This is a genomic window from Streptomyces sp. NPDC031445, from assembly GCF_055581365.1.
The window spans coordinates 1-227,816 of sequence record NZ_JBVIJO010000014.1; the positions used below are offsets into that span (position 1 = coordinate 1).

188 protein-coding genes and 31 pseudogenes (1 of these 219 running past the window's edge) are annotated in these 227,816 nt (G+C 69.9%); 102 read left to right on the forward strand and 117 right to left on the reverse strand.

Annotated elements, in window-relative coordinates; translation table 11 throughout:
• Positions 1–155 precede the first annotated feature (155 nt).
• Positions 156–285: pseudogene (locus tag ACZ5DC_RS30990) on the forward strand (succinyl-CoA--3-ketoacid-CoA transferase); the annotation flags it as partial.
• 337 nt (positions 286–622) lie between these two features.
• Here ACZ5DC_RS30990 and ACZ5DC_RS30995 read toward each other — a convergent pair.
• From ACZ5DC_RS30995 to ACZ5DC_RS31005, 3 genes are all read right to left on the reverse strand, one after another.
• A complete protein-coding gene (locus tag ACZ5DC_RS30995) occupies positions 623–1,069 on the reverse strand; it encodes a zinc-binding dehydrogenase (RefSeq protein WP_468658156.1) in 447 nt (148 codons plus the stop codon).
• A 269-nt stretch (positions 1,070–1,338) separates the two neighbouring features.
• Positions 1,339–2,418, reverse strand: coding sequence for a protein kinase family protein (locus ACZ5DC_RS31000; RefSeq protein WP_468658158.1), 1,080 nt, complete (start codon positions 2,416–2,418; stop codon positions 1,339–1,341).
• A 37-nt stretch (positions 2,419–2,455) separates the two neighbouring features.
• Positions 2,456–3,838 carry a glycoside hydrolase family 6 protein gene (locus ACZ5DC_RS31005; RefSeq protein ID WP_468658160.1) on the reverse strand — a complete coding sequence of 461 codons (1,383 nt, stop codon included), beginning with the start codon at positions 3,836–3,838 and terminating at the stop codon, positions 2,456–2,458.
• A gap of 185 nt (positions 3,839–4,023) precedes the next feature.
• On the opposite strand from ACZ5DC_RS31005, the pseudogene ACZ5DC_RS31010 reads away from it, so the two are divergent.
• Positions 4,024–4,445, forward strand: a pseudogene (locus ACZ5DC_RS31010) (winged helix-turn-helix domain-containing protein); the annotation flags it as partial.
• A 128-nt stretch (positions 4,446–4,573) separates the two neighbouring features.
• Here ACZ5DC_RS31010 and ACZ5DC_RS31015 read toward each other — a convergent pair.
• The 5 genes and pseudogenes from ACZ5DC_RS31015 to ACZ5DC_RS31035 form a co-directional block, all read right to left on the reverse strand.
• Positions 4,574–5,230 (reverse strand): hypothetical protein, encoded by a 657-nt coding sequence (locus tag ACZ5DC_RS31015; protein ID WP_468658162.1) that lies wholly within the window; start codon positions 5,228–5,230, stop codon positions 4,574–4,576.
• Positions 5,231–5,710: 480 nt separating this feature from the next.
• Positions 5,711–6,367 (reverse strand): annotated as a pseudogene (locus ACZ5DC_RS31020) (IS701 family transposase); the annotation flags it as partial.
• Between the two features lie 139 nt (positions 6,368–6,506).
• The gene (locus ACZ5DC_RS31025; RefSeq protein ID WP_468658164.1) at positions 6,507–7,394 is read right to left on the reverse strand and encodes an SDR family oxidoreductase; all 888 of its coding nucleotides are present in this window, start codon (positions 7,392–7,394) and stop codon (positions 6,507–6,509) included.
• Positions 7,395–7,423: 29 nt separating this feature from the next.
• On the reverse strand, positions 7,424–7,807 hold the full coding sequence (locus ACZ5DC_RS31030) for an MmcQ/YjbR family DNA-binding protein (RefSeq protein ID WP_468658659.1): 384 nt from the start codon (positions 7,805–7,807) through the stop codon (positions 7,424–7,426).
• Between the two features lie 128 nt (positions 7,808–7,935).
• Positions 7,936–8,846: pseudogene (locus tag ACZ5DC_RS31035) on the reverse strand (NADP-dependent oxidoreductase).
• A 280-nt stretch (positions 8,847–9,126) separates the two neighbouring features.
• Here ACZ5DC_RS31035 and ACZ5DC_RS31040 point away from each other — a divergent pair.
• Entirely contained in the window at positions 9,127–9,969 is an 843-nt protein-coding gene (locus tag ACZ5DC_RS31040; RefSeq protein WP_468658166.1) for an RNA polymerase sigma factor SigF, read from the forward strand.
• Positions 9,970–10,050: 81 nt separating this feature from the next.
• On the opposite strand, the gene ACZ5DC_RS31045 is transcribed toward ACZ5DC_RS31040, so the two are convergent.
• Positions 10,051–10,410 (reverse strand): STAS domain-containing protein, encoded by a 360-nt coding sequence (locus ACZ5DC_RS31045; protein WP_468658168.1) that lies wholly within the window; start codon positions 10,408–10,410, stop codon positions 10,051–10,053.
• 177 nt (positions 10,411–10,587) lie between these two features.
• Between ACZ5DC_RS31045 and ACZ5DC_RS31050 the strand changes: the two genes are divergently transcribed.
• Positions 10,588–11,046 carry an ATP-binding protein gene (locus ACZ5DC_RS31050; RefSeq protein ID WP_468658170.1) on the forward strand — a complete coding sequence of 153 codons (459 nt, stop codon included), beginning with the start codon at positions 10,588–10,590 and terminating at the stop codon, positions 11,044–11,046.
• A gap of 65 nt (positions 11,047–11,111) precedes the next feature.
• Here ACZ5DC_RS31050 and ACZ5DC_RS31055 read toward each other — a convergent pair whose 3' ends face one another.
• The 3 genes and pseudogenes from ACZ5DC_RS31055 to ACZ5DC_RS31065 all read right to left on the reverse strand — a co-directional run bounded on the left by ACZ5DC_RS31055 (position 11,112) and on the right by ACZ5DC_RS31065 (position 12,858).
• On the reverse strand, positions 11,112–11,561 hold the full coding sequence (locus tag ACZ5DC_RS31055; protein WP_468658172.1) for an ATP-binding protein: 450 nt from the start codon (positions 11,559–11,561) through the stop codon (positions 11,112–11,114).
• Between the two features lie 116 nt (positions 11,562–11,677).
• A pseudogene (locus ACZ5DC_RS31060) lies at positions 11,678–12,421 on the reverse strand (transposase); the annotation flags it as partial.
• A 263-nt stretch (positions 12,422–12,684) separates the two neighbouring features.
• Entirely contained in the window at positions 12,685–12,858 is a 174-nt protein-coding gene (locus ACZ5DC_RS31065; RefSeq protein ID WP_468658174.1) for a CsbD family protein, read from the reverse strand.
• A gap of 139 nt (positions 12,859–12,997) precedes the next feature.
• Between ACZ5DC_RS31065 and ACZ5DC_RS31070 the strand changes: the two genes are divergently transcribed.
• Entirely contained in the window at positions 12,998–13,168 is a 171-nt protein-coding gene (locus ACZ5DC_RS31070) for a hypothetical protein (RefSeq protein ID WP_055495969.1), read from the forward strand.
• 590 nt (positions 13,169–13,758) lie between these two features.
• On the opposite strand, the gene ACZ5DC_RS31075 is transcribed toward ACZ5DC_RS31070, so the two are convergent.
• Positions 13,759–14,103 carry a type II toxin-antitoxin system PemK/MazF family toxin gene (locus ACZ5DC_RS31075; RefSeq protein WP_468658176.1) on the reverse strand — a complete coding sequence of 115 codons (345 nt, stop codon included), beginning with the start codon at positions 14,101–14,103 and terminating at the stop codon, positions 13,759–13,761.
• A 168-nt stretch (positions 14,104–14,271) separates the two neighbouring features.
• Between ACZ5DC_RS31075 and ACZ5DC_RS31080 the strand changes: the two genes are divergently transcribed.
• The 3 genes and pseudogenes from ACZ5DC_RS31080 to ACZ5DC_RS31090 all read left to right on the forward strand — a co-directional run bounded on the left by ACZ5DC_RS31080 (position 14,272) and on the right by ACZ5DC_RS31090 (position 17,679).
• Positions 14,272–14,805, forward strand: a complete 534-nt coding sequence (locus tag ACZ5DC_RS31080) for a GNAT family N-acetyltransferase (protein WP_468658178.1) — start codon at positions 14,272–14,274, stop codon at positions 14,803–14,805.
• Positions 14,806–15,205: 400 nt separating this feature from the next.
• Positions 15,206–15,421, forward strand: a pseudogene (locus tag ACZ5DC_RS31085) (transposase); the annotation flags it as partial.
• A gap of 245 nt (positions 15,422–15,666) precedes the next feature.
• Positions 15,667–17,679, forward strand: coding sequence for a S9 family peptidase (locus ACZ5DC_RS31090; protein WP_468658180.1), 2,013 nt, complete (start codon positions 15,667–15,669; stop codon positions 17,677–17,679).
• 1,078 nt (positions 17,680–18,757) lie between these two features.
• On the opposite strand, the gene ACZ5DC_RS31095 is transcribed toward ACZ5DC_RS31090, so the two are convergent.
• Together ACZ5DC_RS31095 and ACZ5DC_RS31100 are read right to left on the reverse strand one after the other, a co-directional pair.
• Positions 18,758–19,036, reverse strand: coding sequence for a winged helix domain-containing protein (locus ACZ5DC_RS31095; RefSeq protein WP_468658182.1), 279 nt, complete (start codon positions 19,034–19,036; stop codon positions 18,758–18,760).
• Between the two features lie 378 nt (positions 19,037–19,414).
• Positions 19,415–20,572: a PQQ-dependent sugar dehydrogenase gene (locus ACZ5DC_RS31100; RefSeq protein WP_468658184.1), complete on the reverse strand. Its 1,158-nt coding sequence runs from the start codon at positions 20,570–20,572 to the stop codon at positions 19,415–19,417.
• Between the two features lie 540 nt (positions 20,573–21,112).
• Between ACZ5DC_RS31100 and ACZ5DC_RS31105 the strand changes: the two genes are divergently transcribed.
• Entirely contained in the window at positions 21,113–21,784 is a 672-nt protein-coding gene (locus ACZ5DC_RS31105) for an SGNH/GDSL hydrolase family protein (protein ID WP_468658186.1), read from the forward strand.
• 371 nt (positions 21,785–22,155) lie between these two features.
• On the opposite strand, the gene ACZ5DC_RS31110 is transcribed toward ACZ5DC_RS31105, so the two are convergent.
• The 5 genes from ACZ5DC_RS31110 to ACZ5DC_RS31130 all read right to left on the reverse strand — a co-directional run bounded on the left by ACZ5DC_RS31110 (position 22,156) and on the right by ACZ5DC_RS31130 (position 28,153).
• A complete protein-coding gene (locus tag ACZ5DC_RS31110; RefSeq protein WP_468658188.1) occupies positions 22,156–22,338 on the reverse strand; it encodes a hypothetical protein in 183 nt (60 codons plus the stop codon).
• A 1,763-nt stretch (positions 22,339–24,101) separates the two neighbouring features.
• Complete coding sequence (locus tag ACZ5DC_RS31115; protein ID WP_468658190.1) at positions 24,102–24,665, reverse strand: carboxymuconolactone decarboxylase family protein; 564 nt, start codon at positions 24,663–24,665, stop codon at positions 24,102–24,104.
• A gap of 154 nt (positions 24,666–24,819) precedes the next feature.
• Positions 24,820–26,049: a low temperature requirement protein A gene (locus tag ACZ5DC_RS31120; protein ID WP_468658192.1), complete on the reverse strand. Its 1,230-nt coding sequence runs from the start codon at positions 26,047–26,049 to the stop codon at positions 24,820–24,822.
• Positions 26,050–26,117: 68 nt separating this feature from the next.
• Positions 26,118–27,047: an NADP-dependent oxidoreductase gene (locus ACZ5DC_RS31125; protein WP_468658194.1), complete on the reverse strand. Its 930-nt coding sequence runs from the start codon at positions 27,045–27,047 to the stop codon at positions 26,118–26,120.
• A gap of 98 nt (positions 27,048–27,145) precedes the next feature.
• The gene (locus tag ACZ5DC_RS31130) at positions 27,146–28,153 is read right to left on the reverse strand and encodes a zinc-dependent alcohol dehydrogenase family protein (protein WP_468658196.1); all 1,008 of its coding nucleotides are present in this window, start codon (positions 28,151–28,153) and stop codon (positions 27,146–27,148) included.
• A gap of 241 nt (positions 28,154–28,394) precedes the next feature.
• Between ACZ5DC_RS31130 and ACZ5DC_RS31135 the strand changes: the two genes are divergently transcribed.
• On the forward strand, positions 28,395–29,375 hold the full coding sequence (locus ACZ5DC_RS31135) for a GlxA family transcriptional regulator (RefSeq protein WP_468658198.1): 981 nt from the start codon (positions 28,395–28,397) through the stop codon (positions 29,373–29,375).
• Here the strand turns inward: ACZ5DC_RS31135 and ACZ5DC_RS31140 are convergent.
• Positions 29,310–29,786, reverse strand: a complete 477-nt coding sequence (locus ACZ5DC_RS31140) for a PP2C family protein-serine/threonine phosphatase (protein WP_468658661.1) — start codon at positions 29,784–29,786, stop codon at positions 29,310–29,312. The genes ACZ5DC_RS31135 and ACZ5DC_RS31140 overlap by 66 nt on opposite strands.
• A gap of 758 nt (positions 29,787–30,544) precedes the next feature.
• Between ACZ5DC_RS31140 and ACZ5DC_RS31145 the strand changes: the two genes are divergently transcribed.
• Positions 30,545–30,994 carry a hypothetical protein gene (locus ACZ5DC_RS31145; protein ID WP_468658200.1) on the forward strand — a complete coding sequence of 150 codons (450 nt, stop codon included), beginning with the start codon at positions 30,545–30,547 and terminating at the stop codon, positions 30,992–30,994.
• Positions 30,995–31,314: 320 nt separating this feature from the next.
• Here ACZ5DC_RS31145 and ACZ5DC_RS31150 read toward each other — a convergent pair.
• Positions 31,315–31,624, reverse strand: a pseudogene (locus tag ACZ5DC_RS31150) (MobF family relaxase); the annotation flags it as partial.
• 187 nt (positions 31,625–31,811) lie between these two features.
• Between ACZ5DC_RS31150 and ACZ5DC_RS31155 the strand changes: the two are divergent.
• The 4 genes from ACZ5DC_RS31155 to ACZ5DC_RS31170 all read left to right on the forward strand — a co-directional run bounded on the left by ACZ5DC_RS31155 (position 31,812) and on the right by ACZ5DC_RS31170 (position 35,027).
• Positions 31,812–33,176 (forward strand): MBL fold metallo-hydrolase, encoded by a 1,365-nt coding sequence (locus ACZ5DC_RS31155; RefSeq protein ID WP_468658202.1) that lies wholly within the window; start codon positions 31,812–31,814, stop codon positions 33,174–33,176.
• 35 nt (positions 33,177–33,211) lie between these two features.
• The gene (locus ACZ5DC_RS31160; protein ID WP_468658204.1) at positions 33,212–33,577 is read left to right on the forward strand and encodes a rhodanese-like domain-containing protein; all 366 of its coding nucleotides are present in this window, start codon (positions 33,212–33,214) and stop codon (positions 33,575–33,577) included.
• Positions 33,574–34,317, forward strand: coding sequence for a sulfite exporter TauE/SafE family protein (locus ACZ5DC_RS31165; RefSeq protein ID WP_468658206.1), 744 nt, complete (start codon positions 33,574–33,576; stop codon positions 34,315–34,317). The genes ACZ5DC_RS31160 and ACZ5DC_RS31165 overlap by 4 nt, the downstream gene beginning before the upstream one ends.
• A gap of 134 nt (positions 34,318–34,451) precedes the next feature.
• On the forward strand, positions 34,452–35,027 hold the full coding sequence (locus ACZ5DC_RS31170) for a rhodanese-like domain-containing protein (RefSeq protein WP_468658208.1): 576 nt from the start codon (positions 34,452–34,454) through the stop codon (positions 35,025–35,027).
• A 110-nt stretch (positions 35,028–35,137) separates the two neighbouring features.
• Here the strand turns inward: ACZ5DC_RS31170 and ACZ5DC_RS31175 are convergent, their stop codons facing one another.
• Positions 35,138–35,419: a metal-sensitive transcriptional regulator gene (locus ACZ5DC_RS31175; RefSeq protein WP_468658210.1), complete on the reverse strand. Its 282-nt coding sequence runs from the start codon at positions 35,417–35,419 to the stop codon at positions 35,138–35,140.
• A gap of 478 nt (positions 35,420–35,897) precedes the next feature.
• On the opposite strand from ACZ5DC_RS31175, the gene ACZ5DC_RS31180 reads away from it, so the two are divergent.
• The 3 genes and pseudogenes from ACZ5DC_RS31180 (at position 35,898) to ACZ5DC_RS31190 (ending at position 37,973) form a co-directional block, all read left to right on the forward strand.
• Positions 35,898–36,299 (forward strand): hypothetical protein, encoded by a 402-nt coding sequence (locus ACZ5DC_RS31180; RefSeq protein WP_468658212.1) that lies wholly within the window; start codon positions 35,898–35,900, stop codon positions 36,297–36,299.
• 80 nt (positions 36,300–36,379) lie between these two features.
• Positions 36,380–37,056 (forward strand): annotated as a pseudogene (locus ACZ5DC_RS31185) (AraC family transcriptional regulator); the annotation flags it as partial.
• Between the two features lie 158 nt (positions 37,057–37,214).
• The gene (locus ACZ5DC_RS31190) at positions 37,215–37,973 is read left to right on the forward strand and encodes an SDR family oxidoreductase (protein ID WP_468658214.1); all 759 of its coding nucleotides are present in this window, start codon (positions 37,215–37,217) and stop codon (positions 37,971–37,973) included.
• Here ACZ5DC_RS31190 and ACZ5DC_RS31195 read toward each other — a convergent pair.
• Positions 37,974–39,087 (reverse strand): annotated as a pseudogene (locus tag ACZ5DC_RS31195) (IS701 family transposase); the annotation flags it as partial.
• A 453-nt stretch (positions 39,088–39,540) separates the two neighbouring features.
• Here ACZ5DC_RS31195 and ACZ5DC_RS31200 point away from each other — a divergent pair.
• Positions 39,541–40,407: an AraC family transcriptional regulator gene (locus ACZ5DC_RS31200; RefSeq protein ID WP_468658663.1), complete on the forward strand. Its 867-nt coding sequence runs from the start codon at positions 39,541–39,543 to the stop codon at positions 40,405–40,407.
• Here the strand turns inward: ACZ5DC_RS31200 and ACZ5DC_RS31205 are convergent.
• Together ACZ5DC_RS31205 and ACZ5DC_RS31210 are read right to left on the reverse strand one after the other, a co-directional pair.
• The gene (locus tag ACZ5DC_RS31205) at positions 40,359–41,000 is read right to left on the reverse strand and encodes a class I SAM-dependent methyltransferase (RefSeq protein WP_468658216.1); all 642 of its coding nucleotides are present in this window, start codon (positions 40,998–41,000) and stop codon (positions 40,359–40,361) included. The genes ACZ5DC_RS31200 and ACZ5DC_RS31205 overlap by 49 nt on opposite strands.
• 156 nt (positions 41,001–41,156) lie before the next feature.
• On the reverse strand, positions 41,157–42,062 hold the full coding sequence (locus ACZ5DC_RS31210; RefSeq protein ID WP_468658218.1) for an AraC family transcriptional regulator: 906 nt from the start codon (positions 42,060–42,062) through the stop codon (positions 41,157–41,159).
• 149 nt (positions 42,063–42,211) lie between these two features.
• Between ACZ5DC_RS31210 and ACZ5DC_RS31215 the strand changes: the two genes are divergently transcribed.
• Positions 42,212–42,529 (forward strand): putative quinol monooxygenase, encoded by a 318-nt coding sequence (locus ACZ5DC_RS31215; RefSeq protein WP_468658220.1) that lies wholly within the window; start codon positions 42,212–42,214, stop codon positions 42,527–42,529.
• Positions 42,530–42,629: 100 nt separating this feature from the next.
• Positions 42,630–43,598, forward strand: a complete 969-nt coding sequence (locus ACZ5DC_RS31220) for an alpha/beta hydrolase (protein ID WP_468658222.1) — start codon at positions 42,630–42,632, stop codon at positions 43,596–43,598.
• A 50-nt stretch (positions 43,599–43,648) separates the two neighbouring features.
• Here the strand turns inward: ACZ5DC_RS31220 and ACZ5DC_RS31225 are convergent.
• The 6 genes and pseudogenes from ACZ5DC_RS31225 to ACZ5DC_RS31250 all read right to left on the reverse strand — a co-directional run.
• A pseudogene (locus ACZ5DC_RS31225) lies at positions 43,649–44,304 on the reverse strand (site-specific integrase); the annotation flags it as partial.
• A 205-nt stretch (positions 44,305–44,509) separates the two neighbouring features.
• Positions 44,510–44,962, reverse strand: a pseudogene (locus ACZ5DC_RS31230) (transposase family protein); the annotation flags it as partial.
• Between the two features lie 91 nt (positions 44,963–45,053).
• Complete coding sequence (locus ACZ5DC_RS31235; protein ID WP_468658224.1) at positions 45,054–45,776, reverse strand: SDR family NAD(P)-dependent oxidoreductase; 723 nt, start codon at positions 45,774–45,776, stop codon at positions 45,054–45,056.
• Between the two features lie 65 nt (positions 45,777–45,841).
• On the reverse strand, positions 45,842–46,504 hold the full coding sequence (locus ACZ5DC_RS31240; RefSeq protein ID WP_468658226.1) for an NAD(P)-dependent oxidoreductase: 663 nt from the start codon (positions 46,502–46,504) through the stop codon (positions 45,842–45,844).
• A gap of 134 nt (positions 46,505–46,638) precedes the next feature.
• Positions 46,639–46,935, reverse strand: a complete 297-nt coding sequence (locus ACZ5DC_RS31245) for a DoxX family protein (protein ID WP_468658228.1) — start codon at positions 46,933–46,935, stop codon at positions 46,639–46,641.
• 7 nt (positions 46,936–46,942) lie between these two features.
• Entirely contained in the window at positions 46,943–47,653 is a 711-nt protein-coding gene (locus tag ACZ5DC_RS31250) for a DsbA family oxidoreductase (protein WP_468658230.1), read from the reverse strand.
• 111 nt (positions 47,654–47,764) lie between these two features.
• Between ACZ5DC_RS31250 and ACZ5DC_RS31255 the strand changes: the two genes are divergently transcribed.
• Positions 47,765–48,211, forward strand: a complete 447-nt coding sequence (locus tag ACZ5DC_RS31255) for a winged helix-turn-helix transcriptional regulator (RefSeq protein ID WP_468658232.1) — start codon at positions 47,765–47,767, stop codon at positions 48,209–48,211.
• Between the two features lie 252 nt (positions 48,212–48,463).
• Here ACZ5DC_RS31255 and ACZ5DC_RS31260 read toward each other — a convergent pair whose 3' ends face one another.
• On the reverse strand, positions 48,464–49,096 hold the full coding sequence (locus ACZ5DC_RS31260) for a LexA family protein (protein ID WP_468658234.1): 633 nt from the start codon (positions 49,094–49,096) through the stop codon (positions 48,464–48,466).
• 44 nt (positions 49,097–49,140) lie between these two features.
• Here ACZ5DC_RS31260 and ACZ5DC_RS31265 point away from each other — a divergent pair, with 44 nt between their 5' ends.
• Positions 49,141–49,497, forward strand: a complete 357-nt coding sequence (locus ACZ5DC_RS31265; RefSeq protein WP_468658236.1) for a DUF6233 domain-containing protein — start codon at positions 49,141–49,143, stop codon at positions 49,495–49,497.
• A gap of 292 nt (positions 49,498–49,789) precedes the next feature.
• Complete coding sequence (locus ACZ5DC_RS31270; protein ID WP_468658238.1) at positions 49,790–50,974, forward strand: PP2C family protein-serine/threonine phosphatase; 1,185 nt, start codon at positions 49,790–49,792, stop codon at positions 50,972–50,974.
• A 188-nt stretch (positions 50,975–51,162) separates the two neighbouring features.
• On the opposite strand, the pseudogene ACZ5DC_RS31275 reads toward ACZ5DC_RS31270, so the two are convergent.
• The 3 genes and pseudogenes from ACZ5DC_RS31275 to ACZ5DC_RS31285 all read right to left on the reverse strand — a co-directional run.
• Positions 51,163–51,462, reverse strand: a pseudogene (locus ACZ5DC_RS31275) (integrase core domain-containing protein); the annotation flags it as partial.
• 797 nt (positions 51,463–52,259) lie between these two features.
• Positions 52,260–53,324, reverse strand: a complete 1,065-nt coding sequence (locus tag ACZ5DC_RS31280) for a CU044_5270 family protein (RefSeq protein WP_468658240.1) — start codon at positions 53,322–53,324, stop codon at positions 52,260–52,262.
• Positions 53,321–53,959, reverse strand: coding sequence for an RNA polymerase sigma factor (locus ACZ5DC_RS31285; protein ID WP_468658665.1), 639 nt, complete (start codon positions 53,957–53,959; stop codon positions 53,321–53,323). Before ACZ5DC_RS31285 ends, ACZ5DC_RS31280 begins: the two co-directional genes overlap by 4 nt.
• Positions 53,960–54,883: 924 nt before the next feature.
• Here ACZ5DC_RS31285 and ACZ5DC_RS31290 point away from each other — a divergent pair.
• The 8 genes and pseudogenes from ACZ5DC_RS31290 to ACZ5DC_RS31325 all read left to right on the forward strand — a co-directional run bounded on the left by ACZ5DC_RS31290 (position 54,884) and on the right by ACZ5DC_RS31325 (position 61,759).
• The gene (locus ACZ5DC_RS31290) at positions 54,884–56,053 is read left to right on the forward strand and encodes a sensor histidine kinase (RefSeq protein ID WP_468658242.1); all 1,170 of its coding nucleotides are present in this window, start codon (positions 54,884–54,886) and stop codon (positions 56,051–56,053) included.
• 19 nt (positions 56,054–56,072) lie between these two features.
• Positions 56,073–56,732, forward strand: coding sequence for a response regulator (locus tag ACZ5DC_RS31295; protein ID WP_468658244.1), 660 nt, complete (start codon positions 56,073–56,075; stop codon positions 56,730–56,732).
• A gap of 113 nt (positions 56,733–56,845) precedes the next feature.
• Positions 56,846–57,484 (forward strand): GPP34 family phosphoprotein, encoded by a 639-nt coding sequence (locus ACZ5DC_RS31300; protein ID WP_468658246.1) that lies wholly within the window; start codon positions 56,846–56,848, stop codon positions 57,482–57,484.
• 18 nt (positions 57,485–57,502) lie between these two features.
• Entirely contained in the window at positions 57,503–59,056 is a 1,554-nt protein-coding gene (locus tag ACZ5DC_RS31305; RefSeq protein ID WP_468658248.1) for a carboxylesterase/lipase family protein, read from the forward strand.
• 94 nt (positions 59,057–59,150) lie between these two features.
• Positions 59,151–59,572, forward strand: a pseudogene (locus ACZ5DC_RS31310) (hypothetical protein); the annotation flags it as partial.
• Position 59,573: 1 nt separating this feature from the next.
• Positions 59,574–59,744, forward strand: a pseudogene (locus ACZ5DC_RS31315) (IS701 family transposase); the annotation flags it as partial.
• 244 nt (positions 59,745–59,988) lie between these two features.
• On the forward strand, positions 59,989–60,420 hold the full coding sequence (locus ACZ5DC_RS31320) for an RrF2 family transcriptional regulator (RefSeq protein WP_468658250.1): 432 nt from the start codon (positions 59,989–59,991) through the stop codon (positions 60,418–60,420).
• Between the two features lie 133 nt (positions 60,421–60,553).
• A complete protein-coding gene (locus tag ACZ5DC_RS31325) occupies positions 60,554–61,759 on the forward strand; it encodes a globin domain-containing protein (RefSeq protein WP_468658252.1) in 1,206 nt (401 codons plus the stop codon).
• Positions 61,760–62,240: 481 nt separating this feature from the next.
• Here ACZ5DC_RS31325 and ACZ5DC_RS31330 read toward each other — a convergent pair whose 3' ends face one another.
• Complete coding sequence (locus tag ACZ5DC_RS31330; RefSeq protein WP_468658667.1) at positions 62,241–62,669, reverse strand: VOC family protein; 429 nt, start codon at positions 62,667–62,669, stop codon at positions 62,241–62,243.
• Positions 62,670–63,302: 633 nt separating this feature from the next.
• On the opposite strand from ACZ5DC_RS31330, the pseudogene ACZ5DC_RS31335 reads away from it, so the two are divergent.
• Positions 63,303–63,520 (forward strand): annotated as a pseudogene (locus tag ACZ5DC_RS31335) (toxin Doc); the annotation flags it as partial.
• A 117-nt stretch (positions 63,521–63,637) separates the two neighbouring features.
• On the opposite strand, the gene ACZ5DC_RS31340 reads toward ACZ5DC_RS31335, so the two are convergent.
• Genes ACZ5DC_RS31340 through ACZ5DC_RS31360 form a run of 5 tightly spaced genes read right to left on the reverse strand, consistent with a single transcriptional unit; the run spans position 63,638 to position 68,280 of the window.
• Entirely contained in the window at positions 63,638–64,810 is a 1,173-nt protein-coding gene (locus ACZ5DC_RS31340) for an ABC transporter substrate-binding protein (protein ID WP_468658254.1), read from the reverse strand.
• A 17-nt stretch (positions 64,811–64,827) separates the two neighbouring features.
• Complete coding sequence (locus tag ACZ5DC_RS31345; RefSeq protein WP_468658256.1) at positions 64,828–65,883, reverse strand: branched-chain amino acid ABC transporter permease; 1,056 nt, start codon at positions 65,881–65,883, stop codon at positions 64,828–64,830.
• The gene (locus ACZ5DC_RS31350) at positions 65,880–66,752 is read right to left on the reverse strand and encodes a branched-chain amino acid ABC transporter permease (protein ID WP_468658258.1); all 873 of its coding nucleotides are present in this window, start codon (positions 66,750–66,752) and stop codon (positions 65,880–65,882) included. Before ACZ5DC_RS31350 ends, ACZ5DC_RS31345 begins: the two co-directional genes overlap by 4 nt.
• A 47-nt stretch (positions 66,753–66,799) precedes the next feature.
• Complete coding sequence (locus tag ACZ5DC_RS31355) at positions 66,800–67,519, reverse strand: ABC transporter ATP-binding protein (protein ID WP_468658260.1); 720 nt, start codon at positions 67,517–67,519, stop codon at positions 66,800–66,802.
• Positions 67,516–68,280, reverse strand: a complete 765-nt coding sequence (locus ACZ5DC_RS31360; protein WP_468658262.1) for an ABC transporter ATP-binding protein — start codon at positions 68,278–68,280, stop codon at positions 67,516–67,518. The genes ACZ5DC_RS31355 and ACZ5DC_RS31360 overlap by 4 nt, the downstream gene beginning before the upstream one ends.
• Positions 68,281–68,476: 196 nt before the next feature.
• Here ACZ5DC_RS31360 and ACZ5DC_RS31365 point away from each other — a divergent pair, with 196 nt between their 5' ends.
• On the forward strand, positions 68,477–68,683 hold the full coding sequence (locus tag ACZ5DC_RS31365; protein WP_468658264.1) for a hypothetical protein: 207 nt from the start codon (positions 68,477–68,479) through the stop codon (positions 68,681–68,683).
• A 262-nt stretch (positions 68,684–68,945) separates the two neighbouring features.
• On the opposite strand, the gene ACZ5DC_RS31370 is transcribed toward ACZ5DC_RS31365, so the two are convergent.
• Both ACZ5DC_RS31370 and ACZ5DC_RS31375 read right to left on the reverse strand, forming a co-directional pair.
• Positions 68,946–69,206, reverse strand: coding sequence for a WhiB family transcriptional regulator (locus ACZ5DC_RS31370; RefSeq protein ID WP_468658266.1), 261 nt, complete (start codon positions 69,204–69,206; stop codon positions 68,946–68,948).
• A 564-nt stretch (positions 69,207–69,770) separates the two neighbouring features.
• Entirely contained in the window at positions 69,771–70,124 is a 354-nt protein-coding gene (locus ACZ5DC_RS31375; RefSeq protein WP_468658268.1) for an antibiotic biosynthesis monooxygenase family protein, read from the reverse strand.
• A 703-nt stretch (positions 70,125–70,827) separates the two neighbouring features.
• Between ACZ5DC_RS31375 and ACZ5DC_RS31380 the strand changes: the two genes are divergently transcribed.
• Together ACZ5DC_RS31380 and ACZ5DC_RS31385 are read left to right on the forward strand one after the other, a co-directional pair.
• A complete protein-coding gene (locus ACZ5DC_RS31380) occupies positions 70,828–71,574 on the forward strand; it encodes an SDR family oxidoreductase (RefSeq protein WP_468658270.1) in 747 nt (248 codons plus the stop codon).
• Positions 71,575–71,815: 241 nt separating this feature from the next.
• Positions 71,816–72,227, forward strand: a pseudogene (locus tag ACZ5DC_RS31385) (leucine zipper domain-containing protein); the annotation flags it as partial.
• Here the strand turns inward: ACZ5DC_RS31385 and ACZ5DC_RS31390 are convergent.
• Positions 72,198–72,575, reverse strand: a pseudogene (locus ACZ5DC_RS31390) (transposase family protein); the annotation flags it as partial. The pseudogenes ACZ5DC_RS31385 and ACZ5DC_RS31390 sit on opposite strands and share 30 nt — an antisense overlap.
• Positions 72,576–72,618: 43 nt before the next feature.
• Positions 72,619–73,134 carry a MarR family winged helix-turn-helix transcriptional regulator gene (locus ACZ5DC_RS31395; protein WP_468658272.1) on the reverse strand — a complete coding sequence of 172 codons (516 nt, stop codon included), beginning with the start codon at positions 73,132–73,134 and terminating at the stop codon, positions 72,619–72,621.
• 193 nt (positions 73,135–73,327) lie between these two features.
• On the opposite strand from ACZ5DC_RS31395, the gene ACZ5DC_RS31400 reads away from it, so the two are divergent.
• Positions 73,328–73,540 (forward strand): WhiB family transcriptional regulator, encoded by a 213-nt coding sequence (locus ACZ5DC_RS31400; RefSeq protein ID WP_468658274.1) that lies wholly within the window; start codon positions 73,328–73,330, stop codon positions 73,538–73,540.
• A gap of 172 nt (positions 73,541–73,712) precedes the next feature.
• Here ACZ5DC_RS31400 and ACZ5DC_RS31405 read toward each other — a convergent pair whose 3' ends face one another.
• From ACZ5DC_RS31405 to ACZ5DC_RS31415, 3 genes and pseudogenes are all read right to left on the reverse strand, one after another.
• Positions 73,713–76,487: an AAA family ATPase gene (locus ACZ5DC_RS31405; RefSeq protein ID WP_468658276.1), complete on the reverse strand. Its 2,775-nt coding sequence runs from the start codon at positions 76,485–76,487 to the stop codon at positions 73,713–73,715.
• 36 nt (positions 76,488–76,523) lie between these two features.
• Positions 76,524–76,900: pseudogene (locus ACZ5DC_RS31410) on the reverse strand (hypothetical protein); the annotation flags it as partial.
• A 328-nt stretch (positions 76,901–77,228) separates the two neighbouring features.
• The gene (locus ACZ5DC_RS31415) at positions 77,229–78,296 is read right to left on the reverse strand and encodes a ferritin-like domain-containing protein (protein ID WP_468658278.1); all 1,068 of its coding nucleotides are present in this window, start codon (positions 78,294–78,296) and stop codon (positions 77,229–77,231) included.
• A 421-nt stretch (positions 78,297–78,717) separates the two neighbouring features.
• On the opposite strand from ACZ5DC_RS31415, the gene ilvC reads away from it, so the two are divergent.
• Entirely contained in the window at positions 78,718–79,716 is a 999-nt protein-coding gene (gene ilvC / locus ACZ5DC_RS31420; protein WP_468658280.1) for a ketol-acid reductoisomerase, read from the forward strand.
• 196 nt (positions 79,717–79,912) lie between these two features.
• On the opposite strand, the gene ACZ5DC_RS31425 is transcribed toward ilvC, so the two are convergent.
• The 3 genes from ACZ5DC_RS31425 to ACZ5DC_RS31435 form a co-directional block, all read right to left on the reverse strand.
• Positions 79,913–80,905: a Dyp-type peroxidase gene (locus ACZ5DC_RS31425; RefSeq protein ID WP_468658282.1), complete on the reverse strand. Its 993-nt coding sequence runs from the start codon at positions 80,903–80,905 to the stop codon at positions 79,913–79,915.
• A gap of 111 nt (positions 80,906–81,016) precedes the next feature.
• The gene (locus ACZ5DC_RS31430) at positions 81,017–81,901 is read right to left on the reverse strand and encodes an SDR family oxidoreductase (protein ID WP_468658284.1); all 885 of its coding nucleotides are present in this window, start codon (positions 81,899–81,901) and stop codon (positions 81,017–81,019) included.
• 37 nt (positions 81,902–81,938) lie between these two features.
• Positions 81,939–82,394, reverse strand: coding sequence for a VOC family protein (locus ACZ5DC_RS31435; protein WP_468658286.1), 456 nt, complete (start codon positions 82,392–82,394; stop codon positions 81,939–81,941).
• A gap of 268 nt (positions 82,395–82,662) precedes the next feature.
• On the opposite strand from ACZ5DC_RS31435, the gene ACZ5DC_RS31440 reads away from it, so the two are divergent.
• Together ACZ5DC_RS31440 and ACZ5DC_RS31445 are read left to right on the forward strand one after the other, a co-directional pair.
• Positions 82,663–83,502: a GNAT family N-acetyltransferase gene (locus tag ACZ5DC_RS31440; RefSeq protein ID WP_468658288.1), complete on the forward strand. Its 840-nt coding sequence runs from the start codon at positions 82,663–82,665 to the stop codon at positions 83,500–83,502.
• Between the two features lie 232 nt (positions 83,503–83,734).
• Entirely contained in the window at positions 83,735–84,172 is a 438-nt protein-coding gene (locus tag ACZ5DC_RS31445; RefSeq protein WP_468658290.1) for a hypothetical protein, read from the forward strand.
• Positions 84,173–84,257: 85 nt separating this feature from the next.
• On the opposite strand, the gene ACZ5DC_RS31450 is transcribed toward ACZ5DC_RS31445, so the two are convergent.
• The 4 genes from ACZ5DC_RS31450 to ACZ5DC_RS31465 form a co-directional block, all read right to left on the reverse strand.
• A complete protein-coding gene (locus ACZ5DC_RS31450; protein ID WP_468658292.1) occupies positions 84,258–85,025 on the reverse strand; it encodes an SDR family NAD(P)-dependent oxidoreductase in 768 nt (255 codons plus the stop codon).
• A gap of 303 nt (positions 85,026–85,328) precedes the next feature.
• Positions 85,329–85,676, reverse strand: a complete 348-nt coding sequence (locus ACZ5DC_RS31455) for an ArsR/SmtB family transcription factor (protein WP_468658294.1) — start codon at positions 85,674–85,676, stop codon at positions 85,329–85,331.
• A 172-nt stretch (positions 85,677–85,848) separates the two neighbouring features.
• Positions 85,849–86,583: a sigma factor gene (locus ACZ5DC_RS31460; RefSeq protein WP_468658296.1), complete on the reverse strand. Its 735-nt coding sequence runs from the start codon at positions 86,581–86,583 to the stop codon at positions 85,849–85,851.
• 144 nt (positions 86,584–86,727) lie between these two features.
• Positions 86,728–89,535: a helix-turn-helix transcriptional regulator gene (locus tag ACZ5DC_RS31465; protein ID WP_468658298.1), complete on the reverse strand. Its 2,808-nt coding sequence runs from the start codon at positions 89,533–89,535 to the stop codon at positions 86,728–86,730.
• A gap of 215 nt (positions 89,536–89,750) precedes the next feature.
• Between ACZ5DC_RS31465 and ACZ5DC_RS31470 the strand changes: the two genes are divergently transcribed.
• Positions 89,751–91,481 (forward strand): FAD-binding protein, encoded by a 1,731-nt coding sequence (locus ACZ5DC_RS31470; protein ID WP_468658300.1) that lies wholly within the window; start codon positions 89,751–89,753, stop codon positions 91,479–91,481.
• Between the two features lie 123 nt (positions 91,482–91,604).
• On the opposite strand, the gene ACZ5DC_RS31475 is transcribed toward ACZ5DC_RS31470, so the two are convergent.
• The 3 genes from ACZ5DC_RS31475 to ACZ5DC_RS31485 all read right to left on the reverse strand — a co-directional run bounded on the left by ACZ5DC_RS31475 (position 91,605) and on the right by ACZ5DC_RS31485 (position 94,966).
• Positions 91,605–92,462, reverse strand: a complete 858-nt coding sequence (locus ACZ5DC_RS31475) for a helix-turn-helix transcriptional regulator (protein ID WP_468658302.1) — start codon at positions 92,460–92,462, stop codon at positions 91,605–91,607.
• A 309-nt stretch (positions 92,463–92,771) separates the two neighbouring features.
• Positions 92,772–94,238 (reverse strand): aldehyde dehydrogenase family protein, encoded by a 1,467-nt coding sequence (locus ACZ5DC_RS31480; protein ID WP_468658669.1) that lies wholly within the window; start codon positions 94,236–94,238, stop codon positions 92,772–92,774.
• 335 nt (positions 94,239–94,573) lie between these two features.
• The gene (locus tag ACZ5DC_RS31485) at positions 94,574–94,966 is read right to left on the reverse strand and encodes a hypothetical protein (RefSeq protein WP_468658304.1); all 393 of its coding nucleotides are present in this window, start codon (positions 94,964–94,966) and stop codon (positions 94,574–94,576) included.
• Between the two features lie 331 nt (positions 94,967–95,297).
• Here ACZ5DC_RS31485 and ACZ5DC_RS31490 point away from each other — a divergent pair, with 331 nt between their 5' ends.
• Both ACZ5DC_RS31490 and ACZ5DC_RS31495 read left to right on the forward strand, forming a co-directional pair.
• Positions 95,298–96,008 (forward strand): sigma-70 family RNA polymerase sigma factor, encoded by a 711-nt coding sequence (locus ACZ5DC_RS31490; protein ID WP_468658306.1) that lies wholly within the window; start codon positions 95,298–95,300, stop codon positions 96,006–96,008.
• A 58-nt stretch (positions 96,009–96,066) separates the two neighbouring features.
• Positions 96,067–98,808 carry a helix-turn-helix transcriptional regulator gene (locus ACZ5DC_RS31495; RefSeq protein WP_468658308.1) on the forward strand — a complete coding sequence of 914 codons (2,742 nt, stop codon included), beginning with the start codon at positions 96,067–96,069 and terminating at the stop codon, positions 98,806–98,808.
• A gap of 146 nt (positions 98,809–98,954) precedes the next feature.
• Here ACZ5DC_RS31495 and ACZ5DC_RS31500 read toward each other — a convergent pair whose 3' ends face one another.
• The gene (locus ACZ5DC_RS31500) at positions 98,955–99,716 is read right to left on the reverse strand and encodes an SDR family oxidoreductase (RefSeq protein ID WP_468658310.1); all 762 of its coding nucleotides are present in this window, start codon (positions 99,714–99,716) and stop codon (positions 98,955–98,957) included.
• Between the two features lie 238 nt (positions 99,717–99,954).
• Positions 99,955–100,659, reverse strand: a complete 705-nt coding sequence (locus ACZ5DC_RS31505; protein ID WP_468658312.1) for a sigma-70 family RNA polymerase sigma factor — start codon at positions 100,657–100,659, stop codon at positions 99,955–99,957.
• 291 nt (positions 100,660–100,950) lie between these two features.
• Here ACZ5DC_RS31505 and ACZ5DC_RS31510 point away from each other — a divergent pair, with 291 nt between their 5' ends.
• Positions 100,951–101,358 carry an OsmC family protein gene (locus tag ACZ5DC_RS31510; protein WP_468658314.1) on the forward strand — a complete coding sequence of 136 codons (408 nt, stop codon included), beginning with the start codon at positions 100,951–100,953 and terminating at the stop codon, positions 101,356–101,358.
• A 40-nt stretch (positions 101,359–101,398) separates the two neighbouring features.
• Here ACZ5DC_RS31510 and ACZ5DC_RS31515 read toward each other — a convergent pair whose 3' ends face one another.
• The 5 genes from ACZ5DC_RS31515 to ACZ5DC_RS31535 form a co-directional block, all read right to left on the reverse strand.
• Complete coding sequence (locus tag ACZ5DC_RS31515; RefSeq protein ID WP_468658316.1) at positions 101,399–104,170, reverse strand: ATP-binding protein; 2,772 nt, start codon at positions 104,168–104,170, stop codon at positions 101,399–101,401.
• Positions 104,171–104,258: 88 nt separating this feature from the next.
• Positions 104,259–104,600, reverse strand: coding sequence for a hypothetical protein (locus ACZ5DC_RS31520; protein WP_468658318.1), 342 nt, complete (start codon positions 104,598–104,600; stop codon positions 104,259–104,261).
• A 162-nt stretch (positions 104,601–104,762) separates the two neighbouring features.
• Positions 104,763–105,482 (reverse strand): alpha/beta fold hydrolase, encoded by a 720-nt coding sequence (locus tag ACZ5DC_RS31525; RefSeq protein ID WP_468658320.1) that lies wholly within the window; start codon positions 105,480–105,482, stop codon positions 104,763–104,765.
• Between the two features lie 141 nt (positions 105,483–105,623).
• On the reverse strand, positions 105,624–106,574 hold the full coding sequence (locus ACZ5DC_RS31530) for an alpha/beta hydrolase (RefSeq protein ID WP_468658322.1): 951 nt from the start codon (positions 106,572–106,574) through the stop codon (positions 105,624–105,626).
• A gap of 162 nt (positions 106,575–106,736) precedes the next feature.
• Positions 106,737–107,525, reverse strand: coding sequence for a DUF427 domain-containing protein (locus ACZ5DC_RS31535; RefSeq protein WP_468658324.1), 789 nt, complete (start codon positions 107,523–107,525; stop codon positions 106,737–106,739).
• 242 nt (positions 107,526–107,767) lie between these two features.
• Between ACZ5DC_RS31535 and ACZ5DC_RS31540 the strand changes: the two genes are divergently transcribed.
• The 4 genes from ACZ5DC_RS31540 to ACZ5DC_RS31555 all read left to right on the forward strand — a co-directional run bounded on the left by ACZ5DC_RS31540 (position 107,768) and on the right by ACZ5DC_RS31555 (position 111,512).
• Positions 107,768–108,238, forward strand: a complete 471-nt coding sequence (locus ACZ5DC_RS31540) for a carboxymuconolactone decarboxylase family protein (protein WP_468658326.1) — start codon at positions 107,768–107,770, stop codon at positions 108,236–108,238.
• A gap of 160 nt (positions 108,239–108,398) precedes the next feature.
• A complete protein-coding gene (locus ACZ5DC_RS31545) occupies positions 108,399–109,361 on the forward strand; it encodes an alpha/beta fold hydrolase (RefSeq protein WP_468658328.1) in 963 nt (320 codons plus the stop codon).
• Complete coding sequence (locus ACZ5DC_RS31550; protein ID WP_468658330.1) at positions 109,358–110,893, forward strand: MFS transporter; 1,536 nt, start codon at positions 109,358–109,360, stop codon at positions 110,891–110,893. The genes ACZ5DC_RS31545 and ACZ5DC_RS31550 overlap by 4 nt, the downstream gene beginning before the upstream one ends.
• Positions 110,894–111,017: 124 nt before the next feature.
• The gene (locus tag ACZ5DC_RS31555; protein WP_468658332.1) at positions 111,018–111,512 is read left to right on the forward strand and encodes a cupin domain-containing protein; all 495 of its coding nucleotides are present in this window, start codon (positions 111,018–111,020) and stop codon (positions 111,510–111,512) included.
• A gap of 200 nt (positions 111,513–111,712) precedes the next feature.
• Here the strand turns inward: ACZ5DC_RS31555 and ACZ5DC_RS31560 are convergent, their stop codons facing one another.
• Complete coding sequence (locus ACZ5DC_RS31560; RefSeq protein ID WP_468658334.1) at positions 111,713–112,171, reverse strand: cupin domain-containing protein; 459 nt, start codon at positions 112,169–112,171, stop codon at positions 111,713–111,715.
• 280 nt (positions 112,172–112,451) lie between these two features.
• Here ACZ5DC_RS31560 and ACZ5DC_RS31565 point away from each other — a divergent pair, with 280 nt between their 5' ends.
• The 3 genes and pseudogenes from ACZ5DC_RS31565 to ACZ5DC_RS31575 all read left to right on the forward strand — a co-directional run.
• Positions 112,452–113,192 (forward strand): SDR family oxidoreductase, encoded by a 741-nt coding sequence (locus ACZ5DC_RS31565; protein WP_468658336.1) that lies wholly within the window; start codon positions 112,452–112,454, stop codon positions 113,190–113,192.
• A 112-nt stretch (positions 113,193–113,304) separates the two neighbouring features.
• Positions 113,305–115,992, forward strand: a complete 2,688-nt coding sequence (gene aceE / locus ACZ5DC_RS31570) for a pyruvate dehydrogenase (acetyl-transferring), homodimeric type (protein WP_468658338.1) — start codon at positions 113,305–113,307, stop codon at positions 115,990–115,992.
• 112 nt (positions 115,993–116,104) lie between these two features.
• Positions 116,105–117,313: pseudogene (locus ACZ5DC_RS31575) on the forward strand (2-oxo acid dehydrogenase subunit E2); the annotation flags it as partial.
• A gap of 119 nt (positions 117,314–117,432) precedes the next feature.
• Here the strand turns inward: ACZ5DC_RS31575 and ACZ5DC_RS31580 are convergent.
• From ACZ5DC_RS31580 to qcrB, 3 genes are all read right to left on the reverse strand, one after another.
• On the reverse strand, positions 117,433–117,840 hold the full coding sequence (locus ACZ5DC_RS31580) for a GNAT family N-acetyltransferase (RefSeq protein WP_468658340.1): 408 nt from the start codon (positions 117,838–117,840) through the stop codon (positions 117,433–117,435).
• Between the two features lie 269 nt (positions 117,841–118,109).
• Positions 118,110–118,952, reverse strand: coding sequence for an alpha/beta fold hydrolase (locus ACZ5DC_RS31585; RefSeq protein WP_468658342.1), 843 nt, complete (start codon positions 118,950–118,952; stop codon positions 118,110–118,112).
• A 320-nt stretch (positions 118,953–119,272) separates the two neighbouring features.
• Positions 119,273–120,895, reverse strand: coding sequence for a cytochrome bc1 complex cytochrome b subunit (qcrB, locus tag ACZ5DC_RS31590; RefSeq protein ID WP_468658344.1), 1,623 nt, complete (start codon positions 120,893–120,895; stop codon positions 119,273–119,275).
• A 440-nt stretch (positions 120,896–121,335) separates the two neighbouring features.
• Between qcrB and ACZ5DC_RS31595 the strand changes: the two genes are divergently transcribed.
• From ACZ5DC_RS31595 to ACZ5DC_RS31615, 5 genes are all read left to right on the forward strand, one after another.
• Positions 121,336–122,100, forward strand: coding sequence for a class I SAM-dependent methyltransferase (locus tag ACZ5DC_RS31595; protein WP_468658346.1), 765 nt, complete (start codon positions 121,336–121,338; stop codon positions 122,098–122,100).
• A gap of 170 nt (positions 122,101–122,270) precedes the next feature.
• A complete protein-coding gene (locus tag ACZ5DC_RS31600; protein WP_468658348.1) occupies positions 122,271–123,509 on the forward strand; it encodes an NAD(P)/FAD-dependent oxidoreductase in 1,239 nt (412 codons plus the stop codon).
• Positions 123,510–123,620: 111 nt separating this feature from the next.
• Positions 123,621–124,364, forward strand: a complete 744-nt coding sequence (locus tag ACZ5DC_RS31605; RefSeq protein ID WP_468658350.1) for a PIG-L deacetylase family protein — start codon at positions 123,621–123,623, stop codon at positions 124,362–124,364.
• Between the two features lie 76 nt (positions 124,365–124,440).
• Complete coding sequence (locus tag ACZ5DC_RS31610) at positions 124,441–125,541, forward strand: phenazine antibiotic biosynthesis protein (protein ID WP_468658352.1); 1,101 nt, start codon at positions 124,441–124,443, stop codon at positions 125,539–125,541.
• The gene (locus tag ACZ5DC_RS31615; protein ID WP_468658354.1) at positions 125,541–126,932 is read left to right on the forward strand and encodes an aldehyde dehydrogenase family protein; all 1,392 of its coding nucleotides are present in this window, start codon (positions 125,541–125,543) and stop codon (positions 126,930–126,932) included. The genes ACZ5DC_RS31610 and ACZ5DC_RS31615 overlap by 1 nt, the downstream gene beginning before the upstream one ends.
• Before the next feature lie 7 nt (positions 126,933–126,939).
• On the opposite strand, the gene ACZ5DC_RS31620 is transcribed toward ACZ5DC_RS31615, so the two are convergent.
• Positions 126,940–127,572: a DUF5134 domain-containing protein gene (locus ACZ5DC_RS31620; protein ID WP_468658356.1), complete on the reverse strand. Its 633-nt coding sequence runs from the start codon at positions 127,570–127,572 to the stop codon at positions 126,940–126,942.
• 276 nt (positions 127,573–127,848) lie between these two features.
• On the opposite strand from ACZ5DC_RS31620, the gene ACZ5DC_RS31625 reads away from it, so the two are divergent.
• Together ACZ5DC_RS31625 and ACZ5DC_RS31630 are read left to right on the forward strand one after the other, a co-directional pair.
• A complete protein-coding gene (locus ACZ5DC_RS31625; protein WP_468658358.1) occupies positions 127,849–128,745 on the forward strand; it encodes an RNA polymerase sigma-70 factor in 897 nt (298 codons plus the stop codon).
• 282 nt (positions 128,746–129,027) lie between these two features.
• The gene (locus tag ACZ5DC_RS31630; protein WP_468658360.1) at positions 129,028–129,525 is read left to right on the forward strand and encodes an Ohr family peroxiredoxin; all 498 of its coding nucleotides are present in this window, start codon (positions 129,028–129,030) and stop codon (positions 129,523–129,525) included.
• 169 nt (positions 129,526–129,694) lie between these two features.
• On the opposite strand, the pseudogene fdxA reads toward ACZ5DC_RS31630, so the two are convergent.
• Positions 129,695–130,000: pseudogene (gene fdxA / locus ACZ5DC_RS31635) on the reverse strand (ferredoxin); the annotation flags it as partial.
• 233 nt (positions 130,001–130,233) lie between these two features.
• On the opposite strand from fdxA, the gene ACZ5DC_RS31640 reads away from it, so the two are divergent.
• From ACZ5DC_RS31640 to ACZ5DC_RS31650, 3 genes are all read left to right on the forward strand, one after another.
• Positions 130,234–131,934 (forward strand): L-aspartate oxidase, encoded by a 1,701-nt coding sequence (locus ACZ5DC_RS31640; protein ID WP_468658671.1) that lies wholly within the window; start codon positions 130,234–130,236, stop codon positions 131,932–131,934.
• Between the two features lie 118 nt (positions 131,935–132,052).
• Complete coding sequence (locus tag ACZ5DC_RS31645; protein ID WP_468658362.1) at positions 132,053–132,799, forward strand: SDR family oxidoreductase; 747 nt, start codon at positions 132,053–132,055, stop codon at positions 132,797–132,799.
• A gap of 165 nt (positions 132,800–132,964) precedes the next feature.
• Positions 132,965–133,561 (forward strand): YceI family protein, encoded by a 597-nt coding sequence (locus ACZ5DC_RS31650; RefSeq protein ID WP_468658673.1) that lies wholly within the window; start codon positions 132,965–132,967, stop codon positions 133,559–133,561.
• A gap of 126 nt (positions 133,562–133,687) precedes the next feature.
• On the opposite strand, the gene ACZ5DC_RS31655 is transcribed toward ACZ5DC_RS31650, so the two are convergent.
• Positions 133,688–133,954: a WhiB family transcriptional regulator gene (locus tag ACZ5DC_RS31655; RefSeq protein ID WP_468658364.1), complete on the reverse strand. Its 267-nt coding sequence runs from the start codon at positions 133,952–133,954 to the stop codon at positions 133,688–133,690.
• A 320-nt stretch (positions 133,955–134,274) separates the two neighbouring features.
• Positions 134,275–135,141, reverse strand: coding sequence for a sigma-70 family RNA polymerase sigma factor family protein (locus ACZ5DC_RS31660; RefSeq protein ID WP_468658366.1), 867 nt, complete (start codon positions 135,139–135,141; stop codon positions 134,275–134,277).
• 219 nt (positions 135,142–135,360) lie between these two features.
• Between ACZ5DC_RS31660 and ACZ5DC_RS31665 the strand changes: the two genes are divergently transcribed.
• The 3 genes from ACZ5DC_RS31665 (at position 135,361) to ACZ5DC_RS31675 (ending at position 136,973) form a co-directional block, all read left to right on the forward strand.
• Entirely contained in the window at positions 135,361–135,795 is a 435-nt protein-coding gene (locus ACZ5DC_RS31665) for a cupin domain-containing protein (RefSeq protein ID WP_468658368.1), read from the forward strand.
• A gap of 206 nt (positions 135,796–136,001) precedes the next feature.
• Positions 136,002–136,253, forward strand: a complete 252-nt coding sequence (locus ACZ5DC_RS31670) for a hypothetical protein (RefSeq protein WP_468658370.1) — start codon at positions 136,002–136,004, stop codon at positions 136,251–136,253.
• Between the two features lie 192 nt (positions 136,254–136,445).
• Positions 136,446–136,973 (forward strand): hypothetical protein, encoded by a 528-nt coding sequence (locus ACZ5DC_RS31675; RefSeq protein ID WP_468658372.1) that lies wholly within the window; start codon positions 136,446–136,448, stop codon positions 136,971–136,973.
• Positions 136,974–137,073: 100 nt separating this feature from the next.
• Here ACZ5DC_RS31675 and ACZ5DC_RS31680 read toward each other — a convergent pair whose 3' ends face one another.
• Together ACZ5DC_RS31680 and ACZ5DC_RS31685 are read right to left on the reverse strand one after the other, a co-directional pair.
• Entirely contained in the window at positions 137,074–138,423 is a 1,350-nt protein-coding gene (locus ACZ5DC_RS31680; RefSeq protein ID WP_468658374.1) for an NAD(P)/FAD-dependent oxidoreductase, read from the reverse strand.
• A 489-nt stretch (positions 138,424–138,912) separates the two neighbouring features.
• Entirely contained in the window at positions 138,913–139,647 is a 735-nt protein-coding gene (locus ACZ5DC_RS31685) for an alpha/beta fold hydrolase (RefSeq protein ID WP_468658376.1), read from the reverse strand.
• Between the two features lie 320 nt (positions 139,648–139,967).
• Between ACZ5DC_RS31685 and ACZ5DC_RS31690 the strand changes: the two genes are divergently transcribed.
• The 4 genes and pseudogenes from ACZ5DC_RS31690 (at position 139,968) to ACZ5DC_RS31705 (ending at position 144,013) form a co-directional block, all read left to right on the forward strand.
• Positions 139,968–140,870, forward strand: a complete 903-nt coding sequence (locus tag ACZ5DC_RS31690) for a sigma factor (RefSeq protein ID WP_468658378.1) — start codon at positions 139,968–139,970, stop codon at positions 140,868–140,870.
• A 246-nt stretch (positions 140,871–141,116) separates the two neighbouring features.
• Positions 141,117–141,741: pseudogene (locus ACZ5DC_RS31695) on the forward strand (sigma-70 family RNA polymerase sigma factor); the annotation flags it as partial.
• A 497-nt stretch (positions 141,742–142,238) separates the two neighbouring features.
• Positions 142,239–142,763 (forward strand): hypothetical protein, encoded by a 525-nt coding sequence (locus ACZ5DC_RS31700; RefSeq protein WP_468658380.1) that lies wholly within the window; start codon positions 142,239–142,241, stop codon positions 142,761–142,763.
• A 332-nt stretch (positions 142,764–143,095) separates the two neighbouring features.
• Entirely contained in the window at positions 143,096–144,013 is a 918-nt protein-coding gene (locus tag ACZ5DC_RS31705) for an alpha/beta fold hydrolase (protein WP_468658382.1), read from the forward strand.
• Positions 144,014–144,171: 158 nt separating this feature from the next.
• On the opposite strand, the gene ACZ5DC_RS31710 is transcribed toward ACZ5DC_RS31705, so the two are convergent.
• The gene (locus ACZ5DC_RS31710; protein WP_468658384.1) at positions 144,172–146,406 is read right to left on the reverse strand and encodes an ABC transporter permease; all 2,235 of its coding nucleotides are present in this window, start codon (positions 146,404–146,406) and stop codon (positions 144,172–144,174) included.
• Positions 146,407–147,048: 642 nt separating this feature from the next.
• On the reverse strand, positions 147,049–148,026 hold the full coding sequence (locus tag ACZ5DC_RS31715) for an NAD(P)-dependent oxidoreductase (RefSeq protein ID WP_468658386.1): 978 nt from the start codon (positions 148,024–148,026) through the stop codon (positions 147,049–147,051).
• A 394-nt stretch (positions 148,027–148,420) separates the two neighbouring features.
• Here ACZ5DC_RS31715 and ACZ5DC_RS31720 point away from each other — a divergent pair, with 394 nt between their 5' ends.
• On the forward strand, positions 148,421–150,382 hold the full coding sequence (locus tag ACZ5DC_RS31720; RefSeq protein WP_468658388.1) for an N-acetylmuramoyl-L-alanine amidase: 1,962 nt from the start codon (positions 148,421–148,423) through the stop codon (positions 150,380–150,382).
• An 817-nt stretch (positions 150,383–151,199) separates the two neighbouring features.
• Positions 151,200–152,942: an endo-1,4-beta-xylanase gene (locus ACZ5DC_RS31725; protein WP_468658390.1), complete on the forward strand. Its 1,743-nt coding sequence runs from the start codon at positions 151,200–151,202 to the stop codon at positions 152,940–152,942.
• A 91-nt stretch (positions 152,943–153,033) separates the two neighbouring features.
• Here the strand turns inward: ACZ5DC_RS31725 and ACZ5DC_RS31730 are convergent, their stop codons facing one another.
• The 3 genes from ACZ5DC_RS31730 to ACZ5DC_RS31740 form a co-directional block, all read right to left on the reverse strand.
• The gene (locus tag ACZ5DC_RS31730; RefSeq protein ID WP_468658392.1) at positions 153,034–153,324 is read right to left on the reverse strand and encodes a hypothetical protein; all 291 of its coding nucleotides are present in this window, start codon (positions 153,322–153,324) and stop codon (positions 153,034–153,036) included.
• A gap of 46 nt (positions 153,325–153,370) precedes the next feature.
• Positions 153,371–154,645 carry a glycoside hydrolase family 6 protein gene (locus tag ACZ5DC_RS31735; RefSeq protein ID WP_468658394.1) on the reverse strand — a complete coding sequence of 425 codons (1,275 nt, stop codon included), beginning with the start codon at positions 154,643–154,645 and terminating at the stop codon, positions 153,371–153,373.
• 92 nt (positions 154,646–154,737) lie between these two features.
• Entirely contained in the window at positions 154,738–155,703 is a 966-nt protein-coding gene (locus ACZ5DC_RS31740) for a glycoside hydrolase family 6 protein (RefSeq protein ID WP_468658396.1), read from the reverse strand.
• Positions 155,704–155,913: 210 nt separating this feature from the next.
• Between ACZ5DC_RS31740 and ACZ5DC_RS31745 the strand changes: the two genes are divergently transcribed.
• Positions 155,914–156,927, forward strand: coding sequence for a LacI family DNA-binding transcriptional regulator (locus tag ACZ5DC_RS31745; RefSeq protein ID WP_468658398.1), 1,014 nt, complete (start codon positions 155,914–155,916; stop codon positions 156,925–156,927).
• 60 nt (positions 156,928–156,987) lie between these two features.
• Here the strand turns inward: ACZ5DC_RS31745 and ACZ5DC_RS31750 are convergent, their stop codons facing one another.
• Positions 156,988–158,592 carry a glycoside hydrolase family 43 protein gene (locus tag ACZ5DC_RS31750; protein WP_468658675.1) on the reverse strand — a complete coding sequence of 535 codons (1,605 nt, stop codon included), beginning with the start codon at positions 158,590–158,592 and terminating at the stop codon, positions 156,988–156,990.
• 371 nt (positions 158,593–158,963) lie between these two features.
• Here ACZ5DC_RS31750 and ACZ5DC_RS31755 point away from each other — a divergent pair, with 371 nt between their 5' ends.
• The gene (locus ACZ5DC_RS31755) at positions 158,964–160,610 is read left to right on the forward strand and encodes a glycoside hydrolase family 27 protein (RefSeq protein ID WP_468658400.1); all 1,647 of its coding nucleotides are present in this window, start codon (positions 158,964–158,966) and stop codon (positions 160,608–160,610) included.
• 133 nt (positions 160,611–160,743) lie between these two features.
• On the opposite strand, the gene ACZ5DC_RS31760 is transcribed toward ACZ5DC_RS31755, so the two are convergent.
• Complete coding sequence (locus tag ACZ5DC_RS31760; protein ID WP_468658402.1) at positions 160,744–161,733, reverse strand: helix-turn-helix transcriptional regulator; 990 nt, start codon at positions 161,731–161,733, stop codon at positions 160,744–160,746.
• Positions 161,734–161,826: 93 nt separating this feature from the next.
• On the opposite strand from ACZ5DC_RS31760, the gene ACZ5DC_RS31765 reads away from it, so the two are divergent.
• Positions 161,827–162,225, forward strand: coding sequence for a VOC family protein (locus ACZ5DC_RS31765; RefSeq protein WP_468658404.1), 399 nt, complete (start codon positions 161,827–161,829; stop codon positions 162,223–162,225).
• Between the two features lie 231 nt (positions 162,226–162,456).
• Positions 162,457–165,471, forward strand: coding sequence for a tetratricopeptide repeat protein (locus ACZ5DC_RS31770; RefSeq protein ID WP_468658406.1), 3,015 nt, complete (start codon positions 162,457–162,459; stop codon positions 165,469–165,471).
• A 197-nt stretch (positions 165,472–165,668) separates the two neighbouring features.
• On the opposite strand, the gene ACZ5DC_RS31775 is transcribed toward ACZ5DC_RS31770, so the two are convergent.
• Entirely contained in the window at positions 165,669–166,637 is a 969-nt protein-coding gene (locus tag ACZ5DC_RS31775; RefSeq protein ID WP_468658408.1) for a LysR family transcriptional regulator, read from the reverse strand.
• Between the two features lie 91 nt (positions 166,638–166,728).
• On the opposite strand from ACZ5DC_RS31775, the gene ACZ5DC_RS31780 reads away from it, so the two are divergent.
• The gene (locus tag ACZ5DC_RS31780; RefSeq protein ID WP_468658410.1) at positions 166,729–167,574 is read left to right on the forward strand and encodes an alpha/beta fold hydrolase; all 846 of its coding nucleotides are present in this window, start codon (positions 166,729–166,731) and stop codon (positions 167,572–167,574) included.
• Between the two features lie 411 nt (positions 167,575–167,985).
• Here ACZ5DC_RS31780 and ACZ5DC_RS31785 read toward each other — a convergent pair whose 3' ends face one another.
• The 4 genes from ACZ5DC_RS31785 to ACZ5DC_RS31800 form a co-directional block, all read right to left on the reverse strand.
• Positions 167,986–168,189, reverse strand: a complete 204-nt coding sequence (locus tag ACZ5DC_RS31785; RefSeq protein ID WP_014670069.1) for a cold-shock protein — start codon at positions 168,187–168,189, stop codon at positions 167,986–167,988.
• A 419-nt stretch (positions 168,190–168,608) separates the two neighbouring features.
• Entirely contained in the window at positions 168,609–168,806 is a 198-nt protein-coding gene (locus ACZ5DC_RS31790) for a hypothetical protein (RefSeq protein WP_468658412.1), read from the reverse strand.
• Positions 168,807–169,261: 455 nt separating this feature from the next.
• Positions 169,262–169,504: a DUF5302 domain-containing protein gene (locus ACZ5DC_RS31795; protein ID WP_468658414.1), complete on the reverse strand. Its 243-nt coding sequence runs from the start codon at positions 169,502–169,504 to the stop codon at positions 169,262–169,264.
• A 205-nt stretch (positions 169,505–169,709) separates the two neighbouring features.
• Entirely contained in the window at positions 169,710–171,125 is a 1,416-nt protein-coding gene (locus ACZ5DC_RS31800; protein ID WP_468658416.1) for a DEAD/DEAH box helicase, read from the reverse strand.
• Between the two features lie 821 nt (positions 171,126–171,946).
• Between ACZ5DC_RS31800 and ACZ5DC_RS31805 the strand changes: the two genes are divergently transcribed.
• A complete protein-coding gene (locus ACZ5DC_RS31805; protein ID WP_468658418.1) occupies positions 171,947–172,345 on the forward strand; it encodes an RICIN domain-containing protein in 399 nt (132 codons plus the stop codon).
• A gap of 412 nt (positions 172,346–172,757) precedes the next feature.
• Here the strand turns inward: ACZ5DC_RS31805 and ACZ5DC_RS31810 are convergent, their stop codons facing one another.
• Positions 172,758–173,489, reverse strand: coding sequence for a hypothetical protein (locus ACZ5DC_RS31810; protein WP_468658420.1), 732 nt, complete (start codon positions 173,487–173,489; stop codon positions 172,758–172,760).
• Between the two features lie 566 nt (positions 173,490–174,055).
• On the opposite strand from ACZ5DC_RS31810, the gene ACZ5DC_RS31815 reads away from it, so the two are divergent.
• Positions 174,056–176,533 carry an ATP-binding protein gene (locus ACZ5DC_RS31815; protein WP_468658422.1) on the forward strand — a complete coding sequence of 826 codons (2,478 nt, stop codon included), beginning with the start codon at positions 174,056–174,058 and terminating at the stop codon, positions 176,531–176,533.
• A gap of 10 nt (positions 176,534–176,543) precedes the next feature.
• Here ACZ5DC_RS31815 and ACZ5DC_RS31820 read toward each other — a convergent pair whose 3' ends face one another.
• Positions 176,544–176,978: a hypothetical protein gene (locus tag ACZ5DC_RS31820; protein ID WP_468658424.1), complete on the reverse strand. Its 435-nt coding sequence runs from the start codon at positions 176,976–176,978 to the stop codon at positions 176,544–176,546.
• Between the two features lie 58 nt (positions 176,979–177,036).
• The gene (locus ACZ5DC_RS31825; RefSeq protein WP_468658426.1) at positions 177,037–177,936 is read right to left on the reverse strand and encodes a PIG-L deacetylase family protein; all 900 of its coding nucleotides are present in this window, start codon (positions 177,934–177,936) and stop codon (positions 177,037–177,039) included.
• Positions 177,937–178,744: 808 nt separating this feature from the next.
• Between ACZ5DC_RS31825 and ACZ5DC_RS31830 the strand changes: the two genes are divergently transcribed.
• A complete protein-coding gene (locus tag ACZ5DC_RS31830) occupies positions 178,745–179,164 on the forward strand; it encodes a VOC family protein (RefSeq protein WP_468658428.1) in 420 nt (139 codons plus the stop codon).
• 143 nt (positions 179,165–179,307) lie between these two features.
• Positions 179,308–179,469: a hypothetical protein gene (locus ACZ5DC_RS31835; protein WP_468658430.1), complete on the forward strand. Its 162-nt coding sequence runs from the start codon at positions 179,308–179,310 to the stop codon at positions 179,467–179,469.
• A gap of 68 nt (positions 179,470–179,537) precedes the next feature.
• On the opposite strand, the gene ACZ5DC_RS31840 is transcribed toward ACZ5DC_RS31835, so the two are convergent.
• The 5 genes and pseudogenes from ACZ5DC_RS31840 to ACZ5DC_RS31860 all read right to left on the reverse strand — a co-directional run bounded on the left by ACZ5DC_RS31840 (position 179,538) and on the right by ACZ5DC_RS31860 (position 181,950).
• Positions 179,538–179,909, reverse strand: a complete 372-nt coding sequence (locus ACZ5DC_RS31840) for a hypothetical protein (RefSeq protein WP_468658432.1) — start codon at positions 179,907–179,909, stop codon at positions 179,538–179,540.
• Positions 179,910–180,247: 338 nt separating this feature from the next.
• Positions 180,248–180,325: pseudogene (locus ACZ5DC_RS31845) on the reverse strand (DUF779 domain-containing protein); the annotation flags it as partial.
• Positions 180,326–180,333: 8 nt separating this feature from the next.
• A pseudogene (locus ACZ5DC_RS31850) lies at positions 180,334–180,731 on the reverse strand (hypothetical protein); the annotation flags it as partial.
• 338 nt (positions 180,732–181,069) lie between these two features.
• Positions 181,070–181,579, reverse strand: coding sequence for a GNAT family N-acetyltransferase (locus tag ACZ5DC_RS31855; protein WP_468658434.1), 510 nt, complete (start codon positions 181,577–181,579; stop codon positions 181,070–181,072).
• A gap of 215 nt (positions 181,580–181,794) precedes the next feature.
• Positions 181,795–181,950, reverse strand: a complete 156-nt coding sequence (locus tag ACZ5DC_RS31860) for a hypothetical protein (protein ID WP_468658436.1) — start codon at positions 181,948–181,950, stop codon at positions 181,795–181,797.
• Positions 181,951–181,996: 46 nt separating this feature from the next.
• Here ACZ5DC_RS31860 and ACZ5DC_RS31865 point away from each other — a divergent pair.
• A pseudogene (locus ACZ5DC_RS31865) lies at positions 181,997–182,401 on the forward strand (helix-turn-helix domain-containing protein); the annotation flags it as partial.
• 58 nt (positions 182,402–182,459) lie between these two features.
• Here ACZ5DC_RS31865 and ACZ5DC_RS31870 read toward each other — a convergent pair.
• A pseudogene (locus tag ACZ5DC_RS31870) lies at positions 182,460–182,636 on the reverse strand (transposase); the annotation flags it as partial.
• Between the two features lie 585 nt (positions 182,637–183,221).
• On the opposite strand from ACZ5DC_RS31870, the gene ACZ5DC_RS31875 reads away from it, so the two are divergent.
• Genes ACZ5DC_RS31875 through fxlM form a run of 3 tightly spaced genes read left to right on the forward strand, consistent with a single transcriptional unit; the run spans position 183,222 to position 189,357 of the window.
• Complete coding sequence (locus ACZ5DC_RS31875) at positions 183,222–185,576, forward strand: NUDIX domain-containing protein (protein WP_468658438.1); 2,355 nt, start codon at positions 183,222–183,224, stop codon at positions 185,574–185,576.
• Positions 185,573–186,952 carry a phosphotransferase gene (locus tag ACZ5DC_RS31880; RefSeq protein WP_468658440.1) on the forward strand — a complete coding sequence of 460 codons (1,380 nt, stop codon included), beginning with the start codon at positions 185,573–185,575 and terminating at the stop codon, positions 186,950–186,952. The genes ACZ5DC_RS31875 and ACZ5DC_RS31880 overlap by 4 nt, the downstream gene beginning before the upstream one ends.
• Positions 186,953–186,984: 32 nt before the next feature.
• Positions 186,985–189,357 (forward strand): methyltransferase, FxLD system, encoded by a 2,373-nt coding sequence (fxlM, locus tag ACZ5DC_RS31885; RefSeq protein ID WP_468658442.1) that lies wholly within the window; start codon positions 186,985–186,987, stop codon positions 189,355–189,357.
• 764 nt (positions 189,358–190,121) lie between these two features.
• Here fxlM and ACZ5DC_RS31890 read toward each other — a convergent pair.
• Positions 190,122–190,877 (reverse strand): FadR/GntR family transcriptional regulator, encoded by a 756-nt coding sequence (locus ACZ5DC_RS31890; protein WP_468658444.1) that lies wholly within the window; start codon positions 190,875–190,877, stop codon positions 190,122–190,124.
• Positions 190,878–190,982: 105 nt separating this feature from the next.
• Here ACZ5DC_RS31890 and ACZ5DC_RS31895 point away from each other — a divergent pair, with 105 nt between their 5' ends.
• Positions 190,983–192,719 (forward strand): IlvD/Edd family dehydratase, encoded by a 1,737-nt coding sequence (locus ACZ5DC_RS31895; RefSeq protein ID WP_468658446.1) that lies wholly within the window; start codon positions 190,983–190,985, stop codon positions 192,717–192,719.
• Between the two features lie 46 nt (positions 192,720–192,765).
• Positions 192,766–193,953, forward strand: a complete 1,188-nt coding sequence (locus tag ACZ5DC_RS31900; protein WP_468658448.1) for a fumarylacetoacetate hydrolase family protein — start codon at positions 192,766–192,768, stop codon at positions 193,951–193,953.
• A gap of 107 nt (positions 193,954–194,060) precedes the next feature.
• On the opposite strand, the gene ACZ5DC_RS31905 is transcribed toward ACZ5DC_RS31900, so the two are convergent.
• From ACZ5DC_RS31905 to ACZ5DC_RS31920, 4 genes are all read right to left on the reverse strand, one after another.
• Positions 194,061–196,442 carry a beta-xylosidase/alpha-l-arabinosidase gene (locus ACZ5DC_RS31905; protein WP_468658450.1) on the reverse strand — a complete coding sequence of 794 codons (2,382 nt, stop codon included), beginning with the start codon at positions 196,440–196,442 and terminating at the stop codon, positions 194,061–194,063.
• A 322-nt stretch (positions 196,443–196,764) separates the two neighbouring features.
• Positions 196,765–197,661, reverse strand: a complete 897-nt coding sequence (locus tag ACZ5DC_RS31910; protein WP_468658452.1) for a carbohydrate ABC transporter permease — start codon at positions 197,659–197,661, stop codon at positions 196,765–196,767.
• Between the two features lies 1 nt (position 197,662).
• Positions 197,663–198,565, reverse strand: a complete 903-nt coding sequence (locus tag ACZ5DC_RS31915) for a carbohydrate ABC transporter permease (RefSeq protein WP_468658454.1) — start codon at positions 198,563–198,565, stop codon at positions 197,663–197,665.
• A complete protein-coding gene (locus tag ACZ5DC_RS31920) occupies positions 198,562–199,872 on the reverse strand; it encodes an extracellular solute-binding protein (RefSeq protein ID WP_468658456.1) in 1,311 nt (436 codons plus the stop codon). The genes ACZ5DC_RS31915 and ACZ5DC_RS31920 overlap by 4 nt, the downstream gene beginning before the upstream one ends.
• A 477-nt stretch (positions 199,873–200,349) precedes the next feature.
• Here ACZ5DC_RS31920 and ACZ5DC_RS31925 point away from each other — a divergent pair, with 477 nt between their 5' ends.
• Positions 200,350–201,378, forward strand: a complete 1,029-nt coding sequence (locus tag ACZ5DC_RS31925) for a LacI family DNA-binding transcriptional regulator (protein WP_468658458.1) — start codon at positions 200,350–200,352, stop codon at positions 201,376–201,378.
• Between the two features lie 80 nt (positions 201,379–201,458).
• Here the strand turns inward: ACZ5DC_RS31925 and ACZ5DC_RS31930 are convergent.
• Positions 201,459–201,694 (reverse strand): annotated as a pseudogene (locus tag ACZ5DC_RS31930) (IS630 family transposase); the annotation flags it as partial.
• Positions 201,695–201,876: 182 nt separating this feature from the next.
• The gene (locus ACZ5DC_RS31935) at positions 201,877–202,479 is read right to left on the reverse strand and encodes a hypothetical protein (protein WP_468658460.1); all 603 of its coding nucleotides are present in this window, start codon (positions 202,477–202,479) and stop codon (positions 201,877–201,879) included.
• A gap of 130 nt (positions 202,480–202,609) precedes the next feature.
• Here ACZ5DC_RS31935 and ACZ5DC_RS31940 point away from each other — a divergent pair, with 130 nt between their 5' ends.
• The 3 genes from ACZ5DC_RS31940 (at position 202,610) to ACZ5DC_RS31950 (ending at position 204,795) form a co-directional block, all read left to right on the forward strand.
• Complete coding sequence (locus ACZ5DC_RS31940) at positions 202,610–202,972, forward strand: hypothetical protein (protein ID WP_468658462.1); 363 nt, start codon at positions 202,610–202,612, stop codon at positions 202,970–202,972.
• 840 nt (positions 202,973–203,812) lie between these two features.
• Positions 203,813–204,205: a PadR family transcriptional regulator gene (locus ACZ5DC_RS31945; protein ID WP_468658464.1), complete on the forward strand. Its 393-nt coding sequence runs from the start codon at positions 203,813–203,815 to the stop codon at positions 204,203–204,205.
• Positions 204,202–204,795: a DUF1700 domain-containing protein gene (locus ACZ5DC_RS31950; protein ID WP_468658466.1), complete on the forward strand. Its 594-nt coding sequence runs from the start codon at positions 204,202–204,204 to the stop codon at positions 204,793–204,795. The genes ACZ5DC_RS31945 and ACZ5DC_RS31950 overlap by 4 nt, the downstream gene beginning before the upstream one ends.
• Positions 204,796–205,547: 752 nt before the next feature.
• Here ACZ5DC_RS31950 and ACZ5DC_RS31955 read toward each other — a convergent pair.
• From ACZ5DC_RS31955 to ACZ5DC_RS31985, 7 genes and pseudogenes are all read right to left on the reverse strand, one after another.
• Positions 205,548–205,784, reverse strand: a pseudogene (locus ACZ5DC_RS31955) (WhiB family transcriptional regulator); the annotation flags it as partial.
• Positions 205,785–205,971: 187 nt separating this feature from the next.
• Positions 205,972–206,448: a cupin domain-containing protein gene (locus ACZ5DC_RS31960; RefSeq protein ID WP_468658468.1), complete on the reverse strand. Its 477-nt coding sequence runs from the start codon at positions 206,446–206,448 to the stop codon at positions 205,972–205,974.
• Between the two features lie 356 nt (positions 206,449–206,804).
• Positions 206,805–207,488, reverse strand: a complete 684-nt coding sequence (locus tag ACZ5DC_RS31965; RefSeq protein ID WP_468658470.1) for a haloacid dehalogenase type II — start codon at positions 207,486–207,488, stop codon at positions 206,805–206,807.
• A gap of 38 nt (positions 207,489–207,526) precedes the next feature.
• Positions 207,527–207,805 carry an NAD-binding protein gene (locus ACZ5DC_RS31970; protein WP_468658677.1) on the reverse strand — a complete coding sequence of 93 codons (279 nt, stop codon included), beginning with the start codon at positions 207,803–207,805 and terminating at the stop codon, positions 207,527–207,529.
• Between the two features lie 26 nt (positions 207,806–207,831).
• The gene (locus ACZ5DC_RS31975; RefSeq protein WP_468658694.1) at positions 207,832–208,035 is read right to left on the reverse strand and encodes a hypothetical protein; all 204 of its coding nucleotides are present in this window, start codon (positions 208,033–208,035) and stop codon (positions 207,832–207,834) included.
• Positions 208,007–208,542, reverse strand: a pseudogene (locus ACZ5DC_RS31980) (IS5 family transposase); the annotation flags it as partial. The pseudogene ACZ5DC_RS31980 and the gene ACZ5DC_RS31975, both read right to left, overlap by 29 nt.
• A 46-nt stretch (positions 208,543–208,588) precedes the next feature.
• Positions 208,589–209,644 (reverse strand): aldo/keto reductase, encoded by a 1,056-nt coding sequence (locus tag ACZ5DC_RS31985; RefSeq protein ID WP_468658472.1) that lies wholly within the window; start codon positions 209,642–209,644, stop codon positions 208,589–208,591.
• 1,005 nt (positions 209,645–210,649) lie between these two features.
• Between ACZ5DC_RS31985 and ACZ5DC_RS31990 the strand changes: the two genes are divergently transcribed.
• Together ACZ5DC_RS31990 and ACZ5DC_RS31995 are read left to right on the forward strand one after the other, a co-directional pair.
• Positions 210,650–210,973, forward strand: coding sequence for a putative quinol monooxygenase (locus ACZ5DC_RS31990; RefSeq protein ID WP_468658679.1), 324 nt, complete (start codon positions 210,650–210,652; stop codon positions 210,971–210,973).
• 206 nt (positions 210,974–211,179) lie between these two features.
• Entirely contained in the window at positions 211,180–212,055 is an 876-nt protein-coding gene (locus ACZ5DC_RS31995; protein ID WP_468658474.1) for an alpha/beta fold hydrolase, read from the forward strand.
• A gap of 532 nt (positions 212,056–212,587) precedes the next feature.
• Here ACZ5DC_RS31995 and ACZ5DC_RS32000 read toward each other — a convergent pair.
• Entirely contained in the window at positions 212,588–212,932 is a 345-nt protein-coding gene (locus ACZ5DC_RS32000; RefSeq protein WP_468658477.1) for a hypothetical protein, read from the reverse strand.
• A gap of 371 nt (positions 212,933–213,303) precedes the next feature.
• On the opposite strand from ACZ5DC_RS32000, the gene ACZ5DC_RS32005 reads away from it, so the two are divergent.
• On the forward strand, positions 213,304–213,870 hold the full coding sequence (locus tag ACZ5DC_RS32005; RefSeq protein ID WP_468658479.1) for a LuxR C-terminal-related transcriptional regulator: 567 nt from the start codon (positions 213,304–213,306) through the stop codon (positions 213,868–213,870).
• Between the two features lie 417 nt (positions 213,871–214,287).
• Entirely contained in the window at positions 214,288–214,686 is a 399-nt protein-coding gene (locus tag ACZ5DC_RS32010) for a hypothetical protein (RefSeq protein ID WP_468658481.1), read from the forward strand.
• Positions 214,687–214,888: 202 nt separating this feature from the next.
• Here ACZ5DC_RS32010 and ACZ5DC_RS32015 read toward each other — a convergent pair whose 3' ends face one another.
• Together ACZ5DC_RS32015 and ACZ5DC_RS32020 are read right to left on the reverse strand one after the other, a co-directional pair.
• Entirely contained in the window at positions 214,889–215,080 is a 192-nt protein-coding gene (locus ACZ5DC_RS32015; protein WP_468658483.1) for a hypothetical protein, read from the reverse strand.
• A 262-nt stretch (positions 215,081–215,342) separates the two neighbouring features.
• Positions 215,343–216,248: a LysR family transcriptional regulator gene (locus ACZ5DC_RS32020; RefSeq protein WP_468658681.1), complete on the reverse strand. Its 906-nt coding sequence runs from the start codon at positions 216,246–216,248 to the stop codon at positions 215,343–215,345.
• Between the two features lie 146 nt (positions 216,249–216,394).
• On the opposite strand from ACZ5DC_RS32020, the gene ACZ5DC_RS32025 reads away from it, so the two are divergent.
• From ACZ5DC_RS32025 to ACZ5DC_RS32050, 6 genes and pseudogenes are all read left to right on the forward strand, one after another.
• Positions 216,395–217,513 (forward strand): PrpF domain-containing protein, encoded by a 1,119-nt coding sequence (locus ACZ5DC_RS32025; RefSeq protein ID WP_468658485.1) that lies wholly within the window; start codon positions 216,395–216,397, stop codon positions 217,511–217,513.
• Positions 217,510–218,907 (forward strand): C4-dicarboxylate transporter DctA, encoded by a 1,398-nt coding sequence (gene dctA / locus ACZ5DC_RS32030; protein ID WP_468658487.1) that lies wholly within the window; start codon positions 217,510–217,512, stop codon positions 218,905–218,907. The genes ACZ5DC_RS32025 and dctA overlap by 4 nt, the downstream gene beginning before the upstream one ends.
• Before the next feature lie 445 nt (positions 218,908–219,352).
• Positions 219,353–219,631, forward strand: a pseudogene (locus tag ACZ5DC_RS32035) (SDR family NAD(P)-dependent oxidoreductase); the annotation flags it as partial.
• 360 nt (positions 219,632–219,991) lie between these two features.
• A complete protein-coding gene (locus ACZ5DC_RS32040) occupies positions 219,992–222,208 on the forward strand; it encodes an MMPL family transporter (RefSeq protein ID WP_468658489.1) in 2,217 nt (738 codons plus the stop codon).
• Between the two features lie 92 nt (positions 222,209–222,300).
• Positions 222,301–223,509, forward strand: coding sequence for a sensor histidine kinase (locus ACZ5DC_RS32045; protein ID WP_468658491.1), 1,209 nt, complete (start codon positions 222,301–222,303; stop codon positions 223,507–223,509).
• Positions 223,506–224,183 (forward strand): response regulator, encoded by a 678-nt coding sequence (locus tag ACZ5DC_RS32050; protein ID WP_468658493.1) that lies wholly within the window; start codon positions 223,506–223,508, stop codon positions 224,181–224,183. The genes ACZ5DC_RS32045 and ACZ5DC_RS32050 overlap by 4 nt, the downstream gene beginning before the upstream one ends.
• A gap of 272 nt (positions 224,184–224,455) precedes the next feature.
• Here the strand turns inward: ACZ5DC_RS32050 and ACZ5DC_RS32055 are convergent, their stop codons facing one another.
• Positions 224,456–225,430, reverse strand: coding sequence for a DNA polymerase Y family protein (locus ACZ5DC_RS32055; protein WP_468658683.1), 975 nt, complete (start codon positions 225,428–225,430; stop codon positions 224,456–224,458).
• A 210-nt stretch (positions 225,431–225,640) separates the two neighbouring features.
• On the opposite strand from ACZ5DC_RS32055, the gene ACZ5DC_RS32060 reads away from it, so the two are divergent.
• Complete coding sequence (locus ACZ5DC_RS32060; RefSeq protein ID WP_468658684.1) at positions 225,641–225,901, forward strand: DUF6233 domain-containing protein; 261 nt, start codon at positions 225,641–225,643, stop codon at positions 225,899–225,901.
• Here ACZ5DC_RS32060 and ACZ5DC_RS32065 read toward each other — a convergent pair.
• Together ACZ5DC_RS32065 and ACZ5DC_RS32070 are read right to left on the reverse strand one after the other, a co-directional pair.
• Positions 225,850–225,987, reverse strand: a pseudogene (locus tag ACZ5DC_RS32065) (DUF6417 family protein); the annotation flags it as partial. The gene ACZ5DC_RS32060 and the pseudogene ACZ5DC_RS32065 sit on opposite strands and share 52 nt — an antisense overlap.
• A gap of 419 nt (positions 225,988–226,406) precedes the next feature.
• Positions 226,407–226,884: pseudogene (locus tag ACZ5DC_RS32070) on the reverse strand (ATP-binding protein).
• 160 nt (positions 226,885–227,044) lie between these two features.
• On the opposite strand from ACZ5DC_RS32070, the gene ACZ5DC_RS32075 reads away from it, so the two are divergent.
• Both ACZ5DC_RS32075 and ACZ5DC_RS32080 read left to right on the forward strand, forming a co-directional pair.
• The gene (locus tag ACZ5DC_RS32075) at positions 227,045–227,422 is read left to right on the forward strand and encodes an STAS domain-containing protein (protein ID WP_468658495.1); all 378 of its coding nucleotides are present in this window, start codon (positions 227,045–227,047) and stop codon (positions 227,420–227,422) included.
• Between the two features lie 42 nt (positions 227,423–227,464).
• Positions 227,465–227,816 carry the start of a nucleotidyltransferase domain-containing protein gene (locus ACZ5DC_RS32080; protein ID WP_468658497.1) on the forward strand. It continues 449 nt past the right edge of the window, so only the first 352 of its 801 coding nucleotides appear in the window; it begins with the start codon at positions 227,465–227,467; its stop codon lies beyond the right edge, outside the window.

Below are 227,816 nucleotides of genomic sequence, written 5' to 3' on the forward strand. Positions count from 1 at the left end.
CCGCCGGCCCGCCCGGCGCAACCCCAGCACTCCGACGGCACGCGGTGCGGGTCCCCGTCCGCATGAGACGGAAACAACCAGCACCGATCGATCAGGTCATTCACGCGAGACTGCCTGGTTCGACGGGCGTGGGCTGGTCTGAACGACCGAACCCGCGCGGGGGCGGCGTCGGCATCCCCGCCTTCTCCCCACCGGCCGGTGTGGGCACACATGATGCAGGGCGGGTTGCCCTGGAGGTACGCGTCGGACGGCTGGGTGGCGGTGGCCTCGCCGGCCGGGCAGACCACCGTCGACTCGCTGTCGCCCCGACCGGTCCGGGGCCCCGATGGACGGCGACTTCCGCATGGATTGCCGAGCTGACCGGGGTCAGACACGAGGCAGCGGAACGGGCATGCGCCTCCCGCGCGGCGCTGAACCGGCCCGTGGACGAGACCGAGGTCGCGCAGGTGCTGCTCCGTGATGCCGGCGAATGCCGGGCCTCCGCGGGGTGGACCCATCGACCTGACGGCAGGCATGGCCGCGCCAGCCTGACCTGAACCGACCGTGAGAGGTACAGCACGGGACGGAATCAGCACCGCTCCACCGGGCCGACATATCCGTCCGCGACGGGGGCCCACAGGCATCAGCAACAGGGTCCGCGTCGGACTTTTCCGGGAGCCTGACCGTCGTCGGCGCTGCCGCCCCGCAGCGGTGAGTCCGGTGGGGCGGCCTCCCGGCCGCGGCAGATCATGTCGGCCGGCAGAAGGTGGACGTCGGCGAGGAAGAAGTCCGCCGGGTCCAGCGTGAGCCCGCGCCCTGCCGTGTAGCCGAGGAGCGCGGTCCTGCCCCGCGGACGGACCAGGGTGAGGGCGTTGCGCAGGATCGTGCCGTCGACCGTGTCGATCAGTACGTCGGTCTTGCCACCGATCGCCTCCTCGGAGAGGTCGGAGGCGAGCAGTGCCTTGGCGACGCCGGGTACCTGCGGCAGCTTCGCGGGGCGCCCGACCGCGCCGACCACCACCGCGCCCGCGCGCGCCGCGAGTCGTACGGCCATGGCGCCGACGGCGCCGGACGCGCCGGTGACCGACACCCGCCCCCCGTGCAACGGCCGGGCCCGACCCTCGTGCGGTACGCGCACATGCACCAGGTCACCGACGCCACCCGGCAGTACGTTGCCGCACTTGCTGCACACGCCAGGAACAGCGCGACGATGTCCCGGCCGTCCAGCGACAGGAGACGCAACCGGCACAGCCCGGCCGCCGAAGACGTGCGCACGCAGCCTCGCCCGCCCCCTGGAGAACCCTGTTCGCCCGGTGTTCTGTCCGCGCACCCCCGTGTGGGACGGCTTCGGCCCGCACTTCACTCCGGCGCTGACGCGCCGGCCAGTGCCCGTCGAACCTCGGCTGCGGGGAATGGAGTGCGCTTGCTTTCCGTAACGAGTCGATGGGCGAAGTCGTCCATGACGACGGCATGCTGGGCATGGCGATCAATGATCGCGGTGATTCCGGGAGGCACGCCGTCGGGGCGGCGCCCTGCGATCCACCGGCGCAGGAAAGTCCCGAGTTCCGTGTCGCCACGCACGGCCTCGGGCAGGTGGTGGCGCAGCAGGTGCCACGGTGCGTAGCAACGGTCGTATACGAGGTGGTCGCAGAGGAAGGCGGCTTCCTGAGCCGAGAGGTCGAAGTGGCGGCTGAGAGCGAGCCCGAAGTCCGAGAAGTAGACCTGCCGGCCGTCGGTCAGCAGGTTGGCGAAGTGCGCGTCGAAGTGCACCAGCCCACGGGAACTCATGAACTCGGTCCCCTCCAGCAGCGCGTCTTCCACCCACAGATAGGAGGAGTCGCCTCCGGGCTTCGTGCCGGCCGCCTCACCGGTGACGCTGAGCCAGGCCGCGAGTGTGTGCGGCACGTGCTCGAGGAAGAGCACCAGGCTGACGGACGACTGGCCGATGGCTTCCAGCCGGCGACGTACGGCGGGTGATCCCTCCCACTGCGCGACGGCTTCCTCGACGCCTCCGAACTCATCGGCGAAGTCGGCAGGAGGCTGGTCCGGCAGAACTCGCCAGTGGTACATGAGCGGGAAACCGGCGAATTCACCCGTCAGTGCCCACGCGGTGGTCATGACGTGTGCGGCCAGTTCGCGCCAGGCCCCGAACCCTGCCGACCCCACCCCGTACTGGTAGTGGAGAGGGAGACCGAACAGGTTGGCGGTCGAGCGGACGTGCTCCGGCCGCAACTCGATGTCCGTCAGGGGGATTCGCTTGACGAAGACAGGTATCCCCGCGACTTCCATCTCCCCCCGCCTCCCACCGATGCCCGAGCCCAGTGCCGGCGCGGCAGCCACCGCATCGCCGAGCCGGCGGTCGCTGAGCAATGCGAGCCGTGCTCCTACGGCCGCGTAGGCGGATACACGTGCGGCGGGTAATGCGCGGGTCTCATCCATCGGCGGCTCCTGCCTGACATCGCACTGACCCGTTTGATCATGCCAGGCGTCCCCACGCGACTCCGGCGGTTGCCGGGAGTGACTCCCCGAGGAGCGGAGACAGCCGGCATCCCCCCCGCCACGGCTTCCCGGCTCGTCCGTCGTCTTCGGGTGTGTGCGACCGATGGGAGTGAACTGTCCGCTCTGCGAAGGAGTGCGGCACTGAGTCACATACCCGGCCGGTCATCGGGGTCCGGATGGCGCCGTGCCGCGTCGCGGTGTGCTGAAGCCACGCCGCCGCAACCGCCAATTGCCGTCTGTCGGGGAGCTGTTGTCGTGGCACTCGATCCACGCGCCCGGTCGGTCCGGACTGCACGAATTCCCCGGCAGGCGGCAACGTAGCGGTCACCCCTCCAGTCCAGCTGCTCGGGGCCAGGCCCGACGGTGCCTTCCTCTCGACGATGCCGTACTCGGGGTCGATGGCGCCGCCGGTGTTGCGCGTGCAGCTGCCGTCGGACTCGCCGGGGATCTTGATCCACAGGTAGGCGTCGACGAGGGGTACGCCGGTGTCGGCGGTGGGACGCGGGCCGAGACCGCGGCCGGGTGCGTTGCACCAGGCCTCCGGGTCCCCGGTGTACTTGCCCGGCTCCGGGGTCCAGGCACCCAGACCGTTGCGGCTGGTGTCGATCACGAAGTGCTGCGACCGGTCGGCCGGCGGGGTGCCCACGTTCTGGTCATACCAGGCGTCGGTCCACCGCCAGGTGGCGGGATCGGCGGAGGAGACCGCGTTGCCGGGGATGCCGTCGTTGGGGGCGGCCGCCGAGTAGTACTGGTCGGCGCACCGCCCGGCGTGGCCGCGCCCCTCCTCGGGTCCTTCGGTGGCGAACCACATGCACTTGGAGATCCAGGTGCCGTATCTGGTGTTGTGGTCGGTGGGGTGGGTGTTGGACACGTTCAGGGCGAAGCCGTCACTGCGGCGGACCCCGGCGTCCAGCAGCCGCTGGGCGATCTCACCGACGGGCCGCCATTGGACGTTCCCCGCGTCCAGGTAGACCGCGGTGCGCGGCCTGGCCTTCAGGGTCTTCACGGCGTAGGCGAGGTCGGCGGTGCGGGCGGCGGTGAGTTCGCCCGTCGGGTCGGTGGTGGGTCCGCAGTCCCTGGGGAGGAGGGCCGTGCCGTCGGGTTCGACGACGACCACCGCCTTGCTGGTGCCGATGCCCGCGGCGAAGGCATCGATCCATTGCCGGTAGGCGGCGGAGGATGCGGCTCCGTCACCGGAGTACTGCGTGCAGTCCCGGCCCGGGACGTTGTAGGCGACCAGGACCGGGGCCCGGCCCACGGCGCGCGCACGGCGGACGAGCTCACCGACCTTGCCGCGCACCTCCTCGGGCGTGCCCTCGGTGAACCATACGGCCTGCGGCCAGCCGGCGAGCTTGGCCATGTTCACGGCGTTCCCGGTGTCGCCGTCCGCGAGGTCCGCGAGGGCCTGCTGCGCAGCCTTGCTGTGGCGGCCGGACGGACGGGAACGGGACAGCGGACGCAGGCCCGAATCAGCAGCCGGCACAGTGCGGCGGGCCGTGCACGAGCGGGCGGGGAACACGATGCCCCGGCGCGGGCGAAAGCGCACGAGCACGGCGGGACGGGCGCGGGCTCGCCGGGCAGCGGTTCGCGGCGGGTGAGAAGACCGCTGTGACCGCGAAGGACCTGCGGGTGAGCGTGCGGTCGGTGGAACGCTGGCGCCGTGCCTGGCGCGAGGGCGGCATGGAGGAGGCCCTGCGCTCGGCGGGTCCGGCGAACGCCCCGACCGTCACCGACGCCCAGTTCGCCGTGTTGGAAGAGGAACTCGGCAAGGGACCGGCAGCTCACGGTTTCGATGAGCAACGCTGGACCTTGGTCCGGGTTCGGACGGTGATCCGCAGGCGGCTGCGGGCGAGTCTGTCGGTGGCGACGGTGTGGCGGCTGCTGAAACGGCACGGCTGGTCCTGGCAGGCCCCTGCCCGCAGAGCTCGAGCGTGACGAGCCTGCCGTGGAGCTGGTGTGGCATCGACACACCCGACGACCTCGACTGCAAACTCCGCCGCGAGTTACGCAGAACCCAGCTCCGGCCCCGGCTGATCGACGGCTGCCTCACCGCCACCGGCCTGACTATCAACCCACCGACCCCGTACTGAAAACCTCAGTAATGCTGAGGTTGGTCCGGGCCGCGCGGGTTGGTGGTCCCGCTCGCGCCCGCTTCCGGGTCTTCTTGCTCGCCCTCGAAGAGCTGCTCGCGCCCGGCTTTCCCCCAGGTCACATACTGAAACCACATAAGTGCCACCAGGGCGGCGACGCCTACCACCACGCCTGTGACGAACCCGGCGACCGCCGAGTGACCAGCGACGATGGTGCCCAGCAGGCCAGCCGCAGAACCGGTCAGGACCGCGGTGACCACGCCGATCATTCCGGCGACCGTCCGGAAGACCTGGGCGTATCCGCCGTGCAAGCCGTGCATGGCCAGCCGCCGCGAGGGCCGGACGCTGGCCAGGTAACGGGTCAACTCGGGCGCGAAATCGAAGTAGTAAGCACGGAGCCGCGCGATCCGTTGCGCGTACTGAAGATCCTCGATCCCGGATTGGAGAACCCGGTCGAAGGTGACGAAGCCGACAAAGGCAAGCGTCGAAAGCAAGATCAGGCCGAAGGCGTAAAACGCGGTGCTGATTTTGGTCGCTGAGACGACCAGCCCGAGGGCGACCATTCCGGCCGACACCGCACCGATGAAGATCGTTGCCCGGCCGGTTGATTCGGTGACTGCCTCGGCCCTTGCTCCCTGAAGGGTGAAATGCTCGGTGGTCACGAACGAGACGGCGGACGACCGCGGATCCGTCTCGCGTGCCTCCGTTCCCGCGTCCTCGTCGCTGCTCGTAGTCCCACCAGCTTCCGTATAGGGATCCGGATGTGACTTTACGACAGGAGCAGCCACAGGGCTGATGTAGACACTCCGTACACGGCCCACCCTGCCGGAGGAATGAGACCGGGCACGTCCGCCACCGCGCAGGTGCCGAGCGTCTCACCCAGGGCGTTCTCCTCCGCCTCAATGGTGCTGAGTCCGTAGATGTACTTGACGTCGCTCGAGACGCCGGAGTGGGTGCACCAATAGGCGGCCGATGACGGGCGGACTGATCGGAAGTCACATGATCGGCCGGAGAAGTCCGAGTAGTGCTTCGTTAGGTTCTGGGTCTGGTTCTGTTGGTGATGAGGGGTCGGCCGCAGGTGGTGCAGGTGCCGGTCCAGCACCTCGGCAGGTCCTGGAGGGCGTCCAGGATCTGGTAGAGGGTCAGGCCGGCATGGGGGCCTTTGGGTCGAGCCGCCGCAGGGTGAGGAAGGCCTGGGCGGCGGTGACGAGAGTGACGTGGTAGTGCCAGCCGCGCCAGGTGCGGCCTTCGAAGTGGTCCAGGCCCAGGTCGTGCTTGAGCTCGCGGTAGTCGTGCTCGATCCGCCAGCGCATCTTCGCCCACCGCACCAGGTCGGCGATCGGGGTGGCCGCCGGCAGGTTGGTCATCCAGTAACCAGTCGGCCCGTCGGCTTCTTCAGGCTGCTCGACCAGCAGGGTCCGCAGCGGCAGCACGCCGTCCCACCGGCCGCGTCCGCCTGCCCGTTCCTGGGCCGTGCGGCTGGCTTCCTTGCCCGACGGCCGCACCTGAAGCACGGCGAAACGCGAGGTCATCGTGCCCCTGCTGCCCTGCCGCCACGTGACCTCCTCGAACACCGCGGCCTCTTCAACCAGGCCTGGCAGCGGCCGGGGCGCCTCGCGGTAGCGAGGCAGGGTCGGCGGTCCCAGCCCGCCATATGAGGGTTGATACGGCTGGGCGTCGGCAGGCCGTGCGATCTCCTTCGGGTCGACAGCCACGACATAGGACCAGCCGCGTTCTTCCAACGCGAGCCGGAAGGAGACGCTGCGGCCGTAACCGACATCCGCCACGAGCCAGTGCGGGTCCTGCCAGGAGTGGAAACCTGGGGCGCGGCGGGTGACCTCGTGCGGGAGCGCGGACAGGGCGAGTGCGCCCGATCTGCCTACGCGGGAGGTCAGCAGTCACTCACCCTGCCCGGTCCCGGCGGCATCAGCGAGGATTTCAGCCGAGGGCGGGATAGTCGCCGGCAGCGAGGTCGTCGATCAGGCTCGGGTGGACGGGCTCCCAGCCGAACCGCTCCCGGGTCGGTGCACTCGACGACGGCATGTCGAGGGCGAACACGCGGCCGATGACACCGAAACGCTCGGGCGGCACCGACTCGACCGGCACGCCGAGAGCGCCGCCGATAGCTTCGGCCAGCGACCTCATGGTGTCGCCCTCATCGGCTACCGCGTGCAGGACCGTGCCCGGCGCAGCGTCCTCGAGTGCGATGCGGAACAGCCGGGCGGCGTCAAGCCGGTTGACCGCCGGCCATCGCTGCCCGCCGTCGCCGACGTACGCTGACACGCCCGCTTTCTGCGCGGCGGCGATGAGCACCGAGCAGAAGCCGTATGTCGTGCCGTACTGGTGCACGGAGCGGGGCAGCCGCACGACAGAGCACCGGACGCCCTGGTCGGCCAGGGCCAGCACCGCGCCGGAGGTGCGGCCGCGGCCACCGACCGGACCGTCGGTGGTGTCGGGGTCCTCCTCGGTGGAAGTGTGGCCCGGCATCATCGGGGTGAGGCCGGCATGCACGAACGGCTTGCCACTGCCTGCGAGTGCGGCGGCGAGGGTCTGCACGGCGCGTGCTTCCTCGTCGATGCCCTGTTCCAAGTTGTTCCAGTCGTTGCTGAAGGCCAGGTTGATGACACCGTCCGCCTGCGCGGCGCCGGCGCGGAGGCTGTCGAGGTCGGTGAGGTCGCCGCGGAGCGGCGTCCCGCCGGCGGCGGTGACGGCCGCAGCCGCGGCATCGGAGCGGACGAGGCCGAGGACCTCGTGACCGGCGGTGATGAGCTCGGGAACGACAACTGAGCCGATGCTGCCGCTGGCGCCGGTGACGAACACGCGCATGGGGGGCTCCAGACTGGTGCGACGCCGCGTCAGGCGCGGCGGTTGTAGGTGTGGGGATTTACGGGTTGCTTGGACTTGGGGAGGCCGTCGACCACGAGATGGTAGGAGCCGGTCACGAGTTCCTTGACCAGCTCGTCGTCGATGGCGTCTCCGCCCTCCACTGTGATCCAGTGTTTTTTGTTCATGTGGTAGCCGGGGGTGATGTCTGCGTACTGCTCACGCAGGGCCGTGGCGTCGTCCGGATCGGCTTTCAGGATCACGACGGGCCGTCCCGGCATGTCGGTCATGAGCATGAAGACCTTGCCGCCCACCTTGTGCAGCTCCCAGTCGGGGTCGAAACGACGCTCCTGGCTGGTGCCTGGCAGTTGCGCGGTGTGGTCACGCGCGATCTTCTGCAGTTCCTGTCCGTCCAAGGTGATCAACTCCTCCGTCGGCGAGCCGGGCGCGTGTGTCGGTCCGGGTTCTTGCGCCGGTCGGTGGCCGAAGGCCATGGCATAGATCGGGGCCATGGCCTGCCGGCCGGGCCGTGGCTGTCTGCTGCCTACGGGAGACTGCGGATGACTGTCTTCCCGCGGCGTCGCGTGGTCGGGTTGAGGGCGTCGACGGCATCGTCGAGGCTCGCGACATCACCGATGTTGGTCCGCAGCCGTCCGTCCCGCACCCGCTGAACGATCTTGCCCAGCTGCGCGCGGTCGGCTTCGACGACGAAGTCGACGGCCAGGCCGTCGATGGGCCGTGCCTCGACCGGGCCGACGACGGACACCAGTGTTCCTCCGGCCCTGATCAGAGCAGCGGACTGCTTCTGGACGTCGCCACCGATGACGTCGAGGACCAGGTCAACGCCGCCGACGTCCTTCAGCGTGTCGTTCTCGAGGTCGACGAATTCGTGCGCTCCGAAGTCGAGCGCCTTCTCGCGGTCGGCGGCCCGTCCGGTGCCGATGACGTAGGCGCCGGCCTCACGTGCGAGCTGGGTCACCATCGTCCCGACTGCCCCCGCCGCGCCATGAGCGAGGACGGTCTGGCCGGCCTGGAGGCGGTCGTGCTGGAACAGCCCCTGCCAGGCGGTCAGACCCGAGACGGGCAGGGACGCGCCTACCGTGAAGTCGACGTCGCCGGGCAGCGGTGCGAGGTTGCGTGCCTCGATCGCCACGTACTCCGCCAGGGTGCCGTCGCGGTGCCAGTCGGAGAGGCCGAACACCCGCTGCCCGACCGACAGCCCCGTCGTGCCGTAGCCGAGGGCGGTGACCACTCCGGCCAGCTCGTGGCCGGGGATCGACGGTGTCTTGTCCCGGCCGGCGCGATCGGCCCAGGTCGAGGACCACTCCATCTCGGTGGGAACGAAGCCCGGATCTCAACGATGACGTCGTTGATCGCTGCCACTGGCTCCGGTCGCTCTGTCAGCGTCATTCCGGCCGTTCCCGCAGTCTGGTCGGTGACCACAATGGCCTTCATGTAAATCATCCCTTGCCGTGTATATGTGGCGGGTTTTCGTTTCCCGGTTTAGATGAAGGTGAACAGCTGGTCGGCGTCGAATCGCGAGATCGGAGTGGTGTACACCTTCTCCGGGTCGGGGTAGCCGAGGGCCAGCAGCACCGTCGTGGTGTGTCCGCTCTCGTCCGATCCACCGTTCGCTCAGGGAGCAGGCATGGGTGCAGGATCGCGGGGTATGCGCGCTGTCGTCGGCCGTTTCGGCAGGCAGCAGCTGTGAGATCGATCGTGGGAGGGTATCAGCATGGCGCCCAGCACGCTGGCAACGCACACCCGGACGGCCGAGTTGCCGGAGGTCGCCGATCCTTCCCAGGTGGCGCCCAAGGACGCTCGCGAGCTCTCCAAACTCTTCTTCCAGCAGCTGGCGGTGCTGGAAGAGGGCACCGCGGAGTACAGCTACGCCCGTAACACACTGATCGAGATGAACATGTCCCTGGTCCGCTACGCGGCCGGACGGTTCCGCAGCCGTGGACCGGAGGAGATGGAGGACATCGTCCAGGTCGGCATGATCGGCCTGATCAAGGCGATCGACCGGTTCGAGCTGTCCCGCGAGGTGGAGTTCACCTCCTTCGCCATCCCCTACGTCGTCGGCGAGATCAAGCGGTTCTTCCGTGACACCACCTGGGCCGTGCACGTGCCCCGCCGCCTTCAGGAGGCCCGCGTCCAGCTCGCCCGGGCCACGGAGGAGCTGCGCAGCCGGCTGGGTCGCACCCCGACGGTCAAGGAGCTGGCGGAGCTGATGAGCCTGTCCGAGGACGAGGTCCGCGAGGCCCGCTTGGCCTCCAACGGTTACAACTCCTCCTCCCTGGACGCCACGCTCAACGGGAGCGAGGACGGCGAGGCTGCGCTTCAGGACTTCATCGGGACCGAGGACACCGCTCTGGAGCTGGTGGAGGACTTCCATGCCCTCGCACCCATGATCGCCGAGCTCGACGAGCGCGACCGGCAGCTCATTCACATGCGGTTCGTGGAGGAGCTCACCCAGGCCCAGATCGGCGAACGTCTGGGTGTCTCGCAGATGCACGTCTCGCGACTGCTGTCCCGGTGCCTGGCACGGTTGCGCGAAGGCATGCTCACGACCGGCTGAGCCTATCAGCGGTACCCCTCTTGATGCCCGCCATGGCTGTGGCGGGCATCAGCCATGCTCAGTTCGTCCGGCCGGCGGGGGTCAGGCGGCAAGTGCGTCGCGCAAGCTTGGGTGGCAGGGGATGACCTCGGTGAGGCCGACGATGTCGAGAGTCCGGGAGACGGCGGGGCTCGGTGCAGCGAGTCGCAGCCTGCCGCCGTGGCGCCGCGCGGTGTGATGGGCGGCGATGAGAGCGTTGATGCCGCTGGAGTCCATGAAGGTGACGCCGCTGAGATCCACCACCGTCACCTGGGCGGCAGCGTCATCAGCGATCAGGGCATTCAGCAGCTGCGGAGCACTGTCGAGATCGATCTCGCCGCACGCCGTGACCACCCGGACGCCACTGGTATAGGTCATGTTGATCGACAGACGCGCATTTCCTGCAGAACGGTTGTCCGCCACAGTCCCTCAGCAAGTGTCGGTGCCGCCGAACCCAGCACTTCCTCGATGTGGATCTGCTCGCGCATGGTACTGGTACTGCACCCGGATGGCCCTGCCACCCACAGGTATATGTTGCCCGTGCGCGGTACCCGCCCGGGAAGAACGGCGTACGCGAGCGCGGCGGGAGTGACAGGACTGATGGGCGCGGACCCGGAACGTGAGTGTTGCCACGGACCGAACTCAACGGCGGTCGAGGAGACCGTCGCGCTGTCGGGAGACGGCTCCTGCATCGCCGAGGCGCGTCACCGAACTGCCGCCTTCTTCACCGGGGGCGCAGCCGCCAGCCGTCCAACGAAGGTGACGGGGCACCTCGTTGGCTTGGCGCAGCTCGTGGTCAGCGAGCTGGTCACCAACGCCTGCAAGCACGCACCCGGCCCCATCCGGCTGCGACTGCGTCTGGCGGATGAGGCGGTGGAGGTGGAGGTGTGGGACAGTCACCCCGAGATTCCGTCGGCTCGGCAGGCGGACCCCTACCGGGTGGGCCAGCACGGTCTGGAAATCGTGAAGGCCGTTGCGGCCGACCTCACCGTTCTGCCCGAGGGGGCCGGGAAATGGGTTACCGCCCGCCTCCTCCTTGATCCCCACCCCTCGGCCTGACGCTGGCCCGGCAGGAGATGTCAGCCGCTCTCGGTGTGCGCTGTCGGTGTGCGCTTGCGCGAGGGTCAGCTGGCAGGTTGCTGCAAGGACAGGTGCGCGACGACTCGTTTGCCGGTGTCCAGGGCGACGGTGCACACCTGTTCGCAGAGCCGGGTGACCAGGTGCAGGCCGTGTCCGCCGATGCGGCCGGCGTCGGACACCTGGAGGCGGGGCGGAAGCGGGGAGCTGTCACGGACGCTGATCCGCAACTGGGCGGCATCCGGAGTGACTTCGAGTGTGAGTTCACCCGGGCCGGGTGCGTGACGGACGGCGTTGGTGACCAGTTCGCTGACGACAAGCTGGGCGTCCTGGCTGGGCCGCGCGCGCGGATGATGTCCAGCCCGTGCCAGCAGCTGACGCACTGCGTGGCGGGCGTCGGCGATGTGCGCACTCCTGGTGCCCCAAGCAGCGCCGTAGCGCCAGGGCACCCTCGGCTTCTGCTCCTCCGGGATCTGTTTACTGAGCGTGGTAGTCATGGAGAATCCCGTGCGGTTTCCCTTGGCTTTTGTTCACGTGCAGTAGCTCTTACCTGTATTCGCCTACCCGCTGTGACGCCATTACGCCTCTGGCGGCTTACTGAGCTTCTTCGTCCTTGACGCTCCAGGGTGAGGATGGCTTTGGCAATTGACGTCATGCGGTTCGGACTGCATCGGGACCTGCGGAAGATCCGCCAGGATTTCAAGCGGGCGACGCCGCGTTCGACCGGTGCCCGTGCCGCGTCCAGGGCCCGGTTGACGGTCTTCTCGGCGGGGGTGAGTTCCTGCAGGGGCCTGCGTTTGATGCCCGTGGTCAGCCAGGGGCCGCCACCCTGGTAGGCGAGATCGGCCAGGACGGGGACGCCCTGGCGCTCGCAGATGCGGATGATCCGGTGGGTGCGGGCGGCCGTCAGGTCATGGCAGCGGCCCGGCAGTGCGGGCGAGAGCCACAGCAGCCGGCCGTCCGGAACGGCGACCACCTGCACGATCACCCCGTGCCGGCGGTGCTTGTGGGAGTAGTCGGCCCGTGAGTCGCCGACCCGGTCACACTCGGCGAGCGTGCCGTCCACGAGGACGAAGTCCGGACCGTGCTCGCGCAGGACTTTCAGCAGGCCTGGGTCGCGTTCGGCGAGGAGACGGACGACCGCGCTGGTGTAGGCGTGGGCGGTGGACTCGCTGATGCCGAACCCGGCGGCGATCTTCGCCAGGGTGGTGTGCTCGCGCAGGTACACCAGTGCCACCATCGCGCGTTGGGACGGGCGGAGCTTGCAGCGCCGGTCACCCTCACGGGTGACGATGAGCCTGGTGACCCACTCCACGAGCGCATGGGACAGGTCAAGTGCGGCAGGATGGATGACCAACGAGGCCCCCGAGCAGCGTGGTTGAGACGTCAGACATCGCCACCAACTGCCCAGGGGTCTCGGTCGTTGCGCTTCGCGGACCGTCACCCAATCGGTGGCCTACTCGAAGAAGCTCACTGTTCGAGCCTTCGGCTGGCAGGGCACGTTGCCTGCCGCTGGATTCGCCAATGGAAGTCGCTGTCACCCGCGCGACGAACCGGCGTGCCCCGGCCAAGCCCGGAAGGGCCCCCTCGTAAGGGGGCCCTTCCGGGGGTGGTGGCGCGTCAGTGCTTGAAGGCGTCCTTTGCCTTTTCCTTGGCTTCACGGACGTCCCCGGTGCTCTTCTCCGCCTGGCCTTCGGCGGCCATACGGTCGTTGCCCACGGCGCTTCCCAGGGCCTCCTTGGCCTTGCCCTTGGCCTGCTCGGTCTTCGCCTTCGCCTTCTCGTCGGCAGTCACAGAACAACGCCTCCTCATAGCTTCAGGACCGCGGCTGCGGTAACCGGCTCGTGCCCCTGCTTTCCCTCTACAAACAAGGCCGCGACGCCGAATATTGAGGGAATGACAGGGAAGACGGGCCGGCAGGAGGTCGATAACTATGGTTCCCCTGCTTCTGGTCCTGCTTCTCGCGGTCATCCTTTTCGGCGCCGGGTTCGCCGTCAAGATCCTTTGGTGGGTGGCCCTCGCCGTGCTGGTCGTATGGCTGCTCGGCTTCGTCATGCGCTCCACCAGTGCCGGCGGTGGCCGTGGCCGCTGGTACCGATGGTGACCTGAGCGCGCATCCACCCAGCAGGGCCCGGCCGTCTCGGCTCGGGCCCTGTCGGCATGCCTCGCGCGGTGACAAGCGGGCATTCCTCATCCCGGGTGAGGATGAACCGGGCGGTGCGGCGGGCATGGAGATGGGCGTCGGTGGCCAGTTCGGACACCGCGAGCATCACCGAGTCCACGAGATCCGGTACGGACCGCTCCCAGCCCAGGGCGGCCAGGTGCGTCCGGGTGCAGTCCCGGGCGGCCTTCACACCGCTGTTGACGGGCAGCGACCGCGTCCATCCGATCGCTCGCAGGGAGCAGACGCGCCAGCTGGGATTGCAATCCGGTGTTGACGAGGCGGTGCGTCGCCGCAGCCGCGGGTTGTGGTTCAGCGTCCCCCTCCCGGCGGTGCCTCCCCTCAACGATCACCGCCACTATCCCCCAGCGCACCTGCACGGCCAGACGGCACCCGATCGGCCTACACGGCTCACGCGCCGATGTGCGGCGTACCCCGTTCGGTCGGCCCCGAACGAGCCAGTGGGCGAAGAAGCCACGTTGACCTGCGAGAATCGCGGGCATCCGTGCTACACGGTGAGGTCGGCGAGCAGCCTAGTGCACCGTCTGCTCGAGTCCACCGGCACGGAGGGCATCCTCGATCTCGCCGAGCTTCGCTGACGACAGGACTCCCACCTGCTCGGTCAGATCTTCCTTGGCCAGCGTGACGAGCCACGTGCACGGGACAAGACCGGGACGTGGCAGCGCCACTCGAAGGACGCCCTCGAGAGGCAGCCCCTCGGGCGCCCCCACTGCCACCTCGACGGCCACACCGCTGATCTCGGTCCCCGCAGGAGCGACAACCTGCATCGCTCGGAACCCAGACGCTTCGCTTCCTGACAGCAGTACCACCGGCCGCCGCTCGTCAAAGTCCGCCAACCAGACCTCGCCGCGCTGCATGTGCCCTCCCGACGCAGGATCGCGGGGGAACCTTGCACGCCCCGGACCGAACACCTCATTGTCGGCCGTAATCCAACCAGTTCAGCGGTCGCAGCGGCCAGCGAACCCGGTGAACCTTCGCGGTCACAGCACTGGGCCGGTGCTCGGCGGAGAGATCGTCATGTGGGAATGACTGAGAACCGATCCACTGTGGCACCAACTGTGGTGCGGCTCGCCCAGTACACGAAGGCGGACCAGGAGGAGATCCTTGGCAACAGCGATGATCCCTTCGGTGTCGCCCGGACCGGTCTGACCTGGCTGCCGAAAGAAGAGCACTTCGGCATCCGGCACGACGGCCGCCTCGTGGCACACGCCGGCCTGCTGCGACTGCCTGTTGCGATCGGCGGCGCCGAGACAGAGGTGGTGGGCGTCGGCGGGGTGGCCGTCTCCCCCGGCATGCAAGGTCAGGGCCTCGCTCGCCTCGTCGTCACAGCTGCCCTGGACCACGCCCGAGCGATGGGTCCTCAACACGCACTCCTCTTCTGTCGGCCTCCCCTCGTGTCGCTCAACCAGCGCCTCGGATGGCACCCGCTCGACAAGGACGTATTCGTCGAACAACCCGAAGGCCGCCTGGTGACCATGCCGCTGCGGACCATGGTGACGCCCCTGCGTGACGATGCCCGGTGGCCCTCAGAGCCAGTACGGCTCTCGCCCCCTATGTGACGGGCCCCTTTAGCAACAGCCGCGCAGCGCGGCGACGCAGGTTCACCCATCTCGCACCGGTGTCATTTCGCACCAACATTTTCCGGCTCTGCAATCGACAAGCGCTTCCCAACTCGGTGACAAACGGTGTCGACTCTCGGTTACGAAACCAACCGGGCACACTCCGGCATCCGGACCGCCCTGAACAGTTCGGCCTCGTCGGCTCGAAGAAGAAGAACACCTACTGAGCTTGCTCTTTGACCTGCGGTGTCGAAATGTGCTTCGAACTGTGTCGCTGAGATGGGCATTGGCCGGACAGTGAGGCGGCCTTCGTCTGATCATGTGCTCCGACCAAGGTGCACTGATCAAGACGAAGGCCGTGAGAGTGAATCTGCTGCCTCAGGACGTCCCGGGGTGAGCATTCCCCCCGATCCCGAAGCGCTGGGCGGTCGAGCGGACCTACGGCCGGCTGATGCTCCGCCGCCGTCTCGCCCGCGACTACGAGACCCTGTCCGCCCGGTCCGAAGCCATGATCCCCCTCGCCATGACAGACCTCAGGGTCCGCCGCCTCACTGGCGAGAACACCATCTCCTGGCGCGACCCGACACCACAGACCAAACAACAGATCCCGGGATAAAACACCGGGATAAAACGACCTCTCAGGGGCGCATTCGCGTGGGGCACTCGTCGTCCTCTCGAAGTCGGAGGGCGGCGGGCGCGACATCGTTCACGAGTCAGCTCGTAGACGGCTGACGGGATCCCGTCCGATCACTTCGATCGGGCGGGATCTCTGCGTTTCGCCGGACGGGCGGCAGGCACCCCTGGCGGGCGGCGCCCGTAATCCGCTGTTCACCGCCTCCTTCGCGAGCAAGAATCGTCCGCATGTCTGCGATCCCCGGTGGCACGACCGCCTTCCACGACCTGCCCGCGTTCCTCGCCCAGCCTCGCATCAACTCCCTTGCGCTGTCCGCCGACGGTGGCCGTCTCATCGCCACCGTGCAGACGCTGTCGGAGGACCGGACCAGGTTCGTGTCCGGGCTGTGGGAGATCGATCCGGCCGGGGAGCGCGAGGCGCTGCGCCTGACCCGGTCGCGGAAGGGCGAGTCCGGGCCCGCGTTCGGCCCGGACGGGGTGCTGTACTTCCTGTCGGAACGCGAGGACGACAGTGATCAGGACAAGCACGAGGGTGCCGCGCTGTGGGCGCTGCCCGGGCGTGGTGAGGCCGCCGTCGTGGCCCGGCACCCGGGCGGGATCACCGCGTTCACCGTCGCCCGGGACTCCGGCGCGCTGGCCTACACCGCCGGGCTGCTGCCCGGGGCCGCCGACGCCGACGCACACGGCAAGCTGCGCACGGCGCGCAAGGACGCCAAGGTCACCGCGATCCTGTACGAGGCCGGGCCGACCCGCGCTTGGGACCGCGATCTCGGCCCCGAGGAACAGCACACCTTCGTGCGCGCGGAGGCCGAGGGCGCCGTGGTCGACGCCGGCGGGCAGGGCGTCGGCCTCGAGCACCCCGGGGACGTGGCGCTGTCGCCCGACGGGACGCGAGTGGCCTACACCCGGTTCGTACCCGGCCGGGTGCCCGCCGAGAACCGCACCGCCGTGGTGGTGGCAGACGCGGCCACCGGCGAGGAGGTCTTCGTCCTGGGCGATGTGGAGCACCTCTACGAGGCGCCGGTGTTCACGCACGACGGCTCGGCGGTCGTGTGCTCGCGGATGACGTGGCCGACTTACGACGAGTCGATGGACATGACGCTCGTCCGGGTCGGCGTGGACGGCGGTAAGGCCGTCGATCTGCTGCCCGGGTTCGACAACTGGCCTGTCGGCGCCGTCTGTTCGCCGGTCGACGACGCCCTCTTCTTCGCGGCCGATGTGGAGGGGCACGCGCCCGTCTTCCGGCGGGACGCGGACGGCACCGTGACCAGGCTCACCGCCTCGGGCGCGTACGGCTCGCTCTGCGTGGCCCCCGACGGGCGGACGCTGTACGCGCTGCGCAACGCGATCGACTCCCCGCCGCGGCCGGTCAGGTTCGAGGCCGGCGTTGCCGACCAGACGCCGGTCGAGCTGCCCGCCCCCGGTGCGTTCGACGCGCTGCCGGGCACCCTCACCGAGGTGCACGCCGACGCGGCGGACGGGTACCGGCTGCGCGGCTGGCTCGTGCTGCCTGAGGGCGCGTCGGCCGAGAACCCCGCGCCGCTGCTCGTCGCCGTGCACGGCGGGCCGCAGGGCAGCTGGAACGGCTGGACCTGGCGGTGGAACCCATGGCCGTTCGCGGCCCGCGGCTACGCGGTGCTGCTGCCCGACCCGGCCCTGTCGACCGGCTACGGTCAGCAGGGCCACCGGCGCGGCTGGGGGCAGTGGGGCGGGGTCCCGTACACGGACGTGATGGCGCTGACCGACGCAACCGAGGCCCGTGACGACATCGATGCCGCGCGCACCGCGCTCGGGGGCGGCTCCTACGGCGGCTACATGGCCAACCGGGTCGCCACGAGCACAGATCGGTTCAAGGCGATCGTGAGCCACGCGGGCCTTTGGGACCTGCGGTCCTTCCAGGGCGACACCGACGCGCCCTGGTACTTTCAGTGCATCTTCGGGGACCCGGTGACCCGGCCCGAGCGGTACGAGGCGCACTCCCCGTACCTGGACGCCGCGAAGATCCGTACGCCGATGCTGGTCATCCACGGCGCGAAGGACTACCGCGTGCCGGTCGGCCAGGGCGCCGCGCTCTTCCAGGATCTGCAGCGGTTCGAGGTGCCTGCGAAGTACCTGTACTTCCCGGACGAGAACCACTGGATCCTCTCCCCGGGCCACATCCAGGTCTGGTACGAGGCGTTCCTGAACTTCCTCGACCACCACGTCCTTGGTCACGAGTGGCAGCGGCCCGGACTGCTGTGAGCGCAGGCGGGCGTCGGCCTTCGACGAGGTGGGATCCCCGCTGTTGGGCAGGAACGGACGCCGGTTCACCGCGGCCGACACGTCAGCGGACGCCAGGTGCAGCGGAGTGGTGGGACGGTTCCACGCCGACGAACGTGTGGCCGGCGGGGCGTGGGGCGGCTGCTGTCGTCAGCGGCCGGTCCGGCGGGGCCGCGAGCGGCGGGCTTCCAGAGTCCGGGAGTTGTACCCGTCCGATCATTTCGATCGGACGGGATCTCTGCTTTTCCGGGCTGTACGAAAGGTCTGGGTGCGGGCGGGAAAACGCTGCGGTGAGGAAGGCTCGCGCTTCTGCCTGCGGGGAGATAGGGAAGCATGCTGATGGGCGTTACGGTATCTGCCTGACGGCGATCAGCCAGTGGGTCGCGCACGCCCCCGCGGCTGCCGCGCCGGGGATCGCTCGCACCCTCGCGCACTTCGTCGGCCAGGTCCTCGCCGACGCCCCCACGGACGCCTCCAGGCTCTGCGGGCGCAGCGCGACGAACAGGTGGAGCGGGCCCGTGCAGTGGCGGAGACCGTGGTGGCTCTGCACCGTTGACCACCGCACCGGATAGGTGCGCACCGGTGCGGTGAGCCTCCCTGGTCTGGCCGCCCTTGTAGGCGTACGAACGGAAGACTTTGACTGCGATTTCGTCGCGGTCGTCGGCGAGTCTCTATGAGCCCGGCGACTAGTTCGAAGTCTTGCTTGCCGGTCGCCGCGTCGGCCACCGCGTTGAGGGGCAGGGTCTCGAACTCTGCCGCGGACAAGGAAGTTAGGTTGACCTCCATCAGTACGGCGACGTCGTCGGCGGTGAGCGCGGCGCCCGGGGCCTGGAGGAAGCCGAGGACGATGTTGACGCCGGTGCGGACCCGCCAGGGGCGGGATGTTCAGCAACGGGTGGGCGGCCAGGGCCGGGGCCAGGAGGGCCTGCGCCCGGCCGGTGGCATAGTCGGGGGCGGTGTCGAGCCGGCGCGCGTCGGAGGCGGCCGCGCGGCAGCCGCCTCCGGGATCGCCCGGCACCGGTAGGTACCGAGAGCGAGCTTCGCTGCCACAGCAGGCTCCTCACCGTTGCGGCCTGCCGGCAACGAGCTCCTGGATCAGTCCGGCGACGTCCTCCAGGGCGAGGTCGGCCGTTTCGGCGAGCGTGGCCAGGTCCACGGTCCGCCCGTCGATCAGCGGGCGCAGCACCGCTTCCGCCTCGCGCGCGAACTCGTACACGGTGCCGGCGGCGGACAGCGCCGTATCGTCATCGTCGCCGACGTCCAGCCCCGCGCGGGCGGTCTGACGGCGGTCCGCGCGGCGTGCGATCGGAGCGCGGAACCGCCGAGCCCCGGCTGTCATGTCAGACCGGGAACTGGCCGTGCCGATGCGCCAGCCGTCACGCCTGGCCCCGGGGGGCCCGGCGTGTTGAGGCTGGGCCCCACACCACTTCTTCAGGCCGGGGCTTGTCGCGGGCGTCGCCCTACAGCCTGCCGAAGCCTGCCGACGTAGCCGCCACCACCTGCGAACAAACACACGTACGAGCGGATCAGGCCCCGCAGCACCGCGACCTTCTTGGACTGAGTCTCTCCCTGGACCCGCCTGCTCGCGGCGGTGGCACGAGGGCGGTCAGCTCGCGCTGCGACAGCTCCTTGTGCTCCCTCGTGTTCCGCCGATCATGCTGGTCGCCGAGCTGTTCGGATTACGCGCCCCGCTCGCTCTGGGGACCGATTCCGATCTCTACCTGATGGTCACCTTGAGGATGCGGTCCTTGCCGGTGCCCTGGTCGGTCGTGCCCATCCAGAGCTGGTCGGCGCCGGGAACCTTGGCGATCGCCCGCAGCCTGCCGTACGTGCCGTCGTAGTACGAGGTGGCGTGTTCGACGTCCTGGCCGGTGGCGTCGATCGGCATCCGCCAAAGCCGGCGGCCGCTCAGCGTGGTGGCGTAGATGACATCGTTGACGACCGCGATCTGGGCAGGCACGCCTCCCTTGTCCGGATCCCAGACCATCTTGGGGTTCGTCATGCCGGAGGCCGAGCAGTTGCCCTGGCAGGTCGGCCAGCCGTAGTTCTTGCCCGGCTTGACGAGATTGAGCTCGTCCCACTCCTCAGCGCCGATCTCGGTTTCCCACAGCCGGCCGGCGCGGTCCCAGGCCAGTCCCTGGGGATTGCGGTGGCCATAGCTGTAGACGCGGTTCCCGAACGGGTTCCCGGGGGCCGCGGCACCGTTCTTGGTGATCCGCAGGATCTTTCCGTTGGGCGACTTCTTGTCCTGGGCGAGTTTGCGCTCCGAGGCGTCTCCCGTGGCGATGTACAGGTACCCGTCGGGTCCGAACGCGATCTGCCCGCCGTTGTGCCTGGTGTCCTTGGGGTCCCTGCGGATTCCCGTGAGAATGGGGGTGGAGCCGCTCAGTCTGGTGCCGTCGAAGCGCATCCTGACGATGCGGTTGTCCTTGGCCGTGGTCTCCATGAAGAACACGTCCTTGTCGGTGGTCCCGTTCCAGGTTGGGGACACGGCGACACCCAGCAGGCCGCCCTTGTCCCGCGAGTCGCTCCACACCGCGCCCGGCACGGTGCCGACCTTCTTCTTGGCGCCGTCCCGGGCGATCTTCCAGACCACGGCGGCGTCACGTTCGGTCACCAGCGCCGCCTTGTGGCCCGGGAGGAACGAGATCCCCCAGGGTGTCGTCAGCTTGTCCGCGAGCGTACTGATCTCCGCGGGTGCGCCACCCGCGCGCGACGCACGGGCTCCACTGGCCTGTGCATGGGGAACGGAGGGCGGCTCCGTAGCCGTAGCGGGAGGCCCGGACACGCCGACGGCCATGATGGCGGCGGCAGAGGTGAAGGCGCCCATACCCGGACGGACCCACTGCAGCATTGAAAGCGCCAAGCGTGACATCCTGTTGCCTTTCCTAATATGGAGCGGCCGCTTGATTCCCGACCTGAAGGGAACCGGCCAACTGCGATAACAGGGAGGAGTGCTTGTTACCGCGCTGCATCGCGAATACCGGGTTGCCAGGACCTGTCCTGACTCCTTTTGGAGTCTCAGCCTCCTGAAGCGCAGGCAGCGGTATCTACCCGCCCTGACGACGGACTGACTTCCGCGCTGCGGACAGCGCACATCAGTGAGCTTGCGGGCTGACGAGTCAGCCCGCGGACACCGGCGCCGGGAACTCCCTCCCACGAGTGACCCGCAGTCATGCAGGTGGACGCGGAACGGATTACACCGTTGCAAGTGGCCAGTTCTTGTGGAGTGCCCCACGGGACGGCGTCGGGTCGCCAGACGGCCCACGGCCGCGAATTGTCGACTGAACTTGAACTCGTATGCAGAGTTGCGCGCGCCCCGCATCCGGCCGGTGCATGCTGTGGTCGCTCCCACGGTGCCCTATTCGGGCCAGCCCATTGGTGAAACCTCCGTCAGACGCATTACCTTCAGAACATGGGCATGCGTGCATTCCGGCTGACAGGCCGCGCAACAGTGCTGGCGAGCCTGCTGTGCTCCCTCCTGGCCGCAGGCGTCAACGTTCACGCCGAGACCACCGCCCCACATCTGAGGCTGTATGTCCTGGGTGACAGCCTTGCCGGCGGCAGCGCCCAGGGCGGTAAAGGGTCGCACGGCTGGCCCTCACTGGTCGCTGGACAACTGGGACTGACGCTGAAGCTCGACGCCAAGGGCGGCACCGGCTACACCACCGGTGGCCGGCAAGAAGGCGGACGGCCGTACACACAGCGGATCAAGCAGGCTATCGCCGCGAAGCCGGATGTGGTCGTGGTCGAGGGCTCCCGCAACGACACCAGCCCGACGAAGACCCGAGCCGCCGCGGTAGACGCCCTGCGCCGTCTGCATGTGGGATTGCCCCACGCACGCATTCTGGTCATCGGGCCCATCTACGCGTTCCGGCGACCGATCCGCTCTCACCCGATCGACGAGGCGGTCTCGGCCGCGGCAAAGCAACTCAACCTGCCTCACGTGTCCGCAGTGCACCGTGGGTGGTTCACCGGATCCGCTCACCAATTCATCGGAAGCGACGAGGTGCATCCCACGAACGCCGGCCACGCATACCTCGCCAAGCGGATCCGCCCCGAATTGTCACGGCTATTGCATACATGAGACCGGGATGTTGTCGATCCACTGCGCGCCGGAGGCGGCCGCGCGGACAGCCGCCCCCGGAACCGCCGGCACCGGCTCGATCCGCCGTCGTCACAGTGCCGTACGCCCTGACACTTCTTCCCTCGCCCGGCACCGCCGACCGTCCCCATAGGCCGGCACCCGCCTCCGGGCGCGACGTGCCGACTTCGACCCCATGGTCCGCCTCGGACGGGTCCGCTCCCCGCAGTCGACCGAGGTCCGCTTCGGCACCAGCCGGGCCGGGGCCGTCGACGTCGCGCTCTACACCACGGCCTCCGTCCACGCGATCATCCCCGACCACTCCCTGCGCCCGGCACCCGCGCCTGCCCAAGCTTGCGGGCACCCGTCCAGCGCTACGCCGGTACTCCCCCACCCGCCACGTCCCAGCCACCCAAGAAGGCAGCCAAGGCGCGGCGCTGCTCTTCCTCACGGGCGATCTGCCGGGCGAGGACGTCGCGGCCGATGTACGGGGCGACGGCGGCGAGGACCAGGCGCCGGAGTGCGGCGGGCTCCAGCGCCTCCCCCTCCCTCTGCACCGGGCGGCGGGGGTCGAACCGTAGCGCCGGGCGAGGGCCGGCCAGCTGTACCCCGTCATCAGGACCGCCGGCGGAACCAGCCGCGGCCACGGCCCGGCTCTCGATCGTCCTCCGGCTCCGGGTGCGCGGAGGCCTGAAGGCGGGCAGCTTCAACGGCGGCTTCCTCGCGGGCGACGTCGTCGGGGTGGCAGGTTCCGCACACGGACAGGTCCCCGGCCTTCCAGGCCGTCCGGTGCGCAGTGGTCTCCTCCCACCGCCGGTCGGTGAACTTCCTTCCGCACCGCTTGCACACCGGGCGCTACACGTCCCGCTCAGCGGCACGGCCCCGCTCATCCTCCGTTTCGGCCTGCGCGTACGGGCGGTGGTGGAGAGCGTCACCGTCGGGGTTCTCGAGCGCGTCGGTCAAGGTCTGTTCGTCCTTGCGCCCCAGCCGCCGCCGCACCGCCGCGTCCGCGCCGGTGCGGGGCGCGGGGCGGGCATGGCGCCGGCGCGGCGTTGCCGGGTGGCCCCAGGACGGCAGGCACGGGAAGTACGGCGGCGGGCTCGGACGGCGGGACGGCCGGGCCGGGCGACGGGCGGCCTCCGGGCACAGCACCGCACGGCCACCGGGCGCAGCGTGGGCCGGGGGCGGGACCCGCGCGGGCCCTGTCGGTGGCCGGCGGTCCGGCGCGCAGCGAGACGGCCCGCCGCGCGGCCGCGAGGCCGATGTGGGCACGACACGGCCCGGCGGTCCGGCGGTCCGGTCCGCTGCGCGGAGGGGCCGTACGGCGCAGGCAGCGGCGGCCGGGCGGCCGAGGGTGGCCGGGAGGAAGCGGGACGGCGGCGTGGCGCGGGCGGGCGGCCGGGCGGGACGGCGGACGCAGGCCCAACCCTGCGGGACGGGCCGCCGCAGACCGGAACAGCGCGGCGGCCGGGGCACGGGCGGCACGGCACCAGCACGGCGGGACGGGCGCGGGCTCGCCAGGCGGCCGGACAGCGGCGCGGAGACGCGGAGGCACGGACGAGAAGCTGGGGCGGCACGCAGGACAGACGGGCGCGGCCGGGCCGCCAGGACGCCGCGCAGCTCGGCGCAAGCCTCCGGACGGCCAGGGACCGGCACGGCGCGGTAGGCGAGACGGCCGGGCGGCGGGAGGCCGCCTTCGAGCACGGCGCCGCGCGGCCGCAGCACGGCGGGGTCCGGCGCGGGCGGCGCGGAGACGCGGGGAGTACGGCGGCGGGCGGCGCAGGACGGTCGGGCCCAGACAGGCGGGCGCGGGGGCCGACGGCCCGGGAGCGGGGCCCGTCCGGCCGCCGGCCCGAGGGGGCCGGTGCGGCGGATGGCCGGCCGCCGGACGGCACACGGGCGCAGCGGGAGCGGGAGGATGGCGGCACGGGCACCGAGCACGAGCGGGTCGCCGGTGGGACAGCCGGGCGCGTGCGGGCCCGGGGGGCGGAAGGCGCAGCGGGACACGGCGCAGGCAGGTCACCAAATCGCCGGCGGCCTGAGGGCCTGCCCGGCCGGGACCCGCGCAGGCCCGGCCGGCGGCATACGGCCTGACACGGCACGGCGGACCCGGCCAGGGGTGGGGTGGTGCGGCCGGGCGCTTGATGGGCCCTGATGGTTTGGGTGGCGGGCCCCCTGGCCGCAGTGCACGGCTGGCCCTTCATGGACAGCCCCCGGATGTCGCGGTCCGGTGCTGTTCGCCTCGCCCGCACATGCGCCGTCTTGTGCCCGGCGGGTCTGGCACTCGCCTGACATCGCGTTGGGTGCGGTGGTTCTCGTCCTAGACGCCGTCGGCGGGCACGGGGACGTCGTAGGCGTTGAGCAGCATGGAGACGGCGACGTAGTGGGCGGTGAGGTTCACCAGCTCAACGAGTCCGTCCTCGCCGAACACGGCGAGGGCCTCGGCGTAGGTGGTCCCTGGCAGCGGGCCGCCCCGGTACAGCGCCGTCACCACGTCGTGAGCGACGAGTTCCTCGCGCGGCAGGTCGGCCGGTCGCTGCCCGGCCACCAGGTCGGCGACGGCGGTGTCGGGCAGTCCGGCGGCCTGGGCCACCCGGGCGTGGGAGTACAGCTCGTAGGCGGCGTTCAGCCGGGCACCGATGGTGAGGATCACGACTTCGCGCACGCGCGGGGTCATCGCCGAGTCGGTGAACAGGGCCTCGCTCCAGCCGAACAGCGGCCCGCCGAATTCAGTGTGCCGCAGAAGCGCCGGGAACGGGCCGATCAGGGCCCCGTCGTCGTCCACGCTGGTGAACGCTGTGAGGTCGCGTTCCACCACGGCGCGGATGCGTGCCTCCAGGGTGCGATTGTCGTCGGTCAGCTCATCCGGTCGGATCGGTTCCATACGCATGGCTTGGCGGGGGTGCGGCCCCGAGTGGCCAGGTCACCCCGTCCTCCTCTCGGTGCACGGGCGCGCTGTCTGCCGCGCACCCCCGTCGGTTGATCTTCAGATGGGTCTCGGTCGGGCCCGCGCTGCGCGTCGTGCGTTCGGCGCTTCGTCAGTGTTGTCTCCTCTCTGGCCGAGGCTGGTGTTGGGCCTCGGGGGTGCGGTCGTGGTTGGCCGTGTCGTGGGGTGGGTCCCCGTCCAGGTGCCGGTGTGGGTGGCGGCGCAGCAGCAGCCCGCCCGCGCCGACGGTGAGGACGGCGGCGGCACCGGCCAACGGGGCCGCGGACGGCCCGGAGAAGGTGCACAGCAAGATCGCCAGCGCGCCGGTGGGCATCGTGAGCTGCTGAGTGAGGGTGGTCTTGAAGTGGCGTGAGTGCAGCAGCCACACCACGAGAAGAAACAGTGCGGTGGGAACGGTCACGGCGGCTGCCGCGGTCTGCGCCGAGATCTTCGCCGTGCCGGCCGCCTGCTGGACGGCGACCTCGATGCCGGCACCGATGGCGGCGGCGGACGCGAAGACGAGGTAGTGGCCGTAGCCCCAGAGGAAGCCCTGGCGGTTGGAGACGAGGTAGTTGTGGATGGGGACCGCGAAGTAGAGCCACCATGCGGTGAACACGATGAGCAGGCAGCCTGCGGCCAGCGGCAGCAGCGCATTGAGTGCCGCGTGGCCGTCGAGGGCGTTCTGGACAGCGACGGCCGCGCCGGCGACGGTCTCACCGAGCACGATCAGGGTGAACAGGCCGTACCGTTCGGCGATGTGGTGCGGATGCCAGGGGATGGCGCGGTTGCGTTCGGCGACCAGGGGCACCGACAACTCGGCCAGCACGAGCGCGGCGAAGAAGTAACCGCGGCCGGCCGCCGGCAGGTACAGCATGATGATCCACCCCAACTGGCAGAGCACGACACCGCCCGCATAGCGGTGGGCGACCTGGCGTTCCTGAGGGTGGGTAGCGTCGTGAGCGGCGCGCAGCCACTGGAAGGTGAGGGCGAGCCGCATCACGACGTACCCGGCGACCGCGACCATGAAGTCGCCCTGGTCGAAGGCGCGTGGCACCCCGGCGGCCAGGATCAGCACACCGGTGATCTGCACCAGGGTGGCCACCCGGTACAGGGCGTCGTCGGTGTCGTATGCCGAGGCGAACCAGGTGAAGTTCATCCAGGCCCACCAAATGGCGTAGAACACGGCGAAGTAGCTGGTGATCCCCTTTTCGAAGTGGCCCTCGGCGAGAGAGTGCACCAGTCGGGTGTTGGCCTGCGCGACGGCGACGACGAAACAGAGGTCGAAGAGCAGTTCCAGTGGGGTGGAGGTGCGGTGCTCCTCATGGCGGCTGCGGGCGGTCATGCGGTGCATGGAGGGGGAGCCGATCAGTAGAGGTGACGCGGGGCGACTCGCCGGGTCGGGTGTCCCGCTCAGGGGACGAGGACCAGCTTGCCGTCGATCTGACCGGCCTCGCCGCGCCGGTGGGCCTGTGCCGCGTCGGCGAGCGGCAGGGCCGAATCGACCTTGGCGCGCAGTGCGCCTCGGGCGGCCAGCTGCGCGATGGCCTGCATCCCGGCGTGGTCGGACTGGACCATGAGGCTGCGGTAGGTGACACCGATCTGGTCGGCCAGTGTCAGGGCTTCCTCGTCGGCGCCCAGGAGGGAGACGAGGACCCCGCCGCGGCGGATCGTGCGCAGGGAGTCGAGACGGGACTGTCCGGCAAGTGGGACCAGGGCCGCGTCGGCTCCGGAGAGGACGTCACCGATGGCGGTGGTGCGGTAGTCGACCACCTGGTCGGCACCCAGCGACGTAACGAAGTCGGCGTCATCCGCCGCAGCGGTGGCCGTGACCTGGGCGCCCAGGTGATGGGCGATCTGCACGGCGAGATGGCCCACACCACCGGCCCCGCCCTGGATGAGCACACGCTGCCCGCCACGCACGTGGGCGGTGTCGTGCAGTGCCTGCCAGGCGGTCAGCGCGGCCAGCGGCAGGGCAGCCGCCTGGACGAAGTCGATGCCGGCGGGCTTGTGGACAAAGGCTCGGGCCGGGCCGGTGGCGAACTCGGCGTAGCCGCCGGAGGCGTAAGGGTAAGGCAGCATGCCGAAGACCTCGTCGCCTTGGTCGTACAGAGTGACGCCGCGGCCCACCTTGTCGACCACCCCGGCCACGTCCCAGCCCGTGATGGCGGGCAGCCCGTGGTCGTAGGGGAGGGAGCCGTCCCGGTGCTTCCAGTCGGTCGGGTTGACTCCCGCGGCCCTGACCCGGATACGGATCTCGCCCACGGCGGGCTCGGGGAGCGGGACTTCGGCCTCGGTGAGGACCTCAGGCCCTCCGTACGTGTCCTGCAATATCGCGCGCATGGCTCTGTCCTTTGCAACGGGTGGGAGTGCGCACCGGTAGCGCCTGCGTGATGCCGGTGGGCAAGTTGCGTCATGCCGTTGCCCGGGGGCGTTCGGGTTCAGGCGGCGGTGTCGTCGTGCGCGACCGTGATGACGATCTTGCCGACCTGGGCGCCCGATTCCATGTAGCGGTGGGCTTCGGCGATGTCGGCGAGATCGAAGGTGCGATCGATGACGGGTGCCAGGAAGCCGTCGGCGAGGCCCGTGTCGACGAACGCGACGGCGCGGCGCAGCCGTTCGGGATCGGCGGTGACCCGGAACATCGTGAACATGCCGGTGCTCAGGTCCGGGTAGAGCCCCGCGTTCGGCAACGGGGTGGGCCGGGGATCCATGGCGCCGTAGATCAGCAGTCGGCCGCCGGGGGTGATGGCCTCGGCGATGGTCTCGACACCGGGTCCTGCGATGGGGTCGAAAGCCAGCCGGACGCCTTCACCTCCGGTGATCTCCTTGACCCGGGTCGGCAGATCCTCCTCGTCGGTGACGATGACGTGATCGGCACCCGCGTGGAGCAGGGCCTGCTTTTTGTCCGCACGGCGGGTGGTGGCGATCGAGACCGCGCCGATGCGGCGGGCGGTCTGGATGGCGGCGAGGCCGACACCGCCGGCGGCCGCCGACAGCAGCACATAGTCCCCGGCGCGCAGTCCGCCCTCGTCGACGAGGGCGCCGTAGGCGGTGATGTACGCCATCCACACGGCGGCCGCACGGACCGGGTCGATGCCTTCCGGGCGCGGCACGACGGCGCCGGCCGGGACGATGACGTGGTCGCCGTAGGTGCCGTAGTCGTTCATGGAGAACGCGGGGACGACGCCGACCGGATCGCCCACGGCGAGGCCGGCCACGTTCTCACCGACCGCCTCCACGGTGCCCGCGGCCTCGTAGCCGAGGGTACTGGGGAAGGACGGCTGCAGAAAGTAGCTGCCCTCGCGGAACATGACCTCGGCCCGGTTCAGACCTATCGCCTCCACCCGGACGAGCACCTCGTCTACGCCGGGTGAACCCAACTCGACGTCGCGCACCGTCAGGACCTCGGGGCCGCCGAGCCGGTCGAACTGCACTTGCCTGGCCATGGAACACACCTTTCGCACGAGCCCGCGGGGATGGACCGGCTCCGAAGCCGGAGCCCCCAGCCCCCACGGGCCTGAAGGGTCGGGGCGCGGCAGTTCTCAGTCACCTGGACCATGGGCATAGGTGCTGGAACAGCAGCAGAAGTGGTGAAAGTGCCTGTCATCGGCATCTGGAGAACATCCTGCGCTTCACGCGGGGCCCGAGGCCAGCGGCAGATATGTCATTACCCGATAGAATTCTGCCATGGGTCGTTCCGAGTCGCCGCACAAGGTCGCCGTCCTCGCATTGGACGGCGTCTACCCCTTTGAGCTGGGCATACCGGCCCGCGTCCTGGGCGCCGCGGACGACAAGTACGAGGTCGTCGTCTGTTCCGTCGACGGCGGTCCCGTCGAGACCAACGCGGGGTTCGCCGTGATTCCCCAACACGGTCCGGAGGCGCTCGAATCAGCGCATACCGTGATCGTCACGCCGATCGAGACGACACGGCTCACACGAGAGCCGGCCCCGGAGGTCGCGGCCGCGCTCGCCAGGCTCCGCCCCGGTGCCCGGATCGCCTCCATCTGCAGCGGAGGCTTTGTACTGGCAGCAGCCGGCCTGCTCGACGAGCGTCCGGCGACCTGTCACTGGGAGAGCGCAGAGCGGTTCCGGAGCTGGTTCCCTCAGGTGCGCCTTGACGAGGAAGTGCTCTTCGTCGACGACGGCGATGTGCTCACCTCGGCGGGTGCCGCGTCCGGCGTCGACCTGTGCCTCCATCTCATCCGTGCGGACCACGGGGCGCAGCTCGCCAACCGCGCCGCACGACGCTGCGTAGTGGCGCCCTTCCGCGAGGGCGGACAGGCCCAGTTCATCGAGCGGCCCGTCGCCGACGATCCCGCCGCGTCCACGGCAGCCACCCGCCAATGGGCCCTGGAACGTCTGGCGGAAAAACTCACCGTGGACCAGTTGGCCCAGCACGCCCACATGAGCCTGCGGACCTTCGTACGCCGCTTCCACGCCGAGACCGGCCTGCCCCCCGGCCAGTGGCTGACCAGCCAGCGCCTCGCACACGCCAGGAACCTCCTGGAATCCACGGACCTGACCGTGGACCAGATCGCCTCCGAGATCGGCTTCGCAACTGCCGCCTCGCTGCGCCAGCACCTGCACGCCCACCTGGGAGTCTCACCGCTCGCCTACCGACGCACCTTCCGGACAGCAACCGCCTCCGCCGACGGAAGAGGTGGCTGATGGAGCCGCAGGTCTGGGTTGATCGCGTCTCGCTTCTTCACCAACCACTGTGAACAGCAGGCCGCCGGGCGCCTCGACGGGGGCCACTACGCGGTCGGCGCCCACCAGGAGGGGCGGCGTGTGGCCGGCTCTCACGAGGTCGACGGCGAGTCCGTCGGCGATCGGTGTGAGATGACCGTAGACGAGTGTCACGAAGCCGTTGTTCTGGTCGGCGTTGCGGTCGTTGAGAACTCTGTCGACGGCCTTGACGATGCGCACCGGGTCATCGACCAGTGGGGTGGCGGCGCGAGCGGTGTGCCGGACCAGAGCCGTCGTGGTAGCGGTCCTGACACCGCGCCCGCGGACGTCACCGAGGATGAAGGCTCTGCTGCCGTCGCCTCGGGAGAAGACGTCGTGGAAGTCGCCCTCAATGTCGGGCCCTTCGGCCGGGCGGAACCTCCGGGTACCAAGCGCGGGTGCGTTGCCGGTTCGCAGTCGGGAGGCCTCTGCGGCGAAGGTGGTCGTCGGCGCCGGTAGGCCCACCGGGTGGTGTCCGTCCCCTCCAGGCGCAGCAGGTCGAAGGCGACGAAGTGCGCCGGCCACTCACCGGCCTGCCCCGTGGGGCCTGGCGAGGAAGTCGGGCCCCACACACTTCGGACCACGAAGCCGTCCCCGTAGACCGGCGCTCCGCTACCTCAGCGCCGATGACCAGCGAAACAACCGCCCTGACCCGACGGCCGGCCGCGAGTCGGAACAGGCGGCGGGCACCAGCGTCTGTCCGCCATGTCATGCAGCGCCGAACTCGTGAGCCCGGCGACCGCGCCACTGCACCCACTGCGGGGTCGTCCAGGAGCGCATCGGGGTCCGCGACGCCGGCGCTTTCCAGGAACATCACCGGGTCATGGTCGCTGTAGGCGGTGCCGAGGAACTCGTCGTGGCCGTGGCGGTGCCCGGTGGCTCTCCGGCCGCCCGAGGAGGAAGGCCGGTGCACGACGATCGGCGCCCGCATCACGCCTCCCAGGCTGCGCCGAGCCGGACGGATGGGCGAGTCCGCCCGGGAACGGTCAGGGGGCCGCCGGTCCCGTCCCAGCGGTCAGAAGGCCCCGGTGCGTGAGTCGTACCCGGCCCCGGGGCCGCCGGTGCTGAACTGGCCCAGCTCGGTGGCCGGCGCAACGCCGGCCTCGTCACGCGTGAGGCCTCTCCCCCACCCGCACACCGATGAGGGAGCCGCCGTACTCGGCGTCCTGCTGCTCCTCGCACTGGAGATGACCGCGCCGGCCACCGCCCCACGCGCCGATCTGCCCACTGTCGCCGGCGCCCTGGTCGGAGCCCCTGCTATCGCCTTCGTAGCGGTCGCCGCAATGCTGCACAGCCACCACCGGGCCCAGCAAGAGGCCGGGCGACAACCGGTCGCGACGGTCGACGAGTCATGGTTCACCACCGGTGCCCTGGGCGGCTTCCCCATGGACGCCGTCCGCCCACTCCTGCTCAGGCCGGACGCGCCCAGCCTGAACCGCCTCTACACCGCCTGGATCCTCGCCACCCACGGTCACGACGCCGCCTGGCTCGAACACAACCTCGGCCTGCCCTCAGACCTGGCCCATCTGCTGGTCAATGCCGCCGTCCACCAGCGGAACTGATCACAATGTGCCGGTGAGTCCGGGCAGCAGATGCCAGCACGGTGCGACATCGTCGCGGTGGTAGTCGCTCCACGTAGCGCCCGGCCGATCACGGTCTCCGATGATTTCGACCTCGTCGGTGGAAAAGCCGCAGCGCGGCAGGCCGAGGAAGCCCAGCCACGTGGAGGGGACGGCTCGGGCTGGCCAATGGGGGCTGGCGGCCGGGTGTGGCGGCTGTGGGGCCAGCCGAAACCGCCGGCGATGCGCAGGGTCATCGGCGCTGGGAGGCGCCAGCTGGCGCGCTGTTCCTGCGCGCGGTGATGCCGCAGGGGTCACTGGAGGAGGGAAACGGAGAGGTGACGGCGGGCGTCGGCGAGCAGGGTGGTGGCGCTTGAACGCGCCGCGCATCACGTACACCACGGCGACGACGTCGACGGCCGCCAGGGCGATGTCGACCACCGGCCGCATCCGCGCCCACACCGCTCCGGCCGCCGCCCGCGCCCGCTCCGCCAACCGGTCGGCGGCCTCGGCGCCATAGGCCCGGATCGCTGTGGTGCGCCATCGCTCGCGCGGCCCGGTCGGCGACAGCAGCTCCGTGCGCCTGGGCGGGCGGCAGGCCGGCGCGTAGGCGGCCCCCTCCCCCGGCGCGTGTTTCGGCCGCCCGGGCCCGCTCGGCACGATCATCCAGCTCAGGGGCCCCGTGGACAGCACAAGGCGCACCTTCTTGCCCTCCGCAAGATGCCCCGTGACCTCCCAAAAATACCCCCCGGGGTATTGCTGTTAGGGTGGGCGGCAAATACCCCCCGGGGTACACCGTTCTTATGGAGGAGCCGCAGTCGTGTTCTTCGTCGACACTCTTGAGTTCGAGGGTCTGGGCAACCGCAGCTACCTGGCCGGCGGGGCCGCTGCCGCGGTGGCCATCGATCCGCCGCGCGACATCGACCAGGTGATCGCCGCTGCCGCCAGGCGCGGGGTGCGCATCGCGTACGTTGCGGAGACCCACGTGCACAACGACTACGTCACCGGTGGCTTGGAGCTGGCCCGCACCACCGGCGCCTCCTATCTGGTGCCGGCCGCGGCGCACGTGTCCTTCGCCCGCACCGCGGTCGCCGACGGCGACACCGTGGACGTGGACGCGGGTCTGGTCCTGCGTGCGATCGCCACGCCCGGGCACACTCCGCACCACACCTCCTACGTCCTGGAGCAGGGCGGGCGCGGTGTGGCGGCGTTCACCGGCGGATCGCTGCTGATCGGCACGGTGGGCCGCCCCGACCTGGTGGAGCCTCGGCTGACCGAGCAGCTGGCCCGGGCCCAGCACGCCTCTGCCCACCGGCTGGCCGCCGAGCTGGACGACGAGGTGCCGGTGCTGCCCACCCACGGGTTCGGCAGTTTCTGCTCCTCCGCCCAGGCCGAGGGGGACGCGACCACGATCGGCAAGGAACGCACCAGCAACGACGCGCTCACCCTGGACGTGGACACCTTCGTTCAGCGGATGCTCGCCGGACTGGAGGACGTGCCCGCCTACTACGCGCACATGAGCCCGGCCAACGCCACCGGTCCCGCCCCCGTCGACCTCACCCCGCCGAGGCGCGCGGATGCCGGCGAGATCTCCTCCCGGCTGGCCGCCGGTGAGTGGGTGGTGGACCTGCGCAGCCGCATGGCCTTCGCCGAGGGGCATGTGGCCGGGTCGTTCAACTTCGAGGGCGACGGCAAGCTCGCCACCTACCTGGCCTGGCTGATCCCGTGGGGCAAGCCCGTCACCCTGCTGGCCGATACCCCCGCACAGATCGCCGGCGCGCAGCGGGAGCTGGCCCGGGTGGGCGTCGACCGCCCGGCCGCCGCCGCCACCGGCGACCCGGCCGGCTGGATCCGTGAGGGCGAGCAGCTCGCCTCCTTCCCCCGCGCACGCTTCGCCGACCTCGCCGATGTCCGTCGGCGCGGCGACGACGTGGTCGTCCTGGACGTGCGCCGGGACTCGGAGCGCGCAGGCGGCTACATCGACGGCTCGGTCCACATCCCGATCCACGAGCTGCACGGCCGTATCGGCGAGGTGCCGGACGGGACGGTGTGGGTGCACTGCGCGGGCGGGATGCGCGCGGCGATCGCCGCTTCCCTGCTCGATGCCGCCGGCCGCGACGTGGTCGCCGTCGACGACGGCTTCGACGCCGCGACGGATGCCGGGCTGCCTCTGGTCTCCGCCTGAGTTCGGCCGTCCCCCCGCATGGAAGGAAGCGTGTGATGTTCCTCTTTCGCCGAAACGGGCCCCGTGTCACGGTCGACGCGGCGCGCAGCCGTACCAGCGGCGACCGGCCCGACGCGGTCCTGCTGGACGTCCGTGAGAAGCCCGAATGGAACTCGGGCCACGCCCCGGGCGCCGTCCACGTACCGCTGACGAAACTGGTCGCCGGCGCCACCCTGCCCGCCGAGGTCGTGGGCCGTCCGCTGGTGGTGATCTGCCGCAGTGGACACCGCTCCCAGCAGGCCGCGAAGCTCCTCACCGAACGCGGAGCGCACGCGGTGGACGTCGTGGGCGGCATGAACGCGTGGGCCGCCGCCGGACACCCGGTCGTCGACGAACGCGGGAACAGCGGCCAGATAGCGTGACCGTACTCGTCCTCGCCCTCATCGCCGGGGCCGTCATCGGTCTCGCCCTCGGAGCCCTCGGCGGCGGCGGCAGCGTCCTTGCCGTGCCGGCACTCATCTACCTGCTCGGCTTCAGTCCGGCCGCCGCCACTACCGCCAGCCTGATCATCGTCACCGCCACCTCCGCCACCGCCCTGTACGCGCACACCCGCGACGGGAACGTGGCGTGGAAGACAGGGTCGCTGTTCGCCGCGGCGGGCATCTTCCCCGCCTTCCTTGCCGGCGCCGTCGCCGGGCGCCTGCCCGAAGCGGTACTGACGGCGGCGTTCGCGGTCATCGCCGCGCTGGCGGCCCTGCGCATGCTGCGTCCGTCCGCGTCCGAGCCGCCGGACCGAATCCGTCCCGGCAAGGCAGCCGGTGCCGGTGCCGGACTCGGCGCAGTGACGGGCTTTCTCGGGGTCGGCGGGGGATTCCTCGCCGTGCCCGCCCTGGTGAGCGTCCTGGGACTGGCCATGCGCCGGGCGGTCGGCACCAGCCTGCTCGTCATCACCGTGAACTCACTTGCCGCGCTCACCGCTCGCACCGGCACCGGCACCGGGCTCCACTGGGAGATCATCGGCCCCTTCACCGGAGCCGCGATCCTCGGCGCCTGGGATGGCAAACGCCTCGCAACGAAGATCTCCGGCACCACCCTTCAGAAGATCTTCGCCGGCGTCCTGCTGGCGGTGGCGGTCTTCATGCTCGTTGATGGGGTCCGCTGAGGACGAGGGCAGCCACCGGCTCAGACCAGGGACCAGGAGAGCTTCTCCAGCCCCACCGCGCCTCAGGACCGCCTTCAGCCGGCTCCCGTCAGATCAAGCTCAGCACACTCCGACGCACCAGGATGACATCTGCCATGACCACACCCACGGCCCTCGCCACTGACGAGGCGCGCACGCGTCTGCACGAACTGACCATCATCGACGTGCGCACCCCGGGCGAATACGCCGGCGGCCATCTCCCCGGCGCGCTCAACATCCCCCTCGACCAGATCCGGCGTGCACTGCCCGACATCCGTCACGCCACCGCCCGCGGCGACGTCCTGGTCGTCTGCGCCTCGGGCGCCCGCTCCGAGAACGCCTGCAAGATCCTCGCGGAGAACGGCGTCACCGCCGCCACCCTGTCGGGAGGCACCGGCGCCTGGGCGGCCGACGGTCACGAGCTCCACCGCCCCCAGGGCACCTCCCGTGCCACCTGGGCAATGGAGCGGCAGGTAAGGCTCACCGCAGGAGTGATCGTGCTGCTCGGTCTGCTGCTCGGGCTCGTCGTCCACCCCGCCTTCCAGCTCATCTCGGCCGGCATCGCGGGCGGTCTGGTCTTCTCTGCCCTGACCAACGCCTGCGGCATGGCCGCCATGCTCGCCAGGCTCCCCCACAACCGCCCCCGCGCCGCCGACCTCGACAACACGCTGGCCGCGCTGCGCAACCGCTGAACCACACCACGAAGGGGAGGGGCCCGGCTCCGGATCCCTCCCCTTTCACCTGCCAGGCCATGTGGCCGACCGCCGAACCGGGCGGGTGATCCGGCGTCCCGGCACCACGGTCAGGCCAGAGAGAGGAACAGCTTCTCCAGTCGAATACGCATCTGCTCCCGGTCACCGGAAGCAGCCATGTCCGCGTCGGTCAGGCAGTGCTGCAGCCCCGTGGCGATGATCGCGAAACCGGCCTTGTCCAGGGCCCTGGCCGCAGCGGCGAGCTGGGTGACGACGTCCTCGCAGTCCCGCCCCTCCTCAATCATCTTGATCACACCAGCGATCTGACCCTGCGCCCGGCGCAGCCGGTTCACCACCGTCTTCAGTTCCTCAGCCGCCATCGCCAGTTCCACAACCCACACTCCTTAGAGATACCCCCTCGGGTATCCTACAGAAGGGGTGACCGGTCCCCGTGCATGGCGATCGTTCGGCCAAGCCGAAGGTGCCGCCACTGCGAGGGGTCGAGGGGTGCGAGTCGCACCGAGGTTCGCTCACCGGGGCCCGGGGAGGGTGTGGATCCGACCCGGATACTCGCGCGAAGACCTCCATGAGCCGTTCCCCCACTGCCACGACAGATCGGCGAGGCGGTTGACGGTACGCGTGGACACCTGCAGGCGGCACTGGTAGACAAGCGGGCAGGTCTCCTCGGCGTGCTTTTCAGTTTGCGTCACACAGTTCCAACGGCTGCCGAGGGCGCCGCGGTTACGCCCGTGCCGCGCGGTTCCAGGCGGCGGGGCAGGTCACAAGCGGGTGGTGAAGCGGCCGTCGGGCAACTTGCGCAGCCAGCCGCGGTCGACGAGCCTGACCAGCTTCCCGCGCAGCGGCTCCAGCTTGGACCGCACGCTGACATCGATTCCCAGGGCGTCGCCGACCCCGCCGGGCCATGACCGGTCCGGCCGCCTGCCGCACGGTGGCCAGGATGCGCTGATAGTCCGGCTGGAGCAAGGTCTCCTCCATGTCCGGCGTTCGGTGCGGGATCAGCAGTACCGCTCGTCCGCCCACCTGCCCGGCGGTCTGCGCAGCCGAGGCGCGTTCGTTGGCGAGCTGTTCGCTCACCTGCTGAAGAACCCCTTCCGCGACGGCGAGCTCGTCCCGCTCGGCCCGCACCTCCGCCAACTGCTTGGCGAGCAGTTCCTCACGTTCGTCCAGCTCCGCACGCCGCGCGGTGATCCGTTCCAGCAGCTCGGGGTCCGTGTCTCGGATGGTAGAAGGCCGCCTGACCCCAGGGAGTAGGAATCAGCGACCCGTCCAGCTCTGGCAAACGATCTACTGCGCGGACTGCCGCCGACGACCAGCACGAGACGAGCACCCCGCCCGTCAGCGGGCAGTTCACCCGGGCTGACCCCGAGCAGCCGGCGCTGGGGTTCGGACTCGTGCTGGAACCACCGGTTGTCGCCGAGTTGCTGTTGCAGCCGGGTCCGGAGACACCACCCGCACCAACGGAGGTGCGCCGTCAGGGATCATCGTCAGCGATGCTCCGCCCGCGCTGCTCGATGCGGTGGTCCGGCTGCTGCGTCTGCTCGACGGACCCCGCGACCAGGCCGTACTCACCCGTTGGTCACACGCGAGATCCTCTTGCGCCTGATCACCGGAGACCAGGGCGCCACAGTCCGCCAACTCGGCCTTGCCGAGAGCAGTCTCATCCACGAATCCCGGGCCGTAGGCTGGATTCGCGAGCACTACGCGCAGCCCTTCCGGGTCGAGGACGTGACGCGGATGTCCGCGACCAGCGTCTGCGACTTCTACCGCAACTTCCAGGCGATGACCGCGATGAGCCCCCTTCAGTTCCACAGACAGATCAGGCTGCAGGAGGCGCGGCTGCTGCTCGCCACCCATCCGGGAGACGTCACCGCAGCCGGCCACCGCGTCGATCATGACAACCTGTCACAGTTCAGCCGCGAATACCGCCGCCACTTCGGAGCGCTCCCCCAGCAAGGACGCCGTCCGATTGCGTCAGCCCGTGCGTGCGCCAGCGGGTCTCATGCCCTGAGCTGGGTGGGCTTACTGGAGGATCGTGCAAGGAGAAGGGAGGATAGTTCTACTATCTCCGCAGGTCAGAGCGATTCAATGGGATCACCGGTTCTCCCGTGGAGCAGGAAAATGCCTGCCCACCCGTACGGATCCCACCACATCGCAAAGGGGCACAACATGAAGACGGTTCTGATCACTGGTACCTCATCCGGGTACGGGCGGGAGACCGCCCTCTACTTCCACTCGCAGGGGTGGAACGTCATCGCCACGATGCGGACACCGCGTCCAGGCGTCCTTCCCGAGTCGGACCGGCTCCGCGTCATCGAGCTCGACGTGACCAGGCGCGACACCATCGCTACCGCGTTGGAGACTGCGGGGACCGTCGATGTCCTGGTCAATAACGCGGGAGTCCCGTCGATGGGCGTGTTCGAGGGCACCCCCATGGCCCGGGTACGTGAAGTCTTCGAGACCAACACGTTCGGCGTGATGGCGGTGACACAAGCAGTGCTGCCCCAGTTCCGCGAGCGCGGCTCCGGCGTGGTGGTCAACGTGACATCCAGCGTGGTGCTGGGCCACATGCCGCTCACAGCCGTCTACAAAGCGAGCAAGATGGCCGTCGAAGGGTTCACCGCATCCCTCGCGCTCGAACTCGCGCCCTTCGGCGTCCAGGCGAAGACGGTCCAGCCGGGCGCCTGCCTGACGACGAACTTCGCAGCCAATGCGGCCAAGGCGGCGGACGGGGCGCCGCTGGACGAGCTGGTCCCGGCGCCCTACGTGTCATGGGCGAAGAAGGCCATGGCGGACTTCACGGCGCAGGACCTGTTCACCAAGGAGAGCGATGTCGCCGAAACCGTCTGGCGAGCCGTGCACGACACGACCGGCCAGCTACGATTCCCCGCCGGCCCCGACGCGGTCTCGCTCTCCCAGGCGAAGTGATCAGCCGGCAGGCAAGGTCACGCCGCACTGATACCAGGAGCTGGCCCCGCGCCCACGCGCTGGTAGGACTCCGTTAGGTCTATTGGGTCTTGGAGTTGTGGGTGTGGGCACTTTTGGGCCCAGGCGCTGCTCGGTGAGAAACGCGTGGGCGGCGGTCACGAGGGTGACGTGGTGGTGCCAGCGGGGCCAGGAGCGGCCTTCGCAGTGGTCCAGGCCGAGGCCGTGTTCGAGCTCGCGGTAGTCGTGCTCGATGTGCCAGCGGTCCTTGGCCAGACGGACCAGGTCGGCGATCGGGGTGTCGGCGGGCAGGTTGGACAGCCAGTACTCAGTCGGTGCGTCGGCACCGGAGGGCCGTTCGACTGCGTACGCGCACGGCGGCGAAGCGGGAACGTAACTCTCCTCTTGAGCCGTTGCGCCAGGTGAGAGAGGTGATTGTCTCCTGTCCGAGGCTGGTGGCCAGCGCAGCCAATGATGGTGCGGCCTGCCGGTAACCCGGCTGGGGCCGGCATCCGATGGGCCCGTTGCGGGCCGGAGCCACGGGCTCTGTCTCGGAGGGGCGGGCGCTCACGTCCGAGCGGACGGCCAGGACGTAGGCCAGTCCACGCTCGGACAGGCCTGTCCGCAGGCGGGCGTTGGTGCCGTAGGCCGCGTCGGCCACGACTACCGGCGGCTTCATACCCCAGCCGGCCAGTGTGTCGAGCATGTCCAGAGCCGGCCGCCACTTCTCGCGGTGCGTGGCCTCGGGCGGAACGCGGGTGATGGCCCGCCGGCCGGTGTCCGACGCCCACTCCTCGGGCAGGAACAGCCGCCACTGCAGCGGGCAGGAAGCCGTGTCGGTCGCGGCGTGGACACTGACCGCGACGTGGCAGTTCGCCCGTTTGCCCAACGCTCCGCAGTACTGCGGAGCCACGGCGACCGACATCTGTCCGTCCTTGGGCGCTGACACATCGTCGAATACCCAGGCCGTCGGGTTGACGAGCGGCAGCACCCGCTCGACTATCCGCCGCTGCACCGGCACCGGATCTCAGGTCGACTGGTTCACGAACTGCTGCGGGTTCTGCTCGTTGCCGTCCGGCAGCCGTGCGGCCACCGCCTGGATCGATTTGCGGCGGCCGACACCCGGCTGCTCCGCCAGCCTCGGGCCAGGCACGGACGACGTCGGCGGTGCCGGGGAAGGCCCCGGAGCCGACATGACCGGGCCGCGGGTCCAGGACGACGACCGGGCGGTGCAAGGTCCCGGCCAGGATGGCCAGGACTGCGGCGAGATCTGTGGCACCGACCAGCAGCAGCCGCGGCCGACCCACCAGTTCCTCAGTGAACGCCGGTCCCACGTCAGCCAGTTGACTGACAGCGGATGCTGTCGACCAGCGGTGAGGCGGCCTCAGCCCGACCCGCACAGTGAGCGGACGGTCGTCGGCCAGGGCCGCGGTGATGGCGGAGTGCACAGGCTCGGCCGGCGCGGGCGTGATCAGGACGCGCAGTGCGCCGGTGCAGGCGGGAGCCTCCTCCCAGGGCAGCAGGTCGGCCCCGGGCGACACCACGGTCACCGCTCGACGAACTCCGCACCCTGCTGGCGCGTCACGTCAGCCCCGACGGATCGACCGCCATCGAGAACGTGAGGATCGGCCGCCAGGAGTCGGACGAACACCATGCCTCCATGAGTGGAACGGTCATGGCCCTGATCACCCAAGGCGCCAAGCGTCTCGCGCTGGGCGACCGCGTGTACGAGTACGGCCCCGGGCAGTACCTGGTCGCATCCGTCGACGTGCCGGTCACCGGCCGCTTCCTCGATGTCACCCCGGAGCAGCCAGCGTTGGGACTCGGCCTGCTCCTGCATCCGTCGGATGTCGCCGAGATGATGTTGCAGACGGTGCCCGGCACCTTTCCGCCGCTCGGCACGGCACCATCCGCCATCGCCGTCAGCGACGCCTCCGACGAGTTCCTGGACGCCGTTGTGCGACTGGTGCGCCTGCTCGACCGGCCACGGGACAGGGACATGCTCGCCCCCCTCGTCGAACGCGAGATCCTGTGGCGTCTGATCACCGGTGAGCAGGGCGCGACGGTCCGTCACATAGGTCTCGCTGACAGCAAGCTCTCTCATATCGCCAGAGCCGTGCACTGGATTCGCGAGAACTACCGGACACCGTTTCGGGGGGACGACGTGGCAGAACTTGTCGGAATGAGCGCGTCCTCCTTCTACCGGAACTTCCAGGCCGTCACCCGCATGAGCCCCATCCAGTTCCAGAAGAACATCAGACTCCATCAGGCCCGGCTCCTACTGACGGAACACCCGAAAGACATCGCGTACATCGGATACCGCGTGGGGTACGACAGCCCGTCCCAATTCAGTCGGGAATACCGACGCCTTTTCGGTGCGCCACCCAGTCAGGACGCGGTTCGAATCGCGATGGGCGCGGCCGGTGGCGCGGGCTGACTGGACGGAACGCGCGGCCTGCGCGCGGAGTACACCAGGGCGGGAGGCAGGTTGCGGTGCACCGTCCTGTTCGCGACCACTTCTTCGAACGCCCGGCGCAACTGGGCGAGCCTGTGGCGGCTGGGCGGGGCCCAGTGGGCGAAAGAGTAGGCGAACTGCGTGTACACCCCGGTCGCGGACAACACCGATGCGATGGCCGGTACGAGGGCCTGGCCGTGCGGACCAGTGAACGCTGACCAGGGGAGGCTGCTCACCACGACGTCCGCCGCGCCAAGGCCCCGGTCGGCGAGGATGCGGGGCAGTTCCCAGGCGGACTCGGCGACGGTCTCGGCGCCGGGAAACCGCTCAACCAGATGTGCGGCGAGCCGATCGTTCAGTTCGACCGCGATGTGGCGTTCGCGGCCTGCCAGTTTGTGTTGGATTGCCGCGGTGGCAGGTCCGGTGCCTGGGCCGAGCTCCACCACCACGGGCTCGCCCCGCTCCGGTATGGCGGCGACAAGCCGCTCGACCAGCCGGGACGAACTCGGCATCAGGGCGGCCGTACAGAGCGGGCTCCGCAGGAACTCGCGGGCGAAAAGCACTGTTTCACTCATGCTGTGATCCATGCGGTGCGGTGGGATCCGCGGTCGGCCGGACGGACATCCGCCCCGCGGGAGAATCTGTGATTCGATTCAACCCCGCGACCTGCAGCAACCATAGAATGATCCTCGCCACCCCTTGCACGATGCTCTATCGGATCCCAGTCCGGATCAGGAAAGGACACCCAAGCGAGTACGCACGGCCTGACGCAGTCGGGCGGCGTCCTTGCTGGGGGGCGCGCCGAATTGGCGGCGGTATTCGCGGCTGAACTGCGACGGGTTGTCGTAGCCGACGCGGTGGCCGACTCCGGTGACGTCTCCGGGGTGGGTGGCGAGCAGCAGCCGGGCCTCCTGGAGCCGGATCTGCTTCTGGAACTGGATGGGGCTCATCGCGGTCACCGCTTGGAAGTTGCGGTAGAAGGCGGAGACGCCCATGCCGGACTGCCGCGCCACGTCCTCTACCCGGAAGGGCTGCGCGTAGTGCTCGCGGATCCAGCGCACGGCCCGCGAGATGTGGCTGAGGCTGCTGTCGGCCAGGCCGAGCTGGCGAACCGTCGCACCCTGCTCGCCGGTGATCAGACGCCACAGGATCTCGCGCTTGACCAGCGGGGCCAGTACGGCCCGGTCACGGGGCTCGTCGAGCAGGCGCAACAGCCGGACCACCGCGTCCAGCAGCGCGGGCGGAGCGTCGCTGACGGCGATCCCCGACGGCGCGCCCCCGCTGCTCCGGGGTGCGTCTCCGGGCCCGGCCTCAAGCAGCAGCTCGGCAATGGCGGACGGTTCCAGGACGAGACCGAACCCCAGCGCCGGCTGCTTGGGGTCGGCCTGGGTGAACTGTCCTGTGACAGGCAGATCGACGGATGCGACCAGGTACTGCCCGGGTCCGTACTCGAACACCCTCTCACCCAGGGCGAGGCGTTTGGCGCCCTGCGCGATGACCGCCAGGAGCGTGCCGGACATCGAAGGCGCCGGCGGATCAGGTCGGTCGACCTTCGAGATGAGGACGCCGTCGACGGCGGTGGTCCAGTCGGACCGCGCATGGCGGGCCAGCAGGGCGCGGAGTTCTTCGAGGTACATGCGTCCATTCCAGCACCATTCCGCGCCGAGGTTCCCGAACTCGCGAGGATCGTGCAAGGACGAACGAGTATCGGTCTAACGTTTCCGCAGGTCAAACGGCTTGAATGGAATCACCGCACTCCATCACCGAAGAGGAAGAGAAAGAATCCATGATTGCCGACTACGGCTTCGGCGCCACCCTGACCGCCAGGCCCGGTATGGGCGACCAGCTCGTCGACCTGCTGCTGACCGGACTGGACGAGGGCAGCCCCGGCGCGAGCGAATACTGCCTCGTCTACCTCGTCTCCCGCTCCGCGTCCGACCCCGACGTCGTCCACGTCGCCGAAGGCTGGACCAGCGAGGAGGACCACCACCGCGTCTTCGCCGGCGAGACCGCACAGGCCATCGTGGCGCAGATCGACCCACTGCTCGCCAAGGACTCCGTGTACACCGACTACGTGCCGGTCCGCGGCAAATCCGCCCTCTGACCCGCCGAACACCCCACACCCCTCTACCGCCTCGGTGCCCACCGAGGTGGCCCCCGTCCTCGCCCGACCGTCCCGCCACCACCCACGAGAGGCAACGACCATGACCACGGCACGCCCCGGCCTGGACCCCGAACTGCATGAACTCCTGGCCGACATGCCCATGATGTCCCAGCTCAGCCCGGAAGTGCTGGCGCAGGTACGCCCCTTCTCCTCGATGCCCGTCGAACCCCTCCTCGAAGGTCGCGCCATCGACCGGCGCGAGGTCACCGTGTCGAGTCCGGACGGCACCCCGATCCCCTTGTCCGTCTTCAGCCCCGCGAACGGCGATCGCGCCGCTGCCGCGCCCTGCGTCTACTGGATGCACGGCGGCGGGATGGTCATGGGCGACCGTTTCTCACAGATCGACATCCCGCTGGAGTGGCTTGACGAGTTCGGCGCCGTCGTGGTCTCCGTCGACTACCGGCTCGCACCCGAATCGACCGGCACCATCCCGGTCGACGACTGCTACCAGGGACTGGTCTGGGTCGCCGACCACGCCGCCGAACTGGGCATCGACCCCGCCCGGATCGTCGTCGCGGGCGCCAGCGCGGGCGGCGGCCTCGCTGCAGGTGTCACCCTGCTGGCCCGCGACCTCGGCACCCCGGCGATCGCCGCCCAGGTCCTGATCGGCCCCATGCTCGACCACCGCAACACCACTACCTCCAGCCTCCAGTACTCGGACGGGCCCGGCGTCTGGACCCGCGAGATGAACGAGTTCGGGTGGCGCTGCCTCCTCGGCGACCTCACGGATGACGAGGTATCCGCATACGCCTCACCCGCCCTGGCCGACGACCTCGCGGGCCTGCCGACCACCTACATCGACACCGGCTCCGCCGAAGTCTTCCGCGACGAGGACACCGCCTACGCCACCCGCATCTGGGCGGCCGGCGGCCAGGCCGAACTCCACGTCTGGGCAGGCGGCTTCCACGGCTTCGACGCCCTGTACCCGCAAGCCCGCATCTCGGCCGCAGCCCGCCGAACCCGCACCGACTGGCTCGCCCGGCTCCTGCCCACGAACCCCGCCGCATAGGTGAAGTCGACGAGTTTCGGTCGTACGCTTCCGTGTTCGCTAAGACCTCTGCGTCTGCTGTCTCCGGGCGCGAGCAGGCTGGTGACCTCGGCGATCGCCTCCGCCGAGGGGTGGAAGTAGCGCCGTACGTTCTCCGGCTTCTTGTGCCGGGACTTCGCCATCGGCATGGGCAGGCCGGCCCCGGCCTCGCCGAGGTGGGTGAGACCAGAATGGCGGTATTCGTGCAGGTCCCGGCCTGTGCCCGGCACTCCGCCGACTGCGGTGTGGGCGTCGAGCAGGGCGCGGGCCTGGCCGTACGACAGCCGGACCAGCCCCGTGTCCGGGCACACGTCACGCGGCGCGAGGACCTTGCCGGGACCCGGCTTGCGGTGGGTGACGACCACCGGCCCGCGCGTGCGGCCCTTGATCAGCCGGGGCAGCAGGCGGGCGATGCCGGCGTCCCAGTACACGGGCTCCATGACGTAGTCCTCGCGCGGGGCACCGCGGCGGCGGGTACGCGGCTTCGAGCCCTTGGCCTTCACCGGGGCCCTGCGGGCGGCAAGGTCCAGCTCCTCGATGTTGACACCGAGGAGCTGGACCTTGCCGCCCGCGCGACGATCTCGTACAGCATCCGCCACAGCGTCTTCTCCCGCAGGTGGACCTCGCGCCGGGCGATCAGCCGGTCCACGGCCATCTTCGAGCGGGCCGGGGTCTCCGAGTCCGGCATCTCGTCTCCTACTCTCCGTTGTCGATGTCGGTGACGGTGCCGTCCTTGATGTAGCGGGCGAGGTTGAGCTGTGGACCTGGGTGCCGTCGGCGCGCCGTGCGCCGCGAACGGTCTTGCCGTCCACGGCCAGCGAGCGGCGTGCGCGTCTGCCCAGGTCATGGTCGGGTGGCGGGCGGTCGGGGTCCCGAGCGGCGAGCCAGGCGCCGATCGCCGCGGCGAGGGCGTCGCCGTCCACGCGCTGCGGGATTCGGCGCACGGTGGCTTCGGTCGGGGCGGTGGGCCCGGCGGGTTCGCGGCTCGGGCCGCCGAGGGCGGTGAGCACGGCGGCCGGGGTGTCGGCTGCCCCTTCCGCGATCGCGGTCAGGGACTTCGCGCCGGCCAGTACCGCGTACGTGGCGAGTGCGAGGACGAAGGCGAGGGGGTGGCGGCGCCCCTTGGCCTTACGTGGATCGGGAACGGTCGCGAGGCGGTCCAGCAGCTGCGGGTGTTCCCCGGGCTCGGCAGGGCGGCCGGTGGCGAGCCGGCCCAGGCCGACGGGGATGGGCGTTGATGATCGGGCAGGCGCGATCTTCCGGCGTGGTGATGACAGCGGCCAAGATCCTTTCCCTGCGTACGGCCGCGGGCTCCCCGTCGGCGGGCGGTCCCCGCGGACGGACAGTTGGACTCCCCACCGGTGGACTGGCTTGTACGCAGGGTGGTCGTCGCCGAGGGATGACCCGAACCGCGGTGGCGAGGGGCCCGGGCTGCGGTTACCCGGCGGTCGGCTCGGGGTGGATCTGCTCGATGCGGTCGCGCTTGGTGTACAAGTTCCAGTAGTGCTCGGCGAGGTCGTCGGGGTCGACGAGCGGGCCGACGCCTTCCGGCAGTGATGCGGCGGCGATCTCTCCCATCTCGCTGCGGGCGATGAAGGCCGCGATGGACAGGGTGCCGGCGTAGGCGCCGATGTCGGCGAGTTCGCCGTTGAGGGAGTACAGCCAGTTGCGGGCGGCGGACATCAGCGGGCCCACGCCGCTCATGTACGGCCGCGGCGCCACGGCGGTGTGGCCGGTGGTCATCAGGAACGCGCCGTCGCCGCGCTCGGCCCACTCGGGCAGCACCGCGCGGACCACCTCGACCGGGGTGAGCAGGAGGAGGGGGCTGTCCTTCTGCAGGGTGACAGCATCCAGCTTGGTGGCGGGGGCGAAGCTCTGTTCCCCGCTGATCGGCCCGTACTCGATGACGTCGATCCGGCCGAACCGTCCGCGGATGACGTCGATGAGGGCGGGTACCTCGGCGGGCTCGGAGAGGTCGGCGGTGAATCCGGCCGCGTCGATGCCCTCGCCGATGAGCTGTTCGACGAGTGCGTCGAGGCGGTCCTTGCGGCGGGCGACGAGGGCGACGCGGAAGCCTTCGCGGGCGAAGCGGCGGGCGACGGAGGCGCCGAGCCCGGTGCCGGCTCCGAAGACGGCGATGACCTTGGACGTGTCGGGCATGGGGATGTCTCCTCGGGCTTTTTGGGGTGTTCTGGCTGTTCAGCAGGGGTTCGAGGTGGGGTGGGTCAGCCGCGGGCGTTCCACACCAGCGGGGCGCGGCACATCCAGGTCTCCTCGTCGACGGAGTCGAGGAGGAAGCGAGCGAGGTCGGCCCGGTTGATCCAGCGTCCGGGCGTGGTGACGTTGGCGTCACCGGCGCGCAGGGGGCCGGTGGCGGGCCTGTCGCTGAGGGCGACGGCGCGGGCGAGGGTCCAGTCGGTGTCGGAGGCGCGCACGACCTGGTCGACGCCGGTGTGGTCGGTGAAGCCGACCTTGATGTTCGACAGGTTGATGAATGCCTTCACCAGCGGGTTGAGGCGGGCCCAGTCGTCGCCGGCACCCTGTGAGGAGGTCAGGACGATCCGGGGGATGCCCTGTTCGGCCATCACGGTCAGGGTGTTGCGGGCGGCGTCGGTCATGAACATCGGCGGGCTGACCGGCTTGGCCCAAGGATTGTCGGAGGCGCGGGCGTTGTTCAGCACGCTGATCACCGCCTGGGTGCCCTGGGCGGCCCGGCGGATGTCGTCGATGTTCGCGGGCGTGCCCTGGATCAGCTCGACACCGGTCGGGGCGTGGACGGCGGAGGGGTCGCGGACGAGGGCGCGGACGCGGTGGCCGCGTTCGGCGGCCTGTGCCAGGACGTGGGTGCCGGTGCGGCCACTGCCGCCGAGGACGAGCAGGTCGGTCATGGGGAGTCATCGCCTTTCGTGGGCGGAGGGCCGGGCGGCGGGAGCCGGTCGGGGACGGATTCGGAGGGATCAGAAGGAGTAAGGGCCGAAGCGGCCCCAGGCCACCACGAAGGACAGAACCAGCAGCACGGCGTTCATGCCGATCGCGCTGCACTCCCGGCGGCGGAGTGGAAGGTGCCGGCCAGCACCATCACCACCGCGAGGCCGACGGCGGCGAGCGGGGTGAGGACCACCGCGAGGCCGGTGGCGGCGGGCAGGACGAGGCTGAGCACGGCGGCCAGTTCGACCGCGCCGATCAGCCGGACCGTGCCCGGGGCGAGGTCCTTGGCATAGGGAAGAGTGCCGGCGAGCTTGTCGATCGGCTGGGTCGTCTTCATGACGCCGGCCATCGCGAACACCGCGGCCAGCAGTCCCTGCAGGACCCCCAGCAATGGGGATTCAGCCGTGTGCCGGGACGGCGCAGCCGTCCGAGCCGCAGACCGGGGCGTCACCGCCACCTGCGACGGGGGTGAGGGGGTGGGTGTCGTCCCAAGCGGTGCGGAGCAGGTCGAGCAGGGTGTCGCTGTCCTGGGCACCGGGAACGCCGTAGCGGCCGTCGACGACGATGAACGGGGCACCGGTCGCGCCGAGGCGCTGAGCGCGGGCCGCGTCGTCGCGGACCTGCTCGCGGTAACGGCGCTGGGCGAGTGCCTGCCATGTCTGCTCGCGGTCCAGGCCCAGGGTGTCGGACAACGCCAGCAGGTCGTCCGGGGAGAAGACGGGCTCGGCCTTGCCGAAGTAGGTGTCGAAGATCGCGTCCCACGCTTCGCGGTTCTTGCCCTGGGCGGAGGCGTGGGCGAGGAACTCGTGGGCCAGATCGGTGTTGCCGACCTGGTTGTCCAGCACCCGGTAGGGGCTCAGACCCTCGGCCGCGGCCAGTGCCTCGATCCGCCGGGTCGACGCCTCGGCCTGACCGCCGCCCACACCGTGCCGTCGCAGCAGAGCCTCGCGGACGGAGAAGGTGCGGCCCTCGGGGAAGCTGCTGCTGAGCGGGAACGAGTGGTGGACCACCTCCACCTCGCCCGCGTGCTTGAACCGCTCGACGGCCTGCTCCAGGCGGTGATGGCCCAGCCCGCACCAGGGGCACGTCACCTCGGACCAGATGTCCACCTGCACGGCGCACCTCTAATTCTTACGACTTGTTCGTAGCGCCATGATGGACCAGTATGGAAGGCGGTACAAAAGGCACATCCGTGTGCGTGCCGGAGAGGAATGTGCGTCATGGAACAGACCCGCGAAGCGAAGGCGGCCGGTGAGGCGAAAGCGGTCGGGGCGGCGGCGATCGGGCCGTGCGCGGCGATCCCCGCCGAGCACATGGCCTTCATCCGCGAGGTCCTGGACCGCGTCGGCGACAAGTGGAGCCTGCTGCTGATCGCCGTCCTGGAGCCGGGCCCGCTGCGCTACACCGACCTGCAGCGCCAAGTCCCCGGGATCTCCCAGCGCATGCTCACCCTCACCCTGCGCCAACTCCAGCAGGACGGCCTGATCGCCCGCACCGCCTACGCCGAAGTTCCCCCGCGCGTCGAGTACGCCCTGACCCCGCTCGGCCGCGGCCTCCACGAGATCGCCACGTCCCTGGTCGGCTGGGCCGCCGCCCACCACGACGAGATCCGTGAGAACCGGGCCCGCACGACCTCAGCGCAGCCGAGTGCGGGTGCACACGCCTGAGCTACCGGAGACCATCACCGACGGTAGCGAAACACGCGGCCACCCGACTCCTCATCGGTGGCCGCGGGTGGAGGATTCCCACTGGCCACCGACATGGTGGTGCGGGCGAGACGCATGGGCGGGATCCTCTCGGAAGATCACGGGCAGTTCGCGATCTTGCGAGCGGCTCCCGCAGGCGACCCGCCCGGCGGTCGGCAGTGGCTCTACCCGATCGGGAGGTAAGTCCGATCGTCGACGCGCGCAGCGGGCCGATTAAGGATCCGTGGCGTGGTTCAGGTCCCCGATGAGCTGATCAAGCTGGAACGATCCGCCGAGGAAGAACGCGCCAAGCTCGCAGGCCTGACCGGTGAGGCGTACGTCGCCCAGTGGCGCCGCTGGCGTGATGCGTCCGGGAAGGTGCAGGCCGCCGTCACGGCGCACGCCGAAGCCAGCGAGTGCCACCGGTATGAGCTGGAGCAGGCCGCGAAGAAGGCCGTCCGGCACGCTCAGGACGATCCGCGGGCCGGTGGGCGGGCCAGGTGGCCAGCACCTGGCCCGTCTCCTCGTCAAGGAGGTTGACGCGAGCGCCGGGCCTTCTCCCGTAGTCGTCGACACAGCGGCGGAACTTGTCCTGCGCCATTTCCTCGCGGTGCCACCAGCCGTGCTGCACGGGCTGGCCATCGAATTCGAGCAGCAGGTGGTAGCGGCCGCCGCTTCGCGGACGATCGTGCGTTTCGCCTCCAGCTCGCCCAGCTGGTAGTGCGCGGAGGCCCGGCTGCGCATGCCGACAGCCGCGCCGATCTGCTGCATCGTCGGCGCCTGTCCGTGGTCGGCGATGTGCCGGCGGATGCAGCGCAGGATGCGCTCCTGGGTGTCGGTGAGGTGGTCGACGCGATGCGTAATCAAATCAGATTGCTTGTTCGATTTTGACGGCAGGCCGGGAGGAGCAGGTGGGTGGTGAGCAGCCGCTGTCGTGTCTGGACGCGCTGCGTTTCGCCCGGCGCGTCGTCGAGCACCAAGCCATACGGCATCTGGGGCTCATCGACCGCTGGATCGCCCAGGAGGAGCGGCGGGGGGCGGAGCGGCGCCATGGTGAGCAGATGCGTCCGACGCCTGCGGACTGGCTGATCCAGTACGGCCTGAACCGGGACGACGTCGACGCCGTCCACGTCGGCGGCTGCTGGGCCGCGAAGAAGAGCGGCTGCTGCCGGCCCGCCACACGCGAGCGGGCCCTCGACGCACTCCGGAACGAGGTGCCGCCGTGCGTGCACTGCCGGCCGGACACGGCCCTCGGCATCGGGGACTGAAGCAAACAGCTCTGGCCAGCGCGAGCGCGTGGAGGGCGGTCGTCTACGCGGCGAAGGCTCTGCAGGGCGAGCGCCGGCCTGCTGGGCGACCGCGCGGTGCGTCGGCCAGTCGGGGAAGCCGGGGCTATACAGCGCGCGGTCGCCGCTGACCCCGGATCCAGCGACGCTCACCTGCCCGGCCCAAGAACACCCGCCATTGCCGGAGCGCGGACGCCGCCCACACACGAGTCTCAGCCGCTGTCCGCGCCATCCACCCGAGGCGCCGCGCAGGTAAAAGGTGCACATTGGACATATGCACCCCGGCCAGCGGTTCGCCGTCACATGGCAGCGGTGGCACGCCACCCGGTTGTTGGTGCTGCTCCCCATCGGGTTGATCGTTACGATCACCGTCGTGGACATCCAGACTCCGGAATCCGTCCACCTCGGTCCGCTGCTGGTCGTAGCCCCTGCTATCACAGTGGCGATCGGTGGGATCTGGCTGACCGGACTGATCGGCGTCCTGGCGGTGGTGGCTCAGGTAGTCATCGCCGTTTTCCACGGGGGTCTGACCACGCCCAACCACATCTCCCAGATCATCGGGCTCACCATCCTCTCGATGCTGGCCGTGATCGTCTGCCTGGTGCGCGACAGGCGCAGGGCTGAGCTCGCTCAGGTGCGGACCGTTTCCGAGGCCGCGCAGCGAGCACTGCTACGCCCGCTACCCCGCCGACTGGGCACTCTGCACCTCTCGTGCACGTACCTGGCCGCCGCGAGAGAAGCGTGTATCGGCGGTGACCTGTACGCCGTGGCCCGCACCGGTGACCGCACTCGTGTGCTCATCGGCGACGTCAGAGGAAAAGGACTGAACGCAGTGGGTGAGGCGGCTGCGCTGATGGGCGCGTTCCAGGAGGCAGCTCACCAGCACGCCACACTGCCGGCGCTCGCCAGTGCCCTGGACCGCAGCGCGTGCCGCTACGCCGCCCAGTTCCTCGGGGCGGACGACGAGGCCACGGAGCATTTCATCACCGCATTGCTGCTGGAGATCCCCGACCATGACTCCGTGGCGCGGTTGACACACTGCGGGCACCCCGCGCCCCTGCTCATCAGCAGGGGCAAGGTGACGAGTGTCCCGAGTTCCCCGGAGCCACCCCTGGGCCTCTGCGGGCTGACGCAGAACCGCCGCACTTCTCACACGTTCCCGTTCGAGGCTGGTGACACGCTCTTGCTGTACACCGACGGTCTCGTGGAGGCCCGCGACGGCAGCGGCGCCTTCTACCCGCTGGAAGAGCGGCTCGCTCTATGGCCGAAGTGCCATCCCGACACGCTCATTGAGTGCGTCCAACGCGACCTCTTGGCCCACACCGGCGGGGCCCTGGGCGACGATGCCGCCATGCTCGCCATACGACGAACGGCAATGCCACACACCGGACACCTCGGCAGCGAGCTGGTCGGCAGCGATGGCCGTCCGATGGCTGACCTGAAGCACCGCTACCACTGACCCGGCCACCGTGCGCGAGTGGCTGTCGTCGGCGTTGGTCGGGAATGGAGGGCATCGTAGTCAAGCAGCCGGACGACGCCTACCAGCCGTCGGCGCGCGCGGCTGTACGTCCGCAGGGCGAGCGAGGCGACTGTCGACTCGGTCACCGGCCCTCTAGGGTCTGATGCAGGTTCGGGTGACAGGTGCGGTCACGCGGCCTTGAGGGCCGGCGTGGTCATGACGGTCTCGAATTCGACGGGTGTCAGCCGGCCGAGCGACGTTTGTCTGCGGCGTCGGTGGTAGGTCGGCTCGATCCAGGTCACGATCGCGATCCGGAGTTCTTCGCGGGTGGCCCAGACACGGCGGTCGAAGACGTTCTTCTGCAGCAGGCTGAAGAAGGACTCCATGGCCGCGTTGTCGCCAGCAGCTCCGACCCTCCCTATCGATCCGGCCATCCGGTGGCGGTCGAGCGCCCGGACGAACTTCCGGGAGCGGGACTGCGATCCGCGAGCGCGCTCGGGGTGGAGAACGTCGACATGCCGTCGGACACGGAGGACCGCACCGCTCTGTTCCGGCAGCGCACCCTCACTCGGAGACTGATCGTCCTGCTGGACAACGCCCGCGACTCGGAGCAGGTCAGACCTCTGTTGCCGACGGGCACGGGGTGCCTGACCATCGTCACCTCCCGCAACCGGCTGCCGGCCCTGGCAGCGGCCGAGGGCGCCGCACCGGTGCCTCGGGACATCTTGACGCGGCAGGAGGCACAGGCGGCATTGGCCGCACGGATCGGCGGCGAGCGGTGCCGTGCGGAGCCCGGGGAGGCCGCCGAACCGATCGAGCTGTGCGGGCGCCTGCCTCTCGCCGTCGCGGTTCTCGGCGCGCAGCTGAGCGCGGCCCCCGTCCTGCCGCTGCGCTTGGTCGTACGGGAGCTTCGGGCGTCGCAGTCGCGGCTGGACGTCCTGGCCGGTGACGACCGGCGCGCCGAGGTCCGCTCTGTGTTCTCCTGGTCCTACCAGGCTCTCACCGCGCAAGCGGCGACGTTCTTCCGGCTCATGTGCCTGCACCCCGGTCCGGCGGTCTCCGCCGAGGCCGCCGTCCCCCTCGCGGGCGTGGAACTCGGAGAGGCGAGGCGCTCACTGCGCGCACAGGTCGCTCGCCGCCGGGCGAGAGACCTGTGCCTTCCCGAAGTTGTCGTGCATGCCGTCGTCTACGGCCGACCGTGCGAAGTCCTACGCGTGATCAACACTCGCCGGTGGCTGCACGTCATGTCAGCCGGACGAACGCTCGCGACGACAGTGGTGCGCTGTCACGCATCGGCACCTTGGGCGCCGGGACGCTGCTTCTGGGCGTTGACGACGGTCCGCTCCAGCACGGCGGTGTTTTCGCGGACGGTGCCGGGCTTGATTCCGTCCGCCTCCTTGATCTGGACAGCCCGGCTGCCGAGATAGGTGTACGTCGTGCGGTCGAAGATCCACTCGGTGCGGTCGCCGCTTTTCTGGTCGACGTGGGCCAGGGCGATGCCCTCGCGCCCTGCGGCGTCCTTGGCATGGTCCACCACCACGACCCCGGGGATCTTGGCCGCGGCCCGGTACAGCGCTGCGTTCAGCTTCGCCGGTGCGAGCTGCTCACCGAGCAGGTCACCGATGGTGGTGAATGCCTCCTCGTCCGGGGAGTTCCCCCGGCCCTTGGTCTCCTTGTAGATCTTCTTCAACAGGGCGTTCGGGTCGGTCGGCAGCGTCTTGAGATAGTCGTAGGAAGGGTTGTTCAAACTGTTCGGGACAGTGGTGTTGAGAGTGATGCCGCCCTCGGGCTCGTAACCGGGCTCGTCCAGCCATCCATGCTTGCCGTCGGAAGAATGCCAGACCTCACGCACATGCAGGGGCTGGACCAAGGTCTTGGATTCGTCTGCGTCGGTGTGCGAGACGGAGAGGTAGGAGACCTTGCTCTTGATGTAGATGTACTGGCCCGGGCCGGGTGTGGGAGTTCTGCCGGCCAAGGCGGCACCGGCGATGTGCTCGACGGTGGAGGCGAGCTGGACGGTGCTGCCGGGCTCGATGCGGACGACCGGTGCTTCGACCGGTGCCGGGGTGGCTGCCGTTGTGCCGCTGCTCCCGGAACGGGTCAGCGCGGTGAGGGCGAATGCGCCGGCCAGGGCGGCGGCGGTGACCGGGACACCGATCAGCACGAGACGACGTGCCGGGCGGCGGGACGGCGCAGGGGCTGATGCGGTGGACTGGATCTCGTTCATCAGGTGCTCCTCGAGAAGCAGGCGACGGTCGAGTGACAGGTGCGGGTCTCCCGGTGCCGGCAGCAAACGGGACAGCTCCGCACGGTCCAGCGGTTCCTGACGCCGTGACTCCTTGCGGATCATTCGGACCTCTCCTTGCACGACTCGTGTGACCGGGCCGCGGAAGCGCGGCTGCCCTGTACTTGTCCGTTGCCCGGCAACGGTTCCCCTCGTTTTTTCAGGTCTTCCTCGGCCAGTTTCGCCAGCCGTTTACGGGCGCGGGACAGGCGGGAGCGCACGGTGCCGACCGGGACGTCGAGCACGGCCGCCGCCTCCGTGTAACCGAGTCCGGACCATACGCAGAGAGTGAAGACCTCACGCTCACCGCGATTCAGTTTCTTCAGCGCCCTTTGTGCGGCGGCCAGTTGGTCGGCGTCGGCTATGCGTCCGACGAGTTCGTCGGCGAAGTCGGGGACGGTTTTCTCGGCGGGCAGGCGTCCCAGGGCCTGCCGGTGACGGCGCGCAGCGCGGGTGGAGTTGCGCAGTACGTTCACGGCGATACCCATCAGCCATGGGCGCGGGCTGTCGCCCTCGTCTCGCAGCTTGGCGCGCAGTCGCCACGCCTCCAGGAAGGTCAGCGAGACGATGTCCTCGGCGACGGTCCAGTCCCCGGTCACACGAACCGCGTGCCGGTAAACCAGCTGGGCGTGGTCACGGAAGAGTTCGCGAAACGCCTCGGGGTCACCCGCTCGTATGCGTGTGTGCAATGAGTAGTTCACGTCAAGCCTTGTCCAGGCAGCGGGAGGGGTTCCCGTGATGTGTGTCACATTGCGGGAGATTTCGCGGCCGTCCCACGTATCACGGGTGCCGTTCACTGGGGTGAGTGAGATCAGCCATGCGGTGACTACCGGGCGATGCGGGCGTTCCGCGGCAGGTTTGATGACGTTGTCGAGTCGAGTCAATGTCTCGTTCGTCCACCCGATCGCATTGTGGGGATCATAGAGAAGGTCGTGCAAGTGGGCTGCTGGCGGGCCCTCAGCAGTGCCATGCCGTCATGGCTGGCCTGTCCGAGTGGTGAGTCGACCGGTTCGGTTCCCGGGCAGGTCCAGTATCCGGGTGGCATCCCGGGCGGAGACGTGCTCCGCTCGCCAGCGACGCGGCATGACCGCTCGCGCGGATTTCTTGAGGTTCTCCAGGGACGGGTCATAGCCGCCCTCACCTGCGGTTCAGCGTCGCCCCGGAGCAGCAGGATCATCTCGTCCACCAGGTCGCTCATCGCCTGCGTCCGAGCACGTCCGCTGGACATGGTCCACCGGATCTCGTTGTACCGCGCCGCCAGCCGGTCGATGGGGTCACCCGCCGGCTCGGCGGGGCTACCCGTGGGCCGCGCCCTGCTGAGCGCCTCTCTCACCCCGTCGGCCAGGTCTCCGGCGGCCTCCTGGTGTCTCGCGTCGCTCCGCCTCGCCTCTCGCATGGGGTGCGCAGTGCACCGACCCTTGCCGCGCAAGAGCGCGCGGGCGGAGGTGGGTTGACCGAAACGCCGACGCTCCGTGGTCGCGCCGCTACCCGGTCAGCAGGGGTCCGCACGCCTCGCGCGTAGCCGGCCACCTCGGGATCACCTGACCGACCAGATGAGTGTCAGCCGCTGCGAGGGACGCCCGCGCCGGTGTGGGGATCGCCGTGCCGCTGGATATGGTCGACGTGTGGACGCCAGCACAGGACGGCAGAGCGACGCGTTCGCCGGGGAAGCGCGGGGTGAGCTGTCGCCCCGGACGGCCCGGGCGCTGTGGTGCGGGTCGGCAGGCCTGGTGATCGCCGCCCTGGGCGTCCCGGTGTCCGTCGCCGGTGCGGAGGACGGCCGACGGCTGCTCGCGGCCGCGGCCCTGGTCCTCGTACAGGTCTGTGCCCTGAGGTGGCAGGCGCGCGTCCCGGTCCCCGTACTGGCCGTCACCACGGCGGCGGGGATCGCGGTGTGGGCGCTGCTGCCCGCGGTGACATTGACGGGGGCGCTGCTCGCGGCGCAGGTCACATTGTGCGTGCTGTCGGCCACCAGGCCACGGCGGATGTCGTTGTGGGCGCTCGCTGCCATGTGCCTGCCGGGCGCGCTGGAGTTCCGGACGGGTGGCAGTGCCCGCCCGGCGGTCTATGTGCTGACGGTGGTCCTGGCGTGGACACTGGGGCAGTGGCGCAGGGCGCAGCGGGAGCGGATGAGGGCGGAGACGCACCGGGCCGTGGCGGAGGAGCGTGCGCGGATCGCGCGCGACGTGCACGACGTGGTGGCGCACACCTTGTCGGTGATCGTCGTCCAGGCCGGCGCCGCGGACGACGTGTTCACCGAACGGCCGGACCAGGCCCGCCAGGCCCTGCGGGCCGTCGAGACGGCCGCCCGCTCGGCGCTGGGTGAACTGCGCCTGACCTTACGGGCGTTCCGGCCCGAAGCGGACGAGGGATCGGCAGGGGAGCCGCGAAGGCCGGCGCCCTCGCTCGCGCGCCTGGGCGAACTCGCCGACACGGTGCGCGCGACGGGGATGACCGTACACGTGTACCGCGAGGGAGCCACTGACGGGTTGCCGGCCGCGGTGGACCTGGCGGCGTACCGGATCATCCAGGAGGCTCTCACCAACACGCTGCGCCACGCGGCCGGCGCCGATGAGGTCAGCGTGCGCGTGACGGACGAAGGGCATTGTGTGAAGATCACGGTGGTCGACAACGGGCGTACACGTCAGGGACGTTGGGCTGGGGCCGGAGCGGGACGCGGCCTGGTGGGGATGGAGGAGCGCGCACGGCTCGTGGGCGGCAGCCTGCGCGCCGGTCCGCGGCCCGGCGGCGGGTTCGAAGTGGCAGCGCGGCTGCCGGTGGAGCGAGCCTCATGACGCCGGTGGAGCGAGCCTCATGACACTGCGGGTGGTGGTGGCCGACGACCAGGCCCTGGTTCGTACCGGATTCCGCCTGATCATCGACGCCCGTGCGGACCTGGAGGTGGTCGGTGAGGCGGCGGACGGCCGGGAGGCGGTGCGGCTGACACGCGAACTGGCGCCCGACGTGGTCCTGATGGACGTACGCATGCCCGTCCTGGACGGCATCCAGGCGACCCGGCAGATCGCGGGGAGCGGGAGCCGGGCCCGGGTCCTGGTGCTGACCACCTGGGACGTGGACGCGGACGTGGTGGCCGCTTTGCGGGCAGGGGCGAGCGGCTTCCTGCTGAAGGACATCCGCCCGGGAGAACTCGTCGACGCCATCCGCGACACCGCGCGGGGCGACGCGTTGCTGGCCCCCAGCGTCCTCAGCCGTGTACTCGACCGGTTCCTGGCAACGACCCCCGACCCGGCGCCGCCGCCGTCCCTGAAGGACCTCTCCGTCCGCGAACGGGAGGTGCTCACCCTGATCGGGCAGGCCCTGTCGAACGCGGAGATCGCCGAGCGGCTGGGCCTGTCGGAGGCCACCGTCAAGAACCACGTCACCGCGGTGCTGCGCAAGCTGAACCTGCGCGATCGCGTCCAGGCCGTCGTCGCCGCCTACGACCACGGCCTCGTACGGCCACGACGCCCCTGACAGCCGCCTCCTCCTCAGGGAGGAGAACCGGGCCGCGCTCCTCCCGCGCTCCCAGTGCCGGCCCCCTCCCGCGGCCGATGTGTGTCCAAAGGTGCCGGCCCTACGGTCGAACGGTGATCGACGACCTGCCCTGCACCCTGTACCTGCTGGTCCACGACGAAGCGGCCGAAGGCCCCTACGACCGTTCCCGCGCCGCTCTGCTGGTCCGTACCGCCGCCCTGATCGACCTCGCACTGCGCGGCCGACTGAAGGAACAAGGCGGCACGGTCACCGTCTCCGGCACGGAACAGACCGGCAACCCCGTCCTGGACCGCGTCCTGCGCGACGCCGGCGACGGCCACGGCTGGAAGCGCCTCGTGCGCCGGCACCGCGCACAGACCCTGACGGACGCGGAGGACCGGCTCATCGCGGCGGGTCTCCTCACCGCGAAGGCGCCCCGCACCCGCCTGGGCACGCGCCGACTGACCGTGACGGACCGCGCCGCGCCCGCCGCGCTCCGCGCCCGCGTGTCCGCGGTCCTGCACGGGGACGGCCCGGTGCGGGACGTTCCCGCCGCGGACGCCGCGCTGCTGGCGCTGGCCGCCGCGGGTCGGGTTCGTTCCGTGGTGTCCCGGCGGGACCAGAACGTCTTCCGGGCCCGCATCGACACCTGCACGGGGTCTCTCGCCACCCTCGCGCCGGGACTGGAGAAGGCGGTACGCGCCCTTCCGACGACCATGATCGCCGCCAAGGGCGGCATGGGCGGCAGCTGACCGAACGGGGAGATGACCATGCACCGCGTCCTGACCGCCCTGGGCTGCGCCCTGGCCACCGTCCTCACGACGGCCTGGTCCCCAGCGCCGCCCACACCGCCCACCCCGGCCGCCGCCCCAGTGGTCCGCACCCATCACGGCCTGGTGCGGGGTGTCCACCGCGACGGCTACCGCACCTTCGCGGGCATCCCCTACGCGGCGCCTCCGGTCGGCACCCTGCGCTGGGCTCCGCCCTCGTCCGCGCCGGCCTGGTCCGGAACACGGGACGCGACCCGCCCCGCGAGCGCCTGCCCGCAACCGGCCGGCGAGGTGCCCGCCGGCAGCACCGACGAGGACTGCCTCCACCTGAACGTCACCGCGCCCGACGGCGCCGGATCAGCGCACCCCCGGCCGGTCGTCGTGTGGCTGCACGGCGGCGGGTTCACCACCGGAGCGGGCAGCTCGTACGACGCCCATCGCATGGCCGTCCGCGGTGACGTGGTCGTCGTCACCGTCGACTACCGCCTCGGCGCCCTCGGTTTCCTCGCCCACAGCGGGCTGCCCGGCTCCGGCACCTTCGGCCTCGCCGACCAGCAGGCGGCGCTGCGCTGGGTGCGCGCCGAGATCGGCGCCTTCGGCGGCGACGCGCACCACGTGACCCTGGCCGGCGAGTCGGCCGGCGGCTACAGCGTCTGCGCCCAGCTGACCTCACCCGCCGCCGCGGGACTCTTCGACCGGGCGATCATCGAGAGCGGCCCCTGCACGGGGCGTCCCGAGCGGCCGTTCGCCCCCTCCTCCGTCCCCCTGCCCGTGGCGCGCGCGGCGGGCGGGGACTTCGCGGCGAGAGCCGGCTGCGGTTCCGCACACGACGTCCTGACCTGCCTGCGGCACGTGAAGGTCTCCCGTCTGCTCGCCGCCCAGAGCGCGGACCAGCAGCCCGCGACCGGAACCCCGCTGCTGCCCCGCGACCCCGCGGCGGCCATCGCCGACGGCCGCTTCCACCGGGTCCCCGTGCTGATCGGCCACACCCGTGACGAGGGCAACGGGTGGGCCGCCGGCATCATCCAGGCCGGCCATCCCGTCACCCCGCAGACCTGGCCCGACGTCGTGTCCTCCTTCTTCCCACCGGGACAGGCGAGGGCCATCGTCCGCGAGTACCCGGTGCACCGCACCGACGGCGGCCCGGTGTTCGGCGCGGTCATCGGCGACGCGGACTTCGCCTGCCCGACGGCGCGCACCGGCGACCTGCTCGCCGCCCGCGTGCCCGTGTGGCGCTACGAGTTCGCCGACGAACACCCCCCGCCGCTCACCCCGGGCACACCGCCCTTCCCGCTCGGCGCACCGCACGCGAGCGAACTGCCGTACCTCTTCGACCTGGGTGGCCGCCCCCGGGCGCTGACCGCGGCGCAGCACCGGCTGGCCGACGCCATGATCGACTACTGGACACGCTTCGCCCGCGGCGCCGACCCGAACGGCCCGTCCTCACCGCACTGGCCCCGGCACACGGTGCTCTCCCTGGCGCCGGACCACATCGCCGCCACCCGTACGACACAGCTCCGCCACCACTGCGCGTTCTGGAACGGCCTCGGGTGAGCCCGGAAACGACCACCGCGACAGCCCGTGACGCCGTGGGCCGTGGCCCACGAACCGACGGGGAACCCACCACGCGAACTCCAGGGGGACAGTCATGAACGAAACCGTCGCCAAGCGTCTGACAGGCCTGGCCGGCATCGCCACCGCACCGCCTTCATCAACGAAGTACCCCTGTACTTCCTCTACTCCGGTCCGCCACCGGACTCCAACGTCCTGGCCAGGCTTCTGATCGGCATCCTCGCGCTGGCACTCCTGACCGTGTTCGTCACGGTCTTCCGTGAGCTGATCAAGAGGACGGATCCCGCAAGCGAGTGGCTCGGCACCCTCGCCTTCGCCGCCGGACTGGTCTACGCGACGGTCACCCTGGTCTCCAGCGGACTGGAAGGCGGCGCGGTCATCGCCACCGACCACCCGATCGACCCCACCATCACGGTCCACGCCACGTACCTCCTGTACGGGTCGATCGGCCGCCTCATGCTCGCGCTCTTCCTCGCCGCCCTGGGATACGCGGTCTCGCTACCGGATGACCAACCTGCCCGCCACCACCCCGGTCGCCGACCTGGTGTGGTGGGCGAAGATGCGCTGGCGGATCGAGCACGACTACCGCGAACTCAGACACGGCCTGGGCCTGGACCACTTCGAAGGCGGCGTGACCCAGAACCCCGCCGCCCGCCCGTCGGACCCGTCAGCACCGCGCGGCCGCTTCGAACTGCTACGGAACACCCCCGATGACCAGACGACCACCTACACCCGCGCCCAGGCCGCGACACCAACCGGCTGCACCATGTGCCCAACCATCGTCTTCCTGTCAACGCATTGCGCGCGCCCGGTGAGCGCGCCAACATGCGAATCACAGCATGGGATTCGACAGCGAGAGTCAGATCACACCGTGTAAATATGAATCTGCAATGCAACAATGTTACGGTGATCTCGTGAGGCTGACCAGATACACGGATCTCGCACTCCGAGCAGTGATGCGGCTGGCCGTCCTGGACGGTGACCAGCTGGTCACCACACGGCAGATCGCCGAGTCCATGAACGTGCCGTACACGCACATGGCGAAAGCCGTGGCGGAGTTGCAGCACTTCGGTGTGATCGAGGCGCGACGCGGACGCAACGGCGGACTGTCGCTGACCGCCGCGGGGCGGGACACCAGCGTCGGCGAACTGGTCAGGACACTGGAGAACGACCGCGAGGTCGTCGTGTGCGAGGGCGCCACCCCATGCCCCCTCTCCGGCGCTTGCCATCTGCGCGACGCGCTGCGGCAGGCGCAGAGGGCCTTCTACGCCTCCCTCAATACCCTGACCGTGGCCGACCTGGTGAAGACACCGACCGGGCCCGTGCTACTGGCTCTCGGCGCCTGACCCGCCGGCGGACCAAGACGGGGGCGCCCCTCCCCTGCACGGCACCCGATGGGGGCCTGTAGGGGCCGGTCACGGCCTTGAATATGCATCTCAGTGACCAATTACTCGAACATCGAACACAGGAGCGAGTCTGATGCTGTCTGCGCAGTCGGTCCCCGTCGTCCGGGCAACACTTCCCGCCGTAGGAGCCTCCCTCACCACGATCACCGATCGCTTCTATCAGCGACTGTTCGAAGAACGCCCCGAGCTGCTGCTCAACCTGTTCAACCGGACGAATCAGGTCAACGGCACGCAGCGGGAGGCCCTGGCCGGAGCGGTCGCCGCCTTCGCGACACTCCTGGTCGAAAAGCCCGACGAACGTCCGGACGCCATCCTGTCCCGCATCGCGAACAAGCACGTCTCCCTCGGCATCACCGCCGACAGCTACCCGCTGGTCGGCCGTCACCTGCTGGCCGCCGTCGCGGAGGTGCTGGGTGACGCCGTCACGCCCGAGGTGGCCGCGGCCTGGGACGAGGTGTACTGGCTGATGGCCAACGCGCTTATCGCCAGCGAAGCCCGCCTCTACGCCGCCGCCGGCGTCGCTGACGGCGACGTCTGGCGCCGGATGGTCGTCACCGAGCGCCATGAGCAGTCCCCCGACGCGGTCTCGCTGGTCCTGAGCCCCGCCGACGGCGGGCCCACCCGGCCCTTCCGGCCCGGGCAGTATGTCAGCGTCCGGGTGGAACTACCCGACGGGGCACATCAGATCCGGCAGTACAGCCTCTCCACCGCTCCCGGCCGCGACACCTGGCGGATCACTGTCAAGCGCGAACGCTCCGCCGACGGGACCGTTCCCGACGGGGAAGTCTCCTCCTGGCTGCACGCGAACGCGAAGGAGGGGTACGTCCTCGACGTGTCGCTGCCCGCCGGCGACCTGGTCCTGCCAGACGCCGACACGCCGCTGCTGCTCGCCTCCGCCGGCATCGGCATCACCCCCATGCTCTCCATGTTGGACCACCTCAGCCAGACCGATGCCACGCGGCCTGTCACCGTCATCCACGCCGACCGCAGTCCGCATCACCACATCCACCGCGACGAGCAGGCACACCTGGTCGACGACATACCCGGTGCCGACCTGCACCTGTGGTACGAAAACGACGCACATCACGCGGTGGGCCCTCAGGTCTACGCCGGGCGCACGGCCCTGGACGAGCTGAAGCTCACCGACGACACCACCGCCTACCTCTGCGGCCCGCTGCCCTTCATGCGCGCTGTGCGGGGCCAACTGCTGGCCAAGGGACTGCACCCGTCCGCTATCCACTACGAGGTCTTCGGCCCCGACCTCTGGCGCAGCAAGTAGGCCTCGCACGGCTGACGCCGCGCCGTTGTCCTCTTCACGGTCCGCGAGAGGGCCGCCGGCCTCCGGGCCCGGCACGACTGTGCCCCCTGTCGCACGGATGCGCTGTGGGGTGCGGTCACCGGGTCCTGGGGCGCCGTCGGAGACGCGAGGATGCGCGCGAACGTCCCGCCGCCGAGGACGCAGTATCGATGCAAGTGGGGGCACGGTGATCCGCCCTGGCCGGGTCGAAGAAATCCTCGACAGGCTCCGGACGAATATCGAACTCCAGCTACTGGTCGTCTTGGACAAGGGGCAGGCCGCCGAGCGGCGTGCCCCTTCCAGCGCGACGGCGACCGAGACCAAGCTGTGTGTCGGCAACCGTCTGGCTGTGACACGGTGATGAGAGGGGGCAGCGGCGCTCTGTCCCGGTCGTCGGGCCGGCCGACTCGGCTCGCTCCATCTCAGCATGGAGGATGCGGTCGTGATCACTGCCCCTTCGGGTCTAGGCAGGCACCTCTTGCAGTACCCACTCGTTCCCGTCCGGGTCGGCGAACGTGGCGTACGAGCGGTATTTCAGCCGCTGGGGATGAGGGCCCTCGCGCCGCCTTTCGCCGGTGCAGCGGTGGAACAGGTCGCTGGTGTCGTGGAAGATCTCACCCGTCCTGACCCCCCGGTCGCGGAGTTGCAGGCAAGCCCTTTCGATGTCGGTCACGACGAGGTGGAGCCCCCGGACGGTGCCGGGCAGGGCCGTTGTCACCCCGGTTCCGAAAAGAATCGAGCACGGAGATCCCGGAGGGGTCATGTGTACCACTCGATATGATTCGTCGCTGGTGTGGTCCTCGTCCAGGCGGAATCCCACCGCCTGATAGAAGGCCTTGGCGCGATCGACGTCGGAGACGGGGAGGACGATGAGCTCCAGCCTGAACTCCATGAGGGGCTCGCTGCTTGCGGCGGCAACCGCAGCCGTTCGGGCGCGCGCCGGACTCTCCACCTCTTGAATCTCCACCTGATAAATGTAGAGTTCCGGGCTGCGCCCGTGTGAGGTGACTGTCCAACCGCCCACCACACGCCAGTCTGCGTCACGTCCCCGCAGAGGCTCACCTTCCGGTGCGGAGGCCGAACGCAGCTCGTCCTCCAATTCCTGGTGCCGCTCGTGCGGTACGTGCAGTTCGAGGGCGAAGTGGCGCAGAGGACGACCACCCGCAACGGGGGTGAAGGACGGCAGCTCCACGGCCGGAACCTCGCGGAGCGCGCTGAGCAAAGTGACGTGCATTGTCGTCATGACCGCATCTCTTCCTGACGTCTTTTTCAGGATGACCGGATGAGGCAAAGGTCCGTGACAGGGCGGACGAACAGATCCAACGATTCCGCGACGAGTCGAGTTGTAACACACGCTGTGATGACGTCGGGCACGTTGCCGGCGCGAAAGTATGTGCCCGGCGCGAGCGCCTTGAGTCGTGGGCGGTGCCACAACCTGGGCCAACGGGCTGCTCGGAGAGTTCGACGAGGCGTTCTCCGAGGAAATCCCACCATCCGGGCGCGGCGACGGGGCCGCGGCTGCCTGATGGACCTGCACATCGACGTCTCCTGCTCCTCGACGTCCAGGGGCCGGCCCGCCCTCGGGCGCGAAGACGTGACCGTGACCGACTACTCCGCGCCGGTGGCGGCCGTCGCCCGGCACAAGACGCGCATGGCGACGCTTGAGTCCTTCCACCGGACGCCGCCTGGCGCCCGGCCGCCCTCCTGCGCACGCTCGTGCGCTTGGAGTCGCTCCCCCACCGCACCGGGCGGCCACCTGGTGAGCCTGGTTCGTGACGACCCCGTATGCCGCTGCGGGGGGGGCGGCTTAGGTGCCACGCCGGTCGTCGGCCCGTCCCCGGCGCCGTACCACCGGGGACATCAGTTCGCGAGGTGCCATTCGCCCTTGCGTACCACAAGGACGCCGAGTGATTCGAGCTGGAGGCCGGAGTGCTCCTGCGCCGTGTTGCGGATCGGTCCGGACATACCGTCGAAACCGAGTGTCTCGATGGTGTCGCGCAGCTTCGGGCCGTCCGTAGTTCCCGCCTTGGCGACAGCGTTGCGCAGCATCAGGGCGGCGTCCGCCGCGAAGGAGGCGAAGCCGGAGTAGTTCCGGTACTTGTCGGTGTACCGGGCCACCCATTCCTTCTGAGCACGGACGTTCTCGCCCTGTGAGGTCACGTCGCCGATCGCCAATACCCGGGGAAAGACCATGTGGACGCCCTCTGCCGCTCCCTGAGCGCCCTTGACGAAGAGTTCCGCGCCGGCGCCGGCATCCAGATAGACACCTCCCTGGAATTCCGCGTCCCGCAGGTTCTTGGCGATGATCCCGGCCGCCGGCATCACCGCCCACACGACCACGACGTCGGGACGCTCGGCGACCAGGCGCTTCGCCTGGACACTCATGTCCTTGTCCTCCTGGCCGAACTGCTGCGTGCCGGTCACCTCGATGCCGGCCTTCTTGGCCTGGGCCAGCACCGCCGCGCGGCCCTCCTGACCATAAGGATTGTCGACGTTGAGCAGGCCGATGCTCCTCACCCCCTTCTTCTTCAGTGCGGCAAGCAGCACCCCGGCATCCTGAGCGGGATTGGGCGAGATCTTGAAGGTGTACCGCCGTTCTGCCACCGGGCTGGTGATCGCCGTCGCCGAGGCCAGGGAGATCAGCGGTACCTTGCGCTTCTCCACAATGGTGGTGACCGGTACGGTGCACGCCGAACAGCCGCCCGTGATCACTGCTGCGACGTGGTCGTTGTTGATCAGGTCGTTGACATTAGTGATGTTCTGCGCGGGCTTGGTCTGGTTGTCCTTGACGATCAGCCTCAGCTTGCGTCCGCCCAGCAGGCCCCCCTGCTCGTTGATCGAGTCCACTTGGAGTTCGAGGGCCTTTTTGTACGCCGTGCCGATGCTCTGTGTGGGCCCCGACAGCTCCAGGCTGGCGCCGATCACGATGTCCGCCCCCTTACCCTGCCCGCCGCCCGTCGCGTCGTCCTTCTCCGGCGCCGCGCAGCTGGTGAGCCCCAAGGCGCCAACCAGAACCGCTGCGGTCAGAGCCAACGTGGTACGTGTCCGGATCACTGCGTCTCTCTTTTCTGTGTACGAGCGGTCGCGGCGGGGTCAGGCCCGTCCTGCCTCACCCGAGCCGACCGCTGCCTGAATACCGACGACACGCCGCCCATCCCTCTGGGCAAGAACAGCAGGACGGCGATCAAAGCAATCCCGTAGACGACGATGTCGAAGTTCCCGGTAGCGGACGGGAACACCTGCGGGATCACGTCTTTGGACGCCTCGGACAGCGTGATGATCACCAGAGCGCCAAGCGGTGCGCCCCACGGAGTGCGCAGTCCACCGACCGAGGCGATGACCAGCAACTGCACCGAGCTGAGGAGTCCTGCCTGACCGGGGTCCATGAAGGACGACCAATGGGCGTACAGACTGCCCGCGATCGAGGCGAGCCCGGCCGCGAGCGCCAACGCGCCACGGCGCAACGAGGCGGCCGAGACACCGGCCGCCTCCGTCGCCACGGGGCTGTCGCCCAGCGCACTCAACGCATCGCCCGCAGGGGACCGCAGCAACGCGTCAACGGCCAGCACGGCGAACAGCAGCACGCCGGCCACCAGGTAGTAGAACGAGAGGTCCGTGTCCAGCTCCACTCCGAACGGTGCCAGCGACGGGATCCCCGCCAGGCCGTTGGATGCACCGGTCAGCGGCAGCTGGTTGGCCAGCGAGGTGACCACCAGACCGAACGACAGGGTCGCCAGGGCCAGGTACTGGCCCTGTGCCCGGAAGATGAACAACCCCACGGCGTACGCCACCCCCATGGCCAGGACGGCCCCGGCAAGCAACGCGAGCAGGGCGTTCACCTGCCATCTGCCGGTGAGGACGGCAGAGGTGTACCCGCCCACGGCGGAGAAGGCGGCCTGCCCGAGGGAGATCTGCCCGGCACGGCCGACGAGAGGTACCAGCCCCAGCGCGGCGGTGGCCTGGATGCACATCAGTACCGCCACCGACATCGTGTAGAAGGGCACCCGCGTGAAGACGGCGGGCACGGCCAGCAGCAGTACGACGAAGGCCGCGTACCCGGCCGCACGGGAATGGAGCAGGGCGCGCGCCCTGTGCGAGGTGTTCATACCCGCGCCACCGGCGGCCGGCGCAGCAGCCCCGTGGGCCGGAGTAGCAGCACCACGAGCAGCAACCCGTAGGTGAGTGTGTCCTTGTACTCACTGCTGAGGTATCCGGTGGTGTACGCCTCGACCAGTCCGACCAGCAGCCCGCCGGCGACGGCTCCCACCGGGGAGACGAGTCCGCCGATCACTGCCGCTGTGAAGCCCCTGAGACCGAAGGCAATGCCCACCGACGCGTCCGGCGGTTGCAAGGGAGCCAGGAACACTCCCGCCACAGCGCCCAGCGCCGCGGCCCAGGTGAACGCCAGCGAACTCATCCGGGCCGGCGAGACACCCATGAGTCGGACCGTCTCGGGGTCCATGGCCGTGGCTCGCATCGCGGTACCCCACAAGGTTCTGGTGAGGAACGCCCACATCAGCGCGACCGCCGCCGCGGTGGCGACACCGCACCACAGGTATTGCCGGGGCACATGGGCGCCGAACACGTCGAAGGCGCCTCCCTGGGAGAACGGCGGGACGAAGTGTGAGTCCGCGCCGAAGGCGAGCAGCGCAGCGCCCTGCAGAGTCACCGAGGCGCCGATCGTCAGGATGATCAACCGTTCGCTGTCGGCGCCCCGTGCCCTTCTGATGACGACGAGGTCCAGCAGACCACCGACCGCGGCGGTGAACGCGATCGCGATCAGGGCGGCCGCCCACAGGGGCGTGCCCGCCTCGTACAACACGGCGGAACCAAGCCCACCGAGCATGACGAAGTCGCCTTGCGCGAAGTTGATCACACTGGTGACCTGGTACACCAGGGCCACCCCCAGACCGACCAGGGCATAGGTGGTGCCGGCTCCGAGTCCGGACAGCGTGAAGTCGAAGAACTGCGACATGCGGGCCTACCGGGTTCTGATGCCGAGTGTGGGCGAGGCGGGTACGTTCATCCTGCGGACCCTCCGAGATAGGCCTGAAGGACCCTGGGATCCCTGCGCAGTTGGTCTATGAGTCCCGAGGCCACGAGGTCGCCCCGCTCCATGAGGTGGCCGCGGTGTGCCACGTGGAACGCGACGCTCGCGCTCTGCTCGACCAGGACCAGCGTGGTGCCGCGCCCGGCCAGTTCCACGAGGGCGTCGGTCACCAGCCGGACCGCCTGCGGGGCGAGCCCCAGGGACGGTTCGTCCAGCAGCATGAGTTTCGGACGGCTCATCAGCCCGCGGCCGATCGCCACCATCTGCTGCTCGCCGCCCGACAGGGTACCGGCGGGCTGTCGCCGACGGCCGGCGAGCGCGGGAAAGAGGTCGTACACAGCGTTCAGCCCGGGCGCGGTCGCCGCCCGCCCCGCCGCATAACCGCCCAGCCGCAGGTTCTCCTCGACGGTGAGCCCGGCGAACACGTGCCGGCCCTCGGGGACGAGCACCAGACCTGATCGCGCCCGCCGTTCCGCAGACCAATGGGTCACGTCACTGCCGTCGAACTCGACGGTACCCCGCCACGGGCGGGACAGACCCGCGAGGGTACGCAGCAGCGTCGACTTGCCCGCGCCGTTGGGTCCGATCACGGTCACGGCCTGCCCGGCGTCCACCGAGACGTCCACGCCGTGCAGGGCCTCGATCCGGCCGTATCCGGACACCAGCCCAGTGGCGCGCAGCAGCTCGGTCACCTCTCCTCGCCCAGGTAGGCGGCCCGCACCACGGGATCGGCGGCGATCCGATCGGGTGTGCCGTCCGCCAGCAGCCGGCCGTGGTCCAGCACCACCACCCGGTCCGACACCGAGAGGACTCCGGCGACGTCGTGCTCGACCAGCAGTACGGTCACGCCCTCGGCAGCGATGTCGGTGAACAGTGACGTCAGATCAGCACTCTCCGCGCGCGAGAGACCCGCGAGGGGTTCGTCCAGGAGCAGGAGTGCGGGGTCTCCCGCCAAAGCCCTGGCGATCTCCACCCGGCGCTGAAGTCCGTAGGCGAGACTGTCCGCAGACAGTTGTGCGTACTGGCCCATTCCCACTCTTTCCAGCAGTTCACGGGCCGTGCGGCGCTCGGCGGCCATCCGGCGCTTCGCCGAGGCCAGACCCAGAGCGTGTCCCAGGGAGAGGCTCAGGCTCCGGGCCGTGCGCGGCAGCATGACGTTCTGCAGCACGGTCAGCGAGCCGAAGATCTGGAGGTTCTGGAAGGTCCTGGTCACACCGAGGCGGGCGGTACGTACCGGGCCGACGCCTGTGATGTCGTGACCGTTGACGCGGATGGAGCCGGATGTCAGCGGCGTCAGACCGGACAGGGCGTTCAACAAGGTTGTCTTTCCCGCACCGTTGGGACCGATCAGCCCGATGACACCGCCGCTGGAGTGCGAGAGCGTGAAGTCCTCGACGGCCGCCACCCCGCCGTAGCGCACCGTGGCTCCGGACACTTCGACTGCCGTGGTCACCGGCCGCCTCGGCCGTCGCATTCGGCTGACACTTCTCTCCTCCACTTGGCCCCCCGTCACCAGATACATCGTCAGCCGGCGTGTGCACGGCGCCACTCGACACCGCGGATGGTACGGACGACGCACAACCGGCTTGTCGACTACGGCTGTTGAGAAGGAAGACAGCTGTGGCAGCGCGGTTGTGACAAGTTTCGGCATGACAGACTGCTGCTCGCATCCATACGTCGCGGCGGTACGGAGCAACGACGCGGAACTGCTGGGCGTCCTGACGGACGACGCCCGCTCGGCCACACTGCTCGACGCTCTCGGACCCGACGCCATGGCGCGCCGGATACTGCCGATCTGGCGTGCGTACGACCTGGCCAGGGACGACAGGCGGTCGCGGACCAGACGCCCTGCCTGACGAACAAAGGCGGCACCCAGCGACAGCGGGGCCGCTGCTCCTGCGCATCGCCCAGTTCCCCGACGCCTTGACCACAGGGCAGCCCCTCATGCTCGACTTGCGTGCCCCGCACAGCAGCGTCTTCCAGGCTCTCCTCCCCGAGCGGGAAGCGCCCACGGACGCGTCCGGCTTCCACTCCATGCTCCTGGTTCCTCTGCGAGAGCAGTCGGCCTGCCCGCATGGACCGTAATCGGCCGGCGCCCTGGTCAGCGTCCCGATGGTCTTAGCCGCAAAGGCCCTGGCGTTCACCCGCGGTCATCCCGCCCCACACGCCGTAAGGCTCTTTGTTGTAAGTGGCCATGGCGGCGCACGCTTCGATGACCTCGCACTGGTCGCAGATTCGGCGCGCCTGTTCCTCCCGCTGGCGGCGCCGGTGGCCCCTCTCCCCCTGAGGAGGGAAGAAGACGGCACTGTTCATCCCGCGGCAGGCGGCTCGCTCCTGCCATTCCCAGTCGCTCAGCAGCGGCAGCAGTCTGGTTCGCATTCTTTTCCTCCTCCTCGCGCCCCGCAGGACCCGGACGTGCGTGATGGTGGATGAAAACTCTGAGTCCCCACCCCCGACTGCGGGGACCACGTCCGGTCCGGGGGCGGGAAGCGCGGGCCTCACAGCCCGCGGGGCAGACGTCTCAGTCGTCGTTGGCGGAGAGCCGGGCGACACCGCCGTCCGCTTCGCGTCCCCACATGTTGGTCTTCCCGTCCCGTTGGACGGTCGTGTAACACGAGGAAAGCCTGCTCGAGTCGCTGCGGACTACGCCCGGCGACCGGGGTAGGCGTCGATGCTCAGTCAGCGATCGGTCTCACCGTGACCGGTGCGCACCACGTCCTTACCGAGCAGAGAGGCAGCTTCCGAGGTGCTCGGCGTGGGAGTGGGAGTGGGAGTACACCAGGTGCGTGACCCGGAACAGCATGCCGCTGGCGCGGCTCACTTCCTGGACGGCACCAGGCGGTGCCTAGCGGCAGTCTGAACGTTGACGGGCACGACGCCGTCCCGCGCAAGCGTGTGTCATGGGTCATTGCCGGCTGGAGGGGCCGGCGTCGCCCCCCGCTGTCAGGAAGGGTGAAGTTCCACAACGACGCGGTAGCTGGCAGGTTCTGAGGTGATGTGAAGGCCAGGGTCGTCGAACATGCGCTGCAATGAGGCATGCCACTCGGGGTTGCCGGTGGCCTTGTCGAGCGCAGTGCCTGAGGTCCACTCGGCGATGTGGACGAACTGCACCTCAGGGGTGTCGGCGAGCGGCCTGTGCAGGCGGGAGCGGAGGAAGCCCGGCTGGGTCGACATGATCCGGGCGTTCTCCTGGTACACCTCGACGAAATAGTCGGCTTCGTCCGCCGGCACGGTGTAGCGCTTGATGACAGTGACCGGCTCGTCGATGCCCGTCTTCGATTCCAGGGATTGACTCATGCCCTCAGTGACCGACGATGCCACTCATGTGTGACCAACTGCCGGCTGTTGATGTCACGCAACCGCGTCGAGTCGAAGCCGACGTCACCGACGGCCTTGCCCTGCAGGATGCGGCGCGTGAGGTCCGCCGCTCACCAAATCCTGGGCGGCCGTAGCGGGCGATATCACCGAAGGGAACCGAAGCGTCTTTCGGCCTGCTCGTGCCCCTACGGCGGGTGGGCGAGCACGAGCCCACCTGGACACACCGACATACGCGGCGAAGCCTCGCGAGTCCGTGCACGGTGAGCAGTGGGAGTGTGCCTGGTGTCGGCGCGGCCCTCCCCTCCGTCCGAGAGCCGTGGCAAGACGAGGACGGTGCGGTTCTCTCTGCCCGCGGTCCTTCCGTGTATGCGCGCATGCCACCCGGGACACTCTGGCGGGACGACCGGGAGGACATGGCCGGACCACAGCCCACTGCTCCAGGGAGTGAGCGAGGACAGCTTGCAAGGCGTCCGGACGAGGCCGACCGACAAGGGCTCGGCGACCAGGAACGGGGGCTTCGCCGCGCCGGACCCGCCCGAAGTGGTCGAGGCGGATGTGGGTCAGGCCACGAACGCGCGATGCCCTCCCTGTCACAGATCCCGTTCGACCCTGGTCATAGAGGTAGCACGCAGTGCCCCACGTCCACATCGCACATCTGTGCAGCACACCAAAAGGGTTGATCATGAAGGTGGTCGTCATCGGCGGAACCGGGCTCATCGGCAGCAAGGTGGTCGCCAAGTTGCAGGAGCATGGTCATGAGGCTGTGCCTGCCTCTCCCAACAGCGGTGTCAACACGCTCACCGGCGAAGGCCTGGACGACGTCCTCCAGGGTGCTCAGGTCGTCGTCGACGTCTCGAACTCCCCGTCCTTCGCGGACGACGACGTCATGGAGTTCTTCCGCACCTCGACGTCCAACGTTCTCAAGGCGGAGAAGGCCGCAGGCGTGGACCACCACGTCGCCCTGTCCGTAGTCGGTACGGACCGTCTGCAGGGCAGCGGTTATTTCCGCGCCAAGCAGGTACAGGAGGATCTGATCAAGGACGGGGGCATCCCCTACTCGATCGTCCACGCGACCCAGTTCTTCGAGTTCGCGAAGGGTCTCGCCGACCAGGCGACCGACGGTGACACGGTGACCCTCATCCCCGTGAAGATCCAGCCGGTCTTCTCCGACGACGTCGCCACGGCAGTCAGCCGCACCGCCGTCGGTGAGCCCCTCAACGCCATCACCGAGGTCGCCGGTCCCGACGTCTTCGAACTGCCCGAGCTGATCCGTAAGGAGCTTGCCGCGAAGCAGGACACGCGTAAGGTCGTTGCGGACCCGAACGGCACCTACTGGGGCGCGAAGATCCAGGACGACACCCTGCTCCCCGGCCCGAACGCACACATCGGCGAGGTCCACTTCGACGAGTGGCTCGCACAGCAGAAGTAACCAGCACGAAGGGTCCCGGCGCGGGGGAGCGAGCATACGCGACGATCACGTCGTGTGCACCGGCGCATCGATGGGGCGATCGGGCGTGTTACGGCCCACTGGTCGGTGGGCACGGTGACATGGTGGGGCGCCTGGCCGTTCGGCTGGTGTGTGACATGCGGGCTGGGTGCTTGAACAGGTGAGGGCCTTCTGGGGTCGGTGTGGATCGCGACATCTGCCGCCGACCGCCAGAAGGCCCCTCGTGCCTCCCCGTAACGCCCCGCTGACCCCGACTGGCAGGCTGCGTCCGGCCCGGTGTGTCGTGGACGACGTCCGGCCGCTGCGGCAGCCCGCCGAACGCTTCCAGGTCTGCCACACCACCACCGCACGCTGGGCCGGCCGCTACCGGCAATGGGGCGCGGCGGGCATGCACGACCGCTCCGACCGCCCGCACCCACAGCCACGGCAGATCCTGCCACCGTCGAGCAGCAGGTCACGCGGCTGCGACACGAGCACCGGATCGGGCCGGTGCGGCTGACCGCCCGATGTTCCATCGCGCATCCACCGCCCACCGCACCCTCCTCCGGTACGGTCTGCCCGCTCGGGCAGGCAGGTCAGACGAGCCGCAACGCCGGAGGAGCGCGCCTGTCGGCCAGGACCAGGTCCGGCCTGGTGTGGGGCCGTTTCAAGGGCGGGGAACGCGTAGAGGGGTCATGACATCCGTGAAGGCGGGTGCATCTCCGGCCTGACCGGCGGTGAGGACGAACGCCGGCGGACGGCGCAGCCGTCGGCCGCGAGGTGGTTCCTGGTGGTCGGTCCGCCGCGGGACCGGCCGATGGCGTGATCGTCCGGCTCTCCGGCCGGGGCTCCTTTTTACGGGCCCCGGCAGCGTGCTGGTGAGCGCGTACGATGGTGGAGTTCACGGACACGGCCCAGCTGACGTCCTCGTCCGCGCCGGCCTGGGCCACCACGGCGGTGAACCTCCGCTGCCGCGTGCCGTCGACGGCCCGCATCCACAGCCGGATGTAGACGCCTCACCAGTTGCTTGGCGTGTCCAGGAAGTGATCAGTTGGCTGATTGCCTCACCACGCCAGCGCTCCGCAGATGATCGGAATGTGGCGGAACTTGGTAGGTGACCGCGGCGTGCGTGCTGCCCCGCAGGTAGCAGACGAGGTCCTCGTCTGCGCCCTCGGCACGGAGTTCCCGCATGATCTCCTCGACAGCCTGGTAGAGGACAGGAGAGCCGATCCCCACCACTTCGCGCCCGGCGGAAGTGGGATTGACTTCAACGCTGCGGCGGTCATGTGGTGAAAGGCGCGTGGTGACCAGGCCACGCTCCTGGAGACGCGTGACAAGACGACTGGTGCCGGACTGACTCAGGCCGATCCCGTCGGCCAGTTCATTCAGGTACAGCAGGCCCGAACCGGCTCGCACGCTTTCGTCCAGAGCGCGCAGGGCGTGAAACTCACTGGCTCCCAGCCCTAGGTGTTGATGAAGGCGTCGCCCGACCCGGGACTCGATCCGGCGGTGGACACGGGTCAATGTGTCCCACCGGGCAATCGACGCGGCAACGGCGCTCATGGTGGATGGCCTCCCTACTGTCCGCAGCCCCTGCCGTTTCCCGCATGACACATGCCGGCATGAGAGTACGGCGGAACAGCCGCCGCTGGTCTGCAGCAAGTAGACAGGCCAGGTGCTGCCGTTGTGACAGCCGCACCAGTATCACTGGTCCTTCAGCGGCTGACGCTGTCAACGGTGGGACTAGTTTGAGGCGTTGTTCGTCGAGGCGACGCTCCAGAAGCGGGTGAAGACCCTGTGCGGTGACTGCCCGGTCCGCACCGAGTGTCTCGCCCATGCGCTCGACAACCGCATCGAGCACGGTGTCCGGGGAAGCACGACAGGGCGTGAACGCCGCAGTCTGCGCGGACCACACGCGAGCAAGCGATACCGAGTGGGTGGGCCGGGATGTGCCGTTGATCCCCGGTGACTGACGGACCGAGGGCGGCAAGTCGAAGTGCTAACCGGCCCCGGCGAAGCCTCCGGACGTGTCAGCCGTGATCAGGCAGACGACGAGTCCGAGTAAGGCTTCGCGGGTCGGCTGGTGGAACGGCGGTCGACGGTCTCTGCGTCGGCCATGGAGTACGTCACTCCGTTTTCGGTCAGTCCCACGCAACAGACCTGGAAGCGGAGCCGAGTTCGGCGAGGGCGGTCTTCAGCTCGGTTCGCCGCTTGATGCCGAGCTTCGCGAAAACCTTGCGCAGGTGGTACTCGACGGTGTGCGCGCTGATGAACAACCGTGCGCCGATGTCCCGGTTCGTGAGCCCCTCACGAGCCAGGCGTGCCACGTTGAGTTCCTGATCGGTGAGCTGCGCCACCGACGCCCGTACGCGGACCCGCAAGGTTTCGCCGCCGACGCGCAGTTCGTCCGCGGCACGCTGGGCGAAGCCGTTCAGGCCACAGGCGCTGAGCACCTGGTGTGCGGCGCGGAGTTGTTCACGCGCGTCGGCGTACCGGCCCCAGCGGTTGAGTGCTTCGCCGTACAACAAACGACTACGCCCCACCCAGATCGGCATCCGCTCGTGTTCAAAACGCTTGATCGCATCGCGGTACAGCTTCTCGGACTCGTCACCCGCACGCAACTGCGCCTCAGCCATCGCCAGCACGGCCAACGCGTAGGTGGTCCCCACCGGCCGCGTGACGCGCGCCAGTTTCTCGAATGCCTGCTCGGCGAGGGAGCGTTCACCGGTGTGCGCGGCCGCCTCTACCAGTTCGAGCAGTGTGCGCATCGCGAGGTTGAGTTCGTGGGTGTAGGGCAACTCGCGGCGGCTGCAGGCCACCGCGTCCGAGAAGCGGCCCAGGCCGTTGTAGAGGACCGCCTCGGAGAAGTTGGCCGCGCTCAGCGCGTGCCCTTCCCCCCGGGCGTGCCCGTCCGCCCTGATTTGTGCCGCCCAGCGCTCCGCCTCGGCGGCCTGCCCCCGGTATGCCGCGAGCAGCAGCCGTCCGTACTGCGGGAGCGGATTGCCGGTGACCTCCTTGATGGCGTCGATCTCATCGCACGAGGCTTCCGCCCCGTCCAGGTCGCCGTCGGTCATCTGCACCAGCATCAGCAGGCTCAGGGCGATCGGCAGTACGGTGACGACGCCTTCGGCGCGGGCGATCTCGACCTGCCGGTTGGCGAGCGCGCGCAGCCCGGCGGGGTCCCACAGGTCCTGGGCGGCACGGGAGGCGAACCACACCCAGTGCAGCTCGAGGAAGTCCGGTGCCTGCTCGAGGAACGCACGCTGCGCCCGTCGCAGGGTGGCGAGCGCGGCCTCCTGGCCTTCGGTGGCGAGCAGCGCCTGGCCGCGCAGGATAAGGTCCCGTGCCCGGCAGGTCTCCTCGGCGGCGGGCGTCGCCCGGAGAATCGCGTGCGCGACGGCGGCCACCTGTTCGGCGTCTCCGAGCCTGCCGCCGTACGTCGCGGCTGCCAGCGCTTCGATGTAGGTGTCGCGGGCGAGTGCCGGGTCGAGCCCTTCAAGCCCCTGTGCCGCTGCGAGCAGTTGCTGCACCCCGCTGCGGTGACGCCGCAGCGCGTATCCCGCCCGAGCGCGCAGCCGCGCGACGACCGCCTCCTGCAACGCGGTGAGCGGCAGGGCGTGGGCGTACTCGAGCAGGCGCAGGGCCGCGGCAGGGGCGCCGGCGTCGTGTTTCGCCTCGGCGGCCGCGATCAACCGCTGCCCGCGGGGGAACGGCGAAGGTGTGAGCTCCGCCGCCCGTTCCAGGAATGCGCCCGCGGCAGCCGCACCGCCGCGTGTCCGTGCGCGTACCGCGGACCGCTCCAGATCGGCGGCGACCTCCTCGTCCGGGTACAGGGTCGCGCTGGCCCGGTGCCAGGCCCGGCGGTCCGGATCGTGCTCGACGCTGGTGACGTCCGCCAGAGCGGCGTGGACGCGACGCCGGTCCCCCGGTGAGGCCGCCCGGTACACGGCCGACCGCACCAGCGGGTGACGGAAGGCGACGCGGGTGCCGACGACGAACGCCTCGGCGTCCTTGGCCGCTTCGAAGGCCTCCGGCCCCAGTCCGAGTACGGCGCTCGCCCGCCACAACAGTCCGGGGTCACCGGTGGGCTCGGCGGCCGCCAGCAGCAGCAGGAGGCGCGCCGGCGCGGGCAGCGGGGCGAGCTGCACGATCAGACTCTGCTCGATACGGCTCTCCAGCGGCAGGAAACCGGTCGGCGTGAACTCGCCGGCGACCTGGGCCGGGCCCACGGTCCGGGGCAACTCCCGCAGCGCGAGCGGGTTGCCGCGAGCCTCCGCGATCAGCTGGTCGCGAATCCGCCGGTCGAGACCGCCGGGCACCGCCAGGCGCAGCAGTTCGCTCGCATCCTCGTGGCCCAGCCCCTCGACGACCATGTGCGCCAGACCGGCGAACACGTCGTCGGCCTGGCGCATGGCGAGCACCAGGGCGATGCCCTCCGCGTCCAGGCGCCGGGCGGCGAACGCGAGGGCACGCGCGGACGCCTGGTCGAGCCACTGTGCGTCGTCGACGACGCACAGGAGCGCCTGGTCCTCCGCGACCTCGGTGAGCAGTCCGAGCAGTGCCAGCCCCACGAGGAACGGGCTCGGCGCTGCGGCGGCGCTGCGCAGCCCGAACGCCACCTCGATCGCCTCCTGCTGCGGGGCCGGCAGCCGGGCGGCCGAACCCATCATGTGCCCGCAGAGCTGCTGGAGGCCGGCGTAGGCGAGTTCCATCTCGGACTGGGAGGCGACGATGCGTTCAATGCGGACGTGCGCCGTGGCCCATGTCGTGATGTGGTCCAGGAGTGCCGTCTTACCGACCCCCGCCTCACCGGAGACGATCAGCGCGCCACTGTGGCCGACACGGGCACGGCTCACCAGCGCTTCCAGTTCCGCCAACTCGCGGCGTCGCCCCCGCAACGGCGCGATACCAGGCACAGTGTCCGCCTTCGCCGCTCTTGTGATGTCTTCGCCTCACATCCTATCGGAGCATCGCCCCGAGTCACCCCGAATGCGAGCAGAGTCCCGTGTTTCTGTCACAGGCGGATCGCAGCCCGCTTGATCCCGGCGGGATGGGGGCCGGGCGGAGGTTTCCGTTCGCTGTCCACGGGCCAGCAAGGACGAGCATGCGAGGACGACCCGTGACACAGGATTTTGGCCGGGTTCGCGGAGCCAGAGGATGTGCGAGGCGAGGTGGAATCCGGCCCCGTAGCGGTTGGTCGCAGGCCGGCGGTCTGCCGCCGGCCCCGGCCACGCAGGGCCCGGCGGATCGCCCGGGACGCGTACGCCTTGTCCGCGATGACCGCATCAGGTCTGCGGCGAGGTCGCCCGACATCCGCCCGGGGCACTCGCCCGCCACGGCCGCCCACGACCGTCAACACCCGGCAGCCAAGGCGCTGTCCGCCCCCGCTCAGCGCCCGTCAACTCACCACGAGCCGCACGAGATCAGTCAGCAGACGCCCAACGCTGTCCTCCATACGGTCGTAGCCGAGCCGTCCCAGCCCTCGTAAGGAGGTCGGGGACGGCTCGGCTACGGCTTGAGCAGAACGCCCAAGAGCTCTCGAAAGGTCGCTGCGCACCACGTCGGCCGGCACGGTGTTCATCCGGGCCGTCGGCAGAGTGAGGCCACCCCAGAAGCCGACGTCGCTCGGCCGGATCCCAGTGTCATGGGAGGACGGCTCAGACGCGGTCTTCGGGCGCGACGTATTCGAAGGTGGGGGCGGCGGCCAGTCCGTCGTCGTCCTGCATGGCCATCAGGCTCTGTGCCTGGCCCTTGATCGCGTACATCGTGCCGACCGACATGCCCAGCATCGCCGGGTTCCCGTTGAAGGCCTGCTCGAGCTGCTGCAGCATCTTGCAGTACGTCTGGTTGAACGCTTCCTGCGCGGTGCGGATCGCGCTGCCCTCGGGGTGGTCCTCCAGCCGCGGGTTGGGGCGCAGCGGGCGGACGCCGGCAAGGTCCACGGTCACGGCCTCGCCGGTGGGGCCGGACCCGGGCGTGTCACCGGGCTGGTAACGCCGTCCCCGCGCGAGTTCCTGGAAACGGTAGTAGTGGGAGACTGCCTTGGTTTCGGGGTGGAACAGGTCCGTGTCGCCGTCCCAGACATCGGCACGAGCCGCGCCCTCGCCCTGCTCGACGATCTCCTCCAGCGCCGCGAGCGCCGAACTGAGGTCGGTGACGGGGTTGAGGTGCCCCGCCGTGTGGGCGAACGGGCCGCCGGAGACCTGACGGGCGGGGTCACCCGTGAAGACCTTGTCCTCACCCAGCTCGGCACACAGGCGCCGCAGCCCCTTCTCGACGGCGTCGTAGAACTGCCCGATCGTCTCGTAGTTGTCGCCCTCGGCTGGATCTCCCGGGTGCGCCGGCTGTTCGATCCGGAGGAACATCTCGAGGGCCTCCGGCCCGAACGGCAGAAGGGACAATTCGATGGACGGGTCGGCGTGCGGCATGGGACGCGGGTGCGGGGGCAGCAGGTGCGGCATGTCCAGGCGGGGTTGTCCGCCGACGGCGTTGAGAAGGTTCGCAGCCAGGGCGAGGTGAATCATCTCCTCGACGAAGACGCCCCCGATGAGCTGTGCGGCCTCCGCGTTGCGTTCGGCGTCGAGGGAGTACAGGGCCGTGAGGTAGGGCGGCAGCGTGGCATGTTCGAGCTCGATGGCCCACTGCAAGTGCCTGCGCAGGTCGTCAAGCGTCGCGATACCTGTCGCCGTGGTGGTGTCGAACTCGTGAGGCTGGGTCTGAGACATGGATGAGACGCTCATTTCGGTTGTCGTACACGCGAGGGAACGCACCTGCGGCAGCTGGCATTGCCGACGCCGAAGTCGTCGTATGGATCACGAGGCTGTTCGTTCGCCGCCGAAAGAGCAGGCGCATACCCTGGAGTCACCTCACTGACAGGGCAGACCACATCTCTGTGACACGGCATGTGTCATCGCTTTCACAGTCTCTGAGGCGCGAGCACGCATCCGTCGACGTACGGTGTGAGATAGTCATGTCGACGGCGGGGCTGGCGAGCGGCCGCTCTCTACAGTTTCCGGCCCTGCCCTGGCAGGACACCTGGCGGTTTCCCCCCGGCCCTGCTTACCGCGTTCCCTGCTTCCCGGAGGCATAGTGCTCACTCTCGGCAGGCACGCTGCGCCCGGGGAACTCTCCGTGAAAGGTGTACCCATGGCTGAGCTGTTCTACGACGCCGACGCCGACCTGTCCGTCATCCAGGGCCGCAAGGTCGCGGTCATCGGCTACGGCAGCCAGGGCCACGCCCACGCCCTGTCGCTGCGTGACTCCGGTGTGGACGTGCGTGTCGGTCTGCACGAGGGCTCCAAGTCCAAGGCCAGGGCAGAGGAGGACGGCCTGCGCGTGGTGACCCCCGCCGAGGCCGCCGCCGAGGCCGACGTCATCATGATCCTCGTCCCGGACCCGATCCAGGGACAGGTGTACGAGGAGTCCATCGCGCCGAACCTGAGGGACGGCGACGCGCTGTTCTTCGCACATGGCTTCAACATCCGCTTCGGCTTCATCAAGCCCCCGGCGGGTGTGGACGTCTGCATGGTCGCCCCGAAGGGCCCGGGCCACCTGGTGCGCCGCCAGTACGAGGAGGGCCGCGGCGTCCCGTGCCTCGTGGCCGTCGAACAGGACGCGACCGGTGACGCCTTCGCGCTGGCCCTGTCGTACGCCAAGGGCATCGGCGGCACCCGCGCCGGCGTCATCAGGACCACGTTCACCGAGGAGACCGAGACGGACCTCTTCGGCGAGCAGGCCGTCCTCGCCGGCGGTGTCTCCGCTCTGGTCAAGGCGGGCTTCGAGACGCTGACCGAGGCCGGTTACCAGCCGGAGATCGCGTACTTCGAGTGCCTGCACGAGCTGAAGCTGATCGTGGACCTCATGTACGAGGGCGGCCTGGAGAAGATGCGCTGGTCCATCTCGGAGACCGCCGAGTGGGGCGACTACGTCACCGGCCCGCGCATCATCACCGACGCCACCAAGGCCGAGATGAAGAAGGTCCTCGCCGAGATCCAGGACGGCTCGTTCGCCCGCAACTGGATGGACGAGTACCACGGCGGTCTGAAGAAGTACAACGAGTACAAGAAGCAGGACTCCGAGCACCTGCTGGAGACGACCGGCAAGCAGCTGCGCAAGCTGATGAGCTGGGTCGACGAAGAGGCGTAAGGGCACACGGAGCCGCACCCTGCCCACGGTGTGCGACTACCAGTTCCGCCTGAGGGCCGTGGCCGGCGGGAAGGGAACCGGTTGACGCGCGGTGGGTGGGGTGCCTGACCCTCCGACAGGCCGGGCACTCGTTCCCCTGAACCGAGACGGGCGACGGGTGTGTGTCGCAGTCCTGTACTGGCAGGTACACGGATCCTCAGTCGTGTCCCTCGGTCCCCGCACCAGCGGAGGGCTCAGGCACCGGCTGGGCGGGCAGGTCTTCCAGGAAGTCCGCGGACGGTGTGAAGAACAGGGAGCCCGTGACCGGAGTGGAGAAATCAAGGATGCGGTCGTGGGACGCTGACGCCGTACCCAGGAACATGCGCTCCAGCATCGTCTCCGGGACCTCCGGAGTGCGCGCGTAGCCGATGAAATAGGTGCCGAACTCCCTACGGCCCACAGATCCGAAGGGCATGTTGTCACGGAGGATCTCGCGCTCGTTGCCGTCCGTGTCGGTGACCGTGGTCAGAGCAACGTGTGAGTCCGCCGGTTTGGCGTCGTCCGGCAGTTCCACGTCGGACAGCTTCCGGCGGCCGATCGCCTTCTCCTGCGCTTCGACCGGCAGAGCCTCCCACGCGTCGAGGTCGTGCAGGTACTTCTGCACGACGACATAGCTGCCACCTGCGAACTGGGGGTCTTCCTCGCCGACGAGCACAGCCGCGTGCGCCGCCGGACCCGTCGGATTCTCCGTACCGTCGACGAAGCCGAGCAGGTCACGTTCGTCGAAGTACTTGAAACCCTGTACCTCGTCCTGGACCGTGACCGCGCCGCGCAGCCGGCTCATGATCTCCGAGGCGAGGGCGAAGCACAGGTCCGGCCGCGAAGCGCGGATGTGGAACAGCAGGTCGCCGGGGGTTGCCACGGCCCGGTGCACCGGACCGTTCAGTTCCCGAAAAGGATGCAGTCTGGACGGACGTGGTCCGGAGAACAGCCGGTCCCAGGCGTGCGAACCGATGCCCGTCACACAGCTCAGCCTGCCGTCGGGCTGGGCACGAAACCCCACGGCCCGTTCCAGCGAGCCGAGGTCCGACAGCAGTGCACGAACGGTGGTCTCGCCACCACTGTCGATCGTGACGACCAGGAAGATCGCAGCACTGGTCAAGGGAGACAGAACCATCTGAGACACTGGTTCCGCGACATCTCCGGGCATGAATTGTCCTCTTTCATCCATGTCGGTAGGTGGGTGGTACACCGTTTCAGCGCCCGTATTCATTGAGATGATCGGTCCGGAACGACTCGTGCTCCTCGCGGCGTTGGCGGGCTATTCTCGGGAGCAGCCGTCGTCGCACGATCCGTGACGGGGCCCGGGGGTACCGTCGAGGTACTCGCCGCTGCCGGGCCTTTCCGTACTGTCCCGCCCAGGTCGACTGGCACACCATTCGCGGTAGCTGGTCTGCGCGACGAAAGCGTCCGCGCCTGGCAACAGGTCCGTGAGGCCAAGACGCGCACCGAAGAAGGGGCTGCGGACGTCCGTGAAGACATGACGGTGCTCCGCATGCACGGTGCTCAGGGCGGCCCGCACGAACGCGTCCAGCCTGTGATTCTCAGGGCCGGCGATCTCACGGACGCCGATCAGGGGTCGGGACACAGCGGTATGCGCAAGCAGGATGGCCACGTCGGTCAGGGATACCGGGCACACTTCGACCGGCGGCACCCAAACGATCCAGTCTTCAGTGCCCGCGGCCGCTATGTCGTCGGCCGACTCGAACATCTGCGTGGAGCGCACTATGGAGTACGAGATACCGGAGCGCTGAACCATGGCTTCGTGCGCCTGGAGGGCACGGAAGGCACCCTCACTTCTTATGCGGTCCACGCCTACCACGGACAGGGAGACATGGTGTTTGACACCAGCGGCCGTCTCGGCCTGGAGGAGGGCGCTCGTGGAACGCCGCCATGACGCGACGAGGGCCTCCTCGTCGATGACATGACCGTCATCATCGGTAACGATCCCGGTGTTCAGACACAGCCGGCGCGAGAGGTCGATCACTACTGAACAATGGCGCAGGGACTCGGTGATCTCTTCGGGCGCGAGCGAGTCAAGACCCCCGGGTGCCGAGATCAGGTCCACCTCGTGTCCGTGATCCCTGACCCAGAGTGCGGTCTCGGCGCCTATGAGCCCACCGTCGTCGAATACAACGACCTTCATCCGGAAACTCCCTTATGGAGGGACCGCGTCGCGGTGCTCAACTGGACCCCTCGGGCGTGGCCGCGTGCTTTCCTGCCAGCAGACCGGTGGACTGACCCACCTCGACGAGGTAGCCGTCCGGGTCACGGAAGTAGCAGCGCAGTTCGGATCCGCGGTCAACGGGCTCGGTGAGGAAGTCGGCACCGTTCGCAGCCGCATGCGCGTAGAAGGTGGCGATGTCGGCTACTCGCACATTCAGGAAACTGGACACCCGCTCACCACTGCGTGGTACCTCCAGTGTGACCCCCGGCTTGTCAGGGGTGGGACCACCGCCGGGGTTCATGATGATCCAGGTGTTGGCGACCTTGACGATCGCCGGATTCTCCTCCATCACGACCTCGCCGCCGAAGACTTCGGCGTAGAAGCGCCGGGAAACCGAGACATCGCGCACCGTCAGGAAGTGTGTCAGCAGGAGGCCCTGCTGCGGTGCGGGGAGGTCCCCGTGGAGTGTCATCGTCCGTCGTCCCTTCATGGGCTCGTGTGGCTGAAGGCTTGACAGGACAGGCGCCCGGTCTGTGACAGCTGCGGTCGTCCGACGCCGCGGCGCCCCACGGTCGACCAGGTGACCGCACGGGTGTGGGAAGCCGCCTCCAGGGTGCCGCCGCGGACCATGTTGTGCTCGGCTGCGGGGGCATCGCCTCGTCCTGCGCCTTCCGCCGGGAACCCCGTACGGCACTACACTCACCGCGCCCCGTGACAACCGCGAAGCAAAGGCCGTGTTCATGATGCATGCAGCAAGGGCGTTCGGCACGCCGCACGACGACCGGACGCAGTCTCAAGACACTGCACGGGTCCGCGGCCTGACGGCGTCGGTGTTCGCCAACTTCCGCCAGTACCTCATGGGATGGGACGCGGAGAGCCGCCCAGGGTCCGATGTCGAGCAGTTCCGCAGCGGGCTCGCCACCCCGCAGTTCAACGGCGTGGTGCGCGTGCGGTCCACGTCCGCGATCGGGCCGGCCGTGGCGGCCGTGCGCAGGGACCTGGCGGGTCTTCCCTGGTGGTGGTGGGTCGGGGCCGACAGCCCCGACGACACCGCCGACGCCCTGCGGGGCCACGGCGCACAGGAGCTCGCCGTCCTGCCGGTGCTGACGAGGTCGCTCGGCCACCCGGCCGAGATGCCCGAGCCGACCGGTCAGGACCGTCGCGCCGGCCTGCGGGTGGACACGGTGCGGGACGGGGAAAGGCTGGCGGAGCTGGTCCGGACGTACCGGACATCGATGGGTATCGCGCCTAGCCTTGAGCCGGAGATGGTACGCATCGAGTCGCAACGCGAGGACAACACGGACATCGTCCGGCTGGCCGCGGTACTGGAAGGCCGGGTAGTCGGGTCGACGGTGGTGATCAACGCCCACGGGGTGGCCGGCATCTTTCTCGTGCACGTGGCCGAAGCACATCGTCGGCAGGGGATCGGTGGCGCGATGACGCTCGCCGCACTCCAGACGGCACAGAAAAGAGGGATGCGCTCCGCCGCGCTCGTGGCGAGCCCCGACGGGGAGCCGCTGTACCGGCGCTTCGGATTCACAACGCTTTCCGAGTACCGCCTGTTCGCGTTCCCGGCCTGAACCGCCGCTCGCCATGGTGACACGGTGGTGCCTGACGGTAACCCAAGCGCTGCACACTGTAGAAGGCAGGGCAGGCTCATCCGTGTCACAGATTCACTCGACGCTTGGTCATGGTGAGCGATACCTGACAACACAGTGTTCGATGATGTGACTTCGCCGAACCGTGCCGAGGACTCCAGTGAACGCCCTACGTCACCGCGCGCTGTCAGCCGCTCGCAGACGCCCCGAACGCGTGTCGGCCGCCACGTGGCCGGCCTGTGCCGCCCTGACCCTGGTCGCCCTCGGCATCTCACTCGCACACGACGGCGCCGGCCCAGGTGAGAACCGTGTCGGCGCCGGGCGCACCTGCCGTTCCGTCCTCCCCGCCGACCAGGAACTCTCCTGCGGCACGTACGGATTCGGCGACCTGCGTTACGTGTGCCCGGCCCCCGACGCTCCGAAGCGCTGTTCTAAGACCACGCAGGTGCGGATACGCAACACCGGGCCGTCCACGGTGTACGTCACCGTCATCCACGGGCCGCGTCCGGGCGAGCGCCGGCAGGGCCGGGAACGGGAACTCGGTCCTGGGCAAACTGCCGGCCTGAGTCCTGGCAAGGGAGACCTGCTGTTCGACGTCACCCTGCGTGGACCCGGCCCCGTCAAGGCTCTGACGGTCGTCTCCGTGCGCTGACGCCCGTCCGCGCCTTCACTCCAGTGCCGTTCCTTGCCGGAAGTGTGCACACCGTTCACGTGCGACCGGGCCGACGGCAGCGGAATCAGATGAGTTCCAGTCCGCCATCGACGGTGATCACCTGACCGGTCGCATGACGTCCGGCGGGATCGGCCATACTGAGCACCCAGCGGGCCACCTCGTCGGCGCTCGCGATGTGGTGCGTGGGGATACGGTCGCGCTCGTAGGCGTACATGTCGTTGGCGGCCTCCGGCGTCAGGCCCGCGTGCAGCATGACGTCGGTTTGGGTGGGCCCGGGGGCAACCGCGTTGACCCGCACACCTTCGCCGGCGAGCTCGAGGGCCCAGCTCCGCGTCATCTGCTCGACGGCTGCCTTGGTGGCCGAGTAGTGCGCGCCGCCCGCCATGGGGCGGTGGCCGTATGTGCTGGAGAGGTTGACGATGGTCCCGGAGGTCCTCCGCAGGTGGGGCAGGGCCTCATGGGCCAGCAGGCTCGGGGCGACGACGTTGAGCGCGAACAGATCGACAATCGTCTGCTTGTCGGTCTCCGCCAGTGGCATGACCGCCGTCGCGCCGGCGTTGTTGATGAGGTGGTCGAGACGGCCCCACTGTTCCACGGCGGCACTGACAACCTTGGCAGGTGCTCCGTCGCCGCAGATGTCGATCGACAGGACCTCGATGTTGTCGTGGGCCGCGGCCGTCTCTTTCAACGGTGCCTCACGTCGCCCCACACCGAGTACGTGGGCGCCGGCTCGGGCGAAGGCGATGGCCGTAGCCCGGCCGATGCCGGAGCCGGCGCCGGTGACGATCGCGACATGGCCTGAGAAGGTGCGCTCGAGGGAGTCGGCAGGCATGAAACCCTCCTTGTTCGATGTTCGATGTACATAGAACATCATGGAAAGGCTTCGCTTCCTCGTCAACCGGGGAAGCGGCGGAGTGACGACCACAGTCAAGGGCGCCGCAGCGGTCCTCCCAGGTCAGGCAGGACTCTCGCCGGGCGATGGGCTCCTCGCGTGATACACGCGACAGGGCTGAAACATGTCACACGCTATCGGCGCGCGGGTCCGGCGGCAGTGTGCACCACAACTTCTGCGGCGAGGGGGCATCGGCCCGGCCACACACAGCTCGTCGAGTACGGGGCGCCGACAGTGACGTCGTTACGCCACTTCGTCACGTTCCGTGACGTGATCTCCCATATTGTCACTGGCGGCGGCGGACAGCAGTGCCGACAAGAGGCCGGGGAAACGGGCCTCGAGGGCGTCACGCCTCAGCTGCACATAGCAGCGCGTACCCTCCTGACGGGTCTGCGTGACGCCCGCCTCGCGCAGCATCTTGAGATGGTGACTGAGGGTGGACTTGGCGACAGGGGCCTTGAACTGGCCCCATCCGCGCTCGGCACCGTCGGACAGAATGCGGACGATCCCCAGCCGAGTCGGGTCGCTCAGCGCTCCGAGCAGGCGCGGCAGCGCGATCTCGCTGTCGGCGGGGAACGAGTGGTCCGGCATGCCGACCATGTTACCGGGCGTTCGGTACATGTCGAACGTCGCCGGTGATCATGCGAGTACCAGTGAGCGCGGTGATCCAGACCGCGGCGCGGCTGTAGCGCGGACGCGCGCCAGCAAGGTCCTGTCGGTACGGCGGCGGCTCGGCGGGGAGCCTCGTGCGCCGCGTCCCCTCTCACGCTGCGTGCAGGACGGTTGATGACCCGGACGAGGCAAGGCGGGGGCCGGCGGCAACAGGGCAGTGCGCATGACTGTCCGGGACGAGCAATCGGATGAGGTCTCCCAGGTCACCGGTGCTGGCCGCGGTCCGGAACGCGGATACGAGACGACGATGCGACTCCGCGGGGACCGGCCGTTCGCGGTCGCACTCCAGTCGGGCCTGCGCTCGGTGGACCACCACTCGTGCGTTCTGGACACTGATCCGGAGCAGCCCCGCCAGATCGGCATAGGCGTAGTCGAAGCCCTTACGCAGGACGTAGGCGGCCAGCCGGTCCGGGGTCAGCCTCGCCATGAGCAAGGCCAGGGCCGCCTCGACCGCCGTGGTTCGCTCGGCACACAGCAGGGGGTCCTGGGCGGCCCGGTCGCCGAGGTCGGCCAACTCCGGTTCCACCGGTGTCTCGTGACGGTGCCGCGCGGACTGGACGACGTTGATCGCCAGACGGGTCGTGGCCGTGGTCAGGAACGCGGCCGGATTGCCGATCTCCACGCGGTGGGTGAGCTGCCAGCGCAGCCACACCTCCTGCACCACGTCTTCGGCTGCCGAAACGTCACCGAGAATCCGGTAGGCGATGCGGAACAGCCGTGTCCGCTGGGCCAGGAAGACGTCGAGGGCGATGTGCATGTCGTCCTCGCCCGGCCAGGTGACCGGGGGTTCGGTCGGCGTCGTGGACTCCGGACTGGGCGCGGACATTCGGGAACCTCTCCTTGCGGGGCGGGCGCCCCCAAGGGGCGTTGGCTCCCACCCTCGGCCCTGGGCACCCCGCACCGCGCCCTTGGTTCCCATGGTCGAGTCCGTAGGGACCCCGTGGGGTCACCCGGGGCCCGGCACCGGCCGTCAGCCGGACGGCACCTTGTCCTTGGTGTCCGCGGCCGGGGTACTCGCGAGAGCACCTGGCAGTGCTCGGCGCGATTTGATGCCGAGTTTCGTGTAAACCTTCCGCAGGTGCCACTCCACGGTGTGCGGGCTGATGAACAGCTCCGCACCGATCTTCGCGTTCGTCATGCCGTCGGCGGCGAGCATCGCGACCTGCGCCTCCTGGGGAGTGAGGGCGTTCGCCGGTGCGCTCTCCCGCACCCTGACGTGCTCGCCGGTGGCGAGCAGCTCGCGGCGGGCCCGTTCGGCGAACGCGTGGGCGGGCATCCCGTCGAACATCTCGTAAGCCGTGCGAAGGTGCTCGCGGGCCAGCGCACGACGGTTGTCGCGACGGAGCCATTCGCCGTACAGAAGGTGGGTGCGTGCCACCTCCACGGCCACGCTGCCGCGGCCGAACTCCTCGATCGCGGTCTGGTACAGGCGGTCCGCCTCGTCGCCGTCGGCGAGGAGGGCCTGACTGCGGGCGCTGGCGCCACGGGCCCAGCCGGAGTCGGCGGCGCGGGTGAGTTCGACCAGCCGGGCCAGTGAGGCGCGGGCCTGGTCGAGCTCACCGCACCGGGTGGCGGCCTCGACGTGTTCGACCAGCGACAGGCCCGTGAAGTTGAACCCGTCGTGGTCGATGCCCGTGCGGGCGGCTGCCAAGGCCTCCTCGTAACGTGCCAGGCCGTTGAACAGCACGCCCTGGATGTAGCCCATGGCCCCCAGCAGTCCCACCTCGCCGCGCTGTTCCGCCCTCTGCCGGGCTTCTTCGATGATGCCGGCGGCGACGTCTGCCTCGCCTCTCCAGGCGGCCAGGACGAGCGTCGCGTACTTGTGCGGGGCGTGGCCGGTCGCAGCGGCGAGGGCGTCAGCTTCGTCGATCATCCGGGCAGCCTCGGCGAAGTCACCGTAATGGATGTGCACGCCACCGGCGTAGATGAGAGCCGGCGGCAGTGCGCCCAGCGCTCCGATGTCACGGGCCAGCCGCACGGCCCGACTCGACAGAGTGTCCCACGCGTGCAGGTCCCAGGCGTAGTGGATGAACGCCTCCAGCGCGACCGGGGCCAGCAGGAGCCAGCGCACTGTCGCCTCACGGGTGCCCAGCTCCTCGTGCGCGAGCGGCTCCAGCGCACCCCGCAATGCCGGGACGCCGGTCTCACAACCGTCCGCGAGGAGCGCGGCCACACCATCGAGGAGCAGGTCGGCGGCGTTGGAGCCCGAGGGGGGTGCGCCGGACCCGCGGGCCGCGATCGCGGCGGCGCGGGCGCCCGTGGGACCGTGGACCCGGCCCGCGAAGATGGTCGCGCTGATCGCCTCCAGGTACGTCTCCCGCGCCAGTGGCGACCCGGCGGCGGTGAACTGCGCGGCGGCTTGCAGGAGCAGAGGTGCCGCCTCGTCGCTTCGGCTGCGGGCGAACAGGATCCTGGCCCGCAGGCGCTCCAGGCGGGCGCGGTCGAGAGCGCTCAGCGGACACAGTTCGGCCACCGTCGCGAGCTCCGTCGCCTGATCGGGTGCGGCGGCGGAGAAATGGGCCTCGGCGGCCGCGAGGGCTCGGCGCCCGCGCGGCCACGGGTCCGGCGTCACCTCGGCCGCGCGCTCCAGCAACACCGCCTCGGCCGCGATGCCGCCGCGCTGCCGCGCGCGGTCAGCGGCCTGCTCCAGCCCTGCCGCGACCTCCTCGTCCGGCCCGTCGGCGGCCTGGGCGGCGTGCCAGGCGCGCCGGTCGGGGTCGAGAACCGGGTCCGTCGCCTGCGCCAACGCCCGGTGCACCGCTCGGCGTTCTTCGGGCTCGGCTCTGTGGTAGACCGCCGAACGGACCAGCGGGTGCCGGAACCGTACGGACTCACCGAACTCGATCAGACCGGCCGCCTTGGCCGGTGCGGCATTGGGGGTGATCTTGAGAGCGGCGGCGGCGCGGACCAGCAGACGCGCGTCACCGACCGGTTCCGCCGCGGCGATCAGCAGGAGTGTCCGGGTCGCCGCAGGCAGCGAACCGAGCCGGCTGGCGAAGTCCCGTTCCACACGGCTCGCGACCGGTCCCTGGACGCTCCGGAACGTCGACGAGTCCAGTCCGTACGCCAGCTCGGCGGCGCTGCGGCCACGGGAGAATTCAAGCAGCGCGAGCGGGTTGCCGCCCATCTCGGCCACGAACCGGTTGCGGACCCGCTTCTCCAGCCGCCCGCCGACGGCAGTCTCGAGGAGCTGTCCGGCCGCGACGGCGTCGAGACCGCCGACCGGCAGTGCCGGCAGACCGTGGAGCGCCTCCTGCCCCTCGGGGTCACGTACCGCGAACACCATCGCTACGGCCTCGGCGAGCAGTCGTCGGGCCACGAACTCCAGGGTCTGCAGGGACACCTGGTCCAGCCACTGGGCGTCGTCGACCAGGACGAGCACCGGCCGGCTCTCCGAAGCCCGGGTGAGCAGCGTGAGAACGGCGAGGCCGACCAAGAAGCGGTCGGGCGGGTCTCCAGCCGCGATACCGAACGCTACGCGGAGGGCGTCACGCTGGGGTTCGGGTAGTTCGTCGAGCTCGTCGAGGAAGGGCGTGCACAGTTGGTGCAGGCTCGCGTAGGGCAGCTCCATGTCGGCCTCGATGCCGTGTGCCCAGGCCGACTTCACCCGTGACGCCTGCGCGGCGACGTATTTCAGGAGTACCGACTTCCCGATGCCGGCCTCGCCACGCACCACCAGTACGCGGGACCCGCCCTCACGCAGCCCAGCCAGCAGGTCGTCGAGGGCCGCGCACTCGCGACGCCGGCCGACCAGGTCGGGAAGCGGGCTGGCGATCATGCGACGCGGCTCCTTGGAGGAATCCGGGGGTGTAGGGCTGCCACAACGGTTGTCGGAGCGATCCTCACAACGATACCCGGGACGGCTCCACAGCTTGTGTCGGATCGTTGTGACGGACTCCACTTCAAAAGATGCTCCGACGCTGTCACACAAATGGCCCCTGTCCGGTCGACCACTGCCTATGATCTCGCACGTCCGCCGCCGCAGGAGGTCCCATGTCTTCGCTCGGACACCAGCTCGCCACGTCCGTACTCGTGGTGGGAGCCGGTGGGTCAGGCCTCCGAGCGGCCATCGAAGTCGCCGAGGCCGGCATCGCGGTCATCGCGGTGGCCAAACGCACGGTCGACGATGACCATACTGTGACGACTTTCCGACGTCTGACCGAGTCAGCCCGCAGCACCGGGTCCGAGGAGTCGTGGGAACGGCACGCGGCTGACACCTTGCGGGCGGGGCACTCGCTGGCCGACCCGCGCACCGCGCAGGTCGTGGCCCGCCACGCCGCGCAAGGGTTCCACGACGTCAGGCGCTACGGCATGCGCCTTGATCGGCAGGGTCGCGGCGCCGCCGCCCGGCACCGGTTCCGTGACCACACGTACCGTCGTGGCGCGTTCACCGACGAGCACACCGGCCTGGAGGTGCGGCGAACACTCCGGGAACGCGCCGAGCAGCTCGCCGTTCCCGTCCTGTCGAACGTCTACGTCACCCGGTTGCTCGTCGACGACGGGACGGTGTTCGGTGCCTATGGGTTCGACCTCGTCGACGGCTCGCACTACCTTCTGCACGCCGACTCCGTGATCCTCGCCACCGGTGGGCACACGGGCATCTGGCGGCACACGGCGTCGCGTCGAGGGGAGAACACCGGCGACACCTTCCGCCTCGCCGTCGAGGCCGGCGCCCGGTTGCGCGATCCGGAGCTGGTGCAATTCCACCCCTTCGGGCTGATCAAGCCGGAGAACGCGGCCGGCACGCCCGTGAGCGAAGCTGCTCGCGACGAGGGCGGGGTCCTCCTCAACAACCTCGGTGAGCGGTTCATGACCCGCTACGACGCCGAACGGATGGAACTCGGCAGCCGGGACCGGATCACGCTGGCGTCCTACACAGAGATCAAGGAGGGCCGCGGTACCCGGGACGGCGGCGTGTGGCTCGACCTGTCCCACCTGCCGCGTGAGACGGTACTGACGCGGTTGCCGCACGTGCATAAGACGCTGTTGGACCTTCAGACGCTCGACATCACCCATGACCCGATCGAGGTCGCGCCGAGCGTCCAGTACTCCATGGGCGGTGTCTGGGTACGGCCCGAGGACCACGGCACCGACATCGACGGGCTCTTCGTGGTCGGGGAGGCGGCCAGTGGTCTGCACGGTGCGGACCGGCTGGCGGAGAACGCGCTGACAGAAGTACTCGTCTACGGGCGGATCGCCGGCCGGGCCGCTGCCGAGTACTCGGCCCGGCTCACCTCCCAGCAACGGTCGCCCGCGGCGGTCCGCGCCGCGGAGGCAGACGTGAACCGGCTGGTGGCAGCCGACGGTGAACAGAACGTCCGCGCGCTGCAACGGTCGGTGCGGCACCTGATGACGGAGCGCGCCGGTGTCGTCCGTGACGAGGCCGGACTCGCCGACGGGCTCGCCGAACTCGATGCGATAGAAGCCCGCATGGCCTGCGTGGGCGTGCACATCGACATCGGCGGCTTTCAGGACCTCGCGTACGCCTTCGACCTCAGGTCCGCCGTTCTCGCCGCTCGCGCGACACTTCTGTGCGCGTTGGAGCGGCGGGAAACACGAGGCTGTCACAACCGGTCCGACCACCCCGCCGTCGACCCCGACCTGCACGTCAATCTGGTCTGGTCCCCGGCGACCGGTGTGCGCCGTGAACCCGTTCCGCCCATCCCCACCCATATCGCCGCGCTGATGCAGGAGGTCCCTGCCGAGGCGCAGTCGCTCGAGTAGGAGGCGCGGGAGCCGGCGGGTGGGCGTCGCAGCCTTCTGCCGGCGCCCACGACGCCGACCCGGCCGGCTACCTCGTGCTGGACGCGGGGAAGGACAGCACCCCGAGAACGTGCACCGCGCTACTCACGGTCTGCCCGGAACGTACGCTCCCCCGGCGGCCGGCAGGAGGGACAGCAGGCGCAGGTTGGTATGGCTCTCGGTGCCCGGTGTCGCGGTGTAGACCACGAGCCGCTGGGACTGGTCGGGGTCGACCAGCGTCTGGCAGTGCAGTTCCAACGTCCCGACCTGGGGGTGCAGGAAGCGTTTCGAGGCGCAGTAGGGTCCCAGCACGGGACGCTCGCGCCAGATACCGGCGAATTCGGTACTTTCCCTGTTCAGCGCGTCCACGAGTTCGGCGGCACGCGAGTCGCCGCCGTCGCGGATGTAGGCGCCGTGGAGGTCCGCCACCATCAGACGGCTCTGCTCGGCGTGGTCTTCTCCGGGGTGGACCAGGCGGGCGACCGGGTCGGTGAACCAGCGGTAGTGGGCACTACGCGCCAGTCCGGTGTAGGCAGTCTCGTCACCCAGCAGCGCCACCGCCGGGCGCGTCTGTCTCAGCGTCTCGCCGAGGTGGTTCACCACCTGGGCGGGAGTGTCCTCCAGCCGGTCCAGGATGCGCATCATCCCCGGGTTGATGTGGTCGCCGCGCCGCACCCGGCGAGGCAGGGCGTGACCGGCGAGCTGGAAGAGGAGATCACGCTCCTCCAGTGACAGGTGCAGCCCGCGGGCCATCGCGGCGAGCATCTGTTCCGAGGGATGGGGGCCCCGTGGCTGCTCGAGCCGGCTGTAGTAGTCCACCGACATGTCGCACAGTGCCGCGACCTCCTCGCGGCGCAGCCCTCCGGTGCGCCTGCGGCGCCCGCGGGGCAGTCCGACGTCCTCCGGCTGGAGGGCCTCACGGCGTGCCCGCAGGAAGGCCGCCAGCGCTGCCCGATCTGCCATGACGTTCCTCTCTCACCGAACGGTGCCCGTCCTGTGCGGAGTCGCCGGTCCGTGGATGTCCGGACCGGGACTTGCGCGAGGAGGCACCGCCGCGACCGCGTCCTTCACGGAGCACTCCGCCCGGATCAGCAACGCAGCCAGGACCACTCATTCCCCGCAGCGGTGTGCCGTCCCGCACCCTCGCGAGCGTCGGGACGGCATTCATGGCGGCCTCGGCCGTGCGAGGCCGCGTCCCTCCGCGGCCGCGCCGCCCCGGGAGGAGCATCGGCGTCCCGGCTTTACCTCCCGGGGTGATGGCGACGCGGTGTGTCAGCGGGTGATCGCCTTGGTCTCGAGGAACTCCTCGAGACCGGCACGGCCCATCTCCCGGCCGTTGCCGGACTGCTTGTACCCGCCGAACGGGGCCTGGAAGTTGTGTGGTCCACCGTTGACATCGACCTGGCCGACGCGCAGGCGCCGGGCGATCGCCATGGCATGGTCCTCGTCACCGGTCACCGCGCCGTTGAGGCCGTAGATCGTGCCGTTGGCGATCTCGACGGCGTGGTCGTCGTCGACGTAGGGGATGACGACGAGGACGGGACCGAATATTTCCTCCTGGGCGATGACGGACTCGGGGTCGACGTCGGAAAAGATCGTGGGCCTGACGTAGGCACCGGTCTCGAAGCCCTCCGGCCGGCCGGGACCACCGACCACGAGCGTGGCGCCATCGGCGATGCCGCGCCGGATGTAGTCGTCGACGCGCCTGCGCTGGGTCTCCGAGGCGAGCGGGCCGATCCTGGTGCCCTCGTCGGAGGGGTCACCGACGACGTACTCCATGGCGGCGTCCCGCAGCTTCTCGACCACGGTCTCCTGAAGGCTTTCGGGCACCAGCATGCGCGTGTAGGCGCCGCAGGCCTGACCACCGTTGGCCCAGGCATAAGCCAGACCGCGATGGACCGCGAAGTCGAGGTCTGCCTCGGGAAGGACGATGTGGGCCGCCTTGCCGCCCAGCTCGAGTGCGACGCGTTTGACCGTGCCGGAGGCGGCGACGGAGACGTTTCTGCCGGCGCGGGTGGACCCGGTGAAGGAGATCATGTCGACCTTCGGATGGCGGGAGAGCGCCTCGCCGACCACCGGACCGGTGCCCTGCACCACGTTGAACACACCGTCCGGCAGACCCGCCTCTGTGGCGATCTCAGCGAACATGCGGGCGCTGAGTGGGCTGTTCTCGGAGGGCTTCAGGACGACGGTGTTGCCCGCCAGCATCGCCGGGACGACCTTGGTCACCAGTTGCTGGAGCGGGAAGTTCCAAGGGGTGATGGCTCCCACCACGCCGATGGGCTCCCGGATGACGAGAGAGTTCTCGACCACCTCCGTCCACTCGAATCGCTCGGCCGACGTGATCGCGGCCAAGGTCGCCGCGACGGGGAAACCCACCTGCGCCTGTCGGGAGAACCCGATCGGGGCGCCCATCTCCAGAGTGATGGCGGCGGCGAGTGCCTCGGAGTGCTGCTGAAGTCCTTCGGCCAGGCGCCGCACAGCGGCCACACGGTGCTCCGGGGGCGTCGACGCCCATCCCGGGAAGGCGGCGAGCGCGGCGTCCACCGCCTTGTCCACGTCCTCGGCCGTGCCCTCGGGCACCGCGGCGATCACCGTTTCGTCGGCCGGATTGACCACGTCCATCAAAGGCCCGGAACCCCGGAGAGGGCGACCGTCGATCCAGTGGGACGGCGCAGGGAAAGGAACCGCAGGGATTTCGTTCATGTCGCCAAGGAAACATCGGCCGTCGCGAGGCAGCCATGCCTTGCCATGCCCGTGATCCGCGTCACAGACCGCGCCTCGCCCGTGCCGGTCAAGAAGGCTCCTCTGCCGCAGGCCACGGCGAGTCCTCCCGCGAGACAAGCGTCCGGTTCCGCGCTGAGCCGATCGCTCAGGATGCCGCGCATCGCGAGCCCGGCCCGGGGCCTGCTCACCGATCCGCCGAGCGGGCCCGGCTGTTCATCACCCCCACGCACCTGCGCGAGGTCCGCGTCGAACCCGCATCACGTCCGGGCAACTCCGCGCCACCCCACCGAACGTCTCCCAGCCACGTGCCGTCCCGCAACCCCCTCGACCGCGTAGGCGCCACCAGGTCAGCGCCCGTCGTCCAGGCTTATGTGCCCCAGGATGTCCAGGAGGATCCTCCGCACCTCGATGCGCTCGGCCCCCACCGGCAGATCGCCGTGCGCGTGCCGCTCCTGGGGGTCGTTCGCGCGTTCCATGGCGACGTGCACGGCGTCGGCGGCGTCCAGATCCTCGTCGACCACGTAGTACATCCGGATCACACGGGTCCCGCCGAGCCGGAACGGCACGCCGATCAGCCATTTCACAGGCTCGGTGAGCACAGTGCCCAGGTAGGTGTGAGGGCCGCGCACCGGCTGGTCGGCCTCGCGGAGAGCAGTGTCGGCGACCGGGGCGCCGTCCCCCGCGGTGAGCCCCGCACAGTCGGCCCCCGGAATGCTGGAGTGGTCCCTGTCGAGCAGCATGTGACCTCCTCTCCGCGTCCGATGTCACGCCGGTTGGTCCCCGGCTGCAACATCAGCGCGAATACCCGAAAGTGCAGGTTTCTAGCTAATTGACTGAATAAGGGCGACCTGTGTGACAAGCCGACCCGGGCAGAAGGCGGCGGCCGGTCAGCGTCGGAATGCGCTGGTCCACGGAGCATCTGAGCGTGACCTTTCACTGATCCGCCACGGGGCCGCCACGGACCACTACGAACCCGCCTACGGCCTCCGCGGGGTGCGATCCGTCACACCCGGGTGTGACCTTTGCTCTGCCGCCCTTCCGGGCGCATCCCGTCGAGTGAAGGAGCCGGTCGTGAAGCCGTATCCGACCAGACCCAGGCCGGTCCGGGACATGCCGGGCGTGGTGGCCGGCCCGGCCGCGGACGAACTCGGTGACGCCGTGTCGGTGTTCGTGCGGGCCCGGCCCGGGCTGCTCAGGATCGCCCGCCGCATCACCGGCGACGCGGTCGAGGCCGAGGACGTCCTCCAGGAGGCATGGGTGCGGTGGCAGGGCACCGACCGGACGGTCGTGCTCAACCCGCCGGCGCTGCTCAGGACGACGACGATCCGGCTCGCCATCAACGTCGTCCAGTCCGCCCGCAGACGCCAGGAAACCTGCGCCGGCGCGTGGCTGCCGGATTCGATGGACCACCAGGCCGGTCCGGACACGACGGCCGAGTTGCAGGACGCCGTCGAACGGGCCGTCCTCCTGCTCATGGAGACGCTGACCCCGAACCAACGCGCGGTGTACGTGCTTCGGGAAGGATTCGGCTACCCCTACTCCCGTATCTCCCGGATTCTGCACATCAACGATGCCCATGCCAGGCAGCAGGTCTTCCGTGCACAAGAGCGTCTCGCCGGCGGCCGGCGGCTCCGGCCGGTGGACCCGGACGCACACCGACGCCTCGTGACGGCCTTCCGCACGGCGGCCCGGTCGGGCGATCTCGTGGCCCTGGAAAGAGTGCTCGCCGCCGACGGCGCCTCCACTGCCGTACGCGGCGAGCGAGTGAAGATGCGTCCTTGAGCAGCCCGGGACCAGCCGCTCGTGGCGTTGTTATGCTCCCACGCGTGCAGGAGCCAGGATGAGTGGGGACAATCCGGCGCGGCTGCGTGGTCGCCGCCGCGAGTGCGGGGCGCTCGAAGAGCTGGTCTCGCAGGTGGAGGCGGGACACAGCGCCGTGCTGGTCCTGCGCGGTGACGCCGGAATCGGGAAGTCCGCTCTGCTGGACCACCTGGCGGCACGCGTCGTCGAACACCGCGTCGCCCGTGTGGCGGCCGCCGAGTCGGAGATGGAACTGCCTTTCGCGGGGCTGCACCAGTTGTGCGCACCGTTCCTCGGCCGTGTCGGCTCCCTTCCTCCCCCGCAGAGAGAGGCGCTGGCCACAGCGTTCGGACTCAGCACGGGACCGCCTCCGGACCGGTTCCTCGTCGGTCTGGCCGTACTCGGGCTGCTGACCGAAGTGGCGGCCGAGCAGCCGCTGTTCTGCCTCGTGGACAATGCCCAGTGGCTGGACCGGGTCTCCGCGCACACGCTGGCGTTCGTGGCGCGGCGCGTCTACGCCGAACCGCTGGCACTGATCTTCGCCTCCCGTGAACAACGGGGACGTGACGAGTGGGCCGGTCTGCCCGAGCTGAGACTCGACGGCCTCGACGACGCGGACGCGCGCGCACTCCTGGACGCGGCGGCCGACGGCCCGATGGACGAGCCGATCCGTGATCGCATCCTCGCCGAAGCCCGCGGCAACCCCCTCGCGCTGCTGGAACTTCCCCGCGGTCGCATCGGGACCGGGCCGGCAGACGGGCTCGACCTGCCCGATCCCGGACCGGTGACCGGCCGTATCGAGCGGAGTTACCTCAGGCAGGTCCGCTCGCTGCCGGCCGCGACGCAGCGCCTGCTGCTTCTCGCCGCCGCCGAGCCGGTCGGTGACGCGGCGCTGCTCAGGCGTGCCGCCGAGCGACTGGGCATCGACTCCGACGCGGCCGGCCCGGCGGTGACGGCGGGGTTGCTCGACATCGGGGCCCTGGTGCGTTTCAGGCATCCGCTCCTGCGCTCCGCGATCTACCGGTCGGCCGGGCTGGGGGAGCTACGGGAGACTCACCGCGTCCTGGCGGAGGTGACCGACCCCGAACTCGACCCGAACCGCCGTGCGTGGCACCTGGCGCGGGCGACGGTCCGGCCGGACGAGGCGGTCGCCGCCGAGCTGGAGTCCTCGGCCGGGCGGGCCCTGGCCCGGGGAGGCACCGCCGCCGCGGCGGCGTTCCTCGCACACGCGGCCGTACTCACGCCTCACCCGCGGCGCAAGGCGACGCGCGCCCTCGCCGCGGCTCAGGCGAAACTCCGCGCCGGTGCGCCCGCCGCGGCGCGCGAGCTGCTGGCGCTGGCCGGGAGCGGCGCCCTGGACGCACTCGGCCGCGCCAGCGTGGACCTTCTCCAGGCCCGGATCACCTTCACCTCGAACCGGGACAAAGAGGCGCTCCCCCTTCTGCTGGCCACCGCCCGGCGTCTGGTGCCGCTCGATGCAGGCCTCGCTCGCGAGACCTTCCTTGACGCCCTGTCGGCCGCCATTTTCGCCGGACGCCTCGCTTCCGGCACACAGGTACGCGAGGTGGCGGCGACCGCGCGGAAGACGTTGCCGCCCGCCACGAGACCGCCGCGCACCGCCGATCTGCTTTTGAACGCCTTGGCCATCCGCTTCACCGCCGGATACCGCGAGGCGGTTGCCGCCTCGCGCGAAGCGGTACGGGCGCTGCGCCGGGAGACCGACCCTGAGGAGATCCTGCGCTTGTCGTGGCCGGCTTCGGCGCTGGCGGCCGAGATGTGGGACGACGAGGGCTGGGCGGAGCTGGTGACACGTCAGGTCCACACCGCACGGGCCGTCGGTGCGCTGGCCGAGCTGCCTCTCGCGCTCAACTCGCGGGTCTTCCTGCATACGTGCGCCGGTGAACTGGAGGCGGCGGCCCTGCTCATCGCGGAGATCGCGCGGGTTCAGGACGCGGCCGGCACCAGCTTCGCTCCGTACGGCACGATGACGCTCGCCGCCTGGCGAGGCCGCGAGCACGAGGCCGTTCCGCTGATCGAGGCGGGCACGGACGAGGCCGTGCAGCGCGGTGAAGGCCTCGGCGTGGCCATCGGACTGCGGGCGGCAGCCGTGCTCAACAACGGCTTGGGCAGATACGAAAAGGCCTTCGACGCGGCCCGTCAGGCGACCGCGCACCAGCAGGACATGATCGCGGCCAACTGGGGACTGGTCGAACTGGTGGAAGCCGCAGCGCGCAGCGGTCGCCAGGACGCGGCCAGGGCCGCACTGGACCGGTTGACCCGGGCCACGGACGCCGCCGCCACGAACTGGGCGTTGGGTGTCCAGGCGCGTTCCCGGGCGCTGCTCGGTCGGGGTCACGGGGCCGAGGAGCTGTACCGCGAGGCAATCGAACGACTCGGACGTACCTGGGCCGGAGTGGAGTTGGCCCGGGCCCACCTGCTCTACGGGGAGTGGCTGCGGCGGGAGAGCCGTCGCGTGGACGCCCGGGAACACTTGCGCGAGGCACACGCCCTCTTCAGCCACTTCGGTGCGAGCGCCTTCGCCGAACGCGCCGTCCGCGAGTTGCGGGCCACCGGTGAGACGGTGACCCGGCGCGACGGTGTCGCGGCGGAGAAGCTGACCGCCCAGGAAACGCAGATCGCGCTGCTGGCCCGGGACGGTCTGACCAACTCGGAGATCGGCGCCCAACTGTTCCTCAGTCCGCACACCGTGGAATGGCACCTACGGAAGGTGTACGCCAAGCTGGGCATCCCGTCCCGACGACACCTGCACGCGGCGTTGTGAGGCGGCCTCCCGACGCCGAGAGGGCCGGCGTAGCGGCCCCGGGGAACGACCGGTCGGTGGCCTGCTCGCCGCCGGCGGGCGACGGGGCCTGAGCCCGGACACGGGGGTGGGCCCCGAAACCGTGGGGCGCCCACCCCCGCCGGCAGTCACCGACCGGTTGTCATGACTTGCCTCAGGGAGTCGAGGTGTTCGTCGAACGTCCTGCGGCACTGGACGTACTCCCCACGCGGCAGCAGGCCGCCTCCCGACATGGCGCTGCCCGCCTTCCCGGGAAGCGCCACCGGCACGACGAGCCGCCGCCGGCCCCGAGAGCGCAGAATACGGCGCGTCATCTCCACCATCTCCAGCCGGTCGGGCCCCGCGATCTCCCGTGCCGCCATACCGGAAGGTCCCTGTACCGCGTGCTCGACGAGCTTCTCGGCGACGTCCTGGGCGGCGACGGGCTGGGTGAGCATCCTCGGCATCATGACCACCGGTGAGCGGTTGTCCAGCAGCGGCTCGGGGAACTCGAAGAACTGGGTGGCACGGAGCACAGTCCAGGGCACGCCTCCGTCGCGGACCAGTGCTTCCTGAGCACGCTTGCCGAAGTAGTACCCGAAATCCACCTCGTCGCTGCCGACGATCGACAGGGTGACCAGATGCCCGATTCCGTTCGACCGGGCGGCGGCAAGCAGGTTCCCGGTGGCCCGGGAGAAGAAGTCGACCGCGGTCTTTCTCCTCGTCGTGACGATGTTCGTCACATCGATCACCGCATCACTGCCGGAGAGCCTCTCGTCCAGGCCGACGCCGGTCACGAGGTCCACGCCGTGCGAACGGGCGAGAACGACAGGTTGGTGTCCCGCGGCCCGCAGCTCCGCCACGACGAACTTCCCTACCAGGCCGGTTCCTCCGGCCACGGCCACCTGCATGTGAGTGCCTCCTCGTAACGACGACGGTTCCCGGCTCCGCCGTACAGACAAGGCAGGTGCTCGCGCTGTGACACGACGAGGCGGGGATGGCCGTTTTGTGCGAAACGGTAGAGACCGTTTGGATGGACTGGTGCCGATTACGGGCCGACTCACTGCCGACGACCGGGCACTCGTTCCGTTTCTGCGGCCGCCCCCGGCCTTTGGAGCCGGCTCGGCAGCAGGCCGGGCCACACGCTGGTTATCCGTTCGCCGGCCTGCCGAGCGGGGCGCTCATGGGTTCTCCGGCGTCGCTCAGGAGTACCCGCTCGAGACGGACCAGGTCACCCACCTGCGCGGCGGCGCGAAAGGCCTGGACCAGTCGGCGTTGCGCTGCGACGTCCACGGGCTGCCGTCGGCGCGGTGCGTCGAGACGCCGCTGTGCGCGGGTGGCTTGCTGCCTGGCGTTGGCGACGGAGAGGTGGAGGAGGGCGGCGATCCGGTCGTACGGGTATCCGAACCCGTGCCGGAGGACGAACACGGCGCGCTGCTGGGGTGTCAGCGTCTCCAGCAACAGGGCGACCGCCCGCTCCACGGCGTCCCGCCGCTCGGCCACCGCGTCCGGGGTGGCATCGGGGTCCGGCGGATCCGGAAGCCACGGGGTGGCGTAGCACTCCCGCCGTCTGCGAGCCGACTGGAGCACGTTGATCGCCACCCGGACAGTGATCGTCCGCAGCAACGCCGGCGGGCTGTGCACGGCTGTGCGGTCGGTACGCTGCAACCGCAGCCATACCTCCTGCATCACGTCTTCGGCCTCGGTGACGTTGCCGAGAATGCGATAGGCGATGTTCACCAACGAGGGCCGGGCCTGGAGGAACACGGACACCGCGCCCTCCAGATCGTCGATCGCCGAGGCCACCGCGCAACTGTCCTGCACCGGTGTGCGTTCCCTCAGGTATGTGTCCACGGTCGGCTCCTCCTCTGGAGTGGGTGAGCGACGACGAAACGCCGCGCGACCAACCCTCGCGTGGCGGCGTGGCGACCGCGCCGTGGACAACGCGTGGGAGGCTGCGTGGTGGTGCCCTGGTGGGGCCGTGGTGGGGCCGTGGTGGGGTCACGGACAGGCACCGCGGCAGGGGGGCTCGAGACGGCACTGCGCCGTTTCCGGGCCGGCCTGTCACACGGGCGTGGTCCGCTCGGTCTCTGCGGAAGAGGGATGAGCTGGCCGGTCCCCGCACCTCGGTCGAGAGGAAGACATATGACCACGCGCATCGTGTCCATTGCCGAAGGCAGACGGCTCACCCGTTCCATCGCGGTCGGCCCTCACACCCTGACGGCCGACGAACCCGAACCCGTCAGCACCGACGCGGGTCCCACCCCGGGTGAGCTGCTCCTGGCAGCACTGGGGTCCTGCACTTCCATGGCCGTGCGGGCGCTGGCCGACCGGCATGACTGGGCACTCGACCGCGTCGACGTGGCCGTACGGTTCGGTGACCAGGGGCGTATCGTCAAGAACGTCGGGCTGACCGGCGACCTGGAGCCGGCGCAGCGGGAGCAGTTGCTGGCAGCCGCCGGGCGCTGTCCCATGCACCGCCTGTTGACCAGGGAGGTGGAGATCGTCACCGTACCCACGTTGCTGGCGGAGCCTGACGTCTCCTCCGTCTAGCCGCGCCTCGGTGGCCCGCCCCTCCCGGAACCTGGGCGGGTCATGACGTGGCCGCCGTCCCCGCGAGTCGCACGGAGCCGATCTCCTTGCGGGAGGAGATCCCCAGCTTCGCGAAGATCTTCCGCAGATGCCATTCGACCGTGTGCGGGCTGAGAAACAGCCGGGCGCCGATCTCCGGGTTCGTGAAGCCGCCCTGGGCGAGTCGCGCGATCTCGACTTCTTTCGCCGTGAGGACCACCGGCGTCGCCGAGGCGCTCGCGCGCACCTTCACGCCCATGGCCTGCAGCTCGCGCCGGGCGCGCTCCGCGAATGCCTCGGCTCCGGCTTCGCCGAGCATCGTGTGCGCGTCGCTCAGCTGGGAACGGGCCTCGGTCTGGCGCTGTTCCACGCGCAGCCACTCACCGTAGCGAAGCCGTGCCCGTGCGCCGTCCATCAGGGTCTGTGCCGTGTCGAGCCGCTCGATCGCTTCCCGGTGCAGGAGGTCGGCGGCCTGCCCCTCGCTCACCAGGGCACGGGTGGCGGCCGAGATGCCGAGCGCCCAGTCGGTCGGGCTGACCTGGGCCATCTCCTCGATCGTCCGTACAGCCTCGACCGCCTGCGCGGTCCGCCCCAGCCGTACGGCCGCTTCGACGAGTTCGACCCGGGACTGCAGGGACAGTCCGAGTTCCTGCGGGTTCTGGCATCCGCGCTCGGCGGAGGCGAAGGCCTCCTCGTATCGGCACAGGCCGTTGTAGAGGACCGCCGCCGCCCACTGGGTCGCTGTCGTCACCTTGCCCTCGTCCCGCAGGACACGGTCGCGCGTGAGGGTTTCGATCGCCTGCCGGGTCGTGGACTCCCGTCCCTTGAAGGGCTCCACGACGAGTGCCCCGTAGTGCGCGAAGAAGCTGCTGCCCGTGGCCTCACCGATCGCGTTCGCTTCCACGGCGAGGGAATCGGCGCCGCGGAGGTCGCCGGCGAACACCCGGTTCGACAGGCGCAGGAGGAGGGCCGAGGGCAGGACGGCCAGCGCTCCGTTGCCCCGGGCGAGGTCGACCAGCCGTGCCGAGAGCTCGGACCATGCGGCGAAGTCCCAGGTGCTGTGTGCCATGCGGCACACAAGCGGAAGCCATCCCAGACCTTCCTCCTGGGACAGTCCTGCGGTGCGGAACGCGTCGATGGCCTCCGCGAGGATGGGTGCACCCGCGGAGTATCCCTCGGTGACCACCCGTGCGATACCCGTCAGGAGGAGACCTTCACGGCTCTCGCTGCCGACGTGACCCGGCGCGCTCAGCACCGCCTCGGCGACGTCACGGACCCCGCTCGTGGCCAGCCGCCCCGCGGTCAGGGCCGCGTAGATCGCGTCCCGGTACGTCTCACCGGCGAGTACGGAGTCGTACGGCTGGAGCCGCTTGGCCGCTTCGAGCAACAGCGGCAGGCCGGCGCTGGCGCTCTTTGCCGCGGACCTGATCTGTCCCCGGAGCAAGGTCGCCTGTGCGGCTCCGGCCTCGTCGAGGTGGCTCAGTTCCGCGACGTCGACCAGGTCCCGTGCAGCGTCGAAGGCGCCCGCCCGGTATTTGGCCTGCGCCGCCGCCAGCGCCCTGGCTCCGCGGCGTACGGGATCCGGAGTCAGTTCGGTGGCCCGGTGCAGGAAGGCCGCCGCCGCCGCGACCCCGCCGCGCGCGTGCGCCCGCCCGGCGGATCCCTCCAGTTCGGCGGCCACGGCCTCGTCCGGTCCCGTCGCCGCGCTCGCCAGGTGCCATACGCGGCGTTCGGGATAAAGGCTCGCGTCGATCGAGTCGGCCAGAGCCGCGTGCACGCGCCGACGTTCCTCGAAGCCGAGGGCACGGTACGCCGCGGAGCGAACCAGCGGGTGGCGGAGGCGCACCCACATGCCGAGCGTCATCAGTCCCGAGGCCTCGGCGTGGGTCACGGCACTGTCCACGGAGATTCCCAGGCGCTCGGCGGCATCCCGCAGCAAAGTCACGTCACCGACCGGATCGATGGCGGCGATGAGCAGCAGTTGTTGCGCCTCCCGGGGAAGCGACCGGATCCTTCGGAGGAAGCCCGCCTCGATCTGGCTCGACAGGGGACGGACCTCGGGCCCTGTGTACCCTTCGGCCATCTCGACGGCGGTCAGGCCCCGCGGCAGTTCCAGGAGAGCCAGCGGATTTCCGCGCGTCTCGGCGATGATGCGGTCGCGCACACGCTGGTCGAGCGGCCCGGTGACGACGGAGTCGAGGAGTCTGCGGGACTCGCGCTCGTTCAATCCCCGCACAGCGAGCTCCGGCAGGTCGGCCAGAATCTCGCGGGTGCCGGACTCGCGGACGGCCAGTACGAGCAGAATCGATTCAGCAAGCAGCCGACGAGCGACGAATTCCAGAATCTGGGCCGACACGCGGTCCAGCCACTGCGCGTCGTCGACCAGGCAGAGCAACGGCTCGTCGCCAACGGCCCCGGCGAGCAGGCTCAAGGTGGCCAGACCGACGAGGAACCGGTCGGGCGCGTCGCCGACCTGCATTCCGAACGCGGTCCGCAGTGCGTCGCGTTGCGGATCGGGGAGATCATCAAGACGGGACAGCAGGGGAGCGCAGAGCTGATGCAGCCCGGCGTAGGAAAGCTCCATCTCCGACTGCACTCCGGCCGCCCTGACGACGCGGCATCCGGTGGCACGGTCGCGCAGATGATTCAGCAGCTCGGTCTTCCCGATGCCCGCCTCACCGCGCAGCACCAGAACCCCGCTTCGCCCGGCCCTGGCCCGCGCGAGCAGGTCATCCAGAACCTCGCACTCGTCACGCCGCCCGAAGAGTCCGGTCCGTGCTCCGTCCCTCGCCATGACAGCCTCCCCGCCGCCACCATACCTTGGCGGTCAAGGACGTCGAGCCCGTCCCGAACATGCCGCTCGCTGTGTCAGAGCACGGGGATCAGGCCACCGAGCCCACGACGACGGCCGTGCACACGAACGTCAGCACGGTGATCACCGCCATGGCGATCACTGTTCCGCGCAGCCATCGCCCGAACCGCATCTTGTTCGCCGTCTCGGTCGCGCCGGCGTTGTCGTCGACGTACTGCGTCACCATGCGGGCCACGTACTTCTGCTCCTCGAGATACCACAGCTCGATATCCCTCTTCTGTTCGTGGGTCAGCCCGTCCATCCTCGCGGTGAAGGCCGTCACACGCCGGCGAGCAGCACTGAGGTGAGCCTCCCGGTACAGGTAGGCCTCTATGTCGACCAGTCCACGAGCTGCCTGCTTGTTCATGTTCATGATCCGTTCCCAAAGTCGGTGGCCCGACGCTCGGCACCTGCACCGGGCTGCGGGCGGGGGGCAACGGCCGTCGGCGCGTGCTCCCTCGACGCACCTGCGGGCGGCCGACCGCTCACTCGACCGGCCGCCCGGTCGCATCCGGTGCGCTGGGAGCCGGGCGGTTCAGCCGGTCGCCCGCGCCGCCTCGTTGATCAGACGTGCGACGTCACCGGGACGCGAGACGCTGACCGCATGGGAGGCGGTGACGCTCACCACGGTGGCCTTCGCGCGCTCGGCCATGAAAATCTGCGTCTGAGCCGGGATGTTCCGGTCCTCGGTGGCCACGAGAACCCACGACGGGACGTTCGTCCACGCCGGGGCGGAGGCACCTTCCGCCAGCGCGACGTCGGCCACGGGGCGCTGGGTCGCGGCCATGACCGCCGCGGCCTCCTCCGGAACGTCCGCGGCGAACTGCTGGTGGAACTTGTTCTTCTCGATGTAGAGATCCGTGACCTGACTGCCGTCCGGCAGGGTGACAGGTACCGGGTGGAGCGCCTCCCCCAGCGTGCTGCCCGGGAACTTGCCCGAGAGGGTGACCGCACTCTCCCCCTCGTCCGGCAGGAAGGCCGCCGCGAAGACGAGTGCCTTGACGTTGTCGAGGCCGACGGCGGCATTGCTGATGACCGAGCCGCCATAGGAGTGGCCGGCAAGGACCACAGGGCCGTCGATGGAGGCCACGAGTTGTCCGACGTACCTGCTGTCTCCGGCCAGTCCGCGTAGCGGATTACTCGCGGCCACCACCGGGTAGCCGTGCGCCTGGAGTTTTTCGACGACACCGTTCCAACTGGAGGAATCAGCGAATGCGCCGTGGACGAGGACGATGGTCGGCTTCTGTGCACTCATAGGAGTGGCCTTTCGTTTTTCCAGTGAAGTACACCGGTGAGGCGCCGATGAAATACGCGCCCCCATCCGGGCGTACGACCGTTCTGTAGCGCGGTACGTTCCGATGCCTGGAATTCGTCCGCGCACCACCGGCGAGGGGGATCAGTCGGTGCCCAGGGCCTTGCGCAGCACGTGGACGGCCTGCTCGATCGCCGCGGTCGAGGCCTGCGTGGCGCGGACCGGGTTCAGCATCATGAAGTCGTGCAGGCTGGCGTTGTAGCGGATGCTGGTCGTCGGCACGCCGGCCTGGATCAGCTTGCGGGCGTACGCCTCGCCCTCGTCGCGCAGTACGTCGTTCTCGTCGACCACGACGAACGCCGGCGGCAGCCCCCGCAGGTCTTCCAGGGTCGCGCGCAGAGGCGAGGCCGTGATCTGGGCGCGCTCGGCCGGGTCGGTGGTGTAGGCGTTCCAGAACCACTCCATGGCCTTCGCCGTGAGGTGCGGCCCGTGGGCGAAGAGCCGGTAGCTCTCGGTGTCCTGCCCGGCGTCGGTGACGGGGTAGTACAGCGACTGGTGCAGGAAGGTGACGTCACCGCGCCGCTTGGCCAGGTGAGTCAGGGCGGCGCTCATGTTGCCGCCGACGGAGTCACCGGCGACGACCATCCGGGAGCCGTCCAGCCCCTCCTCGGCGCCCTTGCTGGTGACCCACCGGGCGGTGGCGTACGCCTGCTCGACGGCGACGGGGTACTTCGCCTCCGGCGAGCGGTCGTACTCGACGAAGACCAGGGCCGCCTCCGCGCCCACGGCCAGTTCACGCACAAGGCGGTCGTGGGTGCCGGCGTTGCCGAGAATCCAGCCGCCACCGTGCACGTAGAGGATCACGGGCAGGACGCCGGTGCTGCCGACGGGCTTGATGATGCGCACCCGCACGTCACCGACCTCGGCGGGGACAGTGATCCATTTCTCGTCCACGTCGAGCTTGTCGACCGGTCCCGACTGGACATCGTCGAGCAGCTTGCGGGCGCCCTCGACACCGAGTTCGTAAAGCAGCGGCGGCTTGGCGGCCGCGTCGGCGAATTCCTGGGCGGCAGGCTCGAGAATGATGTCGCTCACGACATACTCCTTGCGAGGTGGTGGGTTTCGGACTTTCCACCTCATGAGACCGGGCCGGGAGTCGATGTGTGACGCGTCGGCGAAAACGGCGCGTGAATCGCTCACCGGCCACGGCCTTTCTCAAGGGTTCCGCGCAGGCCCGAGCCGACCGGTCCGGTGTCGTCAGTCAGAGGCCGGCCGGGTGGGGTCGGTGGGCTTCGGCAGCAGGAAGCCGTCGACGTACAGGTCGACGTGCTCGTTGTAGAACGCGGTCAGTCCGGCGATGCGGTTGGCGTGGATGGTCGGGAAGTCGTACGTCCAGGCGATGTCCTCGTGAGAGGCGGTGTCGCTGTCGAACGACCAGTAGCTGCTCGTCGTCCCCTTGTAGGGGCATCGGGTCACCGTGCCGGAGCGCCGCAGCTTGGTCCAGTCGATGGTCGCACGGTCGAGGTAGTAGCGGGTCGGCAGGCCCGTCTCGAACAGCTTCACGCAGTTCGGGGCTTCCGCCAGGACCACACCGTCCACCTCGACTCTGACGCTGCTGCCGGAGCGCAGGGCGTCCACGCGGGAGTACGGGCTTCGGGGGTGAACGAAGACCGGCTCGTCCTCCTCGAACCAGGAGTCCAGCGCATCCCACTCGAAGCGCACGGTGTCGTGCAGGGGTCCGGGGGCGCCCTCTCCCCAGACCCACGCCGCGCCCGGCCGGACCTCCGAGCCGACCCGCAGGGTGTGACGGTGTGCCGGGCCGGCGCCGAGGTGCTCCGTGTGCTTGTCGTCGACGAGCACACCGTCAACCAGGTCCTCGACCGGGATGCTGAACTGGGGGTAGGCCTGCCACTCCCAGACGTACAGGGCGCGGCGGGTGTCGAACACGACACGTCCGCCGATCATTCCCCGGACGCGGCGGGGTACGGGCTCGACGTGCCCGACCGGGACGATGAGGCTCGGGTGCAGGACGCTCTCGGTTGCCATGGTGATCACCTTGAATTCGCTGAAGGGTGTTCGCCGTGCCCGGTGTCTGCGGTCCCAGGATGACCGCCCTCGGGGCGACGGGCTTGACCTACTTGTCGTCACACGGTGCTGCGGATCGTGTGGTCGCACCGATCCGGACCGCGTCCTGGTTCGGCGGAGTGACTCGATGACCGACGATGTCACAGATCGCGTGGGCTGCCGGTCAGTGAGCTGTAACTGTTCCACATGTGAGGAGATCCGTCATGGATGCGCGCATCAACTACTTCGGCAACGCTCTGGCCGGCAAGGTCATGAAGCACCTCAACTCGGCCGGCGCGGCGGTGCACTCGGCTCTCCCGGTCACCACCCAGGAGCTGGTGAAGATTCGTGCCAGCCAGATCAACGGCTGCGGCTTCTGCACCGACATGCACACCAAGGACGCCGCCGCCGCGGGCGAGGAGCAGCAGCGTCTGAACCTGGTGGCCGTGTGGCGCGAGGCCACCGTCTTCACGGACGCAGAGCGCGCCGCGCTCGAACTGGCCGAGCAGGGCACGCGCATCGCGGACGGCTCGGAGGGTGTGTCGGACGAGGCGTGGGCGAACGCCACGAAGCACTACGACGAGGACCAGCTCGTCGCGCTGATGTCGCTGATCGCCGTCATCAACGCCTACAACCGCATCAACGTCATCAACCGGCAGCCCGCCGGTGACTACAAGCCCGGCATGTTCGGCTGAGTCAGCCGCTGCGGCCCGGCCGGCCGCAGGACCGTCCCTCGCCTGGTCGCCCCGGCCCTCGACCAGGCGACGGACGTCGCCCCGCCCGGTCAGCCGAAGTCCGCCCGGCGGCACGGAGCCCGGAGCGACCGCCGCGAGCCCTGGAACCCGAAGGACCCTCATGTCTGAACCCCACGCACTCGCCCCTCTCCGGCGAGTCGGCACCGACGTACTGGAAGTCGCCTACTACGAGACGGGTTCCGGGGACGACACCGTGCTGCTCCTGCACGGTTTCCCCTACGACATCCACAGCTACGCGCACGTCGCTCCGCTGCTCGCCGGAAGCGGGTTCAGAGTCGTCGTCCCCTATCTGCGGGGCCATGGGCCCACCAGGTTCCTGTCCGAGTCGACTCCGCGCTCGGGTCAGCAGGCCGCTCTGGGAGCCGACGTCGTCGCCCTTCTCGACGCCCTGGGCGTGGAGCGGGCCTACCTCGCCGGATACGACTGGGGCGGGCGCGCCGCCAACGTCGCCGCGGCCCTGTGGCCCGAGCGCGTTCTGGGCCTGGTCTCGGTCAACAGCTACCTGATCCAGGACATCGGCGCGGCGATGGAACCCGTCGCACCCGAACGGGAGGCGGGCTTCTGGTACTTCTACTACTTCCTCACCGAGCGGGGCCGGGCCGGTCTCGCCGCCGACCCGCAGGGGATAGCCCGGGTCATCTGGGAGCGCAACTCGCCCAAGTGGCCTTTCCGCGAGGAGGATCTGGAGCGGACGGCGAGGGCCTTCGCCAATCCCGACTACACCGACGTCGTCATCCATTCGTACCGGCACCGGCTTGGTGCGGCTCCGGGTGCCGAGGCGTACGCGGACTTCGAGGCGCGTCTCGCCGAGCTGCCCGCCATCACGGTTCCCACCGTCACCCTCGACGGCCGGGCCGACGGCAACTTCCCCGCGTCGGACGGTTCCTCCACCGCTCGGCACTTCACCGGCCCCCGGCTCCACCGCCAGGTGGTGAACGCCGGCCACAATCTTCCGCAGGAGAGCCCCGAGGCGTTCGCGGCTGCCGTACGCGACGTGCGCGTCCTGCGGCACACGTATGTCGGCCGCGACGGCTTCTCCGGACGGAACCAGGACTCGACATGACGCACTCCCCCGCACCTGACGACTCCGCCCCGCTCCGCCTCGCCAGTGCCCGGGGACGGTGGACCCTGCTGGCCACCGTTCTGGGATCCAGCGTGGTGCTGCTCGGATCGACCGTCACCAACGTCGCTCTTCCGCGCATCGGTGACGACTTCGACGCCGACCTCGCGGTGCTCCAGTGGACGGTGAACGCGTACATGCTGACCCTGGCGGGTCTGATCCTGCTGGGCGGTTCGCTGGGCGACCGTTTCGGGCGGCGCCGGATCTTTGTTCTCGGCTTGGTGTGGTTCGCGGCGGCCTCCCTGCTGTGCGGTCTGGCTCCGGGCACCACCACGCTGATCGCCGCCCGAGCCCTGCAGGGCGTCGGCGGTGCTCTCCTCACGCCCGGCTCATTGGCGATCATCGAGGCATCCTTCCACCCGGACGACCGGCCACGCGCGATCGGTCTGTGGTCGGGCTTCGGCGGCGTCGGCGCGGCCCTCGGGCCGTTTCTGGGCGGGTGGCTGGTGGACGGTCCCGGCTGGCGCTGGACCTTCTTGCTGAGCATCCTCCCGGCGCTGCTGTGCGTACCCATCGCACTGCGCCACGTCCCGGAGTCCGTCGGCACGCCCAGGACGAACGAGGTCCTCATGGCCGGCGCGGAGGGCCGGCGGCGCATCGGTTTCGACATCGACGGCGCCGTCCTGGGCGCTCTGGCACTCGCCCTGATCACCTACGGGCTGACCGAGGCCCGGAACAGCGTACCGGTGGCCGTCGGCGCATCCGTCGCCGGCGTCGCGGCGGGTGCCGCGTTCCTTCGCGTGGAGCGCCGCAGCAGCGACCCGATGATGCCGTTGTCCGTCTTCTCGTCCCGGCAGTTCACCGCTGTCAACCTGATCACCCTGTGCGTCTACGCGGGCACGGGCGGGTTCTTCTTCCTGACGGCTCTGCAACTGCAGATCGTCGTCGGGTACTCGGCGCTGGCAGCCGGTGCCGCCATGCTGCCGAACACCGCGCTGATGGTGCTGTTCTCGTCCCGGTCCGGGACGCTCGCCCGGCGGCTGGGGCCGCGGACTCCGCTCACCGTCGGCCCGGTGGTGTGCGCGGCGGGCATGTTGATGATGCTGCGGGTCGGTCCGGGCGCGTCCTATCTCCGCGATGTCCTCCCCGCCCTGCTGGTGATGGGAGCCGGCATGGTCGTGATGGTCGCTCCGCTCACCGTGACCTTGCTGTCGTCGGTGGATTCCGCGAACGCCGGGCTGGCCAGCGGCATCAACAACGCCGTGGCCCGGGCGGCCGGGCTGGTGTCCGTGGCGGCGTTGCCCCTCCTGGCCGGGATGGGACCGGACGCCTACCGGTCCGACGCGGCCTTCAACACGTCGTTCGGCCGGGCGATGCCGCTGTGCGCGGGTCTGCTGGTCGTCGGCGCGTCAGTGGCCTTCGCCACGCTGCGGCAGACCGCTGCGGCTCCTCACCCGCCGCACGGACGGACACACAGCTGGCTGATGGAGCCCCCACTGGTGTCCCGCTTCATCCATCACCAGGTCGTCGACTGACACCCGGCGGGGCGCTCCGCTGTCACACGGGCGGACGCCGGCCGGTCTCGTTGTAGAGAGGGCCACCGGTCAGCGGTTCACGCCGGCGCGTCCCTACACGCCCACCGCAGGAAAGGATCCAGCCATGTCGTACCCGTATCCGGAACAGAAGTACTGGGGAGAGAACGGTGAGGCCAGCGCCATCTTCCGGCCTGCCACCACACCGCCGGCCATCGGTGAGAGCGGTGTCGGGAAGGACGCCACCCACTATCTGGCGACCACTGGCACCACGCGGGGTGAGTTCGGGCTGTACCGGGTGGAGATGCGGCCCAGGGCGGGCGGTCCCAAGACGCATTTCCACAAGCGGATCTCGGAGTCCTTCTACATCCTGGACGGCACGGTGCGCGTGTTCGACGGTGTGCAGTGGGTCGATGCGCGCAAGGGAGACTTCCTGCACGTGCCCCAGGGCGGGCTGCACGCCTTCCGGAACGACTCCGACGCTCCGGCCGACATGCTGCTCCTGTTCACCCCGGGCGCCCCGCGCGAGGAATACTTCGAGCAGGTCTCGCAGCTGGCGCACGCGTCGGAGGAGGAGCGGGCCGCGTTCTTCGACAAGCACGACTCATACTTCGTGGAGTAGAAGACACCGACAGGCGGGGCCTCGCGCCCGTGAAACCGCGGCGGTAACCGGTTTCATGAGCGCAGGGCCCCGCCTGTCATGTGAACGGCCGGACCGGCACCCGGGCTCGCGGAGCGCGGTGATCGGGCCCCTCGCCCACGGCGCGGATATGCCGCCGCCCGCCGCCATGAGGCAGCGGACGGCGGGCGAACGTCTCGGGGTCATGCGGTGGGCCGCGGTGCGCGCAGGTGGGCGCGCTCCTTGAGCTCCTCCTCGTCGACCAGCTCCAGCATGGGCTTGCCGGGAGCGCACATCATGGTGACGACGAATTCGGTCCTCTCGTCGGCGAGAGCGTTGCCGTCCTGGTAGTGGATGGCGTCGCCACCCGGTTCCCAGAAGGTTCCGCCGGCTTCGATGACGCGCTCGGGCTCGCCCTCGAGTTCGAAGCGGACCGCGCCCTTGACGACGTAGCCGAACGCCGGTCCGGAGTGGCGGTGCGGCGGGGTGCCGGGGTCACCGGGCTCCCACTGGACGTGGATGGTCATCGCCGAGGCACCCTCGGGGACGACGATGGGTGAGGCGTCCTGGAGCATCTTCGCCGCTCGGGTCCAGCTCGGACCGTCCTCGCCGCCCGTTCCGTGACCGTGGCCGTGGTGGGCGTGCTGTGAGTTCTCCGACACTGAGTCGCACCTTCCGTGATTCCACGTGCCCGGCGGTAGATCCCGCCCGCACGTGGTCGTGTCCGGTCGTTGAAGACCGCTCCTCCTGCTGACCGGGTGCCCGGCGGATTTGTGACACGGGTCGCGACCGGCGGCGGCCGGCACGCGTGGCGGAGCATGGTGTCACAACGGACCGATCGGTCCTGTCTAGGTGTGATGAGCACGGTGGCACGCCGATGGGCGCCACCGCTTTCGACGCACACCCAGCGGGGTCTTCGGCCCCTGGACGGAAGAGACCCAGATGAGAGTCGTCGTTGCAGGTGCCACCGGTGTGATCGGATCCAGGACCGTCGCCGGACTCCGGGACCACGGGGTGGAGGTTGTGCCCGTCTCCCGCGCTGAAGGGGTCGACGTGAGCACGGGACAGGGTCTCGACCAGGCGCTGCGTGCCGCCGAGGTGGTGGTCGACGTCACCGACGCACCCTCTCGGAGGCAGGAGACCAGCACGGCGTTCTTCACCACCGCGACGGGCAACCTCCTCAAGGCCGCCTCCGCGGCGGGCGTCGAGCACTACGTGGCGCTTTCACTGGTGGGCGCCGACCGGGTCGGCTCGGGCTACTTCCGGGCCAAGGCGGCGCAGGAGGACCTGGTGCGGCGCACCACCTTGCCGTACTCCGTGGTGCGCGCCACGCCGTTCTACAGGTCGTTGACGATCGCCGCGACGGCCGGCACCCGGCCTGACGGCGTGCACGTGCCCCCGCTCCTGATGCGTCCGGTTTCGACGGACGACGTCGCCGCCGCGGTGGCCCATGTCGCGGTGGGTGTGCCACTGTTCGGAGTACTCGAGGTCGCCGGCCCCGAAGAGCTACGGTTCGAGAACGTCACCGCCGAGCTGCTCTCCTCCCTGGGTCGCCCCGGCCCGGTCATCGCCGACGCGCAGGCCCCGTTCTTCGGCGCGGTACTCGAGGAGCGCGCACTCCTCCCCGGCCCTGATGCCCATGCGGGCCACCAGACCTTCACCCAGTGGCTCAAGAACCGCTGAGTACGCCGGGCGGCGAAGCCTCGTCGCCCGTGATCCCCACCGACCGCCCCGCGGCGCCCACCGTGTCCGCGGCCGGCGTCGCCGGCGCCCACGCAGTGACAGGAAGGCTGCCATGAGTGATCCGTCCCGGCCCACCGAGACCCTTGTGACCAGTGAGCTGGACCAGCTACCCGACCGTGACCGCGAGGAGACCGCCGAGTGGCAAGCCTCTCTCGACGCCGTCGTGCGGAACGCCGGGCCGGAGCGGGCGGCCTACCTGATACGGCGGGTGCACGAGTTCGCCGCGGCGTCGGGGACACCCCTGCCCGGGCTGCTGTCCACGGACTACATCAACACCATTCCGGCCGCCGCACAGCCGGACTTCGACGGCGACCTGGAGATGGAGAACAGGATCACCGCGCTCAACCGGTGGAACGCCGCGGCCATGGTCACCCGTGGTTCCCGGCTGGGACTGGGCGGCCACATCTCCACCTACGCGTCGGCGGCCTGGCTCTACGAGATCGGGTTCAACCACTTCTTCCGGGGCAAGGACGGTGACGGCTCGGGCGACCAGCTGTTCCTCCAGGGACACGCCTCCCCTGGCATCTACGCCCGGCTGTTCCTCGAAGGGCGGCTGAGCAGGGAGCAACTGGATGCCTTCCGGCGGGAGGCGGGCGGTCACGGGCTGCCGTCGTACCCGCACCCGCGGCGGCTGCCGTGGCTGTGGGAGTTTCCGACGGTGTCCATGGGGCTGGGTCCGCTCGGCGCGATCTACCAGGCCCGCTTCAACCGCTATCTGCAGGCTCGCGGCATTAAGGACACCTCCGCCTCGCGGGTGTGGGCGTTCCTGGGCGACGGGGAGACGGACGAGCCGGAGTCGATGGCCGCCCTGGCCCTGGCCTCCCGCGAGGGCCTGGACAACCTGACGTTCGTCGTCAACTGCAACCTCCAGCGCCTGGACGGGCCGGTGCGGTCCAACTCGAAGATCGTCCAGGAGCTGGAGGCGCGGTTCCGCGGCGCGGGCTGGAACGTGGTCAAGACCCTGTGGGGCGAGGCGTGGGATCCGCTGCTGGGACAGGACATGACCGGCGACCTCGTGCGGCGTCTGGGCGAGGTGCCCGACGCGCAGATGCAGACGCTGGCCGCGCGGGACGCCGCGTACATACGCGAGAACTTCTTCACCGGTGACGCCCTGTCCGCCGTCGCCGCCGCCCTGAGCGACGCGCAGGTGGTCGACCTGTTCGAGAACTCCCGCGGCGGACACGAGCCGTTGAAGGTGTACGCCGCCTACCGGGCCGCGGTGGAGCACCGCGGCGCGCCGACGGTGGTCCTCGCCCAGACGGTCAAGGGTCACACCCTGGGTTCGGCGTTCGAGTCCCGCAACGCCAACCACCAGATGAAGAAGCTCACGATGGAGCAGTTCCGCGAGATGCGTGACCTGTTGGGGCTTCCCATTCCCGACAGCGCGCTCGCCGGTGACCAGGTCCCGTTCTGGCACCCGGGGCAGAACTCGCCGGAGGTGCGGTACCTGCGCGAGCGCCGGGCCGCGCTGGGTGGTCCCGCCCCTTTGCGGCGGGTGATGGCGAAACCGCTGCCGGAGCCGCCCGCCAAGCCCTTCGAGGCGTTGGAGAAAGGTTTCGGCCACCAGGAGGTCGCCACCACGATGGCGTTGGTGCGGCTGGTCAGGGATCTGATGCGTGACGAGCGCAGCGGAGCGCGCTGGGTGCCGATCATTCCCGACGAGGCCCGTACGTTCGGCATGGAATCGATGTTCCCCACGGCCGGCATCTACTCGCCGCTCGGCCAGAAGTACGACCCGGTCGACGCGGACCAGTTGCTCCACTACAAGGAGAGCACGACCGGACAGCTGCTGATCGAGGGCATCACGGAGGCCGGTTCCGTGGCCGAGTTCGCCGCCGCGGCGACCTCCTACGCCACGCACGGCGAGCCGATGATCCCGTTCTACATCTTCTACGCCATGTTCGGCTTCCAGCGCACCGGCGACCAGTTCTGGGCGCTCGGCGACCAGATGGGCCGCGGCTTCGTCGTCGGCGGCACCGCGGGGCGCACGACCATGACCGGCGAGGGACTGCAGCACGGGGACGGGCACTCGCACCTGCTGGCCGCCACCAATCCGGCGGCGGTCAGTTACGACCCAGCTTTCGCCTACGAGATCGCGGTGATCGTCCGGGACGGGCTGCGCCGGATGTACGGCGAGCAGCCGGAAGACGTCTTCTACTACCTGACCGTGTACAACGAGCCGAAGCACCAGCCGCCCATGCCCGCGGTGCCGGGTGTCGAGGAGGGCATCGTCCGGGGCATCTACCGGTACCGGCCCGCCGAACCCGCCGCGGCGGGACCCCGGCTCCAGTTGCTGTCGTCAGGTACGGCCATTCACTGGGCGCTGCGAGCGCAGGAACTCCTCGCCTCCGACTGGAACGTGCACGCCGACGTGTGGTCGGTGACGTCGTGGACGGAGCTGCGCCGCGACGCGATGCGCGCCGACGACGCGCGGATGCGCGGTGAGGAGCGCACTCCGTTCGTCACCCGCGCACTCGCCGGTGCGCCGGGGCCGGTGCTGGCCGTCAGCGACTGGATGCGCCAGGTGCCCGACCAGATCAGCCAGTGGGTCGAGCAGGACTACTACTCCCTGGGCACCGACGGTTTCGGTCTGTCCGACACCCGCGAGGACGTGCGCCGCCACTTCCGCGTGGACGCCGAGTCGATCGTGGTGACCGCGCTGGACAGGCTGGCCCGGGCCGGGCGGATCCCCCTGGCGACCGTCGCGCAGGCCCGCGCCCGCTACGGCCTCGACGGGTGAGCGGCGGGGAAACGCGACCGACCCCCATGACGCAGGTCATGAACGACAGGAACCGGAGGGCCCTTGCGCCCTGCCGGTCCGTGAGGAGCTGAACGACATCATGACGGTTACCGTGACCCTGCCGGCCCTCGGCGAGTCCATCACCGAGGGCACCGTGACCCGCTGGCTGAAACAGGTCGGCGAACACGTCGAGGCCGACGAACCCTTGCTGGAGGTCTCCACCGAAAAGGTCGACACCGAGATCCCCTCCCCCGCGGCCGGCGTTCTGCTGAGCATCGCCGTCGCCGAGGACGAGACCGCCGAGGTCGGCGCCGAACTCGGCGTCATCGGTACGGAGGACGCCGTCCCGGCGGCCCCGCCGGCGCCCCCGGCCGAGGCCCCTCGAGCCGCCCCGGCGCCGGCTCCCACTCCTGCGCCGGTCACGCCCCCTCCCGTCGCACCCGTCACGCCCCCTCCCGCCGCACCCGCCGCGCCGTCACCGGCCCCGGCGTCCGAACCCACGGCGCGACCGGCGCCGGCGCCGGCGCCGGTCGCGCCCGTGTCACCCGCGCCCGCTGTGCCGTCCACCCCGGCGGCGCAGGAGTCCGGCCTGCGCGGCCGGACGGTCCCGATGACCCGCATTCGCAGGGCCATCGGGGACAACCTGAAGAAGGCCCTGCTGGAGCAGGCGCAACTGACCAGCACGGTCGAGGCCGACGTCACCCGGCTCATGCGGCTGCGGAACCGGGCGAAGGACGGTTTCCTGGCCCGCGAGGGCCTCAAGCTGTCCCCGATGCCCTTCTTCGTCAAGGCCGCGGCCCAGGCCCTGAAGGCGCATCCGGTCGTCAACGCCAGGATCAACGAGGCCGAGGGGACGATCACCTACTTCGACACCGAGAACGTGGGCATCGCGGTCGACACCGCGAACGGCCTGATGACCCCGGTGATCAAGGCTGCCGGCGACCTGACCGTCGCCGGGATCGCCCGGGCCGTCCGCGACCTGGCCGACCGGGCCCGCAGCGGCCACCTCACGCCCGACGACGTGTCGGGCGCGACCTTCACGATCTCCAACACCGGTTCGCGCGGCTCCCTGTTCGACACCGTCATCGTGCCGCCGCGCCAGGCCGCGATCCTGGGCGTGGGCGCGACGGTCAGGAAGCCCGGGGTCGTGCTCAGCGCGGGCGAGGAGGTCATCGGCATCCGGGACCTGGTACACCTGTCGTTGTCGTACGACCACAGGCTGGTGGACGGGGCGGATGCTGCTCGCTACCTGACCACGGTCAGGGAGATTCTGGAGTCCGCGGCGTTCGAGGACGACCTGTACCCCGACGCCGGGACGTGAGGCGTGCCGGCGCCCATGTGTAGGCGCTCATGAGAAAGCCGATGCGGAACATTATGTTCCGCATCGGCTTTCTCAACGGGCCGGTGCCCGGTCCGGCTGACCCGGAAGACGGTCGGTGATCACCGGTGCCCGGTGCGCAGGAAGCAGCTCCGCCGGCGGCCGGGCAGGCCGGCCGCCAGGTCACGCCCCTGGACCCAGGCGGTGACGGTGCCGCCCTCCTCGCTCCGGTGCACGGCGACGGGCACATGGCGCAGAAGGGCGTCCATCCGTTCGTCGCCGGACAGGACGAGGCCGTAGAGCGTCGCCCAACCACCTCTGAGCGCGTGGCGGCCCAGGTGGTGCAACAGGCGGGTGCCCAGCCCCTGCCCCTGCCAGGAGTCCTCGACCAGAAGCGCGGCCTCGACGGCCGAGTGGTCCGGCATCAGGTGGCCCACGGCGACGATGCGGCCGGTGGTGTCCCGTGCGGCCAGGTGGACCGAGCCGGGGCGGGCCAGCAGAGCGGGCAGGTAGGCCTGAGGGTCGGCCATGGCCCGGTGGTAACGGCTCCACAAGGTCTGTGAGGAGCAGCGACGATGCATCGCCACGATGGGAGCGAGGTCGCCGGGTCCTATGGGAACGATCCGCGGTTCGCGGCGCATGGGCTTGTCCTTGCGCGGCCGGGCCGGGCGCGGCGTGCGCAGCGGCGGACCGGCGGTCGGGGGCACGGGGTTCGCGCACATGGAAGCGTGGAACGCCCACGGGACCGACGCGTGGACCGAACGGTCCGGGTCAGTCCCGTGGGCGTTACGCGGAAGGGTCAGCGCACCGAGCGCGCGGCGTCCTCGATGACGTCGGTGACCTTGCCGGGCTGCGACACGCTCACCGCGTGGGAGGCTCGGACCTCCGTGGTGTGGGCACCGGCCCGCTCGGCCATGAACTTCTGAGCCTTCGCAGGGATGTTGAGGTCCTGCGTGGCGACCAGGTCCCAGGACGGGATGGTCTTCCAGGCGGGCTCCGCCGCGCCCTCGGCCAGGGCGGCGTTGGTGATCGGTCGCTGGGTGACGGCCATCAGGTCGGTCTCGTCACGGGGCACGTCCGCCGCGAACTGGTGCCGGAACTTGTCGCTCTGAATGTAGAGGTCGGTGCCTTGCGAGCCGTCGGCGTTCGTGAACGGCACCGGGCGCAGCGCGTCGCCGAGGGTGCTGCCGGGGAACTTCCCCGACAGGTCGACCGCGCTCTCCCCCTTCTCCGGGAGGAACGCGGCGAGGTAGACCAGCGCCTTGACGTTCTTGTTGCCGGTGGCGGCGTTGCTGATGACCGAGCCGCCGTAGGAGTGACCGGCCAGGACGATGGGACCGTCGATGCCGGCCAGGACGTCCTTGAGGTAGGCCGAGTCGCCGCTCAGGGAACGCAGCGGGTTGGCGACCGCGACCACGGGATAACCGTCGTGCCGCAGTCTCTTGATGACGCCGTTCCAGCTCGTGGAGTCGGCGAAGGCACCGTGGACCAGGACGACGGTGGGCTTGGGCGCCCGCGAGGGGGCGCCCTTGTCGGCGGAGGCCGGAGCGATCGTGGTGGCGAGCAGGCCCGCGGCGATGGTCGCGCCGGCCAGAACGGTGAGGTAGGTACGGGCCCGGCGTGTGCGGGGGGTACGGGTCATGTCGGATGCCTTTCGGACGGGACCGGGGCGCGAGCTCCCGGAGGGCGAGCGGGCTGGTAATGGGGGTCGATGCCCCTGCGCGGCCCGCAGCCGCGGTACGGATGGATGCGGGTCCGCTGTGGCCGCGAGGAAGAGCGCCGAGGCCGCCGCGGCGGGAGTCGGCGGTCGCGCCGACGGGGCGGAGGCGCCGCGGCGAACAGCCGTGTACGGCGGACCGATTGGCCCGGCACTTCGTTGTGCCGCCTTTTACTCGTATGACCGGAAACGCGTCGAAGGTGTGACACGTCGTGACGACAGGTCGCGGGGTGTCGCGTCGGTGATCAGGGGTGGTGGTGGCCGCTGCTGATCTCCGTGTACTCGGCCGCCGTGGGCTTGGGAACCTGCGTGCCCGAGCCGTAGAGGGCACGGCTGAGTCTGACGCGCAGTCGCCGGGCACGGTCGGGCGCGGCGCCGTCCGCGTCCCGCACGGGCGCGGCCTCAAGGGGCCGGTACTGCGTGTGGGCGGTCAGGACGTGCAGTTGCTCCTGGGTGAGCGGCTCGTGCACCTCGACGTACTCGCCGTGCGGAAGCCGCTTGATGATGCCGGTCTCACGCCCGTGCAGCACCTTGTCGCGGTCCTGCCGTTGGAGACCCAGTGCCACACGTTTGGTGACGAAGAAGGCCAGGACCGGGACGACGAACAGGCCGATGCGCACGGTCCAGGTGACCGATTCGACGGAAACACGCAGATGAGTCGCTATCAGGTCGTTGGCGGCGCCGACGAGGGCCACCGAGTAGACGCTGAGCCAGGCCACGCCCAGAGCGGTCCGCACCGGGCGGTTGCGGGGGCGGTCCAGCAAGTGCTGTTCGCGGTCGTCGGCCGTGACCCAGGACTCGATGAAGGGGTAGGCGCCCATGGCGAGGAAGAGCAGCACGCCGATCAGCAGGGGCAGGAGGTTGTCCAGGGCCAGGGTGTGGCCCCAGAACGAGATCTCCCAGCCGGGCATGACACGCAGGAAGCCGTCGGCGACGCCCATGTACCAGTCGGGCTGGGAACCGGCGGAGACCTGGTCGGGGCGGAAGGGCCCGTAGTTCCACACCGGATTGATCTGCGCGACGGCGGCCATGAAGAAGATCACGCCGGACACGAGGAAGAAGTAGCCGCCGGCCTTGACGGCGTACGCCCGGAACGGGATACCGACGACGTTGGTGTTGGTACGGCCGGGCCCGGGGTACTGAGCGTGGCGGTGGCGTACGGCCAGGGCCAGGTGCCCGACGAGCAGGGCGACCATCAGTCCGGGGATGACGAGGATGTGGATGGTGTTGAAACGGGCGATCAGGTCCTCGCCGGGGAACTCGCCGCCGAAGAGGAGGAACGACACGTACGTCCCGACGACCGGGATCGACAGGATCGTGCCGTTCACGACCTGGAGGCCGGTGCCGGACAGCAGGTCGTCGGGCAGGTCGTAGCCCGTCAGGCCCCCGAACATGGCCAGGATGAGCAGCAGGAACCCGAACACCCAGTTCAGCTCGCGTGGCTTGCGGAACGCGCCGGTGAAGAAGACTCGCAACATGTGTACGAACAATGCGGCCACGAAGACCAGCGCCGCCCAGTGGTGTGCCTGGCGGACGAGCAGGCCGCCGCGGACGTCGAAGGATAGGTGCAGGGTCGAGTCGAAGGCCTCCGACACCAGCTGGCCTCGCAAGGGGGCGTAGCTGCCCTGGTAGACCACAGGGTCGGAGGAGGGGTGGAAGTAGAGGCTCAGGTAGACGCCGGTGAGCAGCAGGATGACGAAACTGTAGAGTGCGATCTCGCCGAGCATGAACGACCAGTGGTCGGGGAAGACCAGGCGCCGGGCGGAGCGGGCCAGCCGGCGGTAGCCGAGCCGGCCGTCCGCCCACTGGGCGAGCCTCTCCCCCGTGCGCTCCTGCCCCGGCTCGGCCGGCCGGCTTTCGTTGCCCATCTCTTCACCATTCATTTCTGCATCACCCGAAGCTCGCTGCGTCTGATGGCGCCGCGGTCCCGGGCACTGCCGTGAGTCCGCGGCACTGGCGTGTTGCGAGGGCTCGCCGTCGCCGTGCGGCCGTGGCTGTCCGTGCCACGCGCGTTCCCCGGCCCCAACGGAGCCGGAGCAACGCACCCGCGGCGCTGCGGAGCCGACTCGTCCACGGCTGTGCTGTTCGGGCACGGTTCGTGAACTGCTGTCCCAGTCATGACCGGCGGGACGGCCCAGGTGTGACAGAAGGAGCCGGGCGCCGCCGCGCTCCTCGACGTTCGCGAGGAGGTCTCGGCCGACGAAACAGCGCGGGACTGCGACGGCGGTCACCCCGAGCCCGCACGGGCCGGCACCCCGCTCGCCGCCGTCGCTGTCACACCCACGGCCCAGGTGCTGTCTTGCTGGATATGCACCCTGTCATAGCGAGAGCACCGACCTTCCGGCCGCATACGGATTCCTACGCCATCACCGCGGAGTTCTACGACATCCTCCAGGCCGAGGCGGACGAGAGACGGGTCCGTCAGCTCTACGGTCGCGAAGTCGCGAAGGCCCGTGTCGGCGTCCTGGACATCGGTGCCGGTACCGGACGGGTCACGCTGATGAGCCTGGCCGAGTCCCGAGCCGACGTGTACGCCGTCGAGCCCGCGCGGGCCATGCGCACGTCCTTGATGACCCGCCTCGCCGCCCTGCCGGCACGGGAGAGGGCGCGGGTGACAGTACAACCGCACGCCCTGGACGAGGCGGCTCTGTACGCCGTGGCGGACGTGGCCGTCTGCCACAACACGGTCGCGTGCCTCTCGCCGGGCGCGCGGCACGCGCTCTGGCATGCGATCGGCGCGGCCCTCGTCCCCGGCGGTTCGCTGTTCCTGGAGCTTCCACCCGCCCAGCTTCCGCTCCGGGCCCTGCTGCGCGTCCTGCCCGAGCAGCGGATCGGCGAGCACACGTACGGCGGACGCATGGTGATGTCGACCGCCGGAAACCGCATCCAGACACGCGCCGACTACTGGGTCCGGGGTGCGGAAGGTGTGCTCCGGGAGCACACCGAGACGTTCTGGATGTGGCCCGCCTCGCGCTCGCAGATGATCGACGACCTGGAACGGCACGGATTCGTCCCGTTGGCGGGACACGATGATCCGGCCGTACTGGCGGTGACGCTCCGTTCTCCCCGATGAGGCGACGGACCACATCTCCTGATGCCCGCGAGAACGGCCAGGGGACGCCGACGGCGGCCGCCCCGGCGCGCTGACGCGGTGATGTCACAACCCTTGTCGTCGCCCGGTCTCATGGATGACCGCACCACACGACTCGCTGTGTGCGCCGCACTACTTGAGACGGGATCATCATGTCGCCTGATAACGCGTTCGTGATCGTCGGGGGCGGCCTGGCCGCCGGCAAGGCCGCTGAAGAACTGCGCGCGCACGGTCACGACGGGCCGCTTCTCCTCATCGGGGACGAGCGGGAGCGGCCGTACATTCGACCGCCGCTGTCCAAGGGTTATCTGTTGGGCAAGGAGGACCGCGACTCGATCTATGTGCACCCCGAGGACTGGTACCGGGCACACGGGGTCGAGCTGCTTCTGGGCACGAGTGTGACGTCGGTCGACGGGCAGGCCCACGAGGTGACGCTGGACGACGGTCGTCGCGTGCCCTACGCCAAGCTGCTTCTGGCGACCGGTTCCTCACCGCGCCGCCTGTCCGTTCCGGGGGCGGACCTGGACAACGTCCTGTATCTGCGACGTGTGGGCGACAGCGAGCGTCTCAAGTCCGCCTTCACCGAGGGCGCGCGGATCGTGGTCGTCGGCGGCGGGTGGATCGGTCTGGAGACGGCGGCCGCGGCGCGGACGGCCGGGGCGGAGGTGACCGTGCTCGAGCACGCCGAGCTGCCCCTGCTCAAGGTCCTGGGGCGCGAGGCGGCCGAGGTCTTCGCCGGTCTGCACCGGGACCACGGCGTCGACCTGCGTCCCCACGCCGGGATCGAACGCGTCACCGGAACCGGCGGCCGGGTGGACGGTGTCGTGCTCGCCGACGGCAGTCACCTGCCCGCGGACGCCGTGGTCGTGGGAGTGGGCATCACACCCAACGTCCGCCTCGCCGAGGAAGCGGGCCTGGACGTGCGCAACGGCATCGTCACGGACGAGCACCTGCGGACCTCGGTGGCCGACATCTACGCCGCCGGCGACGTCGCCAACGCCTACCACCCGCGGCTCGGCCGGCACCTGCGCGTCGAGCACTGGGCCAACGCACTGCACCAGCCGCGCACCGCCGCACTGAGCATGCTGGGCGAGGACGCGGTCTACGACCGGCTGCCGTACTTCTACACCGACCAGTACGACCTCGGGATGGAGTACACCGGCTACGCCGAGCCGGGCGGCTACGACCGTGTCGTCTTCCGCGGGGCACCGGACGAGCGGAAGTTCATCGCCTTCTGGCTGTCCGGGAACCGGATCGTGGCGGGAATGAGCGTCAACGTGTGGGACGTCATCGGCACGATCCGTTCCCTGATCGAATCCGGCGTGGAGACGGACGACGCCGTCCTCGCCGATCTCGCCGTCCCCCTGGAGAGCCTCCTTCCGCGCGTCTGAACCACTTCGGCGACACGGTCGGCTCCCACGTGCCCGCGCACACCGGCTTTGCGGAGCCCGGGCCGGCCTGCCGCCCCACCACGCGACATCTACGAGTACGAGAGCAGACACATGACCGACAGGCCTCTTCCGCCGCTCCGCCCGATGCCTGACGAGTGGCGACGGGCACTCGCCGTAGTGGCCCATCCGGACGATCTCGAGTACGGATGCTCGGCCGCCGTGGCCTCCTGGGTGACCGACGGCCGGGAGGTCACCTATGTCCTCGCCACCCGTGGTGAGGCCGGTATCGACAGCCTGGCCCCCGAACGCGCCCGGTCGCTGCGCGAGGCGGAGCAGCGGGCCGCCGCCGCGGCCGTGGGTGTTTCCACGGTGGAGTTCCTCGACCACCAGGACGGTGTGATCGAGTACGGCATGCCCCTGCGGCGCGACATCGCCGCTGCCGTCCGCCGCCACCGGCCCGAGCTGGTGATCACGCTCAACCACCGGGACACCTGGGCCCATGGCGCCTGGAACACGCCGGACCACGTGGCCGTGGGGCGCGCGGTGCTGGACGCGTCGGCGGACGCGGGCAACCGCTGGATCTTCCCCGAGCTCACCGAGCAGGGCCTGCGGCCCTGGAACGGCGTCCGGTGGGTGGCCGTCGCCAACTCGCCGGCACCGACCCATGCGGTGTCCGCCGAGCCGGGCTTCGAGCAGGGGGTGCTGTCCTTGCTGCGGCACCGCACCTACATCGAGGCATTGACCGGGGAGGACCCCGAGACGTACGCGCGCCGCTTCCTGGCCGACGGCACCAGCGCCCACGGTTCGCGGTTCGACGGAAGGCGTGCCGTCGCCTTCGAGCTGTTCAGCCGGTGACCGAACGCGCCCAGATCTCACACGCCCCGCGGAACCTCGCTCACACGCACGAGACCGTGCCGAGGAAGGACCATCGATGACGTACGAGTCCCCCACCGTTCTGGACGCCGGACCGTCCGACGACGTCGACCCGGACGAGTTCGTCCGAGCGGCCATGCGCTGGCACTTCGACCCGGCGACAGGCTCCCGTTACTGGCTCGACCGGGCCGACCGGCTCGCCTTCGACCCGCGACAGGACGTCGAGGTCGTGGACGACCTGATGCTCTTCCCCGACATGACCGACGAACTGCGGGACGTCCCGGTGGCGGACCTGATCCCCCGGGGCTACGGAAACGACGTCCGGCTGCTCAACGTCTTCGACAGCGGCGGAACGACCGGTGCGCCCAAGCGAGTCGTCCAGCTCGACGACTGGATGCGGCACAGCACGGAGCAGGTCGACAGGCGCCTGCGGGACCACGGCCTGCCCGTCGGAGCCCAGTGGCTGACGGTGGCGCCGACGGGTCCGCATCTGGTGGGTGACGTGCTGCAGCGGGCCGCACGGTCCCTCGGCGGCCCGGGGCTGAGCATCGACATGGACCCCCGCTGGGTGAAGAAGCTGGTCGCCGCCGGCCGGAGCGACGAGGTCGAGTCCTACACCGACCATCTCGTCGAACAGTGCCGGCGGATCCTGCTGACCCAGGACATCGGGGTACTCGCCGCCACCACCCCGCTGCTGGAGCGCTTCGCACGCGAGGACGACCTCCTGGAGCGGATCAACGGCTCCGTCCAGGCGATCATCTGGGGTGGCACGCACATGGACCCCGACACCCGCCACCTGCTGGCCACGGAGGTCTTTCCCGAGGTACCCCTCATCGGCATGTACGGCAACACCATGATGCTCACCGCCCTGCTCGAACGGACGGGTCTCAGCGCTTGGGAGCCCTGTGTGTTCGACCCCGTCTCGCCGTACGTGTTCCTGTCGGTCGTGGACCCCGACACCGGAGATACGGTCGATGTCGGTGAACGGGGCCAGGTGATCGTCAGCCACGTCAGCAAATCCATGCTCATCCCCAACAACGCGGAACGGGACACGGCCGTGCGCATGCGGCCGGCCGACGGCCAGGCAGGTGACGCCGTCGCGGACGTCGCGCCGGTGCCCACGGTGAAGGGCGAGACCGTGATCGAGGGCGTGTACTGATGACGGATGCCGTGGTCACGGGGCCGGTGTACCTGGACGCGCTGGGTCCCCGCGGTCCGTACCGGACGCGGGTGCCGAGCCCGGTGACGGATGTGTCCGGCACCGAGGTGGCGCGGCTGAGCCTGGTGCCACCGCTGTACGTCGGCCGGGCACTGTCCGCGCTGCGCAAGGCCGAGGCGGTGCCGGCGGCCGGCCTCGACGCGGTGCTGGCGGCGGCCGGCGAGGAGTTCGCCACCGGCACCGTCGGCGGACTGGGCGTACGCGAGTACGAACACCTCGTCAGCCGCGCCTCCGGCACGCCGCTGACGGTGGTGCGCGCCGCGACGCGGGGGACGGCACGGTTCGTCAGCCAGGCCCGCTCCTCCGCCGACCGGGGCAGACCACGCGGGGCGGTGGCCGACCGCCGGGACCCGGCTCTTCAGGCCGGCCACGCCTTCTGGGCCCGCAGGGGAAACGTGTTCGCCGTCAACGCCTCCGGCAACCATCCCGGTGTCCACCGGCTCTGGCTCGAGGCGCTGGCCCTCGGCTACCGCGTCGCCGTGCGTCCGTCGCGGCGGGAGCCTTTCACTCCCCACCGGCTGGTCGAGGCGCTGCACCGGGCAGGTGTGCGGGAGGACCAGCTGATGCTGCTGCCCATGGACCACCGGACCGCCGACGTGCTCATCCGTGGTGCCGACCGCGCGATCGTGTACGGCGGCGACGAGGTGGTCGCCCGGTACGCCCACGATCCACGTGTGCTGTCCCAGGGGCCGGGCAGGACCAAGATCCTCGTCACCGCGGACACCGACTGGCGGGAACACCTCGACACGATCGTCGGCTCCGTCGCCGACGAGGGGGGCACCGCGTGCGTCAACGCCACCGCCGTCTTCGTCGAGGGCGATCCGGCACCGCTCGCCGAGGCCGTCGCGGCCCGCCTGTCCCGGCTGCCCGGTCTGCCGCCGCAGGACGCGCGGGCCGTACTCCCCGTGTGCCCGCTGGACCGGGCACGGGCCCTCGGCTCCTACCTGAGATCGGTGGCGGCGGGGACCCGGGCCTGGCTCGGTGGTGAGGGCATCGTCGACGACCTCGGTGACGGAAGCGCCGTCCTGCGTCCCGCCGTCCACCAGGTCGCCGGTCCCAGTGCCGCGCAGCTCCGGACCGAACTCCCCTTCCCCTGCGTGTGGGTGGCGCCCTGGAACCGTGCGGACGGCATCGCTCCGCTGCGGGACACACTCGTGCTCTCGGCGCTCACCCGTGACGGCGCGTTGCTCGACTCTCTGCTGGCGGAACCCACCATCGCCAATGTGTACGTCGGTGACCACCCGACCTACTGGATGGCTCCCGGCGTGCCCCACGACAGTTATCTGTCGGACTTCCTGATGCGCAGCAAGGCCCTGGTCGGCGCCCTGTGACAGACGGTCAGTGGGGCATGAGCAGCATCAGGGCCGTACCCAGCGCCATGGCTCCGTCGCGGACGTCACCGTACGGGTCCGCCGCGGCGGCGCGGCGCGGGGCGTCCGGGACGGGCCGCAGCGAGGGCATGGGGCGGGTCAACGACCGCATGGCGCACGCAAGGAGGTACACCGCCAGCAGCCCGGTGATCCAGGCAGCCGGCACTGGTGCGCCGGTGGCGTGGCCGTGAGCCATGGTGCCGTGCGCGGCCGGGACGCCTGCGGCCAGGGCCTCATGGGACGGCACCGCCCGGCCGTGGTGCGCGCGCAGCATCCAGGCCATCGCGGCCATGCCGGCCGCGGACGGCAGCCTGCCGGCGATCTCCGTCACCGCGTTCGCCGTGTGACGGCGGAGGGCGGTCAGCGGGAACCACAGGGCGGCGAGCGTGAAGAGAACCGTCGTGGTCCGACCGGGCAGCGATTGGCCGAGACTCCACGGCATGACCGCCATGGCCACGGACATGGCGGAGTGCAGGAGATGGTCCACCCGGTCACGGCTTCCCGCCCCCGGCGACCGGACGCCGTGCCATAGTGCGTGCACCGCGGCGAGAGCGAAGAGTACCGTCATCATGAAGTGCACGGTGTCGACGGGAGTGTCCATGGGACGCGTGCACCTTTCCTGGTCCATGACCTTTCACCGTGGTGACCGGGCGTGCGGTTGTTTCGTGACAGACCTCGCCCGTCGTCCGGAGCGAGCAGGCCGGGGGACCGGTGTCGTGCCTGAACGGGATGCCGTGCACTCATCGAGTGCCACGGTGTGCACGGTGGACGGTGGTGAGCACGGTGAACGGCGCCGGGACGGTCGTACCAACGCCCCCGACGCGGGCCCTCACAGCCGCTTGTAGCATGGGGCGCACGAAGCCAGAAGGGAAGATCCATGCACGCTGGCGGCCACCCCGACACCCTCGATCAAGCGACGAAGGACTTCCTTTCTGCGCGCCCGAGACTCTTCGGCATCGCCTACCGGGTCCTGGGCAGTACGACGGAGGCCGAAGACGTCGTGCAGGAGACCTGGCTGCGATGGCAGAACACGGACCGCACGAAGATCGTCGAACCGGCCGCCTTCCTCACCACGGTGGCCACCCGGCTGGCGATCAATCTGGCCCAGTCCGCACGGGTGCGCCGGGAGTCCTACGTCGGCCCCTGGCTTCCCGAGCCCGTCGACACCGCAGAGGATCCGCAACTGGGCGCGGAACGGGCCGAGGCCTTGGAGATGGCGGTTCTGCTGCTCCTGGAGAAACTGAATCCCGTGGAGCGCACCGCCTATGTGCTGCGGGAGGCGTTCGACTACCCCTACGGGCGGGTCTCGGAGATCCTCGAGACGAGCGAGGCCAACGCGCGTCAGCTGGTGAGCAGGGCACGCAGGCACCTGGCCGCCGAGCGCCGGGAGCGTGTCACGCCGGCGGCCCATCGGCGGTTGCTGGAGGTGTTCCTCTCCGCTGCGCGGACGGGCGACCTGTCGGTGCTCGAGGACGTTCTCACCGCCGATGTCGTCAGCTACTCGGACGGTGGCGGGATCCGCGGCGCGTCCAGGATCCCGGTCATCGGACGGCCGCATGTCTCGCGGTACCTCGTGGCATTCGCACCGCGCTTCTGGCCAGAGGCCGACATCCGGTGGGTCGAGGCGAACGGCCTGCCGGCCGTGCTGGTCTCGTCCGGCGGGCAGGCTGTCGCCCTGCTGTCCGCCGACATCTCGGTGGACGGTATCGACCGGCTCATGTGGGTGATGAACCCGGCCAAGCTGGCGCCGTACGTGGCCTCCCTGCACGACTGACCCGCCGGCGGGCACCCTCCCCGGCTGTCGGCGGGCAGGCGTCACAGGAACGATTACTTGTCGGTCAACCAGTAGTCCGGATCCCGGACACCCCGACCCCAGGACGGACGACGTGACGTGTGGTGTGTACGGTGCGGTGTCGCCCTCGAAAGAGAGCGCCCCGGCCTGCCCGGCGCGTCCCGCGGATCCGCGCGTCACCGCCCTCCGTGCCTCGAGGCCCCTGAGTACGCCATCCCGGACGTCCGCCGGAACGCCGTACCACGAACACATCGGAGTCATGCCGTGACCGAGCGTATCCAGTTGCCCGCCCTGTCGACCGAGAAGAACTACGACGGGAACGAGTTCCGGCCCATCTACACGACCACCGTGACCGTCCACGGTGGTGTGGCCTCGCACGGGCGGGCCTCCGGCCGGGCACGCTCGTCCGACGGCGCCCTGGACCTGGACCTGCGCATGCCCGCCGAGCTGGGCGGCGACGGCCGGGGAACCAACCCCGAGCAGCTCTTCGCGGCCGGCTTCGCGGCGTGCTTCCACGGCGCACTGAGCCTCCTGGCACGGCAGGAGGCTCTCGACCCCGCGGCCATCTCGGTCGAGGCGACCGTCGCCTTCGGACGGGATCCGGAGGACGGTGGCTATCTGCTGCGCGTCGATCTGGTGGTGCAGTGGCCCGGTGTCGCTCCCGAGACGGCAACGGATCTGATGCAGAGGGCCGACGCGCTGTGTCCCTACGCGCGCATGGCCTGGAGGGGTACGCCGACCACCATCACGCTGGCCTCCTGACCGGCACGTCCGGCATGCGTCGGCCGTCGCCCCGGGCGACGGCCGACGCATGCCGGCACACCAGGGTCTTTCGACGAGAGGCCCTGGGTCAGGACGGGAACCACAGGTCCGCGTCGGCGGCTTCCTCCTTGCGGACGGCGAAGACGGAGATCTCCTTCTTGTGCAGACCCTGCCGGGGCAGGGCCGCGACCAGGGGGTGGTCTGCGGCCGTGCCGACGCGGTGGTCCCGCTCCGGGGACGCGGCTACGAAGAACTCCGCGTTGACGGACAGGTAATGCGCCCAGTGCCGCGGCAGGTCGTCCTCGTAAAAGATGGCCTCCACGGGGCAGGCGGGTTCACAGGCGTGACAGTCGACGCACTCCGCAGGATTGATGTACAGCGTGCGCGAGCCCTCGTAGATGCAGTCCACGGGGCATTCCGTGACACACGCCCGGTCCTTGATGTCGACGCAGGGCTGCGCGATGACATACGTCATCCCTCTCCTCCTCCTCGCCGTCGCACACGCAACAGGGCCGGCTCGGGCGGCCGTCGGACTCATCGATACGACCGGGCACGCACTCTCGTTGTGACACGTGCGCTCCCCCTGGGCGGCCCACCGGGGAGCCGGAAGACGCGCGTGTCACAAAGCTCCGTCTGGCCTGGTCGTAGTCAGTGACACTCACAGCGACGGGAGCAATCGTGGCCATCACCGAACAACGACTGTCGACCATGGTCCTCGTGATCGGTACCGGCGGGGCCGGCCTGCGGGCGGCGATCGAGCTGTCCGAGGCCGGCGTCGATGTCGTTGCCGTCGGCAAGCGCCCCAAGGAGGACACCCACACCTCCCTGGCCGCCGGCGGGATCAACGCGGCGCTGGCCACGATGGACCCCGAGGACAGCTGGCAACAGCACGCCGCGGACACTCTCAAGGAGAGTTACCTGCTCGGCGACCCCCGCACCGCGGAGATCGTCACCCAGGGCGCGGCCCTGGGCATCGACGACCTGGAGCGCTACGGCATGGCGTTCGCCCGCGAAGGGGACGGCCGTATCTCGCAGCGCTTCTTCGGGGCGCACAAGTACCGCCGCACCGCCTTCGCCGGCGATTACACCGGCCTGGAGATCCAGCGCACGCTCATCCGGCGCGCGAGTCAGCTGGACATACCCATGCTCGACACCGTCTACATCACCCGACTCCTGGTCCACGACGGTACCGTCTTCGGGGCCTACGGCTTCGACCTCACCAACGGCACCCGTTACCTCATCCACGCGGACGCCGTCATCCTCGCGGCCGGCGGGCACACCCGCATCTGGCGGCGCACCTCCTCGCGCCGGGACGAGAACACCGGCGACTCCTTCCGCCTGGCGGTCGAGGCCGGGGCCCGCCTGCGCGACCCCGAACTGGTCCAGTTCCACCCCTCCGGAATCATCGAACCGGAGAACGCCGCCGGTACTCTCGTCAGTGAGGCGGCCCGCGGTGAGGGCGGCATTCTGCGCAACGCCCTCGGCGAGCGGTACATGAGCCGCTACGACCCTCAGCGGATGGAACTGTCCACCCGTGACCGCGTGGCCCTCGCCTCCTACACCGAGATCAAGGAGGGCCGCGGCACTGCCAACGGCGGGGTCTGGCTCGACGTCTCCCACCTCCCCCGCCAGACGATCATGAACCGGCTGCCCAGGGTCTACCAGACGCTCCTCGATCTGCAGATGCTCGACATCACGCGCGAACCCATCGAGGTCGCCCCCACCGCGCACTACTCGATGGGCGGCGTGTGGGTCCGCCCGGAGGATCACAGCACCGACGTCCGCGGCCTGTACGCCATCGGCGAGGCCTCCAGCGGCCTCCACGGCGCCAACCGCCTCGGCGGCAACAGTCTCATCGAGCTCCTCGTGTACGGTCGCATCACCGGCCAGGCCGCAGCCGCCTACTCGGAGTCACTCACCGCGCAGCCTCGCTCCGCGACCGCGGTGGCCCAGGCCCGCGACGAAATCGACGAACTGCTGGCCGCCGACGGACCGGAGAACGTCCGCGCCCTCCAGCGCGCCATCCGCAACACCATGACCGAACACGCCGGCGTCGTCCGCGACGAAGAAGGTCTGCGCACGGGCCTGGCGGAACTGGACACCATCGAGAAGCGCATGGAGAACGTCGGAGTCCACCCCGACATCGCCGGCTTCCAGGACCTCGCCCACGCCTTCGACCTCAAGTCGGCCGCCCTGGCGGCCCGCGCCACTCTGGAAGCGGCGCTGGAACGCCGGGAGACCCGCGGTTGTCACAATCGCAGCGACTTCCCCGACATGGATCCCACCTTCCGCGTCAATCTCGTCTGGTCCCCGACGACCGGGATCACCCATGAGAGCATTCCGCCCATCCCGAGCGAGATCGCGGCCCTCATGGAGGACGTCTCCACTGACGGAAAGCTCGTCGAATAGCGGTCCGTCTTCCGGGAGTTCCTGCTTCACGGGCTTCTCAGCGTCACAGACAACCGGCGTACCCGGTCATTCCTGTGCAGACCCAAACACGTCACGCATCTACCAAAGGATTGCCACTATGAAGGTCGTAGTGATCGGCGGTACCGGACTGATCGGCTCGAAGCTGGTCGCCAAGCTGAACGAGCACGGTCACGAGGCCGTGCCGGCCGCCCCCAACACCGGCGTCAACACGCTCACGGGTGAGGGCCTTGCCGAAGTCCTCGAGGGGGCCTCGGTCGTGGTCGACGTCTCCAACTCGCCCTCCTTCGCGGACGACGCCGTCATGGAATTCTTCCGTACCTCGACCACCAACCTCCTCAAGGCGGAGTCGGACGCCGGGGTGACCCACCACGTGGCCCTCTCCGTGGTCGGTACGGAACGGCTCCAGGACAGCGGCTACTTCCGTGCCAAGCAGGCGCAGGAAGGGCTGATCAAGGAGTCGGGAATCCCGTACTCCATCGTTCACGCCACGCAGTTCTTCGAGTTCATGAAGGGCATCGCCGAGTCGGCGACCGACGGTGACACCGTCCGACTGGCCCCGATCAAGATCCGGCCCGTCTACTCCGACGACGTGGCCGCCGTCGTCGGCCGCACCGCTGTCGGCACCCCCGTCAACGGGCTGGTGGAGGTCGCCGGCCCCGAGGTGTTCCAACTGGACGAGCTGATCCGGAAGGGCCTGGCGGCCAAGAACGACCCGCGCACGGTCGTGACCGACGTGCACGCTCCGTACTTCGGTGCGGAACTGCAGGAGACCACCCTGCTGCCCGGTCCGGACGCGCACATCGCGGAGACCCGTTTCGCCGACTGGCTCGCGCAGCAGCGGTAAGCCTCCGGTGATGGGCCCTGGGGCACGGTCCACCACCGGTGAGGGGGCCTGTCGTCCGCACCGCGGCACGACAGGCCCCTTCTTCCTGCCCGGCGCGGCGACGGCCCGGACGCCACACACCTTGCGAACGACAGACAACCACCGCAGAGAAAGCCACCCGCCATGCTGATGCAACGCGATCAGGCCGTTCCTCCCCAGTCGGGTCCATACCCGGAGGTGACCGGCACGTACACCATCGACCCGGTCCACAGTTCGATCGGCTTCTCCGTCCGGCACGCCATGATCTCCAACATCCGCGGGAGATTCGACCGTTTCGAGGGCCTTCTCAAACTCGACGGCTCCGACCCGTCCCGCTCCGAGGCGTATGTGAGTGTGCAGACCGACAGCCTGGACACGGGCGTCCAGGAACGCGACGCACACCTGGCGGGACCCGACTTCTTCGACTCCGCGACGTTTCCCCTGATGGCCTTCCGCTCCACCGGCATCGTCCCGCTCGGTGACGGCGAGTTCCGCCTCACGGGCGCTCTGCGCATCAAGGACGTGGAGCTGCCCTTGGACATCGACGTCGTCTTCGGCGGAACCGGCGAGGACGCCCACGGGCAGCACCGGGTCGGCTTCGCGGGTACGGCGACCCTGCGGCGTTCGGACTGGGGGCTGGCCTGGAACACACCGTTGGCGACGGGAGGAGTCCTCGTCAGCGACAAGGTGACCCTGACACTGGACGTCTCCGCGACACGGCTCGACCGGGACACGGCGGCCTGACCGGAAGCCCGTGAGGGCGGGGCCGTACCCGTTCCGGCACCACCCCGCCCATCTCCCTCCCCCCTGTGTGGTCCGCGGCTTGGGCTCCTCCGCGGCCACGGCCAGGTTCGTCCACTCGGCCCGCGCTCACGCGACGGCCTGCGTCGCCCCCGGCGTACGCGCCGCGCGCCGGCGCATGGCGCGGCGCTCCCCTTCCGTCGTACCGCCCCAGATGCCCTCCACCGGATCCGCGTCGACGGCCCACGCCAAACACCGTTCCCGCACGGCGCAGCGGCGGCAGACGGCCTTCGCCTCATCCGTCTGTATCGCCACCGGGCCGCTGTTGACGTTGCCTATCGGAAAGAAGAGATCAGGGTCCTCGCCTCGGCAAAGCGCCCGTTCGCGCCAGTCCATGGAACACCTCCTGGGTGAGGGACGGATACGGTCTCGGGGGGTGGCTCGTTATCCGGTAGTGCAAAGACGCGGCTGGGCGGTACACCCGCCGCTCGTCACTTGAAAGGACCGAGCGGTCGATGTGTATGTGACATCAAACGGTGCCGGGCTTGCGTTTCCGAAGGCCCGTGAGTATTCCACCGATGGATGCAAGGCCACACGCCGGGGCGTTCACCAGGTGACGTGGGTGCTCCGCCCGCATCCAGAGCGCCGCCCTCCCCGGCTCCGCTCCCCCTGCGCTGCCGTCCCCCGCGTCCGGCACCGGGTTCCCGGGCGACCCGTCATGAACGAGTGCGGTTCCAGGAACGCAGTTTGTCGGGGTTGAGGACGACCCAGACCTGGACGACACGCGAGCCGCTGATGTCGAGGGTGATGACCGCGGCGACCTGGTCGTCGCAGCGGACCACGAGAGCGGTCCGTCCGTTGGCGGGGTGCGTGTACAAGGTGGTGCGCGGGTGCCGGGCGAGCAAGGCCAGCAGACTCCGGGCGACATGTCCGCTGCCGGCGACGGGCCGGGTCAGCGTGCGGACCTTGCCTCCGCCGTCGAAGAAGGCGGTGACGTCCGGGTAAAGCAGGGACACCAAGCGGTCGGCGTCCCCGTCGGCGCACGCTTGTCGTACGGCGTGGGCGATCTCGTCCTGCCGGCGTGACGGCGTTCGCTGTGCCCGCCGGACCCGAATGCTCCGGCGGGCGGCCCGGTCCGCCAGTTCCGTACAGTCGGCCTCGGACTGTCCCACGATGCCCGCGACCGTGCCCCGTGCCATTCCGAACACGCGATTGAGCACGAACGCGGCCCGCTCGACCGGTGACAGAGTGTCCAGCGTTCGCAGCAAGACCGCGCTGACCTCGTCCTCCGGACGGGAACCGTGCTGCTCCCTCCTCGGCACGGGGCCCTGGGCGTCTCCCCTGCGGCCGGGCAGCGCCAGCCGAGCCAGGCAGAGGTCACCGACGACCTGGGTCAGCCAGGCCTGTGGCGTCGCTATGCGCTCCCGCTGGTGATCGGAGAGCCCGTACCAACGCCGGTACGCCTCGTCGGTGACACGCTCGGCCGCGGGGCGGCTGCCCAGCATCCAGTGAGCCACCTCCAGCAGATGCCTCCGCTCGTCGACTAACTCCGTGATCGACAGGGGGTCACCGACAGGCTCCATACCGCGCTCTCCTTCCGAACCGCCCTCCGGCACCACCGTGGCTTCGGTGGCGTCGCATCTCGCGACTGCCTCATTGTGTCGCCGAAACACACTTTCATGGGACCCCGCTGTCGATGTCATTTCCCCCGGCAATACAGTGAGTCCTGTCGAACAGGCCGCGCAGGAAGTTCAGTTACCCAGGCGGCCCCTCACCCACCCACCACGCGAAGGGGATCAGTAATGCGCACCATGTTGCGTGCAGCGGCGATCGGTGCCGTGTCCGCCGGGCTCACGCTCGCCTCGGGGGTCGCCCAGGCGACCCCCGGAGGTCCCGGTGTCACCGGCAAGACACTGGCACAATGGACCACCGGTCGTTGGGACTACAGCCTCCGTGAGGTCACCATTCCCCCCGGCCAGGGGACGGGGTGGCACTACCACGACGGCAACCTGTACGCCTATGTCAAGCAGGGAACACTGAGCCACTTCGATGCCACGTGCGCGTCGGACGGCGTGTACAAGAAGGGCGACTACATCAAGGAACCGGCTGGCGCGCAGCACGTGCACATCGGCCAGAACCGCGGCGCGGTGAACGTCGTCCTGGAGGTCCTCTACGTCCTGCCGCACGGTGCCCCCTTCGCCCAGGACGCCCCTGATCCCGGCTGCGAGCCGAAGTAACCGGGCGCGCCGCACCACGGCTGTCACAGCCGTCGGCACTGCCTGGTCAATGCGGTGTCGACGGCGTGCAGTGGCAAGCGCCCAAGCCGTGCGGCGAAGAAGGAGGAGCATGGCAGGGACACGTTGCAGCCGATGCGTTCGAGTGATCGCTGCTCGAGAGACGTCCGTGCCCAGGCTTCCGGCACAAGCTGAGGAAGGACGAGAGGATGCCCCGAAGCACTGACCGGCGGGCCGATCCCGCCGCCGCCACCGCGTCGCTGGCGGCGGAGGCGGCGCTGCTCGAGGGCCGGCTGCGCCTGCTCCGAGAGGCGATCGACACGGTGGACGCCCGCATCGACGCGGTCTCCGAGGCCCTCAGACAACTGCAGCATTCGGTGGCCCGGCCCGCCGACGGCCAGAAGCACCCGGGCGGGACGGACGGCACCAGACTCGATCACTCGAGGACCGACCGCCCCTGACACATCGAGCGGGCGGACCCGGTGGATCGCCACGCAGTCGATGCATCCTCTCCGTGTCAGCCCGCTCTGTTCCCGACCGGCGGGGGCCGCTGCATATGATGTGCGGGTACCATCCGATGGTGTCGGGCCGGGTTGACGTCACCGGCGCATCGGCGGCCCCGCCGGAACAAGGGTTGAGGACGAGAGGAACACATGGGCCCCGTGACCCCCAAGGCTCGCAACATCGAGATCACCGCCGAGAGCCTCCGGGAGGACCTGGACCGGCTGCAGGTTCAGAAGCAGGCGCTGGAGCGGGAACTGTCCGCGGTCACCGCTCACCTGGACTCCGTGCAACGAGCCCTTAGTGCCCTTCAGGCCCTGCTGCCCATGGCCACCGCGTCGTCCGCGGCACCCGCATCCGTGGATGCCGGGCCGACGGCGGAGCCGGTACCCGCGGATACGACCGGGGACACGGACACGCGCGGGCCGAGGCCCGACCACGCCTCCGTCGAGGCCGAGGCCGACAGTGCGCCGAAGTACGGCAAGTTGACCGAGCAGATCCTGACGTACTTCGCCGAAGTCGCGGACACCGACGTCCGTGCCCGCGATGTCGCCGCCGCTCTGGGCCGTGACACTGACAGTGGCAGCATCAATGCCGTGCGGAGCACACTCGACCGCCTGGTCGGCACCTCTCGCATTCGCCGTGTCGGCCGCGGTCTGTACCGCGCCGCCAAGCCCTGACCAGCCGATTGCACATCGCCGCACCAGGCTGTGCCGCTGTCACCTCCGGGCAACGGGTACTCCCAGGGAGACACCCGTCACCCGGCATCTCACCGCCGGCTCATCCGGCGACGACGTCCGTGGGCTCCTCGCTGCGCCGTGGGGCGCCGCTGGAGACGAAGGCGTCTCTCGGGTGCTGGACCGAGACGAGGGAGACGATGTCGCGGCCGTAGAAGGCGGCGGTGGCCCAGACCGAGAAAACACGTGTCTTACGTTCCCAGCTGGGTACGGCCAGGACATGGTAGCCACGGTGCATCAGCCAGGCGGGGAAGCCCTTGATCACCAGACGCCGGTACTGGAAGATGCCGCGGCCCAGCCCCAGTGTGGCCACCACGCCCAGACTGTGGTGCACGTAGTCCCTGGCCGGGCGGCCCCGCAGTGACGCCAGGATGTTCTTCGCCAGAAGCTTGCCCTGTCGGACGGCATGCTGCGCGTTGGGGACCGTGCGGGCCCCCGGCCGCCCGGCGGCGAGGTCGGGTACGGAGGCGTCGTCGCCGGCGGCCCAGACATCCGCCACCACCTCGGTGTCCGTGCCTACCCGGAGATCCGCCCGCACCGTCAGCAGGCCCCGTTCGTCGACCGGAAGGTCGGTGTGGTTGTGCACGATCGGGTTGGACGCGTTGCCCGCCGTCCACACGATCAGGCCCGAGTCGTACTCCTCCCCGTCGGACAGCACGACGTGCCCGTCCTCCGCGGAGACGAGCTGGGTGTTCAGGTGCACTCGGCTACCCCGCTTCTCCAGCGAGCGCACCACCCACTCACCGGGCCGGTCGGTCACCTCGGGAAGGATGCGGTCCCGTGCCTCGACCAGGTGGAAGCCCAGTTCTCCCGCATCGATCTCCGGGTAGTGCTTCAGCAGGGCGGTCGCCAGGGCCAGCAGTTCGCCGAAGCCTTCCACCCCGGAGAATCCGCCTCCGACCACTGTGACGGTGAGCAGCTTGCGACGCTCGGGACCGAGCGGAAGGGTCGCCGCTCGGTCGAACGAGGTGAGCAGACGGTCACGGATCGCCACGGCCTCCTCGACGTGCTTCAGTCCGTACGCCTGGTCGCTCAGCCCCGGGATCGGGAACGTGCGCGTCACGGCCCCTGCCGTCACCACCAGTACGTCGTAGTGGAGGTCGAAGTCCGGCCCGGCCTCCGGCCGGACCGTGACCGTGCGCGCGCTGTTGCGGATCTCCGTCACCGTGCCCGCGATCACACGGGTCCGGCGCAGGTGCCGCCGCAGCGAGACCGCGGCATGCCGGGCCTCCACCGACCCGGCGACCACCTCGGGGAGGAACGGCTGGTACGTCATGTACGGACGGGGGTCGACCACGGTGACGCGTGCCTCACCCCGACGCAGCTTCTTCTCCAGGCCCCACGCGGTGTAGAAACCCGCGTACCCACCACCTACGATCAAAATTTCACGCACGGTGTCCTCTGTTCCTCTCGGTTCCACTTATCAAGACCGGCCAGAACCACGTGGTGTGACGTGACCGGAGCGGAACTGGAATCCCGTACGTGCAACCGACGGCGCCGTTTCTGGTCTACCCCCTGGACTGGACACCGTCCCTCGTTGCAGAGACACGGGGCGTTTGCGGTGCCGACCGCCGGATTGCCACACCTGCGCTGTGCGGCGGGCCGGCCCGGACGGCTGGGGAACGTGTCGGCCCACGGCGCCGGCCCTTCCCGCAAGTCCACGCCGCAAGCCACCCCGTGGCGCCCTTGGACTGCCGTGGGCGAGTCCGTGGTCACGCCGTGGCGCGCTCCGTGGCCATCGTCAGAGGGCCGCCGGGCCGCCCCCGAGCCGGCTGCCCGGCCTGGGCCGTGCTGCCCCGGTCGTCACTGCGGACGGACGGGCGGACGACGGTCGCGAACCGGTGAGGCGCCCGCCGTTCCGTCGGTGCGGCCGGCGCGTTCCTCACACGTTCGCGAGCCGGCTCCAGTGCGCCTCCAGGATCCCGGCCACCTCCGCGGGCCTCTGGAGCGGGGGCCAGTGATTGCAGTCCATCTCGATCACCTCGGACGCGTGCAGGGAAGCGCCGAGCTTGCGCCCGAACTCGATCTGACAGGCGGGGTCGAGCGCTCCCCAGAAGACCAGACACGGCGCGGACACCGCGGACAGCCCCGGCTCCCACTCCGCCCCCATCGTCACAGCCGACCGGTACAACCTGAGGACCGCGTCCTTCATCGGACCGTCCACGTGGCTCGCCATCTCTCGGGCCAGGTCGATGGGCACGTCGAAGCCGTTCGCCAGGTCGTCGGCGAACTGTTCCGGTTGCAGTTCCTCCATGAAGCGGTCGCCTTCGGCCTGGTCCTGCCAGATCTTGGCCAACGGGTGCCATACGTATTCGGAGTTGATCGGTCCGTTGCCCCCGGCCCAGGTACGGACCAGGTCGGGGCGCAGATAGGCGACGCGGGCGGTGAATATGCATCCCCAGTCATGACCGACCAGGTCGACCGGCTCGCCTACCCGCTCCAGCCGTTCGATGAGCCACTCCACGTACTCTTCCTTCGTGGACAGGAAGCCGGCCGGGCGCTCCGCGCCGAAGCCCGGCAAGTCCCAGGCTTCCACGTCGGTCCGGGTCAGGTGCCGCCGCACACCGTCCCATACCCGGTGGGTATCGGGGACGCCGTGAATCAGGATGGCAGGCATGGACAGGTCCCTTCGTCAGCGGGCGACGCCTCGCGATCGGTGTCGGAGGAGCATCCTGTCACACTGTTGTGTACGTGGACTCCCAGTTCTCGCACGTCGTCACCCACCGACGCGGAGGGCGGAATCCCACGGAACGAGTGAGGGGCACCTCATGTCACATGATCCGTACCTGTCCGGTCTGCACTGCTGAGGGCACCGAAGACGAGCCCGTCGGCCGAGGGCGTCCGGGAGCGGGTGCCCCGTTCGCCGACCGTCACGGCCGTCGATCCCGCCGATCTCGGCGGTGATGACGCGGTGCCGTGTGACAAGGAGGATGCCGAATGGACCAGGCCGGTGACGCAGTGCCGATCGCGGATCTGCTCGACGAACGACGGCATCTGCTCAATGTCGCCTACTGGATGCTGGGGGCGGGCCCCGAGGCCGAAGACGTCGTCACCGAGACCTACCGGCAGTGGTACGACTTGTCCGATCTCCAGAAGGCACGCATCACCGACCCGGGCGCCTGGCTGACCGAGACCACGGGCTCCATCTGCCTGACACGCCTCATCCTGCCTGGGCGACGGCCCACCAGCCCGGACGGCAACGACGGCGATACGGAGGAAGCACCCCACCGGGCCCTCGAGGAGGAGATCAGCGGCGCCCTGCTCAACGCCCTGGACGCTCTGACCCCCACTGAACGGGCGGCCTTCGTCCTCAACGACGTCTTCGCCATGCCACCACGGGCGGTCGCCGACATCGTGGGACGGACGCCACACGAATGCGCCGAACTCGCCGACCGCGCCCGCCGGAGCCTGCGAAGCAGCCGCTCACACCGCACCACGCCACAGCAGCACGACAGGATCGTCCGCGCCGTCCGCCGAGCCTGCACCACAGCCGATGCCACTCATCTGGCATCGCTGCTGGCACCCGACGCCACCGCGTTCTTCGACGGCGGCGGCAAGGTCCGTGTCCTCACCCGGCCGGTGCACGGCAATCAGCACGTCGCCCGCACCCTCCTCACCCTCCTGACCCCCCGACCGCACACCAGCCTGCACCTCAGCCCGGCCAACGGCCGTACCGCAATCGTCGTACGGCACAACGACCAGGTAGCCGCCGTCATCAGCTTCGACATCGCCGCCCAGCACGTCATCCAGGTATGGGCCGTCCTCAACCCCGACAAACTACGCACGTGGAACCGCCCCCACACCCCCGGCCCCACCATTCCCACAGCGGTCAAGGACTGAGACCCCTCCACACCGTGCTCGGCCAGGCCCAGCGCACAACAACTTTCTCGTTGCTCACAACAACTGGTCTCGATCGCCCTGTAACGCTTCGGCGGTGGCCCTGGTCTATGAGGCAGACACAGTTGAAACAGTGTGACTTGTTGTGGCGTGTTCAGGAGTCGGCCAACGCGCGGCCCCTCACGCGGCAGCCGTACGAGCGCGCCCGCCGGCAGTACCGATCCGCGGGGGAACGGAGACAGAAGAACCATGCATCGCGAGACGCCCCGTAGGGGGAGCAGCCTGGACGAGGCCGTATCTGTCTTCCTGGAGCTCCGCCCACGTCTGTTCGGTATCGCGTACCGCGTTCTAGGCAGTGCGACGGAGGCCGAAGACGTGGTCCAGGACGTATGGGTGCGCTGGCAGAGAACGGACCGCTCCGTGGTGGTGAACCCCGCGGCGTTCCTGTCGAGTGCGACGACACGGCTAGCCATCAACGTGGCCCAGTCCGCCCGGGTGCGCCGCGAGACCTACATCGGCCCCTGGTTGCCCGAGCCCGTCGACACCAGCAGCGACCCGGAGGTCGGCGCGCAACGGGCCGAGGCGCTCGAGCTGGCCCTGCTTCTCCTTCTGGAGAAGCTGAACCCGAGCGAGCGGGCCGCGTACGTACTGCGGGAGGCGTTCGACTACGGCTACGCCGAGATCGCGGAGATACTGGGCCTGACCCCTGTCAATACGCGGAAGATCGTGAGCCGGGCCCGCAAGCACCTATCGGCCGAGCACCGGGAGTCCGCGGACACGGCCGAGCACCGACGGCTCCTCGATGCCTTCATCTCGGCGGCGCGCACCGGGGACGTCGCCTCGCTGGAGGCCGTCCTCGCCCCGGATGGCGTCCGTCAGCCCGGTGGCAAGTCCTCCCGTCCCACTCGCCGAACACGGGCTGCGCTCGGAAGTTCCCGAGGCGGACGGGCGAGCACGATCCACGTTGCCGTCGAGCGGGGGCGCAAGCCCGTGTCGTGGTGATCACGCGGGCCGCGAGGACTACGTGCCGTAGTGCGGGACGACAAGGCGTACGGCTCCCCTGACAACGGGCGATCATCCAGCGCGTCGGCCGCTGCCGGCTGCGGCGAGGCCGAGCTGTGCGCCGTCGATGTCTTGAGAGCAGCCGACGCCGGTGGTTCCGCCACCACAGAGGCGTTCGTCGTTGCGTTTCCAGCGGGCTGGTGGCAACAATTGATAACAAGCATGCATCGAACCATCACCGCATCTTTTCCCTGTGACAACCGAGGTCTCCCGCATAGGATGCACCGAAGCGCCCGTCCCGGCGTCCGTGTCAAGCGTCACCCCAGGTGAACGGGCCGGGCACGGCAAAGCTGAGGACGAGAGGAAGACATGGCCCCGGCAACTGGCGTGGCGCGCACCATCGAGGTCACCGCCGAGGGGCTGCAGAAGGATCTGGCCCTTCTGCGGCTCCAGAAGCAGGCGCTGGAGAGGGAACTGGCCGTCGTCATGGCCCATCTGCACACCCTCCAGCGAGCTTTGGGCGCACTCGAGATCCTGACGGCAGATCCACAGGGTGGCACGCCGGATCCCGTGGACACCGTCGGTGCGGTCCGAAGCCGCCCCCCGGAGCCCAGAGGGGCGCACACGGACACTCCACCGACCGGACATCCCGCAGTCGCAGAAGTCACCGTGGCCGAGGGGACACGAACGTACGGAAAGCTCACCGAGCAGATCCTGGAGTACTTCGCACAGGCCGACGACGCGGACGTACGCGCCCGGGACGTAGCAGCGGCGATCGGCCGCGACACCGACAACGGAAGCATCAACGCGGTGCGCAGCACACTCGACCGTCTCGTCGGTGCGTCGCGGGTCCTGCGGACCGGCCGTGGTCTCTATCGGGCCCAGCGTTCCTGAAGCGGATCCGCGGTGACGGCCGTCATGCCCCGGACGCCGTCTGCGGGGGATCGACGACGCCCGGGGCACTGCACCCGCTCGGCTCCGCAGCGGGTGTCGAAGTGCTCCCGACGCTTGTCCGGGGTTAGCACCCGACGCCTGGAACACTGTGATCAGTGTATCCCACTCACACAGTGCTGCAGAACGACAGTGGCGGTGTGCGGCCGAGGCTTGGAGCGGCTGCATCGACGCGGAGCCGTTCTGACGATGGTCAACTGAGGTTGATAACAGTGTGATGACATGTTGCGTGTCATGTTGAAAGGGTGCCACCCGACAATGGATCATCGGAAGGCGTGAAGCACTCTGCCGCGCCGCTCTCTCCCGGCACCCACACGATCACCGTCCCTCACGCCGACGCCCACGTCGAACAGCGGTACCACGTCGCCGGCGCGGGCCCTGTATGCATCGCTCACTCGGGCGGACCCGGCATCAGCTGGGAATACCTGCGCATGCCCGCGCTGGAACGCAGCCTCACCATGGTGTACGTCGAGCCCGTCGGCACGGGCTCTTCCGGACGACTCCCCGATCCGGGGGACTACTCCGTGACCACGTACGCGCGTCTCCTGCACCACGTGGTCGAACACCTGGAACTGCCCGAGGTCACCCTGCTCGGCCACTCCCACGGTGGTTTCGTCGCCCAGCAGTACGCCCTCGACCACCCGGCGCGGCTCGCCGCCCTGGTCATGTACGACACGTCGCCGGTGGCAGACGACCAGTTCTGGGCGGCGGCGGTGGCCGCCATGCAGCGCTTCGTGGACCGTCACGTCGACGACCATCCGGAGGTGGCCGGTTACGTCGCTGCGCTCACGGCCCGCCTGGACCTGCTCGACGACGACGGCGCCACCGCCGTCCTGCGCAAGACCATGCCCGCCTATCTCTTCGACTACTGGGGCAGGGAGCGGGAGTTCGCTCCCGCCCGCCAGTCGCTCCGGATGTACGCGGCGCCCACCCGCGGCCAGGGCACTCCGTTCGATGTCCGGGACGCCCTGCCCCGTATCATCACACCGGCACTCGTCCTGGCCGGCAGGCAGGACTTCATCTGCGGACCCCGATGGGCCCGCCTCCTGCACGAGGCCATGCCCGCAGCCGTGCTGTCGATACTCGAGGACACAGGACACCTCGCGCACATCGAACGGCCCGAGCAGTTCAGCGCGGCGGTCCTCGCTTTCCTCCGCGGTCAGGGCGTGCTGGGGAGCCGGCAGGCCCCGTAACCGTTGCGCGACACAACAGTGTGCGCACACGGCGGCCGCGGTGCGCCCCCACCCCGGGCGTTGCGCACCGCCGCCGCCCGGGCCCGAGACCCCGCGAGCGGACCATGCAAGGGCAACGCGAGCGGGTGCACGGAACCGTCGGCTACCGGGAGCGGACATCACTCGTAGCGGATGGCCTCCACTCGGGTGACCCGCCGCAAGGTCGGCAGCGTCAGCACTGTCACCAGCAGGACCGATCCCGCGCCGATGCCGGTCATCGCCAGCATGCTGCCCCAGTCGAACACCACCGTACGGCCGACGAGGTGGAGGAGGGTTCCGCCGAGCGCCGTTCCGGCCAGTCCCGCCATCAGCATGCCGATCGCCACGGGCAGCGCCGTCTGCCACAACATCGAGCCGCTGAGAGTTCGCCACGGGGCGCCGACGGCGACGAGCATGGCCATGACCCGTTGTTGGTCCCTCAGTTGTTCGACGGCACCGATCAGCATGCTGGTGGCGATCAGGAGCAGCACGACGGCCACGCCCGCGAGCAAGGCGCGCCTGATGCCGCTCAGGACCGTGTCCTCCGTGCGGTCCCTCGGGAAGTCGACCTGGAACCGGGGGTTCAACCGGACCACGGCTGTGCGGATGTGGTCGCGGACGTCTTCTTGGGAGGTCCGGTACGTGAGGCGCACAGCGTCGGTTGCGTGCGCGGTCGCGGCGGCGCCGGCGGCCCCGGGAGTGGCGAGCAGCATCGTCTCGGGAAAGGCGCCTTGAGGGTTTCCCGGCCTGGCCCGGACCGTGGCGGTGATCCGGGGAACCCGCCAGACCGTGCCACGCCCGTCCACGCGCATCCTCATGCCTGTCTCCCACTCGGTCATGTCGTCCGTGTTCCCGGTGCGGGGCCTGACCAGGAAGGCGTCGCCGTCCGAGCACGTGGGCACAGAGGCCAGGAGACGAAGTTCTGGGCAGTCGGCGATACGTACGGTCTGTGGGATCTCATCGGCGGCCTCACTGACCTGCAATTCGCTGAAGGAGACCGCCCCCGTTACTCCGGGAGTCCGGGCGAGGAGGGAGGCGTACGGCTTCTCACCGTGGGCCCCGACCAGACGGACAACGCCGATCTGCGTGTCCGATGCCGGCCGTTCCACTGCCATGGACCGGTGCTTGCCAGGATGACTGTGGGCCATACCAGTGAAAAGCGTCTGCAACGCGATGGCCCCGGCGACGGCAACCACGATGCCGTTGACCGATCGGGTGGACGCTTCGCTGTGCGACCGCAGCCTGCGCATGGCGAGCTGCCAGGACAGGGGGCCCGCCCCGCCGGCCCGTTCGGTGAACCACTCGAGGAGCCACGGCACGACAGCGGTCACGCCCACGAGCAGCGCCAGCATGCCGGCGACCAGCGCGACGACACCTGCGGTGCTCCGGACCTGCGATGCGTCCCGGACGGACGTCCACAGGAGCAACAGGCCGAACAGGGGCAGGGCGAGGCGCCACCACAGTCGCCGCCTGGCGCCGACGGACCTGCGCACCACTCCCAGCGGTTCGGCGATCACCTTGTTCATCGCCAGATGAGCGCTGAGCAGGGACAGACAGGGAACGGCAACGACCACCAGGACCGCCAGAGACGGCTCGGGGGTGAGGTCCTGTGCGAAGACACTGAGTCCCTGGACATCGACCAGTTCTACGAACCGACGTCCCACCACGAACAGCGCCGCGCCCACAACGACGCCGATGAGAGAGCTGACCAGCGCCTCACCGGCGGCGATGCCGGCCGTCATGCCACGGTCCGCGCCGATCAGCCGCAGCGCCGCCAGCCGCCTGTCGCGGTGTTCACCACCGAACCTGGTGGCCGCGGCGATGAACACGGCGACCGGGGTGAGCAGTACCACGATGCCGACGACGGTGAGCAGGACGAGATCGGGGGCCATGGGTTTGTCCGCGTAGACCTTGCCGAAGTGGTCGAGCCGCCGCGCGCCCGCCACGCCGCTCTCCATGTGCTCGCCGCCCAGGAAGAAGACGTACTCGTTGGGGCTGAGCAGGCCCGCGTCGTCCACCCGTCCTGCGACCGGGTGGTCGAGGCGGGCACGCAACAAACCGTTCCCAGGCTCCGCGAGCAGTCGTGCGAGGGCCGGTGACACGACCATTTCGCCTGGCCGTGGATATCTGTCAAGTCCGGGTGGCAAAGGGGCATCGGGCCCCTCTGGTTCCACCAGCCGGCCGCGGATCGCAACATTGCGGAAGACGGTGTCAATGTCGCTCACCAGTACGGTGCGCCGGGAAGCCGGTACGACCCGGTCGTCCAGGTTGACGTCGATGCGTTCGTGGATGCGCGCATCGCGATGATGCCGGGCCGTGGGCACCGATGCCGCGAGGAGCACCACCGCGACCCCCATGCCGATTCCCGCGGCCATCAGGATGGTTCGTACCGCGCTGACCCGGCCGCCGGTCAGGGCGGCTCTCGCGCCCAGGGCGAGTGCACGGACCCTACCGAGGCGCTTTCGGCGCCGCGCCAGGGCCGGAACGGGACCCGGTTGATCTTGCCGACGTGGGCTCACTGACTTCCTCTCGTGCTGCGGCAGAGCTGTGTCCGGCCCGACGGCGGGGAGCAGGCAGGGACAGGGGAGGCCGGGGCGAAACCGCGAAAGCGGCGTACGTGGTGGGCGCCCCTGCGGACGTGACGAACGGCACGGCAGCTGCGGAGACATGTCTCGGACGCCGGAACGACTATACACAGTGTGTGTAGTCACACACGGCAGCGCCGGGTACACGCCCAGGACGCGCACCTCAAACAGGCTCGTCATCGTCGGCTTCCCGGTCTGCGCGGCCGGGGCGGCCTCCCCGGGACGGTACGACGAACCGCGTGGTGTTCCGAGGGTCGTCCCCGACCTCGGCGCGCAGCACGTCCAGGCCGTGCGGCTCAGCCGCGGCGGGCGGGGCGTACCTCGGGCCCAGCAGGCGCGATTCGCAACGGAGGTTCCGCCGCCGGCCGACAGCACGCCCCTCAGGAAGGGCCGAAAGCGGTAGACGCCGGTGAGGACGTGCTGGACATGTCTTCAGGCCGCCTGTTCGTCGACTTGGGCCCCGGTTGTCGTCAGGACGATGTTGTGCAACTCCTGGCCCCGCTGGTAACGGCCCAACTGCTGCCGCAGGAAGTCCTTGCTCATGGCCTGGAACGCGTCCGTGAACGCCGCCACGTGGGGAGTGATCAGCACGCCAGGCAGGTGCCACAAGGGGTGGTCGGCCGGCAGGGGTTCCGGATCCGTGACGTCGAGCGCGGCCCGCAGCCGCCCGGCCCGCAACCTGCGGACCAGGGCGTCGGTGTCGACCAGTTCGCCCCGCGCGATGTTCACGAGCATCGCGTCGTCCCGCAACAGCGCCAAGGTGTCCGCGCCGAACATGCCGCGCGTCCGGTCGGTCAGCGGCGCGCACAGCACGACCGCGTCGACCGTGGGCAGCAGCGTGGGCATCTCCGCCACCCCGTGAACATGCCCCGCCCGGGACGTACGCGCCGTGCGAGCCACGCGGACCACCTCGCACCGGAACGCGCTCAGCCGGGCGGCCACCGCCGCGCCGACGGCCCCGTAGCCGACGACCAGGACGCGTTTGCCGACCAGTGTGGTCCGGAACTCGGGCTGCCATCTGCCCTCGGCCTGTCGCGCCCTGAAGTCGTCGAGTCCCCGGCACAGCGAGAGCAGCAGGGTCACCGCCAACTCGGCTGTGGCGTCGCGGTGCACACCGCGGCCGGTCGCAAGCCGCATGCCGGGGGGCACGCCGTCCGGCAGCGGCATGACGTACTCGTAGCCGGAGCTGAGCAGTTGGAGCACATCGAGGTTGTGCATGCGCGGCAGCACCGAGCGCAGTACGAGGTCGGCGCCCGGCGACGGTGGACCGACCAGGAAACGCACGTCGTCCGGATCGCCGGGTAGTGCGGTCGAGCCGTCCCAGAAGACGTACCGCAACCCGTCCGTCAGGCCGGGGATCTCGTGTGGGGGGTACGGGAGCCAGACGGTCTTGGCGTCGCCGTCCTTCATGGTAGATCAACTTCTTCCAGCTTCGGTGCCGCGCAGACGGACACGGACACACATAGTGGTCCACGCGGATGGTGGTTGCCCTATGAAGTTTCATGCATGCGTGGGACTGAACGTGTCAGTCGATGTGAAGGTTTGATGTGAAGCTCGCCACTCGATGGGCTGGTCGGCACGGAGTGAGCACCATCAAGAGCGTCCGTCAAAGCCCGCTCGGCCCGTGGCGCACTGCATTCCACCAGGTGGTGACCGGTGATCGAATACCTCGACTCGGATGAGCCGGCGTCAGCTTCGCCGACCTGATCCTTGACACAACGTTGTGATCGGTTGTCCACGACGTCTGCTACGTTCGGAGCGCATCGAACTTGGCCGACGTGAACTTCCGGCCGGACGACAGCCGATGCGACTTTCACCTCTGCCCGAATTTGGGAAGTTGATGACCGAAGAGAAGAAATCTCGTCGGAGGCATGCCCTCCGGCGGCGTCCCGTTGCGCTCGGTGCCGCGGCCGTGGCCGTGGCCGGAGCCATCGCCGTTCCGGTGGTGGCGCAAGCGACGCAGGGCGACCCCGCGAGCGACCCCACCCTGCAGAAGGCATTCGCGGCTGCCGCGGCCGAATACCACGTTCCCCCTCAGGTGTTGCTCGCGGTGGCCTATGAGCAGTCGGCCTGGGACACCCATGCGGGACAACACAGTGCCTCGGGTGGATACGGCCCGATGCACCTCACCGACGTCACGCCCGAGATGATCGCCGGCGGCTCCGCAGGCATGGCGGGCCGCGCCGAGGCCGTCCAGCTCGCGAAGGGCGAGGACAAGCACACTCTGCGTACCGCTGCGAAACTCTCCGGGCTGTCCGTCGACAAGGTGCGTACCAACCCGACGGCGAACATCCGCGCCGGCGCCGCGCTGCTCGCGTCGTACCAGAAGAAAGTGGACGGCAAGACCTCCGACGATCCGAACGACTGGTACGGGGCTGTCGCCCGGTACAGCCAGGCCACGGTGCGACAGAGCGCGTCGGCGTTCGCGAACCGGGTCTTCGACACCATGAGGAAGGGTGTCGCCCGCACGACGGACGACGGCGAGACCGTGCGGCTCACCGCCGACTCCGGGGTCACCCCGGCCACCTCGCAGATGAAGGCGCTCAAGCTGCCGAGCGCCAAGACGACGACCGACCCCGAGTGCCCGCCGACCCTGAACTGCGCCTTCCTTCCGGCGGCCCCGCGCAACGGGCAGGTCTCGGACCGGCCCGCGAACGGCATCAGGATCGATCAGATCGTCATCCACGACACCGAGTCGCCCTACGACTCGGCCATCGCCACGTTCCAGGACCCTGCGAGTTCCACCTCGGCCCATTACGTGGTGCGCTCCTCCGACGGCGCGGTGACCCAGATGGTGCCCACCAAGAACGTGGGCTTCCACGCGGGCAATTACTCCACCAACCTGCACTCGATCGGCATCGAGCACGAGGGCTACGCGGCGCACGGTGCCACCTGGTACACCCAGTCGGAGTACCGGGCGACCGCGGAACTGGTGAAGTACCTGGCCAAGCGATTCGACATCCCGTTGGACCGTCAGCACATCATCGGCCATGACAATGTCCTGGCACCGGCCGATCGGTTCACCAAGGACCAGCACTGGGACCCGGGGCCCTCCTGGGACTGGGAGCGCTTCATGGGCTTGGTCGGTGCTCCACCGAGGGCACGGCACGGCGTCGGCCCCGTGGGCTCCGCCGTGACGATAGCACCGGCTTTCGCCCGGAACGAGCAGACCATGGAGCTCTGCCCGCAGGATGACGGCAGTGACGCCACCAAGGAGTGCACGACCGTGCGCCAGGCGTCGAACTTCATCCGTCTGCGTACGGAACCGCGTGCTGACGCGCCGCTCTTCGCCGAGCAGTCCATCCACCCGAACGAGCCCGGCAGCGACCGGATCAGCGACTGGGGCTCCGCCGCCCAGGCCGGGCAGCAGTTCGTCGTCGCCGCCAAGAGGGGCGACTGGACTGCCATTTGGTACAGCGGCAGCAAGGTCTGGTTCCACAATCCGCACGGTCGCCTCACCGTCCCCGCCCGTGACGTGACCATCGTCCGGCCCGCTGGTACCGAGTCCCTGAAGGTCTTCGGCACCAGCTATCCGGACGCCAACGAATACCCCGAGGGTCTCGCGCCGTCGACGCAGGCTCCGCTGAGCATGTACAGCGTTCCCCTCGGGCAGGCGTATGTGGCCACGGCCGAGCCGGCACCGACGGACGACTTCTTCCCGTCCAGCGGCAAGGTCGTCTTCGGTGCCGAGAAGATGTACACGATCCAGTACAGCCACAAGACCGCTCTCATCCACGCGGATGAGGTCAATGCCACGCGGCGCTGAGTGATTTCTCCGTGCCCGCCAGGGCTGGCCGGCCGTCGCACGTGAACCCGACGGTCAGCCAGCCCTGGTGAACTCCTCCGCGGCCGATGCCGCCGTCGTCCAAGACATGGCGTTGCGGCCCCCGGGGCAGCGACGAGTGGCCGGCACGGTGACAGATGCGGTGCCCTGGCCGATGGGCCGCCCGCCCTCAGTGCCTCAACGGCCTGGGGGCACCACCGGTGGCCGGCCGCCGGACAGCTCGCGCGGACGGCGGCGGGCGTAGCCGGCCATGCCGGTCATCTCCAGGGCCCCGGCGATCCGTTCGCCGAGGCCGGCTCGCCCGTTGACGAGCCCGCGCCACTGGCGCCCCGGAGCCCCTCCGCACGGACCAAGGCCGTGTGAACACGGAGAAGGCCGTCCCTTCCCCGTCACGAGGACGGACTACCCGACACGTGACGGCTCGGGCATCAGGGACTATGTGCACGTCTGGGACCTCGCCGCAGCCCACATCGCGGCGATCGAGCGTTCCGGCTCTGCCCTCGAGGGGCCGAGGCGCCCGATCGCAGATCAACCTGCGCACCGGCTCGGGCACCACGGTTCGGGAACGTCCCACCATCCGCCGGTCAGCGAACCGTGAGCGCTACTTGCGTACCGTCTCCGTGGATACCCTGAAGTCCGCCGGCACACGCGTGTTTGTTCCTTCCGGGCAGGCCGCAACCATCCGGGCCCGCCACACGAGCTGGGACCTGCCCCAGAAACCGTCGTACCTCGTGTGTGATGAACTGTGGCCCGGTTCCGAGACGTTGATCCCGTCTCGGACAAGAGAGGGGGAGGGGCCGTGGACCTTGGCGGGGGGACGTGGCAGCGACTGACCGCCGTGCTGCTCGTCATGGCGGTGGCGGCCGGGTGTACGGGGCAGGGCGAAGGCGCGGGCGGCGGAAACGACGAAGACCTGCTGCGGAATCACGACTGGACGCAGATGCCGGGCACCACCGCGCGGAACGGCATCCTGTGGGTCAGCGCATTGGATCGGCACATCGTGGAGCAGGACTCCTCCGGCGGCCAGCCCAACCCCCCGCTGAACCTGGCCGGCCCGCATCTTGAGTCCGATGGCGACTTCACCGTCACCGCGCGCATGTCCGGCGTGGGTGACGATGACGGCGACTCATGGCTGCGGTTGTACGGACGGGTACCGGTCATCTACGACGAGTGGCGGCAGGAGCGGCCCTCACTCCGCGTCGGCGTGACCGCTGACGGACGAGTGAGGGTGCAGATCTGGGACGGCGAGGGCGATGAGCCGGCCACCTCCGAGGATTTCGGCTGCGGCTGCTCCGGGACGGTGACGCTCGCCGTGTCGAGCATCGGTGACACCTTCCGCGTGGCAGCCGACGGGCGGCAGCTGGGCACCGTGCAGGACCCGGGGGTGTTCGCCGAGGGCACTGTCTGGTTCGGTCTGGAGGCGGACGCGGGCGAAGTCGAGCGCCGCGAGGGATGGCGTCTGACGCAGCTGACCGCGCGGGCAGAGAGCGGTGACTCGCTCCGCGTGGTCAAGGCGCCGCGGCTACACCAGGAGCAGTCCGACAACTCGCTGCGTGCGCGGGCCGCAGACGTGGGGCGGCCGTTCGACGTCGGCACCGCTTTGGCCGAGAACCCGCTGCTCACCGACTCACGCTACCGGGCGCTCGCGGGGAGCCAGTTCTCCATGCTCACTCCGGAGAACGCGTTCAAGCCACAGTTCCTCCACCCACGCCGGGGCGTATACGACTTCCGCGACGCGGACCTACTCGTACGCTTCGCCCGCGCGAACGACATGAAGGTGCACGCGCACACCCTCGTCTGGCACGAGGCTCTGCCCGACTGGATGCGGGAGAACGACGACCCCGAGGAGGTGCGCCGGACCATGCTCCGGCACATCGCCGTGGTCGCCGGGCACTTCAAGGGAAAGGTCGCGGAATGGGATGTGGTCAACGAGCCCATGTCCGACGACGAGAAGAGCTACACCAACGGGGATCTCGGTCTGCGCTCCGAGCAGAGCCCGTGGTTCGAGGCCATGGGCGAGGAGTACATCGACGAGGCGTTCAGGGCCGCCCACCGGGCCGATCCGAAGGCACGGCTGTTCCTCAACGAGTACGGGGCCGAGGAGAAAGGTGAGCGGTGGGACGCCCTTTACGATCTGGTCGAGCGGCTCAAGGAACGTGGCGTACCGATCGACGGCGTGGGTTTCCAGAACCATGAGTACGCACCCGGCGACCGCATCGACCCGGAGACCTTCCGCAGCCATGTGCGGGATCTGGCGGAGCTCGGGGTTCAGGCGCGGGTGTCGGAGATGGACGTCCCCATAGGTGAGGACGAGGAGGACGGGCGGCAGACCCAGGCTGATGAGATGGCTGGCAAGCTGCGGGTCTGCCTGGAGGAGCCGAACTGCACATCGTTCTCCACATGGGGATTCACCGACCGGTACGGTTCCACCGCCGACACCAAGATCTATCCTCCGCGCACGGCCGATTCCCTGCCGTGGGACGCGGCCCTGCGGCCGAAGCCGGCGTACGAGCGCCTGCTCGAGACCTTTGACGAGGCGTGAGGAACCAAGGTGCGATCTCTCGGTTGGGTGTCGGTGGTGGTGAGAGTCGGTCAGTGCTGATGTGGGCCTGTGGTCTTTCAGCACCGGGGGGTCATTGCCATGGACGAGAGATGTGGGCACCCGCCCCGGCGTGATGGCCTCCGCCGTCATCTCGTGTGCGGACGTCCTGATCGAAGATGGAGCCGGCCGGGCGGAAGCGCTGGGCGGTCACCGGGGCGCACCGCTGGGCTTCGACGAGGTCCAGGATGTTCTGCTGCGTGCCTGGCAGACGGCCGCCGAGCTCTTGCCCGAAGTGTTCGGCGATCCGGCCGGGGGCACCTCCGACCTTGTTCTCGTCCTCCGGCTCTCGGGGCACGCGTACGACATGTCCTTCCTCGGGCACGAGTTCTTCTCCGGGAAGCCGGAGGACGGCTCGCAGCCTCGACCGCTCAGCGGTTGTAGGTCAGGCGCGGTGCCGCTTTGCGGGCCAGGGTGTGGGCCTGGTCGGGCCACCAGGTACCGGCGGGCGGGTCGACGATGCCGTACTCGGGGTCGATGGCGCCGCCGGTGTTGCGCGTGCAGCTGCCGTCGGACTCACCGGGGATCTTGATCCACAGGTAGGCGTCGACGAGGGGTACGCCGGTGTCGGCGGTGGGACGCGGGCCGAGACCGCGGCCGGGTGCGTTGCACCAGGCCTCCGGGTCCCCGGTGTACTTGCCCGGCTCTGGGGTCCAGGCGCCCAGACCGTTGCGGCTGGTGTCGATCACGAAGTGCTGCGACCGGTCGGCCGGCGGGGTGCCCACGTTCTGGTCATACCAGGCGTCGGTCCACCGCCAGGTGGCGGGATCGGCGGAGGAGACCGCGTTGCCGGGGGTGCCGTCGTTGGGGGCGGCCGCCGAGTAGTACTGGTCGGCGCACCGCCCGGCGTGGCCGTGCCCCTCCTCGGGTCCTTCGGTGGCGAACCACATGCACTTGGAGATCCAGGTGCCGTATCTGGTGTTGTGGTCGGTGGGGTGGGTGTTGGACACGTTCAGGGCGAAGCCGTCACTGCGGCGGACCCCGGCGTCCAGCAGCCGCTGGGCGATCTCACCGACGGGCCGCCATTGGACGTTCCCCGCGTCCAGGTAGACCGCGGTGCGCGGCCTGGCCTTCAGGGTCTTCACGGCGTAGGCGAGGTCGGCGATGCGGGCGGCGGTGAGTTCGCCCGTCGGGTCGGTGGTGGGTCCGCAGTCCCTGGGGAGGAGGGCCGTGCCGTCGGGTTCCACGACGACCACCGCCTTGCTGGTGCCGATGCCCGCGGCGAAGGCATCGATCCATTGCCGGTAGGCGGCGGAGGATGCGGCTCCGCCACCGGAGTACTGCGCGCAGTCCCGGCCCGGGACGTTGTAGGCGACCAGGACCGGGGTCCGGCCCACGGCGCGCGCACGGCGGACGAGCTCACCGACCTTGCCGCGCACCTCCTCGGGCGTGCCCTCGGTGAACCATGCGGCCTGCGGCCAGCCGGCGAGCTTGGCCATGTTCACGGCGTTCCCGGTGTCGCCGCCCGCGAGGTCCGCGAGGGCCTGCTGCGCGGCCTTGCTGTGCGGGTCCACGTAGAACTTCGTGGCCGGGGTGATCAGGTCCTGCGTGGGTGTGGCCTGTGCCTGCGTCGCGGTCAGAGCGGCGCCTGCGGTGAGGGCCGCGACGACGACGGCCGCGCGGCGCCGAAGGCTGCGTGGATTCATGGTTGCTTCCTGGTCGGATGAGGTGGTGGAGGCGGATGCCCGCCGGCCGGGCGGAACGCCGATCCGCCTGTGCGGGCGGCGGGAGTCCCGGATCAGTAGCCGTAGATCATCTTGTAGGCGACCTCGGGGAGGAACTGTCCGGCCGTGGAGCCGGCTCCGACGCCGCAGTTGCCGTCGGACTCGCCCGGGGTCTTGATCCACAGCAGCATCTCGGCGCCTCCGCCCGTCCGGGTGGGGGTGCCGATGCGGCGGCCCGCGGGGTTGCACCACTGGCCGTTGGAGCCGTTGCCGTTGCGGCTGGTGTCGACGACGAAGGGCTTGGTGTAGCCGTAGCGGGCACTGAGCTCGCTGTTGACGGCGTTGCCGAAGGCGGTGTTCTCGGCGGTCGTGAAGTAGTTGGAGACGTTGAGCGAGAAGCCGTGGGCCTGACGGAGGCCGGCTTCGTGCAGGCGCTTGGCCATGGTCGCCGGACTGACCCAACCCGGGTTGCCGGCGTCCATGTAGACCCAGGTGTTGGGGGCCTGGCGGCTGAACTGGGCGAGGGCGTTGGTGAGCATCGCCTCTCGTTCGTCGATCTGAGCCTGGGTCATACAGCCGTAGTCCCCGAGGGAGTCCGGTTCGAGGATGACGACCGCCGGGCGGCCTGCGATCCCGCCGGCGAACTGGGCGATCCAGTTCGCGTAGGCGGACGGCGAGGCGGCCCCGCCCGCTGAGTGCCCGCCGCAGTAGTCACGGTTGTAGATGTTGTAGGCGACGAGGGCGGGCAGCTTGTCGGAGTAGTCCGCCGCTCCGACGTACGCCCCCGTGGCCGTGCCGATGGTGCCGCTCCAGGAGCCGAACCAGCGGGCCATCGGGGTGTTGGCGACGGAGGCGTTGATCGCGGCCGCCCGGCCGTCGCCGGGGTTGGCGGCCACCCACCGCTTGGCGCTGGAGTCCGGGTCGACATAGAACCCGCTGGTCATGGTGGTCGGGTCGGCCGCGTGGGCGGATGGTGCGAGGGCGAGCGCGGACGGCAGGGCGAAGAGGGCCGCCACCAGTATTCGCATGCTGCGGCGCATGGCTGTACCTCGATTTCCTGAGCGGGACTCGAGTGCATTGGGAGCGCTCCCACTGGAAGCGGTCCCAATCGTGGGGTGGGCTGGTTGAGCTGTCAATACTCGGCGCAAGACTCGACCTCGACCGCAACGGGGAGCCCGCGAGAACGGTGGCTGGAAGCGCTCCCAGCCGACCGCACCGTGCGCCGGCGACCTGTGAGAGACTCCCGGCTCATGGCAGAAGATGCGCCGCGTCGGCAGCCGACGCTCGACGAGGTGGCCGAACGCGCCGGCGTTTCCCGCTCTGTGGCCTCCCGCGCCCTCAACAACGCTCCGCACGTCAGCCGCGCCAAACGTGAAGCCGTCGAACGGGCCGTACGGCAACTCGGTTACGTCCCCAACCCGACCGCCCGCGCCCTGGCCACCCGGCAGACGGGAGCGGCCGCCCTGGTCGTCTCCGGAGAAGATCCGTCGATCTTCGCCGATCCCTTCTTCGCCCAGGTCATCGTGGGGGCGTCGGCCGCTCTCGAGGAGGCGGGCCTGCATCTGATGCTGTGCCTGGCCGCTTCCGACCGCGGCCGCAAGCGGGTTGCGGAACTCCTTCGCTCCAGGGGCGCCGACGGCGCCATGCTGATGGCGCTGCGCGAGGACGACCCGCTGACCCCGGTGGCCGAGAAGGCGCAGATGCCCGTCGTGTTCGGCGGACGCCCGGTCGGTACGACTCCCCGGTGGTACGTCGATGTCGACAACGTCGGCGGGGCGCGCAAGGCGACCGAGCACCTGCTCTCCCGCGGCCTGACTCGTGTGGCCGCGATCTGCGGGCGGCTGGACACCGAGGCCGGGCGCGCCCGGTACCGCGGCTACCGGGACGCCATGCTCGCCGCCGGCCTCGATCCGTTGCCGCCGCAGGAGGGGGACTTCACCGAGCACAGCGGAGCCGCCGCCATGGCCGCGCTGCTGGCGAACCGCCCGGAGGTGGAGGGGGTGTTCGCAGCCGGCGACAACATGGCGGTGGGAGCGCTGCGCACACTGCGGAAGGCCGGCCGGCAGGTCCCCGCCGACGTCGCCGTGGTCGGATTCGACGACCTGAGCGTCTCCCGGAACGCCGATCCGCCGCTCACCACCGTCCATCAGCCCATAGAGGCTCTGGGTCGGGAGATGGCCCGCATGCTGGTCGCCCTCGTCAACGGCCAGGACCCCACCGCGCTGATCCTGCCGACCCATCTGGTCGTCCGTTCCAGTGCCTGACGGCTGTGGCGGGGCCCCGGCTGTCAGCAGGTGGTCGGGTGGTGCGATCGGTGGACCGGTTCAGGGCGTGGACAGCTCGAACCGCGTGATGCGGACAGCGCCGCCGAGTGCCTGCGTGGCGTGGTTGAAGAGGGCGAATCGGTAGCCCATGAAGAACCGCCAGTCGTTGCCCATGGAGAAGGCGGGTCCGAGGCGGGTGAAGGTGGTGCCGTCGGTGCTGTAGGAGAAGGTGCCGGGGCGTGGTGCGCCGGGGCGGATGTCCGCGGTCGCGCGCAGCCAGACGCGGCCACCGGAGACGGACGTGCTCGCGACCTCGGAGCCGGTGCCGGTGGTGTTCCAGTCGGTGTCCATGGTCAGCCCGGTGACCATCACCACCCGTGTCACGCCGCCGTCGCGTTTGACACCGATCCACGCGGAGGCGTCCCGCAGCAGTGCGAGTCCGGCTCGGTCGCCGTCCCGCATGGCGGAGTGGTCGAGCTGCACGGTGGCCGTGGAGGTGGGGCCCTGGATGCGGTGCGTGAGGGTGTTGCGGGCCCAGTAAAGGTCGTCGGTGACGGTGGCGGTCCGGAGGGTCAGCCCGTCGCCGACCGACCACTTGGTGTCGTCCGGGTTGTGGTTCCACTCCCACCTCGGTTTGAGGGTCGTACCGTCGAAGGTGTCGACGCCGGTCATGGGGGTGACCTGACGGGGCGGAGGGGGCACGGCGGGGCTGGGATACGAGGTGCCCCACGCGCCGTCGACGAGTTGTACGACAGGCCAGCCGTCCGAGGTCCAGGTGACGGGGGCCAGCGCGGGCACCCGGCCGCCGGGATAGGCGTCCACGAAGGCCAGGTAGTACCAGGCGCCGCTCTGCGTCTGCACCAGCCCGCCCTGGTGCGGGACGCCGCCGCCGGGGATCGGCCCGCGCAGGTCGAGGAGGACCTGCCGCATCGTGTAGGGGCCGAAGGGGCCGCTGGACGACTTCAGGACGTACTGCCCGTTCGCGGGGCGGGTCAGGAAGATGTAGTACTGCCCGTTGATCTTGTAGAAGCGTGAGCCTTCGAGGGTGCCGACGCTCGACGGCGTCGTGAACACCTGCTGCGTGCGGACCTGGGTGCGGCCGTCGGGCGAGAGCTGGGCCACGCTGATGGCGGTGTTCCCGTACGCCACGTACAGGGAGTCGTCCGTGTCGACGAGCAGCCCCGCGTCGTAATAGGGCGTGCCGATCGTCGTCAGCCTGTTCCACGGTCCCTCGGCGGCGGTGGCGGTGTAGACGTACGTCCGGGTGAAGTCGATCTGGCCGAGCCAGTAGAAGGTTCTGTTGCTCGGCCGGTAGGCCAGTGACGATGCCCAGATTCCTCTGACATAGCCGCGGGAGCCGTTCAGGTCGTACTTGGCGCCGAAGTCGAGTACCGGCACCGAGTGGCCGGCGATCTCCCAGTGCACCAGGTCGTACGAGCGCAGGACGGGTGCGCCCGGCGAGTAGTGCATCGTCGAGGCGGAGGCGTAGTACGTGTCGCCGACCCGGATGACGTCGATGTCCGCGAAGTCCTGCCAGATCACCGGGTTCGTGTACGTGGAGGCGGCCGCGAGAGCGGCTCCACGGGGCAGGAGGGCGCCGGCGGCCAGACCGGTGGCGGCCGTGAGCGCACGCCGACGGGATAAAGGTTGTTGGGGCCATGACATATTCATCTGCGGGCGCCCTCCTCGGCTTCATTAGGGTGGAGCGGCTCTAGTACGTTCGGTATGTCGTACACGGGTCGACTGATCGAGCATCCTGGATGATAGGAGACCGATCGCACCCGTCAAGACTCCCCGCAGTTTCGGCACGTCGATCGACACATTCGACACCGGACGGCCCGCGCTACCGCCGGCCTCTTCACCCTTGACCCAGGTCGCGGCCCCCGCAGACGGTGATCGGCCCGAAGCGCAGTCGGCTTGTTCCAGCGACGTTGACATGTTCAGGCTCCGCTCTAGTATCCGTGGAAGCCCTAGATTTCCGAATGTCGATCGAAATTTCGAACTGTCCGTTCCTCGCCGTGCCGAAGGAGCCCCAGGTGCTCAGACGATCAGGCGGACGACTGCTCCGCCTCCTCGCGGCCGCCGCACTGACCATCACCGCGACCGTGACGGCCTCGGCCCACTCCACTGCCTCGGCCGCGCCCGGCAGCCCCGCGCTCACGCCACCTCTGGGGTGGAACAGCTGGAACAGCTTCGGATGCGGGGTCACCGAGGCACAGGTGCGCCAGGCCGCCGACGCGATGGTCTCCTCGGGCATGCGGGACGCCGGCTACCAGTACGTCGTGGTCGACGACTGCTGGTTCGACCCGCAGCGTGACGCGGCGGGCAACCTGCGGGCCGATCCGGCCAAGTTCCCGAGCGGGATGAAGGCGCTCGGGGACTACATCCACGGCAAGGGCCTGAAGTTCGGGATCTACCAGGTGCCGGGCGAGCGCACCTGCGCGCAGACCAGCGGCGCCTATCCGGGCTCGACCGGCAGCAGGGGGCACGAGGCCCAGGACGCAGCCACGTTCGCCTCCTGGGGCGTCGACTACCTCAAGTACGACTGGTGTTCCTCCAGCGGCACCCGCGACGAGCAGGTCACGCGGTTCACGCTGATGCGTGACGCCCTGCGCGCCACCGGCCGGCCGATCGTCTACTCCATCAACCCCAACAGCTTCCACGCCATCACCGGCTCGACCTACAACTGGGGCGAGGTCGCCGACCTGTGGCGGACGACCGAGGACCTGCTCGACATCTGGCAGAACGGCAACACCAACAGCTACCCGATGGGGGTCGGCAACGTCCTGGACGTCACCGCGCCGCTGGCGGCGCAGTCGGGTCCGGGACACTGGAACGACCCGGACATGCTGGTCGTCGGCCGTCCCGGCCTGACACTGACCGAGTCCCGCTCCCACTTCGCCCTCTGGGCACTGCTGAGCGCCCCGCTCATGGCCGGCAACGACATCCGCACCATGTCCGCGGACGTGAGCGCGATCCTGCGCAACCCGCGCCTGATCGCGGTGAACCAGGATCCGCTGGGCGCGGGCGGGCGCAGGGTGCGCGACGACGGCGCCACCGAGGTGTTCGCCAAACCCCTGTCGGACGGCTCTGTCGCGGTGGGCCTGTTCAACCGCGGAGGCGGCACCTCGACGGTCACCACGACCGCGGCGCAAGTCGGCCTCTCCGGCGGCCCGTTCACCCTCACCGACCTGTGGACCGGCGGCACGTCGAGCACGTCCGGGCAGATCTCGGCGAGCGTCCCCGCCCACGGCGTGGCCGTGTTCCGGGTGACCGGCGGCAGCCCCCTGGCCGCCACCACCTCACGTCTGCGGGGCAACGCGTCCGGCCGCTGCGCGGACGTGGACAACTCCTCCACCGCCGCCGGTGCCACTGTACTGCTCTGGGACTGCCACACGGCTGCCAACCAGCTGTGGACCACATGGGCCGGCGGGGAGATCCGCGTGTACGGCGACAAGTGCCTGGACGCGTACAACCAGGGCACCGCCAACGGCACCCGCGTCATCACGTGGCCCTGCAACGGCCAGGACAACCAGAAGTGGACGCTCGGCCCGGACGGGTCGATCCGCAACGTCCACGCGGGCCTGTGCCTCGACGCCGACGGGGCCGGCACCGCCAACGGAACGCCGCTGGTCCTGTGGACCTGCAACGGCCAGGCCGGCCAGAAGTGGACCCGCGCCTGAGCAACCGCCACCCACCGGCCGGCCGGCTTCGCCCGCACCGGCGTTCCCGACATCACGTGCGGGCCGCCGAGACCGCCCGGCAGTGAGGGACGGACGCCCGCGCTGCCTCGCTCATGACATCGGTGCCTCGTTGTCAGGTTCGGCGGGCACAGGACGTGAGGCGATCGGCGAGCGCGATGACGAGGTCGCGCAGTTCATCGGGGCGCTCGATGACGAACGGCTGGTCGAGTGAGGCGAGTACCGGAGGCAACCAGTCGAGCCGCTCCGCCCGCAGCTCGACGCGCAGCCAGCGCTCGTTCGCCCGGTCCTCGCCGGCGGCGGGCTCGTGCTCCTCCAGACTCGCGACGCTGACGGGAAGGTGGGCGCGGATCTGCTCAACCGTCCCGTGGATCCGCAAGGTCACCTCATGCCGGTACCCGGCCGTGGCGAATCCTGACAACACGCGCTGTGCGGGAGCGGGGCCCACGGGCTCTTCGAATGAGCCGGGCAGGGTCCGCGCGTCTGCGATGCGATCGAGCCGGAAGGTTCGGTCCTCGCCGATCTGGGCGTCCTTCCCCGTGACGTACCACCGGCCCGCGTGGGCGACGATCCCGTACCCGTGCAGCGTGCGTTGGCTGGGCCGTCCGTCACGGTCGGTGTAGCGGATCGAGACCGGTCGGCGGTGGCGCACCGCATCGGCGAGGGTGAGCAGGATTCCGGCGTCCGGGGTGTCGAACTCGCCGGGCTGATCCGTGAAGGCGAGAGCTTCCAGGAGTGTGTCGAGCCGACGGGCGATGTGTTTGGGCAGCACGCGCCGGATCTTCGCCGACGCCGTCTCGTTCGCCGTGCGCTCCGTCGTCGTCAGCCCTGTCCGGCGGCCGGCGACCAGGCCGAGCAGCACGGCCAGCGCCTCGTCGTCGCTGAGCATGAGCGGAGGCAAGCGGTACCCGGGAGCCAGGCGGTACCCGCCGTAGCGGCCGCGCACGGACTCCACGGGCACGTCCAGGTCGATCAGCTGGTCCACGTACCGCCGCACAGTGCGTCCTTCGACGCCGAGACGGTCGGCGAGCTCGGCCACGGTTCGGGTGCCGCCCGACTGCAGCAGCTCCAGGAGTGTCAGCACGCGGCCGGTGGGTCGGGACATGTTCGCAGCCTAACGCGAATACAGGACCGATTCTGTCCCCTATTTCTCCTAGCCTGCGACGTGTACGCCACCAGCACAGCCAAGGAGATTCCGATGGACTTCATCTCGGTCCGCATCATCACCGGCGACGTAGCGCGCCTCGTCGAGTTCTACGAGCGCGCCACAGGAGCGCAGGCGAGGTGGGCCAACGAAGACTTCGCCGAACTCAAGACCGCGGGCGCCACCCTCGCGATCGCCGGCACCCGCACCGTCCCGCTGTTCGCCCCGGGCTCTGCCCGCCCGGCGGACAACCACAGCGTGATCACCGAGTTCCTCGTAGACGACGTGGACAGCGTGTACAACGACCTGACCGGCTTCGTCACCGACTTCGTCACCCAGCCCACCACGATGCCCTGGGGCAACCGTTCGCTGCTGTTCCGTGACCCCGACGGCAACCTCGTCAACTTCTTCACCCCCGTCACCCCAGGAGCCATCGAGAAGTTCGCACGCTGACGCCACCACGCTGACGCCAAGCACAGCCGCTCACGTGGGAGCGCTGAGACCTCAGGGCTCCCGGTGAACGCGGCGGCCGAGTCCAGGAATGCCACCAGCCCGCAACGGACTGGAGCTGCGGCCGGGTGGAGTCTTCGTTCACCCTCAACCGGGCTCTCGAGACTCGTCATACTGCTGTGGCGCCGCTTCTGGAGCTCTGACGGTTGGCGGGCCTAGGTAGGGGGTGGAGGCATGTCGGGACGTGAGCGTCGATCGCGGGGTGAGCTGATCCGGCAACGCGCGCAGGCACACTTCGTGGGGAGGCGCGCTCAGGTGTCGCTCTTCACAGAGAACCTGGCGAAGGATCCGCTGGCGGAAACGGATCCGGCTGACTTCCTGTTCCATGTCCACGGGGTGGGCGGGATCGGGAAATCCACATTGCTGCGACAGTGGCGGGAAGTGGCACGGCGGGCCGGCGCATTGACCGCGGTAGTCGATGAGAACGATGTCCATGGCGTACCCCAGGCGCTGACGGAGCTGGCCCGACAGCTGGCTGAGGAGGCCGGTCCGCTGAAGGGGTTCGATCGGGCTTTTGAGCAATTCCACCGGGAGCAAGCAGCGACTACCGAGCCCATACCGACAGACAGCGCCGGCGGGGGCGAGGCATCGTTGTCGAGCCGTCTGGTGGCACAGGCCGCTCTGGGGGCGGTGTCACTGATTCCCGGAGCCGGGGTGGCAACCGCGATGACGAACCCGGAGGCCGCAGCACAAGGGCTGGACCGACTACGCGGTAGCGCTGGGGCACGCGGCCGCCGGGGGCGCGGGGCTGATGTCACGGGGTTGTGCCAGGCGTTCGTCGCCGAACTGGACCGACTGTCCAGACAGCATCGGTGGGTGGTGCTGTTCTTCGACACCTGGGAGCAGACCGGCCGCTATCTGGATCAGTGGCTCCGGGATATGGTCCAGGACACCTTCGGACCGCTGCCGGTGAACGTGATGGTGGTCCTCGCCGGCCGTGACGAACTGTCGGAAAGAGACTGGGCACCGCTCAGGGCCCTGGGAGTGCAGGACCTGCCTCTGGATGTGTTCACCGAGGCCGAAACACGGGCGCTGTTAGCCGCGCGCGGAGTGACTGGGCAGGGCGCGGTGGAGGCGGTGTTGCAGCTGTCCATGGGACTGCCGCTTCTCGTGGAGCTATTGGCACTGGCCCGGCCCTCGACTCCTGAGGACATCGAACAGGGTGGGGACGCTGTGGACGCGGTGGTCGAGCGTTTCGTCCAGTGGATCAACGACCCGCGGCAGCGTGAGACGGTGCTCGCCTGCGCGCTCGCGCCGCAACTGAACAGGGATGTGTTCGCAGTCGCTGCTCCACAAGACGGGCAGGACCTGTGGGAGTGGCTGAGCAGTCAGCCGTTCGTCAACGGGCGCGGAGGCTTCAAGCAGTACCACGCGGTCGTACGCGCCAGCATGGTGCGCCATCAACGTGCCCGTTCGCCGCAGGGCTGGACCATGGGGCACCTGCGACTTGCCGACGCCCACGCCGGCTGGCGGGCCGACGCCGAGCGGCGTGTTCCGGAGGCGGAGAGGTGGGGCGACGCCCAATGGCGCCGGCATTGCCGAGCCGAGGCGTATCACCGATTGTGTGCGCACCCAGCACCCGGTCTGGAAGGGGCACTGGAGCTGACCGTTCACGCCGCCGGACAAGACACGGCAGTCCTACGGGAATGGACCGACACTTTCGACCAGGCGGCCCGCGACACTGCCGATGCCACACTCCTCTCATGGGCCAAACGCTTCCAGAACGCCGCCGATGATGATCATCCCGCCCTTGCCGCGCTCACCGTTCTGCTGACCCATGGGCACCTGACTCTCCCGGCTCAAGCCTGGGCCCGTACTTACCGCGGCTGGCGTCTTTTCGTCGCCGACCGAGACGAAGAAGCCGTCACCGAACTCACCCGCGCCATTTCGATCGACTCTCGCAATCATTGCGCCTGGGCATACCGAGGCAGCGTCCATAGCTGGAACGGCCGTACCGATCAGGCGATCGCCGATCTGACTGTGGCCCTCGGCCTCAAGCCCGGATACGCCTGGGCCCTCGCCGAGCGAGGCGCCACTCACCGGTCGGCGGGTCGGTTCGATGATGCCGTCACCGACCTCACGGCAGCCCTCGAACTCGACCCCAGCCTCGCCCGGGCCCTTGCACAACGAGGGGAGGCCCACCAGCAGGCGGGTCGGTTGGACGCTGCCGTCACCGACCTGACGGCAGCGCTCGAACTCGACCCCACCAACACCTGGGCCCTCACCCAACGAGGCATCACCCACCGGTTGGCGGATCGGTTGCACGCTGCCGTCACCGACCTGACGGCAGTGCTCGGACTCGACCCCACCAACACCTGGGCCCTCGCCGAGCGAGGCGTCACCCACCGGTTGGCGGATCGGTTGGACGCTGCCGTCGCCGACCTGACGGCAGTGCTCGGACTCGACCCCACCAACACCTGGGCCCTCGCCGAGCGAGGCGTCACCCACCGGCAGGCGGGCCGGTACGACGTTGCCGTCACCGACCTCACGGCAGCCTGCGAACTCGACGCCGCCAACACCTGGGCCCTCACCCAGCGAGGGGATACCCACCGGCTGGCGGGTCGGTACGACGATGCCGTCACCGACCTCACGGCGGCTCTCGACCTCGACCCCAGATACGCCTTGGCCCTCGCCTTGCGAGGCGTCACCCACCGGCAGGCGGGCCGGTACGACGATGCCGTCACCGACCTGACGGCAGCCCTCGACCTCGACCCGGCCCTGGCCTGGGCCCGCACCGAGCGAGGCATCACCCACCGGCAGGCAGGCCGCTACCCGTCTGCCCAGGAGGACTTCGAGCGCGCGGCGATGGACGAGGGCCGGGATCTGGGCTTGCGCTTCGAGAAGTTGTTGCTCGATACGGTTGTTTCAGGGTTCGCGACCTGCTTGGCGCGATGGTCGGAGTTGCTCCTGTCCCCGGTCGAGACGCAAAAGGGGGATGCGACCAGGTTCTTCAATCTGTTTCGGGTCATGCTTCTGGAACCTAGCCGCAGCATGGCGGCGGCAACCGAAGCTTTCCTCGCGACAAGCCCCGACTACGACACCGTCACTGACCTTCTCCACTACCTGTGTGAGCTCACCGAGGGGAACGGCGAGCCGGCAGACCGTGCACGACAGTGCCGACAGCTCATCGCGGCGCATGCCCAACGAATGAGTGACCGTGCCAGACTGTCCGGAAGGCCTGGTGCGTAGCAGCCGATGACGGACCACCAGCGCGGCCGGCGCCGGCAGCGCCACCGCCCCCACCCACCGCGGCAGTCGCGTCGGCGCGGCCAACGCACCGTTCGGGCTGACCCTGTAACCAGTCGTTGGCCTGAGCAGGAGGCTCACCTGGGCCGGCGGCCGTAGTCGCCGCAGCGGTGGTCCCCCACTCGTCCCGCGACGCCAAGTCAGGTAGGGGTCGCGTCGCGGTCGCCTTCTTGCTGCGGTCCGAGTGGGCCGAGCCGGTGGTCGAGCGCGGCACCGACCTCGGGGCAGTTCTTGCGGATGATGTCGAGGAAGGCGTTCAGTGCCGGGGAACGGTCCCGCGCACGGAAGGACAGGATCAGATCGGGCAGAGGCGTACGCGGGGTCACCTCGCAGAACCACGTGCCCCGTCGTGGAGCGGTCAGCATGCGGGAGGGCCCCAGACCGACTCCCACCCCGCAGGCGGCGAGACCGATGATGGTGTGGATGTCCCTCGCGGCGGTCGCGCTGGAAAGCGCCGGGGAGTCCTTGCCGAGCAGGGTCCGCAGTCCAGCGACGACGGCGGGCTCGTCCTCGCCCGGCGCCACGATCAGCGGCTGTCGCCGCAGCTGCTCCACGTCCACCGAAGACTGACCCGCGTACGGGTGCGTGCTGCTCACGACCACGATCAGGTGGTCATGTCCGATCGGGACCGATACCAACTGCTCGGCGCCGACGCCTCGTGGCCGGCCGAGGCCGATCGCCACGTCCAGTTCACCGGCGACGAGTGCGGCCGTGCTGCGGCTGGTCGCCATCTCGTGCAGTTCCAGCCGTACCTCGGGCCGTTCACGACCGAACCGGCCCAGGACGTCCGGCAGGGGTTCGAGCAGCGCCGAGGCGATGAACCCCAGGCGCAGCCGGCCCGTCTCGCCGCGTGCTGCCCTGGCCGCGTCGACCGAGGCTGCCGTGATCTCGTCGAGCGCCCTGCGTGCACGGGAGAGGAAGGCCACGCCCGCAGCCGTCGGGAACACCCCCTGGCGGGTGCGGTCGAACAAGCGGGTGCCCACTTCCCGTTCGAGGTCGGCGATCTGCTTGGACAGCGGAGGCTGCGCGATGCCCAGCGCACCGGCTGCCCGGCCGAAGTGTGCGTACTCGGCGAGGGTCAGTGCGTACCGCAGGTGCCGCGCCTCCATGCCAGCCTCCGGTCATACCTGAGAAGTATCGTCCGCCAGCCTGCCAGATCTTTCACTGGATGATCGGGACCGGGTTGCGTGGAATGCAGTCATGACTGATCGCTCCCCCACAGACACCGTCTTCGTCTTCGTGCACGGGGCCTGGCACGGCTCCGGGCAGTGGGCGGCGACGCAGCGCGCACTCGCCGCACTCGGTGCCGCGAGCATCGCCATCGACCTGCCGGGACACGGCTTCGACGCGCCACTGCCCAGCGGATACCTCCAGCCCGGCCAGCCGGGCCTCTTCACCGAGAGGTCCGCGCTCGCCACCGCGACGATGGACGACAGCGCCGAGGCGGTGCTGGACACGCTGCGCCAGGGCCGCCACCACCGTCGTGTCGTGCTCGTCGCGCACAGCGCGGGCGGCGGCCCCGCGTCGCTGGCCGTCGAGCGCGCACCCGAACTCGTCGACGAGGTCGTCTACCTCTCGGCCTTCGTGCCCGCCGGACGGCCCCGGTTCTTCGACTATCTCGGCTCGCCCGAGAACGCCACCACACGAGGCCAGAGCCTCATCCTGGGCGATCCCGGGGAGCTGGGCGCCGTGCGGATCAACCCGCTCTCACAGGATCCCGCCTACGTCGAGGAACTGCGGCAGACCTATTACCACGACATTCCCTCGGACCGCTTCGACCGCTGGCGCTCGGCGCTGAGCCCCGATCTGCCGCTTGCGATCCCCACCGCCCCGGTCATCGTGACCCCGGGCCGGTGGGGGCGCGTCCCGCGGACCTTCCTGCGCTGCGCGGACGACCGGGCGCTGCCGGCGGCCGTGCAGGATCTGATGATCGCGGAAGCCGACCGGGCCATGCCCGGGAATCCGTTCACCGTGCACACCCTCCCGGGCAGCCACAGCCCGTTCGCCGCCCGGCCCCGTGAGCTCGCCGCGGCCCTGCTGCCGTGAGCGACGGACGCCTCGTGCTGCCGGTGGTGCTCAGCGCCGGTCCTCGCCGGATACACCCTGAGCGGAACCCGCATACGCGTGCCTGCTCATCCCCGCCGCACGGCTGGACGACCGGTACGGCTATCGTCGGCTGTTCGTGGCGGGCACGTGGTCTTCATCGCGGGCTCGGTGGCCGGCGCGTGCGCCCCCCACGCCGCGTCGCTGATCACGGCCCGGCTGGTGCAGGGCTCTGGCGGCGGCCTGGTCGCCCCCCAGGTCCTCTCCCTCATCCAGGCCGCCACCCCAGCGGTGCACCGACCGCGCCCCTCGGCTCGTACGGTGCCACCATGGCCCTCGCGTCACTGGCCGGGCCCCTGAGCGGCGGCCTCGTCCTCAGTGCCGATCTCTTCGGCCTCGGCTGGCGGGGCGCGATCAGGCGGGGCGGATGTTCTCGGCCTGCGGGCCCTTCTGGCCCTGCGTGACGTCGAACTCGACCTTCTGGCCCTCCTGCAGCTCGCGGTAGCCCTGGCTGGCGATGTTGGAGTAGTGGGCGAAGACGTCGGGGCCGCCGCCCTCCTGCTCGATGAAGCCGAAGCCCTTCTCGCTGTTGAACCACTTCACTGTGCCCTTGGCCATGACTGTCTCCTTTGAGGGAAACCGGGCACGCACGCTGCGCGACCGGGAGGTGATCGCCCTGGTCCGGAGAGGCGCTGAACAGCAAGAACGCCCGTGAGGCGATCACGGGCGAACGAAACTTCGGAACCACGACTGCTGATCACAACGTTATAACGGCATGACGGAAGCCGCTAGCGAAAACGCGCCGGCATCCGGGCCGAAACGAAGGGCTGGATCGCCCGTGAGGCTCGGCCGGTGGTGATCAAGCAGCTTCGCGCCCTCTTCTGCACGAGGCTGCGGCGAGGCATGGCGCATGGCCTCTCCCCGCCGCCGGCTGTTCTCCACCCACCGCCGCCGGCCGCTCATCAGCCTGTCGTCATCGACGCCTGAGCCGCGGCCCGGCAGCACGGTCCGCGGTTCCGGCGGCGGCCCCGCGAGCATCAAGGTCGGGCGCACCCGGACCGGACGGTGGCGAAGCCGCCGGGCTCGACGAGGCGGATCGCCTCGCCGTGGGCGGCCGGCAGGTCCGCGAGGGAGTCGGTGTTGCGGGCGACGGCCCTGTCGCCGCGCTCCAGGGCCGCCTGCGCAAACGCGCGGCCGGAGCCGCGGGAGGGACCGGTGACATGGCGGCGGTGCACCCCGCTCAGAATTGCACAAGATCGGACAGCGTCCACTCGGGGCAGGCCGGCACCTGCACGTCGTGGCTGGGCACGAAGGCGACTGCTGCCCGGAACGCGACCGTCTGTGCGTCGTTCAGCCGCGGCAGGACGGGGAACGACTGTCCTTGCCACGCGGATGTCCACCGTCACCCCGGACAACCGCAGTCGATTTTCACAGCGGCACAGGGGCACGCAAGGCGCACGACATCGGCCGCGTACCCTCGGACAAGGCAGTGCCCTCATCCCGGAATGGCAGTTCGGCGGCGCCACCGACACGAGCCAACCGCAGCTGGGCCATTCTCCCAGGCGAGTCCCCGGCTAGGCCCCGCCCGCGACGCGCGCACGGGCATGCGCACGTCGCGGGCCACTGCACGGGAGGCGCGCGTGGACAGCGCGAGTGCCGGTGAAGCGGTCAGAGCGCGGGACTCATCGACTCAGCCGCCGCTCTTGCGCCTGAACGACCGCTGGCTCGCAGCCGGACCATGCGCCGAACGCACCTTCGACGCATCGGACTTGGCGGCCATGTCAGCGGCGTCCGCCTGCGCACCGCGCTTGCGCGCCAGGGCTTCGCGGAACTTGCGCTTGAGGTCGTAGTTGCCGTCGCTGTCCGGTTCCAGAGGGGACGTCTCGGGGACAGCCGGCTCCGAACCTTCCGTAGATACGGGCTCTGCGGTCATGGTGATCTCCTGGGTTCGGGGGTGGGCAAGCACAGCTTGTCATGCTGGGCGCAGTGCGAGTCGCCGGCAACATCATTCTGCTCCGGTTCGGCGGGTATCCCTCTCGCGGCCAAAGGCGTTGACTCCGTAGGTGAGGCGCGCATGACGGCTTCGAGCCGGGCCGAGGGCTGGCGATCCCGTGGCCAGACTGCCAGGGCAACGGCTCTCAGCCGTTGCGACGCACGAGGGCGGCCCTGCGGGCCTCGGCGAGCTTGCGGGCCTCGCCGGCCTTTCGGGACTTGCCGCCGGCGCCGCGGGAGGTGCCCTTGCTGGTGCCGAGGCCGCGGAAGGGAGCGTTGGTGTTCTTGGGCCGAGGGACGGCGGGCTCGCCGTCGAGCGGGATCCCGGAGGGGGTCTTGGCGCCGGTGATCCGGCTCAGCTCCGCCTCGCCCGAGCGCACCTTGGTGACGATCGGCTCGATGCCGGCCCCGGCCATCACGCCGCTCGTCTCGCGGCGCTGGCCCGCCAGCACGAGCGTGACCACGCTGCCGGACTCACCGGCGCGGGCGGTGCGGCCCGCCCGGTGCACATAGTCCTTGGGGTCGGTGGGCGGGTCGACGTTGACCACGAGATCGAGGTCGTCGATGTGCAGGCCACGGGCCGCGACGTTGGTCGCCACCAGCACGGTGATCGCGCCGCTCTTGAACTGCGCCAGGGTCCTCGTGCGCTGGGGCTGGGACTTTCCGCTGTGCAGGGCCCCGGCGTGCACTCCACTGGCCCGCAGATGCCGGGTGAGCTGGTCGACTCCGTGCTTGGTGTCGAGGAACAGCAGAACGCGGCCGTCGCGGGCGGCGATCTCCGTGGTGACGGCGTACCGGTCGGGGCCGTGGACGACCAGCACGTGGTGCTCCATCGTCGAGACCGCGCCCGCGGAGGGGTCGACCGAGTGGACGACGGGGTCGTGGAGGTAGCGGCTGACCAGCTGATCGACGTCGCGGTCCAGAGTGGCCGAGAACAGCATCCGCTGGCCGTCGGGACGCACCTGGTCGAGCAGGTCGACGACCTGCGGGAGGAACCCCAGGTCGCTCATCTGGTCGGCCTCGTCCAGCACGGTGATCCTCACCCGTCCCAGGCGGCAGGCGTTGCGCTCGATCAGGTCGTGCAGGCGCCCGGGGGTGGCGACGAGCACCTCGGCCCCCTCACGCAGCGCGGCGATCTGCCGGCCGATCGACATGCCGCCGACGACCGTGGCCATCCGCAGCCGCAATGCCTCGGCGTACGGCGTCAGCGCCTGCGTGACCTGCTGGGCCAGCTCCCGGGTGGGCACGAGGATCAGAGCAAGGGGCTGCTTCGGTTCCGCGCGCCGCCCGGCCGTCCGTGTCAGCAGCGGCAGGCCGAAGGCGAGCGTCTTGCCCGAGCCGGTGCGCCCGCGCCCCAGGACGTCGCGCCCCTCCAGGGCATCGGGCAGTGTGGCGGCCTGGATGGGAAAGGGCTCGCGCACCCCGAGTCCGCTCAGCGTCCGCAGCACCTCCGTCGGCAGTTCCATACCGGCGAAGGTGACGGCCGGGAGCAGCGCCGGAGTCGTCGCCTCGGGCTGGGCGGGACTGCCGTACGCGATGCCGGAGTCATTGGGATGTTTCATAAGCAGCCTTCCGCAAGGGAACGTACCGAGGAAGGCCCGGCAGGTTGGAACAGCCCGCGCACAAGCCGAGCGGAACAGGCAGAATCGCCCACCGCGACGACCACGCAAACGCGTAAGGGTAACACATGGCATGCCCTCGCGCCGCGTCGTCGAGCACCTCTACGCCATCACCGACGGCGAGGTCCTGCCCGAGCCGGGCGAGCCCGCGGTCGTGTTCTGCCTGGACGAGTTCGGGCCACTCAACTTCCAGCCCCACCCCGGCCGCCAGACCCCGACCGCGAACCACGCCGGCGCCGCCGTGCGACCTACACCGACCGCACCGCGCAAGGCACCTGCGCGCTCGCCGCACCCGACGGATGTGCGCATCGCGATCGTCTGCGACACCTACTCACCCCACCTGACCACGAGGCGATGCCAGCTACATCAACCCGAGGTTCGACGCTGTCCGCCGAGCACTCAACCTCTCAACGAACCCGCAACACCCCGGGCCAGCCACCACCTCGTCCACCAACAAGCCCCCCAGCGAGCGTTACGACGTTTCGACGACATTCGAAACGTTGGTGGTTTCCTGAGACGGAAACTAAGTTGAGGGCGAGTAGTGCAAGGCACGAGTATCCCGCCGCCATGAAAATGCATTGCGATTGTGCGGCGTGCGATTTCCCGGAGGAAAGAGAGGCATGCGCATGCGATCACTCCGTACACTCGGTCAATTAGCCTTTGGGCTTTTGACCATGACCGGGCTGATGCTCAGCACATCAGGTACCGGATCGGCGGCCGAGACGGGGGTCCTCAGCCTCAGCGGGCCGGCCAACGTGCGCGGTATGGGCCAGTGTTGGGACCTGGGCTCCAACCAGGTCGGCGCGGAAGTCGTCATGGCCCCGTGCCACTACGAAGACACCTACCGAAGTCAGAAGTGGTACCGCACCACCAACTCCAACGTGGTGTTCAACATTCAGAACATCAACGGCCTGTGTCTGGACCTGCGCTCCAACGCAGTAGGCGCGCACGTGCTCACGGCGCCGTGCCACTACGAGGACACATACACCAGCCAGAAGTGGTATTGGAGCACGAGCGGCACCACGGTCAACTTCCGCAACGGCAACGGCCTGTGCATGGACCGGCCCACCACCAACGGCGGCCCCGTCGTCATGTCGGTCTGCCACTACGAGGAGTCCTACCTGAGCCAGAAATGGGCCGTGGTGGGCTACTGGACTGGGTGAGGTGGATCTACACCACCGGTGTACGCGGCCCGCGGCCCGCCGGTTCAGCGCGACGTAAGCCGCGGCCGCCGTTCACTCTCCCCGCATCGCCCCAGGCGCGCCCATCAGGACCGTGAAAAACCGGTCCGGCGCCTGGGGCAGGCGAGGAGACCAGTGCTGTGGCACGACGACGAACTGGCTCACCCACATGGTGAAGGCGATTCGTCCGCGACCGCGACGGCGGCGCGAGCGTGAACCGCGGGCATGGGCGGCGCCCAAGAGGAGTGGATCAACCAGGCCCACAACCTGCTGGGCGGCGAGTCGGCGCTGCCCGGCTTTCTGGAGCCGTCGCCGCTTGCGCAGCTCATGCTTCTTCGCCGCCTTCGGCCTCGGCTTCCGAGGGCCCTTCCAGATCGACTGCCATCCCAGGGGCTCATCGGGCTCGGGCTCCCGGACCTCGTCGAGCGCGGCTGCCATCCTCGCGCGGGCCGCGTGGGCGCGGGCGAGGGCTTCTTCGGGACGGGGCTGTTCTTCCGGGGTGCTCATGGGACTCCTCCAGTGGTACGGCCCGGTGTGTGCTGGGTGCCGGGCTGCCGGGTGTGCGGCGGCGGGGCCGTCGCCGAGGCGGGCTGCGGCCGGCGGCCGTGGGCGACGGCGCGCTCCCGCCGGCCGTCCTGGACCTGGCGGCCAGCCGGGACGCGGCTTCGAAGGTCCGGCGGGTCTGCTCCACCGTGTCGACGCCGGTCTCCGGCTCCAGGAGGCGGCCGTCCTTCGGGCCGGTGCGGAGCGGCCGCGGGCTCGGACTCGAGGCGGCGGGCGTGGCGACGGTGCGCGGCCGGGCGCGGGAACCGAGGCGGTCCGCGCGACCCACGGCCTGGGCCCGGAGCTTCAGCGCGTCGGCGGCGATGCGTGCCCGCTCGTACGGCGGGGCGGTCCGCTTCCGGGTCAGCGGGCGCAGCACGGCCTGGTCGTCGGTGTCGCGCGGGTACAGGGCGCGCAGGTCGGGGGTCATCATCCGGCGGCTGGCCGGGCAGGTGTAGTCGTCGACGGCCGTCTGCACGATCGGTTCGCCCAGGCCCGCCTGGTGGGGCCGGCCGCGCAGGACGTAGGAGAGGTGGCGGTGGGCTTCGGCGAGCAGGTGGTGGCCTGCGCACGCGCCACGCATCACGTACACCACGGCCGCGCTCGCGCCCCCTCCGCCAGCCGGTCGACGACGTCGGCGCCGTAGGCCCGGATCGCTGAGGTACGCCATTGCTCGCGCAGCTCGGTCAGCGACCGCAGTTCTTTGCGACTCGGAGTGCGCCACTGCACACCTGGACGACGTTCGGCCTCCCGGCGTGCCTCCCGGTCGCTGACCAGCACGGGCACCCTGCCATGGCATTCGGCCGGAGGGGACGGCCTGCGCCCGCAGGGACTGGTACCACCTGGGGCCCATCTGGGATGGTGGCATGGGCAGTTCGGTCGATCTGCACCCAGATGGGTACGCCGACAAACGAGGCATCCTCGGTTCCGACCGAGGCGGCCTCGGGGCCGACCGGCTTTTCGGTCTCCCGTACCTGCGGCAGAAAGGCCGATTCCCGGGGTGATCACGACCCGTCATACTTGCGGCGGTACGTCGTCCCCGGGTCCTGACCAGGCTCGTGCGGGGGCGTGCGACAGGAACCCGGGGCGGGCCGCGCAGGGGGAATGTGACAGGCCCCCGGGGGGCGAGTCGAGCGGGAGAGGGGTGACATGGGCCGGGACCAGGCCGAGCGGGGGGAACACACCAGGGGCGGGGAAGCTGCCGAACCGGTCGCCGAGGGGTTCGGGCCCCTGCTGGTGGCGCGGCGCACCCGTGCGGGGATGAGCCAGGAGCGGTTGTCCCACGCAGCCGGGGTGAGCGTGCGTGCGCTGGGGGATCTGGAGCGTGGCCGTTCCCGGGGGCCGCAGCGGCGCACTGTGGAGGCGCTGGCCGCCGCGCTGGAGCTCGACGCCGCCGGTGCTCGGGAGCTGGAGCGGGCCGCGAGCCTTGGACGCCCCCGACCCCGCCCTCGCACCGGTCCGGTCAAGGCGCCGGCCGCCGGGCGGAGCGCCGCCGCACCTGGCGACGGGCTGGGTGCGGGGCCGGCCGCCGGAACGGGTACGGAGTCGTGCACGGCGCCGGTCGTGCCGCACGCCCTCGCGCTGCCCCGTGACCTGCGCGACTTCACCGCCCGTGGTCCGGCCCTGGCCCGGCTGCTGGCGCTGGCGGACGAACTCGACCCGGCCCATCCGCCGGTCGCGGTGATCTGCGGGCAACCGGGCCTGGGCAAGACCGCGTTCGCCGTCCACGTCGCCCACAGGCTGGCGCCCCGCTTCCCTGACGGGCAGTTCGCCGTGGATCTGCGGGGCATGGACCCCAGCCCGGCTTCTGCGCGTGACGTCCTGGCCCGGCTGCTGCGGGCCTTTGGGGTGGCCGACGACGCCGTGCCGGCGGGTACCGACGACCGCAGCGGTCTGCTCCGCTCCGTGCTGCACGAGCGCAGGGTGCTGCTGTTGCTGGACAACGCCGCCGACGAGGAGCAGGTACGCCCGCTGTTGCCTGCCCATGGGCCCTCGCTCACCCTGGTGACCAGCCGTCACAGCCTGGCCGGTCTGGAAGCGGTGCACCGCAGTGAACTGGCCTTGCTGCGCCGTGAGGAAGCGGTCGACCTGCTGGCCCGCATCGTCGGGCCCGAGCGGGTGCGGCGGGAGGGTCAAGCAGCCCGTGATCTCGCGGAGCTGTGCGGACATCTGCCGTTGGCCGTCCGTATCGCCGGGCAGCGGCTGGCCGCCCGGCCCGGCGAGAGCATCGCCAAGCTCGTCGGCCAACTGTCCGCGCTGGAGCACCGTCTGGACACCTTGCGTGCCGGGTCCCTCCAGGTGCGGGCGGCCTTCGCCGTGTCCTACCGGCAGTTGGGCCCGTCCGCCCGTGTCGTCTTCCGCCGTGCCTCCCTCGCCGCCCGGCCCGATTTCAGTGCCGAGACCGTGGCGCTGCTGGCGGACGTGTCCCCACGTCGGGCCGCGCGGTGTGCGCAGGATCTGTCCGACGCGGGGCTGCTCCAGCCGCACCCCGGCGCCGACCGCTACCGCTTCCACGACCTGCTCGCCCTGTTCGCGGGCGAGCAGGTCGCCGAGGAGGACGAGCCGGCGCGGATCACCGCCGCTCTGGAGCGGACCGACCGGTGGATGTTGCGCCGGGCGTCGGCCGCCGCTGTGCTCTTCGACGTGGGGGACCGTCCGGGCATCACGTGCGCGGACCCCGATCCGGTCACCGCGCCCGCCGACCGGGAAGCGGCCCACGCCTGGCTCGAGGCGGAGCGGGCCCAGTGGCTCGCGGCCCTGGGCCGGGCCCAGGCGGCCGGCCGCCACCGGGAGGTCGTCGAGGTGGCCGAGGCCATGCACTGGTTCTCCGACCGCACCCTGCACTGGGAGCTGTGGGCCGAGGTGTTCCGGCGGGGCGTGGACTCCGCGCGGGCACTGGGCAGCAGACGGGACGAGGCGGTGCAGCTGAACTACCTGGCCTGGGCCTACAACACGTGTCTGCACGACCACGCCTCGGCCCTGGCCACGGCCGAGGCCGCGCTGGGTGTGGCACGCGACATCGGCGACCGGCTGCAGACCGGCTGGGCGCTGAACTACGCGGCGGAGGCCCTCCAGCGGTTCGGGCGCTCCGAGGAATCCATCACCCGGCTCCACGAAGCGGCCGAGCAGCTCAGCCACTGCGACGACGCACAAAGCCGCCTGGCGGAACTGTCCACCCTGAACACGCTGGGCCGTCAGCTGCGCGAGGTCGGCCGCGCCGGCGAGGCCCTGCTCACGCACCGGCGCAGCGAGGCCCTGTGCGGCGCCGGTGCGCCTGGAGAATCCCCCGACATCATGGGCCTGTATCTCGCCTCGTGCCGGCAGCACATCGGCAACGACCTGACGGCACTGGACCGTTGGGAGGAGGCCGAAGCCCCGTTGCGCTTCGCGGTGGCCCGCTTCGAGACGGCGCGGATGCCCGCCTGGTGCGAACCGGCGCGGCTGGACCTGGGCCGTGTCCTGCGTCGGCTCGGCCGCTACGAGGAGGCCCGGGAGGTGCTGACGGCCGCGCGTGCGGCCCTTGCCCGGCTGAACCACCCCCGTCACGGCGAGGCCGCCGCCGAACTGCGCGGTCTCGACGGGCCGGGGAGCCGGTCGGTGGCTCAGCGTCCCCCTTACGGGCCGTGAGGGGTATCGCTCACGCGCAGATCTGGTTGTTGGGATCGACGAGGCAGCTCACCCGCCAAGGGGTCCACGAGCCGTCGGGGCCGCGCAGCCGGAACCAGTCGTTGCCGTCCTGACCGACGGCCATCATGATGATCGACGACGTGCTGGTCTGCTGCTGGGCGTCGACGCGGATGCGGCTTTGGACCCAGCCGCCCATGGACTCCCATCCGTTCCAGGACCCGTCCGGGTAGGTCCAGTTGGTCCACACGGCGTGATCGGCGCCGACGACGAACTCCTCCTTCGTGCCGTTGGCGAGTTTCGTGGTCGCGATGCCGTACTCGCAGAAGTACTTCTGCCCCTTGGTCGAGCAGTAGGTCGCCGCCTGTGCCGGCGCCGCCGCGGCTCCCACCCCCGCGAAGGCGGCCAGGGCCGCGACCGCCGTGAGGACCTTCTGGAAAGCGTGCATGGTTGTGCTCCTTTGCCGAGTGGCGTGTTCTTGAGAGGCGTTGTGCCGGTGAAGGTGTCTAGTGACGGATCCGTCCGGGCCGGTACGCCGAGGGGAGGGTGAAGACGAACTCACGGGGGTCCTCATGGGCGCTTTCCATCTTCTCCGGCACGCTGTGGTAGCCGAGCGCGTAGAGGTTTCGGTCGGGAGCCCAGGTGTTGTAGCAGTAGATCGCCTTGCGTTTGATCGCCATGTGGGCCGGGGGGATGTTCAGCACGTACGCGGCGCCGTCGGCCCGCCGGCTCATGGGCTTGTCGTAGGCGTAGACGTAGTTGAAGCGCACGTCCTTCAGCACACCCTCCTCGAGGAGGAAGTACGCGGCGTCCGCGAGTGCCTTGTGGGTGTCGGTCTCCTCCAGCCAGCCGGCGGTGAACTTGTGCGAGGCTCCGGGATACTGCTTCGCCAGTGCCTTGACCTTCGCCTTGACCGCGCCCACGAACCGGTTGTAATCGGCCACGGAGGTGTACGGGGAGTCCTCCAGCTTGAAGTTGATGACCTTGTCGACGCCGATGGCCTTGGCGGAGGCCATGAACTCCGCGGTGCGGGCCGGCACGATCATGCTGGCCCCGTCCGTCGGCCACGACAGGCCGTGGTGTCCGCCGGCGGCACACGGGTGCCGCGAGGCCTCGGTGGTCAGCGGGCACGGGTCCTGGTTCATCTTCCTCGCCAACTGGTCGTTCTCGCCCCGGGACACCAGCACCAGGTAGACGGGCCGGCCGGCCGCCTTGTGCTCCAGGATGGAACCCGCCAGACCCAGCGCCTCGTCGTCCTGGTGCGGGGAGTAGAAGATGGCCGGAGCCGCTGCCGCCGAGGCCGGCGTCGGCGCCCACAGTGCGCTGCCCGCCACCGCCGCGCCCGTCAGCGCTCCGGCCGCCAGCACCCGGCGCCTGCTCAGCTGCTCCCCGTGGCCCATCGCCATGTCCGTCCTCTTCTCTGGTTCTGGTGCGGTGTCCGGCCCGCCGGCAGGATGCCCTGACGGCACCGTGCCCGGCAGGGCCCTCGCAACCAGTCGACCATCGGCGTGCCTGGCGTCCCAGGCAGTTCCCCTGGCGGAAGTACGGGCCCCCGGTACTTCTGCCGGTTCCCCTGCCGGTCCCCCGGCGCCCGGCTGCCTCGCCGGGTGGGGTCGGGTAGGGGCGGGTCGAATCTGACGAGGACGCGCGCTCATCACGCCCTGGGGGCGCCGTGGTGGGCAGTGGCCTGGCCAAGAAGTGCGGCGCCCGGCATCACGGTGGTGCGGGAGACGTCGCGCACGTGCGCGTGGGCCATCACCTGCCTGCCTCAACGTTCCGGGGGCTCGCGGCTGGCCGCCCGCACGGCCGGTTCGTCAGGGGACCGCGCGGGCGGCCGCGGCAGGAAGAGCCGCTCGCGGTACAGCCCAGCAGCGCACACAGTGCGGCCTCAACGCCGCTTCCCGCCGCAGCGGGCAGCGCCAGGACTCACGTCCCAGCAGCTGATGCCGTGTCCGCCCGCACCGGTCCGCCTCGCGGAGTCCTGGGCAGGGCGGCCCGGGGACGGCACGTAGAGCAATGCTCGAGATCGGTGGATCGGCTCCGGGAGAGGACGCGGAGGCCGTACCTTTCCCGAATGATCTGGATGGTCACCGAGCAGGCCGGCGTTCGCAGCGCCGGTCGGGTAGGCACGCCCATGCTCACCGCAGTGCATGACGATGCGTCGAGCCCGCTTCGAACTCCGCCGGCTCGTCGAACACCCCGAGGCGGTGCCGCGTGACCCCGCCGGCACACGGCGTGCTGCATCACGTCGAGATCTGGGTGCCCGACCTCTCCCGCGCGATCAGCTCGCTCGGCTGGCTGCTGGAGAGGCTGGGCTACACCGTCTTCCAGAGCTGGGACGGCGGCCGCAGCCGGCAGCTCGGTCCGACCTACCTCGTCCTCGAACGGTCCCCGGCTCTCACCGGTGACCGGCACGACCGCTGCCGACCCGGGCTGAACCACCTGGCATTCCACGTCGAGGACGCCGCCACCGCCGAAGCGCTGGCCGTCGAAGCCACACAGCACGGCTGGCGCCTGCTGTTCCCCGACCTGCATCCGCACGCCGGTGGCGAAGAGCACTACGCGGCCTACCTGGAGAACGAGGACGGCTTCGAGATCGAACTCGTCGCGATCAACCCAGCCAACCGCGGATGAGCTTGCCCAGTGCCGGGAACGGCTGACCCCACCGGGAAGTGGGGTCGTCGAGTTCTGCAAGCGTCTGAATGCTTGCTCGAAGACCATCATTTCTGCCTGCGAGACGAGGACGGCCTGTCAGCGGGCACGGGCACACTCCGCACATGAGTAACAGGGCCGACGTCATCCGCCACAGGCTCGGTCTGACCTGCCGGTCGGCCTCGGCGTCCCGGCCCAGCAGCACCACGGTGTCCCCGGCGATCGGGCCGCCACCCGGGGCGGCCGAGACGGAGCCGACCCGCCCCGCCCGCACGCGCACCTCGTAGGCGTGCGCACCGCATCCGTCCGCCCGCGCGGAGTCCGAGCCGCACACCAGCCTGCCGGAGGCGGTGCCTCAGCGGGAGGTGAAGGCGCCGATCGAACCCTCGGGCAGCGCGTACTGGTTGAGGTCGCCGAGCGCCCACCTGCCCCGGGCGGAGCGGACGGTGCCGGACAGGGTGAGCCGGTCGAGGCGGGCCCTGCGGTCCACGCCGACCCCGAAGACGTCCCGGGTGGTGTCCGAGGCCGGCAGCGACGGCCCGGACCGCTGGGCGCGCGGCACCGCCGCCTTCAGCATCTGGCCGTGCGCGGTGGCGGGCCCCACCGGGGCGCCGGTCGCCGCCACCCCCGGATGCTGGGCCTCGCTGATGTCGAAGAAGTCCCCGTTGACGCCCGCGATCGCGCCCGAGGCGGCGGCCATCGCGGAGACCGCGGCCCGCGCGGCCACCGCGCCCGGGTACAGCAGGTCCAGATGGGCCCCGCGCGTCGCTCAGGTCGACGGTCAGCAGATGGGCGTGCGCGATGCCGCGCCCGGTGGGCAGGTCGAACTGGCGGTAGGTCACCCCCGAGGCCGGCCGGGCCGCGGCCGGGGCGGCCCACGGCCGGCGCCGCGCCGCCCCGGTGAGGGCGGCGCCGGCCAGCACGCCGGTCGCGGTGAGCAGTGTGAGTGCCGTTCTGGCACCGGCCGTTCGTGAGTGACGCGAAGTCACTCGGACCTCCTGATGTCGCGTCAAGCGCGGGCGGAGTCAGGGGAAATGGAGCAGCGGAAGGTGGCGGCCGGGGCCGCTATGCCCCTACGACGTGAGAACGGATGAGGAAGCGCACTCCCTCGGGTGCTTCCATGGAGAATCCGCCACCCCGTCCGGTACCGGTCAGCTCGCGGTGATCCGCAGGATGCCGGTCTCTGTGCCCTGGTAGTAGACCCCGCCCGGCGCCGCCGTACCGGCCATCTGCAGGGTGTCGTACAGCGCGCCGACGCCCACCGGTGGCTGCGGGTGACCGCTCCTGTCTCCGGGTCGATCTCGGCGTAGCGGTACGGGTCGAGGATCGAGGAGGTGGTAGTGCCCGGGATCACCGGGTCGCGCAGCACGGTGTGCAGCTTGCCATCGGCCGTGGACAGCTTCGGTACGGCGGCCGACCGGGTCTTGTTGTCCCACACCAGGTCGCAGCCGGAGCCGTCGGCCTTGACGTCGACTCTGGTCAGACCACCGATGAAGTCGGCCGAGGACGGCACGCTGGTCCCGGCGTCGTCCGGCAGCGCCGGGTATGGGACGCGAGCTTCAGCACCGCCACTTCGCGGGCATGCCTCTCGACCGTCTCCGGAGCGTCGATGAGCTGCTTGACCACCACGGGTGAGCCGGACAGCTCGGCCCGCCATACGCGAGATCGCGGGCTGCTTCGCAGGCGGCGAGCCCGACGAGGCGAGCCCAGCTCGGACCGCAGTTCGTCCCCGAACGGCAGGCGTGACCGCATGGACTCATGCTCGCACGCACGCGTACGCGCGAACTGCGTTTTACGCCACGGCATTGCTCCGCCTGTCCGGGAACTCTCCACGTGCCCCCCCTTCTCGGGGCTCCGCGTCGGTCCCCGGCGTGCTGCAGACGTATATCAAGTCAGGTCGGTGCGAGGATCGATAGCCCAGTGGTTGGTTTGCAGGGCTCGGTCGACGAAGGTCACGTCTTGCTTGCCCAGGAATCGGAAGCCGAGGGTGCGACAGATGCCGTTGGACGGGGCGTTGGTTGTTGCGGGGAATGCGTGGATCAGCCCCCACCGGCCGTCGTCGCGGGCCAGCTCAAGCAGCTTGCGGACGCCCTGCTTTCCGAGTCCCTGTCCCTGGTACTCCGGCAGCACCATCCAGCCGATCTCGGAGACGCGCTCGCCGTCTGCGTCGTGGGGCCACAAGGTCACGGTTCCCGCGACCACGTCCGGCTCGGCCGCATCGGGCACGATCATCTTTGTCCAGTCGGTGTCCGCTGCCACCCGTTGAACATCACGTTGGACCTTCGCCTCCATGCCTTCGCGAGGCAGCGGTCCGCCCAGCTCGGCCATCATGACCGGGTCGCATCGCATCCGGACGTAGGCGTCGACGTCGCCGTGCTCAACATCACGTAGCAGCACCTGGTTTGCTCCTTATGCAGTTCATCCTGTTCAGCGCCGAACTCGTGAGCCCGGCCACCGCGCCACTCCACCCACTCCGGATGTCCAGGATCGCATCGGTGCGTGTTTCTGATTCCTGGTGGTCGTTTGGGGCCTGTATGGCTGTCGTGACGAACCTGGATCAGGGGCACCAGGTCCCGAGACGCCACTGGTGAACGGATGACGACCGCTGTCGCTCATGAGCCGGGCCGCGAGATTACCGAGCTGACCGCGGCGACACGGTCGGCCAGGTCGTCGGCAGGGATGTCGATGAGCTCGAAACCGAACGCGCGGTAGCTCTGTTCGTGGATCTTCTCGAAGACCAGCGGCTCCTGGAAGCTGATCCGGGGCACTAAACGACGTCCCGTAAGCCCTGATCGGGCATGTGAAGATCTTGGTGTGGGTGCGGTGGTGACGGCGGCTGCGCCGCAGTGGGTGGGCCTGTTCGCTGGACTGAACGGACGGTAGTTCCGCAAGCTCGTCGGGCTCGTACGGCGCCAGGGCGGCGGTAAGCCCACCGGCGGAAGACGGCCATGGGCCTCGTCCTTGGAAGACCGCATACTGCTGGTGGCGGCCTACTGGCGGACGAACCTCACGATGCGGCAGCTCGGCCCCTTGTTCGGGCTCTCGAAGTCGGCCGCCGACCGGGTCATCGACGACATCGCCCGGCTTCTCGCGCTGGCCCCCGTCCGGCGCCGGAACTCCGCCTGCACGGTGCTGATTGTGGACGGCACCCCGGTCCCGACCCGCGACCGCAGCGTGGTCGCCTCCAGCTATCGCTACGCCACCAACCACCAGGTCGTCCGTCAGCCGCCCTCCTGCGGAAACGGGTATGCAGCGTGGCCCACGGCCCGTATCGATCGGGCTCATCCCGCCAGGCGACACCGGTGCGGAACTTCCACACGATCCCGTTCAGGATCCTGCGATCGTCCAGCCGCTTCCGCCCCCGCAACGACTCGGACAGCAACGGCCGGACGAACTCCCACTCGTCATCGGACAGTTCATGGCGACGTATCACTCCACCACGATCCGCGGTCACAGGCCCCCCACCTCACCCTCAACCTCAGCCCCGGTACCCGTCGCCCCCGGCGAGTACCTGCCACACGACGACGCCCACCGAAGACCAGCAGGCATCCGCCATCGCCTTCCGGCTCGGCCACTGGCAGAGGGAACCTGCGCTCGCTCGGCAGACGCCCGGGTCGCCTGCCATCCGCTTCGGGCGCGTGCTGACTCCTGATGACCGGGTGCAGCCGCAACGACCGAAGGTCGGCGTTTCGGCCAACTCACCTCCGCTCGCGTGTTCATGCGCGGCAAGGATCGGTGCACTGCGCACCTTCGAACAGCCGCGGAATTCCGGCGCGCGAAAACCGTCCGAAAGAACACGTGCTCGAACTCAGGGCTGCGTCGTTGAGCACGCCGACGCCATCGCCACACCTTCGGGAGCGAACACATTGACGCAAGCCGAACCAGACAGCGACACGACCGCGACCCTGCCGAAGACCGCCGCGGCTGCCCCGACCGGGATCTCGGACGCCGCGCGCAAGACGACGAGCTGACCCACTCACGAGGCCACAAGCCCGGACCCGTAGTCCCCCGCCCCAACGCCGAAGGTGAGACGAGACCCGTGCCCCCCAGCTCCTCCTCGATCCGCAAGACCGTCGAGGCGTACCTCGGCCGACACCCTGACGAGCGTGATGCCCTGGCCGGACTGCTCGCCGCCCTGGATAGGCCTGTCGACGTGACCGCCCGCACGACGCTGCCCGGCCACATCACGTGCAGTGCCGTCGTTGTCGACCGCCACTGCCGGGTCCTGCACATCCGGCACCGGGCCACCGGCGGCCTGATGCTCACCCCCGGCGGCCACGTCGAGCCCGAGGACCGCACGCTGCTCGCCGCGGCGCTGCGCGAGGTGGCGGAGGAGGCCGGGATCGCGCCCGGGGCCTTGTGCCTGACCCGGCAGACGCTCGGCTCACCGGTCGACATCGACGTCCACGGCATCGACGCCAGCCCCTCGAAAGGCGAACCGGCCCACCAGCACTACGACTTCCGATACGCGTTCTACCTCGCCAGCGACGAGCCGCCGGCCATCACCCTGCAGAACGAGGAGGTGTCCGGCTCGCGGTGGCTCGCCATGCCGGAGGTCACCTCGCCGACGCTGCGCACGAAGCTCCTGCACGCCCAGCTGGACGGTCGGCCGGAGCCGGTGAACGCGTCCGCACTGATCCACGACGGGCAGGGCCGCTACCTTCTGCATCTGCGCGACCACAAACCCGGCATGTGGCAGCCGGGAGCGTTCGCCCTGCTCGGCGGTGGCCGCACGCACGAGGACCAGGACCTTGAGGGCACTCTGCTGCGGGAGCTGGCTGAAGGAGTCCCCGATCTCCGCCTTGCGGACCTGGAGCCGTACGCCGTGGAGACGGCCACCAGCGTCGACGGCCTCAGCGTCCCGATGCGGGTGTTCACCGGCCGCTGGCGCGGCAACCCCGACCGGCTCCGGCTGCGCGAGGGCGTGCTGCTGCGGTGGTTCACCCCCGACGTCCTGGACCGGCTCCGGCTGAGCCCCGCGACGCGAGACCTCATCCGCCGGCACGCGGCCGAGAACCCTCCGAGCGACGAGCCCGACGCGGCCCCTCCCCTGTGGGACGGGGGCAGCCGGACCGTGCTCAACGGCATCGGCGTCCACCTCCACCTGGAGGACGGCGAAGGCCGGGTGCTCCTGGGCCTGCGCCACCCCGGCTCCGCGTACGCGGGGAACACCTGGCACTACCTGGCAGGCAAGTGCGAGCAGGAGTCCGCCGTCACGTGCCTGGTACGGGAGGCGCGAGAGGAAGCGGGGCTGGTCATCGACCCCTCGGACGTGGAGCTGCTGCATGTCGTCCACGTCGTGGACACCCCGGGCGGACAGCCGTTGATGCATCTCGTGTTCCGCGCGCGCCGCTGGAAGGGAGACCCCAAGGTTCTCGAGACCGACAAGTGCCTGGCCTGGCAGTGGTGGCCGCCGCACGAGCTCCCGGAGCGACTCGTCCCCCACCCGGACGGCTCTGACCGCCATTGCCGACGGCCGCACCTACTCCGAGCTGGGCTGGTGAACAGCGTGAGCACACCCACCGGGTACGGGCCCGAGCGGCGCGCCCCGTCCGTCCGCGAGGCCGGGACCGTCGGAGGTTCCGGGATGAGTGCCGAGTCCGACGTCATGGTCGTGGCCGGGATCCTGGCACTGCTGTACCGGATCACGCCGACTGCGGCCGGCGAGGGCCCGGCAGGAACGGCGACCCGTAACCACCTGGCCGAGGACCGCGCAGGCCGGCGGTGGTTCGTGAAGGCGTACCCCCCTGGGGCAGGCATAGAGGGGGAGCGGCAGGCCCTGGCTCTGGGCGAGGCGGCCAGAGCGGCCGGGGTTCCGGTGCCGACCGTGCGGCGGACGGTGACCGGCGAGATGATCGCGTCGGCCGTCGGACTGTCGGTGTCCGTGACGGAGTACGTCGCGGACGCGGAGACGGCCGAGGACGGGCTGTTCGACGGCCGGTGGGATGCGGTGGGCGAGGCCGTGGGCCGTCTGCACCGGGCCCTGGCCCGCCACCCCGTCGGACCGCCGCGCCCTGTGCCAGCCCCCGAGGTCTGCGAGATCGCGCGGGCCGGAGGGCGGCTGGAGGAACCGCTCGCCCGCTGGACCGTCGCACCGCCTGTACCGGAAGGGTTCGCCGCCTGGTGCGCCCAGACCGCGGAACAGCGTCTTGCCGCCCTTCCCGAGGTGGCGGCCCGCCTGGTGAAGCTGCCGGTCACGCTGACGGCGCAGGTCGTACACGGGGACCTCGCCTCCCCCAACCTGCTGCTGCGCGGCGAGGCGGTCGCCGCGGTGATCGACTTCAGGCCCCCGGGGCATCGCAGTGCCGCCTGGGAACTCGGTCGGATCGTGCTGGACCTCGGCACCAGCACCGGACACGTGCTGCTCGCCCGCCGCCCCGGCGGTGAAGCGTGACAGGCACCCAGCGGCACACCGAGCCGCTCGACGTCCACCTCATCGCCCTGCGCGACGTCCCAGCAGGGCCTGAGGTGCTGCTGTCCCGGCGGGCCGGCGACGTGTACGCGGCGGGATGCTGGCATCTGGTCAGCGGGCACCTGGACGGTCCATGGGAGGACGTGGTCACGGCCCTGGTGCGCGAAACCCGGGAAGAGGCCGGCATCGTCGTCGATCCGGCCGACGTCCGCGCGGCCGTCACCGTGCACCACCGCTCCCCCGCCGGGGCGGCCCGGCTTGGGGTGTTCTTCGAGGTCCGGCACTGGGACGGCACCCCGAAGGTCATGGAGCCCCAGGTGTGCGACGCGATGGACTGGTTCGCGCTCGACAGGCTTCCGGAGCCGGTGGTCGCGTACTGCCGGGCCGGGCTGGACGCCTACCGGGCCGGTGCGCGGATGGCCCTGCACTTCCAGCAGCCCGGCGACCCGATCGCCTACCACCCCGCCGCCGACCGGCTGGTCCTGGTCCCCGAACCCGGCAGCCCCGGCGCGGTCCCACGGGACGTGCGCGTCTTCGCCGAGCGGGCGGTGGGCCGGATCGCCGACTGGACGGACGTGTCCTGGGCGCGTGAGGAGAGCCGCGTTTGGCGGGCGAGCGGCGCCGAGGGGGCGGAGTGGTACGTCAAGATCCACCAGAACGGCCGCTTCCACCAGCGAGAAGTCGCCGCGCTCCGCAGCTGGGTGCCCGGTCTCGGCCCGGCCGCGCCCCGTCTGGTGGCCGCCGACGCGCGGCTGCCGGCGGTGGTACTCACCGCGGTGGGAGGCCAGTCCCTGCACGGCGCCACCTGCTCGCCCGAGCAGCAGCGCCACATCTTCCACCGCATCGGGCAACTCGCAGCCGCCATCCACACCAGCGCCCCACCGCGCCCGGCCGCCGGCACCCTGCCCCTGGGGAAGCTGGAGCGGCACCTGAACGGAGCCCGGCCCCACCTCGAGTCCGGGGACGAAGAGTTCATCCGCGCCACCACCGAGAGGGCCGCCGGCTTGCCCGCCCTCGATGCGGTCCCCACACACGGCGACTTCCAGTTGCGCAATCTGCGATGGGACGAAGACGCCGATGTCCTGTATGTGATCGATTTCGAGCGGTCCGAAGCCGGGCCGGGGGTCCGAGACTTCGTGCGGCTGTCCGATGCCTGGCACGGCCGCCCCGACCTTCAGCAGGCCGTGATGGACGGCTACGGCCGCCACTTCACCCCGCAGGAAGACGCCCAGCTCACGGTCCTTTCCGTCCTGGATTCCGTCTCCGGCCTCTCCTACGGCGCCGCCCACGGCGACCCCGAGCTCGTCGAACGCGGCCGGCGCACGCTGGCCCGGCTCCGCGCCGTACAACGCCCCTGACCCCACCGCACCCACGTACGAGGAGCAGCACCTTGACGTACAACACCGCCCGCGATCAGTGGGAAAAGCACTTCCGCGACGGCAAGAGCTTCCGGCAGGTCGGTGAACGGGAGCGGGAGCTCCTCGCCGGACACACCCCTGCCCCAGACGACGGCGGCCGGGCGCTCGACGTGGGATGCGGCACGGGCGAGCTGGCCGCCTACCTCGCCTTCCTCGGCTACGCCGTGGACGCCCTGGATTTCGCCGGCAGCGCGCTCGCGCGGGCCCGTGAGGAGCACGCCGACGTCGAGGGCGTTCGGTGGCTGCAGCTGGACATCGAGCGCGACGACCCGGCCCCGCTGCACGAAGAGGGGTATGACCTGGTCGTGATGCGCCTGATGTACCCGTTCGTGAAGGACCGCGGTCGCGTCCTTCACGCTCTTGGGGAGCGGCTGCGGGACGGCGGCGCTCTCGTCGTCATCACCCCGGTGGCGGCGAACACGCCCGAAGAACGGCGCCGGATCGCCTTGGACGAGGACGAGATCGCCGTGCTCGCCGCCGGATGGGAGAGGGTGGAGCGGCTGGACGCGGACGGTCTGGCCTTCCTGGTCCTGCGCGGCCCCTGCCACACCGGCACCCAGGCCGTCGAGAAGCGGCCGCCCACCGCCCATGCCCTGACCGGCGCCCTCGCCGTCGTCACCGATGACGCCGGCCGGGTCCTGCTCGGCCGGTCCCGCCGCGGCATGCTCGAGCTGCCCGGCGGCAAGACCCGCGGCGCGGAAGGCTTCGCCGCCGCGGCGGTGCGTGAACTCGCCGAGGAGACGGGCCTGGTCGCCGGCCCGGGCGCCGCGCACGTGGTGACGATGCTGGTCGACGACAGCCACGGCATCCCACGGCTCACGGCCGTCGTCCGCATCACCGCGTGGACGGGCACCCTGACCAACCCGGAGGAGGACAAGTTCGACCGCTGGGAGTTCTTCGACCTGCACGCGCTCGCCTGTGTCAAAGACATCTTCGTCCCCGCCGCGTCCGCGTTGGATGCCGTGTGGCCCGGCGTCATCCCGGACCTGCCGCCCGTGGTCTCCTACCCGCTCGCCGCCGACCGGCCGCCCGTGCCGGGTGAGCCGGCCGAGGCCGTCCGGCTGCGCCAGACGATGGCCGAGACGGTGATCGAGGGCGGCTGGGCCCCGTCAGAGCCCGTCCGCAGTGCGCTGCGGGCCGTGCCGCGCCATCGTTTCGCCCCGGAGGCGAACCTCGCGGCCGCCTACGACGGTGGCGGCCGGGCCGTCGTCACCCGCCGCGACGAGACCGGGACGGCGATCAGCTCGGTGTCCGCGGCCTGGCTCCAGGCCGACATGACCGAGAGCCTGCGCCTGCGGCCGGGCGCGATCGTGTTCGAGGGGGGGTCCGGTGGCTACAACGCCGAGCTGATCGCTCACGTCGCCGGGCCCGAAGGGCGGGTGGTGACCGTCGACATCGACCCGTGGGTCGTGCGCCGCACCCGCGCCTTCCTCACGGAGGCCGGCAGCGGACGCGTCACCGCCGTCGAGGCCGACGCGGCCCTCGGCGCCCCCGCACCGCTCGTGCCCCGCGGCGGCTTCGACGGCAGCGTGATCACCTACAACTGCCGGGACGTCTCCCCTGCCTGGCGCGAGCAGCTGGCCGAAGGCGGACGCCTCGTCCTGCCGCTGGAGATGAGCGGCTACACCCGGGCGGTCACGTTCGAACGGCGCGGCGAGGTACTGCACGCCCGGCACTTCACCTACTGCGGATTCGTGCGCGACCAGGGGCAGCGGGCCCGCCCGGTCCCGGTCGTCCCCCTTCTCGACGGTGCGCTGACACTCCGCTTCGACGACGGCGCCGCCGCCGACACCCGCGGGCTGAACGAGGCACTGCGCGGCCGGCGGCACGAAGTCGCCACCGGCATCACGATGGGGGCGGGCGCCTATTTCGGCTCCCTGCAGCTGTACGCGGCCACCACCCTTCCCACCTTCTGCCGCCTGCACGCCCACCAGGACACGAGCGTCACCGCCATCCCGAAGGGCCGGAACGCACCAACGGTCCTCGGCACCGCCTCGCTCGCCTACCTGACTTGCCTCCAGACCCGGCACGGCGAGCGCCCGGAGGACAAGGAGTGGGAATGGGTCGTGCATGCCTTCGGCGAGCAGGGGCCCGTGCTCGCCGCGCAGCTCGCGGCCACGGTACGGGCCTGGGACCGCCATGTCCGCGCCGACGCCAACGACCAGCACGCCGATCCCGTCCTGACCGTCCACCCGGCCGGTACGCCCGACCATCTGCTCCCCGCCGGGGACGTCCTGGACAAGGTCTCCTCCCGGCTGGTGTTCCGGTGGCCGGGCCGGGACGCGCACCTCCCGGCTCCTGCCCGGCGCACCGACACAGTCGCCGCGACCAAGGGAGAAGCTTGATCGTCTGGCTGAGCGGCCCCCTCGGCGGCGGCAGAACGGCACTCGCCGCCGGGCACCGCGCTCTGCCCGCCGCGACGACCGCCGCTCACCTGCCTCCCTCAGTCCACGCACGGCCCCGACCACCGGAGGCATCACGGACATGGCCTCCACCACTAACGCAGTCCCGGACTTCGTTCACGGTCACAGAGCCGCCTGATTGTGGATGTCCGCACGGCCATGGCCGCGTGGGCGGGTCCGCGAAGACCTCGCAGGACGCGTCGGCACTGCTGCCGAGGCGAAAGCTGCCTGTGATGCGCGACTGACGGCAGCGCGCCCCTTGGCCTCGATCAATCGATCAGGCCAACGGCGGCGCCCAGGACAGGGAAACGGGGGCCCGTCCAGCTATCCGCGACCTACCTTGCGGCTGGTGTCTGAGCCGGGGCTCCAGGGCCGGCATGACCCGGCCACGCCTGAGCGCCATCGCGGACTGGCTCGGCCCGCACCGGATCCGCCGCCGGACTTGGAGGAAGCCTCCCGCCGCTGACGAACCACTCAAGCGCCTCGCCGCCTGATCCCGGCGAGCCCTGGCAGCCGGTTCACCTATCGTCGAGCATCGGACAGGTACGCCCGGGGGCCCAGCCGTCCCCACCTGACCTCCCCCGCCGCTCGGCCGGCAGGCACGCGGCGCGGACCGCGGTCGGCTTGCCGGAGGTCTGACGAGAACCGTCGGCGCCGACCGCTTCCGTGCCCCTGCCGAGGCACCGCGGGGTCGCGGCCGTGACAGGTCACCCGGCGTCGCTCGGCGTACCGCTCGGCATTCCGGGTGACTGGGTGATCTCTCTGTCGGCGGCTTGGATGATGGCCAGTACGGCGGCCGCCGCGGCCGCTGGATCGCGGGCCTCGACGGCCTCCACGACGGCGCGATGACCCGGCAGCGAGGCTTCCACCGCGCCGGGGGTCTGGGTGCTGATGAGGAAGCTGTGTTCCAGTGCGATGTCGACAGCGCGGCCCAGCGAGCCGAGGAGACGGTTGCCGCTGGCGTCGAGCAGCGCGCGGTGGAAGGCGATGTCGGCCTCGACGTAGCCGCGGCGGCCGGGTTCCGCCGCCGCGGCCTCCATGGCCGCCAGGGAGTCGTACAGCACTCGTACATCGTCGGGGCCGGCCCGGTCCGCGGCGAGCCGGGCCGCCTCGGGCTCGACGATCCGGCGCAGTTCACCCGTGTCGCGCAGCAGGGCCGTGGCGTCCCCGGCCTGTTTCCAGCGCAGCACGTCACGGTCCAGGTGGTTCCACTGCTCCGGAGGCAGTACGCGCGTGCCGGTGCGCGGGCGTACGTGCAGCATGCCCTTGGCCACCAGCGCCTTGACCGCCTCCCGTACCACACCTCGGCTGACACCGATCTCGGCCGCGAGCGCGTCCTCGACCGGCAGGGGATTCCCCGGTTCCCACACGCCACCCACGACGCGCCGCCCGAGTTCGTCGACCACGCGCTGGTGCATGGTCAGGAAGTCCACCACGATCTCTGCCCGCCCCCTGGACGCCATTCATCGAATCATTTAATGATTGCGTCACAGGGTACGGCCCGCAGGGCCTCACCCGACAACGCCCCATCGCGAAGCGGACGACGCCGGAGCCACGGGAGTGACCACATGACCGACGGTCAGAAGACGAGCCGCCGCAGCCAGGCATGGTTCGGGGCACGGGGCCGCAGCGGGATGCTGTACCGCTCCTGGATGCGCAACCAGGGACTCGGGCACGAGGTGTTCGACGGGCGTCCCGTCATCGGTATCGCGACCAGCGCCTCCGAACTCGCCCCGTGCAACGCCCATCTGACACGCGTCGCCGAGGCCGTCAAGCGCGGCGTGTGGCAGGCGGGCGGCCTGCCGCTCCAGTTCCCGACCATGGCCACCGGCGAGACCCTGATGCGCCCCACCGCCATGCTGTACCGCAACCTCATGGCGATGGAGGTCGAGGAGCTGATCCGGGCCAATCCGCTCGACGGAGTCGTGCTGCTGTCCGGCTGCGACAAGACGACCCCCGCCATGCTCATGGGCGCCGCCAGCGTCGATCTGCCCGCCGTCATGGTCACCGGCGGGCCGATGCTCAACGGCAAGTACCGGGGCCAGGACGTGGGATCCGGCACCCACGTGTGGAAGTTCGAGGAGGACCTGAAGACCGGCCGGATGACCGAGGAGGAGTGCTTCTTCGCGGAAGGGTGCATGGCCCGCTCCAACGGGCACTGCATGACGATGGGGACCGCCTCGACGATGGCCTGCATGGCCGAGGCGCTCGGCATGCAGCTGCCGGGCTCGGCGGCCTGGCCCGCGGTCGACGCCCGGCGGATGGAGACCGCGCAGGCGGCGGGGCAGCGCATCGTACGGATGGTGGAGGAGGAGCTCCGCCCGTCACGGATCCTTACCCGGGAGGCGTTCGAGAACGCCATCCGGGTCAACGCGGCCATCGGCGGCTCCACGAACGCGATCATCCACCTCACCGCCATCGCCGGACGCGTCGGTGTCGACCTGCGCCTGCGGGACTTCGACGACCTGGTCCGCGCGGTGCCGACCCTGGTCAACCTGATGCCCAGCGGCAAGTACCTCATGGAGGACTTCTGCTACGCGGGCGGGCTGCCCGCCGTCATCGCCGAACTGCTCCGCGGCGAGCTGCTGCACGGCGGACAGATCACGGTGACCGGACGCACCGTCGCGGAGAACACCGAGAACGCCGAATGCCTTGACTCCGACGTCATCACCAGCCTGGACGCCCCCTTCCAGCCGGCCGGCACCGGTACCGCCGTCCTCCGCGGCAATCTGTGCCCCGACGGTGCCGTGATCAAGCAGTCCGCCGCTTCGCCGCACCTGCTCACCCACCGCGGCCCCGCCCGCGTCTTCGACTCCCCCGAGGCCTACCACGAGGTGGCCGACGACCCGGAACTCGACGTCGACGAGAACACCGTCATCGTCATCCGCAACGCCGGCCCCAAGGGCTACCCCGGCATGCCCGAGGTCTCCAACGTCCCGCTGCCCGCCAAGCTGCTGAAGGCCGGCGTCAAGGACATGGTGCGCGTCTGCGACGGCCGGATGAGCGGCACCGGGTACGGGACGGTGGTCCTGCACGTGACGCCCGAGGCCGCCGTCGGCGGACCGCTCGCCCTGGTGCGCGACGGGGACTCCGTCGTCCTCGACGTCCCGAACCGCACCCTGTGCCTGGACGTGGACGACGCCGAGCTCACGCGGCGCCGGGAGGCATGGCGGGCCCCCGTCGAACAGCACACCAGCGGCTACACCTGGCTTTACACCCAGAACGTGGAACAGGCCGACCGGGGCGCCGACTTCGGCTTCCTGCGGGGATGCCGTGGACACGGGGTCCCCCGCGACTCCCATTGATTCCGCGCCAGTCGACCGTATCCCCGAATCCAGGAGAGCATCGATCGTGGAATCGGCAGCAGCCCGCCCTCGTCCGGTCCTCACGGCCGCCTCCGTCCTGCCGGAGGACTCCGGCCGAGCCGCTCTCGTCGCGCGCGTCCACCACCCGGAATGGGACGGACCCTGTGTGGCCGCGGTCCGGGGCGATCAGGTCGTCGACCTGACGGCCATCGCGCCCACCGTCTCCGAACTGATGGAACGCGACGACGCGGTGACGGTCGTCCGCGAGGCCGGCGGCGGACACACCTGGCGCCTGGACGAACTGCTGGCGGCACCGGCGGGCCGCCATGACGTTCCGCATCTGCTCGCCCCCGTCGACCTGCAGGTGATCAAGGCCGCGGGTGTCACCTTCGCGCGGAGTCTGCTGGAACGCGTCATCGAGGAGCGCACGGGCGGCGATCCGGCGCGGGCCGCCGGGGTCCGGGCCCGCGTGAAGCAGGTGGTGGGCGGTGCGCTCGACGGCATCCGCCCCGGATCGCCGGAAGCGGCAAGGGCCAGGGAACTGCTGGCCTCCGAAGGACTGTGGTCGCAGTACCTGGAGGTCGGGATCGGGCCGGACCCGGAGGTGTTCACCAAGGCGCCGGTACTGTCCGCGGTCGGAACCGGCGCCGACATCGGAGTGCTCGGCTCCTCGGTGTGGAACAACCCTGAGCCCGAGGTCGTCCTCGTCGTGGACTCCCGCGGCCGGGTACGCGGCGCGACGCTCGGCAACGACGTCAACCTCCGCGACATCGAGGGGCGCAGCGCCCTGCTGCTGTCCCGCGCGAAGGACAACAACGCCTCGTGCGCGATCGGCCCCTTCATCCGCCTGTTCGACGAGGGCTTCGACCTCGACACGGTACGGGGGCTCGACATCGGCCTGCGGATCGACGGCACGGACGGCTACGTACTCCACGGCAGCAGTTCCATGCGCGAGATCAGCCGCGACGTAACGGAACTGGTGGCCGCCACGCACGGTGCGCACCATCAATACCCGGACGGCTTCGTGCTGTTCACCGGAACGCTGTTCGCCCCCACCGAGGACCGGCGGGCACCCGGCGCGGGCTTCACCCACGAGTACGGCGACGTCGTGCGGATCTCCAGCCCGCGACTCGGCGCGCTGGTGAACACGGTCGTCCCCAGCGAGCAGGCCGCGCCGTGGACGTTCGGGGTACGAGCGCTGATGCGCAACCTCGCGCGGCGCGGGGTGCTGTGAGCTGACGAAGTCCCCGGAACCGACGGGCCCGGGTCACCACGTGACCGGCCCCGCGGTCCGGGTGCGCGGCGCCGCCCCTGCCGCGACGTGCGCCGCGCTCGCCCGGTTCACGCCTGGGCGACCGGCTCCTGCCCCACCGTGGCGTGCAAGCGCCGGGTGTGATCCACGTGGCGCTCGGCTCCGGTCAGCGTGACCCTGGCCGTCAGGCGCGGATCCGCGCTGGAGGCGGACAACCGCACTTCCAGCTCGCCCGGTTCGACGACGCGCCGGCCGTCGCGTCCCGTGAAGGAGGCGACATCGGCCGGGACGGTGACACGCAGACGGCGGGCCTCGCCCGGCTCCAGGCCGACCCGGGTGTAGCCGACGAGGCGCTGCACCGGCTGGACGACGGAGGCGACCGGGTCGTGCAGATAGACCTGGACGACCTCCGTTCCGGACCGCCCGCCCGAGTTGCGGACGGTGAAGGCGAGGACGAACTCGCCGTCCGTCGGGGCCTCCTGGACGTTCACGGTCAGGTCCGCCCAGTCGAACCTCGTGTAGGACAGGCCGTGGCCGAAGGCGAACGCGGGTGTCGGGTCGATGTTGGACACCTCGCTGGCGTGCGCGAGCCGCGCCCCGAGGTACGTGGTCGGCTGTGAGCCCGGACCGCGCGGCACGCTGACCGGGAGACGCCCGGAGGGATTGGTACGGCCGCTGAGCACCCCGGCGATCGCGTGCGTGCCCTCCTCACCGGGGAAGAAGGACTGCACGATCGCCGCGGACTCCTGCACGGCGCGGCCGAGTGCGTACGGTCGTCCCGCGAGCAGCACGGTGACCACGGGTGTCCCCACGTCGAGCAGGGTGTCGAGCAGGTGCTGCTGCGCGCCGGGCAGCGCCAGCGCGTCGACGTCGCACCCCTCGCCGCTGGTGCCCCGCCCGAAGAGCCCGGCACGGTCGCCGAGCACCACCACGGCGACATCGGCCTCGCGTGCCACCCGGGCGGCCTCGGGGATGCCGGAGAGGTCTCCGTCGTCGATTCCGGTGCCGCGGGCGACCGTGACCTCGGCGTCGGGGAACTCGGTGGCGAGGGTCTCGCGCAGCGTGGGCAGCGCGATGCCCGGTGGGGTCGCGGGGTGGTGGACGCCGATGTGCTGGGGGAAGGAGTAGCAGCCCAGTACGGCGGTGGGCTCGTCGGCGTTGGGACCGAGCAGGGCGATGCGGCGCGGCCTGCCGAGGGGCAGGGTGCCGTCGTTGCTCAGCAGCACGACCGCTTCCTCGGCGACCGTGCGGGCCAGAGCGCGGTTCTCCGGACCGTCCAGGTCGATCCGGCCGCGCAGGGCGGCCGGGTCGTCCGGGTCCGCGCCGTCGAGGGCGGCCGGCACGGGGTTCCAGTCCGGATCGAGCAGGCCGAGCACAGTCTTCTGGGTGAGTACCCGGCGCAGGGCGCGATCGACCAACGCCTCCGGAACACGGCCGTCGGCGACGGCCTCGGCCAGGGGCGCGCCGTACGTCTTGACATTGGGCAGTTCGACGTCGATGCCCGCGCGCAGCGCCGCGCCGGCGGCACCGGCCCAGTCGGCTGCGATGCCGTGCAGGGTCTTCAGGAAGGCGATGGCGAAGTAGTCGGCGACGACCGTGCCGTCGAAGCCCCACGTGTCGCGCAGCAGCCCGGTGAGCAGGTCCTCGTCGGCCGCGGAGGGCATGCCGTCGGTGTCCGTGTAGGCGTTCATCACCGACCGGGCGCCGCCTTCACGGATCGCCATCTCGAAGGGAGGGAGCAGAACGTCGGCGCGCTCACGCGGGCCCACGGAGGAGGGAGCGAGGTTTCGGCCGGCGCGGGAGGCCGAGTGGCCTGCGAAGTGCTTGAGGGTGGCGACGATCCCGGCGGACTCGAGGCCCTGCACGTATGCCGTCCCGATGGTGCCGACGAGGTACGGGTCTTCGCCGATGGTCTCCTCGACCCGGCCCCAGCGGGCGTCGCGCACGACGTCCAGGACGGGCGCGAGTCCCTGGTGGACGCCGACGGCACGCATGTCGCGGCCGATGGCGGTGGCCATGCGCCGCACCGTGTCCGGGTCGAAGGTGGCGCCCCAGGAGAGCGGAACGGGGTAGGCGGTCGCTCCCCAGGTGGCGAAGCCGGCCAGACACTCGTCATGCGCCAGGGCGGGGATGCCGAACCGGTTCGTGGCGGCGATCCGGGTCTGGGCGCGCGCCAGGGAGAGCGCACCCAGGGCGGGGTCCACCGGACCGGTGCCGAAGGGCCGGGTCAGCTGGCCCAGTCCGGTGGGCAGGAGCGCGTCGAGATCGACGGCCTCCTCCATGTCGTGCTGATGGGGGGCCACCTCACCGCCCTGGTCGGAGGCTCCCACCCACACTCCGTACAACTGGGCGGTCTTCTCCTTGAGGGTCATCGCGTCGATCAGGGCGTCGACCCTCGCGGTGACGGAGGCGGTGGTGTCGTTCCAGAGGGGGATTGCGGGGGTGTTCTCCACGGCCACGATGGCGTTCACTTTCCTCCCACGCCCATCGGGCCTCGACCAGGGCGCGACGGGCGAACAGGTAGACGGGCGGGACTCGAGGCGGGGCAGGTCGCGTGCGGGTTCCGGCATCGGCCCGGATCCGCCGCGCCCGGGGGACGAGGCTGCTGGTGCTTCCAGGGGGTGACGCAGGTCGTCCGGTCCGGGCCGGTGGATGAGGTGCCGGTCGGGACCGGGACGTGCGGGCAACGGCCGCGGAGCCTGGTCTGCCGGGTCCCACCGCGTTCCTGCCGGACTCGGTCCCGGGGCTCCCCGGACGTTCCGGGCACAGGCCGGACACCGGTCACGGCGTCGGTCAGCGGCTGAATCCGGCGGTCAGACCGCTCAGCAGCTGGCGGCGGCCGAACGCGTACAGGACCAAGGCGGGCAGTGTGGTGAGGACGACGGCGGCGAGAACGGCGGGGACGTTGACCCCGTACTGCCCCTGGAAGGTCCACAGTGCGAGCGGCAGGGTCCGGTGGCCGGGGCTCTGGGTGAGGACCAGCGGCAGCAGGAATCCGTTCCAGATGGTCAGTGCGTCGAAGATGGTCACGGTGAGGATGGCCGGCCGGGTGAGCGGTGCCGCCAGCCGCCACAGTGTCGTCCATTCGGTGGCGCCGTCGACCCGCATGGAGTCGAACAGCTCTTTGGGCACGTCGCGGATGAAGTTGGCGAGCACCAGCACGGACAGGGGGATGGCGAAGGCGATCGACGGGAGGATCAGCGCGGGCAGGCTGTCGTACAGATGCAGTCGGATGATGATCAGGTAGACCGGGATCACCGTCGCCTGCAGCGGGATGGCCAGGCCCATGAGGAACAGCCCGTTCATGGCGCGGAGGACCCGCATGCGCCGGCCGCGGACGATCGCGTAGGCCGCCATGAAGGAGACCACGACCGCCGGCACCACGGCGCCGGCGGTGACCACGACGCTGTTCAGGAAGTAGCGCAGGAAGCCGGACTCGATGACCAGCCGGTAGTTGTCCAGTGTCGGGTCACCCGAAGGCACCAGCGGGTTGCTCGCGTAGTAGCGGCTCTGGGCTTTCAGGCTGGTGATGAGGGTCCAGTACAGGGGTACGGCGACGACGCCGAGCCAGAGCCATCCGGCCAGGCCGCCGGCCCAGTTGCGCCGGCGGGCCGTCCGACGCGGGTGGCGTTGCCGCTCGCGGTGGGTGGCCTCCCGCGGTCGGCGCGGCTCGGTGAGCGTGGTGGTCATGTCAGGCCCCCTCGAGTTGGCTCGCGCCGGCGTCCCGGCCTCCGAGCCGGCGCAGCAGCAGGGCGAGGGCCAGACCCACCAGGACCAGGATGACGGCGATGGCGCTGGCCGGTCCCATCAGGCTGGCCTGGAATCCCCGCTTGTACATGTCCAGCGCGAGGACGCGGGTGGCGTCGCTGGGGCCGCCCTCGGTCAGGACGAAGATGAGGTCGAAGAAGGTCAGCGATCCGACCACCATCAGCGTGGACGAGGTGATGACGGTGTATCTCAGCTGGGGCAGCGTGATGCTGAAGAACTGCCGGATCCGGCCTGCTCCGTCCAGCTGCGCCGCTTCGTACAGGTACTTGGGGATCTGCTGGACACCACCCTGGTAGATCAGGGAGTGGAACGGGATGAACTGCCAGGAGACGGCGAAGACGACGACCCCGAACGCGAGTCCCGGCCGCCCCAGCCAGTCCTGGCTGAGCCCCTGGATCTTCAGCCCGGCACCGAGCCCGAAGTTCGGGTCCAGCAGGGCCTTGTACGCGATCGCGATCGCCGCGGAGCTGAGCATCAGGGGGACGAAGTACACCACGCCCAGCACCGCACGGTAGCGCTGGCGGCCTGCCAGGAACGTGCCGAGCAGGATACTCAGCGGCGTCTGGACGGCCCAGGAAACGGCCATCACCGAGAACGTCACCCAGAGGGCGTGCGGCAGTCCGGGGTCGGTGAGCACCGTACGCCAACTGGTCAGCCCCGAGGGGTGGATGGCGCCGATCCCGTCCCACGTGGTGAAGCTCAGCGCGAGGACACCGACGAGCGGAACCACGGCGAAGCCGACGAAGAGCACCAGCGCCGGTGTCGCCAGCCACGGCAGGATGCCGCGCGCTTCGCGACGCGGCGGACGGGCGGTGGGCGAGCTCATTTGCCGGTGACCACGTTCAGGTTGCGGGCGAACTGCTGCGGTGAGATGGACAGCTGGAACAGTTTGACGATGTTGTCCAGCAGGGTCTCGGCGGCCGTCGGACTGAGCGCTTGGTCCCAGGACTGGCCGAAGACCTTGGCCTTGCTGGCGATGTCGTAGGTGAACTGCAGGAAATCGGCGCTCTTGGAGGCGGCCAGCAGCTTCTCCGTGCCCAGCCGGATCGGCACCGACCCGTTGTCGATCCACTTCTTCACTTCCTCGTCCTGGAGGACGCCCTTGGCGAAGAAGTCCTTGGCGATCTTCTTCTGCTCGGCGCCGGCCTTCGAGGAGACGGACAGGTACTGGGCGGGGTTGCCTACGGTGTCACTCGGATCGCCCTTGCCGCCTTCCACGGGTGGGAAGGTCATGTAGCCCAGTGCGCCGCTGGAGACGAAGTCCCCGCCATCGGCCTGCTGGATGCCGTACGACCATGCGCCGTGCAGCATCATCGCGGCCCTGCCGGTGTACAGCAGCGCCTGGTCGGCGTTGGAGTCCGCGGTGATCGAGGAGAAGCCCTTGACGAACCCGTTGGCTTTGACCAGCTCCTGCACCTTGGTCAGCGCGGTGATGGCGTCCGGATTGGACCAGGCGTTCTTCTCGCCCTCGATGACGGCCTGGAAGACCTCGGGACCGCCGATGCGGTCGAACAGGAACTCCAGCCACATCATGTTCGTCCACCGGGACTGGCCGCCGAGGGAGAACGGCGCTATGCCCTTCGCGTTGAATCTGGGCACCAGCGCCATGATGTCGTCCCAGGACTTCGGCGGCTCCACGCCGACCTTCTCGAAGACCCTCTTGTTGTAGTAGAGGATGATCGGCTGCACGGTCTCGCACGGCATCGCGTAGATCCTGCCGTCGACGGTCGCCGCTCCGAACGAGGACGGGAACAGCCGCTTCTTGACCTCGGAGTGCTCGTCGAACCACGAGGTGAGGTCCTCGACCTGGCCCGCTTCCACATAGGTGCGCAGCGTCCCGCCGCCCCAGCCCCAGATGATGGTGGGCGCCTGCCCGGCACCGATGGCGGTCTTGATCTTCGTCTTGTACGCGTCGTTCTGGAAGGTGGTGTCTTCGACCTGCTCCTCGGGGTGGGCCTCGTTGAACGCGTCCACGGCGCCACCTCTGACGCCTTCCTGCGGCTGGCCGTTGAGGTACCAGTACGTGGCCCCACCACCCCTCTTGTCGGGGCCGGACGAGCCGCAGGCCGCCAGTGCCGCGGAGACCGGCACGCCGGCGGCCAGGCCGAGGAGGGTTCGTCGGGAGAGCGCCATCTTCTTCTCCGCACTCGAGAGCCGCCGGCTTCTCGTGAGTCATGGTGAAAGATTTTCGAAACAGTGTTCCGTGAGCTCTGTGCGTGCAAGTTAGGTTTCGGGCTGACGTCGTGTCAAGGTACGTGCGAGGACTCTGTAAAACTGCGGTCGAGTGCCTGGAACTGGGCGGCAACGCACCTCGAAAACCATGAGCCGGGACCGAAAGCGTTTCGAAATAGGCTGGTCACGGTCGAGGCGATGACTGCGGCTGACACCCTGTTCGGCGCAGGTCGTGCCGCACCGGCGGCGCCCGTCCCGCCTCTCGTGCACCGGCCGCGATCCCGCGTGCGTCGCCAGACGTGTCGAGGCCGAGGGACTCGTCGACACCTCGCCGGACGAGCCCGGTGCCTGGTTGCCGTACGGTTGACCGGCTCCACCCGGCCTGCCGGCCCGACCGGCGGCTCACCACACCGGTGGACTTACAGCTGAGAGGAACCGATGCGACCGAACGCCAGGCGCACCACTTTGGCGGACATCGCCCAAGCGGCCGGGGTCTCCGTCGCGACCGTGTCCAAAGTGGTCAACGGTCGTGGTGACGTGGCGCCGCAGACCCGCGCCCGGGTGCAGGAACTGCTGCATCAGCACCACTACCTGGCGCCCGTGTTCCGTCACACCGAGGGTGTCGAAGTCCCGACCATCGAGGTGCAGTTCAAGGGCGGCCTCAAGTCGTACGTGGCCGAGACACTGGAAGGCATCATCGACTCCGCCGCCGAATCGGGGACCTCGGTGGTGATCAGCAAGGCGTCCCATGCCCCGCACTGGGCCCGGGAGCTGGTGTCAGCCGGACGCCGCGCCGTCATCGCGGTCACCAGCGTGTACACCACGGCCCACCTGAACGAACTGGCCCGGTCCGGGCTGCCGCTGGTCGTGCTGGACCCGCTGCACCTGCCGGACAGCCGGGTCCACAGCGTCGGGGCGACCAACTTCGCCGGCGGCCTGGCCGCGACCCGGCACCTGCTGTCCCTGGGCCACCGCCACATCGCCTACCTCGGCGGACCGGCCATGGCCGTATGCAACCAGGCGCGCCTGCACGGCTACCGTGCCGCCATGGAGGCGGAAGGAGCGCGGGTACCCGACGCCTACGCCCCGCCCGGAGAATTCACGTACGAGACCGGGTTGCTCGGCGCCGCGGCGCTGCTGGACCTGCGAGAGCCGCCGACGGCGATCTTCGCAGGCAACGACGAGATCGCCGTCGGTGTCATCGAGACCGCCCGCGCCCGAGGACTGCGCGTCCCCGAAGACCTGAGCGTGGTCGGCTTCGACGACACGAGCCTCGCCCGGATGGCCTCACCGCCACTCACCACCGTGCGCCAGCCACTGCGGGAGATGGGCGGTGCCGCCCTGCGCACCGCCCTCCGGCTGGCCAACGGCGAGAAGGTCGAGTCCCACCACATCGAACTCGCCACCGAACTCGTGGAACGCGCCTCGACGGCACCGCCCCGCGAAGGGACGTCGGAGCGAGGGTAGCCGCAGGTGAGGGTCTTCGGGCAGGTTCCGGAACCGCGCGAAGCCCCGGTCCGCCGGGGTGCGCCGAACGCCTCCACGGCGTCGCGGCGGAGCCGATGGATCAGCCTTGAGCGGTGACCGGGTTCATAGCAGTCAGCACTGCGATGGAGAGGCGTCTGCGGGAGCGGCCGCGGACCCGCACCACCGGGGTCCGGCCGCGCTGTGGCCAGGTCTTCGCCTGCGGCGGCGTCGTGGAGGCCGGCTCGTCCTCGAGGACGAGCCGGGCTTCACGGGCCGCCGTGAGTCTTCCGCGCACGGCCACACCAGCCGTTCTCACCGCGTGGACCGCGCTCGCCTACCACTACCAGGCTGCGACCCATTTGGTCAGGTCCGCGGCCATCTGCAAGGCGGAGGGCATGGCAGCGATCTCGTCACGGAGACCCTGCGCCGCCTGGGTGAACGCGGGCTCGGACAGCACCCGGGCGACTGCGCCGGTGACCGCTTCTGGCGACTGCTCGCCTATCGGCAGCGCCAGTCCGGCTCCCGTCTTCGGCACGCGGAACGAGTGGTCCGGTCGAAGATGTACTCGGTGCCTTCGACGAGGGACTCGAAGGCCAGGGCCTCGCCATGGCGCCCTGCGGCGTCGACGGCGTCGTGCACCACCTCCACCCCCCGGATCTCCGCGGCGGCGAGCCAGATGGCCGCCTCCAGCTTCGGTGGGACCACGGCCTCGCCGCGCGGCTCGTCCTTGCCGCCGGCCTCGTCCATACCGGCGGCAGGCAGGACCTGGGCGATCTCTCGGCGGCAGGGAGCCGGACCGAGCAGGGCGAGGCGGGCGGCGCGGTCCAGGGCCCGCAGCAGTTCGGGCTCCCACCCGGCGCGCGGGGCGTCGTCGGCGAGCAGGCCGGAGGCGGACAGCACGTCAAGCTGCACCTGGTGCTCCAAGCCGAGCCGCCACGCCTCGCGCAGTACGTGCCGGGCCTCGTCGCGCGCGGCGCGGCCGGTGGTCGCGATGGCCCGGGCATCGGGCAGGCCGGCGAGCCGGCGGCCGCCCTTCTCCAGACGGCCCATGCGTTCGGCAGCCTCGTCAGCGTCGGGCAGGGACATCGCGAGGTAGTCCATTTGGTGCCCTCGGTCGGGCCGCGCCGGCGAGGGGCGAGATTGGCCGGTGCCAGCCGTCGCCCCGGTGGGAGAGGCATGCTTTCCGGCCAGTACTCGCAGGTAGCAGTATGGGAGGCCGGCTGATGGGGGCATGATCGCTGTTGTGTTACGTGACGACATGCCCGCTTGCGTGCGGTGGGAGATCCTGATGCACGAGCGGTTCAGCGGCGTGTGGATCTGCAAAGACCTCGGCCGAACGACGACCAGCGCGGATCCCGCTGAGCTGGGCCGGGCCGTCCTGGCCGCCTACCTCGCCGGCCGGGACAGCCGGGGCGAAACGTTCCGCGTTCTCGTCCGCACCGACCACGGCAACCACGTCGTCATCACGGCCGACCAACTCACCGACCCCGGCTGGGAAGCGGACCCGGCCCTCTGCCAGGCACTGCCCGCCTACCTTCGCAACGCACTCACCCGACGCCGAGGCCGTGAGGTGGCCGTGACGCCGCCGGCGTAGGTCTCCTCCGTCTCCTCGACCAGCCCGCCTTCGGCCGGCACGACACACCGCCGGGCGCAAACCCGCCAGCGCGTCCTGCCCGACCCAGGGCGGAACGAAGGGTGCCGGCGTCGATGACGGCCTGGTGATCGGTGGAGTGCCGATGGTCCTTGGCCTGCTCGGCCGCCGCGCGGTCTTGGGTGGGTGCCAGGGTGCCGTCCGCAAGGAGCAAGACGTCCTTCGGGAAGCGGAGCCGGGGCGGCAATTCGAGGAGCGGACCGAGCGGGTCGACTGAAGTGGTCGTACAGCGCGGCTACTTCTGCCGTGGAGCCGGAGAGGCCCCTCTGAAGTGAACGGTTCCGCGAGGCGGGAAGGTCCACGGGGTTCGCGAGCCCTCCCGCAGCCGTACCGAGGTGTGCCCCTCGACATCGCACGCGGACACACCCGTGGCCGTCGCTGTCCTGGTCGCCGCGGCCACGCGGAACAGGTCCGAGCCGGGCGGAAGCATAGCCAGCAGCGTCGCAGACAGGCCCTGCGGCCGTGAGGTCGTAGCCGAGGTCGTCCGCCGCCTCCGCGATGGTCACGCGGTCCTTGACGCTCTTTCGGTCACCAGATGCACGGCGGTTCCGGTTCGCGAGCCGCCACTGCCCGGCGCGCAGACGAGGGCGCCGCCGTCCGAGGGTACGGCGATGCGCCGACGACCAGGCAGGCGGGGCGGCGGCGGCTCTGGTGGGCGGGGCGGCGGCGGCTCTGGTGGGCGGCACCGGGGTCGGCGAACTCGGCCGCAGGCACCAGCGCGAGACCCATCCGGTTCGCACGCCAGGTACCTTGTTCAACCAGATACCGGCTATCATGCGTTGCATGGAACAGGGCAGTGGCGGTGATTCGTACCTCGGCAAGGTGGAAAGCCAGCTCCGCAAGGGCGTGCTGGAGTACTGCGTACTGGCCCTGATGCGGGACGAGCCCCGCTACGGCGTCGAACTGGTGCAGTCCCTGGAGGCGAGCGGAGCCCTCGCCGCCAGCCAGGGGACCATCTACCCGCTGCTGTCCCGGCTCCGACGCGCCGATCTGGTCACCACCACGTGGCAGGAATCGGCGTCCGGGCCGCCCCGCCGTTACTACCGGCTGACCGACGCCGGGCTGGCCGCCCTCTCGGATTTCGCCAGGATCTGGCCCGCTTTCCGCGACGCAGTCGATGACTTCCTCGCTCCCCAACCGCCGTCCCCGATCGAACCGGAGCAGAGTTCACCATGAGCCTCAGCACCTCCCACTCAGTACAGTCCTTCCTTGCCGCTGTCGAGCGCGAGGCGTCGGCGCTTCCGGCCGACCGGCGGCAGGAGCTGCTCGCCGACCTCGCCGAGCACATCGAGGTCGCCCTCTTCGAACGCCCGGGGCAGGAGGAGGCGATCCTGGCCGAGCTCGGCGATCCGCGCACGATCGCGGCCGCCGCCGTGGAGTCCGGCCCCACCGCCCCGCAGAAGCCGCACAGCAAGCGCCCGGGCACGGTCACCGCGCTGCGCGCCCTGCTCTGCGTGCTGTGCGTCATCGTCGTCATAGCCGTGACGGGCCTCGCGGTCGGCTACCTCCCGGGCCCCGTCTGGTACCGGATCCTGACGCTCCTGCCCGCCCTGGCCAGCGCCGCGCACGTCTTCTTCCTCCGGCCCGGGCGCGGCGTCCTGCGCATCACCTTGACGGTGACCACCGGGCTCTACTTGCTCGTGCAGGCGGTCAACGTCGCGCAAGGAGCGCCGGGAGCCGTGATCGGCGTGCTCCTGGCCGCGGCCGTGCTGGTCCTTCTCGGCATGCGCAGCACCCGAGCCTGGTTCACGGGAACCTCCTCGTAGGCGCACCTGGTGCCTGCACCGCCGGCAGAAAGCGACCGACTAAGGTCGGTGCGCCGCCGGGCCGGGAATGAGCGCAGCATGACTGATGACTCCCCCACCGGCCCGGCCTCACCCCCTCCGCGCCGGAGACCTGGGTGTGCCAACCGGGAGACCTGATCACCTACGAACCCGCAAAGCCCGGTCCATAGCCGACCGACCCGGCAGACGATCTACTCCACAGGCTGCCGCCGAACGACCCGCGCGACTACGCCGCCAGGTGCACACACCAGCCCTTGGGCCCTCAACTACGAGTTGGCGGAGGCTTGCTGTCTACGCGATGGAAACTGATGACCTGTCGCGTTCGCGTGCGGTGACCGACGAATCCCCGCGGTCAGTCGGTGCGGATCACCGCGCAGTGATGCGGAGCGCGGACGATGGGGCCGCGGAAGCTGAGATCGTGCTCGATCCGCGGGCGGAGCAGATGTAGCGAGGCCGGGTGAGTTCCCGCGTCCAGGCGCTCACGGCGTTGCGGATCGTGCGCTCCCATGCCGAACACGGCAACCCACCTCGGGTCCACCAATTGCCAGACACGGTCTGGAGCCGGAACCGTCCGACGGCATGACCACACCTTTCGAAGAACACAGCCCCTTCAGCCCCTTGCTTCCTGGGAGGACCGGGCTTGAGCTGTGCTGTCGTTCAGCGACTGGAAGGGCCGGAACGGCAATCAGGCTCAGCCCCGTCCCCGGCGGCAACAGAAAAGCAGGCCCGTCGACCAGGACCGTCTTCCAGGAGGTGACCTTGGGTCTGCGGCGCAGCAGGGCCCGGTGCTCGAGCTCGGTCAGGCCGCCCCACACGCCCCACTCGACACGGTCGGCCAGGCATTCGGTGCGCACCGGGCACCTGGTGCAGACCGCCTTGGTCAGGTTCTGGCCGGTGCAGTCCGCGAACAACTCGTCCACGATCGAGATCTCCGTATCCGGTCTCTGGACAAGAACGCGGAAGCCCGACATGAGCGGTTGATCGCCTAGCCTCGATCTTTCGTGATGGGCCGCCAACGGAGTCTGGGCCGGCCAGGCGGTGATGGAAGGCGACTACCCAGTCCGGACCGCGAGGCCGCCCTACCTTCATGACGATGAGGTGGTCGGCTCAGCAGGCCGCCTGCAACCGATTGTCCGGGGCTTACATGTCGGACCACTGTCATTCTGCGAACAGGGACTGCAGGTTCACCACGACCGGCTCCTGGGTGCTGCGCGCGATCACCACGACGGCTTCATCGTCCGGATCGGGGTTCTCCTCCCGATGCGCGACGTATGGTGGCACGTAGACGTAGTCCCCCGGGCCTGCCTTCACCCTCTTCTCGCACGGCCCGCCCTCGGACTCCTCTGCGTAGACGAATTCAGGGTGTCCGCTGACAACGTAGATCGCCGTCTCCGACTCACCATGATGGTGATCGCTGGAGGAAGTCCCTGGGGCAACACGGGTCTCCCCCATCCAGATCCGGCGAGAACCTGCCAGTTCGCCGCTGATCGCCGCGAATCTCCTCATGCCTCCGCCGCTCTGCGCGGTACTGCCGTCGAGGTCGCCGGCCCTGACGTGGCGAATGGCCGGCCGCGTCGGCATCCCGGATCCGGATAGATCAGGATGAAATGCATCAAAACCATCAGGATCGTCCATATGTGGACGCTATGTCATGTACCGGCGATGGCGCAACCACGCGTAGCGGGTGAGGCAACCCGTACGGTCTCCGGCGCTACCGGCATGGGCTTCCAGGCGCCGCGTGCACTTCTACGCTGATCACCATCCGCCACCGCGGCACTTCGCGTCGCCGCTGCGAGCGCAAGACGTCGCAGGCTCCCGCCGCATCCGAGCGGCCCACCCTGGCCCGCCGACGAGTGCACGTCCTCCGGGCCCTGCCCCCCTCGGCGGGCGAAGCCGCCTGCGTACGCAACGCGTGGCCGGACATCTCGTTCTGTGCCGCGAGACCCGCACTGCCCGGCACGGAGATCGAGTGTCCGCGGTCATGGAGTGCGTTACCCCGCGAGCTGGTCAGCCAGATCTGACAAGTCTCGAGCCTGCACGTCGAAGGCGCCCGGTGAGCTCGCCTGCGCTTCACCCGGGCGCGACAGGAAGGCCGTCGCGACGCCGTGTTCGGCTGCTGCGCGAAGGTCCCACTCGTGCGCGGCAACCATCATCGTCGTACTCGGCTTGAGTCCGAGGATGTCCAGCGCGAGGCGGTAGACCGCGGGATCGGGTTTGTACGTCCTCACGGCCTCCGACGACAGGACGCAGTGCCATCTGAGACCACCAGCAGCAGACAGACGAGTCAGACCGGCGAAGCTCGCATTGGACAGTGCCACTACCGTGAAGGAGTCAGCCAGTGTGCCCAGCCAGCGCGGTGAATCGGGCCAGGGCCGCAGCCGGTGGGTGGCCGAGGCGAGGTCCCGCAGGGCCTGCCGGGGCAGGCTTCCCATGCCCAGCGCTGTTACGGCGTTGTGCAATGCGTCCCGCGTCAGCTCGTCGTGGGACTTCCACACGGCCCGTTTCGAACGAACTTCCGTCATCGAGTCGTTGAGAATCGTGAGCCACGTTTCCACCAACGGCTGTGCCTGTTCCGGGTCCGTCCCGTTCGCGGACAGTACTGAGCGCGTCGCAGAGTTCAGCGATCCATGCAGGTCGACGACAGTACCGAAAACGTCGAACAACAAGGCGGACACGGACGCCGTCTGCGTGCCACCGCTTACAGGGCCTTTCATCATGAGTTCACCACCATTGTCGTTTCTGTGCCGACCCCGCGCGCGCCGATTCCGGAGAGCTGCTCAACGAGCAGCAGCAGAGCACTACGATCCAGATGTCCGCAGCCCTGCGCTTTCAGCGCTCCCACAAGGTACGAGACATTAGCAGTCAAAGGGGCACATACGCCTGCCTTGCGCGCCGCATCGTTGAAGATGCCGAGATCCTTGTGGTGCAGACTCACCCGGAAACCCGGGGTGAAGTCCCTGGCGCGCAGGGAAGGGCCCTTGCTGCGCAGCACCGCACTGCCTGCCAAGCCGCCGCCGATTACTTCAAGAGCCTTCTCCCCGCTTCCGCTACCAGTTGGATGGTGCCGGCGACGATCAGCTGATTGGCTGCCTTGACGGTCTGACCCGAGCCGACGCGGCCGACGTGCACAATGGTCACCCCGACCTCGGAGAGCACTGGCAGCGCGGCAGCGAAGTCGGCTTCCGAGGAGCCCCTTGCGGCGCGGCCGTCCGACGCGGTCACGGACGGGCGGGACCGCGTCGGGCAGGGGAAGGAGCTGGATCCCGTCGTTGCGCTTGCCGCCGGTCAGCAGGACGGCGAGCGGAGTGCCGTGTCCGTCGGTGGTGAGGCAGTACTTCGAGCCGGCCCGCCCACGATCGACCGGCGACGGGCCCGTCCGGCTCCCCTTATCAGTTCCCTGACGTGTGGGGAGTCGACGACGCAGCGGGACCAGTCCAGCCGGGAGGCCGCGTTGAGCTCGGCCAGTAGGACCTCATGCGAGCGTTGCCAGACACGAGCCGCGTTCCAGTCCCGCAACCTGCGCCAGCACGTCATGCCGGAGCCGAAGCCGAGCTCTTGAGGCAGATGCTCTCACTGGATTCCGGTGTGCAGCACGTACAGGATCCCGCGGAGCAACTCCCGGTCTGGCAGCGGCTTGCGGCGGGATGTTCGGAAGCGTCGCTAGCGCTGCGGGAGCAACGGCTCCAGGCGGTCCCACAGTTCATCCGGCACGGTCCACGGTGACGTCACCGTCCCTCATGGAGGCCATCGAGAAGCCCAGGGCGCGCCTTGCCCGTCACCTGGCTGGGCGATGCAGCGCAAGGTCCGGCTCGCTGAAGCGGCCGGAGACCGCATTCGCCTGGTGCCAGTGCGGATAGATCAGGTCCGGTGCGCTGACCTTGTCGAGCCGGTCGATGTCCTCACTGCTCAAGTGCACGTTGACGGCGTCGAGATTGTCGGCCAGTTGTTCGTCCTTGCGGGCGCCGATGATCACCGAGGTCACGCCCGGTTTGGCGAGCAGATAGGCCAGGGAGACCTGGGCGGGCGAGGCACCGTGGGCGGAGGCGATGTCGACGACGGTCTCGATGGTGTCGTAGAGCTTGTCCTCGTCACGCACGGGGGGTTCTGACCACTCCGTGAGGTGGCGGCCGTCGCTTGCCTGCCGCCCGCGACGGTACTTGCCCGAAAGCAGACCGCCGGCGAGCGGGCTCCACACCATGATGCCCAGGCCCTGGTCCAGCGAGAGCGGCACCAGCTCGTACTCGGCGTCACGTGATTCCAGCGAGTAGTAGATCTGGTTGCTGACGAAGCGCTCGTAGCCGTGCGCGTCGGCCACGCAGAGCGCCTTCATCAGCTGCCAGCCCGAGTAGTTGGAGACACCCAGGTAGCGGATCTTGCCGGACCGCACCAGGGAGTCGAGGGTTTCCATGGTCTCCTCGAGGGGTGTCAGCCCGTCCCACTCGTGGACGTGGTAGATGTCCAGGTGATCGGTGTTCAGACGGCGCAGGCTGGCCTCGATCTGGTTCAGGATGTGATGGCGCGACAGTCCCTCGTCGTTGGGGCCGGAACCCATCGCCATACGCACCTTCGAGGAGATCAGCAGCTGGTCGCGGCGTCCCGCGATCGCCTGGCCGAGGATCTCCTCCGCCACACCTGCCGAGTACATGTTGGCGGTGTCGATGAGGTTGACGCCGGCGTCGAGACACATGTCGATCTGGCGCCGGGCACCTGCCAGGTCGGTCTGTCCGACGTTTCCGAAGACTTCGCCGCCGCCGAAGGTCATGGTGCCCATGGCCAGCGCCGACACCCGCAGGCCGGACCGGCCCAGTCGCCTGAATTCCATGATGTTCATCCTCCGTTCCCCTTGCATGACTACCACGACTGAGGTGTGATCGCCTCCCGGGATGCGCAGCTGCGCCGGCGACGAGCGGGCCCCGCCGGATTCGCTGCTGGGCATGGTGTGGTGTCGCCGTACGGACGGCGGATCGGGTGCAGAACTGACTCACTTCGGCAGCCCCGATCACGTGGCGACCTACGCATGCCTGGCACCGGTGCTCCCCGGGCAAGGCCAGCAGCGACCGTTACCGTCCGAAGCGATACGACCGGTGTCCGCGACGGGCCCTGTTCCTCACCGCCATAGGCAGCATCACCTGCTGCTCAGCCATGTCCTCCGTACTACCACCGCAAGCGAGCCGGGCGCAGAGGCGCTCCCAGGCGGTCCTGGCGCTGGCCAGGCGACGAGGCCACATACTGCGGGCGCTTCTTCGAGACCGGCGGCACTACAAACTCACACCACCAGCGACGACTGCCCCATAGAGCTGCTCACCGATTGCAGACCTGATCGACGAAAGCCGACTTCACAGGGAGGATCCCGTCAGCACTGAGTCGTGACGCCGAGGAGCCTTTTGTGCTCACTTGAGGAGTACGGGTCACAGGCCGGTGCAGCGCCTGCGGAGGCACGCCTACCTGCGATGTCGGTCAGTCCTTCGACCGTGGCGTGCTTCGTCGTGGTGCCGAAGAATGGTGCGATGACTGCCCCAATGGGTGGTGCGAGCAAGAGAGCGGCCCTGGAACGCCCGGGACCCTTCCCAAGCCCTCCTGAGAGCGCATGGGCCCGCGAGGCCTCGCCTGTCCGGAGACGTGCCGAGCCTCGTTCCTGTGCTGCTCGTCGAGATGAAGGGCCTGGCGGTTCACCTTCGGAGACGAGCCATCGTGGTGAGCGTTGAACCAGCTAACGCCGGTCAGTCCCGCTGCGGCTTGGCATCGGCATTGAGAATGCCTGATGCGGTGCCGCCCCCCGGATCTCTCCGAGAGCCAGACGTGCCCCCAGATGCGTGACGAGGTAGTACGTCGCAGGATGGCGTGTGACGCCTTACGACAGGAGGACGAAATCATCATCCTGAATGTCTTCTTCGACGTGGCTCAGCAGCATGAGGCGGAATTCCTGAAACTGCTGAACAACATGGTGGTGGAGTCCAACAAGGAAGACGGATGCCACCTGTACCAGCTGTGGCGCAACGACCACGATCCGTACAGCTACGCCCTGATCGAGCACTGGGAGTCGCAGGATCATCTGACCGCGCACGGCAAGACGCCGCACTGGATCCACTTCAACGACATCGTCAACGGCTATCTGAAGTCGGACTACGACGAGCACCACTACGAAGAGATCCCGCGCTGAGCTGAGGGCCCACGCAACCTCGTCAGCGATGCCGCCACGGAAGCCATGCCGCCCGGGCTATGAAGAACGGCGTGCAGAGGCGACGGCCTCCGCGTCGCCTCCAGCCGCACGACGTCGCGAGACGGGTGGCTTCATCGCCCGCCCCCTCCATCACCCCCAATCGACGCTCCGAAGCATCCTTACACTCGCACCTGGAGGCGATTCTCATGCCTTTCTCCCAGCCCATACAGGGTTTCCGGAACTACTACGAACGCTCCGGAAGCGGCACGCCTGTCGTCCTCGTCCATGGCAACCCAGGTGACCACATGGAGTTCTCGCGCGTGGTTCCGCTTCTGGGCGACGACGTCGACGTCCTGACCCCCGACCTGCACGGGTACGGCAAGTCCGACAAGCACTTGGAGAATGTCGGCAATGCCTACTCGCTCACCGGCCAGGTCGACGCCATCATCGCGCTCATCGACGACTTGGGCATCAGCAACGCCGTACTGTGCGGCTACGACGTGGGAAGCTTCACCGTTCAGACCATCGCGATGAAACGCCCGGACCTTGCGCACTCTCTGGTCATCGCTCCGCCGACTCTGGGTGTCGGGCGGCGCATCCTGGAGGAGAAGGCCGTCAACGCCTTCCTGCACGCCATTCTGTACAAGACCAGGCTGGTCGAGGACCTGATCGACGGAAAGCCGGAAGCCGTGCGCGCAGCTTTGCGAGAGAACCTGGAGAGCTGGTCGCCCCCCGGCTCCCCCGCGGTCGACGTACTCCTCGACCACCTCACAGACAATCACTCGAAGCCGGGCGAATTCGTCGCCAGCGCCATGTGGTTCCGCTACCCCGAGGGCAATCCCATCACCTTCTACGCCAACGAGAGCAAACCAGCGCCGGAGGACCGGTTCTCGAAGAACCTCACCATCCTGTGGCCCGACAGCGACGCGCTCTTCCCCACGGAATGGAGCGACACGCTCGACGACTACTACAGCGACTACGACCTCCACTTCATGAAGAACACCGGGCACTTCAGCCCTGTCGACTCCCCGGAGACCTGGGCGGAGCACATCCGCAAGCACGTACAGGCCGCCGCGAAGTAGCCGAGCCGAGGCAGTCCCGTCCTGGCCGGGCGAGGCCGGCTACGAGAAGGCGCCTTTGCCTCCCGTGTCGAAGAACGGCGGCCTTGGCCAATACGGCTGGTGGAGTGGACTGGTTGGTCGAGGAGACGCGGGGCAGGTTCATGCTCCCAAGCCGGAAGACGCTGCTGGCTCCGGCGGCCCCGACGACGGCTCATTGACGGTATCGCCGGTGTCGATGCCTCGCTCGTTCCGCGTCCTCGGCCGCACCGACCACGGCAGCCACTCGATATCACCACCGACCAACTCACCGACCCCGGCTGGGAAGCGGACCCGGCCCTCTGCCACGCACTGCCCGCCTACCCCCCGCAACGCCTTCGCCGTGAGCAAGGCGTGCGGTGATCTCGGCCGGTCCTGTGGTCCAGGGCAGCCGGATCACTTTCGATCAGGGCGCGCAGCACCATCAGGTAGTGCCAGTCTCCCGCGTCGGGCGCTGCGGCCAGCGCGTCAGCCGCCGCGGCGGGACCGCGTTCTGTGGCGATGGCCGCCGCCTGGATCACATCCATCGACCGATCGACCGCTGCGGATAACACGGGCGACCAGGCCCGCCGCATAGCGACGAGCAGTTGGGCGGCCTCATAGGGGCGGGGAGCGGGCCGACGGATAGCCGGGCTGCGGGCTCTTGCTCAGCGCGTGCGAAGGAGGCCAGCAGCATCTCCACCGTGCGGATCCAGTCCTCATCCCGCTCCGTCAGCGGGATGTCACCGGCCCAGTCGGCAGCCAGCCGCAGCAACCAGCCGTCCGCCAGGCCGGGCTCGCGCCCCTCGCGGGTCAGGGCGGAGACCACGGTGCGCACCTCAGGGTGCAGGCCGATGCCGGGACGGGCGGCCAGGCGCAGCAACGCACCAATGGCCTCCGGGCCGGTGGCCGTTACCGGTGCGGCGTGCGTGGCCGGTCATCATCAAAACGTCCGCCGCGCGCCCGGCAAGCGGCACGAACACCTCGCGCGCCAGACGCAGAACCTGCCGGTGGCGAGCGCGGGCCTGGCTGGAAGGGCCGCCGTGCAGGACGTCCGACGTGCCGCCGTAGAGCTCACCCCAGGCGTCCAGAGCGCTCTCCTGGGCTACGCCAGGCGCTGGCCCATCAGCCGCTCGGCCACGCCCATCGCCCGACGGCGGTGGTATCCGCCCGGTCGCTCGAGTTCGAGGCGCAGCGTGTCGGCTGCCTCATGGATGCGGCGCTGGGCAGCTTGTGGATCACGGGAGCGGCGGCTTGCCTCTGCCCCTGCTCGCTGCCGGTTCCTCGCCAGGGGGCTGGCAGGCATCCACGGCACGGGGTCGGCGCTACGAGGAGCTGGCCCGCACCATGCCCGGATGCCGGGTCCTGGCGCTGAGCACCTTCGACATGGACGAGTACGTGGTGGCCGCGCTGCGCGCCGACGCGTACGGTTTCCTGCCCAAGGACGTCTCGCCGGAGGACCTCGCCGCGGCGATCCGCACCGTCCACACCGGGGAGGCGGTGGTCGCCCCGCGCCTGCTGACCCGGCTGATCTCGGCCTACGTCCAGACGCCGCTCGGCGCCCCGCCACCGCCCGACGTCGTGGCGGGGGAGCTCACACCCCGGGAGGTTGAGGTGTGGTGGCTGATGGCCACCGGCCTGGACAACGCCGCGATCGCCCGGACCATGGACATCAGCCACTCCACGGTGAAGAACCACATCACCAACCTCTTCGGCAAGCTCGACGTGCGCGACCCCGCCCAGGCGGTCATCGCGGCGTACGAATCCGGTCTGGGCACTGCCCGATCGGGAGGCGGCGACCAGGCCGGGCGGAGACGCTGAGCTATTTCTCCTCCCACGGACTGTCCTGGCGGGAAGCCACACCGAAGGTCGTACGGACTACCGGCACTGGCGGTGCACCGCCCCGAATACGGGAGTCGGACGCCGAGAAATCGGATGGCGGAGCCCTCACTCGATGTACCGCCTGCTGGAGCCCCTACAACGGAACGAAGGCGCCCGGGTGTTGGGCGGGGCCGCCGACGCGGGGCCCCGACCCAGGCGTGGACGCCGCCGCCGGTGTAGCCGTCCTCCCCGCCGACGCGGGGTGCTCCGGCGTGGTAGGCGTCCTGCATTGCGCGGACCTTCAACGCAGGACTGCCGAGCGCCCGTAGATGTCCGCGGCCCATGCCATGATCCGCCCCATGAGTGACCGTTCGCAGTTCGCTCTCGCCCGCCTGGCTGGCCTCGTGGACCAGCAGGGTGTCGGAGACCCTGAAGGCGATGACAGCGGAGTTCGAGCGCTGGCACGGCTTTCCCCCGGGAGCCAATGAGGTCCGGCTGGCAGACCACGCCGACCAGGCCGCGGCTCGCACGCTCGCCCAGGTCGGCATCGTCCCTGCCGACCTGGTCACCTTTTACGACTGCATCGGCGACGTCACCTGGGCGGACGTCGGCAACGGCTACTTCATCGACCCGGCGGGTGATGTCCTTCTACGGTTCAAACAGCTCGGCGCTATGGATGTCGGCGCGGACCAGAAGGCCGGCGGCGGTCATCGGCTCGAACGGCGGCGGCCTGTCTTATGTTGGCAGCCCTGGCGGAGTGATCTACCGGACGCGAACGGCGTCGCTGGACGAACCCGAGTTCGAGCGGGTGGCTGATGGCCTGCGGCAGTTCCTCGGGCTGCTGGAGCGATCTCTGACACGGTTCGTCGCCAACGGCGAGCCGGGATGCCTGTAGCTGTGCCTCAGCACTTCATTGTGTCAGCCGGTGTTGGACACGGGTCGGCCCGCGGCAGCGTGCGTGCACGGTACGGCCCCTCCCCGCCACGAGCGCACCATGCGCCTGGAGCGGCCCGGCCGCTCAGGGCCCTGGGTGGGCGGTGGCGGCCTTCAGCCTCCAGCCACTGCCGCTGCAGGCCTCGTGCAGTGGCGGGAAGCGGTGCCCCTTCACGTCAGTGCTGTACCCGTGCCCCTGGCCGCAGTCGCATTCGTAGATCCCTGACTGCGGGACGATCTCACCGGGGTGGTGAACCTTCTCGTTGCTCTCGCTCATGACGTCAGTGTCCGCAGCGGCTCTCTCGGCGAGTCCCTTCGCCCGTCGAACCGCGCCCGAAGGCACCCAAACGGCGGCCGGCCGCGGGGGAAGGCATCGACGGTGACCTGGAGCCTGCCCGAGCCCATGCCGACCGTTGCCGTGGACAGGACCTGACGTGCCTGCCGGGTGGGCCGCAGAGCCGAAGTGGGACGGATTCCGGGCGCTCGTCTCCGTCGAAGCGGGAGGGGTGGTGCTTGTGTTCGGTGGTGCGGTGCCGGTGTCAGGGTGTTCGGGCCGCGGCGGTGTCGCGGAGGAGTCCGGCGAAGGTCTGGGCGGCGGGGGTGAGCGAGTGGTCGGCCATGCGCACCAGGAGAATGCGGCGGACAGGGGCCGGCGGCTGGAGGGGCAGGATGCTGACGCCGGGGCGGATGCCCTCCAGGGCCAGGGTGGGGGCGAGGGCGACGCCGATGCCGGCGGCGACCATGGCCTGGGCTTCCTGGTAGTCGTGGGCCTCGTAGGCGATGTGGGGCTCGAAGCCGGCGGCACGGCAGCCGCGGACGAGGGCTTCGGCCACCGGGTGACGGTCGGCGCGGGTGATCCAGGGGTCGTCTTTGAAGTCGGCGAGTGAGGCGGCGTCACGCTCGGCGAGTGGATGGTGGTCGCTGACGAGAAGGGCCGGCGGATCGTCGAGGAGTGGGGTGACGACGATGTCCTCCCGGCTGATTCGGTTCCAGTCGTAGTCCCACATCAGCGACATCTCGATCTCCCGGTTCTCCAGCATGGTCCAGAGTCCGGCGATGCGGGCGCTGCGGACGGTCAGCCGTACGTCGGGGTGGGCGTCCCGGAAGGCGATCACGGCCTGCGGGAGGAGCGAGGCGCCGACGGTGGGGAAGGTGCCGATGCGCAGTGTGCCCGCGCGCAGGCCGGCGAAGTCGGCGAGTTCGTTTTCCGCGGCCCGCAGTTCGCGTTCGATCCGCTGCCCCCGTCCGGCCAGCGCCCGTCCGGCTTCGGTGAGGGTGACACCCCGGGCGTGGCGTTCCAGCAGGGGCTGGCCTGCCTCCGCTTCCAGGCGGCTGATCTGCTGCGATACCGCTGACGGTGTGTAGTTGAGGGCGCGGGCCGTCGCGGTCACCGAGCCGCGCCGGGCGACCTCTGTGAACAGCAGGATGCGCCGGACGTCGAGCATGCCGCAGCCTCCAGCGTTCACTTGAGCTTAATAGCCGTGCAGATTTCCGAGATTGTACTTCACGTGGCCGTAACCCACCGTGGAGGACACCACGCACGGCGAGACCGTCGGTGGACTTCCCCTTCCCTGGCTGTGAGGAGTCAGTTGTGCTGCGTCTGCAGGGCGAGATGATCCGCGGAGGAACCAGCAAGTGCTGGATCTTCGACCACCGCGACGTGGCCGCCACCGGCGTGGACGTCGATGCCCTCCTGCTCGCCGCCTTCAACGCCGCCGACCCCCGTCAGATCGACGGCGTGGGCGGCGCTTCCTCCACCACCTCCAAGGCCGCCGTCGTACAGGCGTCCGACCGACCCGGTGTGGATGTCGAGTACGCCTTCGCACAGGTCGGCATCGGCGACGAGCGCGTGGAGTGGGCCAGCAACTGCGGCAACTGCGCCACCGCCGTGGCCCTGTACGCCGTCCACCACGATCTCGTGCCGATCGCGTCGGACACCACCACTGTCCGCATGCTCAACGTCAACACCGGGGCCCGCCTCACCGGCACGATCCCCACCCCCGCGGGCGTGGTCCCGGAGCAGGGCACGGCCGTGGTGCCGGGTACCTCGGCGCCGGGCGTGCCGGTCCTGCTCGGGTTTCAGGACCCGGCGGGCTCGACGACCGGCCACGCTCTGCCGACCGGGCGGGCAGTGGACGAGCTGACCGGCCCGGCCGGTCCTGTCGAGGCATCCCTGGTGGACGCCGGCGCGCCGGCCGCGCTGTTCGAGGCCAAGGCGTTCGGCCTCGACGGCACGGAAACCCCCACCGCGTTCGCCGCCGCCGTGCCCGCGCTGACCCTGCTGCGCCGCCAGGCAGCGCTGGCCATGGGCCTGGCCCGCGAGGGCGATCCGGTCAGCCACGCGGTACCGAAAGTGGGCGTCGTCGCCCGCCCCGCCCCCTATCGCACCACACAGGGCATGCTCGTCAACCAGGACGAGTACGACCTGGCCGTGCGCATGGTCTCCATGCACGCCCCGCACCCGGCGATCGGCCTGACCTCCGCCGTGGCCCTGGCCACGGCCGCCGCCACCCCCGGCACCCTCGCCCACCGCGTCGCCCGGCAGACCGCCGACGGCACGCTGCGCCTGGGCACCCCCGCCGGCGTGGTCACCACCCAAGCCGTCCCCGCACCGGACGGCGCGTCCCCCACGGTGCTGCTGCACCGCGCCGCCCGGCGTATCGCACGAGCCGAACTCCTCGTTCCCGTCCTGGAAGGACGCCCCGCATGAGCCGCAACGACGCTGCCCCGGGTACCGTCACCGCACCGCCGGGCCGCATCCGCCGGATGCTGTCCCACCTCTACGTCCAGTGCCTGATCGCCGTCCTCCTCGGCGCCGCCGTGGGCGGGCTGTGGCCGTCCGTCGGCGCTGACCTCAAGCCCCTCGGCGACGGCTTCATCGCGCTGGTGAAGATGTTCATCGCGCCGATCATCTTCTGCACGGTCGTCCACGGCATCGCCTCCATGGGCGACGCCCGCGCGGTCGGCCGCGTGAGCCTGAAGGCTCTGGTCTACTTCGAGGTGCTGACCAGCGTGGCCATGGTGCTCGGCCTGGTCGTCGTCAACGTCGTCAAGCCGGGCAGCGGTCTGCACATCGACCTCTCGACCCTGTCCGCCAAGGGCCTGCCGCCGGAGGCGACCACGGCCCACGAGGGCTTCGCCGAGTTTCTCCTCGCCATCGTCCCGGCCACGCTGGTCAGCGCCCTGACCGGCAACGAGATCCTGCCGGTGCTGCTGGTGTCGGTATTGTTCGGCTTCGGCCTGCACGCCAGCGGAGAGGCCGGCCTGGGCATCGCCCGGGGCATCGAGAAGGTCTCCACGGTCCTGTTCACGCTCATCCGGTGGATCATGCGGCTGGCCCCCATCGGCGCGTTCGGCTCCATGGCCTTCACCATCGGCAACTACGGCCTGGGCACCCTGCGCCACCTGGGCCTGCTGGTCGGCTCCTTCTGGCTGACCGCCCTCCTCTTCGTCCTGGTCGTCCTCGGGACCGTGATGCGCCTGAACGGACTGCGGCTGCTGCCCTTCCTGCGCTACATCAAGGAAGAGCTGCTGATCGTCCTGGGCACCTCGTCCACCGAGCCCGTACTGCCGCGCATGATGGCCAAGCTCCAGCACGCGGGCGCCTCGAAACCGGTCGTCGGGATCACGCTGCCCGCCGGGTACTCCTTCAACCTCGACGGCACCGCCATCTACCTGACCATGGGCTCGGTCTTCCTCGCCCAGGCCCTCGGCATCGACCTCAGCGTCACCCAGCAGCTGACCATGCTCGCCGTCATGCTGCTCACCTCCAAGGGCGCCGCAGGCGTCACCGGCTCCGGCTTCATCGCCCTGGCCGCCACCCTCAGCGCCGTCCCGCACGTCCCCGTCGCCGCCCTCGCGCTGATCTTCGGCATCGACCGGTTCATGTCCGAAGCCCGCGCCCTGACCAGCCTGGTCGGCAACGGCGTCGCCACCCTGGCCGTCGCCCGCTGGGAGGGCGAGCTGGACGAGGACCGCGCCAAGGCCGTCCTGCGCGGAGAGATCCCCTACGTCCCCAGCCCCGCTCCCTCCGCGGTGCCAGCCGAGCCCGATCCGAAGCAGACGCCCGCACCAACCCGCGACCCGGTGCCCGTCGCAAGCTGATCATTGCGTGGGCGGGCCGGCCCCGGCGCATCTGCTCCGGGGCCGGCCCGCCCACGTCTCAACAGGACGTCGTCGTCGCCGTCCGGGCTGATCAGGAACGTCTGGCCCTCCGGTACGCCCAGTCCTCCGACCGCTGGTCCAGGCCGGCGAACGCTGCGCTGAACTCCGGCGAGAGTGAGTACGGCGCCGGCGGGGGTGAGCCTGGTGACCAGCTGGCGAAGGACTTCGATCTCGGCTTTCCGGCGGGCGACGGTCTCCTTGAGCCGGGTGAGGGTTTCCGGCAGGCGTCTCTCCGTCTCGGGGGACCTGCCGGGTCGCGGTGCGTACGCGGTCGCTGCCGTGCAGGGCGGCCGGACGACCAGGAGCAGCAGCTCGGCCGCAGCGCCCGGAGCGAGGACGGCGAGCGAACCGAAAGTCGGACTCCGTCCTCGACCAGTCGGGGCGACTGGCCGTGGTCACCGGCGCCAACAGCGTCATCGGATACGTCACCGCTCGCGAACTCGCCCGCCGCGGCGCCGATATCGTCGTGGCATGCCGCGAGCGCGGGCGCGGGCAGGATGCCGTGGAGCGGCTGCGGACCGAAGTCCCCGGCGTCCGCGTCGAACTGCGGCTGCTCGACCTCGCCGAGTTGAAGTCGGTCCGCGGTTTCGCCGAGAGCTGGAGCCACAACCGGCTCGATCTCCTGGTCAACAACGCCGGCATCGCCATGGTGGAACGGGCTCGTGCCCGGGTCGAGGGGCTGCTGGCCGACCTCGCAGCCGACGACAGCTTCGGCTTCCCTCGCCCCTGATGGTGGGCCCACGCCGCCTGCGCTTCACCTGGCACTCCGGCCGTCGGCGGGCGGCCTGGACCCGGCCGGGCGACGGCGACTGACCCGGTGAGGGGACGGCTGACGCACCGCAGGCGGCGAAGGCCGTCCTCCTACCGACGTGGTAGACGGGGGCTCATCCTTGAGGATGAGGTCAGGGAACTGCTTTGGTGCCGGCGCACCAGGTGAGAGTGCGGGCGGTGGCACGATGCCCCGGCACCACTCTCCGGGCCAGGCTGGTGACTCACCCGAGACCAGACCTGGAGATCCGTTCCCGTGGCTTCTTTGCTCTATCGGCTGGGCCGTACCGCCTTCCGGCGGCGCTGGCTCGTGGCGTTGTTGTGGGCGGTGATCCTGGGCGGCGTCGGCTTCGGCGCCGTCAAGGCTCCGGCCGCCTCCGACGGCGGCACGTCCTTCATGCCCGGCATCGAGGCGCAGAAGGCGTTCGACCTGATCGGGGAGCGCTTTCCCGGCGCCTCCGCCAACGGCGCCAATGCGCGGATCGTGTTCGTCGCCCAGCACGGCGAGAAGGTGACCGCGGCTGACAACCGCGCCGCCATCGACGCTTTCGTCAAGGAGGCCGGCGGCGAGCCCCAGGTCTCCGGCGCCGTGAACCCCTTCACCGCGAAAGCGGTCAGCAGGGACGGCTCCACCGCCTACGCCACCGTCACCTACAAGGTCAGGGCCTCCGACCTCACCGACGCGGACAAGACCGCGCTGGAGAAGGCCATCGGCCAGGCCCGTGCCTCCGGCCTCACGGTCGAGGTCGGCGGTACGGCGCTCGCCGAACAGGCGGCGGCGGGCGGTTCGTCCGAGGCCATCGGGATCGCCCTCGCTGCCGTGGTCCTGCTGATCACTTTCGGCTCCTTGGCGGCCGCCGGGTTGCCCCTGCTGACGGCCGTCATCGGTGTCGGGACCAGCATGGCCGGCATCATGGTGCTGGGCAGCACGTTCGGCCTGACCGCGACGACGGGGACGCTCGCCTCGATGCTCGGACTGGCGGTCGGTATCGACTACGCCCTGTTCGTGGTCTCCCGATACCGGGAGGAGCGCGCCAACGGGCACGACCCGGGCGAGGCGGCCGGTCTGGCTGTCGGCACGGCCGGTTCCGCCGTCGTCTTCGCCGGCCTCACGGTCGTCATCGCGCTTGCCGGGCTGTCCGTGATCGGCGTGCCGTTGCTCACGAGGATGGGCCTGTGCGCGGCGGGCGCCGTCGCTGTCGCCGTACTGATCGCCCTCACCCTGGTCCCAGCCCTGCTCGGCATGTGGCCCCATGCCGTCCTCCCCCGTGCCACGCGCAAGCGTGGTCGATCGAAGCCGCAGACGGACAATGCCGGTTCGCGCTGGGCCCGCTTCGTCCTGCGCCGCCCCGTGACCGTGCTGGTGCTGTCCGTGGTGGGCCTCGGCGCCCTCGCCCTGCCCGCCGCGCACCTGGAGATGGGCATGCCGGGCGCCGAGTCCAAGCCGACTTCGTCCACCGAACGGCGTGCCTACGACGACCTCGCGCACGGCTTCGGCGCGGGCTTCAACGGACCGCTCACCGTCGTCGCCGACGCCAAGGGAGCCCACGACCCCAAGGGGGCGGTCGCGCGGATCACCAAGGAGATCACCAGCACCCGCGGCGTCGTGTCCGTTTCCGCCCCGCGTTTCAACCAGGCCGACGACACGGCCCTGTTCTCGGCGGTCCCGGCCACCGGCCCGAACGACGAGAAGACCAAGGACCTCATCCACACCATCCGAGCGGAACGCCCCGCCCTGGAGCGCGAAACCGGCGCGACCTTCAAGGTCACCGGCAGTACCGCCATGGACATCGACGTCGCCCAGGCCCTCCAGGACGCGCTCGTGCCCTACCTCGCCGTCATCGTCGGCCTGGCCCTCGTCCTGCTGCTGGTGGTCTTCCGCTCCGTGCTCGTCCCCGTCAAAGCCGCCTTCGGGTTCCTGCTCAGCGTGCTGGCCGCCCTCGGCTCCGTGGTCGCCGTCTTCCAGTGGGGCTGGGGCGCGAGTCTGCTCGGCGTGGAACAGCCCGGGCCGATCATGAGCCTGATGCCGATCTTCCTGGTGGGCATCGTCTTCGGCCTGGCGATGGACTACGAGGTGTTCCTCGTCGCCCGGATGCGGGAGGCGTACGTCCACGGCGACCGGGCCCCGCAGGCGGTCGTGACCGGCTTCCGGCACAGTGCTCGGGTCGTCGTCGCCGCGGCCGTCATCATGATCGCGGTGTTCTCCGGGTTCGTCAGCGCCCAGGAGTCGATGATCAAGACCATCGGGTTCGGACTCGCCGTCGCGGTGCTCTTCGACGCCTTCGTCGTCCGCATGGCGATGGTGCCCGCCGTCCTCGCCCTGCTCGGTGACCGGGCATGGTGGCTGCCCAAGTGGCTCGACAGACTTCTGCCCCGCGTCGATGTCGAGGGCTCCGAACTCACCACAGAGGCCCCCCGTGGCACCGGCCTGGTCGATCTCCGGCCGCTGCCGCAGGAACGCACCCGCGTCTGATGCCGGCATCACAGGTGGCGGCACCACATACCGAGGTGTCGTCACCGGTGGTGTGTGAGCATGACTTCCTGGACCACCCCTCTCGGAGCACGATGAACACGATCTGGCAGCGCTGGGCGGCGCCTCGTCCGAAGGCGGCCGAGGCCGCGGCACTGGTCCTGCTGACCGCGCTCACGCTCTCCGGTGTCGTGGTCACCTGGGCCGGGAGGTTCAGGCCACCCCTGTGGCCTGCACTCGCGCTGTCCGTCCTGGCCTGCGGCGCGGTGCACTGGCGCCGCACCCGGCCCCTGCCGGTACTGGCCGTCACCCTGTTGTGCACCGTGGCCCAGGGCACACTGGGCTATCTGCTGACGCCCCTCCTCATGGGGCCCGTTCTGACCGCGCAGTACTCCCTGAGCCTTCACAATCGGCGGCGCACCTCGTGGAACAGCGCGGTAGTGGTCGCCATCGCCATAGTGGCCACCGGCCTCCTCGACACCCGGCTCAACCGCTCTCCGGTCCTCTCCATCGTCAACCCCACGGCATGGGTACTGCTGTGCGCGGCTCTCGGCAGCTACGTCCGGGTGCGCCGCGAATACGCCGCCGCCCGCTCCGAGCACGCCGTCCGGGAGCGCGAGGAGGAGGCCCGGCACCGGGTGTTCCAGGAACGGATGCGCATCGCGCGGGAGTTGCACGACGTGGTCGCCCATCACCTCACTCTCGCCGACGCTCAGGCCGCCACCGCCGCCCACCTCGCCCGGACCCATCCCGACCAGGCGCTCGACATGATCGGCATGCTGCCCCAGACCACTTCCGCCGCACTACGGGAGCTCAAGGCCACCGTGGGTCTGCTGCGCCAGGACACCGACGGCCAGGCCGGTGACAACCTGGCCCCCGCCCCAGGGCTGCGGGACCTGCCCGACCTGGTCGACGCCTGCGCGGCGGCCGGCCTGGCGGTGACCGTCACCGTCGTCGGCGAGGCCGGCCGCCTGACCCCGGTGCTCGACCTGACGGCGTACCGGATCGTCCAGGAAGCCCTCACCAACGTCAGCAAGCACGCCGTCAGCCCGACCGCCCAGGTCCACCTCACCTACACCCCCCGCCACCTCACCCTGTCCATCACCAACGACACCGGCCCGAGCCGCCCGGCGCCTTCCGCCGCCCTGCACGGCGGCTTCGGTCTCATCAGCATGCGCGAGCGCGCCACCGCCGTGGGCGGCACCTTCCACGCCGGTCACCGCCCGCACGGCCGCTTCGAGGTCGCCTGCACGCTCCCGCTCGACAGCCGCGACGACAGTCCCGACGAAAGCCCCGCTCCATGACCATCCGAGTCCTGCTCGCCGACGACCAGGCGCTGCTGCGCGCCACCTTCCGCATCCTCATCGACTCGGTCGAAGACCTCACCGTGGTCGCCGAGGCCGCCGACGGACAGGAGGCAGTCGACCTCACCGCCGAGCACCGCCCCGACGTGGTCATCATGGACATCCGCATGCCGCACCTCGACGGGGTCGCCGCCACGGCAGCCATCTGCGCCCGGCCGGAACTCGCCGGGACCCACATCCTCGTCCTCACCACTTTCGAGAACGACGAGAACGTCGCCAAGGCCCTGCGCGCCGGCGCGAGCGGCTTCCTCGGCAAGGGCGTCAGCCCCGAGATCCTGCTGGCCGGCATCCGCACGGTCGCGGCCGGCGAAGCCCTCCTCTCACCCACCGCCACCCAAGCCCTCATCACCCGCTTCCTGGCCACCCCCGACACCGACGGCTTCGTCGCCCTCCCCGACGCCGTCAAGGCCCTGACCGACCGCGAACGCGAAGTGGTCGCCCTGGCCGCCCACGGCAAATCCAACGCCGAGATCGCCGACAAGCTGGTGGTGAGCCCGCTGACCGTACGCAGCCACATCCACCGCGCCATGACCAAACTGAACGCCCGCGACCGCGCGCAACTCGTCGTCATCGCGTACCAGAGCGGCCTGGTCAAACCGCATCCACACGGCTGATCCACCAGTTCCCGACCGACGAACCCGGCGAGACCACCAACCCGCTCGACGACTCCACCACGACAGCGGCTTCACTGACGCCATCGTGAAGCCTGACGCAGCTCGAGGGCGCCGAGGTGAGCGCCGGACATACTCCCTGTACTCGCCGGGCCAGCGACAGGACCACTCCCGCGCCCCTGCTCGCGGTGTCATCGCCCGTGCTGCACCGGCCGGCCGTCGGAGCCGAGCAACAGGTGGAAGAGCCCGGAGCCGCACATCCGTGACTGGGTCGGTCATGAGGCTCTGCGCAGGGACGCGACGGCGGCCGGCCCGATGGAGTCGGGGCCGAACTTGTCGCGGATGCGGTCCATGGCCTGCTCGGCGACCAGGCGCGACTCGCGGGCACCGTCCAGGCTGATCTGCGAGGCGACCTGGCCGGCGTCGATGAGGTCCTCGCCCTTCAGCACGATGCCGGTCAGGCGGGCGCGTTGCAGACCGGCGGCGTCCATCAGCTGGTAGGCGAGTGTGCGCAGGTCGTCCTCGTGGGCGGAGGGTGCGGGCAGGCGGCGGGTCTTCTCCCACGTGGTGCCGCCCGCGAAGCGCAGGGTCAGGGTGAGGGCGCGGGCGGCCTGGCCGCGGCGGCGGAGCTGGAGGCCGAGTTGGACGACGAGGTCGAGCAGGGCCGTCCGGACGACGGCGCCGTCCAGGGTGTGGTGGGTGAAGCGGTGGTGTACGGCGGCGGAGGCCGGCAGGTTCCTGGGGACGACGGGGCGGGGGTCGATGCCGCGGGCGCGGTCGGCGGCGAGCCGGCCGGCCTTCTTGCCCAGCAGGCGCTGCACGGTGGCCGGACAGACGGCGGCGAGCAGTCCTACCGAGTGGATGCCGTAGTCACGGAGCACGGCGGCCTGGCGGGGGCCGATCCCGTGCAGGGCCTCCACCGGCAGTGGGGCGAGCCATCCGGCGACCTCGTCGGGCGTGACGGCGAGGACGCCGCCGGGCCCGGTGATCTGGGCGGAGGCGGTGGCCGCGACGGTGATCGTGGGCCCGATGCCGACCCGGACGTCGACCCCGAGGCGCGAGATGGTCCGTATGCGCAGGACCTCGCCCAGGTGGGCCGTGTCGGTGCCGTGGTAGCGCAGGGCGCCCTTCAGCTCGACCAGGGCAGCCGACGGCGGCAGAGCCTGCACCACCGGGGAAAAGCCGGCCAGCAGCTCCAGCACGTGCCGGTAGATCTCCTCCGGCAGCCGGTCCGGGCAGCGCACATGCATCACCGTCGCCCGCACAGTCTCGACCTGCTTCCCGGTGTCGTTCACGGTGCTCACCTCCACGCCCCCACGTTATCGAACGTAAATTCGAACACGCGAGTGCAATGAAAGTGATCATGGAAGGAGAATCAAGAACACGTTCGATGACTTGCCGCCTGACCTGGAGCGGCTGCGCACTTTGCGGGTCGGTGTCGGAGGCGGCCGGCGGCCCGTGTGCTCCGCCGGGGAACCTGCTACACGGCGGGCGAACAGCACCGTCCCGTCGGCCCGGACGAGACCCGCCGGCTGCTGGCCGACGGCACCAGCGCGTGCAGCCACTCCCGCCCCGACACCGCTCTCGGCATCGTCGGCTTAACCGGCCACGGCCGGGCACGGGCAGCGATCTCCTTGACCCAGCGCCCGGCCTCCGGCGCACCGGCCCCGCCCTCGGTCGTGACGAGCCGCAGCCAGTTCAGCAGGTCGTGCGCCTCCTGAAGGGTGAGCAGCGGAAGTCGCTCGCTCGTTGTCTCCGTCGGCGCGAGGTCGATCTCGTCCGGGTAGAGGTTCTCGTAGCCGTCCACAGCCGTGGCAACGCCCGCACCCCACCCCGGTCACGGGCCCTGGCAACAGGAAACAGCCCCGGCCGGCGTGGCCGCCGGCCGGGGCTGAACCCGTGAAAAGTGTGATGGTGAAGGGCGGTCGCCTACGCGGCGAAAGGCAATGCGAGGCTTCAGCCGAACGATCGTCCTCGCATGCGATGGATGAGGCCCGGGGACACTGTTCCCTTCACCATCACGGCCGGTTCAACCACACCGGCCCGCCGGGCATTCCCGGTGCGGCAGGAGCATCACGTGCGAGCCGACACGCTCGCCGCAGAAAACCCCCACGCAGATGGGTTCAGCTCAGAACAGGGCGTCTGTATGCGCGGTCCCGGGAACCGCAGCCTTGGAGCGGCACGCTGCCGGCCCGCATCGCGCCTGAGGAGCAGGCTCCGGCCGCCTCACAACGGGCGGCGACCGGAGACGGCGCCGCCCGCGTCGTCGGCCAGGGCGAGGCGGGCGGTGATGCGTTTGCCGACCGGTTGGCGCTGCGCCTCGAACCCCTGGGCGACGGCCATGACGATCTCCAGGCCGTGCTGACCGACTCGGCCGGCGCCCGCGGCCCGGGAGATCGGCAGCACGGTGTCGGAGTCCCAACGGCGACTTCGACCGTGTCACCGGTGATCCGCAGGCCGAGCGGCACCGCGCAGGGGCCGTACTTGAGGGCGTTGGTGACCAGTTCGCTCACCACCAGTTGGGTGAGGTCCATGGGCGCTGGGAGACGGGCAGGCCGTGCTCGGCCTGGACCCGGGTGAGGAAGCCGGCGGCCAGATGGCGGGCGTGGGCGATGTCCTCGCCGTCTCCGACGAGCGCGGCACTGGCCTGTGTGACGGGCATGTCCCGCGCCGCGCCGTGTGGCAGCGCCGGATCTGATCCCATCACGGCCGCCATCGCTTCCCGCTCGATGCGTCTCGACGCGTTTACCCGCCTTGCCGCTGATCGCGCCATACCGTTCTGTCGGATCGGACACACATCGGTGCTGCTCGTACCATGCCGGGCGGCATGCACCCGAGGGTGTGCGTGTGCCAGGATCACCGGCATGTCTGATCCAGAGACGACGAGCCCCGAACCCGCTGGGCGGATCGGCCAGCTGTCGGTCGTGGCCGCCGCCACCGACGGCATCCGCGTGCTGACCCTGGCCGGAGAGATCGACCACCACACCGGCGACACCCTCCGCCAAGCCCTGGACACCTCCCCCACGCCCCGCCCCCGCGTCGTGGTCGACATGCGCCAGGTCACCTTCATGGACTCCAGCGGCATCAACATCCTCATCGCCGCCCACCACGCCCTCAGCGAGGCCGGCGGCTGGCTGCGCCTGGCCGCCGTCGGCGCATCCGTGATGCGCACCATCAGCCTCGTCGGCGTCGACGCGGTCATCGACTGCCGCGAAACCCTCCGCCAAGCCCTCATCGACTGACCGATCCCCGGCCCTCGGCATCGAGTACTCCATACTGGCGGGATGGACGCCAAGACCGAGCTGTTCCATGCCGTTCCTGCCGAGGTGCGGCCCTACCTGACGGAGCTCGTACGCCGCACGCGCGCGGTGTGCGGCTCCCGGCTGACCGGAGTGGTCGCGGTCGGTTCCCTCGCGCTCGGCGACTACCGGCACGGCCGCAGTGACATCGACGTCACGGTCGTCGTAGAGGGCCCGCCCGAGGCCGCGACCCTGCGGGAACTGGCCGATGCTCTCGATCACCGGCGGCTGCCGTGCCCGGCGGCGGGGCTGGAACTGGTCGTCTACGCGGCGGACTTCGCCCGTGTCCCGTCCGGGGAGGCCGGCTATTCGCTGGATCTCAACACTGGCGCTCAGC

Excerpts from the sequence above, each read along its gene's own strand:
- ACZ5DC_RS31090 (WP_468658180.1), top strand. The coding sequence starts at position 15,667 with ATGTCTGCGATCCCCGGTGGCACGACCGCCTTCCACGACCTGCCCGCG.
- ACZ5DC_RS31495 (WP_468658308.1), top strand. The coding sequence starts at position 96,067 with ATGAGTGGGGACAATCCGGCGCGGCTGCGTGGTCGCCGCCGCGAGTGC.
- ACZ5DC_RS31920 (WP_468658456.1), bottom strand. The coding sequence starts at position 199,872 with ATGGCGCTCTCCCGACGAACCCTCCTCGGCCTGGCCGCCGGCGTGCCG.
- ACZ5DC_RS31750 (WP_468658675.1), bottom strand. The coding sequence starts at position 158,592 with ATGTCATGGCCCCAACAACCTTTATCCCGTCGGCGTGCGCTCACGGCC.
- ACZ5DC_RS32020 (WP_468658681.1), bottom strand. The coding sequence starts at position 216,248 with ATGCTCGACGTCCGGCGCATCCTGCTGTTCACAGAGGTCGCCCGGCGC.
- ACZ5DC_RS31210 (WP_468658218.1), bottom strand. The coding sequence starts at position 42,062 with ATGTACCTCGAAGAACTCCGCGCCCTGCTGGCCCGCCATGCGCGGTCC.
- ACZ5DC_RS31440 (WP_468658288.1), top strand. The coding sequence starts at position 82,663 with ATGATGCATGCAGCAAGGGCGTTCGGCACGCCGCACGACGACCGGACG.
- ACZ5DC_RS31380 (WP_468658270.1), top strand. The coding sequence starts at position 70,828 with ATGAAGGTGGTCGTCATCGGCGGAACCGGGCTCATCGGCAGCAAGGTG.
- ACZ5DC_RS31190 (WP_468658214.1), top strand. The coding sequence starts at position 37,215 with ATGAAGACGGTTCTGATCACTGGTACCTCATCCGGGTACGGGCGGGAG.
- ACZ5DC_RS31935 (WP_468658460.1), bottom strand. The coding sequence starts at position 202,479 with ATGGACTACCTCGCGATGTCCCTGCCCGACGCTGACGAGGCTGCCGAA.
- ACZ5DC_RS31775 (WP_468658408.1), bottom strand. The coding sequence starts at position 166,637 with ATGGAGGCGCGGCACCTGCGGTACGCACTGACCCTCGCCGAGTACGCA.
- ACZ5DC_RS31740 (WP_468658396.1), bottom strand. The coding sequence starts at position 155,703 with ATGCGCCGCAGCATGCGAATACTGGTGGCGGCCCTCTTCGCCCTGCCG.
- ACZ5DC_RS31515 (WP_468658316.1), bottom strand. The coding sequence starts at position 104,170 with ATGGCGAGGGACGGAGCACGGACCGGACTCTTCGGGCGGCGTGACGAG.
- ACZ5DC_RS32015 (WP_468658483.1), bottom strand. The coding sequence starts at position 215,080 with ATGAGCGAGAGCAACGAGAAGGTTCACCACCCCGGTGAGATCGTCCCG.
- ACZ5DC_RS31450 (WP_468658292.1), bottom strand. The coding sequence starts at position 85,025 with ATGCCTGCCGACTCCCTCGAGCGCACCTTCTCAGGCCATGTCGCGATC.
- ACZ5DC_RS31095 (WP_468658182.1), bottom strand. The coding sequence starts at position 19,036 with ATGACAGCCGGGGCTCGGCGGTTCCGCGCTCCGATCGCACGCCGCGCG.
- ACZ5DC_RS31395 (WP_468658272.1), bottom strand. The coding sequence starts at position 73,134 with ATGAGCGCCGTTGCCGCGTCGATTGCCCGGTGGGACACATTGACCCGT.
- ACZ5DC_RS31660 (WP_468658366.1), bottom strand. The coding sequence starts at position 135,141 with ATGGAGCCTGTCGGTGACCCCCTGTCGATCACGGAGTTAGTCGACGAG.
- ACZ5DC_RS31000 (WP_468658158.1), bottom strand. The coding sequence starts at position 2,418 with ATGGATGAGACCCGCGCATTACCCGCCGCACGTGTATCCGCCTACGCG.
- ACZ5DC_RS31825 (WP_468658426.1), bottom strand. The coding sequence starts at position 177,936 with ATGGCGATGGGCCACGGGGAGCAGCTGAGCAGGCGCCGGGTGCTGGCG.
- ACZ5DC_RS31990 (WP_468658679.1), top strand. The coding sequence starts at position 210,650 with ATGGCGTGTGACGCCTTACGACAGGAGGACGAAATCATCATCCTGAAT.
- ACZ5DC_RS31985 (WP_468658472.1), bottom strand. The coding sequence starts at position 209,644 with ATGAACATCATGGAATTCAGGCGACTGGGCCGGTCCGGCCTGCGGGTG.
- ACZ5DC_RS31605 (WP_468658350.1), top strand. The coding sequence starts at position 123,621 with ATGACCGACAGGCCTCTTCCGCCGCTCCGCCCGATGCCTGACGAGTGG.
- ACZ5DC_RS31100 (WP_468658184.1), bottom strand. The coding sequence starts at position 20,572 with ATGTCACGCTTGGCGCTTTCAATGCTGCAGTGGGTCCGTCCGGGTATG.
- ACZ5DC_RS31565 (WP_468658336.1), top strand. The coding sequence starts at position 112,452 with ATGAGAGTCGTCGTTGCAGGTGCCACCGGTGTGATCGGATCCAGGACC.
- ACZ5DC_RS31075 (WP_468658176.1), bottom strand. The coding sequence starts at position 14,103 with ATGCAGCGCGGCGAGGTCTGGTTGGCGGACTTTGACGAGCGGCGGCCG.
- ACZ5DC_RS31620 (WP_468658356.1), bottom strand. The coding sequence starts at position 127,572 with ATGGACACTCCCGTCGACACCGTGCACTTCATGATGACGGTACTCTTC.
- ACZ5DC_RS31710 (WP_468658384.1), bottom strand. The coding sequence starts at position 146,406 with ATGGCCGCGGGAATCGGCATGGGGGTCGCGGTGGTGCTCCTCGCGGCA.
- ACZ5DC_RS31585 (WP_468658342.1), bottom strand. The coding sequence starts at position 118,952 with ATGACCCGTACCCCCCGCACACGCCGGGCCCGTACCTACCTCACCGTT.
- ACZ5DC_RS31540 (WP_468658326.1), top strand. The coding sequence starts at position 107,768 with ATGGATGCGCGCATCAACTACTTCGGCAACGCTCTGGCCGGCAAGGTC.
- ACZ5DC_RS31255 (WP_468658232.1), top strand. The coding sequence starts at position 47,765 with ATGGAACAGACCCGCGAAGCGAAGGCGGCCGGTGAGGCGAAAGCGGTC.
- ACZ5DC_RS31785 (WP_014670069.1), bottom strand. The coding sequence starts at position 168,189 with ATGGCCAAGGGCACAGTGAAGTGGTTCAACAGCGAGAAGGGCTTCGGC.
- ACZ5DC_RS31765 (WP_468658404.1), top strand. The coding sequence starts at position 161,827 with ATGGACTTCATCTCGGTCCGCATCATCACCGGCGACGTAGCGCGCCTC.
- ACZ5DC_RS32055 (WP_468658683.1), bottom strand. The coding sequence starts at position 225,430 with ATGCATGTGCGCTGCCCGGACCGGCTGCCGGAGGAGATCTACCGGCAC.
- ACZ5DC_RS31325 (WP_468658252.1), top strand. The coding sequence starts at position 60,554 with ATGCTGTCTGCGCAGTCGGTCCCCGTCGTCCGGGCAACACTTCCCGCC.
- ACZ5DC_RS32045 (WP_468658491.1), top strand. The coding sequence starts at position 222,301 with ATGAACACGATCTGGCAGCGCTGGGCGGCGCCTCGTCCGAAGGCGGCC.
- ACZ5DC_RS31820 (WP_468658424.1), bottom strand. The coding sequence starts at position 176,978 with ATGCACGCTTTCCAGAAGGTCCTCACGGCGGTCGCGGCCCTGGCCGCC.
- ACZ5DC_RS31350 (WP_468658258.1), bottom strand. The coding sequence starts at position 66,752 with ATGTCGCAGTTCTTCGACTTCACGCTGTCCGGACTCGGAGCCGGCACC.
- ACZ5DC_RS31745 (WP_468658398.1), top strand. The coding sequence starts at position 155,914 with ATGGCAGAAGATGCGCCGCGTCGGCAGCCGACGCTCGACGAGGTGGCC.
- ACZ5DC_RS32050 (WP_468658493.1), top strand. The coding sequence starts at position 223,506 with ATGACCATCCGAGTCCTGCTCGCCGACGACCAGGCGCTGCTGCGCGCC.
- ilvC (WP_468658280.1), top strand. The coding sequence starts at position 78,718 with ATGGCTGAGCTGTTCTACGACGCCGACGCCGACCTGTCCGTCATCCAG.
- ACZ5DC_RS31555 (WP_468658332.1), top strand. The coding sequence starts at position 111,018 with ATGTCGTACCCGTATCCGGAACAGAAGTACTGGGGAGAGAACGGTGAG.
- ACZ5DC_RS31375 (WP_468658268.1), bottom strand. The coding sequence starts at position 70,124 with ATGAGTCAATCCCTGGAATCGAAGACGGGCATCGACGAGCCGGTCACT.
- ACZ5DC_RS31615 (WP_468658354.1), top strand. The coding sequence starts at position 125,541 with ATGACGGATGCCGTGGTCACGGGGCCGGTGTACCTGGACGCGCTGGGT.
- ACZ5DC_RS31040 (WP_468658166.1), top strand. The coding sequence starts at position 9,127 with ATGGCGCCCAGCACGCTGGCAACGCACACCCGGACGGCCGAGTTGCCG.
- ACZ5DC_RS31700 (WP_468658380.1), top strand. The coding sequence starts at position 142,239 with ATGGCCCCGGCAACTGGCGTGGCGCGCACCATCGAGGTCACCGCCGAG.
- ACZ5DC_RS31815 (WP_468658422.1), top strand. The coding sequence starts at position 174,056 with ATGGGCCGGGACCAGGCCGAGCGGGGGGAACACACCAGGGGCGGGGAA.
- ACZ5DC_RS31465 (WP_468658298.1), bottom strand. The coding sequence starts at position 89,535 with ATGATCGCCAGCCCGCTTCCCGACCTGGTCGGCCGGCGTCGCGAGTGC.
- ACZ5DC_RS31170 (WP_468658208.1), top strand. The coding sequence starts at position 34,452 with ATGACCACACCCACGGCCCTCGCCACTGACGAGGCGCGCACGCGTCTG.
- ACZ5DC_RS31770 (WP_468658406.1), top strand. The coding sequence starts at position 162,457 with ATGTCGGGACGTGAGCGTCGATCGCGGGGTGAGCTGATCCGGCAACGC.
- aceE (WP_468658338.1), top strand. The coding sequence starts at position 113,305 with ATGAGTGATCCGTCCCGGCCCACCGAGACCCTTGTGACCAGTGAGCTG.
- ACZ5DC_RS31640 (WP_468658671.1), top strand. The coding sequence starts at position 130,234 with ATGGTCCTCGTGATCGGTACCGGCGGGGCCGGCCTGCGGGCGGCGATC.
- ACZ5DC_RS31435 (WP_468658286.1), bottom strand. The coding sequence starts at position 82,394 with ATGACACTCCACGGGGACCTCCCCGCACCGCAGCAGGGCCTCCTGCTG.
- ACZ5DC_RS31690 (WP_468658378.1), top strand. The coding sequence starts at position 139,968 with ATGGACCAGGCCGGTGACGCAGTGCCGATCGCGGATCTGCTCGACGAA.
- ACZ5DC_RS31685 (WP_468658376.1), bottom strand. The coding sequence starts at position 139,647 with ATGCCTGCCATCCTGATTCACGGCGTCCCCGATACCCACCGGGTATGG.
- ACZ5DC_RS32075 (WP_468658495.1), top strand. The coding sequence starts at position 227,045 with ATGTCTGATCCAGAGACGACGAGCCCCGAACCCGCTGGGCGGATCGGC.
- ACZ5DC_RS31780 (WP_468658410.1), top strand. The coding sequence starts at position 166,729 with ATGACTGATCGCTCCCCCACAGACACCGTCTTCGTCTTCGTGCACGGG.
- ACZ5DC_RS31135 (WP_468658198.1), top strand. The coding sequence starts at position 28,395 with ATGGGTCGTTCCGAGTCGCCGCACAAGGTCGCCGTCCTCGCATTGGAC.
- ACZ5DC_RS31665 (WP_468658368.1), top strand. The coding sequence starts at position 135,361 with ATGCGCACCATGTTGCGTGCAGCGGCGATCGGTGCCGTGTCCGCCGGG.
- ACZ5DC_RS31050 (WP_468658170.1), top strand. The coding sequence starts at position 10,588 with ATGGGCGCGGACCCGGAACGTGAGTGTTGCCACGGACCGAACTCAACG.
- ACZ5DC_RS31455 (WP_468658294.1), bottom strand. The coding sequence starts at position 85,676 with ATGCCGGACCACTCGTTCCCCGCCGACAGCGAGATCGCGCTGCCGCGC.
- ACZ5DC_RS31910 (WP_468658452.1), bottom strand. The coding sequence starts at position 197,661 with ATGACCACCACGCTCACCGAGCCGCGCCGACCGCGGGAGGCCACCCAC.
- ACZ5DC_RS31160 (WP_468658204.1), top strand. The coding sequence starts at position 33,212 with ATGTTCCTCTTTCGCCGAAACGGGCCCCGTGTCACGGTCGACGCGGCG.
- ACZ5DC_RS31735 (WP_468658394.1), bottom strand. The coding sequence starts at position 154,645 with ATGAATCCACGCAGCCTTCGGCGCCGCGCGGCCGTCGTCGTCGCGGCC.
- ACZ5DC_RS31105 (WP_468658186.1), top strand. The coding sequence starts at position 21,113 with ATGGGCATGCGTGCATTCCGGCTGACAGGCCGCGCAACAGTGCTGGCG.
- ACZ5DC_RS31425 (WP_468658282.1), bottom strand. The coding sequence starts at position 80,905 with ATGCCCGGAGATGTCGCGGAACCAGTGTCTCAGATGGTTCTGTCTCCC.
- ACZ5DC_RS31120 (WP_468658192.1), bottom strand. The coding sequence starts at position 26,049 with ATGACCGCCCGCAGCCGCCATGAGGAGCACCGCACCTCCACCCCACTG.
- ACZ5DC_RS31525 (WP_468658320.1), bottom strand. The coding sequence starts at position 105,482 with ATGAGTGCACAGAAGCCGACCATCGTCCTCGTCCACGGCGCATTCGCT.
- ACZ5DC_RS31520 (WP_468658318.1), bottom strand. The coding sequence starts at position 104,600 with ATGAACATGAACAAGCAGGCAGCTCGTGGACTGGTCGACATAGAGGCC.
- ACZ5DC_RS31925 (WP_468658458.1), top strand. The coding sequence starts at position 200,350 with ATGCGACCGAACGCCAGGCGCACCACTTTGGCGGACATCGCCCAAGCG.
- ACZ5DC_RS31295 (WP_468658244.1), top strand. The coding sequence starts at position 56,073 with ATGACACTGCGGGTGGTGGTGGCCGACGACCAGGCCCTGGTTCGTACC.
- ACZ5DC_RS31510 (WP_468658314.1), top strand. The coding sequence starts at position 100,951 with ATGACCACGCGCATCGTGTCCATTGCCGAAGGCAGACGGCTCACCCGT.
- ACZ5DC_RS31645 (WP_468658362.1), top strand. The coding sequence starts at position 132,053 with ATGAAGGTCGTAGTGATCGGCGGTACCGGACTGATCGGCTCGAAGCTG.
- ACZ5DC_RS31345 (WP_468658256.1), bottom strand. The coding sequence starts at position 65,883 with ATGAACACCTCGCACAGGGCGCGCGCCCTGCTCCATTCCCGTGCGGCC.
- ACZ5DC_RS31945 (WP_468658464.1), top strand. The coding sequence starts at position 203,813 with ATGGAACAGGGCAGTGGCGGTGATTCGTACCTCGGCAAGGTGGAAAGC.
- ACZ5DC_RS31760 (WP_468658402.1), bottom strand. The coding sequence starts at position 161,733 with ATGTCCCGACCCACCGGCCGCGTGCTGACACTCCTGGAGCTGCTGCAG.
- qcrB (WP_468658344.1), bottom strand. The coding sequence starts at position 120,895 with ATGGGCAACGAAAGCCGGCCGGCCGAGCCGGGGCAGGAGCGCACGGGG.
- ACZ5DC_RS31595 (WP_468658346.1), top strand. The coding sequence starts at position 121,336 with ATGCACCCTGTCATAGCGAGAGCACCGACCTTCCGGCCGCATACGGAT.
- ACZ5DC_RS31460 (WP_468658296.1), bottom strand. The coding sequence starts at position 86,583 with ATGTCCGCGCCCAGTCCGGAGTCCACGACGCCGACCGAACCCCCGGTC.
- ACZ5DC_RS31430 (WP_468658284.1), bottom strand. The coding sequence starts at position 81,901 with ATGAAGGTCGTTGTATTCGACGACGGTGGGCTCATAGGCGCCGAGACC.
- ACZ5DC_RS31220 (WP_468658222.1), top strand. The coding sequence starts at position 42,630 with ATGACCACGGCACGCCCCGGCCTGGACCCCGAACTGCATGAACTCCTG.
- ACZ5DC_RS31895 (WP_468658446.1), top strand. The coding sequence starts at position 190,983 with ATGACCGACGGTCAGAAGACGAGCCGCCGCAGCCAGGCATGGTTCGGG.
- ACZ5DC_RS31995 (WP_468658474.1), top strand. The coding sequence starts at position 211,180 with ATGCCTTTCTCCCAGCCCATACAGGGTTTCCGGAACTACTACGAACGC.
- ACZ5DC_RS31500 (WP_468658310.1), bottom strand. The coding sequence starts at position 99,716 with ATGCAGGTGGCCGTGGCCGGAGGAACCGGCCTGGTAGGGAAGTTCGTC.
- ACZ5DC_RS31580 (WP_468658340.1), bottom strand. The coding sequence starts at position 117,840 with ATGGCCGACCCTCAGGCCTACCTGCCCGCTCTGCTGGCCCGCCCCGGC.
- ACZ5DC_RS31470 (WP_468658300.1), top strand. The coding sequence starts at position 89,751 with ATGTCTTCGCTCGGACACCAGCTCGCCACGTCCGTACTCGTGGTGGGA.
- ACZ5DC_RS31545 (WP_468658328.1), top strand. The coding sequence starts at position 108,399 with ATGTCTGAACCCCACGCACTCGCCCCTCTCCGGCGAGTCGGCACCGAC.
- ACZ5DC_RS31330 (WP_468658667.1), bottom strand. The coding sequence starts at position 62,669 with ATGGAGTTCAGGCTGGAGCTCATCGTCCTCCCCGTCTCCGACGTCGAT.
- ACZ5DC_RS31715 (WP_468658386.1), bottom strand. The coding sequence starts at position 148,026 with ATGAAGGACGGCGACGCCAAGACCGTCTGGCTCCCGTACCCCCCACAC.
- ACZ5DC_RS31675 (WP_468658372.1), top strand. The coding sequence starts at position 136,446 with ATGGGCCCCGTGACCCCCAAGGCTCGCAACATCGAGATCACCGCCGAG.
- ACZ5DC_RS31795 (WP_468658414.1), bottom strand. The coding sequence starts at position 169,504 with ATGACCGCAGAGCCCGTATCTACGGAAGGTTCGGAGCCGGCTGTCCCC.
- ACZ5DC_RS31070 (WP_055495969.1), top strand. The coding sequence starts at position 12,998 with ATGGTTCCCCTGCTTCTGGTCCTGCTTCTCGCGGTCATCCTTTTCGGC.
- ACZ5DC_RS31005 (WP_468658160.1), bottom strand. The coding sequence starts at position 3,838 with ATGGCCAAGCTCGCCGGCTGGCCGCAGGCCGTATGGTTCACCGAGGGC.
- ACZ5DC_RS31280 (WP_468658240.1), bottom strand. The coding sequence starts at position 53,324 with ATGATCCGCAAGGAGTCACGGCGTCAGGAACCGCTGGACCGTGCGGAG.
- ACZ5DC_RS31270 (WP_468658238.1), top strand. The coding sequence starts at position 49,790 with ATGCACCCCGGCCAGCGGTTCGCCGTCACATGGCAGCGGTGGCACGCC.
- dctA (WP_468658487.1), top strand. The coding sequence starts at position 217,510 with ATGAGCCGCAACGACGCTGCCCCGGGTACCGTCACCGCACCGCCGGGC.
- ACZ5DC_RS31940 (WP_468658462.1), top strand. The coding sequence starts at position 202,610 with ATGATCGCTGTTGTGTTACGTGACGACATGCCCGCTTGCGTGCGGTGG.
- ACZ5DC_RS31125 (WP_468658194.1), bottom strand. The coding sequence starts at position 27,047 with ATGCGCGCGATATTGCAGGACACGTACGGAGGGCCTGAGGTCCTCACC.
- ACZ5DC_RS31305 (WP_468658248.1), top strand. The coding sequence starts at position 57,503 with ATGCACCGCGTCCTGACCGCCCTGGGCTGCGCCCTGGCCACCGTCCTC.
- ACZ5DC_RS31205 (WP_468658216.1), bottom strand. The coding sequence starts at position 41,000 with ATGAGTGAAACAGTGCTTTTCGCCCGCGAGTTCCTGCGGAGCCCGCTC.
- ACZ5DC_RS31240 (WP_468658226.1), bottom strand. The coding sequence starts at position 46,504 with ATGACCGACCTGCTCGTCCTCGGCGGCAGTGGCCGCACCGGCACCCAC.
- ACZ5DC_RS31365 (WP_468658264.1), top strand. The coding sequence starts at position 68,477 with ATGACAGACTGCTGCTCGCATCCATACGTCGCGGCGGTACGGAGCAAC.
- ACZ5DC_RS31625 (WP_468658358.1), top strand. The coding sequence starts at position 127,849 with ATGCACGCTGGCGGCCACCCCGACACCCTCGATCAAGCGACGAAGGAC.
- ACZ5DC_RS31600 (WP_468658348.1), top strand. The coding sequence starts at position 122,271 with ATGTCGCCTGATAACGCGTTCGTGATCGTCGGGGGCGGCCTGGCCGCC.
- ACZ5DC_RS31655 (WP_468658364.1), bottom strand. The coding sequence starts at position 133,954 with ATGGACTGGCGCGAACGGGCGCTTTGCCGAGGCGAGGACCCTGATCTC.
- ACZ5DC_RS31370 (WP_468658266.1), bottom strand. The coding sequence starts at position 69,206 with ATGCGAACCAGACTGCTGCCGCTGCTGAGCGACTGGGAATGGCAGGAG.
- ACZ5DC_RS31610 (WP_468658352.1), top strand. The coding sequence starts at position 124,441 with ATGACGTACGAGTCCCCCACCGTTCTGGACGCCGGACCGTCCGACGAC.
- ACZ5DC_RS31485 (WP_468658304.1), bottom strand. The coding sequence starts at position 94,966 with ATGCTGCTCGACAGGGACCACTCCAGCATTCCGGGGGCCGACTGTGCG.
- ACZ5DC_RS31915 (WP_468658454.1), bottom strand. The coding sequence starts at position 198,565 with ATGAGCTCGCCCACCGCCCGTCCGCCGCGTCGCGAAGCGCGCGGCATC.
- ACZ5DC_RS31235 (WP_468658224.1), bottom strand. The coding sequence starts at position 45,776 with ATGCCCGACACGTCCAAGGTCATCGCCGTCTTCGGAGCCGGCACCGGG.
- ACZ5DC_RS31720 (WP_468658388.1), top strand. The coding sequence starts at position 148,421 with ATGCGACTTTCACCTCTGCCCGAATTTGGGAAGTTGATGACCGAAGAG.
- ACZ5DC_RS31055 (WP_468658172.1), bottom strand. The coding sequence starts at position 11,561 with ATGACTACCACGCTCAGTAAACAGATCCCGGAGGAGCAGAAGCCGAGG.
- ACZ5DC_RS31535 (WP_468658324.1), bottom strand. The coding sequence starts at position 107,525 with ATGGCAACCGAGAGCGTCCTGCACCCGAGCCTCATCGTCCCGGTCGGG.
- ACZ5DC_RS31130 (WP_468658196.1), bottom strand. The coding sequence starts at position 28,153 with ATGGCCAGGCAAGTGCAGTTCGACCGGCTCGGCGGCCCCGAGGTCCTG.
- ACZ5DC_RS31115 (WP_468658190.1), bottom strand. The coding sequence starts at position 24,665 with ATGGAACCGATCCGACCGGATGAGCTGACCGACGACAATCGCACCCTG.
- ACZ5DC_RS31025 (WP_468658164.1), bottom strand. The coding sequence starts at position 7,394 with ATGCGCGTGTTCGTCACCGGCGCCAGCGGCAGCATCGGCTCAGTTGTC.
- ACZ5DC_RS31960 (WP_468658468.1), bottom strand. The coding sequence starts at position 206,448 with ATGGACGATCCTGATGGTTTTGATGCATTTCATCCTGATCTATCCGGA.
- ACZ5DC_RS31670 (WP_468658370.1), top strand. The coding sequence starts at position 136,002 with ATGCCCCGAAGCACTGACCGGCGGGCCGATCCCGCCGCCGCCACCGCG.
- ACZ5DC_RS31475 (WP_468658302.1), bottom strand. The coding sequence starts at position 92,462 with ATGGCAGATCGGGCAGCGCTGGCGGCCTTCCTGCGGGCACGCCGTGAG.
- ACZ5DC_RS31835 (WP_468658430.1), top strand. The coding sequence starts at position 179,308 with ATGAGTAACAGGGCCGACGTCATCCGCCACAGGCTCGGTCTGACCTGC.
- ACZ5DC_RS31415 (WP_468658278.1), bottom strand. The coding sequence starts at position 78,296 with ATGTCTCAGACCCAGCCTCACGAGTTCGACACCACCACGGCGACAGGT.
- ACZ5DC_RS31215 (WP_468658220.1), top strand. The coding sequence starts at position 42,212 with ATGATTGCCGACTACGGCTTCGGCGCCACCCTGACCGCCAGGCCCGGT.
- ACZ5DC_RS31810 (WP_468658420.1), bottom strand. The coding sequence starts at position 173,489 with ATGCGTGGCGCGTGCGCAGGCCACCACCTGCTCGCCGAAGCCCACCGC.
- ACZ5DC_RS31950 (WP_468658466.1), top strand. The coding sequence starts at position 204,202 with ATGAGCCTCAGCACCTCCCACTCAGTACAGTCCTTCCTTGCCGCTGTC.
- ACZ5DC_RS31805 (WP_468658418.1), top strand. The coding sequence starts at position 171,947 with ATGGGCCAGTGTTGGGACCTGGGCTCCAACCAGGTCGGCGCGGAAGTC.
- ACZ5DC_RS31550 (WP_468658330.1), top strand. The coding sequence starts at position 109,358 with ATGACGCACTCCCCCGCACCTGACGACTCCGCCCCGCTCCGCCTCGCC.
- ACZ5DC_RS31890 (WP_468658444.1), bottom strand. The coding sequence starts at position 190,877 with ATGGCGTCCAGGGGGCGGGCAGAGATCGTGGTGGACTTCCTGACCATG.
- ACZ5DC_RS31800 (WP_468658416.1), bottom strand. The coding sequence starts at position 171,125 with ATGAAACATCCCAATGACTCCGGCATCGCGTACGGCAGTCCCGCCCAG.
- ACZ5DC_RS31080 (WP_468658178.1), top strand. The coding sequence starts at position 14,272 with ATGACTGAGAACCGATCCACTGTGGCACCAACTGTGGTGCGGCTCGCC.